The sequence below is a fragment of the Rhodoferax fermentans genome, assembly GCF_002017865.1.
Classification (GTDB): domain Bacteria; phylum Pseudomonadota; class Gammaproteobacteria; order Burkholderiales; family Burkholderiaceae_C; genus Rhodoferax; species Rhodoferax fermentans.
In genome coordinates, this window is record NZ_MTJN01000002.1 from 3314018 (window position 1) to 3544703 (window position 230686).

General features: G+C 60.5%; 210 protein-coding genes and 2 pseudogenes (2 of these 212 cut by a window edge). 109 read left to right on the top strand and 103 right to left on the bottom strand.

The window, feature by feature from the left end; translation table 11 throughout:
* Nucleotides 1-158 carry the end of a hypothetical protein gene (locus RF819_RS15420; protein ID WP_078363093.1) on the top strand. The gene continues 196 nt to the left of window position 1, outside the view, so the window shows 158 of its 354 coding nt (coding positions 197-354); its start codon lies off the left edge, out of view; the stop codon is at nt 156-158.
* A gap of 119 nt (nt 159-277) precedes the next feature.
* On the opposite strand, the gene RF819_RS15425 is transcribed toward RF819_RS15420, so the two are convergent.
* Nucleotides 278-1273: a quinone oxidoreductase family protein gene (locus tag RF819_RS15425; protein ID WP_078365797.1), complete on the bottom strand. Its 996-nt coding sequence runs from the start codon at nt 1271-1273 to the stop codon at nt 278-280.
* A 146-nt stretch (nt 1274-1419) separates the two neighbouring features.
* Between RF819_RS15425 and RF819_RS15430 the strand changes: the two genes are divergently transcribed.
* Nucleotides 1420-2325: a DMT family transporter gene (locus tag RF819_RS15430; protein WP_078365798.1), complete on the top strand. Its 906-nt coding sequence runs from the start codon at nt 1420-1422 to the stop codon at nt 2323-2325.
* A gap of 31 nt (nt 2326-2356) precedes the next feature.
* Here the strand turns inward: RF819_RS15430 and RF819_RS15435 are convergent, their stop codons facing one another.
* From RF819_RS15435 to RF819_RS15465, 7 genes are all read right to left on the bottom strand, one after another.
* Nucleotides 2357-3343 (bottom strand): Bug family tripartite tricarboxylate transporter substrate binding protein, encoded by a 987-nt coding sequence (locus RF819_RS15435; RefSeq protein WP_078365799.1) that lies wholly within the window; start codon nt 3341-3343, stop codon nt 2357-2359.
* 78 nt (nt 3344-3421) lie between these two features.
* Nucleotides 3422-4321, bottom strand: a complete 900-nt coding sequence (locus RF819_RS15440) for a DMT family transporter (protein ID WP_078365800.1) — start codon at nt 4319-4321, stop codon at nt 3422-3424.
* Nucleotides 4322-4373: 52 nt separating this feature from the next.
* Nucleotides 4374-5885 (bottom strand): tripartite tricarboxylate transporter permease, encoded by a 1512-nt coding sequence (locus tag RF819_RS15445; protein WP_078365801.1) that lies wholly within the window; start codon nt 5883-5885, stop codon nt 4374-4376.
* Complete coding sequence (locus tag RF819_RS15450) at nt 5885-6382, bottom strand: tripartite tricarboxylate transporter TctB family protein (RefSeq protein ID WP_078365802.1); 498 nt, start codon at nt 6380-6382, stop codon at nt 5885-5887. The genes RF819_RS15445 and RF819_RS15450 overlap by 1 nt, the downstream gene beginning before the upstream one ends.
* A gap of 22 nt (nt 6383-6404) precedes the next feature.
* Entirely contained in the window at nt 6405-8192 is a 1788-nt protein-coding gene (gene tfpB / locus RF819_RS15455) for a type IV pilus assembly ATPase TfpB (RefSeq protein WP_078365803.1), read from the bottom strand.
* Nucleotides 8189-8947: a class I SAM-dependent methyltransferase gene (locus tag RF819_RS15460; RefSeq protein ID WP_078365804.1), complete on the bottom strand. Its 759-nt coding sequence runs from the start codon at nt 8945-8947 to the stop codon at nt 8189-8191. The genes tfpB and RF819_RS15460 overlap by 4 nt, the downstream gene beginning before the upstream one ends.
* A 56-nt stretch (nt 8948-9003) precedes the next feature.
* Entirely contained in the window at nt 9004-9291 is a 288-nt protein-coding gene (locus tag RF819_RS15465; protein ID WP_078365805.1) for a late competence development ComFB family protein, read from the bottom strand.
* A gap of 261 nt (nt 9292-9552) precedes the next feature.
* Between RF819_RS15465 and RF819_RS15470 the strand changes: the two genes are divergently transcribed.
* The 6 genes from RF819_RS15470 to RF819_RS15495 all read left to right on the top strand — a co-directional run bounded on the left by RF819_RS15470 (nt 9553) and on the right by RF819_RS15495 (nt 15740).
* The gene (locus RF819_RS15470; protein WP_078365806.1) at nt 9553-9864 is read left to right on the top strand and encodes a winged helix-turn-helix transcriptional regulator; all 312 of its coding nucleotides are present in this window, start codon (nt 9553-9555) and stop codon (nt 9862-9864) included.
* 46 nt (nt 9865-9910) lie between these two features.
* Nucleotides 9911-10261 carry an FKBP-type peptidyl-prolyl cis-trans isomerase gene (locus RF819_RS15475; protein WP_078365807.1) on the top strand — a complete coding sequence of 117 codons (351 nt, stop codon included), beginning with the start codon at nt 9911-9913 and terminating at the stop codon, nt 10259-10261.
* A gap of 172 nt (nt 10262-10433) precedes the next feature.
* Nucleotides 10434-11006: a nucleotide exchange factor GrpE gene (gene grpE, locus RF819_RS15480; RefSeq protein ID WP_078365808.1), complete on the top strand. Its 573-nt coding sequence runs from the start codon at nt 10434-10436 to the stop codon at nt 11004-11006.
* Nucleotides 11007-11077: 71 nt separating this feature from the next.
* The gene (dnaK, locus tag RF819_RS15485; protein ID WP_078365809.1) at nt 11078-13024 is read left to right on the top strand and encodes a molecular chaperone DnaK; all 1947 of its coding nucleotides are present in this window, start codon (nt 11078-11080) and stop codon (nt 13022-13024) included.
* Nucleotides 13025-13129: 105 nt separating this feature from the next.
* Nucleotides 13130-14266, top strand: coding sequence for a molecular chaperone DnaJ (gene dnaJ, locus RF819_RS15490; RefSeq protein ID WP_078365810.1), 1137 nt, complete (start codon nt 13130-13132; stop codon nt 14264-14266).
* Nucleotides 14267-14375: 109 nt separating this feature from the next.
* Entirely contained in the window at nt 14376-15740 is a 1365-nt protein-coding gene (locus tag RF819_RS15495) for an MBL fold metallo-hydrolase RNA specificity domain-containing protein (protein ID WP_078365811.1), read from the top strand.
* Between the two features lie 75 nt (nt 15741-15815).
* On the opposite strand, the gene RF819_RS15500 is transcribed toward RF819_RS15495, so the two are convergent.
* The 7 genes from RF819_RS15500 to RF819_RS15530 all read right to left on the bottom strand — a co-directional run bounded on the left by RF819_RS15500 (nt 15816) and on the right by RF819_RS15530 (nt 23603).
* Entirely contained in the window at nt 15816-16775 is a 960-nt protein-coding gene (locus RF819_RS15500) for an NAD(P)H-dependent flavin oxidoreductase (RefSeq protein ID WP_078365812.1), read from the bottom strand.
* Between the two features lie 31 nt (nt 16776-16806).
* Entirely contained in the window at nt 16807-17595 is a 789-nt protein-coding gene (locus RF819_RS15505) for an alpha/beta hydrolase (RefSeq protein ID WP_078365813.1), read from the bottom strand.
* Nucleotides 17592-19382, bottom strand: a complete 1791-nt coding sequence (locus RF819_RS15510) for an acyl-CoA dehydrogenase (RefSeq protein ID WP_078366982.1) — start codon at nt 19380-19382, stop codon at nt 17592-17594. Before RF819_RS15510 ends, RF819_RS15505 begins: the two co-directional genes overlap by 4 nt.
* A gap of 97 nt (nt 19383-19479) precedes the next feature.
* Entirely contained in the window at nt 19480-20415 is a 936-nt protein-coding gene (locus RF819_RS15515; protein WP_078365814.1) for an electron transfer flavoprotein subunit alpha/FixB family protein, read from the bottom strand.
* A gap of 35 nt (nt 20416-20450) precedes the next feature.
* Complete coding sequence (locus tag RF819_RS15520) at nt 20451-21200, bottom strand: electron transfer flavoprotein subunit beta/FixA family protein (RefSeq protein WP_078365815.1); 750 nt, start codon at nt 21198-21200, stop codon at nt 20451-20453.
* Between the two features lie 191 nt (nt 21201-21391).
* A complete protein-coding gene (locus tag RF819_RS15525) occupies nt 21392-22657 on the bottom strand; it encodes a mechanosensitive ion channel family protein (RefSeq protein WP_078365816.1) in 1266 nt (421 codons plus the stop codon).
* Nucleotides 22650-23603 (bottom strand): histone deacetylase family protein, encoded by a 954-nt coding sequence (locus RF819_RS15530; RefSeq protein WP_078365817.1) that lies wholly within the window; start codon nt 23601-23603, stop codon nt 22650-22652. The genes RF819_RS15525 and RF819_RS15530 overlap by 8 nt, the downstream gene beginning before the upstream one ends.
* A 43-nt stretch (nt 23604-23646) precedes the next feature.
* Here RF819_RS15530 and RF819_RS15535 point away from each other — a divergent pair, with 43 nt between their 5' ends.
* Nucleotides 23647-24567 (top strand): AAA family ATPase, encoded by a 921-nt coding sequence (locus RF819_RS15535; protein WP_078365818.1) that lies wholly within the window; start codon nt 23647-23649, stop codon nt 24565-24567.
* Nucleotides 24568-24588: 21 nt separating this feature from the next.
* Here the strand turns inward: RF819_RS15535 and RF819_RS21785 are convergent, their stop codons facing one another.
* Nucleotides 24589-24861, bottom strand: coding sequence for a hypothetical protein (locus RF819_RS21785; RefSeq protein ID WP_200224522.1), 273 nt, complete (start codon nt 24859-24861; stop codon nt 24589-24591).
* Between RF819_RS21785 and RF819_RS15540 the strand changes: the two genes are divergently transcribed.
* The 3 genes from RF819_RS15540 to mltB are packed head-to-tail and all read left to right on the top strand — an operon-like array spanning nt 24842 to nt 28907.
* On the top strand, nt 24842-25726 hold the full coding sequence (locus RF819_RS15540) for a DUF58 domain-containing protein (RefSeq protein ID WP_244899916.1): 885 nt from the start codon (nt 24842-24844) through the stop codon (nt 25724-25726). The two genes, RF819_RS21785 and RF819_RS15540, sit on opposite strands and share 20 nt — an antisense overlap.
* Nucleotides 25723-27747 carry a transglutaminase TgpA family protein gene (locus RF819_RS15545; protein WP_078365820.1) on the top strand — a complete coding sequence of 675 codons (2025 nt, stop codon included), beginning with the start codon at nt 25723-25725 and terminating at the stop codon, nt 27745-27747. The genes RF819_RS15540 and RF819_RS15545 overlap by 4 nt, the downstream gene beginning before the upstream one ends.
* Nucleotides 27748-27761: 14 nt before the next feature.
* On the top strand, nt 27762-28907 hold the full coding sequence (mltB, locus tag RF819_RS15550; protein ID WP_078365821.1) for a lytic murein transglycosylase B: 1146 nt from the start codon (nt 27762-27764) through the stop codon (nt 28905-28907).
* Nucleotides 28908-28951: 44 nt separating this feature from the next.
* On the opposite strand, the gene RF819_RS15555 is transcribed toward mltB, so the two are convergent.
* The 12 genes from RF819_RS15555 to RF819_RS15610 form a co-directional block, all read right to left on the bottom strand.
* Entirely contained in the window at nt 28952-29821 is an 870-nt protein-coding gene (locus RF819_RS15555; protein ID WP_078365822.1) for an HDOD domain-containing protein, read from the bottom strand.
* 58 nt (nt 29822-29879) lie between these two features.
* Nucleotides 29880-33074 (bottom strand): bifunctional diguanylate cyclase/phosphodiesterase, encoded by a 3195-nt coding sequence (locus RF819_RS15560; protein WP_078366983.1) that lies wholly within the window; start codon nt 33072-33074, stop codon nt 29880-29882.
* Between the two features lie 17 nt (nt 33075-33091).
* Nucleotides 33092-34054 carry an alpha-E domain-containing protein gene (locus RF819_RS15565; RefSeq protein ID WP_078365823.1) on the bottom strand — a complete coding sequence of 321 codons (963 nt, stop codon included), beginning with the start codon at nt 34052-34054 and terminating at the stop codon, nt 33092-33094.
* A 28-nt stretch (nt 34055-34082) separates the two neighbouring features.
* Nucleotides 34083-35606 carry a circularly permuted type 2 ATP-grasp protein gene (locus RF819_RS15570; protein ID WP_078365824.1) on the bottom strand — a complete coding sequence of 508 codons (1524 nt, stop codon included), beginning with the start codon at nt 35604-35606 and terminating at the stop codon, nt 34083-34085.
* 192 nt (nt 35607-35798) lie between these two features.
* A complete protein-coding gene (locus tag RF819_RS15575; RefSeq protein ID WP_078365825.1) occupies nt 35799-38267 on the bottom strand; it encodes a DNA internalization-related competence protein ComEC/Rec2 in 2469 nt (822 codons plus the stop codon).
* A 26-nt stretch (nt 38268-38293) separates the two neighbouring features.
* Nucleotides 38294-39700, bottom strand: coding sequence for a sodium-dependent transporter (locus RF819_RS15580; protein ID WP_078365826.1), 1407 nt, complete (start codon nt 39698-39700; stop codon nt 38294-38296).
* A 234-nt stretch (nt 39701-39934) separates the two neighbouring features.
* Nucleotides 39935-40681: a tRNA threonylcarbamoyladenosine dehydratase gene (locus RF819_RS15585; protein ID WP_078365827.1), complete on the bottom strand. Its 747-nt coding sequence runs from the start codon at nt 40679-40681 to the stop codon at nt 39935-39937.
* Nucleotides 40682-40706: 25 nt separating this feature from the next.
* Nucleotides 40707-41471, bottom strand: coding sequence for a tol-pal system protein YbgF (gene ybgF / locus RF819_RS15590; RefSeq protein WP_078366984.1), 765 nt, complete (start codon nt 41469-41471; stop codon nt 40707-40709).
* A 20-nt stretch (nt 41472-41491) separates the two neighbouring features.
* Nucleotides 41492-42025 carry a peptidoglycan-associated lipoprotein Pal gene (pal, locus tag RF819_RS15595; RefSeq protein ID WP_078365828.1) on the bottom strand — a complete coding sequence of 178 codons (534 nt, stop codon included), beginning with the start codon at nt 42023-42025 and terminating at the stop codon, nt 41492-41494.
* A 19-nt stretch (nt 42026-42044) separates the two neighbouring features.
* The gene (tolB, locus tag RF819_RS15600) at nt 42045-43319 is read right to left on the bottom strand and encodes a Tol-Pal system beta propeller repeat protein TolB (RefSeq protein WP_078365829.1); all 1275 of its coding nucleotides are present in this window, start codon (nt 43317-43319) and stop codon (nt 42045-42047) included.
* 61 nt (nt 43320-43380) lie between these two features.
* Nucleotides 43381-44463 carry a glycosyltransferase gene (locus tag RF819_RS15605; protein ID WP_143541730.1) on the bottom strand — a complete coding sequence of 361 codons (1083 nt, stop codon included), beginning with the start codon at nt 44461-44463 and terminating at the stop codon, nt 43381-43383.
* Between the two features lie 6 nt (nt 44464-44469).
* The gene (locus RF819_RS15610; protein ID WP_078365831.1) at nt 44470-45225 is read right to left on the bottom strand and encodes a glycosyltransferase family 2 protein; all 756 of its coding nucleotides are present in this window, start codon (nt 45223-45225) and stop codon (nt 44470-44472) included.
* Between the two features lie 108 nt (nt 45226-45333).
* Between RF819_RS15610 and msbA the strand changes: the two genes are divergently transcribed.
* From msbA to RF819_RS15665, 11 genes are all read left to right on the top strand, one after another.
* The gene (msbA, locus tag RF819_RS15615; protein WP_078365832.1) at nt 45334-47079 is read left to right on the top strand and encodes a lipid A export permease/ATP-binding protein MsbA; all 1746 of its coding nucleotides are present in this window, start codon (nt 45334-45336) and stop codon (nt 47077-47079) included.
* Between the two features lie 94 nt (nt 47080-47173).
* Nucleotides 47174-48061: a DUF6492 family protein gene (locus RF819_RS15620; RefSeq protein ID WP_078365833.1), complete on the top strand. Its 888-nt coding sequence runs from the start codon at nt 47174-47176 to the stop codon at nt 48059-48061.
* Nucleotides 48062-48116: 55 nt separating this feature from the next.
* Nucleotides 48117-49028, top strand: coding sequence for a glycosyltransferase family 2 protein (locus RF819_RS15625; RefSeq protein WP_078365834.1), 912 nt, complete (start codon nt 48117-48119; stop codon nt 49026-49028).
* The gene (locus RF819_RS15630) at nt 49025-50068 is read left to right on the top strand and encodes a glycosyltransferase family 10 domain-containing protein (protein ID WP_078365835.1); all 1044 of its coding nucleotides are present in this window, start codon (nt 49025-49027) and stop codon (nt 50066-50068) included. Before RF819_RS15625 ends, RF819_RS15630 begins: the two co-directional genes overlap by 4 nt.
* A 37-nt stretch (nt 50069-50105) precedes the next feature.
* Nucleotides 50106-50879 (top strand): glucose-1-phosphate cytidylyltransferase, encoded by a 774-nt coding sequence (gene rfbF, locus RF819_RS15635; protein WP_078365836.1) that lies wholly within the window; start codon nt 50106-50108, stop codon nt 50877-50879.
* Entirely contained in the window at nt 50861-51949 is a 1089-nt protein-coding gene (gene rfbG / locus RF819_RS15640) for a CDP-glucose 4,6-dehydratase (RefSeq protein WP_078365837.1), read from the top strand. The genes rfbF and rfbG overlap by 19 nt, the downstream gene beginning before the upstream one ends.
* Entirely contained in the window at nt 51946-53289 is a 1344-nt protein-coding gene (gene rfbH, locus RF819_RS15645; protein WP_078365838.1) for a lipopolysaccharide biosynthesis protein RfbH, read from the top strand. The genes rfbG and rfbH overlap by 4 nt, the downstream gene beginning before the upstream one ends.
* Before the next feature lie 12 nt (nt 53290-53301).
* On the top strand, nt 53302-54147 hold the full coding sequence (locus tag RF819_RS15650) for a transketolase (RefSeq protein WP_244899918.1): 846 nt from the start codon (nt 53302-53304) through the stop codon (nt 54145-54147).
* Nucleotides 54144-55064, top strand: coding sequence for a transketolase family protein (locus RF819_RS15655; RefSeq protein WP_078365839.1), 921 nt, complete (start codon nt 54144-54146; stop codon nt 55062-55064). The genes RF819_RS15650 and RF819_RS15655 overlap by 4 nt, the downstream gene beginning before the upstream one ends.
* A 3-nt stretch (nt 55065-55067) precedes the next feature.
* On the top strand, nt 55068-56006 hold the full coding sequence (locus RF819_RS15660; RefSeq protein WP_078365840.1) for an NAD-dependent epimerase/dehydratase family protein: 939 nt from the start codon (nt 55068-55070) through the stop codon (nt 56004-56006).
* A gap of 19 nt (nt 56007-56025) precedes the next feature.
* Nucleotides 56026-57051 carry a glycosyltransferase family 2 protein gene (locus RF819_RS15665; RefSeq protein ID WP_078365841.1) on the top strand — a complete coding sequence of 342 codons (1026 nt, stop codon included), beginning with the start codon at nt 56026-56028 and terminating at the stop codon, nt 57049-57051.
* Between the two features lie 24 nt (nt 57052-57075).
* Here the strand turns inward: RF819_RS15665 and RF819_RS15670 are convergent, their stop codons facing one another.
* From RF819_RS15670 to RF819_RS15720, 11 genes are read right to left on the bottom strand one after another with little or no spacing between them, the layout of a single operon-like run.
* Complete coding sequence (locus tag RF819_RS15670; protein WP_078365842.1) at nt 57076-57894, bottom strand: alpha-1,2-fucosyltransferase; 819 nt, start codon at nt 57892-57894, stop codon at nt 57076-57078.
* Between the two features lie 7 nt (nt 57895-57901).
* Entirely contained in the window at nt 57902-59233 is a 1332-nt protein-coding gene (locus tag RF819_RS15675; protein WP_078365843.1) for a glycosyltransferase family protein, read from the bottom strand.
* Between the two features lie 2 nt (nt 59234-59235).
* A complete protein-coding gene (locus RF819_RS15680; RefSeq protein WP_078365844.1) occupies nt 59236-60300 on the bottom strand; it encodes a glycosyltransferase family 4 protein in 1065 nt (354 codons plus the stop codon).
* Between the two features lie 57 nt (nt 60301-60357).
* Nucleotides 60358-61833, bottom strand: coding sequence for a ribonuclease G (gene rng, locus RF819_RS15685; RefSeq protein WP_078365845.1), 1476 nt, complete (start codon nt 61831-61833; stop codon nt 60358-60360).
* Between the two features lie 27 nt (nt 61834-61860).
* On the bottom strand, nt 61861-62463 hold the full coding sequence (locus RF819_RS15690; protein ID WP_078365846.1) for a Maf family protein: 603 nt from the start codon (nt 62461-62463) through the stop codon (nt 61861-61863).
* 6 nt (nt 62464-62469) lie between these two features.
* The gene (gene rlmH / locus RF819_RS15695) at nt 62470-62937 is read right to left on the bottom strand and encodes a 23S rRNA (pseudouridine(1915)-N(3))-methyltransferase RlmH (RefSeq protein ID WP_078365847.1); all 468 of its coding nucleotides are present in this window, start codon (nt 62935-62937) and stop codon (nt 62470-62472) included.
* A gap of 2 nt (nt 62938-62939) precedes the next feature.
* Nucleotides 62940-63836 carry a ribosome silencing factor gene (gene rsfS, locus RF819_RS15700; protein ID WP_078365848.1) on the bottom strand — a complete coding sequence of 299 codons (897 nt, stop codon included), beginning with the start codon at nt 63834-63836 and terminating at the stop codon, nt 62940-62942.
* Nucleotides 63836-64459: a nicotinate (nicotinamide) nucleotide adenylyltransferase gene (gene nadD / locus RF819_RS15705; protein ID WP_338109549.1), complete on the bottom strand. Its 624-nt coding sequence runs from the start codon at nt 64457-64459 to the stop codon at nt 63836-63838. Before nadD ends, rsfS begins: the two co-directional genes overlap by 1 nt.
* Entirely contained in the window at nt 64450-65385 is a 936-nt protein-coding gene (gene hemF / locus RF819_RS15710) for an oxygen-dependent coproporphyrinogen oxidase (protein ID WP_078365849.1), read from the bottom strand. Before hemF ends, nadD begins: the two co-directional genes overlap by 10 nt.
* Entirely contained in the window at nt 65382-66683 is a 1302-nt protein-coding gene (gene purD / locus RF819_RS15715; protein WP_078365850.1) for a phosphoribosylamine--glycine ligase, read from the bottom strand. The genes hemF and purD overlap by 4 nt, the downstream gene beginning before the upstream one ends.
* Complete coding sequence (locus RF819_RS15720) at nt 66680-67414, bottom strand: YebC/PmpR family DNA-binding transcriptional regulator (protein WP_078365851.1); 735 nt, start codon at nt 67412-67414, stop codon at nt 66680-66682. Before RF819_RS15720 ends, purD begins: the two co-directional genes overlap by 4 nt.
* Before the next feature lie 58 nt (nt 67415-67472).
* Here RF819_RS15720 and RF819_RS15725 point away from each other — a divergent pair, with 58 nt between their 5' ends.
* Both RF819_RS15725 and upp read left to right on the top strand, forming a co-directional pair.
* Nucleotides 67473-69002 (top strand): helicase HerA-like domain-containing protein, encoded by a 1530-nt coding sequence (locus RF819_RS15725; RefSeq protein WP_078365852.1) that lies wholly within the window; start codon nt 67473-67475, stop codon nt 69000-69002.
* Between the two features lie 17 nt (nt 69003-69019).
* Nucleotides 69020-69661, top strand: a complete 642-nt coding sequence (gene upp, locus RF819_RS15730) for a uracil phosphoribosyltransferase (protein WP_078365853.1) — start codon at nt 69020-69022, stop codon at nt 69659-69661.
* A gap of 362 nt (nt 69662-70023) precedes the next feature.
* Here the strand turns inward: upp and RF819_RS15735 are convergent, their stop codons facing one another.
* The 3 genes and pseudogenes from RF819_RS15735 to RF819_RS15745 form a co-directional block, all read right to left on the bottom strand.
* A complete protein-coding gene (locus RF819_RS15735; protein ID WP_242472646.1) occupies nt 70024-70902 on the bottom strand; it encodes an alpha/beta hydrolase in 879 nt (292 codons plus the stop codon).
* A 54-nt stretch (nt 70903-70956) separates the two neighbouring features.
* Nucleotides 70957-72720 carry an autotransporter outer membrane beta-barrel domain-containing protein gene (locus tag RF819_RS15740; protein ID WP_078365854.1) on the bottom strand — a complete coding sequence of 588 codons (1764 nt, stop codon included), beginning with the start codon at nt 72718-72720 and terminating at the stop codon, nt 70957-70959.
* 201 nt (nt 72721-72921) lie between these two features.
* Nucleotides 72922-73887: pseudogene (locus RF819_RS15745) on the bottom strand (IS5 family transposase); the annotation flags it as partial.
* 205 nt (nt 73888-74092) lie between these two features.
* Between RF819_RS15745 and RF819_RS15750 the strand changes: the two are divergent.
* Nucleotides 74093-74368 carry a hypothetical protein gene (locus RF819_RS15750; protein ID WP_143541733.1) on the top strand — a complete coding sequence of 92 codons (276 nt, stop codon included), beginning with the start codon at nt 74093-74095 and terminating at the stop codon, nt 74366-74368.
* A 42-nt stretch (nt 74369-74410) separates the two neighbouring features.
* Here the strand turns inward: RF819_RS15750 and sbcB are convergent, their stop codons facing one another.
* The 3 genes from sbcB to RF819_RS15765 form a co-directional block, all read right to left on the bottom strand.
* Nucleotides 74411-75853: an exodeoxyribonuclease I gene (gene sbcB / locus RF819_RS15755; RefSeq protein ID WP_078365856.1), complete on the bottom strand. Its 1443-nt coding sequence runs from the start codon at nt 75851-75853 to the stop codon at nt 74411-74413.
* A gap of 75 nt (nt 75854-75928) precedes the next feature.
* On the bottom strand, nt 75929-78172 hold the full coding sequence (locus RF819_RS15760; RefSeq protein ID WP_078365857.1) for a RelA/SpoT family protein: 2244 nt from the start codon (nt 78170-78172) through the stop codon (nt 75929-75931).
* A 40-nt stretch (nt 78173-78212) separates the two neighbouring features.
* Nucleotides 78213-79118 carry an alpha/beta fold hydrolase gene (locus tag RF819_RS15765; protein WP_078365858.1) on the bottom strand — a complete coding sequence of 302 codons (906 nt, stop codon included), beginning with the start codon at nt 79116-79118 and terminating at the stop codon, nt 78213-78215.
* Nucleotides 79119-79218: 100 nt separating this feature from the next.
* On the opposite strand from RF819_RS15765, the gene RF819_RS15770 reads away from it, so the two are divergent.
* From RF819_RS15770 to RF819_RS15780, 3 genes are all read left to right on the top strand, one after another.
* The gene (locus RF819_RS15770; RefSeq protein WP_078365859.1) at nt 79219-79989 is read left to right on the top strand and encodes a 3-hydroxybutyrate dehydrogenase; all 771 of its coding nucleotides are present in this window, start codon (nt 79219-79221) and stop codon (nt 79987-79989) included.
* Nucleotides 79990-80287: 298 nt separating this feature from the next.
* Nucleotides 80288-81025, top strand: coding sequence for a transporter substrate-binding domain-containing protein (locus tag RF819_RS15775; RefSeq protein ID WP_158081299.1), 738 nt, complete (start codon nt 80288-80290; stop codon nt 81023-81025).
* A 54-nt stretch (nt 81026-81079) separates the two neighbouring features.
* On the top strand, nt 81080-83200 hold the full coding sequence (locus RF819_RS15780; RefSeq protein ID WP_078365861.1) for a response regulator: 2121 nt from the start codon (nt 81080-81082) through the stop codon (nt 83198-83200).
* Between the two features lie 43 nt (nt 83201-83243).
* Here the strand turns inward: RF819_RS15780 and RF819_RS15785 are convergent, their stop codons facing one another.
* The 4 genes from RF819_RS15785 to RF819_RS15800 form a co-directional block, all read right to left on the bottom strand.
* Nucleotides 83244-84764, bottom strand: coding sequence for a succinyl-CoA:acetate CoA-transferase ScpC (locus RF819_RS15785; protein WP_078365862.1), 1521 nt, complete (start codon nt 84762-84764; stop codon nt 83244-83246).
* Between the two features lie 134 nt (nt 84765-84898).
* Nucleotides 84899-85414, bottom strand: coding sequence for a GNAT family N-acetyltransferase (locus tag RF819_RS15790; protein ID WP_244899920.1), 516 nt, complete (start codon nt 85412-85414; stop codon nt 84899-84901).
* Nucleotides 85415-85483: 69 nt separating this feature from the next.
* A complete protein-coding gene (locus tag RF819_RS15795) occupies nt 85484-87940 on the bottom strand; it encodes a serine/threonine protein kinase (protein ID WP_078365863.1) in 2457 nt (818 codons plus the stop codon).
* The gene (locus RF819_RS15800) at nt 87937-88575 is read right to left on the bottom strand and encodes an SIMPL domain-containing protein (RefSeq protein WP_143541734.1); all 639 of its coding nucleotides are present in this window, start codon (nt 88573-88575) and stop codon (nt 87937-87939) included. Before RF819_RS15800 ends, RF819_RS15795 begins: the two co-directional genes overlap by 4 nt.
* 221 nt (nt 88576-88796) lie before the next feature.
* Here RF819_RS15800 and ompR point away from each other — a divergent pair, with 221 nt between their 5' ends.
* The 20 genes from ompR to hypE all read left to right on the top strand — a co-directional run bounded on the left by ompR (nt 88797) and on the right by hypE (nt 105499).
* Nucleotides 88797-89528, top strand: coding sequence for an osmolarity response regulator transcription factor OmpR (gene ompR / locus RF819_RS15805; protein WP_078365865.1), 732 nt, complete (start codon nt 88797-88799; stop codon nt 89526-89528).
* The gene (locus RF819_RS15810) at nt 89512-90906 is read left to right on the top strand and encodes a sensor histidine kinase (protein ID WP_078365866.1); all 1395 of its coding nucleotides are present in this window, start codon (nt 89512-89514) and stop codon (nt 90904-90906) included. The genes ompR and RF819_RS15810 overlap by 17 nt, the downstream gene beginning before the upstream one ends.
* 247 nt (nt 90907-91153) lie before the next feature.
* Nucleotides 91154-92230, top strand: coding sequence for a hydrogenase small subunit (locus RF819_RS15815; protein WP_078365867.1), 1077 nt, complete (start codon nt 91154-91156; stop codon nt 92228-92230).
* 26 nt (nt 92231-92256) lie between these two features.
* On the top strand, nt 92257-94113 hold the full coding sequence (locus RF819_RS15820) for a nickel-dependent hydrogenase large subunit (protein WP_078365868.1): 1857 nt from the start codon (nt 92257-92259) through the stop codon (nt 94111-94113).
* 35 nt (nt 94114-94148) lie between these two features.
* Nucleotides 94149-94751: a HupE/UreJ family protein gene (locus RF819_RS15825; protein ID WP_078365869.1), complete on the top strand. Its 603-nt coding sequence runs from the start codon at nt 94149-94151 to the stop codon at nt 94749-94751.
* Nucleotides 94752-94788: 37 nt separating this feature from the next.
* Complete coding sequence (gene cybH / locus RF819_RS15830; protein ID WP_078365870.1) at nt 94789-95532, top strand: Ni/Fe-hydrogenase, b-type cytochrome subunit; 744 nt, start codon at nt 94789-94791, stop codon at nt 95530-95532.
* 5 nt (nt 95533-95537) lie between these two features.
* On the top strand, nt 95538-96173 hold the full coding sequence (locus RF819_RS15835; RefSeq protein WP_078365871.1) for a HyaD/HybD family hydrogenase maturation endopeptidase: 636 nt from the start codon (nt 95538-95540) through the stop codon (nt 96171-96173).
* On the top strand, nt 96173-96484 hold the full coding sequence (locus RF819_RS15840; RefSeq protein WP_078365872.1) for a HypC/HybG/HupF family hydrogenase formation chaperone: 312 nt from the start codon (nt 96173-96175) through the stop codon (nt 96482-96484). Before RF819_RS15835 ends, RF819_RS15840 begins: the two co-directional genes overlap by 1 nt.
* 25 nt (nt 96485-96509) lie before the next feature.
* A complete protein-coding gene (locus RF819_RS15845; protein WP_078365873.1) occupies nt 96510-96974 on the top strand; it encodes a thioredoxin domain-containing protein in 465 nt (154 codons plus the stop codon).
* 34 nt (nt 96975-97008) lie between these two features.
* A complete protein-coding gene (locus RF819_RS15850) occupies nt 97009-97893 on the top strand; it encodes a hydrogenase expression/formation protein (protein ID WP_207160678.1) in 885 nt (294 codons plus the stop codon).
* The gene (locus RF819_RS15855; RefSeq protein WP_078365874.1) at nt 97875-98117 is read left to right on the top strand and encodes a rubredoxin; all 243 of its coding nucleotides are present in this window, start codon (nt 97875-97877) and stop codon (nt 98115-98117) included. The genes RF819_RS15850 and RF819_RS15855 overlap by 19 nt, the downstream gene beginning before the upstream one ends.
* Entirely contained in the window at nt 98114-98620 is a 507-nt protein-coding gene (gene hybE, locus RF819_RS15860; protein ID WP_078365875.1) for a [NiFe]-hydrogenase assembly chaperone HybE, read from the top strand. Before RF819_RS15855 ends, hybE begins: the two co-directional genes overlap by 4 nt.
* An 8-nt stretch (nt 98621-98628) precedes the next feature.
* Entirely contained in the window at nt 98629-99789 is a 1161-nt protein-coding gene (locus RF819_RS15865) for a nickel-dependent hydrogenase large subunit (protein ID WP_242472647.1), read from the top strand.
* Entirely contained in the window at nt 99782-100123 is a 342-nt protein-coding gene (locus tag RF819_RS15870) for a hydrogenase maturation nickel metallochaperone HypA/HybF (RefSeq protein ID WP_078365877.1), read from the top strand. Before RF819_RS15865 ends, RF819_RS15870 begins: the two co-directional genes overlap by 8 nt.
* A 29-nt stretch (nt 100124-100152) precedes the next feature.
* Nucleotides 100153-101193 carry a hydrogenase nickel incorporation protein HypB gene (gene hypB, locus RF819_RS15875; protein ID WP_078365878.1) on the top strand — a complete coding sequence of 347 codons (1041 nt, stop codon included), beginning with the start codon at nt 100153-100155 and terminating at the stop codon, nt 101191-101193.
* A 5-nt stretch (nt 101194-101198) separates the two neighbouring features.
* On the top strand, nt 101199-102338 hold the full coding sequence (locus tag RF819_RS15880; protein ID WP_078365879.1) for a Kae1-like domain-containing protein: 1140 nt from the start codon (nt 101199-101201) through the stop codon (nt 102336-102338).
* Nucleotides 102339-102372: 34 nt separating this feature from the next.
* Entirely contained in the window at nt 102373-103008 is a 636-nt protein-coding gene (locus tag RF819_RS15885) for a hypothetical protein (RefSeq protein WP_200223924.1), read from the top strand.
* Nucleotides 102999-103259 carry a HypC/HybG/HupF family hydrogenase formation chaperone gene (locus RF819_RS15890; RefSeq protein WP_078365880.1) on the top strand — a complete coding sequence of 87 codons (261 nt, stop codon included), beginning with the start codon at nt 102999-103001 and terminating at the stop codon, nt 103257-103259. The genes RF819_RS15885 and RF819_RS15890 overlap by 10 nt, the downstream gene beginning before the upstream one ends.
* Nucleotides 103256-104425 (top strand): hydrogenase formation protein HypD, encoded by a 1170-nt coding sequence (gene hypD / locus RF819_RS15895; protein ID WP_078365881.1) that lies wholly within the window; start codon nt 103256-103258, stop codon nt 104423-104425. Before RF819_RS15890 ends, hypD begins: the two co-directional genes overlap by 4 nt.
* A 15-nt stretch (nt 104426-104440) precedes the next feature.
* Nucleotides 104441-105499, top strand: coding sequence for a hydrogenase expression/formation protein HypE (gene hypE, locus RF819_RS15900; protein ID WP_078365882.1), 1059 nt, complete (start codon nt 104441-104443; stop codon nt 105497-105499).
* A gap of 15 nt (nt 105500-105514) precedes the next feature.
* On the opposite strand, the gene RF819_RS15905 is transcribed toward hypE, so the two are convergent.
* The 3 genes from RF819_RS15905 to RF819_RS21100 form a co-directional block, all read right to left on the bottom strand.
* Nucleotides 105515-105922, bottom strand: coding sequence for a type II toxin-antitoxin system VapC family toxin (locus RF819_RS15905; RefSeq protein ID WP_078365883.1), 408 nt, complete (start codon nt 105920-105922; stop codon nt 105515-105517).
* A gap of 11 nt (nt 105923-105933) precedes the next feature.
* The gene (locus RF819_RS15910; protein ID WP_078365884.1) at nt 105934-106227 is read right to left on the bottom strand and encodes a type II toxin-antitoxin system Phd/YefM family antitoxin; all 294 of its coding nucleotides are present in this window, start codon (nt 106225-106227) and stop codon (nt 105934-105936) included.
* 94 nt (nt 106228-106321) lie between these two features.
* The gene (locus RF819_RS21100; protein WP_143541735.1) at nt 106322-106513 is read right to left on the bottom strand and encodes a hypothetical protein; all 192 of its coding nucleotides are present in this window, start codon (nt 106511-106513) and stop codon (nt 106322-106324) included.
* A 33-nt stretch (nt 106514-106546) separates the two neighbouring features.
* On the opposite strand from RF819_RS21100, the gene RF819_RS15915 reads away from it, so the two are divergent.
* The 10 genes from RF819_RS15915 to kdpE all read left to right on the top strand — a co-directional run bounded on the left by RF819_RS15915 (nt 106547) and on the right by kdpE (nt 120400).
* Nucleotides 106547-108025, top strand: a complete 1479-nt coding sequence (locus RF819_RS15915) for a sigma-54-dependent transcriptional regulator (protein ID WP_078365885.1) — start codon at nt 106547-106549, stop codon at nt 108023-108025.
* Nucleotides 108018-109031 (top strand): NADH-quinone oxidoreductase subunit B family protein, encoded by a 1014-nt coding sequence (locus RF819_RS15920; protein ID WP_078365886.1) that lies wholly within the window; start codon nt 108018-108020, stop codon nt 109029-109031. Before RF819_RS15915 ends, RF819_RS15920 begins: the two co-directional genes overlap by 8 nt.
* Nucleotides 109028-110479, top strand: coding sequence for a nickel-dependent hydrogenase large subunit (locus RF819_RS15925; protein ID WP_078365887.1), 1452 nt, complete (start codon nt 109028-109030; stop codon nt 110477-110479). The genes RF819_RS15920 and RF819_RS15925 overlap by 4 nt, the downstream gene beginning before the upstream one ends.
* Before the next feature lie 14 nt (nt 110480-110493).
* Nucleotides 110494-111864: a sensor histidine kinase gene (locus RF819_RS15930; RefSeq protein ID WP_078366990.1), complete on the top strand. Its 1371-nt coding sequence runs from the start codon at nt 110494-110496 to the stop codon at nt 111862-111864.
* A 318-nt stretch (nt 111865-112182) separates the two neighbouring features.
* Nucleotides 112183-112281, top strand: a complete 99-nt coding sequence (locus tag RF819_RS15935; protein ID WP_078365888.1) for a potassium-transporting ATPase subunit F — start codon at nt 112183-112185, stop codon at nt 112279-112281.
* A complete protein-coding gene (gene kdpA, locus RF819_RS15940; RefSeq protein WP_078365889.1) occupies nt 112281-114080 on the top strand; it encodes a potassium-transporting ATPase subunit KdpA in 1800 nt (599 codons plus the stop codon). The genes RF819_RS15935 and kdpA overlap by 1 nt, the downstream gene beginning before the upstream one ends.
* 100 nt (nt 114081-114180) lie before the next feature.
* Nucleotides 114181-116238 carry a potassium-transporting ATPase subunit KdpB gene (gene kdpB / locus RF819_RS15945; protein WP_078365890.1) on the top strand — a complete coding sequence of 686 codons (2058 nt, stop codon included), beginning with the start codon at nt 114181-114183 and terminating at the stop codon, nt 116236-116238.
* Between the two features lie 127 nt (nt 116239-116365).
* Nucleotides 116366-116956: a potassium-transporting ATPase subunit KdpC gene (gene kdpC, locus RF819_RS15950; RefSeq protein WP_078365891.1), complete on the top strand. Its 591-nt coding sequence runs from the start codon at nt 116366-116368 to the stop codon at nt 116954-116956.
* Nucleotides 116940-119687 carry a DUF4118 domain-containing protein gene (locus RF819_RS15955; protein ID WP_078365892.1) on the top strand — a complete coding sequence of 916 codons (2748 nt, stop codon included), beginning with the start codon at nt 116940-116942 and terminating at the stop codon, nt 119685-119687. The genes kdpC and RF819_RS15955 overlap by 17 nt, the downstream gene beginning before the upstream one ends.
* The gene (kdpE, locus tag RF819_RS15960) at nt 119684-120400 is read left to right on the top strand and encodes a two-component system response regulator KdpE (protein ID WP_078365893.1); all 717 of its coding nucleotides are present in this window, start codon (nt 119684-119686) and stop codon (nt 120398-120400) included. The genes RF819_RS15955 and kdpE overlap by 4 nt, the downstream gene beginning before the upstream one ends.
* A gap of 36 nt (nt 120401-120436) precedes the next feature.
* Here kdpE and RF819_RS15965 read toward each other — a convergent pair whose 3' ends face one another.
* The 3 genes and pseudogenes from RF819_RS15965 to crcB form a co-directional block, all read right to left on the bottom strand.
* Nucleotides 120437-122836, bottom strand: coding sequence for a YgiQ family radical SAM protein (locus tag RF819_RS15965; protein WP_078365894.1), 2400 nt, complete (start codon nt 122834-122836; stop codon nt 120437-120439).
* A 129-nt stretch (nt 122837-122965) separates the two neighbouring features.
* Nucleotides 122966-123241, bottom strand: a pseudogene (locus tag RF819_RS15970) (DUF190 domain-containing protein); the annotation flags it as partial.
* Between the two features lie 75 nt (nt 123242-123316).
* The gene (crcB, locus tag RF819_RS15975; protein WP_143541839.1) at nt 123317-123694 is read right to left on the bottom strand and encodes a fluoride efflux transporter CrcB; all 378 of its coding nucleotides are present in this window, start codon (nt 123692-123694) and stop codon (nt 123317-123319) included.
* A gap of 318 nt (nt 123695-124012) precedes the next feature.
* Between crcB and RF819_RS15980 the strand changes: the two genes are divergently transcribed.
* From RF819_RS15980 to phaZ7, 4 genes are all read left to right on the top strand, one after another.
* A complete protein-coding gene (locus tag RF819_RS15980) occupies nt 124013-125587 on the top strand; it encodes a methyl-accepting chemotaxis protein (protein ID WP_158081300.1) in 1575 nt (524 codons plus the stop codon).
* Nucleotides 125588-125725: 138 nt separating this feature from the next.
* Nucleotides 125726-126631, top strand: coding sequence for an acyltransferase (locus RF819_RS15985; RefSeq protein ID WP_078365896.1), 906 nt, complete (start codon nt 125726-125728; stop codon nt 126629-126631).
* 57 nt (nt 126632-126688) lie between these two features.
* The gene (locus tag RF819_RS15990; RefSeq protein WP_078365897.1) at nt 126689-126967 is read left to right on the top strand and encodes a hypothetical protein; all 279 of its coding nucleotides are present in this window, start codon (nt 126689-126691) and stop codon (nt 126965-126967) included.
* Between the two features lie 195 nt (nt 126968-127162).
* Nucleotides 127163-128329, top strand: coding sequence for an extracellular native short-chain-length polyhydroxyalkanoate depolymerase PhaZ7 (gene phaZ7 / locus RF819_RS15995; RefSeq protein ID WP_158081301.1), 1167 nt, complete (start codon nt 127163-127165; stop codon nt 128327-128329).
* Between the two features lie 18 nt (nt 128330-128347).
* Here phaZ7 and RF819_RS16000 read toward each other — a convergent pair whose 3' ends face one another.
* Nucleotides 128348-128926, bottom strand: coding sequence for an MOSC domain-containing protein (locus tag RF819_RS16000; protein ID WP_078365899.1), 579 nt, complete (start codon nt 128924-128926; stop codon nt 128348-128350).
* A 109-nt stretch (nt 128927-129035) separates the two neighbouring features.
* On the opposite strand from RF819_RS16000, the gene RF819_RS16005 reads away from it, so the two are divergent.
* From RF819_RS16005 to RF819_RS16025, 5 genes are read left to right on the top strand one after another with little or no spacing between them, the layout of a single operon-like run.
* Nucleotides 129036-129986, top strand: a complete 951-nt coding sequence (locus RF819_RS16005; RefSeq protein WP_078365900.1) for an esterase/lipase family protein — start codon at nt 129036-129038, stop codon at nt 129984-129986.
* 5 nt (nt 129987-129991) lie between these two features.
* On the top strand, nt 129992-130660 hold the full coding sequence (locus tag RF819_RS16010; RefSeq protein WP_242472649.1) for a chromate transporter: 669 nt from the start codon (nt 129992-129994) through the stop codon (nt 130658-130660).
* The gene (locus tag RF819_RS16015) at nt 130657-131253 is read left to right on the top strand and encodes a chromate transporter (RefSeq protein ID WP_078365901.1); all 597 of its coding nucleotides are present in this window, start codon (nt 130657-130659) and stop codon (nt 131251-131253) included. Before RF819_RS16010 ends, RF819_RS16015 begins: the two co-directional genes overlap by 4 nt.
* 9 nt (nt 131254-131262) lie before the next feature.
* Entirely contained in the window at nt 131263-134499 is a 3237-nt protein-coding gene (locus RF819_RS16020; protein WP_078365902.1) for a PAS domain S-box protein, read from the top strand.
* A gap of 44 nt (nt 134500-134543) precedes the next feature.
* Entirely contained in the window at nt 134544-135011 is a 468-nt protein-coding gene (locus RF819_RS16025) for a CreA family protein (protein WP_078365903.1), read from the top strand.
* A gap of 72 nt (nt 135012-135083) precedes the next feature.
* Here RF819_RS16025 and rlmB read toward each other — a convergent pair whose 3' ends face one another.
* A complete protein-coding gene (gene rlmB / locus RF819_RS16030) occupies nt 135084-135854 on the bottom strand; it encodes a 23S rRNA (guanosine(2251)-2'-O)-methyltransferase RlmB (protein WP_078365904.1) in 771 nt (256 codons plus the stop codon).
* A 76-nt stretch (nt 135855-135930) separates the two neighbouring features.
* On the opposite strand from rlmB, the gene RF819_RS16035 reads away from it, so the two are divergent.
* Together RF819_RS16035 and RF819_RS16040 are read left to right on the top strand one after the other, a co-directional pair.
* Nucleotides 135931-136845, top strand: coding sequence for a DMT family transporter (locus RF819_RS16035; RefSeq protein WP_342351596.1), 915 nt, complete (start codon nt 135931-135933; stop codon nt 136843-136845).
* 58 nt (nt 136846-136903) lie between these two features.
* Entirely contained in the window at nt 136904-137962 is a 1059-nt protein-coding gene (locus RF819_RS16040) for an extracellular catalytic domain type 1 short-chain-length polyhydroxyalkanoate depolymerase (protein WP_078365906.1), read from the top strand.
* Nucleotides 137963-137964: 2 nt separating this feature from the next.
* Here RF819_RS16040 and pssA read toward each other — a convergent pair whose 3' ends face one another.
* From pssA to RF819_RS16070, 6 genes are all read right to left on the bottom strand, one after another.
* Nucleotides 137965-138594: a CDP-diacylglycerol--serine O-phosphatidyltransferase gene (pssA, locus tag RF819_RS16045; protein ID WP_078365907.1), complete on the bottom strand. Its 630-nt coding sequence runs from the start codon at nt 138592-138594 to the stop codon at nt 137965-137967.
* 55 nt (nt 138595-138649) lie between these two features.
* Complete coding sequence (locus tag RF819_RS16050) at nt 138650-139087, bottom strand: GNAT family acetyltransferase (protein WP_078365908.1); 438 nt, start codon at nt 139085-139087, stop codon at nt 138650-138652.
* Nucleotides 139088-139149: 62 nt separating this feature from the next.
* On the bottom strand, nt 139150-139917 hold the full coding sequence (locus RF819_RS16055) for a hypothetical protein (RefSeq protein WP_143541736.1): 768 nt from the start codon (nt 139915-139917) through the stop codon (nt 139150-139152).
* 138 nt (nt 139918-140055) lie between these two features.
* Entirely contained in the window at nt 140056-144150 is a 4095-nt protein-coding gene (purL, locus tag RF819_RS16060; protein ID WP_078366993.1) for a phosphoribosylformylglycinamidine synthase, read from the bottom strand.
* Between the two features lie 127 nt (nt 144151-144277).
* Entirely contained in the window at nt 144278-144691 is a 414-nt protein-coding gene (locus tag RF819_RS16065) for a hypothetical protein (protein ID WP_078365910.1), read from the bottom strand.
* Nucleotides 144675-144965 (bottom strand): hypothetical protein, encoded by a 291-nt coding sequence (locus RF819_RS16070; RefSeq protein ID WP_078365911.1) that lies wholly within the window; start codon nt 144963-144965, stop codon nt 144675-144677. Before RF819_RS16070 ends, RF819_RS16065 begins: the two co-directional genes overlap by 17 nt.
* Before the next feature lie 323 nt (nt 144966-145288).
* Here RF819_RS16070 and map point away from each other — a divergent pair, with 323 nt between their 5' ends.
* Together map and RF819_RS16085 are read left to right on the top strand one after the other, a co-directional pair.
* Nucleotides 145289-146098, top strand: coding sequence for a type I methionyl aminopeptidase (map, locus tag RF819_RS16080; protein ID WP_078365913.1), 810 nt, complete (start codon nt 145289-145291; stop codon nt 146096-146098).
* A 29-nt stretch (nt 146099-146127) separates the two neighbouring features.
* Nucleotides 146128-148728, top strand: a complete 2601-nt coding sequence (locus RF819_RS16085) for a [protein-PII] uridylyltransferase (RefSeq protein WP_078365914.1) — start codon at nt 146128-146130, stop codon at nt 148726-148728.
* Between the two features lie 77 nt (nt 148729-148805).
* On the opposite strand, the gene RF819_RS16090 is transcribed toward RF819_RS16085, so the two are convergent.
* The 7 genes from RF819_RS16090 to hemN form a co-directional block, all read right to left on the bottom strand.
* On the bottom strand, nt 148806-149399 hold the full coding sequence (locus RF819_RS16090; RefSeq protein ID WP_078365915.1) for a peptide deformylase: 594 nt from the start codon (nt 149397-149399) through the stop codon (nt 148806-148808).
* Nucleotides 149396-151567 carry an NAD-dependent DNA ligase LigA gene (gene ligA, locus RF819_RS16095; RefSeq protein ID WP_078365916.1) on the bottom strand — a complete coding sequence of 724 codons (2172 nt, stop codon included), beginning with the start codon at nt 151565-151567 and terminating at the stop codon, nt 149396-149398. The genes RF819_RS16090 and ligA overlap by 4 nt, the downstream gene beginning before the upstream one ends.
* Before the next feature lie 6 nt (nt 151568-151573).
* Nucleotides 151574-152611 (bottom strand): cell division protein ZipA C-terminal FtsZ-binding domain-containing protein, encoded by a 1038-nt coding sequence (locus RF819_RS16100; RefSeq protein WP_078365917.1) that lies wholly within the window; start codon nt 152609-152611, stop codon nt 151574-151576.
* The gene (gene smc, locus RF819_RS16105) at nt 152608-156132 is read right to left on the bottom strand and encodes a chromosome segregation protein SMC (protein WP_078365918.1); all 3525 of its coding nucleotides are present in this window, start codon (nt 156130-156132) and stop codon (nt 152608-152610) included. The genes RF819_RS16100 and smc overlap by 4 nt, the downstream gene beginning before the upstream one ends.
* Before the next feature lie 228 nt (nt 156133-156360).
* Nucleotides 156361-157356, bottom strand: a complete 996-nt coding sequence (dusA, locus tag RF819_RS16110) for a tRNA dihydrouridine(20/20a) synthase DusA (protein WP_078365919.1) — start codon at nt 157354-157356, stop codon at nt 156361-156363.
* A gap of 73 nt (nt 157357-157429) precedes the next feature.
* Entirely contained in the window at nt 157430-158110 is a 681-nt protein-coding gene (locus tag RF819_RS16115; protein WP_078365920.1) for a sulfite exporter TauE/SafE family protein, read from the bottom strand.
* 9 nt (nt 158111-158119) lie between these two features.
* Entirely contained in the window at nt 158120-159517 is a 1398-nt protein-coding gene (gene hemN / locus RF819_RS16120) for an oxygen-independent coproporphyrinogen III oxidase (RefSeq protein WP_078365921.1), read from the bottom strand.
* 146 nt (nt 159518-159663) lie between these two features.
* On the opposite strand from hemN, the gene fnr reads away from it, so the two are divergent.
* Nucleotides 159664-160374, top strand: coding sequence for a fumarate/nitrate reduction transcriptional regulator Fnr (gene fnr / locus RF819_RS16125; RefSeq protein ID WP_078366994.1), 711 nt, complete (start codon nt 159664-159666; stop codon nt 160372-160374).
* A 3-nt stretch (nt 160375-160377) separates the two neighbouring features.
* Here fnr and RF819_RS16130 read toward each other — a convergent pair whose 3' ends face one another.
* The 7 genes from RF819_RS16130 to RF819_RS16160 form a co-directional block, all read right to left on the bottom strand.
* Nucleotides 160378-160662 (bottom strand): hypothetical protein, encoded by a 285-nt coding sequence (locus RF819_RS16130; protein ID WP_078366995.1) that lies wholly within the window; start codon nt 160660-160662, stop codon nt 160378-160380.
* Between the two features lie 141 nt (nt 160663-160803).
* Nucleotides 160804-161706, bottom strand: a complete 903-nt coding sequence (gene ccoP, locus RF819_RS16135; protein ID WP_078365922.1) for a cytochrome-c oxidase, cbb3-type subunit III — start codon at nt 161704-161706, stop codon at nt 160804-160806.
* 24 nt (nt 161707-161730) lie between these two features.
* Nucleotides 161731-161874 carry a cbb3-type cytochrome oxidase subunit 3 gene (locus tag RF819_RS16140; protein WP_207160680.1) on the bottom strand — a complete coding sequence of 48 codons (144 nt, stop codon included), beginning with the start codon at nt 161872-161874 and terminating at the stop codon, nt 161731-161733.
* A 14-nt stretch (nt 161875-161888) separates the two neighbouring features.
* A complete protein-coding gene (gene ccoO / locus RF819_RS16145) occupies nt 161889-162515 on the bottom strand; it encodes a cytochrome-c oxidase, cbb3-type subunit II (protein ID WP_078365923.1) in 627 nt (208 codons plus the stop codon).
* A gap of 12 nt (nt 162516-162527) precedes the next feature.
* On the bottom strand, nt 162528-163964 hold the full coding sequence (gene ccoN / locus RF819_RS16150; protein ID WP_078365924.1) for a cytochrome-c oxidase, cbb3-type subunit I: 1437 nt from the start codon (nt 163962-163964) through the stop codon (nt 162528-162530).
* Nucleotides 163965-164053: 89 nt separating this feature from the next.
* Entirely contained in the window at nt 164054-164188 is a 135-nt protein-coding gene (gene ccoS / locus RF819_RS16155; RefSeq protein ID WP_078365925.1) for a cbb3-type cytochrome oxidase assembly protein CcoS, read from the bottom strand.
* The gene (locus RF819_RS16160; RefSeq protein ID WP_078365926.1) at nt 164188-166539 is read right to left on the bottom strand and encodes a heavy metal translocating P-type ATPase; all 2352 of its coding nucleotides are present in this window, start codon (nt 166537-166539) and stop codon (nt 164188-164190) included. Before RF819_RS16160 ends, ccoS begins: the two co-directional genes overlap by 1 nt.
* 77 nt (nt 166540-166616) lie before the next feature.
* Here RF819_RS16160 and RF819_RS16165 point away from each other — a divergent pair, with 77 nt between their 5' ends.
* Nucleotides 166617-167060 (top strand): universal stress protein, encoded by a 444-nt coding sequence (locus RF819_RS16165; RefSeq protein WP_078365927.1) that lies wholly within the window; start codon nt 166617-166619, stop codon nt 167058-167060.
* A 61-nt stretch (nt 167061-167121) separates the two neighbouring features.
* On the opposite strand, the gene RF819_RS16170 is transcribed toward RF819_RS16165, so the two are convergent.
* The 19 genes from RF819_RS16170 to queG form a co-directional block, all read right to left on the bottom strand.
* Nucleotides 167122-168165, bottom strand: a complete 1044-nt coding sequence (locus tag RF819_RS16170) for a response regulator (protein WP_078365928.1) — start codon at nt 168163-168165, stop codon at nt 167122-167124.
* A gap of 70 nt (nt 168166-168235) precedes the next feature.
* Nucleotides 168236-171445, bottom strand: coding sequence for a PAS domain-containing protein (locus RF819_RS16175; RefSeq protein ID WP_078365929.1), 3210 nt, complete (start codon nt 171443-171445; stop codon nt 168236-168238).
* Nucleotides 171442-172590: an FIST signal transduction protein gene (locus tag RF819_RS16180; RefSeq protein ID WP_078365930.1), complete on the bottom strand. Its 1149-nt coding sequence runs from the start codon at nt 172588-172590 to the stop codon at nt 171442-171444. The genes RF819_RS16175 and RF819_RS16180 overlap by 4 nt, the downstream gene beginning before the upstream one ends.
* 121 nt (nt 172591-172711) lie before the next feature.
* On the bottom strand, nt 172712-173359 hold the full coding sequence (locus RF819_RS16185) for an AMP-binding protein (RefSeq protein WP_143541737.1): 648 nt from the start codon (nt 173357-173359) through the stop codon (nt 172712-172714).
* 55 nt (nt 173360-173414) lie between these two features.
* Nucleotides 173415-174233, bottom strand: coding sequence for an enoyl-CoA hydratase/isomerase family protein (locus RF819_RS16190; protein WP_078365932.1), 819 nt, complete (start codon nt 174231-174233; stop codon nt 173415-173417).
* A gap of 92 nt (nt 174234-174325) precedes the next feature.
* A complete protein-coding gene (gene lgt, locus RF819_RS16195; RefSeq protein WP_078365933.1) occupies nt 174326-175138 on the bottom strand; it encodes a prolipoprotein diacylglyceryl transferase in 813 nt (270 codons plus the stop codon).
* Nucleotides 175139-175159: 21 nt separating this feature from the next.
* The gene (ilvD, locus tag RF819_RS16200) at nt 175160-177019 is read right to left on the bottom strand and encodes a dihydroxy-acid dehydratase (RefSeq protein ID WP_078365934.1); all 1860 of its coding nucleotides are present in this window, start codon (nt 177017-177019) and stop codon (nt 175160-175162) included.
* Nucleotides 177020-177151: 132 nt separating this feature from the next.
* Complete coding sequence (locus tag RF819_RS16205) at nt 177152-177397, bottom strand: TIGR04438 family Trp-rich protein (RefSeq protein WP_078366997.1); 246 nt, start codon at nt 177395-177397, stop codon at nt 177152-177154.
* 94 nt (nt 177398-177491) lie between these two features.
* Nucleotides 177492-178622: a sensor histidine kinase gene (locus RF819_RS16210; protein WP_078365935.1), complete on the bottom strand. Its 1131-nt coding sequence runs from the start codon at nt 178620-178622 to the stop codon at nt 177492-177494.
* Nucleotides 178619-179104: a response regulator gene (locus tag RF819_RS16215; protein ID WP_242472651.1), complete on the bottom strand. Its 486-nt coding sequence runs from the start codon at nt 179102-179104 to the stop codon at nt 178619-178621. The genes RF819_RS16210 and RF819_RS16215 overlap by 4 nt, the downstream gene beginning before the upstream one ends.
* A gap of 3 nt (nt 179105-179107) precedes the next feature.
* Nucleotides 179108-179737, bottom strand: coding sequence for a response regulator (locus RF819_RS16220; RefSeq protein ID WP_078365936.1), 630 nt, complete (start codon nt 179735-179737; stop codon nt 179108-179110).
* A 242-nt stretch (nt 179738-179979) separates the two neighbouring features.
* The gene (locus tag RF819_RS16225; protein ID WP_078365937.1) at nt 179980-180792 is read right to left on the bottom strand and encodes an ABC transporter ATP-binding protein; all 813 of its coding nucleotides are present in this window, start codon (nt 180790-180792) and stop codon (nt 179980-179982) included.
* On the bottom strand, nt 180789-181643 hold the full coding sequence (locus RF819_RS16230; RefSeq protein ID WP_207160684.1) for an ABC transporter ATP-binding protein: 855 nt from the start codon (nt 181641-181643) through the stop codon (nt 180789-180791). Before RF819_RS16230 ends, RF819_RS16225 begins: the two co-directional genes overlap by 4 nt.
* Before the next feature lie 90 nt (nt 181644-181733).
* Nucleotides 181734-182669 (bottom strand): nickel transporter permease, encoded by a 936-nt coding sequence (gene nikC / locus RF819_RS16235; protein WP_242472652.1) that lies wholly within the window; start codon nt 182667-182669, stop codon nt 181734-181736.
* On the bottom strand, nt 182666-183682 hold the full coding sequence (locus RF819_RS16240) for an ABC transporter permease (RefSeq protein WP_078365939.1): 1017 nt from the start codon (nt 183680-183682) through the stop codon (nt 182666-182668). The genes nikC and RF819_RS16240 overlap by 4 nt, the downstream gene beginning before the upstream one ends.
* Before the next feature lie 46 nt (nt 183683-183728).
* Nucleotides 183729-185345: an ABC transporter substrate-binding protein gene (locus tag RF819_RS16245; RefSeq protein WP_078365940.1), complete on the bottom strand. Its 1617-nt coding sequence runs from the start codon at nt 185343-185345 to the stop codon at nt 183729-183731.
* A 74-nt stretch (nt 185346-185419) separates the two neighbouring features.
* Nucleotides 185420-186430, bottom strand: coding sequence for a M14 family metallopeptidase (locus RF819_RS16250; protein ID WP_078365941.1), 1011 nt, complete (start codon nt 186428-186430; stop codon nt 185420-185422).
* On the bottom strand, nt 186423-187529 hold the full coding sequence (locus RF819_RS16255) for a dipeptide epimerase (RefSeq protein WP_078365942.1): 1107 nt from the start codon (nt 187527-187529) through the stop codon (nt 186423-186425). Before RF819_RS16255 ends, RF819_RS16250 begins: the two co-directional genes overlap by 8 nt.
* 88 nt (nt 187530-187617) lie before the next feature.
* A complete protein-coding gene (gene queG, locus RF819_RS16260) occupies nt 187618-188715 on the bottom strand; it encodes a tRNA epoxyqueuosine(34) reductase QueG (RefSeq protein WP_244899926.1) in 1098 nt (365 codons plus the stop codon).
* Here queG and tsaE point away from each other — a divergent pair.
* The 3 genes from tsaE to RF819_RS16275 all read left to right on the top strand — a co-directional run bounded on the left by tsaE (nt 188695) and on the right by RF819_RS16275 (nt 191357).
* Nucleotides 188695-189210, top strand: coding sequence for a tRNA (adenosine(37)-N6)-threonylcarbamoyltransferase complex ATPase subunit type 1 TsaE (tsaE, locus tag RF819_RS16265; protein WP_078367000.1), 516 nt, complete (start codon nt 188695-188697; stop codon nt 189208-189210). The two genes, queG and tsaE, sit on opposite strands and share 21 nt — an antisense overlap.
* 62 nt (nt 189211-189272) lie before the next feature.
* Nucleotides 189273-190691, top strand: a complete 1419-nt coding sequence (locus RF819_RS16270) for an N-acetylmuramoyl-L-alanine amidase (RefSeq protein ID WP_078365943.1) — start codon at nt 189273-189275, stop codon at nt 190689-190691.
* 111 nt (nt 190692-190802) lie between these two features.
* A complete protein-coding gene (locus RF819_RS16275) occupies nt 190803-191357 on the top strand; it encodes a hypothetical protein (protein WP_078365944.1) in 555 nt (184 codons plus the stop codon).
* Between the two features lie 3 nt (nt 191358-191360).
* Here RF819_RS16275 and RF819_RS16280 read toward each other — a convergent pair whose 3' ends face one another.
* Both RF819_RS16280 and RF819_RS16285 read right to left on the bottom strand, forming a co-directional pair.
* On the bottom strand, nt 191361-192008 hold the full coding sequence (locus tag RF819_RS16280) for a nucleoside/nucleotide kinase family protein (protein WP_078365945.1): 648 nt from the start codon (nt 192006-192008) through the stop codon (nt 191361-191363).
* Nucleotides 192009-192147: 139 nt separating this feature from the next.
* Nucleotides 192148-193143 carry a PfkB family carbohydrate kinase gene (locus RF819_RS16285; RefSeq protein WP_242472653.1) on the bottom strand — a complete coding sequence of 332 codons (996 nt, stop codon included), beginning with the start codon at nt 193141-193143 and terminating at the stop codon, nt 192148-192150.
* Nucleotides 193144-193303: 160 nt separating this feature from the next.
* Here RF819_RS16285 and RF819_RS16290 point away from each other — a divergent pair, with 160 nt between their 5' ends.
* From RF819_RS16290 to RF819_RS16320, 7 genes are all read left to right on the top strand, one after another.
* Nucleotides 193304-194290: a substrate-binding domain-containing protein gene (locus RF819_RS16290; protein ID WP_078365947.1), complete on the top strand. Its 987-nt coding sequence runs from the start codon at nt 193304-193306 to the stop codon at nt 194288-194290.
* 160 nt (nt 194291-194450) lie between these two features.
* Nucleotides 194451-195407: an ABC transporter permease gene (locus RF819_RS16295; RefSeq protein ID WP_078365948.1), complete on the top strand. Its 957-nt coding sequence runs from the start codon at nt 194451-194453 to the stop codon at nt 195405-195407.
* 132 nt (nt 195408-195539) lie between these two features.
* Nucleotides 195540-196337: an ATP-binding cassette domain-containing protein gene (locus tag RF819_RS16300; RefSeq protein ID WP_078365949.1), complete on the top strand. Its 798-nt coding sequence runs from the start codon at nt 195540-195542 to the stop codon at nt 196335-196337.
* A 22-nt stretch (nt 196338-196359) separates the two neighbouring features.
* Nucleotides 196360-196812, top strand: coding sequence for an RbsD/FucU family protein (locus RF819_RS16305; protein WP_078365950.1), 453 nt, complete (start codon nt 196360-196362; stop codon nt 196810-196812).
* A complete protein-coding gene (locus RF819_RS16310) occupies nt 196809-198032 on the top strand; it encodes an ROK family transcriptional regulator (protein WP_078365951.1) in 1224 nt (407 codons plus the stop codon). Before RF819_RS16305 ends, RF819_RS16310 begins: the two co-directional genes overlap by 4 nt.
* Nucleotides 198029-198559: a DNA-deoxyinosine glycosylase gene (locus RF819_RS16315; RefSeq protein WP_078365952.1), complete on the top strand. Its 531-nt coding sequence runs from the start codon at nt 198029-198031 to the stop codon at nt 198557-198559. Before RF819_RS16310 ends, RF819_RS16315 begins: the two co-directional genes overlap by 4 nt.
* 127 nt (nt 198560-198686) lie before the next feature.
* Nucleotides 198687-199577 (top strand): DMT family transporter, encoded by an 891-nt coding sequence (locus tag RF819_RS16320; protein ID WP_158081302.1) that lies wholly within the window; start codon nt 198687-198689, stop codon nt 199575-199577.
* 36 nt (nt 199578-199613) lie between these two features.
* On the opposite strand, the gene fliD is transcribed toward RF819_RS16320, so the two are convergent.
* Nucleotides 199614-200324 carry a flagellar filament capping protein FliD gene (gene fliD, locus RF819_RS16325; RefSeq protein WP_143541738.1) on the bottom strand — a complete coding sequence of 237 codons (711 nt, stop codon included), beginning with the start codon at nt 200322-200324 and terminating at the stop codon, nt 199614-199616.
* A gap of 332 nt (nt 200325-200656) precedes the next feature.
* Here fliD and RF819_RS16330 point away from each other — a divergent pair, with 332 nt between their 5' ends.
* The 7 genes from RF819_RS16330 (at nt 200657) to RF819_RS16360 (ending at nt 206645) form a co-directional block, all read left to right on the top strand.
* Nucleotides 200657-202213, top strand: coding sequence for an acyl-CoA carboxylase subunit beta (locus tag RF819_RS16330; RefSeq protein ID WP_200223933.1), 1557 nt, complete (start codon nt 200657-200659; stop codon nt 202211-202213).
* Between the two features lie 16 nt (nt 202214-202229).
* Nucleotides 202230-202634, top strand: a complete 405-nt coding sequence (locus RF819_RS16335) for an OadG family transporter subunit (RefSeq protein ID WP_078365956.1) — start codon at nt 202230-202232, stop codon at nt 202632-202634.
* A 62-nt stretch (nt 202635-202696) separates the two neighbouring features.
* Nucleotides 202697-203131 carry an acyl-CoA carboxylase biotin carboxyl carrier protein subunit gene (locus RF819_RS16340; RefSeq protein WP_158081303.1) on the top strand — a complete coding sequence of 145 codons (435 nt, stop codon included), beginning with the start codon at nt 202697-202699 and terminating at the stop codon, nt 203129-203131.
* Nucleotides 203132-203134: 3 nt separating this feature from the next.
* The gene (locus tag RF819_RS16345; RefSeq protein ID WP_078365958.1) at nt 203135-204262 is read left to right on the top strand and encodes a sodium ion-translocating decarboxylase subunit beta; all 1128 of its coding nucleotides are present in this window, start codon (nt 203135-203137) and stop codon (nt 204260-204262) included.
* Between the two features lie 199 nt (nt 204263-204461).
* Nucleotides 204462-205202 carry a TVP38/TMEM64 family protein gene (locus tag RF819_RS16350; protein ID WP_078365959.1) on the top strand — a complete coding sequence of 247 codons (741 nt, stop codon included), beginning with the start codon at nt 204462-204464 and terminating at the stop codon, nt 205200-205202.
* A complete protein-coding gene (locus RF819_RS16355) occupies nt 205199-206203 on the top strand; it encodes a lysylphosphatidylglycerol synthase transmembrane domain-containing protein (RefSeq protein ID WP_078365960.1) in 1005 nt (334 codons plus the stop codon). The genes RF819_RS16350 and RF819_RS16355 overlap by 4 nt, the downstream gene beginning before the upstream one ends.
* Before the next feature lie 31 nt (nt 206204-206234).
* Nucleotides 206235-206645, top strand: a complete 411-nt coding sequence (locus RF819_RS16360; protein ID WP_078365961.1) for a rhodanese-like domain-containing protein — start codon at nt 206235-206237, stop codon at nt 206643-206645.
* A gap of 26 nt (nt 206646-206671) precedes the next feature.
* On the opposite strand, the gene RF819_RS16365 is transcribed toward RF819_RS16360, so the two are convergent.
* Entirely contained in the window at nt 206672-207313 is a 642-nt protein-coding gene (locus RF819_RS16365; RefSeq protein ID WP_078365962.1) for a VTT domain-containing protein, read from the bottom strand.
* 109 nt (nt 207314-207422) lie between these two features.
* Here RF819_RS16365 and mutL point away from each other — a divergent pair, with 109 nt between their 5' ends.
* The 18 genes from mutL to RF819_RS16455 all read left to right on the top strand — a co-directional run bounded on the left by mutL (nt 207423) and on the right by RF819_RS16455 (nt 228956).
* Nucleotides 207423-209417: a DNA mismatch repair endonuclease MutL gene (gene mutL / locus RF819_RS16370; protein ID WP_078365963.1), complete on the top strand. Its 1995-nt coding sequence runs from the start codon at nt 207423-207425 to the stop codon at nt 209415-209417.
* Between the two features lie 299 nt (nt 209418-209716).
* Nucleotides 209717-210661, top strand: coding sequence for a MurR/RpiR family transcriptional regulator (locus RF819_RS16375; protein WP_078365964.1), 945 nt, complete (start codon nt 209717-209719; stop codon nt 210659-210661).
* Nucleotides 210658-211638 (top strand): isoaspartyl peptidase/L-asparaginase family protein, encoded by a 981-nt coding sequence (locus RF819_RS16380; RefSeq protein ID WP_078365965.1) that lies wholly within the window; start codon nt 210658-210660, stop codon nt 211636-211638. The genes RF819_RS16375 and RF819_RS16380 overlap by 4 nt, the downstream gene beginning before the upstream one ends.
* A 36-nt stretch (nt 211639-211674) precedes the next feature.
* The gene (locus RF819_RS16385; protein ID WP_078365966.1) at nt 211675-213564 is read left to right on the top strand and encodes a dipeptide ABC transporter ATP-binding protein; all 1890 of its coding nucleotides are present in this window, start codon (nt 211675-211677) and stop codon (nt 213562-213564) included.
* 34 nt (nt 213565-213598) lie between these two features.
* Complete coding sequence (gene gsiB, locus RF819_RS16390; RefSeq protein ID WP_078365967.1) at nt 213599-215161, top strand: glutathione ABC transporter substrate-binding protein GsiB; 1563 nt, start codon at nt 213599-213601, stop codon at nt 215159-215161.
* Between the two features lie 63 nt (nt 215162-215224).
* Nucleotides 215225-216145: a glutathione ABC transporter permease GsiC gene (gene gsiC / locus RF819_RS16395; protein WP_078365968.1), complete on the top strand. Its 921-nt coding sequence runs from the start codon at nt 215225-215227 to the stop codon at nt 216143-216145.
* A gap of 7 nt (nt 216146-216152) precedes the next feature.
* Entirely contained in the window at nt 216153-217049 is an 897-nt protein-coding gene (gene gsiD, locus RF819_RS16400) for a glutathione ABC transporter permease GsiD (RefSeq protein WP_078365969.1), read from the top strand.
* A gap of 26 nt (nt 217050-217075) precedes the next feature.
* Complete coding sequence (locus RF819_RS16405; RefSeq protein ID WP_078367002.1) at nt 217076-218146, top strand: DmpA family aminopeptidase; 1071 nt, start codon at nt 217076-217078, stop codon at nt 218144-218146.
* Nucleotides 218124-218942: a M55 family metallopeptidase gene (locus RF819_RS16410; protein WP_078365970.1), complete on the top strand. Its 819-nt coding sequence runs from the start codon at nt 218124-218126 to the stop codon at nt 218940-218942. Before RF819_RS16405 ends, RF819_RS16410 begins: the two co-directional genes overlap by 23 nt.
* Nucleotides 218942-219679 (top strand): aspartate/glutamate racemase family protein, encoded by a 738-nt coding sequence (locus RF819_RS16415; RefSeq protein WP_078367003.1) that lies wholly within the window; start codon nt 218942-218944, stop codon nt 219677-219679. The genes RF819_RS16410 and RF819_RS16415 overlap by 1 nt, the downstream gene beginning before the upstream one ends.
* A 301-nt stretch (nt 219680-219980) precedes the next feature.
* Entirely contained in the window at nt 219981-220934 is a 954-nt protein-coding gene (locus RF819_RS16420; protein ID WP_078365971.1) for a sugar ABC transporter substrate-binding protein, read from the top strand.
* A 146-nt stretch (nt 220935-221080) separates the two neighbouring features.
* Nucleotides 221081-222652: a sugar ABC transporter ATP-binding protein gene (locus RF819_RS16425; protein ID WP_078365972.1), complete on the top strand. Its 1572-nt coding sequence runs from the start codon at nt 221081-221083 to the stop codon at nt 222650-222652.
* Nucleotides 222653-222691: 39 nt separating this feature from the next.
* Nucleotides 222692-223666 carry an ABC transporter permease gene (locus RF819_RS16430; protein ID WP_078365973.1) on the top strand — a complete coding sequence of 325 codons (975 nt, stop codon included), beginning with the start codon at nt 222692-222694 and terminating at the stop codon, nt 223664-223666.
* A gap of 18 nt (nt 223667-223684) precedes the next feature.
* Nucleotides 223685-224698, top strand: a complete 1014-nt coding sequence (locus tag RF819_RS16435) for a LacI family DNA-binding transcriptional regulator (RefSeq protein ID WP_078365974.1) — start codon at nt 223685-223687, stop codon at nt 224696-224698.
* A gap of 15 nt (nt 224699-224713) precedes the next feature.
* Entirely contained in the window at nt 224714-225658 is a 945-nt protein-coding gene (rbsK, locus tag RF819_RS16440) for a ribokinase (RefSeq protein ID WP_078365975.1), read from the top strand.
* Nucleotides 225655-226053 carry a D-ribose pyranase gene (rbsD, locus tag RF819_RS16445; RefSeq protein ID WP_078365976.1) on the top strand — a complete coding sequence of 133 codons (399 nt, stop codon included), beginning with the start codon at nt 225655-225657 and terminating at the stop codon, nt 226051-226053. The genes rbsK and rbsD overlap by 4 nt, the downstream gene beginning before the upstream one ends.
* Nucleotides 226054-226170: 117 nt before the next feature.
* Nucleotides 226171-227373, top strand: coding sequence for an MFS transporter (locus RF819_RS16450; RefSeq protein ID WP_078365977.1), 1203 nt, complete (start codon nt 226171-226173; stop codon nt 227371-227373).
* Nucleotides 227374-227600: 227 nt separating this feature from the next.
* Nucleotides 227601-228956, top strand: coding sequence for an MATE family efflux transporter (locus RF819_RS16455; RefSeq protein ID WP_242472655.1), 1356 nt, complete (start codon nt 227601-227603; stop codon nt 228954-228956).
* Between the two features lie 20 nt (nt 228957-228976).
* Here RF819_RS16455 and RF819_RS16460 read toward each other — a convergent pair whose 3' ends face one another.
* The 3 genes from RF819_RS16460 to RF819_RS16470 form a co-directional block, all read right to left on the bottom strand.
* Nucleotides 228977-229462: a Signal transduction histidine kinase gene (locus RF819_RS16460; protein WP_078365979.1), complete on the bottom strand. Its 486-nt coding sequence runs from the start codon at nt 229460-229462 to the stop codon at nt 228977-228979.
* 93 nt (nt 229463-229555) lie between these two features.
* Nucleotides 229556-230194: a 3-oxoacid CoA-transferase subunit B gene (locus RF819_RS16465; protein WP_078365980.1), complete on the bottom strand. Its 639-nt coding sequence runs from the start codon at nt 230192-230194 to the stop codon at nt 229556-229558.
* A 2-nt stretch (nt 230195-230196) separates the two neighbouring features.
* On the bottom strand, nt 230197-230686 hold the 3' portion of the coding sequence (locus RF819_RS16470) for a CoA transferase subunit A (protein ID WP_078365981.1). It continues 218 nt past the right edge of the window; only the last 490 of its 708 coding nucleotides appear in the window; its start codon lies off the right edge, out of view — the gene reads right to left on this strand; the stop codon is at nt 230197-230199.

Genomic DNA, 230686 nt, shown 5'->3' on the forward strand with positions numbered 1-230686 from the left:
CCAAAATGCGTGCGACCAAGACCTTTGAAGAATGCACACAGCTTCAAGATGCACAACATCAGCTGATGCAGGAACGCGCCAAAGAAAAAGGTGTGACGCTCAATGTACCGCGGCAAAACGGCTGCAACATGATGAAGGCGCGTGGTTTCTTCAAATAAGTAAAACCGCAGGACAAGGCCCCGAGGAACATCACAAACCGTAGCATTCAAGCTATACAAAACAAGGGCTACAGGCCAAAAAGACATGTAACCCTACGCCCACCCAGAGCGTCACCCGGCTACAACGTCAACACCGTGCAGCCGGTGGTTTTGCGTGCCTCCAGGTCGCGGTGTGCCTGCTGCACGTCTTCCAGCCGGTAACGCTGTGCGATGTGGATCTGGACCTGGCCGCTGCTCACCACCGCAAACAACTCATCCGCCATGGCCTGGGTGCTTTCACGGGTGCTCATGTGGGTGAACAGGGTTTGCCGCGTCACATACAAAGAGCCTTTGGGGCCCAGGATGCCCGGCGCAAACGGTGGCACCGGGCCAGACGCGTTGCCAAAGCTGGCCATCAGGCCCAAGGGCGCCAGGCAATCGAGCGACTTGTCCCAGGTGTCCTTGCCCACCGAGTCGTAGACCACCTTGACACCCTGGCCTGCGGTGATCTCCTTGACCCGAGCAAGAAAATCCTCTTCTGCGTAATTGATAGCAAACTCCGCTCCATTGGCAAGGGCCAGAGCACATTTTTGTGCTGAACCAGCGGTGCCAATCAGGCGCAGGCCCAAGGCCCGGGCCCACTGGCAGGCGATCAGCCCCACGCCACCGGCGGCGGCATGGAACAACACAAAGTCACCCGCGTGTAAACCACCCATCGGCAGCGTGCGCTTGAGCAGGTATTGCGCGGTCAGGCCCTTGAGCATCATCGCGGCACCGGTCTCGAAGCTGATGGCATCAGGCAGCTTGCAAACACATTTCGCGGGCATCACACGCAGCTCACAATAACTGCCGGGCGGCGGGCTGGCGTAGGCAGCGCGGTCACCCACCTGCAGGTGGGTCACGCCCTCACCCACGGCCTCGATCACACCGGCGGCTTCCATGCCCAGGCGGGCGGGCATGGGCATCGGGTACAGGCCAGTGCGGTGGTAAACGTCGATGAAGTTCAGGCCCACCGCGTGGTGGCGGATGCGGACGTCGCCCGGGCCGGGTTCACCCACGGTGATCTGGACCAGTTTGAGTTGTTCAGGGCCGCCATGCTGGTCGATCTGGATGGCGCGTGAGGTGTGGATGCTCATACAAAATGCTCTCTGGGTTGTTCAATGCGGGTCCATCTTGCCACGAATCAGGGCGGGGAGTTTTGCTGCGAGAATGGCCAACCACTCGCCACGACCCGCATGCATCTCCCCCTTTTCACCCCGCGTTTGCCCACCAGCTGGTGCCTATGAACCATCCCCGCGTGACCCCCACCGCAGCACTGCTGCTGACTGTGCCACCGGTGTTGTGGGCATGTAACGCGGTGCTGGGCCGCATGATTGCCGACATGGCCTCGCCGATGACGCTCAACTTGGTGCGCTGGTGCCTGGCCTTTGCGCTCTTGCTGCCTCTGGCCGGATCGGTGTTACGCCCTGGCAGCCCGCTGTGGCCGAGTTGGCGGCGTTTTACCGGGCTGTCGCTGCTGAGCATTGGGGGTTACAACGCCCTGCTCTACCTGGCGCTCAACACCTCCAGCGCGATCAATGTGACGCTGGTGGGCTCGATCACCCCGGTGTGGATGTTGCTGATTGGCCGGGTGTTTTTTGGTGCGGCCATTTCACGCCGACAGTGGCTCGGTGCGGCCATGTCGATTTTGGGTGTGATGCTGGTGATGAGCCGTGGCGAACTCGACGTGCTGCTGAATGTGCGCCTGGTGCCGGGTGACTTCTACATCCTGCTGGCCTCCGCCGCCTGGGCCTACTACAGCTGGATGCTGGGGCACCCAACCACCGAGCCTGCCAGCATCCGAACCAACTGGTCGGCGTTTCTGATGGGTCAGGTGGCCTTTGGGCTGGTCTGGTCTGCGTTATTTGCCGGGGCTGAATGGGGTCTAGGCTGGGGTCGCCTGCACCTGAGCTGGACCTTGGCCGGCATGCTGCTGTTCATCGCGGTAGGTCCGGCGCTGCTGGCCTACCGTGCCTGGGGCGCCGGTGTGGCGCGCACTGGGCCCTCGGTGGCGGGGTTTTTCATCAACCTGATTCCGCTGTTCACCGCCGTGTTATCGGGCCTGTTTCTGGGTGAAGTGCCACACCTCTACCACGCACTGGCCTTTGTGCTGATTGCGGGTGGCATTGTGGTGTCGTCGCGGCGCTAAAGCCGCGCACCAAACTCAACCACCCTATCACTTACTGTGCCTTGAACCCGCTGTCGTGAATGATGCGCGCCCACGTTTTTGAGTAGGCCAGTTCGCGGCTGGTCAGCTGGGCCTGGGTCATGTAGCCCACGGAGAGGCCCATCGCGCTCAAACGTTCGTGCACATCTGGCAGAGCCACCACCTTGGCCACGGCGGCTGACAACTTGTCGAGGACCGGCTGGGGCGTGCCCTTGGGCGCAAAAATACCGTAATACGGCACATCCTCAAACCCGGCCAGACCCAGTTCGGCAAAGGTCGGCACATCGGGCAGAGAGGCCTGGCGCGCAGAGCCCAGCACCGCCACCACGCGGATCTTGCCGGCCTTGTGGTTTTCGATGAAGTCCGGCACTGAACCGACTCCCGCGTGGATCTGGTTGCCAAGCATGTCAGCCATCATCGGCGCGCTGCCACGGTAGGGCGCGGCTTGCAGGTCCAGCTTGTATTTCTGGCCAATCAGCTTGACCAGAAACTCGGGCACCGATGCTGGCGCGGGCACACCCACGGAGTCTTGGCCACTTTTTTGTTTTTGCACAAAACTCACATACTCGGCCATGGTTTTGGCCGGTGTACCGCCAGAGACCGCCAGCGTGTTGACAAAAGTGGCAAAACCAGCCACCGCGACAAAGTCCTTGTGCGGATCAAAACCGGGGTTCTTGACCACCAGTGGCAGGATCGAAATGCTGTGGTCATGCGACAAAAACAGCGTGTTGCCGTCCGGCGCGGCGGCTTTGAGCGCCTGGGCGGCGATCTGACCACCGGCCCCGGCCTTGTTGTCCACCACCACCGACACACCCAGCTGGTCCTTGAGTTTGTCGGCCAGGATGCGGGCGATCGCGTCGGTGCCGCCACCGGGCGGGAAACCCACCATCAGCTTGACCGGGCCGGTCTGTGCCTGGGCCAGACCTGCTGCCAGCAGTGAACCCACCAGCACGGCGTGTGCCAATTTGCGAACCCGATCCCCCAAACGACTCTGAACCATCTGTGACTCCTGAAGAATAAAAAAAGTGACGCATACCCTCACGTACCCAGGCATGCATTTTCCCTGCCAACAGCTTTGTCAGCGGCCCCGCATGAAGACAAAAATGCCTGCAATCACCAGCAGCGTACCTGCCGCGACCCAGCCGGTGAAGGGCTCGCCCAGCAGCAGCGCCCCCATGGCGATGGTCGACATCGGGCCGACCATGCCGGTCTGCGCCGCCAGCGAGGCGCCGATGCGCTCAATGGCCATCATCACCATCAACACCGGTGCCGCGGTGCACAGGGTGGCATTGAGCACCGACAGCCAGATCACCTCGGGCGCCACCAGGGCCGCACTCATCGGGCGCAGCAGCACAAACTGCGCAATACACAAGACACAGGCCACCAGCGTGGCCAGGCCGACCAGGCGCAGGGAACCCAAGCGCTTGACCAGCTCACCACTGAAACTCAGGTACACCGCATAACTGATGGCGCTGCCAAACACCAGTGCCGCACCCAGCGCCGCGTTGCGGCCTTCGAGCCCGATCTCGTGGCCAAACACCAAGAGAACGCCCAGGTAACTGATACCCATGCCCAGCGCCTGAAACCGGGTGATGTGGCGCTGGTAGAGCAGCCGCCCGAGGATCAGGACCAGGGTCGGGTTGAGGTACAGGATCAACCGCTCCAGTGAGGCGCTGATGTAGGCCAGCCCGGCAAAGTCCAGATAACTGGCCAAGTAATACCCCGAAAAACCCAGGCCCAGCACACCCCACCAGTCGCGCCGGGTCAAGGGTGGTTTGCCCCGACTCGCCCACCAGGCCATCAGCGCAAAGATCGGCAGCGCAAACAACATGCGGTACATGATCAGCGTGACCGCATCCACACCGTAGCGGTAGGCCAGCTTGACGATGATCGCTTTGCCGCTGAACGCAATGGCACCCAGGGTTGCCAGCAGCAAACCAAACGCTATGTTTTGTGGAGCATCCTGCCCTTTAGACATAAGGGTCAGAGGTCGATTTCTTACAAATTCCCGGGAACAGCATGGGAGACCCTCAGTCTTCCACAAAAGCAACTTCTCTCTGGCGCTTGATGGCTGGCAGCAAGACCACCAGCAACATCGCCACCGCCGCAGCCAGCAAACCGGCCGACAGCGGCCGCGTCACCAGCACACTCCAGTCACCACGCGAGAGCAACAGGGCGCGGCGCAGGTTTTCCTCCATCATCGGCCCCAGGATAAACCCCAGCAGCAGCGGCGCGGGCTCCAGCCCGAGCTTGATGAACACATACCCAATCACCCCGAACAGCCCCACCATCCAGATGTCCCAGGTGTTGTTGTTGGTGCTGTACACCCCGATCGCGCAGAACAGCACAATCGCCGGGAACAGCCAGCGGTACGGCACCGACAGCAGCTTGATCCAGATGCCGATCAGCGGCAGGTTCAGCACCACCAGCATCGCGTTGCCAATCCACATCGAGGCAATCAGGCCCCAGAACAACTCAGGGTTGCTGCTCATCACCTGCGGGCCGGGCTGGATGTTGTGGATGGTCATGGCCCCCACCATCAGCGCCATCACCGCATTGGGTGGGATGCCCAGGGTCAGCAAGGGGATGAACGAGGTTTGTGAACCCGCGTTGTTGGCCGACTCGGGCGCGGCCACACCCCGGATATTGCCCTCACCAAACGGCACCTCACCGGGATGCAGCTTGGTTTTTTTCTCGACACTGTAGGCCGCAAACGCCGCCAGCAAAGCGCCGCCCCCCGGCAAGATCCCCAAAATCGAGCCGATGCCGGTGCCACGTAACACCGCGGGCAACATGCGTTTGAAGTCTTCGCGCGTGGGCATCAGGCCATGCACCTTCGAGGTGAAGACCTCACGGTGGGCTTCCTTGACCGACAGGTTGGCAATGATTTCGCCGTAACCAAACACCCCCATGGCAATCACGATAAAACCAATGCCATCGGTCAGCTCAGGAATGTCAAAGGCAAACCGCGCCACACCCGAATTCACATCGGTGCCCACCAGGCCCAGCAGCAGCCCCAGCACAATCATCGCCACAGCCTTGAGCAAGGAGCCCGAGGCCAGCACCACCGCACCAATCAGCCCCAGCACCATCAGCGAAAAATACTCAGCCGGGCCAAATTTAAAAGCCACTTCGGTCAGGGGTGCGGCAAAGGCCGCCAGAATCAGCGTGCCCACACAACCCGCAAAAAACGACCCTAGCCCGGCAGCGGCCAGCGCTGGCCCGGCCCGACCCTTGCGCGCCATCTGGTAACCATCAATGACAGTGACCACCGAGGACGCCTCCCCTGGCAGATTCACCAAAATCGCGGTGGTCGAGCCGCCATACTGCGCACCGTAATAAATGCCCGCCAACATGATCAACGCCGACACCGGCGGCAGCGCATAGGTGGCTGGCAGCAACATGGCAATCGTGGCCACCGGGCCAATGCCGGGCAGCACCCCGATCAGGGTACCCAGCAGACAACCCACAAAAGCGTAGAGCAGGTTGATCGGTGTGACCGCCACACCAAAACCCATCGACAAATTGGTGATCAGATCCATCACGCCCCCTGACCCAAGGGCATTACCGGCCAGACCGGGAGCTGCAACTGCAACAAGAGCACAAAGGCCAGGTAACAGCCCACCGCCAACGCAGTGGCCAGCAACAGGCTTTCTCTCAAATTGAATCGTTCACCGGCCAGACCCGCCACCAGGGTCAGGCCAAAAATCGCCACGATGAAACCCATGGCAGGCCAGTTCAGGCTGGGCAGCCCACCCAGCAGCACCCCGAACAAGAGGTTGGCTGCGACGATGAAAAACAGCGGCTTCCAGGCCCAGGGCCCCACCGCCAGCCGCTGGCCCGGCGATTTGCGCAAACCGCGCAGCAAGATCAACACCCCCAACACGGCCAGCAGCACGCCCAACACCATCGGGAAATAACCCGGCCCCATGCGGGCGCTGGTGCCCACGGTGTACGAAGTCGCGCCCCAGGCAAAGGCCGAGCCCACCAGGGTCAGCAAACCACCCGCATACACATCTTTGTCCAACACAACCGACATCCCAACGACTCCTGTGATCTCTTTAATACTCTGGTGACGGGGTGCTGGACAGCACCTCCTCCAGCACCGTCAGCCCTTCGGCCACCCGCAGAGCCCCTGCCAGGCGCAGCGGGCGCATGCCATCACTGATGGCCTGGCGCTTGAGCGCATCTGAATTGGGTTCGCGAGTGATCTGGGTCTTGAAGGCCTCAGACACCACCAGCAACTCATACAGCCCCATGCGCCCCCTGAAACCCGTCATGCGGCAATCGACACAACCCACCGGTTTGAACGGTTTGTAACTGCCACTGAGCTGCCAGGGTTTGACCGCCTGCTCCAGCGTCTCACGCGCGTCCGAAACGTCAGGCGCCTTGCACAGCAGGCACAAGGTGCGCACCAGACGCTGCGCCAGCACGCCCAGCAGCGTGGCGTTGATCAGGTACGCAGGCACACCCAGCTCCATCAGCCGGGTGATGGCCGAAGGTGCGTCGTTGGTGTGCAGGGTGGAGAACACCAGATGCCCGGTGAGTGCCGCCTGCACCGCCATTTCGGCGGTGGCTTGATCGCGGATTTCACCAACCATGATGATGTCGGGGTCCTGGCGCATCAGGGCGCGAAGACCTTCGGGGAAACCAAAATCGAGCTGCGTCTGCACCTGGGTCTGGTTGAACGAGGCCTCGATCATCTCGATCGGGTCTTCCACCGTACTCACGTTCACCTCTTCGGTGGCGACGCGCTTGAGGGTTGAATACAGCGTGGTGGTTTTTCCGGAACCGGTCGGGCCGGTCACCAGAATGATGCCATTGGGGCGTTTCACCAAAGCTTCCCAGCGCTCGGCATCGTGTTTGGAAAAACCCAGCGCATCGAGCTCCTTGACCGTGGTCTCCGGGTCAAAAATCCGCATCACCATCTTTTCGCCAAAAGCGGTGGGCAGGGTCGAAATCCGCATCTCGACCTCAGCGCCGCCGGGGTTGCGGGTTTTGATACGGCCATCCTGCGGTCGACGTTTTTCCACCACGTCCATGCGGCTGAGTAACTTGATACGAGCCGTCATCGCGGTCAGCACACCCATCGGCATCTGGTAGACCGGGTGCAACACACCGTCGATGCGGAACCGGATCACACCCTGCTCACGGCGCGGCTCCAAGTGGATGTCACTGGCGCGCTGGTCAAACGCGTACTGCCACAACCAGTCGACCACCTGCACAACACTCTGGTCATTGGCGTCGAGTTGTTTGTTGCTTTTTCCAAGCTCAACCAGTTGCTCAAAGCTCGAGCCCACATTGGCGCCCGACTTGGCAGCGGCGCGGACCGACTTGGCCAAGGCAAAAAACTCCACCGTGTAGCGATGGATGTCCTGCGGGTTAGCCACCACCCGGCGCACGCTGCGCCGTGACTGGCGTTCCACCTCTCCGACCCAGTCGATCATAAAAGGCTCTGCCGTGGCGACCACAATCTCGTGGGCGCTGACCTGCACCGGCAAAATTTTGTGCCGCTCGGCGTAGGCCGGGCTCATGGTGTCGGCCACTTTGCCCACATCCACCTTGAGCGGATCAATCCGCAAATAAGCCAGCTTCACATGACCGGCCAGCCACTGGGTCAGCGACTCCAGGTCCATCGGCTTGTCGTCTGCGGCGCGATGCACCGCCACGCTGGCCAGACGCAACAAGGGGTGTTGTGCACTTTCGGCCTGGGCGCAGCGGGTGTGGATGCGCTGGGCTTCCTGCGTTGAGATGGTTCCATCTGCCTTGAGCCAGGACACCAGACTGCGCCAGTCCAACGGACCAGTGTGGGCCTCAACGCGGTGTTTGGGAGACGGCGCGGGGGTCATGACAACATCGGCTTGAACACCCGCACCCATTTGGCGGCCGGCAAACCCCAGCGTGCCTCAATCACTGCGGCACGCGCCATCAAGACCTCGCGTTTAGGCCGTGTGGGTGTGTGTTGTGCCAGCACCACGGTGTTGCCCTCGCGGGTGGGTTTGAAGGCCCAGATGGCGTCTTTGCCAAAAGCTGCCGACATTTTTTCGACACTGCGCTCAAAACTCGAGGCCCGGCCAAACAGGTTCACCGTCATGCAGCCCTCCGGCGTCAACAAACGCCGACAGTGGTTGTAAAACGGCAAGCTGTCGAGCACCGGCGCGGCGGCCTCGCGGTCGTAGAGGTCCACCTGCAAGGCATCCACCGTGCCCCACCACTTGGGGTTGAGTATTTCCTGAGCAGCATCGGCCAGCACCACGCGCATCGTCGGGCTGTCGGCAGGTAACTTAAAAGCGTTGCGACAGAGCGCCAGCACCTGTGGGTTGAGTTCAATCGCCGTTGTTGAGATACGCAACTCCTTGGCACAGAACTTGGTCAAGGAGCCTGCACCCAGGCCCAGCTGCATGGCTTGGCGGTCTGTCACCGTCTCCGGGTCGACAAACAGCAACCAGGCCATCATGCGCTGCACGTACTCGTGCACCAGGCCGATGCTGTCTTCCAGATACATGGAGCCCTGAATCCATTCGCTGCCCAGATGCAGGTGTCGAATGTTGCCGTCGTCAGAGAAGTTGGCTTCGGGAAGTTGTGAGGTGCGTTTTTTCAAGATGCCGGATTATCCCCAATCGCCTGGACTGTCAAGGGCGACAACCCTCACCAACCAACTTAAACAGCGCTGTTGTGCCCGCCCGAACGGTCTTTCACAAAACCGAAGGCAAAACTCAGTGCTTCCTGCAAAGAATTTTCCATGGCGCGGCGCTCCGGCTCGGTCAGGTAAAACATCATGTCGACATCGTGACGCAAATAACGCGCAGGCAGTCGATTGAGCGCCACACAGGCCACATCGGCCAGCATGTCGGCACTGAAGTCAGGGTGAGAGCCAGACATTTTGGCCACCGCCTCAAACACAACCGGCTCAAAATAGTTGTGAATTTGCTCAAAGTTGATGATCATAAAGTGACTCTAAAAGGTGTTTGACCCGTCAAGACAAGCGTGCCAAAGCTTTCGGACCGCCCCGGTAAAAAGTGGCACTTTTTCAACTGTACATGAATTTTGTGCTGACAACTGATGTTCCCAAGCTACAAAACATGTAGCAATTCGGCAATTTGCGATATAGTCCACTTTTCGCGCCGACACAAAAGGGCAGGCCTGGGTTCGCACAGCCCACTGCAGTGATGCCCTTGGCAGAAATTTCATGTCCAAAGGAGATGCCCCATGAGTACAAAAGAAACCGCTGCCATTGGCCAGCTGTTAAGCCTGCTTGAATCACGTTATGCCATTCGTGTGCTTTGGGCACTCAAAGACGGCCACCCCCAGACTTTCCGCCTGCTGCAAGACAGCGTCGGCGGCATCACCCCCAACACACTGAACACACGGATCAAGGAAATGCGTGAAGCTGGCCTGCTTGACCATGGCAGCAGCGGTTATCTGGTGACCCCATTGGGCGCCGATCTGCTCAAGCGCATGGGTGATCTGTCTGCCTTTGCCACCAAATGGGTCTCCACCCAAGCCAAAAAGAAAGCCTGAAAACAGTCGTTTTCAGCCAAGTCCACTTATTTCATCTCTGTTTCTCATGATCACAACCCCATCAGGACTCCAATACGAAGACAGCATCACCGGTGTTGGTGATGTCGCGACCGACGGCCAACGCGTCACAGTCCATTACACCGGCTGGCTGTTCCAGGAAGGTGTCCAAGGCGCCAAGTTCGACTCCAGCAAGGACCGGGGCACACCTTTTGTCTTCAACCTGGGTGCTGGCTCTGTCATCCGTGGCTGGGACGAAGGTGTGGCAGGCATGCAGGTGGGCGGCACCCGCACGCTGATCATTCCTCCGGGCCTGGGGTATGGTGCGCGCGGTGCGGGTAACGTGATCCCGCCGCATGCCACCCTGAAATTTGAAGTCGAGTTGCTCAAGCTGTCCTGAACCTCCACGACTGACACCTTTCGGGCACCTGCGACAGGTGCCCTTTTTTATTGGTGAGATGCCATCCTGACGTCAACAAGCATTGACCACAAAATATTGTGGGTATTGCTCTTGAAATGGCAAACCGCGCCACCATCTCACAGCATCGTTCATACAAAACCCGCCTCACCGCATGTCTGACACAACACCTCAACCTACTTCTGCGGACCATTCCGCTACCCCAGCCGCCGCCGTGGATGGGCAAAACATCCAGGAAACTTTGGCCAATTACGAATCCGAGGTCCTGGCCAAATGCCAGGCTGATCTGGCTGAACTGCAAGCCAAAAGCGCCGAACTGGCTGACCAATACCTGCGTGCCAAGGCCGATGTGGAGAACGCCCGCCGCCGCGCCGAGGACGAAGTCGCCAAGTCACGCAAATTCGCCCTGGAAGGTTTTGCCGACAGCTTGTTGCCAGTGATCGACAGCCTGGAAGCTGGTCTGGCCATCAAAGACGCCAAGCTCGAGCAGATTCGTGAAGGTGCTCAAGCCACCTTGCGACAGTTGCTGGCCGCGCTGGAGCGCAACAAGGTGATCGCCATCAACCCTGAGGCCGGCAGCAAATTCGACCCGCACCAACACCAGGCCATCAGTGTGGTGCCGTCCGAGCACGAAGCCAACTCGGTGGTGACCGTACTGCAAAAAGGCTACCTGATCTCTGAGCGCATTCTGCGGCCCGCGCTGGTCACCGTCTCTGCACCGAAATAAGCCAATCCTCCAGCTTGAAATCAATCAGGCTGTCCACAAGTTACAAACATCTGTCTATTTAGGAGTTCACCATGGGAAGAATCATCGGCATCGATCTGGGCACCACCAACAGCTGCGTGGCCATCATGGAAGGCAATACGCCCAAAGTGATTGAAAACGCCGAAGGTGCGCGCACCACCCCGTCCATCATCGCCTACCAGGAAGACGGCGAAGTGCTGGTCGGTGCTTCGGCCAAACGCCAGGCTGTGACCAACCCCAAGAACACGCTGTATGCCGTCAAACGCCTGATCGGTCGCAAGTTCACCGAAAAGGAAGTGCAAAAGGACATCGACCTGATGCCTTACAAAATTGCTGCTGCCGACAACGGCGACGCTTGGGTCGAAGTGCGTGGCAATCGCATGGCACCCCAGCAAATCAGCGCTGATGTGCTGCGCAAGATGAAAAAGACGGCCGAAGACTACCTCGGTGAAGCCGTCACCGAAGCGGTGATCACCGTGCCCGCCTACTTCAATGATGCCCAGCGCCAAGCCACCAAGGACGCTGGCCGCATTGCTGGCCTCGAAGTCAAGCGCATCATCAACGAACCCACGGCAGCTGCCCTGGCGTTTGGCCTGGACAAAAACGAAAAGGGCGATCGCAAGATTGCTGTGTATGACCTGGGTGGTGGTACCTTTGACATCTCCATCATCGAAATCGCTGACGTGGATGGTGAAAAGCAGTTTGAAGTGCTCTCCACCAACGGTGACACCTTCCTGGGTGGTGAAGATTTTGACCAACGTGTCATCGACTTCATCATTGCCGAGTTCAAGAAGGAACAAGGTGTGGACCTGGGCAAGGACGTGCTGGCCCTGCAACGCCTGAAAGAAGCCGCTGAAAAGGCCAAGATCGAACTCTCCAGCAGCGCCCAGACCGACATCAACCTGCCGTATGTGACCGCTGACGCCTCGGGCCCGAAACACCTGAACATCAAGCTGACCCGTGCCAAGCTCGAGTCGCTGGTCGACGAGCTGATCGAACGCACCATCGCCCCCTGCCGCACCGCCCTGAAAGACGCTGGCGTGAGCGCCGCTGACATCCATGACGTGATCCTGGTGGGTGGCATGACCCGTATGCCCAAGGTGCAGGAAAAGGTCAAGGAACTGTTTGGCAAGGACCCCCGCAAGGACGTGAACCCGGACGAGGCTGTGGCCGTGGGTGCCGCGATTCAGGGCCAGGTGTTGTCGGGTGACCGCACCGACGTGTTGTTGCTGGACGTGACACCGCTGTCCCTGGGTATTGAAACCCTGGGTGGCGTGATGACGAAGATGATCGCCAAGAACACCACGATCCCGACCAAGTTTGCCCAGACTTTCTCGACCGCAGACGACAACCAGCCTGCCGTGACCATCAAGGTGTTCCAGGGTGAACGTGAAATTGCGGCTGGCAACAAGCTGTTGGGTGAGTTCAACCTCGAAGGTATCCCACCGTCACCACGTGGTTTGCCCCAGATTGAAGTGTCGTTTGACATCGATGCCAACGGTATTTTGCACGTGGGCGCCAAGGACAAAGGCACCGGCAAGGAAAACAAGATCACCATCAAGGCCAACTCGGGTCTGTCCGAAGCCGAGATCCAGCAAATGGTGAAAGACGCCGAGCTCAACGCCGCCGACGACAAGAAAAAGCTCGAACTGGTGCAAGCCAAAAACACCGCTGAAGCCAGCCTGCATAGCGTTAAGAAGAGCCTGACCGAGTACGGCGACAAGATCGACGCCGCTGAGAAGGAGAAAATCGAAGCTGCGGTGAAAGACCTGGAAGAAGCCCTCAAGGGTGACAACAAGGCGACCATCGAAGAAAAGAGCACGGCCCTGATGACCGTGAGCCAGAAACTCGGCGAAAAAATGTATGCTGACATGCAAGCCAAGGAAGCCGCTGCGGCGCAACCCGATGGCGCCGCCGAGCAGGCCGCATCCCAAGGTGGCAGCGCAGCGCAAGACGACAATGTGGTTGACGCCGAAGTGAAAGAAGTCAAGAAGCCCTAAACGCTTGGCACTTCAACACTGTTGTTGACACAGGCAGCACGCGCCGCGTTGATCACCGCAAGGGAGCAACGCGGCGTTTGTATTGAAACCAGGCACGAGTAGACCATGTCAAAAAGAGATTACTACGAGGTTCTGGGTGTTCCCAAAAACGCCACAGACGACGAGATCAAGAAGGCTTATCGCAAACACGCGATGAAGCACCACCCTGACCGCAACCAGGGTGACTCCGCCAAAGTGGCCGAGGAAAAATTCAAGGAATCCAAAGAAGCCTACGAGATGTTGTCTGACCCGCAAAAACGGGCGGCCTACGACCAGCACGGCTTTGCCGGTGTGGACCCGAACATGCGCGGTGGTGCCGGTGGCGCCGAAGCCTATGGTGGTTTTGCCGAAGCCTTTGGTGACATCTTTGGCGACATGTTCGGCCAACAACGCGGTCGTGCCGGTGGTGGCCGCCAGGTTTACCGTGGCAGTGACCTGAGTTACGCCATGGAAGTGACGCTGGAAGAAGCGGCCAAGGGCAAGGATGCCCAAATCCGCATCCCGAGCTGGGACAACTGCGACAGCTGCCACGGCAGCGGCGCCAAACCAGGCACCCAGGTCAAGTCCTGCGGCACCTGCGGCGGTACCGGGTCGGTGCAGATGCGCCAGGGTTTCTTCAGTGTGCAGCAAACCTGCCCGACCTGTCGCGGCACTGGCAAGGTCATTCCCGAACCCTGCCCAGCCTGCCATGGCCAGGGCAAGATCAAGAAACAAAAAACACTCGAAGTCAAAATCCCGGCCGGTATCGACGGTGGCATGCGCATCCGCAGCGCAGGCAATGGGGAACCCGGCACCAATGGTGGCCCGCCGGGTGACCTGTACATCGAGATCCGCCTCAAGAAACACGACATTTTTGAGCGCGACGGTGATGACCTGCATTGCTCGGTACCCATCAGCATCGTCACCGCCACGCTCGGTGGTGAAATTGATGTGCCCACCTTGGCTGGCAAGGCTGCCATCGACATTCCCGAAGGTACACAAACCGGCAAACAGTTCCGGCTGCGCGGCAAGGGCATCAAGGGTGTGCGCTCCAGCTACCCCGGTGACCTGTACTGCCACATCCTGATCGAAACCCCGGTCAAACTCACTGAACACCAGCGCAAGCTGCTGCGTGAGCTCGATGAGTCCTTGAAAAAGGGCGGCAGCAAACACTCACCCACCGGTGACAGTTGGACCGACCGCTTGAAGAGCTTCTTCAGCTGATCCAGGCCTGACCCACCGGGAGCCTATCCCTGCTACAAAAAAAGCCACGCAGTTCTCTCAAAAACTGCGTGGCTTTTTTTCATCATCTCATCACCCAGGAGTCTCTGTCATGTCTGTAACCATCAGCTTTCTCGGCGGCGCCGGTACCGTGACCGGCTCCAAATACCTGGTGCGCTTTGATGGCAAAGCGCTGTTGGTGGACTGCGGCCTGTTCCAGGGTTACAAACAGCTGCGTTTGCGCAACTGGAACCCGTTGCCAGTGGCGCCCGACCAGATCAACGCGGTGTTACTCACCCACGCGCATCTGGACCACAGTGGTTACCTGCCACTGCTCGTGAAGGAAGGATTTTCCGGACCGATTTACGCCACACCCGGCACGCGCGACCTGTGCAAGATCCTGTTGCCCGACAGCGGCCACATCCAGGAAGAGGACGCCGAGTTTGCCAACCGCCACAAACTCTCAAAACACGAGACCGCCCTGCCCCTGTACACCCGCCAGGACGCGCTGGACACGCTGCCGCACATCAAGACCCATGACTTTGGTCGAGCCTTCAACCCGATCCCTGGCTGGAAGGCCACCTTCTCTGCCGCAGGCCATATCCTGGGTGCCAGCAGCATCCTGCTGGAAGTGGCCGGGCGGCGCATTTTGTTCTCTGGCGACCTGGGCCGCCCGGACGACCTGATCATGAGCCCACCTGACGAGGCGCCACAGGCTGACACGGTGCTGATCGAGTCCACCTACGGTGACCGCATCCACCCGGTAGAGGACATGCTGGCCGAACTGGCAGCACCGCTGCAACGTGTGGCCAAGCGCGGTGGTGTGGCGGTGGTGCCGGTCTTTGCGGTGGGCCGCGCCCAGGCGCTGTTACACGCCATCCATCTGCTCAAACTGCGGGGTGACCTGCCGACTTCGCTGCCGGTGTTTCTGGACAGCCCGATGGCGGTGCACACCACCCATTTGTTTGAGGCGCACTTGGGTGAACACCGCCTGAGCCAGCAAGACAGCCGCGCCCTGACCCATGGCGCCACCATGGTCAACAGCACCGACGAGTCGCGTGCCTTGGCCAGCCGCCACGGGCCTATGGTGATCCTGTCGGCCAGCGGCATGGCCACTGGCGGGCGGGTGTTGCACCACCTGGCCCACTACGCGGGCGACCACCGCAACATGGTCATCCTGACCGGTTACCAGGCGCCCGGCACCCGGGGTGCCAGCTTTGCCAGCGGTGCCAAAACCGTGCGTATCCATGGCCGCGACGTGGTCGTGAATGCGGAGGTGGTGCAGCTGCAATCGGCCTCGGCCCACGCCGATGCCAACCAGCTCATCAGCTGGCTGCGCACGATGCCGCAGGCGCCCGATCAGGTCTACATCGTGCACGGTGAAGCAGGCCCGGCCGACACCCTGCGCGCCCGCATCAAACACGAGCTGGGCTGGCGCGCCCTGGTGCCAGAGGCCGGATCCACCTGGCCCACCTGAACACATCAGGCGATTCCTTTGCTACGGTAACTATAGCTATCAGCCCTTTTCAAGAAAGGGCTAGAGGCCAATTTCTTACACAAGACCCAGCAAACGCTCACGCGCTGCCGCGTACTCGCGTTTGAGCTGCGCCACAAAATCAGCCGTGCTCTGCACCTGGCTGATGGCGCCAATGCCCTGGCCACAACCCCAGATGTCTTTCCAGGCTTTGGCCTTGTCACCGCCAAAGTTCATGGCGCTCGGGTCGCTCTCGGGCAGGTGCTCAGGGTCCAGTCCGGCGGCGCGAATGCTGGGCGCCAGGTAGTTGCCGTGTACACCAGTGAACAGGTTGCTGTAGACGATATCGTCGGAGTTGCTGGCCACAATCGCCTGTTTGTAAGCCTCTGACGCACGCGCCTCGTGGGTGGCGATGAAGGCCGAGCCGATGTAGGCAAAGTCCGCACCCATGGCTTGAGCCGCCAGCACCGCACCCCCGCTGGCGATTGAGCCGCTGAGCACCAGCGGGCCGTCAAACCACTGGCGGATTTCCTGCACCAAGGCAAACGGGCTTTTGACACCGGCGTGGCCACCGGCACCGGCTGCCACCGCTATCAGTCCATCGGCACCTTTCTCGATGGCTTTGTGGGCGTGTTTGTTGTTGATCACATCGTGTAACACCACGCCGCCGTAAGCATGAGCGGCGGCGTTGATGTCTTCGCGTGCGCCCAGGCTGGTGATGATGATCGGCACCTTGTATTTGACACACAGCGCCATGTCGTGCTCAAGCCGCTCATTGCTTTTGTGCACGATCTGGTTGATGGCAAAGGGTGCGGCGGGTTGCTCCGGGTGCGCCTGGTTGTGGGCCGCCAAGGCTTCGGTGATCTCGATCAGCCAGTCTTCAAGTTGCTCGGCTGGCCGAGCGTTGAGCGCTGGCATGCTGCCCACCACACCAGCGATACATTGGGCGATCACCAGCTGCGGGTTGCTGATGATGAACAGTGGTGAACCAATCACTGGGAACGGCAAACGGTCAAGAGGCGTGGGGAGTCTGGACATAGGATGACTTTTCTGAATGACCCACAGCGGGTCAGTGACTTGGGTGCTTGATCCAGCGGCTGATCTGGTCCACCGCCTGGGCTTCCATACCGACATAACCGTGGTGATGGAAAGCCTCGCAGGGGCCGCTTGTGGGCTCGGTGCCGCCGTCGACTTCGATGTACTGTTTGACCGGTGCTGACACCAGGCGGCTGATCAAATGCTGCGCCGCAGTGGGTGGGGTGATACGGCAGGCGTCGTGCTTGTGCTGAAAGATCAGGACCGGCACCGTGATGTCCTCCAGCGCGATGTCGGCCACGGAGCCACCCGACTGCGGACCGGTGACGGTGGAGCTCAACACCACGCCAGCAATCCGGGCGCCCAGTGCCACGCCGTTGGCAGCCGCGCTGAGGGTACCCTGGCTGGTGCCAACCAGCCACACCGGAACGGCGCTGCGCTTGCCAATGTCATCCAAGATGGCTCGCACATCGGCCTGATGCTCGACAGAGCGGCGATACGCCGGTGTCATCTGTCTGGCGTCGTCCGGGTTGCCAACCAGGGCAACATTCAAACCCGCACGCGCGAAATCGTCACGCGAGCGGATCAGAAAGTTGCCTGATTGGGGCACACCGCCCTTGAGCCCGATCCCACCATGGCCACCCGCAAACAACAACACCGTGGCCACGGCACCGTCACGCGGCATCCACCAGTAACTGATGCCCACATCACCACGCGAGCTCAGGACCACCAGTCCGTCCTGCGCCATGGCCGAGGTCGCAGCCAGGCAGGCCAACAGCGCACCAAAGACCCAGCGCAGGGCCGAGTCTGACCAGCGGCTCAAAACGCGTCCAGCGCCAGTGCAGTCACACAGGCCGCACCGTCCACAATGCTGTCGCGCAAGCCCGGCACCTTGGTCAGGATGTGGTCGGCATAGAAGCGGGCGACGGTGATCTTGGCCTGCATAAAGGCCACATCCTCACCGCGTGCCAGTGCCTCTTGCGCCACCAACAGGGCACGGCCCATCTGCCAGCCCGCCATCAGGTTGCCCGCCAGCATCAGGTAGGGCACGCTGCCGGCAAACACCGCATTAGGGTGTGCCTTGGTGTTGCCCGACACAAAGTCCACCACCTCGATGAAGGCCAGGCGCGCCGCCGCCAGGCGCTTGGCCATGACCAAGGCGTCAGGTGTGGCAGTGGCCGTCAATTCGGCTTCGGTACTGGCGATCTGAGCGGCGAGCGCCTTGGCGGTCTGGCCACCATCACGCGCGGTTTTGCGACCGACCAGGTCGTTGGCCTGGATCGCGGTGGTGCCTTCGTAGATGGTCAAAATTTTGGAGTCGCGGTAATACTGGGCGCAGCCGGTTTCCTCGATGAAGCCCATGCCACCATGCACCTGCACACCCAATGACGTGACCTCCTGGCTCATCTCGGTGGAAAAGCCTTTGATCAGCGGCACCATGAACTCGTAAAAGGTCTCGTTCTGCTCCCGCGTCTGGGCGTCCGGGTGGTGGTGCGCCGCGTCATAGGCGGCTGCGGCCACACTCGCCAAGGCACGGCAACCCTCGGTGTAGGCACGCATGGTCATCAACATGCGTTTGACATCGGGGTGGTGAATGATCGGGCCAGCAGCTGGCAAGGAGCCATCCACCGGGCGGCTCTGGATGCGCTCCCGGGCGAACTCCACCGCCTTCTGGTAGGCCATCTGCGCAATCGCAATACCCTGCACCCCGACACCGTAGCGGGCGGCGTTCATCATGATGAACATGTACTCCAGGCCCCGGTTTTCCTGCCCGACCAGATACCCCACGGCACCACCCGCATCGCCAAACTGCAGCACACAGGTCGGGCTGGCCTTGATGCCCAGTTTGTGCTCGATGCTGACGCAAGCCACATCGTTGCGCGCACCGAGCGAACCATCTGCCTTGACCAAGAACTTCGGCACCACAAACAGGCTGATGCCTTTGACGCCAGCGGGCGCGCCGTTCACTCGCGCCAGCACCAGGTGCACGATGTTCTCGGCCAGGTCGTGTTCACCCCAGGTGATGAAAATCTTGGTGCCCGCGATCTTGTAGCTGCCGTCGGGCTGCGGCTCGGCCTTGGTACGCACCGCCGCCAGGTCGCTGCCAGCCTGTGGCTCGGTCAGGTTCATGGTGCCAGTCCACTGGCCGTTGACCAGTTTCTCAAGGTAGATGGCATTGAGTTCACTGGAACCCGCCGTCAACAACGCCTCAATCGCACCGTCAGAAAGCAATGGCAACAAGGCAAAACTCATATTGGCCGAGTTCTGCATTTCCCCCACGGCCGAACCGATGGTTTTGGGCAAACCCTGACCGCCGTAGGCCACCGGGTGCTGCAGGCCCTGCCACCCGGCTTCGGTGTATTGCTTGAACGCCGCCTTGAAGCCGGGTGTGGCGGTGACCATACCGTCTTTCCAGCTGGTGGGGTTCTGGTCGCCGACCCAGTTCAGGGGTGCCAGCACAGTTTCATTGAATTTGGCGGCTTCTTCGAGCACTGCCTGCGCGGTCTCGAAGCCAGCATCCTCCATGCCCGGCAACTGCGCGATCTGATCAATACCCGCCAAGTAGCGGATGTTGAACAACATGTCTTTGAGAGGGGCGGAATAACTCATGCTTGTCTCCTGGTTTTTTTGAGGCTTGAGTGCGCCAGTGCCCATGCTCTGGCGAAAAAAAAGGGCATCACATGGATGCCCTGGTCACCGGTTGGCCTTACAAGGCAGCCACCAGTTCGGGCACAGCGGCAAACAGGTCCGCTTCGAGCCCGTAGTCGGCCACACTGAAGATCGGTGCCTCGGGGTCCTTGTTGATGGCCACAATCACCTTGCTGTCCTTCATGCCGGCCAAATGCTGGATGGCGCCGCTGATGCCCGCAGCAATATAGAGCTGGGGGGCAACGATCTTGCCGGTTTGGCCCACTTGCCAGTCGTTCGGCGCGTACCCGGCATCCACCGCTGCGCGGCTGGCGCCGATGGCGGCACCGAGTTTGTCGGCCAGCGGCACCATCACGTCGTTGAACTTTTCCTGAGAACCCAGGGCGCGGCCACCGCTGACGATGACTTTGGCGGCGGTGAGTTCGGGGCGGTCGTTCTTGGCGATTTCACTGCCCAGGTAGGTGCTGCCACCGGTGACAGCCAAAGCAGCTACCGTTTCAATAGCTACAGGCCCTTGTTCTGATTGGGCTGCAGCATCAAAAGCCGTGGTACGCACGGTGATCACCTTGATCGTGTCCAGGCTCTGCACGGTGGCAATGGCATTGCCAGCGTAAATCGGGCGCTCGAAGGTGTCGGGGCTGATCACCTTGCTCAGGTCTGTAATCTGACCCACATCGAGCTTGGCAGCCACGCGTGGGGCGATGTTTTTGCCCGATGCGGTGGCTGCAAACAGGATGTGGCTGTAACTGGACGCCAGCGCCACCACCTGGGCCGTGACGTTTTCAGCCACACCATGGGCCAGGCTGTCGGCATCGATGTGGATCACCTTGGCCACACCAGCGACCTGGGCGGCGGCACTCGCCACAGCAGCGGCATTGGCGCCGGCCACCAGCACATGCACCTCACCACCGAGCTGGCTGGCTGCGGTGATGGTGTTCAAGGTGGCGGGCTTGAGATGGGTGTTGTCGTGTTCGGCAATAACAAGAGAGCTCATGTGTCTTCCTTCAATCTGTGGGCTCAGGCGCTGGGTCAGATGACCTTGGCTTCGGTTTTGAGTTTGGCGACCAGCGTGGCCACGTCAGGCACCTTGATGCCGGCGCTGCGTTTGGGCGGCTCGGAGACTTTGAGGGTCTTGATGCGTGCGGTCACATCAACACCGAGGTCTTCCACCTTGATGATGTCGAGCGGCTTTTTCTTGGCCTTCATGATGTTGGGCAGGGTCACATAACGTGGCTCGTTGAGGCGCAAGTCAGCCGTCATGACCGCAGGCAAAGTGACACTGAGGATTTCAGAACCACCATCGATTTCACGGGTGATGCTGGCCTTGCCGTCCGTCACTTCAATCTTGCTGGCGCAGGTGACTTGGGGCAGATCGGCCAGGGCCGCGAGCATCTGGCCAGTCTGGTTGCAATCGTCGTCGATGGCTTGTTTGCCCAGGATCACTAGGCCGGGTTGTTCCTTGTCCACAATCGCCTTGAGGATCTTGGCCACCGCCAAAGGCTGCAACTCGGCTGCGGTCTCGACCAGGATGGCCCGGTCGGCACCAATCGCCATGGCGGTGCGCAGGGTTTCCTGGCACTGGGTGACACCACAGGACACCGCGATGATTTCGGTGGCCACACCCTTTTCTTTGAGACGCACCGCTTCTTCGATGGCAATCTCGTCAAACGGGTTCATGCTCATTTTCACGTTGGCAATATCTACACCGGTGTTGTCCGACTTGACCCGGACCTTCACGTTGTAGTCCACCACGCGTTTGACTGCGACCAGGACTTTCATAAAAACGTCTCTCCAAAGTAAAAATGAATGGCAAAACACACCGTGCACCGGTCAATTCCATTGACGTGCACGTCAACCTGGGCATTTTATGCGGGCGTACCAGCCAGCCTGGTCAAACCACAGACAATCCGCCAAAAAACCAATAATAGAACGACCGTTCTTTTTTAGTATACCCACTGCTTGGCTTGTGCTCAAGCGGCGCGTTGATGAATGACACGTTGTGGGAAAGGAATTTCGACCCGGTTCTCGCGCAGCAGCTGCAAAATCGCCAGATTGATCGAGGAGCGCAGATTGTCGCTGCCGTTTTCGGGGTCGCGAATCCAGTAGCCCAGGCGGAACTCCAGCCCGTCAGCACCAAAATTCATCAGCGCCACCGCCGGGCCGGGCTCCTGCAGCACCCGCTCCTGCTGGGACGCCGCCTGCAGCAGCAGCCGTGTGACCAGATCCACATCACTCTCGTAACCCACCGACACCGTGGTGGACTGCCAGACCTTGGGGTCGGCCAGCGACAGGTTTTCGACCCGGCTGGTGATCAGCATCTCGTTGGGCACAATCGACTCGCGGCCACTGAGCGAACGGATCACCGTGTAGCGCGCATTGATCTCGGTGATGACACCGTTGAAGTTGTCGACCTGAACCGTGTCACCAATACGCATGCTGCGCTCAGCCAGAATGACAAAACCCGACACGTAATTGGCAGCCAGCTTCTGCAGGCCAAAACCAATGCCAACCCCCACCGCGCCACCGAGCACCGACAGCGCCGACATGTCGATGCCCACCGCCGACATCGCCAGCAGCAGCCCGACAAACATCAGCAGCGCCTTAGCCGCATTGCTGAAGGCCTTGCGCAGGCTCAGCTCACCACCGGTGACATGGCGCAATAACTTGGACTCCAGTGCCGAAGAAATCCACAAGGTGATGATCAGCACCAGACCGGCGGTGAGGGACCCCTCGATGATCTTGCGCACCGACAACTGGCTGGAGCCGACCTTCCAACTGATCTGGTCGAGCTCTTCCATCACCACCGGCAACAAACCACTGACCCACAGCACCATGGCCAGCCAGGCCAACCAGGAGATGGTGCGCTCCAGAAAACGGATCAAAGGGGTTTCTTTAAACGCTGCCTGCAGCACCTTGACACCCAGCCGGATCACCAGCAGCGACATCAGCACCGGTATCGCAATCTTGAACGCCGCCAGCGGCAGCGAATGGCCCAGCAGTTGGCGCGCCAGATAAGCCAGCGCCAACCACAGCGCAGGGAACAACACACCGTCCACAATGCGCCGACCAAAGGTGATGCTGTTGGCGTCGCGGCCCACAAAGGCCCGGGCGGCCAGGTTGGCCAGCAGCCAGGCCAGCAAGGCACAGCCGAGCAGCACCGCCAGTTCGATCAGGGTGCGGGTCTGTACCAGCGCCTCCAGCCAGGTTTGCAGGTCGTCAGGTTGCACCTCAGACATCGGCCATCACCCGGATATGCGCCTCCACGCTGCGCGCCAGCGAACTCATCACATACCCACCTTCCAGGCAGCTGATGACCCGCCCCTGTGCATAACGGTGCGCGACATCCATGATGCGGCTGGTGATCCAGGCGTAGTCGTTTTCCACCAGACCAAGCTGGCCCATGTCGTCCTCGCGGTGGGCATCAAACCCGGCACTGATCAGGATCAGCTCGGGCTGAAACTCTTCCAGACGCGGCATCCAGGCGCCTTCGATCATTTCGCGGATCTCCATGCCCTTGGTGTAGGCCGGCACCGGCAGGTTGACCAGGTTGGGCGCACTCGAGTGCTCCCAGCCCAGCGGGTAAAACGGGTGCTGGTAAAAACTCACCATCAGAATCCGGTCATCCCCCTTGACGATGTCCTCTGTGCCATTGCCGTGGTGCACGTCAAAGTCCACTATCGCCACGCGCTGCAGGTTATGCCGCTCCAGCGCGTATTTGGCGGCAATCGCCACGTTGTTGAAAAAGCAGAAACCACCGGCCTTGTCGCGACAAGCATGGTGCCCGGGCGGGCGCACCGCACAAAAAGCGGTGTTCATTTCACCGGCCAGCACCGCATCGACCGCGTCGGTGGCCGCCCCCACTGCATGCAGGGCCGCCGTCCATGTGTGAATGTTGATGCTGGTGTCGGGGTCGATCTGCAGGTGGTCGGCCCCCCCAGCGGCAATCTCCTCCTTGAGCTCGGCGTTGAGCCCGCGGATCGCAGCCACATACATGCGGCCATGGGCCAGTTCAATGTCGGAGGTGGAGGCCGGGGTGGCTTCGCGTCGGTCCAGCGCCACATCCAGACCGCTGATCAGCAGCCGGTCATCAATGGCATCCAGTCGCTCAGGGCATTCCGGGTGACCCGGACCCATCTCATGCTTGCGAAAACTCGGGTGAGTAAAGTATCCGGTCATTGACATACAGGTTTGTCTCCTGGAATGATTTTTTTGGTAAGGTTACCTGATGGATATACAAGCAAAGCTTACAGCCCTGGTCAACCAGCTTAACACGGTGATCGTGGGCAAATTTGACCAAACACAAGATTGTGTGGCGTGTTTGCTGGCAGGGGGGCACCTGCTGATTGAAGACGTGCCGGGGGTCGGAAAAACCACCCTGGCGCACGCACTGGCGCGCACCTTTGGTTTGCAGTTTTCTCGGGTGCAGTTCACCTCCGACCTGATGCCCAGCGACCTGCTCGGGGTCTCGGTGTTCGAGCGCAGCCAGGAAGCGTTTGTGTTCCACCCCGGCCCGCTGTTTACCCAGGTGCTGCTGGCCGACGAGATCAACCGTGCCAGCCCCAAGACCCAAAGCGCCTTGCTGGAAGCGATGGAAGAAAAACAGGTCAGCATCGACGGCCAGACCCGACCCCTGCCCTCACCTTTTTTTGTCATCGCCACCCAAAACCCGATGGACCAGGTGGGCACATATGCGTTGCCCGAGTCGCAGCTGGATCGGTTCCTGATGTGTCTCTCGCTCGGTTACCCGAGCCGCGAGGCCGAGCGCCAGTTGCTCGGCGGTGCCGACCGGCGCGAGCTGGTCGAGGCCCTGCCCAGCCTGCTGAGCCCGGCCGAGTTGCTGCTGTTGCAAAACCAGGTGCTGGCGGTGCACACCAGCGGGCCCTTGTTGGACTATGTGCAAGACCTGCTGGCCGCCACCCGCTCTGGCAGCTGGTTTGTGCAGGGCCTGAGCCCACGCGCCGGCATTGCGGTGGTGCGCGCGGCCAAAGCACGGGCCCTGCTGAGCGGGCGCGACTATGTGGCGCCCGACGATGTGCGCGCCATCCTGCCGCAAACCATCGCGCACCGGCTGGTTCCCAGCGCCGACGCCAACCGTGGTGCGCGTGCCCAGGTGCAAGCGATGCTGGACGCGGTGCCGCTGCAGTGATGGTTCTCCCCCGAAGCGCCTTCAGTGCATCCCCCTCAAGGGGGCGCACCCGGTGGCCTGGCCAAGCCAGTGCCACGGGTGCTCTGGCATAAAACCCGGCAGCGACACCTGAATGGCTTTGCCCAGAAACGCCTCAAAGGCCTCCAGCATCAGGCGACACACCTGGTGGCCTGGCCGTCCAAGGGCCAGGGGTGCACTGATCTGGAATCCAGTTGCGTCGCTGCGGGCGCGCTTTGAGCGCTGGTGGCTGGCGCGTTTGCCAGCATCTGACAGCGTGACCCTGACCCAGCGCACGGTCTACATCCTGCCCACGCGCGCGGGCTGGATGCTGGGCGCCACGCTGCTGGTGTTGTTACTGGCCTCCATCAACTACCAGCTCAACCTGGGTTACCTGCTGACCTTTTTGCTGGCCGGTTGTTCACTGGTGGCCATGCATGTGAGCCATGCCAACCTGCGTGGCATCACCATGAGCTTGATAGCACCTGACCCAGTATTTGCGGGGGCCAGAGCCCTATTTGACATCCAACTGCTGAACCCCAGCCAACGCACTCGACCAGCCCTGGCGCTGGCCATCCAGGGCAGCCAGCAGTGGGTGTTGACCGATCTGGCACCGCTGTCCCAGGCACGCGTGCAACTGGCCTGTCTACCGGGTCAGCGTGGCCTGCACCCGCTGCCCACGGTGCGTGCCCAGACCCTGTTTCCGCTGGGGAGTTTTTGTGTCTGGACGCTGTGGCGGCCCGCCAGCCCCTTGCTGGTCTACCCGTCCCCCGAAACCCAGCCGCCCCCCCTGCCCGATGGCGCCTCTGAGACCGGCCACGGCCCGACCCGTACCGCCCCGCATCACCACGGCGAACCCGACAGCATCCGGCCCTACCGGCGTGGTGACCCTTTGAAAAACATCCTGTGGAAACAAGTGGCCAAAACCGGTGCACTGGTCAGCCGGGACAGTGTGGCGGCGCAGCAACATGACCTCTGGCTCAGCCGCCCGCTGACGGCCTTGTCACATCCCGAGCAGCAGCTCAGCCGCCTGTGTGCCTGGGTGCTGCGGGCTGACCAGCTGGGCCTACGTTACGGCCTGCGCTTGAGCGGCCAGGACATCGGCCCCGACCACGGCCCACAACACCTGCAACGTTGCCTGCGTGCGCTGGCGCTCGCATGAAGCTGCCCGGCACCCTGAACCAGCTCCCGCGTGACACCCGCGACACGCTATTTATGCTGCTGGTGATCGGATGGGTGGTGGCGCCCATGCTCTCCGAGTTGCCGCTGTGGTGTGGGCCATTAACTGGGGCGGTCATGCTCTGGCGCGGCACGCTGGCCTGGCGTGGTCAGGCGCTGCCCTCGCGCTGGTGGCGCCTGGGCCTGCTGCTAGTGGCGGTGGCTGCCACGCTGCTGTCCTTCAGAACCCTGCTTGGGCGTGATGCTGGTGTGACCCTGGTCGTGGTCTTGCTGGCACTCAAAACCCTGGAGTTACGTGCCCAGCACGACGCCTATGTGGTGTTTTTCCTGAGTTTTTTCCTGATGTTGACCAACTTCTTCTACTCGCAGTCACTGCTGACCGCCGCCGTCATGCTGATCGCGCTATGGGGCTTGTTGACAGCGCTGGTCAACGCCCACCTGCCGGTCGGGCGCCCGCCGCTGTGGCAGTCGGCGCGTACGGCGGGGGGCATGGCGCTGCTGGGCGCGCCGATCATGCTGGTGCTGTTTTTGCTGTTCCCGCGCATGGCACCGCTGTGGGGCCTGCCGGGCGATGCGATGGCCGGACGCAGTGGTTTGTCGAGCGACATGACGGTGGGCAACATTGCCAGCCTGGCGCTGGACGACAGCGTGGCCATGCGTATCAACTTCAGCGGCCCACCACCTGCGCAGAAAGACCTGTACTTTCGTGGCCCGGTGCTGTCCAACTTTGACGGCGTGCGCTGGCGGCCCAGCGAGGCAGCGGGTGTGTGGCGCGCTGCCGAAGCCGATCTGCAGGTGCAGGGCCCGGCGGTGGCCTACCAGGTCACGCTGGAGCCCAACCAGCGCCCCTGGCTGCTCACGCTGGATGCCACACCCAGCGCACCAGAGCTGCCGCAGGGCCGTGCGCGGATGTCGGCTGAGCTGCAATGGCAACAAGACCGCCAAGCCACCGCGCTGCTGCGTTACCAGGCTACCAGCTACCCCCAGTTCAGCTACGGCAAAAACCAGAGCCCAGCCCGGCTGGCGCCCTACCTGGCCTTGCCCAGCGGCTTCAACCCGCGCACGCTGGCACTGGCGCAAACACTCAGGCGCGAGGCACCCGCCGGTGAGGGGGCCAACAGCCACCTGGTGCAAGCCGCGCTGGAGCGCTTGCGTACCGGTGGTTTTGTCTACACGCTGGAGCCCGGTCTGTCTGGTCGCGACAGTGCCGACGAGTTCTGGTTTGACCGCAAGGCCGGGTTCTGTGAACACTTTGCGGCAGGGTTTGTGATCCTGATGCGTGGCGCCGGGGTGCCCGCGCGCGTGGTCACCGGTTACCAGGGCGGTGAGCGCAATAACGTGGATGGTTTCTGGACCGTGCGCCAAAGTGACGCGCACGCCTGGGCCGAGGTCTGGCTGCCCGGACAGGGCTGGCAGCGGGTGGACCCAACGTCCATGGTGGCGCCCATGCGCACCGGCAGTTTTGCCCGACTCGAACCACAGCGCGGTGTGCTGGCCCAAGCCATCCTGGGCAATGTCAACCCGCGTTTTGCGCTGAACCTACGTGCCAGCTGGGACGCCCTCAACAACCGCTGGAACCAGTGGGTGTTGAACTACACCCAGGCCAAGCAGCTCGACCTGCTCAAAGCCATCGGTTTTGAGGCGCCCAGCTGGGAAGACCTGATTCTCTTGCTGTGTGCCATCGTGGTGACGGTGAGCCTGCTTGGCGCGGGCTGGAGTGCCTGGGAGCGGCAGCGGCAGGACCCCTGGCTGCGTCTGCTGGCACAGGCCCGGGCACGGCTGTCACGCGCCGGGCTGCCCGCACCAGACAACAGCACAGCGCGTGAACTGGCCGAGCAGCTGCGGGCTGCTCAAGGCGGAACATCCACCGAGGTCCAGGCGCTGATGGACTGGCTGCTGCGCCTGGAAGCGCTGCGCTACGCACCACCAAATGGGCACAGCAGCCACAAGCGCCAGCTCACTACACTGCAGCACGAACTCCGGCGCCTACGCTGGGGTGTTTGAAACACCGACTGACCATGCCTTTGCCTGCCTTGAGACCTTTACTTGCACTGCTTTTGATAGCTATCACCGCTTTACCCATCGGGGCTGAGGCCAAAAAACACCCACATCATCCCCAAAAGACGGCCAAAACGGTGGCCAGCGCCCCGGTGCCCGGCCCGAGTTACGCGCAGCGCAGTGACGCCATGCAAGCGGCCGACGAGATCGCCCAGCAGCGCGACCTGGACCCGGCTTGGGTGCGCCAAGCAATAGGGCAAGCGCGCTACATCCAGGGCATCGCCCAAGCCGTCACACCACCAGCGCTTGGTGTGGCCAAAAACTGGCAGCTCTACCGCAGCCGTTTTATTGAACCCAAACGCATCCGCGCCGGGGTCGCCTTCTGGCAATTGCACCGCGACACCTTGCTGCGGGCGCAAGCCCAAACCGGTGTGCCGGTGGACATCGTGCTCGGCATCATTGGTGTGGAAACCATCTATGGCCAACAAATGGGCAACTACCGGGTGCTTGACGCGCTGGCCACGCTGGCCTTTGACTTTCCCCAAAGCCACCCACGCGCTGGCGCACGCAGTCAATATTTCAAAGGGGAACTGGCGCAGTTTCTGAGCATGATGCAACGTGGTGACATCAACCCGACGTTGTGGCGCGGCAGTTATGCCGGGGCTCTGGGTTTGCCGCAGTTCATGCCCAGCAGCTGGCACAAACATGCGGTGGACTTTGATGCAGACGGCAAGGTTGACCTCTTCAGCAGCCCCGGGGATGCGATTGGCTCGGTGGCCAACTACCTGGCCGCTTTTGGCTGGCAGCCCGGGCAGCCGACCCACTTTGCTCTGAGTTTTGACAGCACCCGACTCGACCTGCCCACGCTGCTGGTGCCAGACATCTTGCCGACTTTCAGTGTGGCAGATGTCCAGGCCAAAGGTGTGGTGCTGGAGGCTGCCGCGCAGTCCCACCCCGGCAAACTGGCGCTGATTGAGCTGCAAAACGGTGATGCGCCGCCGAGCTACCTGGCGGGCACCGAGAACTTTTACGTGATCACCCGCTACAACTGGAGCAGTTATTACGCGATGGCGGTGATTGAACTGGGTCAGGCGGTCATAAAAGCAGCAAAGCAGCTGGATGCGGCCACCACCCAGGAAGCCGTTTTGGTGCCGCTGAGGCCCTGAGTCTGCTGCACTAAAAGTAGCTACACGCCCTTATGGAATAAGGGCTAAGAGACGATTACCCCTTCAAAAACCGGGTACAGCTCGTCCACCCAGGTCTCTACCTCTTCGGCACCGATCTGCAGAAAGTCCAGACACAGTGCCCCATGTTTTTCCCACTCACGCTGCTCTTTGACGCCCTCGTGGCGGGCCACCAGGTGGTCGGCAATGGCAGCGATGGCCACCAGCTGACGCACGCCCAGTGGCACATGGCTGTCGGTCAGTGATGAGAAATCATGGTGCAGCCGCACCGCGTAGACCACCTCGGCAGGCAGACGCCAGGTTTTGGCCACAATCGCACCCACCACCGCGTGGTCGGTGCGGTGGGCGGCGTTTTCGGTCTGGACAAAGGTGCGGTCCTGGCGCGCCATGGCCTCCACCAGGGTGCCGCTGTAGCCGCGCACACCTTGCAGCATCACCGGGATGCCGACATGGAAAAACAGGCCGCAGGTTTTGCACACATCCAGGTCCAGCCCGTACATCTGCCCGGCAATGTGGGCCATGGCCAAAGAGCGGCGGGTGGACGACTCCCAGAAATGCTCGATCAGTGTCGGGTCAATGCGAATGGCGTTGCGCAGCAAAAACCCGGTCAGGATGCTGGCCGTGGGTTTGACACCCAGCATGTTGATCGCCTGCACCACCGATTGCACCGGTTCGCGGCGCGCGTACAAGGAACTGTTGGCCACCTTGATCAGCGCGGCGGCCATCGCCACGTCGGCACCCGCGATCTCGGCCACCCGTTGCGGGTTGGGGTCCGCCTGAGCCAGTTCCTCTTGCAATTGCACCAGCAACTGCGGACAGGGTGGAATGACAATATCTTTGACCGGACCCGCGTCACGCGCGGCATCCAGTTCACGGTTCAAGGCTCGGATGGACATGCAAAAACTCCTGATGCCGATTATTGCCGCGAAACCCGGACCGGACCCCCGAGTCAGGTCAAACACAAGCGTGTCTGTGCTCCAGCTTCTTTGGCTCCTGGAACACATGCTGCTCCAGTGCGCGCGCGCTCAGCGGTCGCGAGAAATAATAACCCTGCAACTCGTCACAACCCAAGGCCTTGAGCTGGATGGCCTGCTGCTGATGCTCTACGCCTTCACCCACCAGGCGCAGGCCCAGGGCATGGCCCAGCGCAATGATCGAGCGCACGATGGCCAGATCTGCCTCGTCGTCGAGCATGCTCTGCACAAAAGACTGGTCGATTTTCAACTCATCAATTGGAAAACGTTTGAGGTAGGCCAGGCTGGAGTAGCCGGTGCCAAAGTCGTCAATCGAAAGCTGCAGGCCCAGTGCCTTGATGGCCAGAAGCTTCTCGCTGGCAGCCACCGGGTCGGCCATCAGATGGGACTCGGTGATCTCCAGCACCATCCGTGTAGGGTCACAGCCGTGGCGTTCAATGCAGTGCTGCACCAGGCCCACCAGCTCGGGGTCGGCCAGCTGCGCCGCTGACAGGTTGATCGACAGGTCCAGCGCATCCAGACCCAAAGCCTCCCAGGCGGCTTTTTGGCGGAAGGCCTCGTTCATCACCCAACGACCGATCGGCTGGATCAGGCCACACTCTTCGGCCACTGGGATAAAACGGGTGGGCGAGACCTCACCCAGCTCGGCGCTGTGCCAGCGCAACAAGGCCTCCACACCCACCACCTGCTGGTTTTGTGCGTCCACCTGGGGTTGGTAGTGCAGGCAAAACTCACCGCGCTCCAGCGCCAGGCGCAGGTGCTGCTCGAGCGACTGGCGTTCACGGATGGCCAAGTCAATCGAGACATCAAACACCCGGGCCGCATCACGGCCAGAGGTTTTGGCCTCGTACATGGCGGCATCGGCGCGGCGCATCAGCTCCACCAGATCGTGGCCGTCGGTCGGGAAGATCGCAATGCCCACACTGCAGGACACCCGCAGCTCATGGCCATGCACCTGGTGCGGCTGGCGGATCAGCGGGATCAGGCGCTGCTCGGCCTGCCAGCGGGCCTGGGCACCGTCTTGCAGCTGGCGCAGGATCACCACAAACTCGTCCCCGCCCAGGCGGCTGACCAGATCACCAGAACGCACCGACTGCTGCAAGCGTTGTGCCACTGACTGCAACAGGCCGTCACCAACGTGGTGGCCCAGGGTGTCGTTGATGACTTTGAAGCGGTCCAGGTCAATGAACAGCACCGCCAGGCATTCACCACTGACACTGGCCTGCTGGAGGGCGGCCTCCAGCATCTCGACACACATCGCGCGGTTGGGCAGCTCGGTCAACACATCGTGGTGGGCCAGGAACTTGACCCGTGCCTCGGTGCGTTTGCGGTCGGTGATGTCAACCGCGATACAAATGTAGTGTGAGATGTCTTCCTGCAGCGAGGACTCACGCACTGCCGAGATCATCATCCAGGCCGGGTAGGTTTCACCGGTGCGTTTGCGCAGCAAGACCTCGCCCTGCCACTCGTTGCGCTTGTGGATGGCGCGGATCATGTCGGCCAGCACCACCGCATCGATCACATCCGGGACATCGTCGGCGGCTTTGTGCTGCTCATGCCCGAGAAGCCGCCCCAGATGTTCACCCACCACCTCATAAAAATCGTAAGAGGTGGCACGGCAATAGGCCCGGTTGACACTGAGCACCCGCTGCTGGCTGTCCAGAATGATGATGCCTTCGCTGGAGGCCTCAAACACCTTGGCCCACAACTCCATGCGCTGCTCCATGAGCTTGAGCACATTGATCGGGGTGAAGGTGGTCAGCACCGCGTCCTGGCCCTGAAAACTCAGTCGCCGCGCCGACAACACCGCCCACGCGCTTTCCACACCACCGAGCCAACGCACCTCAAACTCGTCGATCTGGTCACGGTCTGAGAGTTGCTGGAAAAAACGCGAACGCACGCCAGGCTCCAGGCCCTTGTGCCAGGGGTCGGTGGTGCAACCGGCCAGCCAGGGCTGGGCAGTTTCGTTGGCATGCAGGACCTGGTGATCGGGGATCGAGGTGACCATCATTGCCACCGGGATCGACTCCAACAGCTCGGCCTGGTCGAGCTGCGCGAGCATGCCGTTGAACGTATTCACCAGGTGGCCAATCTCGTCCTGGCTGTCCCACTGTGCGCGCAGGTTGTAGTTGCCACTCTGGCGCACATCGTTGGCCACACCCGCGAGTTGTTTCAAGGGCCGGGCAATCAGCCGCGCCACGGTGAACACCAGGCTCAGAATGGCCAGCAACAAGGCCAGCGCGGTGCCCAGATGCAGCCACATTTTGTGGAACAGCGCGTCCACCCGCGCTTGCAGCAAGCCACCTAGCGCGCGCGAGGACGCATGCCAGGCCAGGTTCAGCGTGTCCAGCGATGCACCGTAGCCGCGGGCAAAGGTCTGGCGGTCCTGTTCGGTGGTACCTTGCTCAGAAGCCTTTTGAACCTGACTGAGCAGCCCTGCCAATTGGGCATCCAGTTTTTCCCGCTGTGGCTGCAAAGCCGCCTTCAGGGCCGGGCTACCGGCTGCCAGCGCCTGAGCGTAGTCCGATGCAATGCCCTGGCGGATCGCATCCAGCCGCCCCGCCAGAATCAGCAAAGAGGTGCTGTGCAGCGAGGACGCCGCCGCCGACGTTGGCGGACGCCTGCCGACGGTCTGCGCGGTGTCCAGCAGCACATCCACCAACTCGGGAAAACGCAGCACCACCAGAGACATGTTGTAGTAGCTGTCCAAGTCGGGGTCGAGGATCAGGTTCGACTGGTTGCCCACCGTGGTGATCAGTGCGCGGGCGCTGGAGACCATGGGTTTGAGAGAAGCAGACAAAACCGTCGCTTCGGAGTTTGGCGCATCAAGGCGGGTCACAAAGGCCTGGCTATCGGCTTGTGCATTGAGCTGGACATCGAACAAAGCACGTTGAGATGCCAGGCGGTGCCGGGCGGCGGTCACATCGACCTGCGCCAGGCTGGGTGTCCCGACCTGGGGCATCAACACATCCCGCACCGCGTTGGTGTAGCTGATGCCGACCATCTCCTTGCGGGCAAAGTCGATCGCCAGGTATTTTTCGTTGATCAGGATGCCGGAGACAAAAATCACCGCCGTCAAGTCCAACAAATAAATCAGCGTCAGCTTGCGGCTGACGCTCAAGCGGCCGAGCCAAGCCGCCACCGGCCTGAACCGCCGACTGATCTGCAAACGCATTGCCTGTCGCAGCGCCCTCACACCGGGGTCGGGATCAAAAAGTCCCGACTGATGTGGGCACCCAGGTCGTTGACCCGGTCCAGAAACTGCGTCAGATAGGCGTGCAGGCCGGTTGCCAGAATTTCGTCAATGCGGCCATATTCCAGCTCGGCGCGCAACTTGCCAGCCCGGCGCTGGGTCTCGGTGGATTGGTCGTTGGCCACCATCTTGAGGTTGCCCACCACCTCGTTGAGGCTGGCGTGCAGGCTGCGCGGCATGTCGGGGCGCAAGATCAGCAACTCAGCCACACGCTCGGGTTTGATCACGTCGCGGTAGACCTTGCGGTACACCTCAAAACCACTGACGCTGCGCAAAATGGCGCTCCAGTGGTAGAAGTCGTACTCCTGGTCCTTCTTGAGGTTGGCCGTGCCATAAAAGTCGCTCTCAACCGCATGGAACTTCACATCCACCAGACGCGCGGTGTTGTCGGCACGTTCCAAAAAAGTGCCCAGGCGCATGAAATACAGCGCCTCGTCCATCAGCATGGTGCCCACGGTGACACCCCGCGACAGATGGGAGCGGAACTTGACCCAGTCAAAAAACTGCGCGGGGTCCTCCTCATATTCACCCACCTTCACCTTGCGTTTGACTTCCAGCCAGGTTTGGTTGAGGGTTTCCCAGACCTCGGTGGTGAGGGCCCCCCGCACCGCGCGGGCGTTCTCACGTGCAGCGGTCAGGCAAGACAAGATGGAGGACGGGTTGCTCTCGTCCTTGACCATGAAGTCCATCACCTTCTTGGCGTTGATCTCTCCGTGTTTTTCCTGGTAGCTGAACTTCAGCTCACTGATCGACAGCAAGCCCTGCCAGCCCGACAGTGCAACCGCCTCGGACTGTGGCAGCAGCGAGGTCTGGTAATTGACATCGAGCAGACGCGCGGTGTTTTCGGCTCGCTCGGTGTAACGGTTCATCCAGAACAGGTGGTCGGCGGTTCGTGACAACATAGGTGGCTTTCGTGGGTGATCTGGGTGCTCAGCTCGCGTCGGGCTCGGTGCTGGACTGGGTCTGCGACTGCGCCGCGTGGACGGCGGCAGAACGGTCGTCCTCCAGAACCCAGGTGTCCTTGGTGCCACCCCCTTGTGAGGAGTTGACCACTAGCGAGCCTTCTTTCAGCGCCACACGGGTCAGGCCACCCGGCACCATCTGCACGGATTTGCCGCTCAGCACATAAGGGCGCAGGTCGATGTGGCGTGGGGCAATACCACTCTCGACAAAAGTCGGGCAACTCGACAAACTCAATGTGGGTTGCGCGATGTAACCCGAGGGGTTGGCCATCACCGCCTTTTTGAAGTCTTCGACCTCGGCCTTGGTTGCCGCAGGCCCCACCAGCATGCCATAGCCGCCCGCACCATGCACCTCCTTGACCACCAGGTCTTTCATGTTGGCCAGCACATAGGCCAGGTCGTCCTTGTTGCGACACATGTAGGTCGGCACATTGTTGAGGATGGGTTTTTCACCGAGGTAAAACTCGATCATCTTGGGCACATAGGGGTAGATCGACTTGTCGTCGGCCACACCGGTGCCGACCCCGTTGCAGATGCTCACATGGCCGGCCTTGTAGACCTCAAGCAGCCCGGCGCAACCCAGCGTGGAGCTGGGGCGAAACACCGTTGGGTCAAGAAAATCGTCGTCCACACGACGGTAGATCACATCCACCCGCTGCGGACCACGGGTGGTGCGCATGTAGCAGAAGTTGTCTTTGCAGAACAAGTCCTGCCCTTCGACCAGCTCGACACCCATTTGCTGCGCCAGGAAAGCGTGTTCAAAATAAGCGCTGTTGTACATGCCGGGCGTGAGCACCACCACGGTGGGCTCGGCTGTGGTGGCCGGGCTGCTTTCACGCAGGGTCTCCAGCAACAAATCTGGGTAATGCGCAATCGGCGCCACCCGGTGTTTGTTGAACAGGTCGGGGAAGAGGCGCATCATCATCTTGCGGTCTTCGAGCATGTAGCTCACCCCACTGGGCACACGCAGGTTGTCCTCAAGCACGTAATACTCACCCTTGCCACTGGCGTCGGGTGCCCGCACCAAGTCAATGCCCGAAATCTGCGAATAGACCTGGTTGGGCACATCCACCCCGATCATCTGCGGGCGGAACTGGGCGTTTTGCTCGATCTGCTCGCGCGGGATGTGCCCGGCTTTCAGAATGTCCTGGTCGTGGTAGATGTCATGCAAAAAGCGGTTCAACGCGTTGACACGCTGGGCCAGACCGGCCTCCAGCATGCGCCATTCATTGGCCGGGACAATGCGTGGAATCAGGTCAAACGGGATCAGGCGCTCGGTGCCCGCACCATCCTCATCTTTGTCGCCATACACCGCAAAGGTGATGCCGACACGGCGGAAGATCATCTCTGCTTCTTCACGGCGTTTGGCCATCATGTCGCCCGGCTGGCGGGCTAGCCATTCGTCGTAAATCTTGTAGTGATCGCGGATTTGCGCGCCATGGGTGAAGAACTCATAGGGCAAACGCGTGTACATCTCGTCGAATTTCTGCATGAATATCTTCTCCTGAGCAAACGATAGCAAGCTTTGGGCCAATCAACGGGCTACTGCCCCAGCCGCGCATGTCTGTTTATGCACCTTTTTCCTGTCATCAGGCTTTCCCCGCTGTGCCTCCCGCAGTGCCGATGGCACAGCTTTCTCCAAAAAGCTGCCTTGTAAGTCAGCAAGGGCTTTGAAGATCGGCCCTCAAGGCACCCGGTGGTGCCAGTAACGCTGATCAACCTGGCGCTGACAGCGCACAGTCTGCGACCACCACGACTGCCAGGTCATGGCACCACAATGGGGCGTATCAAACAAGCGGGTTCCAAGGGCCTGATAACGCACCAAAACAGAGTCAGCAGGGTGAGCAAATCGGTTTCTGTAACCCGCTTGCACCAGCGCGATGCGTGGTTGCACGGCCTCCAGAAAGGCGCCACTGCTGGAGGACTTGCTGCCATGGTGCGGCACCAGCAGCACATCGGCACGCAATGTGGGCACGGCACCGGGCGGGCCACTGGCCAGGGTCTGCACCAGTTGGGCTTCCTGCGGCTGCTCGATGTCCCCCATCAGCAAGGCCGTCTGCTGGCCGTTGGTGATGCGCAGCACACAACTCAAGGCGTTGGGCTTGGTGAGCCGACCATAGTCGGCGGCCTGTGGGTGCAGCACCTCAAAATCCACCCCGTCCCAGCGCCAGCGCTGGCCTGCCACACAGCGCGTGGCCGGGTGCTGTGTGACCAGGCTGTCCTCACCGGCCATCGAGCTGATCAACTGGGCCTGCGGCTGCATGCCCAGTACCGCCTGGGCGCCACCGGTGTGGTCGCTGTCGCGGTGGCTCAGCATCACGGTATCGAGTTGCACCCCCAACGCCCGCAGCAAGGGCACCAACACACGCTGGCCGGCATCACTTTCGCTGCTGAAACGCGGGCCGGCGTCGTACAACAAAGCATGGTGTTGGGTGCGCACCAACACCGCACTGCCCTGCCCGATGTCTGCCGCCAGCAGCTCAAACTGTCCCAGTGGCGGCCTGGGTGCCTGCCACAACAACACCGGCATCACCAGCGGCAGTGCGGCCAGACGCAGGCTCCAAGGCAGACGCAAGGCCAGCAACACGCCACCCAAGACCGCTGCCGCGCCAGCCCACCACGGCGCCTTGGCCACCCAAAGCACTGCCCCCGGCCAGCTCGCCAGCCAGCGCAGCACCTCGCCCAACAGCTCAATCACCCCAGCAGCCCAGGTCCACAAGCCGGGCACCATCACGCCGACCATGGCAAGCGGTGTCACCAGCAACGTCACCACGGGAATGGCCAACACATTCGCCAGCAGCCCCACCAGCGAGACCTGGCCAAACAGCAGCAGGCTCAAGGGCGTGAGCGCCAGCGTGATCACCCATTGCTCGCGCAGCATGGCAACAAATCGGCCTCTAGCCCTTTTATCAATTGGGCTGACAGCTCCCGAATCTGAAGCAAACAATACCCCCACCGCCACAAAACTCAGCCAGAAGCCAGCCTGCAACAGGGCCCACGGGTCCAGCAGCACCACCGTCACACAGGCCAGCAGCCACACCTGTGGCCACGGCCAGCGCAGACCCAGCAAACGCAAGGCACCCACGGTGGCCAGCATCAGCACCGTGCGTTGGGCGGGCACACCCCAGCCGCTGAACAGGGCGTACAGCGTCGCCAGCACCAGGCCACCCAGCAAGGCCGCACTCGGTGCAGTCAGCCACAAGCACAGCCGCGTGGAACGTCGCCACAAGCTTCCTGCCAGTGCAGCGGCCAGCCATGCAAACATCGTGATATGGAGGCCCGAAATGCTCATCAAATGGGCCACACCGGTGGCGCGAAACACATCCCAGTCAGAGCGCTCAATCGCGCCTTGGTCACCGGTGACCAAGGCCGCCAACACACCGGCAGCGCGTGGGTCGGACACCCTGGCAAAAATGGACGCCCGCACCTGTTGTCGCAAACCGTCCACCGGGTGCTGCCCGGTTTGCCCCAGACGTTGGGGCGGCGGGTCACGGCGGCCAGCACGCACATAACCGGTGGCCTGCACACCTTGCTCCCACTGCCACAGCTCGTAGTCAAAGCCGTGCGGGTTGAGGCCACCATGGGGCGCTTTGAGCCGCACATTGAACCGCCAACGCTCACCTGCCTGCACAACAAACGGGGTGCGCTGCAACTCACCGGCCGGATCGCTGGCGCCATCGCCCTGGCCAAACACACCGCTGTACCAGGCCAGCTCCAGTCGCTGCGGCAGCGCCACCGGCTGCCCATTTAGCCAGGCAGTTTCCGGCTCAAAGCGAAAACGCAAACCCCCTTCAAAAGGCTGCGGCAAACCGGCCACCACACCGCTGAGCGCGATGTCTCGCCCCTCCAACGCTGGCGCCAAGGCCGAGTCGACAAACAGCGTGGCCCGCCAACCGGTGATGCCCACCGCCAACAGCACAAAAGCCAGACCACTGGCCAGCGCCGCCGCGCGCCCACGTGCTTTTAAATAGATAGCTATCAGCCCAATCAATATCAGGGCCAGAAGCACAAAAAGTACATATATGCGAGAGGACCACAGTGCCGCCTGCTGCAGCTGCAAGGCGCTGCCCGCCAGGATCCCCAGCAGCGCAGGCGTCAAGCCCGGCAGACGCTGCGCTGTCGTGTGGGGAGAAGGGCCATGAAACTCGGGCATGCCAACATGCTAACGCCCGGCCTGGGCTAAAACAGCTTGAGGCCTTTGAGCATCACGATCAGGATCAAGGCTGGCGACACATAACGCAGCAAGAAAAACACCGCCCGGATCAGCTGTTGGTTGTGCAACTGGCCTTGGTTGCTCATGGCTTGGCTGAACTTATCCAGCCCCCAGGCCCAGCCGACAAACAAGGCAATGAAAATGCCCCCGATCGGCAAAATGATGTTGGACGACACAAAGTCAGCCACATCAAACGGTGTCAGACCAAACAGCTTGAACTCAGCCAGCGTGCTGTTGCTCAGGGCACTGGCCGAGCCCAGAACCACCAGCAAAGCAATGGTCAGCAACGTGGCTTTCGGGCGCGACAGTCCCACACGCTCATGCAGGATCACCACCGGCACCTCCATCAGCGACAGCATGGCCCCAGTGGCAGCAATCGATGCCAACACAAAGAAAACCACCATCAAGCCCTGCCCCATCGGGATCTGGGAAAACACCGCCGGGATCGTGATGAACACCAGGGCGGGCCCGGCCGTGGGTTCAAAACCAAAGGTGAACACCGCCGGAAAAATGGCGATACCGGCCAGCATCGAGATACACAAATCCGCCGCCATAACACGCACCGTGGTGAGCGGGATGTTCTGATCGTCACGGAAATAACTGCCATAGGTCATCATGGTGCCCATGCCAATCGACAGCTTGAAAAAGGCCAGCCCCATGGCGGTCAACACCACCGATGCGGTGATTTTGCTGAAATCCGGCTGAAACAAAAAGACCAGACCGTCCAGCGCCTTGTCCAGGCTCAGACTGACGGCACACAACAGCACCAGCAGCAACAACAGAATCGGCATCAGCCTCTTGGTGATGGCCTCAATGCCCTTGGTGACCCCCATCAGCAAGATGCCACCAATAAACACCAGCACCCCCCACTGCCACAGCAGTGACTGCATCGGGTCGCTGATCAAGGCACCAAACGCAGCCTCGGTCACCTTCGGATCACTGCTGAGGATCGAGCCACGCATGGCTTTGACCACATAGGCAAACACCCAGGCGACCACTTCGGAGTAAAACGACAGGATCAGAAAAGCCCCCAACATGCCCGCCGCACCAATCAGCCACCAGGGCTGCCCTTTGGGTGCCAAAGCCTGCAAGGTGGAAATCGGGTTGGCCTTGCCCACACGCCCGAGCGAAATCTCGGCCATCATCACCGGCAAGCCAACCAGCAGCGTGGCCAGCACATACACCAGCAGGAAACCGGCACCGCCATTGGCCCCGGTCAGGTACGGAAATTTCCAGATGTTGCCCAGGCCAACAGCAGAGCCCAGTGTGGCTGCAAGTACCCCAAAACCGGTGCTGAAGCCAACGCGCGCCAAGCCCGACTTAGAAGGTTTGCCACAACCGGGAACGGCAGATTCATGCGAGGTGGAGGTCATGATGTTGCTTTTTTATAAGGTGATATGGAGGTGCACCGAAACGGTGCTGCAAATAGGAAGTGCTGCTCTGAGCTACATCAGATGGGAGAACACCATTCCGTAGTGAAGAACCACTTAGGTATATGACTCAGAAGGCCGTGTAACGGACCCCAACGAGCTCAAGCCCCAGACCTGCATGACAGCGCAAGACCTGACGGCATATGCCGACAGGAAGAATAATGGCCGCAGCGAATCTCATGTGTCAGCCAGTTTGTTCAGCACATAACCGGCCGCACATTGTCCAAAAGTGGCTGTGACTGTGACCAATGAGCCGAAACCGTGGCAGTTGAGTGAACCATCACCAACGATGCCACACGATGCGTCAGGGGGAGCTACTGGTTCACGACTGAACACACAGGCCAAGCCAATTTTTTTAGCATCACGCGCTGCGCCATGGTTTTTGCGAAGCTGATAACGCACCTTCGACAACAAAGGATCGTGCGTCACTTGGGACAAATCATCCATGCTTGTCAGATGCGCGTGTCTTTTGCCACCTGCAGCGCCCGAGGCAACAAAAATCGCCCGCTGCTTTATGGCCCAGTTCGCCATGACGGTTTTGACATGCCACTGATCGCATGCATCAATGACTGCGTCAACGCCTGCAGGCAAGAGCTGGGGCCAATTGGCCGGTGTTGCAAACTCGTCGATGCAATTCACCTGGCAATCTGGGAAAAAAGTATGGATCCTGTCGCGCATCGCCATCACTTTGGCTTGCCCTAAACTGGCTTCTGTCGCGTGAATCTGCCGGTTGATGTTGGACTCCGCCACATGGTCCAAATCGATCAGCGTCAATCTGCCAACGCCACTTCGAGCCAATGACTCTGCCGCCCAGGAGCCCACGCCCCCTACCCCGACAACCGCAACATGTGACTGCCTCACCTTCTGAGCGCCAGACACTCCAAAAAGCCGATCCAAGCCGGCAAATCGACGATCTTCCACAATGCGACGCGGGGAAAGGTGCCTTGAGTTACTTCAGCGAAGCCAGTCGCTCTTTGGCGGCGACTGCCGCCTCGGACTGCGGGTAGGCTTTGATCAGATTGGTCAAAGTGGTTCGAGCGCCCTTGCTGTCCTTCAGCTCCAACTGGCAATTGGCCACCGACAAGACGGCTTCTGGTGCACGAAGATGCTCCGGATTTTTGGCAATCAAAGAGCGAAAATTGACAATCGCTTCTTTGTAATCACGAGTGGCGTATTGCGCATTGCCCAGCCAGAACAAGGCCGTCAGCGCATAACCACTGCCGGGGTAACGCGACAGGAAGCCAGAGAACTGGCTTTGCGCATTGACAAAGTCACCTTTTCTGAAAACTGCAAGCGCGGCTTCATAGTCACGCTTCTCAGCAGGAGTCACAACAAACTCCACACCATCCACGCTGACCTTTGCGGGTTCCAGCTTGGACAAACGCTCCGAGAGGCTTTGTGCCTCGTCTTTGTTGTGTTGCTGCAGATCTGCCACATCTTTGGCCACTTTTTCGTTCACACCGCGCAAAGACGCCAGGTCAGCGCGAAGCAACTCCATTTGCCTCTGCAGCTCCAGCAAACCACGCCCCAATCCGGCGTTCTCATCCTTGCTGCTGGTTTGAATCTGGTCAGTATCCGCCCTGAGCTTCTCAACACGCTGGCGCAAATCCAGAATGGCCTTGCGCGCCTCATCGTCTTCAAAAAGACCAGCGTGTGCCCACGTGGCCAGCAGCACACCAACCACAAAAACAAGCTGAGCTTTAGGGAAACGCATCTGCATCACGCGCACCCAGATTATTGATAGCGGATTTCAGCCCGGCGGTTTTTGGCATAGGCAGACTCATCGTTGCCCACCACCGCTGGCTTTTCCTTGCCAAAACTCACAGCTTCAAGCTGGCTGCTGGGCACACCAAGCACACTCAGCGCACCAACAACGGCCTCAGCACGCTTTTGACCCAATGCCAAGTTGTACTCGCGGCCCCCCGTCTCATCGGTGTGGCCTTCAATAGCCACCTTGCGACCAGACTGGCTCATAATGACTTTGGCATTTTCTGCAATCAATGCCTGAAATTCTGGGCGAATGACAAAGCTGTCGTAATCAAAGTAGATGATTCTCTTGGCTGATGGCAACCCACCCTGGGCACCATTCGCACCGAGATCTACAGGCGCCACGCCACCACTTTTGACACCTGAAGCACCCGCATCACCCGCGCTTCCTGACACGGGGTTGGCCGTGGCATCAGAAACCGGCACATCATTCAACGGCACCGTCGAGCCGCATCCAACCAAAAAAGCACTCACAACAAAAGACAAGACCAACCGTTTCATCAAACTCTCCTAAAAATCATCAATTCAAAAAAGGGCCCCAATGCGGCTCGCGAATATCACCATTCTGACCGTTCAGCCGGGCCTTCACCTTGCCGTCCAAAGTGGTCGTCATCAAAGCTTCCCGTCCTTGGGACTGGGTCGCATAGACCACCATTTTGCTATTGGGTGCAAAGCTGGGACTCTCGTCTGCAGCCGTATCAGACAACACGCGCACATTGCCGCTGTCAATATCCAGCAAATGCAGCCTGAAAGCACCGCCTGTGCGTGAAATATAAGCCATCCAACGTCCGTCCTGGCTGATGGATGGAGAAATGTTGTAAGCACCGGTGAATGTGACGCGCTCGACGCCCTGACCATTCACACCCACCTTGTAAATCTGCGGCGAACCACCACGGTCACTGACAAAATAAATGCCGCGCCCATCTGGCGAAAAAACCGGTTCGGTATCGATGCTGTTGGATTGGATCAAGCGGCGCGGCTCTCCACCTGTCGCACTCAACAAAAACAACTGGGAACCACCGTCGCGGCTCAAGGTCACGGCCAGCGTCTTGCCATCAGGCGACCAGGCTGGCGCACTGTTGGAACCTTTGAAGTTCGCAATCAGGCGGCGCTTGCCCGAGCTCACGTTATGAACATAAATCACCGGCTTGCGCGACTCAAATGAAACATACGCCAACTGGTTGCCATCGGGTGACCAAGCTGGAGAAATGATGGGCTCAGGACTGGCCAATGCAGACTGGGCATTTTCTCCGTCAGCATCAGCGACCCACAGCTGGTAACGCGGCCCAGATTTGGTGACATACGCAATACGTGTCGAAAAAGCGCCTTTGTCGCCCGTCAGTTTTTCATAAACGTAATCAGCCACCCGATGCGCAGCCAGACGGGCGTCAGCGGCATTCACGGCAAAACTCTGACCACCCAGATCTTGCCCCTTGACCACATCCCACAGCCGAAAGCGAACATCAACACGACCATCAGCCAAGGTGCTCACGCTGCCGGAAACCACCGCATCAGAACCTGCGCGGCGAAAGACGGACAAATCCGGCAAAGACACCTCATCCAGCGCGCCATGGGTCGCCGCCACAGCCCGAAACTGCCCGCTGCGCTCCAAATCTGCCTGAACAATCTCGGAAATCTTTGCAATGGCGGTGGCTTGGCCTTTAAAAGGCATCACCGTGATCGGGACTTGGGTCAAGCCCACGCCGGAGACTTCAACGCGGAACTGCGCCGAAGAAGGCAAGCTAAACAATGCCAACAGGAAGCAAAACAAGGTTGAAACAAAAGGAAATCGCATGCAGTAGGTCACTTCTTTGGATAGATTGCGAAACGTCAGCGCACAGGCCCAGGATTTCAGTTTACACAGCGCTTCGGCGCTCTTTGTGGAAGATGGCCTGCATCATGGCGGCTGTGGAGTGCTGATTTTGGAGTATCTGGCCTGCTTGAAAGGCCCGCCGGGAAAATGCATCGTAGTCACGCACAATTTCTTCAATGGCTCGCCGCAGGCCATATGGTGATAGATCGCTGGTTGTCACCCCTGCATTGTGCTCCAAAACAATACGTCCCAGCCACGTGTTGGCTGTAACCACCACCGGGCAACCTGCGGTCAGGGCATCCAGAGTCACACCACTGACCCGATCCTGAAAATCAGCTTCTGCATAGGCCTGTATGCTGATCCCTCCGACAAACTGCGCACGGTAGTCTTGAGGTGAAAGTGTCTCGCTGAGCAGTGTCAGTTGTGGATAGTTGGACTGCTTGAGGCGCTCAATGTGGGTCAAGATGTCCGGGCCATGTTTGGCTTGGTGCGTCGCAGAGGTTTGAATCCAGAAGGGCCAGGTGCCCTGACTGTGCGCCAAGTCATCCACCAAATCGGCAATCCGGCTGAAGCCTTTGTCCATCCGCGCTGCGCCCGCAAACAACAAGTGTCGAAACCCTGACAAAGTTTGTCTCTGAGGCTGATCAATCACATGCGGATAGGCCACTGTGGTGGCTCGAAAACCAAGTTCTTTGAAAAAAACGGTGGTGGTCTCGGTTGTACACAAAACCTCGATATATGGCTGGCTCCGAGCAATGGCTGCCAGCTTCCCTGCTTTGGACGCCTTGGTGCCCAGCCAGTGCACATACACATACACCTTGTCAGGTGGAATCTGAGCTTTAGCCGCCCAATTCAGGAGCACCAGATCAGTGGTTCCCGCAGTGGAAAGCAGAATTTTCCCCGGCTGATCCAAGAGACGTTTGTAGAGGAAAAAACTTTGGATTTTTCGCAAAGAACGAGAAAAATACGGCTGAATCTCTCCGCGAGATGTCCAAGACTGCCCGATCTCTTTCCCCGACCAGATACGGATGTGTTCTGCAGGAGCCGTTTTGGCAATGGCCTCAACCAAACTGTAACAATGCCCCGTGTAGCTGTTTAGCGTGGGCTCAACAATGTTGAAGATCATGCGCGATCACTGATTGGCTGGCTGTGCCAGTTGCCAGAGTTTGATGTGTCGGTAATAGCTGCCTTCCGCGTTGGCGATGGCCAATGCCAGCCCATGACCACCATCCAGAAATCCAGCCTTGAAAACATAGGTCCGGACAAAGGCCCACAAACCATGCCCGACGGCCCCCCATACGGAAGATCGCTTGCCCCGACCCCAAGCCTGTTGTGCAGAGGCTGTGGAATAGCGATCAATCTTGGTCAAAACATCCGAGAAACTGCGGTGGCTATAGTGAAGCAATGCATTTTTAAGCGGTTGCGATTGCCCCCGATGAACCAGCCTTTCATGCACCAGATCATCGGAAAAACGGGCAGAACCCCGCTTGAACAGACGATCCACATAGTCTGGGGTCCAGCCAGAGTGTCGAATGAAACGGCCACAAAACCAGGATGAGCGAGGAATGCTGTAACAGTCTGCAGCATCAGCTCTAGCGATCACCGTCAAAATTTCCTGGCGAAGTTCAGGTGTAACACGCTCATCGGCGTCCAGAGACAACACCCAATCCCCGGTCGCCAGATCCAGCGCTCGATTTTTCTGCGGGCCAAAACCAGGCCAATCTGGAGTCACAGCCACCTTTGCACCCCGTTGACGTGCCAAGTCCGCAGTCTGGTCAGCGCTCGTGTTGTCCACCACCACAAGCTCATCAGCAAATTCGACAGACCGCAGACAGGATTCGATGTTAAGTTGCTCATTGCGGGTGATGACAACAACTGAAAGACGCATAGACATTCTTGGAGGTGACGGAGTTCAACTGATAATAACTGCCTCGCCGTTTCAGGAGGCTCTGCGTGAATCCGTAATGGATGCACCAGGCGTTCAATCAGTCACTTCATGTCTAACCCCGCTCCGCAAAGTAGTCGCGCGCTCTATGCCAGGCTCTTGACCTATCTCCGCCCGTACTGGAAGGCGTTTGGCCTGGCTGTTTTAGGCATGATATGCACAGCTGCTACCGAACCGGTATTCCCTGCCATCATGAAATACCTGCTGGACAACGGGTTCCAGACTTCGGATCCACGCATGGTCTGGATTATTCCACTGGGCATCGTCGGCCTGTTTGTGGTTAGAGGCTTCTTTTCCTTTTGTACCGCTTATCTGATGATCTGGATTTCCACCCATCTGGTGACGGACCTGCGCAGGGAGATGTTCGACAAGCTGCTGCGGCTACCGACGCAGACCTTTCACGAGCAGTCCGCTGGCAAGCTGATCTCGCGTCTTATGTACGATGTGGGTAATGTCAACGAGGCCGCCACCCACGCCTTGGTTACCGTGGTGCGAGAGTCCCTGACGGCCATCGCACTTCTGAGCTACCTTCTCTACCTGGACTGGAAACTGACCATGATCACCCTGGTCATTGGCCCTTTTATCGCGTTAATCATCAAAGGTTTCGGCCAGCGGATGCGTCAAGCCAGCCGTAATACGCTGGAATCGATGCGCCATATGTCACATGCCATTGAAGAAACCGTGGTTGCGATCAAAGTGGTCAAAATCTTCGGTGGTCAGGCGCAGCAGACCGAGCGCTTTGATCGCAGTACCGAACGCTATCGCCGCTCCATGATGCGGGAGGCCACACCCTCTTCCGCCATCACACCGATCACCCACATGGCCGCGTCCCTGGCGGTGGCACTGATTGTTTTCATGGCGCTGAGTCAGACCACCGGCCAAGCCAGTGCTTCCGCAGGCGGATTCATTTCTTTTATCACCGCGCTGCTGATGCTGATCTCGCCGATCAAACAACTCACCACGGTCAGTTCCACGCTGCAGCGGGGTCTGGCTGCCAGCGAAAGTGTATTCAGCCTGCTTGACACCCCTACCGAAGAAGACACAGGCCACCGCGAACTACCACGCGCCCAGGGAGACATCAAATTTGATCGTGTCAGCTTCCAATACCCTGGCTCGGAGCGGACAGCGCTGGATGATGTGAGCTTTCACATCAGCCGAGGTCAAACAGTGGCACTGGTCGGCGCCTCCGGCGGTGGCAAAACCACCATCAGCACCCTCATTCCGCGGTTTTATCAACCTACTTCAGGCCAGATCCGGATCGATGGCATTGAAATCCGTGAACTGAGCCTGGTCAGCCTGCGACAGAACATTGCCCTGGTCAGCCAGGACATCGTGCTCTTCAACGATACCCTCGAAGCCAATATTGCATTTGGACTGAGTGGGATCTGCGACCGCGAAAGCGTGATTGCCGCGGCCAAAGCCGCCAACGCCTGGGACTTCATTCAACAACTGCCGGACGGCCTGGCAACGGTCATTGGTGAAGACGGCGCCAAACTCTCGGGCGGCCAACGCCAGCGTATTGCCATTGCCCGTGCCTTGCTCAAGAACGCGCCGATCCTCATTCTGGACGAAGCCACCTCGGCGCTGGATACCGAGTCTGAGCGCCAGGTCCAGGCCGCATTGGCGGTACTGATGAAAGACCGGACAACCCTGGTTATTGCCCACCGGCTCAGCACCATCGAAAATTCAGACCGTATCCTCGTGCTGGACAAAGGGCGCATCGTTGAATCCGGCTCACATGCCGAGTTGATTTCTGCTGGCGGCTACTACGCCAATCTGAACCGTATCCAGGCGTGAAAATTTCTACCTGGTCTCTTTCCAAGGCGGCCAAATCGACCCATTTAGAACTTTTAGCCGCCAAAGCTCTAACTGACTATGGAAAACGTTGTCAATGAAACCACTGACTCTCTATTGCAAAAGTTACAGAACCGATCTGCGGCGTGTGGTTCGGCTGGCGCAGTCCATCCGGCAGCACAACACGGACAACTTGCCCTTTTATGTGTCGGTGCCCCAGCATGACCTGGCACTGTTTCGCGAACATCTGGGGGGCTTTGCGGTGGAATTGCTGACCGACGAAGACATCCTTCAAGCCTCACCGCGGATCGACGCAGAACAAGTCAGGCGCATGCCAGGCAGCCTGTCGCAGCAGGTGGTGAAATCCGAATTCTGGCGTCTTGGCCTGTCGACGGCCTACCTTTGCCTAGATTCGGACGCAGCCTTTATCCGGCCGTTTAGTTTGGCAGATTTCATGACGGCCGAGGGCACACCCTACACCATGTTGGACGAATGTCATGATCTGATGGAAGACGCAATTCGTCACCAACGCAGGCGGGTGGTTGATGCCTACATCAAGGAAGCCGATCTGGTGCAACAGCTTTTTCAGCGGCTGGGGCGGCGCTACAGTTTTGGCCCCTTTCCTCTGGTCTGGCACCGGGCGGTCTGGGAAAGTCTGGACAGCCACTATCTACAGCCCAAAGGCATGAACTTTGCCGATGCAATCACGCAGGCGCCCATTGAATCACGATGGTACGGCGAGGCTTTGCTCGCCTATGGAGCGATCCCGCTGCTTCCCTGCCAGGCTCTGTTCAAGGTCTACCACTATGCCTGGCAATACGACCGGGACCAACGCGATGGCGTCAGGTCGCTAGACCTGGCTCAATTCTATTGCGGCGAGATCAAACAATCCAACTGGGAGCGGGAGATGGATTGGCCCCAGGAGGGTGGTGGTGTTCTTTCTCGGTTGGGCCGGAGGTTGCGCCGCCGCTTGGGGCGCATCTGAGCCCGCCAACCCTGTCAGCCTGACGGGCTGTCATTGCCTGAAGTTCAACTAAAGCATGGAAAAATTGTCGATCTTTATTCTTTGCCATAACCGCCCCGAAGACGCCCGACAGGCGGTCCGCTCGGTGCTGGCTCAAACGGACAGTGCGTTCACTCTGACGGTGTCCGACAACTCCAGCAACGATGACGTGCAGCGGATGATGCAAACCGATTTTCCCGAAGTGCCTTACGTACGCCGGGTACCGATGTTGCCAGCCCTGGCACACTTCAACCGCTGCATCGACGAGGCGCCAGATGGTTATTTTTGCCTGTTCCATGACGATGACCTCATGGGCCCGGATTTTGTCGCCGAAGTTCACGCCAGCCTGCAGGCCCTTCCGACAACCATTGCCCTGGGCTGCAACGCCCACATCGAATCCTTTGGGCAGTTACAAAAGAAGCCTTCATTTCTGTCGTCGCGAAACATTGAAACCATCAGCTCTGCCCGTGATCTTGCGGCACGTTATTTCTCGCGGGCACAGTCGGGCATCGCGCCATTTCCCAGCTATGTTTATCACAAGCCACAACTCGGTCAGCTCAGATTCAAGCTGGACGGTGGCAAATACAGCGATGTCACCTGGCTTCTGAACCTGGCCATGAAGGGGCACATCCGCTGGATCAGCAAACCATTGATGACCTACCGCATCCATACCAGCAACGACGGCGCTACCGAGTCCAGACGAGATCGGCTGCGTTTTTTGGCATATATCAAGAAAAACCGCACCATGTTGGGAAGCGAGGTCTTGCAGGATTACCGGTGCTCTTTCATTTACAAGACTTTCCTGAAGTCCGCCGACCTGTCGCACCCCAGCAGAAACCGCCTGGCCCAAGCCTTCATACAACATTACCGTTGGGCGAGGTATGCGCGATTCGACACCTATGAAGCCCTTTTCAAACGGGCGCTGGTCAAAGCCCTGGGCCAACCATGATTTACGCGACCCTTCATGCCGACGGACATAGTTGCAACTCGCTTTTTGCGGAAGAAGACCTGGTTCATCGCCACAACCCGACCTCAACCCCCCGCTTGCTGCGGCAGGCCTTTCTGGAACGCGGCATTGAGGTCAACACGGCCGACCTGAACCAGGGTCGAGAAATTGCCTTCGAATTGCACCTCGAAGGCCGACCTTTGTCCCCCCTGCAAGTTCCGCGCTACCTGATCGCACTTGAAAACCCCTATATCAATAAGCTCAACGCCAGCAGTGACTATTGCCAGAACTTTGACTTGGTCTTCGCCTGGGATGTACGCCTGCTCCAGTTGGCGCATGTAGTGCCCATCCTCATTCCTCACCCGCTGGTCTGCCACGACTTTCCGGGGCCGGAGCAACGTGACATATTCAGTTGCCTGATCAACGCTAACAAAGCTTTCAAGGAGGTGCTGCCAAGTGACCTCTACTCGGAACGGATCAACACCATCCGTTGGTACGAAAAACAGGCCCCTGGCCAATTCAGCCTGTATGGTCTGGGCTGGGAGAAATCTACCCCGGCATTTACTCTGGGCAGCAAGCTCAAACGCAGCATGTCACGGCTACAGACCCGTCTTTTCGGCATCCCGCCTTTTCCGAGTTTTCGCGGCGAGCTGAAAGACAAGTCAACGGTGCTGCGCCGGGCCCGGTTTTCCTACTGTTATGAAAACAGCCGCGACCTATCCAACTACATCACGGAAAAAATCTTTGACAGCCTGGTCAACGGCTGTGTGCCGATCTATTGGGGTGCCGACAATGTGCTTGAGCACATTCCTGAGGGCTGCTTCATCGACCGGCGGAAGTTCAGCAACACGGAGCAAGTTCACCAGCATTTGTTATCGATCAGCGCCGCAGACCATGCCCAGTACCAGCACAACATCTGGCGGTTTTTGCACACCGATGGCGCCCACAAATTCAGTTCCGAGCACTTTGTCAAGCAAGTTGTTGATCGGGTGTGCCGCCATCTGGATGGCTTGCAAACCCAAGCCGCTATGATTCCAAAGTGAATACTTTGTGCCCTTTTTACCTTTTTCAGGCCCCCTTATGAAAGCAGTCATTCTTGCAGGAGGACTCGGTACCCGGATTTCCGAGGAAACCTCTACTCGCCCAAAACCGATGATTGAGATCGGTGGAAAACCGATCCTATGGCACATCATGAAGATCTACGCCCATCATGGCATCAACGACTTCATCATCTGCTGCGGTTATAAGGGTTACCTGATCAAGGAATACTTTGCCAACTACTTCCTGCACATGTCCGACATCACCTTTGACATGAGCAAAAACACCATGGAGGTGCACCAACAAAGCGCCGAACCCTGGCGAGTCACGTTGATCGATACGGGCGACAACACCATGACCGGTGGTCGCGTGAAACGCGTGGCAGACTATGTCAAAGACGAAGAAGCTTTTTGTCTGACCTACGGCGATGGTGTGGCTGATGTCAACATCACCGATCTGCTTGCTTTTCATAAAACTCAAAATGTCAAAGCCACCTTGACAGCAACCATTCCACCTGGTCGTTTCGGCGCGCTTGACTTGAGCGGCGGCAAAGTCAATAGCTTCATGGAGAAACCCAAGGGCGACGGCGCCATGATCAACGGTGGCTTTTTTGTGCTGTCACCAGCTGTGATTGATTTCATCGACGGGGACAGTTGCATCTGGGAGCGCGGCCCCTTGGAAACACTGGCCCAGAACGGTCAACTGGCCGCCTACCAGCACCACAGTTTCTGGCAACCCATGGATACCTTGCGCGACAAAACCTACCTGGAAGAACTCTGGCAGTCTGGCAAAGCGCCATGGAAGGTCTGGTCGTGAATCCGGCATTCTGGTCAGGTAAACGCGTTTTTTTAACCGGCCACACCGGCTTCAAAGGCAGTTGGCTCAGCCTGTGGCTACAAAGCCTGGGCGCTGAAATACACGGCCTGGCGCTCACTCCGCCCACCACACCCAACCTGTTCACCGTTGCGCAGGTGGCGAATGGCATGGCCAGCAGCACCATTGGCGACATTCGCGACCTGGCCACCGTGCAAAAAGCCATGCAAACCAGTCAGGCCGACATCGTGATCCACATGGCGGCACAACCGCTGGTGCGCCTGTCTTACGCCGAACCCGTTGAAACCTACGCCACCAATGTGATGGGCACCGTGCATGTGCTGGAGTCGGCCCGCCACACCCCGAGTGTCAAGGCCGTGGTGGTGGTCACTACCGATAAGTGTTATGAGAACAAAGAATGGCTCTGGGGCTACCGTGAAGACGAACCTATGGGCGGTTTTGACCCCTACAGCAACAGCAAAGGCTGCTCAGAACTGGTGACCAGTGCCTACCGTTGCTCGTTCTTCAAAGACAAAGGCATTGCCTTGGCATCTGCCCGTGCTGGGAACGTCATCGGCGGTGGCGATTGGGCTGCAGACCGCTTGGTGCCAGACATCTTGCGTGCCTTCGAGAAAAACCAGCCTGTGGTCATTCGCAACCCCCATGCCACCCGACCCTGGCAACACGTGCTGGAGCCGCTTAGTGGTTATCTGTCATTGGCAGAGCACCTGTACACCGATGACCAAACATTCGCCGAAGGCTGGAACTTCGGCCCCAAGGATGACGATGCACAACCCGTGCAATGGATTGTTGAGCACATGGTCAACAACTGGTGCAACGGCGCAAGCTGGCAACAAGACGACGGTGTTCACCCGCATGAAGCCAACTACCTTAAGTTAGATATCTCCAAAGCCAAAGCCCGACTGGGCTGGGAGCCACGCTGGCCCTTGGCAGCTGCGTTGAAGCACATCACCACGTGGCATCAAGCTTGGCTGGCCAATGATGATATGAAAAAAATGTGCTTAGCGCAGATACAGCAATACTCTTCAGCTATTTATTCAGAAGCAATATGACAACTGCACCTATTCAATTTACGCCCAAAGCCCCTGATGCCATCCGCCGCGAAATTGCTGCACTAGTGCAACAGTATTCAGATATCGTTCATGCGCCCCAAGCTTTTGTCCCCGGTGAAACCCTGGTGCCGCCTTCGGGCAAGGTCATTGGTGCCCAGGAACTCAAGAACATGGTCGAAGCCAGCTTGGACGGCTGGCTGACCACAGGGCGCTTCAACGCCGAGTTTGAGAAAAAGCTGGCTGCCTTCATCGGCATCAAACACCTGATCACCGTCAACTCCGGCTCCTCGGCCAATCTGGTGGCCTTCAACACCCTGACCTCCCCCAAGCTGGGCGCACGCGCCATCCAGAAATGTGACGAAGTCATTGGTGTGGCAGCTGGCTTTCCGACCACCGTCAATCCCATCTTGCAGTTTGGCGCCGTGCCGGTGTTTGTGGATGTGGACCCGCTGACCCACAACATTGATGCGTCCAAGATCGAAGCCGCCATCGGCCCCAAGACCAAAGCCATCATGTTGGCGCACAGCCTGGGCAATCCCTTCAACCTAGACGTTGTCACTGCCCTTTGCAAAAAACATAACTTGTGGCTGGTGGAAGACTGCTGCGATGCGCTGGGCACCACCTACCGCGGCCAGATGGTCGGCACCTTCGGAGATATCGGCACGCTGAGTTTTTACCCAGCCCACCACATCACCATGGGTGAAGGTGGTGCAGTATTCACCAACAGCGACGAACTCAAGGCCATTGCCGAGAGCTTTCGCGACTGGGGCCGCGACTGCTACTGCCAACCCGGCAAGGACAACACCTGTGGCAAACGCTTTTGCCAGCAACTGGGCAAACTGCCCTACGGCTACGACCACAAATACACCTACAGCCATCTCGGCTACAACCTCAAGATCAGCGACATGCAGGCCGCCTGCGGCCTGGCCCAACTGGAACAAGCGCCCCAGTTCATCCAGGCCCGCAAGGACAACTTTGCCTTCCTGAAAGCACGTCTGAAAGACTGTGAGGAATTTGTCAACTTGCCCCAGGCCACCGAACACTCAGACCCGTCATGGTTTGGTTTCCCCATCACCCTCAAGGACAACTGCCCGGTGACCCGACTGGACCTGCTGACCTACTTGGACCAAAACAAGGTGGGTACCCGCCTGCTGTTTGCTGGCAACCTGACACGCCAACCCTACATGACAGGAGCCCATTACCGCATCAGCGGTGACCTGAGCAACACCGACAACGTGATGAACAACACCTTCTGGATCGGGGTGCAGCCGGCACTGACACGGGAGATGCTGGAGTTTGCGGCTTCCAAGATCGAAAGTTACCTGGGCGTGAATTTTTAAGTGCACACCGCCATGACCGATCTCCCTGCAACACCCACGCGAACTACCATGGCAAGCTTCGATGCTAGGGCATTGCGCAAAACCGTTTTGGACATGGCTTTTGCCGGTTCAACTGTTCATATTGGTTGTGCGTTTTCCATCATCGAACTGTTGGCCGTGCTGTACCGCAGCCACCTGCGCTACCCCGGTAACGATCCACAAGCAACAGACCGTGACTACCTGGTGCTCAGCAAAGGCCACGGCGTCATGGCGCAGTACGCCTGCATGCGTGAGCTGGGGTGGCTCAAGGATGAAGCGTTCTCAGGCTACTTTGCCGATGGCAGTGATCTCAAAGGTTTGTCGGATTCACGCATTCCCGGCCTGGAGGTCACCTCCGGCTCACTGGGCCACGGTTTCTCTGTCGGCCTCGGCATGGCCATGGGTGCCAAGTTGCGCGGCACCGATCAAAAGACCTACGCACTGGTTGGTGATGGTGAAATCAACGAAGGTCCGATCTGGGAAGGTGCTTTGTTTGCGGCGCACCATGAACTCAAGAACTTCATCGTGATCGTCGATGAGAACGGCTTTCAGGCCATGGGGCGTACCCAGGATGTACTTCGATTGGGCGCCATACAGAGCAAATTCGAGAGTTTCGGCTTTGAAGCGCGGACCATCGACGGCCATGACGAGGCCGCGATTGACCACGCCATCGAGCAGCTCTGGGCCAGCAGTTCAACAGCACCCAAAGCCCTCATCGCCAAAACCGTCAAAGGCAAAGGTGTGCCCTTCATGGAACACAACAACATCTGGCACTACACGCGGCTCAACCAGGAAACCTATGCACAAGCATTGGCCGCAGTGGCCGGGAGTGCGTCATGAGAGCTGCCTTCTCAGACACCCTGGTCCGCCTGGCCAAGGCCGACCCGAATGTGCTCTTGCTCACTGGTGATCACGGCTACGCCTTGTTTGATGATTTCCGCCGGGAATGCCCGGCGCAATACATCAATGCCGGTATTGCCGAGCAGAACATGGTCGGCATGGCGGCAGGCCTGGCCCGCACCGGCTTCAGACCCTTCGTTTACGGCTTGAGTGCCTTCATCCCGGTACGGGTGCTTGAGCAGATCAAGCTCGACATCGCCCATGACCATTTGCCGGTGATCCTGATTGGTGACGGCGCCGGTTTTGTCTACAGCCATTTGGGCACCAGCCACCAATCGACCGAAGACATGGCCTGTACCCGCGCCATCCCTGATTTGTCGGTCTACTCCCCTGCAGACCGCTTTGAAGTCAGTGCATGTATGGCGTTGGCCTACCAAACCAAAGTGCCGGTCTATTTGCGCATGGGCAAATCAGATCGTGGGGACGTGCATACCCATGACCTGAGCCAAGTCAAAGCTGGGCAGTTGCTGCAGGTGAAGGCCGGACAAGCTGGCGCCATCAGCTTGATTGCCACCGGCGCTTTGGTGCGCACGGCCCTGGATATCGCACAGGCGTCTTACCCTGAGGCCAGCGTCTGGAGTGCGCCGTTCATCAAACCGATGGACAGTCAGCAGGTGATAACCATCTGTGCGCAGAGTCGGGCCGTCATGGTTCTGGAAGAGCATTCCGTGCTGGGTGGTTTGGGTTCTGTCATCACCGAGATCGCCAGCGAATTTGCGCCAGTTCGGATTCTGCGGGTGGGTGTACAAGATCGCTTCTCGCAGCACTGCGGTACCTATGAATATTTGCTGAAAGAACACGGTCTGGATCGGCCTGCGGTTGAGCAGCGCATTCGCGATTTCCTGATCGCGAATTGAGCCATGCGCATCGCTATTTTGGGTGCCACCAGCCAGATTGCCAAAGATCTGATTCTTTCATTTGCCGCGCACAGCCAGCATGACTTGGTGCTGTACGCCCGCAGGCCGGAAGTTGTATCGCAATGGATGAACAACATTGGCTTGGTCGACCGATATCTGGTTGCCGACTTCACGGCCTTCAGCCCAGCAGAGCACTTTGATGCTCTTCTCAACTTCGTCGGGGTTGGCAACCCGGCCCAGGCAGCCGAGATGGGGGCATCGATTTTTGATGTCACGCTTAAATACGACGACATGGCCTTGGGCTATCTGCACCAGCATCCCGATTGCCGCTATATCTTTCTGAGTAGCGGTGCGGCGTATGGTGCAAGTTTTGATGAACCAGTAAACGAAACCACCCAGGCTTCCATTGCCATCAACAACCTCCAGCCGCAGGACTGGTATGGCGTGGCCAAACTCCACGCCGAATGCCGACACAGGGCCTTGGCACCTTTACCGATTGTGGATCTGCGAGTCTTTAACTATTTCAGCCATACGCAGGACATGGAGGCACGGTTTTTGATCACCGACATCGTGCGGGCAATTCGTGACAAGACCGCTCTGAAAACTTCCTCAGACTACATCGTTCGCGATTACCTGCATCCAGCTGATTTTTACCAATTGGTCAGGGTGTTGTTGGCTGCGCCTGCAACTAACACAGCACTTGACTGCTATAGCTTGGCACCCATTGACAAAGCCACCTTGCTGACGGTCATGCAGGACAAATTTGGATTGTTGTATGAAATACAGCACTCAGGTGTCGCGGTGAATGCAACGGGAAGGAAGCCTAATTATTTCTCAAAAAATAAATATCCTAAAGAGTTCGGATATTACCCGTCTTTTTCTTCCATCAATGGCATATGCAATGAAATTGAAAAATACTTCATGCAGGATAATTTGTATTAAAAGCAGGTACAAATAAAAAATGAAAGAACTAACCATTGGCATACCTACATACAACGGAGCTCCCCACATCCGCGAGGCAATTGATAGCATCATTTTTCAAATACCATCATACCCAAACAATACTGTCGACATATTAATATCAGATAACGCATCCACCGATACAACAAGAGAAATAGTTAGCGAGTATTTGAAAAAATATCCGAAAATTATCCAATACAGAAGAAACGAAGTAAATCTTGGATTCGACAAAAATGTTGACCTTCTTTTCAAAGAAGCTCAGGGCGATTATGTATGGCTACTTGGCGATGATGATGCACTTTACAATAACTCAATCAACCACATTCTTGATCTGATAAAAAGAAATAAAAAACTCGGAGTCATACAAGCAAACTTTGACAAGTATGACGAAAAGCTCGAAAAAGTTATCGAAGAGGTAAAATTCTCAAAAGATTTATATTGCGCCAATGCAGATACTTTTCTTTACAACTGCAAAGGTAGATGGGGAGCCATTGCCTCTCTTATCATAAAAAAGAATACATGGAATTCATTAAATCTGAATGACGCATTTGGTACACAAACAATCTTTGGATATGGCCTCTTTAAGATCTTACTGCTATCAGATTCATATATAGTTAAAAAACCTCTAATTAAGGTTCGTGATGGAAGTCAAAAAGCAGTCAAAAATGGTGATGGAGACACTAGAATAACTATTGCCCTCTCCTCAGGAACTCTTTACAAAAATATGCCAAAAATGGGATACAGCAAAAGCATCACAAAATGGCATCTAAATGCAGACAGAAATTATGCATATGAATCAATACCAATAGCTAAACTTTGGGGTATAAAAGACAAAAAAACAATCATAAAGAAATTAATAGAGATTCATAATAGCCCAATTCTCTGGCTGAAATGGATACCCACAATCCTTCTTCCTGATTTTTTATATAGATCATTTTATTTTATTCGAAAAAAAATAAGCAAAAAAGCAAAGCCTATCGAGAAAAAAATTAAAACTTTCATTAAAAAATCATCTGATTCCTGTTAATCGCTAGAATTTGGTGATTTGAAATTAAGCCATCAATTGAAATGAACACAACGATTGTATGGAGCGTTCAATCACACGATCTTCGCCTGAAAACCATTGTTTTGGAATCAACACCAGTGCCGATCTATTCAACATGGCTGCGATCAGGCTGAACTGGCTGTTTGAGCAAATAAAAACGCGGGCATTGCGCATGATGCGGTGGGCAGTAAATGCATCGGCGTTGTCCAAATAAACAGTAATATTGAAATACGTCGACATGGCTTGTTTGACTTTTGAACTGATGGGTGAGTCTGAAAGAACAACCACGGCGTTGAGCAAGCCAGAAAATTTGGCCGCCTGTTCAATGAATGCGTCGTCTGAAATCAAATGACTGGCTACATTGACGTAATCACCCCGACGAATATGGACACACAAATAGCCACCGACTACAGAAACGGGCAAAGCGTCAGGCAAGTTGTCTGCGATTCTGAAAACATCTTGCGCTTCTGGCTCGGCCAGAGCTGCCAAGCCCCATTGCATTTTTTCAGGTCCATCAACCACGACCTTGGCAACACGCCTAACAGCCTCGGTTGCTGTCTCAAATGACTGGTATTCCAGTCCAAACGGGCCGAGTTGCCATGACCAATGAGAACAGTCGCCCGGATTTCCCGCCGTTGCCACATGTTCTGGCGTCTCAAAATAGGACAGATCGGCATAAACAAGCTCACCCGCCCGTTTTTTCGAAAAATAGATGGCAGCACTGATGATCTGTGCGCCCATGCCACCAGAAAAAGTGATGACCGTTGGTTGATTTTTGGAATTGGATTTAAACCACTTAAAACTAACCATTTTTGACATCTCCATGAAGCAATTAGGCAGAAGTCCGCTGCGTGATCCATGCAGCAAGTTGCTCCACCGCCCGCTGTGTCGTGTACGGGCTGGTACGGCCGCTGTCAGGCAAACCGTTCACTAGCCACGCTTCGTGCAACTGCACCAATGCCAACACCAGCTCCTCTGCGGTCATTTGCAGCGCCGACCCGGCACTACCCGTCAACACCACCATATGCCCCTGCCCACGCAGCATTTCCGCCATCTGAGGGTTGCGATGCACCGTCGCCAGTATGGGCCTCTGCATCCACAGGTACTCATACATTTTGGAAGGAATGTATTCCTCACAAATGGGTTCTTCCCCGTGCAGCAGCAACAGCACATCCACGGAACGCATGCGCCGCAGGATCTGCTCACGGCCACTCAAGCCAGTTTGAGGGTCGGCCTCGATGCGACCAAAATGCCGCACCTGTTCGCGCACCGGAGATGCGGCAATGGTTTCACTGGATACGGCGTCCAGCGGTCCACCATACAGATGCAGTTCGGTCTGAGCCATCAATTCCGGGCGTTGCGCCTGTAACTGCTCCAGGGCACCGATGATGCTGCTCAGATTGCGCGTGGTTGACAGCGACCCAAAATGCCCGATCACAAACTTCGGCCCGCGCTGTGACGGTGGCAACGTCTGAAAAGGTTGGTCGATGCCTGGCAGCATCATCTTGCCGCGCTCACCCAGTTGGGGGTGGCGCATACGGGCACTGTCCAGAGCCTGTTGTGTGAACCAGATGGCAATGTCCGCCTTCTCACAGATGGTTTTCTCCACCTGTGCCTGCATCTTGTCCTGCGCACTCTCAGGTACTCGTCCAGGGGTCACAAACGGATCATGCACCTCAGCCAACCACGGTATGCCAGTACTCTTTTTCAGAGCGTGGCCAGCCACATGGGCTGCAAAAGCGCCCCCTGTTGAATAAATCAGATCAAAGGGCCTCTGGCGTGCCAGCGCCCGGCCCTTCAGATAGGCACTGAGCCACCAGGACCAAGAGCTCTCCACCGGCCGGAATATTTTCTCCACCACAAAAGCAGGTAGAAGCAGCACAGACGCCAATGTCATCAAGCTTCGGTAAACCAGCCGGTTTTGAAAACGCCGCCGCAACACATGCCGCAGCTCAAAACGCAGGCCAGCCGGCCCCACAGGCCAGACCTGATGATGCTCAACGACCGTATCTTTGATCCCGGACACACCGCTGATGACCACAACCTCGATACCAGCACGTAACAAATGTGGCAACTTGTCGGTAATTGTTTGACTGGCCGCTCGGCCATCCATGTTGAAGGCATGAGAAATGATCAGCCAACGTTGCTGATGGTTATCGCGCATAGTCACTCTGCTGGTAAATGGTTTTTTGCAAGTATGTCGGCATAAATACAGACAGTTTCTTCTGCCACTGTGCGCCAGGGCCGCTCAAACTGAGGCACGACCTCAACACGGCACAACTGTTGATCGACAGCCTGCACCCAGGCTTCAAGCGGCGCCGTCAGCGGCAGCACAAGACCAGATGCATCGTTGACGTGTGTGGCGGCACCACACACGTCCGAGATCACCACCGGCACCCTTGCTGACATGGCTTCGCTGATCACCATGCCATAGGGTTCAGCCCTGGCGGGATGCAACAGCACATCAAATGCTGGATAAGGAGCCTGAGCACTCCAGCCAACCAGCTGATATCCGCCTTGCCAATCTGCAAACAAGTGCGCTACCTCAGCAGCGTCTGGCCCGACAACATACAGCTGCAGATCCTGTCGTTTGTCACGCAAAGCGGCAACCACCTTGACAGCCCAGGGCAAACCTTTGCGTTGCCACTCTTTGCCGACAAACCCCACGATGCCACCTTGTGGCAAAACAACACGTGGCTCACGCACAGCACCTGGCACCACACCCGGGACCACTGGCTCCGTCAATTTGTAGGCCAGTTGGGGGTAATAGTGCGCGATCGATTGTTTGATGAACGGTGAGTTCGGTACCACAAATTGTGGCCGGGACAACTCACGCCGCTCTAAATACAACTGCATAACCACTCGCAAAGACAGCCATCGCCACCAAGGGCGCTCAAAAATCGTGGCAAAAGGCGGACCATGAAAGGTGGTGATGTGATGGAGACTAAGTCGCTCATGGCTGTGCACCAGGCGGTCAGCATTGGGGTGATCCCGTAACCAGCAAGACACCCGCCGACTAAAGCGCAACAACGCCAGCCAGCGCGGTCGAGGCGCTACCTTACCCAGTTCAACCACCTTCATGCCCGCTGGTTTGTCAGCATGACAACGTTCACACACCACCGTCACCTGGTGCCCGAGCAACACGAGCTCTTGTGTCAACTCCCAGACATAACGTTCCATGCCCCCGACCGGGCCATACCGGCGCACCACATGGACCAATTCACACGTCATCACACGCTTGCCCCTTCACCACTAAAGACGTAGCCCGGCCATCGACTAAGGCCAGCCCTACAACAGCACAATGTCGTACTGCTCCTGCCCCATCGCACCTTCGCTTTGCAGTGACACCGGCTTGCCAATGAACTCGGAGAGGCCGGCCAAATGCTGGCTTTCTTCGTCCAAAAACAGCTCGATGACCTTGGGCGAGGCCACCACCCGGAACTCCTTGGGGTTGAACTGGCGCGCCTCACGCAAAATTTCGCGAAAAATATCGTAGGCCACGCTGCGTGGCGTTTTGACAATGCCTTTGCCCTGGCACAGCGGGCAGGGTTCACACAACATGTGCGCCAGGGACTCGCGGGTGCGCTTGCGTGTCATCTCCACCAGCCCCAGCTGCGAAAAGCCGCCACACATGGTTTTGACACGGTCACGCGCCAGTTGTTTGCGCATCTCGGTCAACACCGCCTGGCGGTGTTCCTCACGCTCCATGTCGATGAAGTCCACCACAATGATGCCGCCCAGGTTACGCAAACGCAGCTGCCGGGCAATGGCTTGCGCGGCTTCCAGGTTGGTTCTGAAGATGGTGTCATCAAAGTTGCGGGCGCCGACAAAACCACCGGTGTTGACATCCACCGTGGTCAGCGCCTCGGTCTGGTCCACGATCAGGTAACCACCCGACTTCAGCTCAACCCGCCGCCCCAGGGCCTTGGCGATGTCTTCGTCGATCGAGTGCAAATCAAAAATCGGCCGCTCACCCTTGTAGTGCTGCAGCTTTTGCGCCGCAGCCGGCATGAACTCCACACCAAAGGCTTTCAAAGCCTCAAACTGCTCCAGCGAGTCCACCCGGATGGAGACGGTGCGTTCACCCACCATGTCGCGCAGCACCCGCTGCATCAGGCTCAAATCCTGGTGCAACAAGGAGCTGGCAGGCAGCTTGGTGGCGGCCTCACGGATGCGTTTCCAGGCTTTGCGCAGGTAAGCGATGTCGTCAGCCAGTTCCTGGTCGCTGGCATCCTCGGCGTTGGTGCGCAGGATGAAGCCGCCACCCATGTCCCCCACCAGCGACTGAACGCGCTGGCGCAGGCTCTCGCGCTGCTCGGTCGGGATCTTTTGCGACACACCAATGTGGTCGTCCTGCGGCAAAAAAACCAGCATGCGCCCTGCAATGCTGATCTGGGTGGACAGGCGTGCACCCTTGGTGCCAATCGGATCCTTGATCACCTGAACCATCAGGCTCTGGCCCTCAAACACCTGTTTTTCAATCGGAATTTGCGAAGCTGCCGCACGCGCGTTGGAAATGGTTTCACCCTCGGCAGGTGGGTGCCAGACATCGGCCACATGCAAAAACGCAGCACGCTCCAGACCAATGTCGATGAAGGCCGACTGCATGCCTGGCAGCACCCGCACCACCTTGCCCAGGTAGACGTTGCTCACCAGGCCACGCTCGAGCGAGCGCTCGACGTGCAACTCCTGCAGCGCACCGCCCTCGACAATGGCCACACGCGTCTCCTGCGGCGCCCAATTGATCAGAATATCTTCTTGCATAGGGGGCAGACTGTAACGCCTCGCGGCCTAACGGCCCAGTCCGAAACCTTGCAACAAGGTGTTGGTCTCAAACATCGGCAAACCCATGATGCCACTGTAACTGCCGCTGATATGGGCAATGTGTGCGGCCACCCTGCCCTGCACCCCATAAGCCCCCGCCTTGCCCATCGGTTCGCCACTGTCCACATAGGCCTGGATCTGCGCATCACTCAGGGTGGCAAAGGTCACTCTGGAGATCGACACCGCCTGCTGACGCTGCTGTTCGGTGCCGAGTGCCACCGCTGTGAGCACACGGTGGGTTTTGCCCGACAGGGCACGCAGAATACGCACCGCGTCAGCATCATCCAGCGGCTTACCCAGAATCACTCGGCCCAGCGCCACCGTGGTGTCTGAGCACAAGACGGGCGCGGCTGGGAGGCCACGCTTTTTCAGCCGCGCCAAGGCCGCGTCGAGCTTGAGCTGGGTGACACGCTGCACATAGGCCAGCGGCACCTCACGCGGCAGAGCCGCTTCCAGGGCTTCCGCGTCTTCATCCGCATCAGGCAGCAGCAACTCATAGGCCACACCAAGCTGCTCCAGCAGCTGCCTGCGTCGTGGGCTTTGGGAGGCCAAATAAACGAATGACTTCATGTCTGACTACTCCCGGTGATACGGGTGATTGGCATTGATCGACCAGGCGCGGTAGAGCTGCTCCACCAGCAACACCCGCACCATCGCATGAGGCAGCGTCAGGTCGGACAGGCGGATGCGTTCATGCGCTGCCTGCCGGAAAGCCGGGTCCAGTCCGTCCGGCCCACCAATCACCAGTGCCACATCACCGCCGGACAGCTGCCAGTCCTTGAGCTTGCCGGCCAGCGCCATGGTGGTCAGCGTGGTGCCACGTTCGTCCAGCGCCACGATACGGCAGCCTTTCGGAATGGCCGCCTCAATACGAGCGCGTTCAGCGGCGTAAATGGTCTCCAGCGATTTGGAGGCGCGTGGCTCGGTTTTGACCGCCTTGAGTTCGAGCTTGATCTCGAACGGAAAGCGTTTGGCGTAATCGTCCCAGGCGGTTTGTGCCCAGTCGGGCACACGCTGACCTACCGCAACTATCAGCAGCCGCACACTCAGGCTTTGCGCGAAGCGGGTTTGGCGGCCCGTTTGGCGGGCGCAGACTTGGCCGCAGATTTTTTGGCAGCAGGTTTGCTGGGCGCATTCACCACCAGGGTTTTGATCCGGGGTTTGGCCACAGTTTCAGCATCTTTTGTGCCTCTGACCCTTGTGGGTGAAGCCTTAGCAACTACTTTTTTCGCAGCAGCTGCCTTGGCCTCTTCCTGCTTTTTGAGCTGTGCTTTGGAGGGGAAGGCGTCTTCCAAACCCTTCTTGGCGGCGCTGGAGCGGCGCAGGCTGGTCTCGGGTTTGGCGGCACGAGCCGGCTGGGTCGGTGCGGCAGGCGTCTTGACGGCCTTGGCCACCACCGGCTTGGCCGCGCCAAGCTTCAGGCGCACCGGTTTTTCACCCCACAACTCTTCGAGGTTGTAGTAGGTGCGGTAGCTGGGCTGCATCACATGCACCACGGCCTGGCCACAATCCACAATGATCCACTCCCCATTGGCTTCACCCTCAACCCGGGGTTTGGGGAAACCGGCGTCACGCACCGCATCCACCACACTCATGGCCAACGCCTTGGTTTGCCGGTTGGAGGAGCCCGAGGCGATGATCACCCGCTCAAACAGCGAGGACAGCTCTTCGGTGTCAAACACCACAATCTCCTGCGCCTTGACGTCTTCGAGGCCGTCCACAATCGCACGTTGCAGTTTTTGCACGTTTTTCTTGCCATCCGCTTTTGCCTCGGACTTGGCCACGGGTTTGACCGCTGGTTTGGTGACAGCGCGTTGGCGCTCTTCGGCTTCCAGCGGCGTCAGCGCCTGGCTGGCCGCTTTCGCGGTGGTCTTGGCGGCCGATTTGGCGGGGGTTTTGGCGGCGCGTTTGGCTGCGGTCGGGGTGGTGGTTTTGGTAGTCATCAAGAGGATAGGTAAAGGTGGTGGTCGGCAATATAACGCGCAACGCTCTCGCCCACCAGTGCCGTCACGTTTTGGTGGGTAGAAATGGCAGAGCGGATGTCGGTTGCGCTGATGGCCATCGATGGCATTTGCAGGTGGAAAAAACGCTCGGGATACGCCTTTTCTGCATCAAATACGGCCCTGAACCTCGTTAGATCTGGACGATCAGCTACACATATTGTAGCTGATTGCAAAATCTCCTGCCACGACTGCCAAGTCGTCAGCGCTTGCGCCTGATCGGCGCCAATGATCAGGAAAAACTCGGCCTGGCTGAACTCGGCACACAACTCACGCAGGGTGTCGATGGTGTAACTGGGCCCGGCGCGCCGGGTTTCACGCGGATCGACCCAAGCCTGGGGGATGTCGGCAAACGCCAGCTGCGTCATGGCCAGACGGTGGGTGGCCTCGGTCAGTACCCGGGCTTTGTGCCAGGCCTGACCGGTGGGCACCACACACAGGCCGTCCAGACCCAGCTGGACCACGGCGGCCTGCCCCAGCGCCACATGCGCCAAGTGCGGCGGGTCAAACGAACCACCCAGGATACCGATGCGTTTGGGCGCCACGCCAGACGAGCTCAGAGCCACTCCCGACGGACCAGAAACTGTTCTGTCAGCGCGGCCTCAGGCGAACCCGGCGCGTGTACCTGGCTGTAGGCCCAGCTCACCAGCGGCGGCATCGAGAGCAAAATCGACTCGGTGCGCCCCCCCGACTGCAGGCCAAAGTGGGTGCCCCGGTCCCACACCAGGTTGAACTCCACGTAGCGGCCTCGGCGGTAAAGCTGGAAGTTGCGTTCGCGCTCGCCATAGGGTGTGTCTTTGCGGCGCAAGACGATCGGCAGGTAGGCACCCAGAAAACTATCCGCCACCGACTGCATCATGGCCAGGCTGCGCTCAAAGCCCAGCTCCTGAAAATCGTCAAAAAACACGCCGCCCACACCGCGCTGCTCACCCCGGTGTTTGTTGCAGAAGTAGTCGTCACACCAGGTCTTGAAGCGCGGGTATTTGTCGTCCCCAAACGGGGCCAAAGCGGTTTTGCAACTCTGGTGAAAGTGCACCGCATCTTCCTCAAAACCGTAATACGGCGTCAGGTCCATGCCGCCACCAAACCAGCACACCACCGAACCATCGCTGGCGGTGGCCGAGATCATGCGCACATTCATGTGCACCGTGGGCACATAGGGGTTGCGCGGGTGAAACACGAGCGACACCCCCATGGCCTCAAACGGCACCCCCACCAGACCGGGCCGGTGCTGCGTGGCTGAAGGCGGCAGGCTCGGGCCGCGCACATGCGAAAAACCGCAACCCGCACGTTCGAACACCGGGCCGTTTTCCAAAATCTGGGTGATGCCCTGCCCTTGCAACTTGTCGCCGGGCTCCTTGTGCCAGGCATCGGTCAGGAAGGCGCTGCCGTCGATCTCACTGATGGCGCCGGTGATACGCGCCTGCAGGCCACGCAGGTAGTTGCCGACCTGTACTGTCACATCCCCCGACTGGCTCACCTCGGCTGTCATGCAGCCGTACCTTTGATAGCACGGTGCCCAATATCGGTGCGGTATTGCATGCCATCAAAGCGAATACCTGCGGCCACCTCGTAGGCACGCTGCTGGGCCAGGCGCACGTTATCGGCGAGCACCGTCACACACAACACGCGCCCGCCAGAGGTTTGCAATTGCCCATCCACCAGGGTGCTGCCCGCATGGAAGACACAGGCGTCCTCCACTTCTTTGGGAATGCCGGTAATGGCATCACCCTTGCGCGGCTGCATCGGGTAGCCATGGGCGGCCAGCACCACACCCAGGGCGGTGCGGCGGTCCCACTCCAGCTCGATTTGGTCGAGCTTGCCGTGCGGGCCGGGCTCGGTGGCGGCCAGCATCACGTCCACCAGATCGGTTTTGAGGCGCATCATGATGGGCTGGGTTTCGGGGTCACCCATGCGGCAGTTGAACTCGAGCGTTTTGGGCTTGCCCTGGGCGTCGATCATCAGGCCCGCGTACAAAAAGCCCGAGAACGGAATACCGTCTTTTTCCATGCCACGAATCGTTGGCAAGATGATCTCGCGCATGGCGCGGGCATGCACATCGGGCGTGACGATGGGTGCGGGGGAATACGCACCCATGCCACCGGTGTTGGGGCCCAGATCGCCATTGAGCAGGCGTTTGTGATCCTGGCTGGTGGCCAGTGGCAGCACGTTTTTGCCGTCCACCATCACGATAAAGCTGGCCTCTTCTCCGGCCAGAAACTCCTCGATGACCACCCGCGCGCCACCAGCGTTGTGGCTCACACCGAGGGTGTTGTCGAGCAGCATGAAGTCCACCGCCGCGTGCGCCTCGGCCAGGGTGGCGGCCACCACCACCCCTTTGCCAGCGGCCAGGCCATCGGCCTTGACAACGATAGGTGCACCCATCTTGTCGATGTAGGCATGGGCCAGCACCGGGTCAGAAAAGGTCTCAAACTCGGCCGTGGGAATGGCGTGGCGCTTCATGAAAGCTTTGGAAAACGCCTTGGAGCTTTCCAGCTGGGCGGCGGCCTGGGTCGGGCCAAACACACGCAGACCGTGTTTGCGGAACTCGTCGACCACGCCAGCAGCCAGCGGCCCCTCGGGGCCGACCACCGTCAGGGCGATCTTCTGGGCCAGCGCCCATTCACGCAGCTGCTGGATGTCGGTGATGTCCACATTCTCAAACTGCGGGTCCAGCGCGGTGCCGCCATTGCCCGGTGCCACGTAGATCTTGTGGGTTTTGGGCGACTGGGCCAGTTTCCAGGCCAGGGCGTGTTCGCGGCCACCGCCGCCAATGACGAGGATTTTCATAAGTCTTGGGTGTCGAGTTGGGCGTTGTGGTACACCGCTTGCACATCATCCAGGTCTTCAATGGCGTCGAGCAGCTTCTGCATGCGGGCTGCCTCGTCGCCTGTGACCTCGATCGGGTTTTCGGGCCGCATCGTCACCTCGGCATCGGCGGGGGTCAGGCCAGCGGCCACCAGCGCGTCCTTGATGGCTTCAAAGTCTGCCACCGGGGTGATCACCTCAATGGCGCCGTCCTCGTCGGTGATCACATCATCGGCACCGGCTTCCAGCGCCACTTCCATCACCTTGTCTTCACTCACACCTGGGGCAAAAATGATCTGGCCGCAGTGTTTGAACTGGAACGCCACCGAACCCTCGGTACCCATGTTGCCGCCAAACTTGGAGAACGCATGCCGTACCTCGGCCACGGTGCGCACCTTGTTGTCGGTCATGGTGTCGACAATGATCGCCGCGCCACCAATGCCGTAACCCTCGTAACGGATTTCTTCGTAGCTGATGCCGTCGAGCGAACCGGTGGCTTTGTCGATGTTGTATTTGATGCGGTCGGCCGGCATGTTGGCCGCCTTGGCGCGGTCAATGGCCAGGCGCAAACGCGGGTTGGCGGACAAGTCACCGCCACCGGAGCGCGCAGCCACGGTGATCTCACGGATGATGCGCGTCCAGATCTTGCCGCGCTTCTCGTCCTGACGGCCTTTGCGGTGCTGAATATTGGCCCATTTACTGTGTCCTGCCACGGGAATTCCTTTGAAAATTCGTTACGCTATTGGCTCGATTGTACTTTTTGAGTCCGATATGCCTGAACCCATCCTGATCGCCCAGCACGGCCAGACCCAGTGTTTCCTGCAGCCCGACAAGGCCAATCGCCACGGGCTGATCACCGGCGCCACCGGCACCGGCAAAACCATCACCCTGCAAACCCTGGCCGAAGGGTTTGCCAAACTCGGTGTGCCGGTGTTCATGGCCGACATCAAGGGCGACTTGACCGGTATCTCACGCCCCGGCAGTTCCACGCCAAAACTGGCCAAAGTCCTTTCAGAACGAGGGCTGGATGCTCCAGAATACGCAGCGTTCTCAACCACATTGTGGGATGTGTTTGGTGAGCAAGGCCACCCGGTGCGCGCCACCGTGAGTGACCTGGGCCCGCTGCTGCTCTCGCGCATGCTCAACCTGAACGACACCCAGGCCGGGGTGTTGCAGCTGGTGTTCAAGATTGCTGACGACGCGGGTCTGTTGTTGCTGGACATGAAAGACTTGCGCGCCATGTGCCAGCACGTGGGCGACAACGCCTCGAGCTTCACCACCGAATACGGCAACATCAGCGCCGCCAGCATTGGCGCCATTCAGCGCGGCCTGATGCAGATCGAAGCCCAGGGCGGTGACAAGTTCTTTGGCGAGCCGATGCTCAACATCGACGACTTCATGCAGACCGACAGCGCCGGGCGCGGCATCATCAATGTGCTGGCCGCCGACAAACTGATGAACTCACCGCGCCTGTACAGCACGTTCCTGCTGTGGCTGCTCAGTGAGCTGTTCGAGAACCTGCCCGAAGTGGGTGACCTGGACAAGCCCAAACTGGTGTTCTTTTTTGACGAAGCGCACCTGCTGTTCAACGACGCGCCCAAGGTGCTGATCGAACGCATCGAGCTGGTGGTGCGGCTGGTGCGCTCCAAAGGTGTGGGCGTGTACTTTGTGACACAAAACCCGCTCGACATCCCCGACAGTGTGCTGGCCCAGCTGGGCAACCGGGTGCAACATGCCCTGCGCGCCTTCACGCCGCGTGACCAGAAAGCGGTCAAGTCGGCAGCCGACACCATGCGCCCCAACCCCGGCCTGGACATCAGCGCGGCCATCACCGAACTGGCCGTGGGCGAAGCCTTGGTAAGTTTTCTGGACGAGAAAGGCCGACCCTGCCCGACCGAGCGGGTTTACGTCTTTCCCCCGGCCAGCCAGATTGGTCCAATCACCCCCGAGCAGCGCCAGACCTTGCTGGCCGAGTCCATCGTTGCCGGTGTCTACGAAAAAACACTGGACCGCGAATCGGCCTTTGAAAAGCTCAAAGGCCGCTCTGCCGAACGCGCCAGCGCCGCCACCAAAAACGGCACGGACAAAACAGGCGCTGCCGATACGCCCGCTGCCGAGTCCGGCGGCCTGCTCGACAGCCTGGGCTCTGGCCTGGGCAGCCTGCTGGGTGGTGGCAATGGCCGGCGCACCTCGGCCGGTGAACAACTTTTCAAAAGTGCGGCCAGTTCGATTGGCCGCGAAGTGGGTCGTCAGATCATTCGGGGTGTTTTGGGTGGTATCTTTGGCGGTTCCAAAAGATAAATGCAGGAAAGCAATTCATGACGACATCCGATCCTTTCGTTCACGTGATCACGCACCCGCTGGTGCAGCATAAACTCACCCTGATGCGCCGCAAAGACGCCAGCACCACCAGTTTCCGTACCCTGCTCAATGAGCTGGCGATGCTGATGGCTTATGAGGTGACACGCGACATGCCCACCCAAGATGTGGAGGTCGAGACCCCGCTGGAAACCATGACCGCCACCATGATCGACGGCAAGAAGCTGGCACTGGCCTCCATCCTGCGTGCGGGCAACGGGCTGCTGGAGGGTTTTCTGGCGGTGGTACCCGGCGCCCGCGTCGGCCACATCGGCCTGTACCGCGACCCGGCCACGCTGCAAGCGGTGGAGTACTACTTCAAGATGCCCAAAGACATGCCCGAGCGTGACGTGATTGTGGTCGACCCGATGCTGGCCACCGGCCACTCGGCGATCGCCGCCATCACCCGTGTCAAGGCGCTGCAACCGCGTTCCATCAAGTTCGTCTGCCTGCTGACCTGCCCCGAAGGTGTCAAGGCCCTGCGCGAAGCCCACCCCGATGTGCAGATCTTCACGGCAGCCATCGACCGCCAGCTCAACGACCACGGCTACATCCTGCCGGGTCTGGGTGACGCCGGTGACCGGATCTTTGGTACGCAGTGAGTTAATGGTCTTTTTGGCTGCCAGCCCTTTATTCATAAGGGCTGGTAGCTATTTATTTTGTATTCAGTTTCTGCAAGTTGAACTGGCTGTGGTGGAGCGGTAAGCAGCGTGTCCTGTCGTTAGCTGTCGCATACCGGACGATCATATGGCCGATGGTGTGATTTTGGATGCTGGGTAGCGGGCCAATCGTTGTGACGCGCTTTGTGCAGGTTGAAGACCGTCACGACCTGACGTCCGCGGCTTCGAACGGACATGCCACAACATGTCATTTAGTTTGCGAGATCCAGCTTTCCAATAGACGATCAAGATCGCTTAGTTACGCCTGCAACAGGCCACTTTCAAAAATTGACTCAGTATCGACCTCAAGGAAATGCGTGCAATGACAGTTTCGTCCATTGTTTGACCCAGCAGCAGGAATGGTCAACATTGGGAACAACTTGCATCTCAGGTCGATACGCTATGGGAAAGCGAGACAGATAAGCCGAAACCACTTCGGGAGTTATATTGACATCTGCGCTCCCAACAAAATGCAGCTGAGAGATGCCCTGCAAACTATTCCACGCATCAGCTGGATTTAGCGAACCCGTTAAGGGCGTGACACGATGTAAAACTGTCCAGAACCGATGGTCAAGATTGCCTGCTACGGTCACCAGCCGAACAACATCGTGCCGACCTGCCGCCACCAGAGCAGCAACTGCGCCACCCCCAGAGTACCCCACCAGCACAAGCGCATCAGCTTCGTAGCGGCGTTTGAGTTCATCAATGGCCTGACTGCTTGCGTCAATTACCGGTGGGGCAAAACGGCGATCTGTCCAATAGCTTACATCGCAACCACGCCGATCCAAGTCACTCACATACTGACAAGGACGAGCCAAATATGCTGCTGCGCCTTGCACATGCTGCAACGCCAACTGAAGAGCAATTGGCTGCAGTGGTGTTGGATCATCTGACGATTGTTCCCGGTTAAGCCAAGCCAAGCCATCCCCTTCAATGTAAATCGTCAAGACTTTACTGGCTTTGATAGGAGCTGGAACATATGCGGCGAGGACAAAATTATGTGTAGACAAACGTAGTGGTTGCCAGCTTTTGGCAAATGCCAGAGCATCAGCTCTATTTCTCCGCACCTCGGGCGTCATACTGGAACAGGCTGACAGTAAATATACAAATAGAAGAAACACAGCGCGCATAAACAGATCAAATCCAATAAGGTTCACCAGTACAGAAAAGTGGCGGCGGCGCATAAAAAAACCGACCAGAATTTGGTCGGTTTTTTTTAGGACAAATGCAGTAAAAACTCAGAATGCCCAGCGCGCAGTGGCCTGCACCGTGTTTTGCTCATAAGAGTTGCCAAATGTTCCGTCATAAGCGACTGAAGCGGTGAAATTTTTGGCGGTGAAAACATTTACACCAAAACCCACTGAGTACGTATCCTCGTCAAGTTTCTGGCCAGGCGTCAGGAAAGTCGCACCACCACCGGTGAAGCTGGCTGAAGAATCAATACCATCGTTCTGAAAGTCATGATGCCAAAAGACGCGTGCAAATGGCTGCAGCTTAAGACTGCCCCAAATCGCATCGTGATTCAACTGAGCACCCAAACTGGCACGCAGGCGCTTCGTGGTTGCCTCGGCCACATTCAGAGCCAACGCGCCGCCACCCGTTTCAGTGTAGGAATATTGCTTGAGTTGCATCCAGTCGACTTGAATCTTGGGCGTGATTGTGGTTGAAGGTGAGAGGGCAAAAGCCATGCCACCGCCCAAGCGTACACCCCACAGATCGCCATCGTATTCGCCGCTGGCGATGCCATTCACCACCGTATCACGCTGGCTTTTGTAGTGTTTCTTGCTATAGGCAAGCATACCTTCTGAATAAATGCGCCCATAGTCCTTGCTTCCATAAACAGACAACTGGGTGCTGGTGACGCCATTGTTATCACCAGTCAACTGATCCTTGAAGGACAAGGACGTGTCAGAGTAATTGAGCGCCAGACCAGCAATCAGGCCAGTGGCCAACTCACGATCCGCGCCAAATGCAACGCCCCAACCCTTGCTGCTGTATCCGGCAAAACCGTCTTTAGAGCCCTGCTTCCCCTCAGACCCATAGGTGCGCAGCCAGACGCCACTGTTCTTTGGCTCATCACCAGACGACAGCCCGGTTTTGATGCCGCCGGCATTGGCAAACGCAGGAGTCGTGAACGCGCCATCCACAACACGCAAGCTTTCCAGGCGGGCACTAACCCGGTCGAAAGCAGAAGCGCTGGCGTCATGACTGGCAAGCAGCAGCGCGCGTGAAGACACAGGTGTCAGTTTTTCCAGCGCAGCTTGCTGCTGCGTCGGTGTCAAGGCCGACAGCGCGGTGATTGCACTGGCCATCGCACCCGTGCCACCGTTTAAGGCGTCAAGCACTTCCGCCGCACTGCTGCTGCGGACGGTGGAATTGGGCGCAAATTGTCCCACTGCTGGGATTGCAAAAAACTGCAATGTTCCGGGGCCAAAAGAGGCAAAGTCAAGCGGCAAGCCCAGGGAGGCATCACCCGCTTCCCACGTTGAAATCACAAGAAAGTAGCGTGTCCCAGCGGTCATCGAATAATTGACGATCGTTGGGCATTGACGTGAAGAACTACACGACACGACTGCTGCACTGCCGATAGATCGGGCAGCGTTGTCAAGAGCACCATCATCGTTAAATGCATCGGGGGGGGTGGGATGCTGTGCGCTGAACGCGCCGTTGTACACCATCATCACGGTATCGGTCGGTGCACTGGTTTGCCCCAGCGTGTAGAGGCCGGTAGCGGTCGGAATGACGGTCACACCGGCAAAGGAGAAGGCGTGTGTACCGGATGCCAAAGTCGTTAGGGGTTCTTGCAGATGCGAAACATTGAGACTCAGTTGCTGAATGCTTGTCAGGCTTGACGTCAGACTGTAGGTCGTTGTGACCCCAACGGCATGAGCCGGGAGTGATAAGGCACTGGTGAGCGCCAGGGCCAAAGCGTTCAGCGGTAGATGCTTGTTTCTCGAAACCATTTCTTCTTTCTCTTTCCATATGGTGGCATTGCTGCACATTTATGCCGGTAAGTAGGCGCTGTAGAAGCGTTGTGCTTATGTTACGGCACCTTGATGAGCTAGGGCAACGCTGAACAAGTGCCGTCAAACCCGCGCCATGCTGTGCAGATGATCCAAACTGGTTTGAATTTCGCCAATTTGCTGGCGCATTGACCCCTTTGGGTCCTGTTTCAGGGGTCTCGCGACCCCTGTTGCGTTTTGTGGACGCCCCTGTGCCATCAACCTTTGTCGGCTGAGATAGATGTTGGCCAGCGCCAAAGCAGTAAACGCCCGCGTGGCGTTCTTCTGCAGCCCACGGTAACGCACCTTGCCAAAGCCCCACAGGCGCTTGACCACACCAAAGACATGCTCCACGCGTGAGCGGATCTTGGATTTGTTGCGGTTCTTGGCGCGAATGCCTTCATCGACCACACCAGAGCGGCGACTGCGCTGGTTGGTGAAGTCTTTGGCCTTGGGTGCTGTACTGTGGATCAAGTCCCTCTGGCTGGCGTAGGCACTGTCGCCATAGACGCGTTGCTCCTTGCCATGCAACAAACTGGGTAGTGGGTGTTTGTCATGCACGTTGGCCGCTGTGACCACCGCATGGTGGGCCAGACCACTTTGGCTGTCCACACCGATGTGCAGCTTCATGCCAAAGTACCACTGTTGGCCCTTGCGGGTTTGGTGCATGTCGGGGTCACGGGACTTGTTGGCATTCTTGGTGGAGCTGGGTGCGCCAATGATGGTGGCGTCCACAATGGTGCCGGTGTTGAGCTTGAAGCCTTGGCTTTGCAAGACGGTGCCTACTTGGGCAAACAGGGCCTCGCCCAGTTTGTTGTCATTGAGGAGTTTGCGAAACTTCAGGATTGTGGTGGCATCAGGCACAGATTCACGCCCCAGGTCAATGCCAACGAAGCGACACAGACTCACACTGTCGTACAGAGCTTCTTCACACGCCAGATCTGCCAGATTGAACCAGTGCTGAACGAAGTGGATGCGCAGCATGCGCTCCAGCCCGATGGGTGGACGCCCATTGCCAGCCTTGGGGCAAAACGGCTCGATGACTTCGCACAGGACTGCCCAGGGAACGATGACTTCCATGGTCTTCAAGAACTCGTCGCTCCGAGTGGGTTTGCGATAGCTGTCAAAGCTTTGCCGTTCGGCCAGGGCCAGGGTTTGTTGTTTCATCTGCAACCTGCAGAAGCCAGCTTCCCCACAAGTCGGCCGGACAACAAGCACTTCAGCACTCGCCTGGTACACCTGCCGCTCCATCACTTCATCGGCTTTTTGGCCTGAAGCCCTTTACAAACAAGGGCTGACAGCTATACATTGTTTAGCCATCCATGCCATCTAGGCACTGCCAGTGGCGGCCACTACCGAAAGGAGGTTCACCGTGCTCAACAACAACCCGCAGTACCGTACCGTGGCCCAGGCCTTCCCGCATATCGGTGACAAGCTCACAGCTTATTGGGGCCACAGCAACTTTGTGGCCTACATGGAGGGGCTGTTACACGGCACCCGCAATGGCACCCGTCGCGGCTTTCCGGCGGACATCCTGATGGCCCTGCACTATCTGGCCGAACAACACAAAACGGCGTTTCCGCAGTACGAGGTCACAGATGATTTCTGGGCCTATGTGGAGAGCAAGCCAACGGTACCAAACCATTAACCTGGGGGGTAGTTTTGGCGTCCGCCAGCGACCAGCGCGTGTTCAATCGACCTGCGGCGCCACCATCTCCGCGTAGTCGTACAGCGCACCCAACACCGCTTCACCGCGCTCGTCAGCCGTTTCGGCCAGTTGGTCGAGCTGGTCAAACAGCGCAGTCAGCGTGAGTGCGCCACCCTCACCTTCCAGCAGCCGGGCCGCGCGGTGGGCCTCCCAGGCGGCGGCCTCGTCCGCCGACAAACTGGCCGGGAAATTGCGCGCGCGGTAACGCCACAACAGCTCGGTCAACCGGGCATCGTCAAAGGCCGGGCGGGCTTGGGCAAGTTGTTCGGGGCTGCTTTGGCGCAGGTCGTTGAGGCGGCGGCGGTCGGTATTGCCGATAAAGCCGCCGTACAGGTCTTGGTCCACATCCACCGGGCCAGCGGCCTCGCGTTTAAACACCTCAGCCCAAATGGCACTCATGTCAGGCAGGTCGCGCGCGACTGCAGCGTTGGCGAGTTGGGCAGCCACATTAATGCCCCAGCGCTGCGCCATGGGTTCGCTGAGCACCTTGAGGTTGCCCATCACCATCGGCGACTTGTTGATGTGCACCGACTTGATCGGCAGGCGCAACACACCTTCGGGCAAGTCGGCGCTGCGGGTGAACAGGCGTTGCTGGATTTGTGTGGCGTTCAAACTGGCCAACTCGCTCGGGTCTTGTGACAGGTCCCAGGCCAGCAGCTCGTTTTTGTTGCCCGGGTGCATGGCCAGCGGCCACATCAGCGCCAGGCAGCCGCGCTCAGGTGAGAACATGCCTGAGACATGCCAAAACGGCCGTGCGTTGGCGGGGGTGCTAGGCAAACCCAGCTCGGCCAGCACCCGGTCTTTTTTGTGCAGGCCAAAGCAGAAGTCAAACAAGCGCGGTTGCGCGGTTTTGATCAGCCGCGCCAGGGCGATGGTCGCGTGCACATCGCTCAGCGCATCGTGGGCGGCTTCGTGGACCAGACCGTTCGCAGCGGTCAGGTCGGTGAGTTTGAAGCTGGGTTTGCCTTCGGCGTTTTTTGGCCACTGGATGCCCTCGGGGCGCAGGGCGTAGGCGGTGCGCACCACGTCCAGAATGTCCCAGCGGCCGCAGTCGTTCTGCCATTCACGTCCATAGGGGTCGATCAGGTTGCGCCAGAACATAAACCGCGTGATTTCGTCGTCAAAACGGATGGTGTTGTAACCCACACCCACGGTGCCGGGCCAGGCCAGCGCCTGCTCAATCTGCGCCGCAAACTGGTGTTCGGGCAGGCCTTTTTCCAGACATTCCTGTGGCGTGATGCCGGTGATCAGGCAAGACTGGGGGTCGGGCAAAAAGTCGTTGGCAGGCTGGCAATACAACATGATCGGCTCACCCACCTGGTTCAGATCGGCGTCGGTGCGAATCGCGGCAAACTGTGCCGGGCGGGCGCTGCGGGTGTTGACACCGAAGGTCTCGTAGTCGTGCCAGAGGAAAGTGTGGACCATGACGCTTTTTCAGAGTATTACAAAATAGATAGCTACCAGCCCTTTTTCATCAAGGGCTGGAGGACAAAAAAGGCATTATTTCCGGCGTGCCGAGTTGACACCCGGCAGCTCGGCCACCAGGCCCAGCACCTTGTGCAGGCGGCCCGAGTCGGACACCTCCACGGTGAAGGTCATCCAGGCAATGCCCTTGATGGACTGGGTCTGCACCCCAATCACGTTCATCTTCTCTTTGGTGAAGACTTCGGAAATGTCGCGCAGCAGGCCCTGACGGTCATGCGCCTGCACCGCCACATCCACCGGGAACACCGAGCCGCTCATGGCGCGTGCCACGCCCCACTCCACCTCGATCAGGCGCTCGCCATTTCTGGCGACCATTTCCTTGAGGTTGCTGCAGTCCTTGCGGTGCACACTGACGCCTTTGCCACGCGTGACAAAACCACAAATCGCGTCCGGCGGTGCCGGTTTGCAACACTTGGCCATCTGGGTCATGAGCGAATCCACCCCCACCACCAGCAGGCCACCTTTGCTCGGGTTGTCACCCGAGCGGGGTTTACGCAGCACCGGGGCATTGGCGTCAAACTGCGGCGCCTCGGGTGGGCGCAGCACCTGCTCGATGGCGCGCAGCGAAAACTCGTCCTTGCCCACATCCTCAAACAGCGCGGTGGCGTTGGCAAAACCCAGTTGCACTGCCAGATCGTCGAGTTTTAGAGCGGTTTTGCCTTCGCGCTGCAGCAGTTTTTCAACCGCCTCGCGGCCTTTTGCAATGGTTTCACTCAGAGCCAGCGCGTTGAACCAGGCGCGCACCTTGGTACGGGCGCGGTGGCTCACCAGGTAACCCAGCTCGGTGTTGAGCCAGTCACGCGAGGGGCCGCCCTCTTTGGCAGCGGTCACTTCGACCGTCTGGCCGTTTTTGAGCGCGGTGTTGAGGGGCACCATGGCGCCGTCCACACGAGCCCCTCGGCAGCGGTGGCCCAGGTCGGTGTGCACGGTGTAGGCAAAGTCCACCACGGTGGCGCCCTGCGGCAGCTCAACGATGTTGGCATCGGGCGTCAGCACATAAATGCGGTCGTCCAGCAGGTCCTGGGTCTGCACCCCGGACAGATCGCGTTCCCAGGCCAGCAGCTGTCGCAGCACCGCAATCTTGGCATCGTAGGCGCCGGTGGCCGACACCCCCGCGTAACCCTTGGCGCCCGCCTCCTTGTAGGCCCAGTGCGCGGCCACACCGTTTTCGGCATGGTCGTGCATGGCCTGGGTGCGGATCTGGATCTCGGTGGGCAGCCCGGCCGCGTCACGCACCACAGTGTGCAAAGACTGGTAACCGTTGACCTTGGGTTTGGCGATGTAGTCGTCAAACTCCTCGGTGATCGGGGTGAAATGGTGGTGCACCCAGCTCAGGGCGCCATAACACTCGGGCACACTGGCCACTAGGATACGCAGCGCCCGCACGTCGTAGACCTTCTCGAACCCGAGCGACTTGCCACGCATTTTTTTGACAATGCTGTAGATGTGTTTGGGCCGGCCCGAGACCTTGGCCACAATGCCGTTGGCATTCAGATCTGCTTCGAGCTGGCTGCGCATACGCTCCACATGGGCTTCACGCTCGACGCGTTTTTCATCGAGCAAGCGGGCCACCTGTTTGTAGGTGTCGGGCTCCATAAAACGGAACGCCAGGTCTTCCATCTCCCACTTGATTTCCCAGATGCCCAGGCGGTTCGCCAGCGGTGCAAACACTTGCAGCGACTCGGCCGCAATGCCCTCGGGTATGGGCCGCTTGGTGGCGGCAAAAAAGCGCAGCGTCTGCAGGCGCGAGGCCAGGCGCAACATCACCACCCGCAAATCGCGCGAAAACGCCAGCAACATCTTGCGCACGTTTTCGGTCTGCACGGCGGCCGCCTGTTGCGCCGCCGGGGTGTCCACCACCACCGCCGGGCGGGTGGCCTTGGCCATGCGCGCCTGGCGCTGCACCCGCACCAGCTTGGTGGTTTCCATGGCCAACGCGGCAAAGTTGTCACCAAAGGCCTTGGCAATCACCTCTTGCGGTTTGTTCAGGTGGTCACAGGCGTACACCAGGTAACTGGCGGCCTGCATGGCTTCCGAGCCACCGATTCTTTTCAGAATGACGGCCACCGCATCGGCATGGGCCAGGGTGTTTTCGCCGGTGTCGAGTTCTTCGCAGGACAGCAGCGGCTCGGCAAAGGCACGGGCCCGCGCCAAGGCCTGTGGGTGCTCGGGCAGACTCTGGGCGGTGGCGGCCACCACCGGCAGCACGGCTTGGGCAGAGCGCTCGGGGGTGGTCACTTCAATCTCGGAAATTTTCATGAAAACGCTGTATCAAAAAGGGTGGGCTTGGGTGTGGCCTCTAATGGTCGGGGGCCAGCAGAAAAGACCGCACCGCATCCACCTGCGGCTGCGCCACAAACGTGGGCGCGTGGCCCACACCGGCAAACTCAACCAGCTGTGCTTTCGGGCCGCGTTGTGTCATGGCCTGGGCTGTGGTCGCTGAGAGCAGGTCTGACTCGGCACCGCGTACCAGCAGCGTCTGTGCGCTGATCTGGTCATAGGCCTGCCACAGCAGCGCCTCACCCTGGGCAGCAGACTCAAGCGTCATGGCCTTGAACGGCTCAGCCAGCGCCGGGTCGTAACGCAGCGTGAGCCGGCCAGAGCCATCGGCCAGCGGTTTGATCTGCGGGCGTGTCAGGGCCAGCCATTGTTCGGGGGTGTGCGGGCCAAAGCTGCTGGCAATGGCCCAGAGCGCGTCAGCGGCCTGCTGCTCGGTGTCAAACACCGGCACCTGGCCCAGGTACTGACCGATACGTTGTAAAGCTTGCCATTCGATCACCGGCCCGACATCGTTGAGCACCAGACGATGGACCTTGGCAAAAGGCGGCAAATCGGGCTGGCCCGCCACCACCAGACCAATCAAGCCCCCCATGCTGGTGCCGACCCAGTCCAGCCGGGTGGGCTGCAGCTGCGCCAGCAAGGCCAGCATGTCAGCCGCATAAAACGGCAGCTGGTAGCCCTGCGGGTCTTTGAGCCAATCGCTCTGGCCGCGCCCCGCCACATCCGGGCACACCACGCAGATGTCGCCACCGGCCTGTTCACACAGCGCCTGCGCCAGCGTGTCAAAGTCGCGGCCCTGACGCGTCAGGCCGTGCACACACAGCACCACATGGCGACTGGTCGGGTTGCCCCAGTGCCAATAGGCCATGCGGTGGCTGCCCTGGGCGTCGGGGCAATCGATAAATGCAAGGGTGGGGTTGGACATGATGGGGCGTCACTGGATAATGACTGCATCCTAATTCAATCCGGCCAGCCACCCCGCTTTGGTCGCCCCCAACCCTTCTATTTTTTGCGGAGAAGTTCCCATGCTCACAGGTAAAACTGCCCTGGTCACCGGCTCTACCAGCGGCATTGGTTTGGGTATTGCCAAGGCACTCGCTGCGCAAGGTGCCAACATCGTGCTGAACGGTTTTGGGGATGTGGACGGCCCCAAGACCGAAGTCGCGGCACTCGGTGTGCAGGTGGCCTACCACGGCGCCGACATGAGCCGCCCCGAAGAGATTGAAGCTTTGATGTCTTTTTCCGCCGAGCGTTTTGGCCGCATCGACATCCTGGTCAACAATGCTGGCATCCAGCATGTGTCGCGCATCGAGAGTTTTCCTCCTGAGCGCTGGGACGCGATCATCGCCATCAACCTCAGCAGCGCCTTCCACACCACCCGGCTGGCCCTGCCGGCCATGCAGGCGGCGGGCTGGGGCCGCATCATCAACCTGGCCTCGGTCCACGGCCTGGTCGCCTCGGCTGAAAAGTCAGCCTATGTGGCCGCCAAACACGGCCTGGTTGGCCTCACCAAGGTCACCGCATTGGAAAACGCCAGCAGCGGTGTCACCTGCAACGCGATTTGCCCGGGCTGGGTACTCACACCGCTGGTGCAAAAACAGGTGGACGCCAAAGCGGCGGCGCTGGGCCTCTCCAACGACGAGGCGGTTGCGCTGATCTTGGGCGAAAAAGAGCCCTCCAAAACCTTCACCACCCCTGAGGAACTGGGCGCACTCGCGGTGTTTTTCTGCTCACCCGCAGGCAACAACGTGCGGGGTGTGGCCTGGAACATGGACGGCGGCTGGGTGGCGCAATAAGCAGGCAAACTGCTTGCTATTTCTTGAATAGCAAGATGCCCTTATCAGACAAGGGCTTGAGCCCTATTATTCATAAACCATCTGATTGAATCCAGGCGAGCTGTGGCCAACCAAGGCGGGGGGGGAAACAGGTCGAATGCAGCGACACACTGTTTTGGCCCGCTCTGGTCGGGGCGTTCATCCGGCTTGGTTGTAGCGGGTCAACGTGCCTTGCGCTTCAGGCCAGATTGCTTAAACTGGCTTTACTTTGTCCAATGCTTCACACATGAGAATTCAGCATCAAAGCCAGGCGCCCTCATTGACACGCTGGCTGAAGGCCACGGGTCGCTGCTGTTGGCTGCTGTGTGTCGGCGTGCTGTTGCTGAACGCACAGCCTGGCCGAGCCAATCAGGCCGCAGCCGAGACAGGTGCCCCTGGTGCGGCCCAGCGCCAGGCAATCCATGTGGTGAGTGACGACAACTTTCCGCCCTATCTGTTTCGCAATGCCGACGGTCAAGTCGAGGGATACCTGGTGGACCTGTGGCAACTGTTCGAAGAAAAGACAGGCATCAAGGTCACCCTCACCGCCACCAACTGGGCCAATGCCCAGTCCATGATCCAGGCCCGCCAGGCCGATGTCATCGACCTGATTTTCCAAACACCCGGGCGCGAAGCGTTGTACGAGTTCTCCAAACCCTACGCCGACTCTCCCTCTTCCTTATTCACCCACGCGTCCATCAGCGGCATATACGGCATTCAGACACTCAAAGGTTTTCAAATTGGCGTCCAGGCTGGCGACGCCTGCATTGAGCAACTCAAAAGCCAGGGTATCCACAGCCTGCTGACTTACCCCAATTACGCCACCCTGATTGCGGCTGCCAGAAGCCAGGAAGTCAAGATTTTCTGCATGGATGAGTCCCCTGCCAACTTTTACCTGTACCAGACAGGGTCTCAGCATGAGTTTCTGAAATCCTTTGTGCTCTACACCGGTCAGTTCCACCGTGCGGTACCCAAAGGGGAAGTTGCGTTGTTGCGCCAGATCGAGACGGGTATGTAGGAGATCTCTGCAGCCGACATTGCCGAGCTCAATGAGAAATGGCTTGGCGCCAGATTGCACTACTCCCCCTATGGCCGCTACCTGGGCTGGGGCATGCTGGTTTTGCTGGCCACGGGGCTGCTGCTCGGTGGCTGGAACATGGTGTTGCGCCGTGTGGTAACGAGCAAAACCGCTGCGCTGGCGAAGGCGCTCAAGGACTTGAAAACAGCCAATGACACAACGCGGGAAGTGAATGACCAACTGACCGCCACGCTGGAAGCCATTCCGGACATGCTGCTGCGTGTGGACCAGAAAGGCTGTTTGCTTGAGGTATTTGCCAGCAAGGAGGATGGTGTGCGCACCCTCCCCTACGGCGAGCTTGGCAAATCCTTTTCAGAGCTGCTGCCTGCCGAAGCGGCGCAGACACTGGCCGATGCCATCGATGTCGCAGCCAGCTCTGGCAGCGACTATGGTCGGGTGCTGGCGCTGACCATTGCAGGACAACCCCGTTGGTTCGAACTCTCAACCGCACTGAAAAGGTCCAGCGAGGGCAAACCGCCGCAATTTTTGATGCTGTCACGCGACATCACCATGCGCCGGCAATCGGAGCTGGAGCTGATCCGCATGAAGGAAGCCGCCCTGGAAGCCGAGAAAAACAAACAGTTCCGACTGTTGTTCGACTCGGCACCGGTTGCCATGGTGTACCTCCACGGCCAGGTGATTGAATCAGTCAACCGGTGTTTCACCGCCCTGTTCGGCTACGAGGAAGGTGATATCAGTACGCTGCAGGATTGGTGGCTGCGCGCCTATCCCGACACCAGCTACCGTGCCAGCGTGCAGACGCAATGGGCGCAGGCCGTTGAACAAGCGATGCTGGCACAAGGCATGGTCCAAGCCCAGGAATACCAGGTCAGTTGCAAAGATGGTCAGAGACTCACCATGCTCATCGGCGGCCAAATGGTCGACAACGGGATGATCGTCACCCTGACCGACATCAGCCAACTCAAACAGGTACAACGCCAACTCGATCTGGCCCGCACCGCGGCCCAGGCAGCCAATGCGGCCAAAAGCGCTTTTCTGGCCAATATGAGCCATGAAATACGGACCCCAATGAATGCCATTGTGGGCATGGCCCACCAGATGCGGCGCGTTGGCCTGCCGACCCATCAGGGGGAACGCCTTGACAAGATTGACACAGCGGCCCAGCACCTGTTGATGGTGATCAGTGACATCCTGGACATTTCCAAAATTGAATCCGGCAAGCTGGTGCTGGAACAGACCCCCGTTGATCTGGTGGCCTTGCTGGACAACGTCAAAACCATCTCGATGGCTCGTGCCAGCAGCAAAGGTCTGTCGCTGGGGATTGAGACCGATACCCTGCCTGACAAGTTGTTGGGCGATCTGACCCGACTGCAGCAGTGCCTGCTGAACTACGTTGGCAATGCGATCAAGTTCACGGACCATGGCAGCATCACCCTGAAAGTGCACGTGGTCGAGGAGACGACACAAACGGTATTGCTGCGTTTTGAGGTCACTGACACCGGCCCAGGCATTCCGGCCGATGTGTTGTCCCGCCTGTTTGGTGCGTTTGTCCAGGCGGACAATTCCATAACACGCCGCTACGGCGGCACCGGCCTGGGCCTGTCAATCAACCGCTTGTTGGCCGAGCTGATGGGGGGTGAGGCCGACGCCATCAGTACCCCCGGTACAGGCAGCACCTTTTGGTTTACCGCCCGACTGACAAAATCCAGCGAACCCGTTGTCATGCTGCCCCAGGCACCTCTTGTTGACGCTGACGCCATCATCCGCCGGGAGTACAGCGGCAGCCGCATTCTGGTGGTGGATGATGAACCGACCAACCAGGCGGTGCTCGAGTTCCTCCTGCAGGACGCTGGTTTGCATGTGGATCTGGCCGATGATGGTTTTCAAGCGGTGGCCAAAGCCAGGGCTTCCACCTACGCGGCCATTTTCATGGACATGCAGATGCCTGGCCTGGATGGTCTGGACGCCACCCGCCAAATACGGGCGCTGCCGACACACACACGCACACCGATCTTGGCCATGACCGGCAACGCCTTTGAGGAAGATCGCCTGAGCTGCCTGGCCGCTGGCATGAACGACTTTCTGACCAAACCAGTGATGCCCAAGCAGCTATTTGCGGCGCTGTTGAAAGCCCTGGAGCAAGACACGGTCTGACCCAGCCTGAGACAACAGCCCACCTGGGTGGGCTGTCCGGATATCAGGCAGATTCGGTGTTGAGCACCTTGACGGCGTTGTCCTGCCAGCTGAAGGCTTCGTTCATCAGATGCGGCGTGTGTTTGCCGGGTGACTCGCGCAGGGCACGCTCGTAGTACTCGGTGAGTGCCGGGCGGTAGTCGGGGTGGGCACACTTTTCGATGATCAGGCGGGCACGCTGTTTGGGCGACAGGCCACGCAAATCCGCCAGGCCCTGCTCGGTGACGATGATCTGCACATCGTGTTCGGTGTGGTCCACATGGGACACCATCGGCACGATGCATGACAAAGCACCGTTCTTGGCGGTGGACGGTGTCACAAAGAAGGACAGGAAGGCGTTGCGGGCAAAGTCGCCCGAGCCGCCAATGCCGTTCATGATGCTGGTGCCCTTGATGTGGGTGGAGTTGACGTTGCCGTAAATGTCGGCCTCGATCATCGCGTTCATCGCGATCACACCCAGGCGGCGCACCACCTCGGGGTGGTTGCTGATCTCTTGCGGGCGCAGCACGATGCGTTTGCTGTAGAACTCGATGTTCTCGTTGAAGTCTTTCATCGCCTCGGGGCTGAACGAGATCGCGGTGGCTGAGGCCGAGACCAGCTTGCCAGAGCGCAGCATGTCGAGCATGCCGTCCTGCAGCACCTCGGTGTAGGCGGTCAGGTTCTCAAACGGGCCGTTGTTCAGGCCAGCCAGCACCGCGTTGGCGATATTGCCCACACCCGATTGCAACGGCAGCAGGTCTGGCGGCAAACGCCCGGCCTTGACTTCTGCACCGAGGAATTCGATGACGTGGTTGGCAATACGTTGCGAGTTTTCGTCGGGCGCAGCAAACGGGGTGTTGCGGTCGGGCTGGTTGGTTTCGACCACCGCAATCACCTTGCTCAAATCACAACGCAGGTAGGCTTCACCAATACGGCCATTGGCACGCACCAGCGGGATCGGCTGGCGGTCTGGCGGCACCTGGGTGCCGTAATAAATGTCGTGCATACCTTCCATGCCGAGGTTCTGCATGGAATTGACTTCGAGGATGATCTTGTCGGCCTGGTCGATCCAGGTTTTGTTGTTGCCCACCGATGACGACGGAATCAGCCGCCCGTCGGGCAAGATGCCAGCCACTTCGATCACTGCCACGTCCAGGTGGCCCAGAAAACCGTACCAGACCAGCTGCGCGACGTGCGAGAGGTGCAGGTCGGTGTACTGCATTTCGCCAGCGTTGATCTGTTTGCGCACGGTGGCGTCAGACTGGTAGGGCAGGCGCATTTCAACGCCATGCGCCTCGGCCAACACCGCGTCAAGCTCCGGTGCGGTGCTGGCACCGGTCCACAGCCCGATGCGAAAGGCTTCACCTGCTGCGTGTGCCTGTTTCATGCGCCGCGCCAGCGCCCCCGGCACCAACTTGGGGTAGCCGGAACCCGTAAAACCACTCATGCCCACATTGGCGCCCGGCGGTATCAGCGCGGCGGCGGCGTCTGCCGACATGATTTTGGATTTCAGGAGGGGGTTGCTCACACGGTCTGCTCGTAACATGACATTTCACTCAAAAAGATAGATTGCATGGCAGGGTTTAACCGACGGCTAAACCTTCTGAGTCTAGCAGCCTGCCACGCTGTGAAGAGGGTTTTCCCTGAGCAAAATGCACGCTTATGGTGCATAACAAGGGTTTATTCGGCCAACGGGCGCCACATGTGGTGTTTGCTGACAAAACCGTCAGCCACCGCAACCGCCATGGGTTCCAGCCCAAAACTCACAAAACCAAATCGTTCATACAGCGCTTGCGCTGCCTGGTTGCCCTCGGTCACGGTGAGCTGCACCAACTGGATGCCTGGGCGTGCACGGGCGCAGTCCAGCGCGGCCTGTACCAAGGCGGAACCCAGCCCGCGCTGACGTGCTTGGGGCGCCACATACATGCCAAACAAGGTGGCCTTGTGGCGCAGTTTGTCGCGCGCCTCAAAACCCACACCGACCACCGCCACCAGCGCTTGCGCATCAAACACCCCCAGCACCACCTCTGGGGCATCGTCGGCAGGTTCCAGCCGCCTGACCCACCAGCTCACCGGTAAAGCAGCGCGCTCGGCCACACTGGAGCTGAACGCCTGTGGGTGCTGGGCATAGGCTTGCAGCATCAGTGTGCGGTACTGCGCCGCATGTTCAGGGATCAGACGGATCGGTGGCAACACCTGTTTGCTCCTTCATGTGTAGCTATAGGCCCGTTTTATAAAAGGGCCAGAGGCCAAAATCGCTATCAATCAGGCCGACTGCTTGAACGCCATCACCGCCTGGTTGCGCAAGGTGCGCAACAAGGAAAGCTCTTTTTCATCCACCAACAGGCCGCCCTTGTGCGCCATGTCGGCATAGATCAGACCAAATGGTTTGCCCTTGAGCACCAGCGGCAACACCAGAAACGTGGGTGCGTTATAGGCCTGGATGTACCAGGCAGGCAGGCGCTGCACGATGCGTGGGTCGGCGGCGTCACTGATCAGGGTGTCGGCCGCCTTAAGGCAAATGGTGGCAAACAGGTCGGGCGTGCCGTTGCTGCGCATCGGCACATTGAACTGTTTCACCACCGCCTCCACCCCCGCGCCCAGCCCGAAACGACCCGTGAGGGTGTCGGTCCTGGGGTCGCGCATGCAAAACACGATGCGGTGGAGGTCCAGCGCACGAAACATCGCCTCCATGATCATGCGCAGCACATCACTGAGCTTGAAGTCGTCGACCATGGCATTGGTGATGTCCTGCACACCAGCGGTCAGGGTCTGCGCCCGGCTGTCGGTGCCGGGCTGGGTCAGCGTCAGGATGGCGCCAGTGGGCTCAGCACTGACCTGCGTGGGCATCGGCTGGGTCAAAACCTGGGTGGCATGCAAGGCGTTGGCGTTCAGGGTGTCGGCCTCGGGGTCAAGCACCAGGCTGGCGGGCTCCTGCTGCCGAGCATCCAACTTGTGATCGAGCAGGTGCGCAGCCAAGGAGTCGGGGCGCACGGTGATCTCCATGGCCTGGGCCAGCTCCAGCAGCTTCTTGCGCGCCACCGCTGTGGCGGCGTTGAGCTGTTCGGTGCTCATGCCCAAGGCCCGGCCATAGGTTTTGGCCACCTGGCCCAGGCGTACATCGACCACCCTGGCATCGGTGTGCAACACCGCATCGGCCATCTCATTGGCGACGCGGGTGCTCCAGCGCAAACGGGTCTGACTGTCCTTGATGGGCAGGCTGGGCGGGGTTCCAGTGGGTTTGACCACACAACGCTGGATGCTCTCCGGCAGTCCCCAGGCTTTGCACACACCCAGGCCCAGCGCCTCATAACTCAGACCCAGCACCCGGGTGGCGGCAGCCTCCTCGCTGATCGGGTCGCGTGGTGCACTCACCAGTTGGCGCACCGCCAGCGCTTCCTCGGGGAAATAAAACTGCGACAACATGCGCCCCAGATTCTGGAACAGCGCGCCAATAAAAGCGTCCTCCCCTTCGGTCTGGGTGGGGCACAACGCGGCCGCAATGGCGCCAGCCATCAGCGCGCGCAAAAACTCTTCCTTGAGCAGGTGGGCGTTGGCTTTGTCCTGCATGTGCTCCAGCAGCACCAGGCTCAGCGCCATGTTGCGGATGCCGTTAAAACCCACCAGGCTGACCGCCCGCGACACCGTGCCGACACTGCTGCCGCGTGAATAGTGCACGCTGTTGACCAGGCGCAGCAGCTTGTTGGTCAGTGCCACATCCTTGAGGATCTCGTTGGTGACGCTGTTGATGCTTTCCTTGTCCGACGTCGCCATGCTCTGGATGCGGCCAATCGACTCGGACAGCGCCGGGAAATCGCTTTTGTTGCGCATGCGGCGCAACAAAAAGTCCAGCGTGCTGCTGGTTTTGCCGCTGGGGGTGGGCAACTCGCTGTCGGCACTGTCCTTGTGCTGGCCCGACCAGACCAGCAGATCATCCAGAAAAGCCTGGGCACTGGGGTAACGCTGGTCCACCGCCACAGCGGTGGCTGTCAGCAAGGCCGAGCGCAGCCCGTCATCCAGGCGCGCCATCAGGTCCGGCGGGAAAGCCTGCGGCTCGATGCTGATTTTTTGCAGGGTCTGCTGCAACCTGGCTTTGTCGCGGATCGGTTGGCCCCACAACAACTCACCCAGCAGCAAACCCGCGCTGTAGACATCCATCAAGGGGGTGATGGGTTCACCACGCACCGCCTCAGGCGCCATGTAGGCAGGGGTGCCGGCCACCTCGACCCGGTCCTGGGCCTGCGTTGGCTGGCTGATACGGGCCGCAATGCCAAAGTCCATCACGCGGGCGCGGCCACTGCGGTCCAGCAACACGTTGGAAGGTTTGAGGTCGCGGTGTACCACCCCGCTGGCATGGGCGGCCACCAAGGCGGCCAGCACATCCTGCATCACCGCCACCGCCTGCACGGGCGGCAAGGCACCGTGCTGGGCCAGCTGCTGGGCCAGCGTCAGGCCCGGCACATACTCAAACACCAGGTAGGGCTGGTTGTCTTGCACATCGGCCTCAAACACCGGCACGATGTTGGTGTGGGTCAGGCGGCTGACGCTGCGCGCCTCCTGCAGCCACTGGGTGACCAGGCCGCTGTCGGGCTGTGCCGCCGGTTTCATGAGCTTGATCGCCACCTCGCGCTCAAGCCGGGGGTCAAACGACAGCCAGACCTCGGCCTGCGCGCCCTGGCCCAACATGCGCCGGCGCTCAAACCGGCCTATCGCCACACTCATTGAAGCTGGACTGAACCAGACACATTGACCGACACCGAGGCCATGCCCGCCTCTACAGGCACCGAGGCATCCTCAACAGCCATAGCACGCACCGCCTTCATCTGCGGCTGGAAGATCGGCCCACCTTCGTCATAGTTGACCGAAACTTCCCCCAGGGTGTAGCTCTTGAAGTCAAAGGCCTTGGCGATCTCGGTGGCGCGCTGGCGAAACAGCGCAATTGCCTGGGCTTGCGCCTGCGCCTGGGCACTCTGACGTTGCGCCTGGGTCAGGCCAAAACTGGCGCCAGAGACCGTCAGTGTGTTCAGCTTGCCGGCGGTTTCACTGATGCGGGCAAAGTCCTGGCCTTCGAGCACCAGCTCGGTGCTGCCCTGCCATCCGGTGATCTTGCCATTGCGGTCATAACGTGGTGACAGGCCAAAACGACCGGTGCGCACCGTCATCTGGGCCGGGCGGGCCTCCTTTTTGGCCAGATTCAGGGCGGTATCCAAGGCGTTTTTGAGCTGGGTCTGCACCAGCTGCGGGTCGGTGCCTTCCCGTGTGGTGCTCAGCGACATGGTCAGCAGGTCTTGCGCCACCTGCACACTGGCCTGTGCTGCCAGGCTCACCCGCTGCATCGGCAAAGGTGCCGAAGCCATTTGAGAAAAAGAAGCGCTAGCCCATGTCAATAAAGCACAGCACGCTACTAATTTTGATGAATTTTTCAAGGTGAGTTTTCCAATAAACAAAGAGCCCAAAACGGGTAAAAACCATGCCAAATTTGTAACAGCGTGTGAATCCGGCGCCAAAACAGGCTTCACCAGCAACAACGCACGCAACAATTGCGGCTGTTACAAATACAAATCAAGTGGATCGTAGTATGGCTGCAAATTCCCGTGTCGACAAAATCCTGGTGGTTGATGATGATGCCCGCATCCGCGACCTGTTGCGCCGTTACCTGACACAAGAAGGTTTTGAGGTGCTGCTGGCTGAAGACGGCCGTGCCCTGACCCGCGTGCTCGGGCGCGAGCCGGTGGACCTGATCGTGCTGGACCTGATGATGCCCGGTGAAGATGGTCTGTCGGTCTGTCGGCGTCTGCGTGGGGCCAATGACCGCACCCCGATCATCATGCTGACCGCCAAGGGGGAAGACATCGACCGCATCGTCGGGCTGGAAGTGGGCGCAGATGACTACCTCGGCAAACCCTTCAACCCGCGCGAGCTGCTGGCGCGTATCCACGCGGTGCTGCGCCGGCGCCCGCCGGTGGAGGCGCCAGGCTCACCTTCGGCCGACAAGGCGGTGGTCACTTTTGGCCCGTTCAGCTTCGACATGGGCGCGCGCACCTTGCACAAAGGTGACGAAGAGCTGGCTTTGACCACCGGTGAGTTCGCCATGCTCAAGGCCCTGGTGCGGCACCCGCGCCAGCCGCTGTCGCGCGAAAAGCTGGCGCAACTGGCCCGCGGGCGCGACTTCGAGCCCTTTGACCGCAGCCTGGATGTGCAGGTCTCGCGTCTGCGCAAACTCATCGAACACGATGCCTCGGCGCCGCGTTATATCCAGACCGTGTGGGGTGTGGGCTACGTGTTCATTCCTGATGACAACGGCCAGTAACCCGTCCGTGCCACTGGACGGCGGCCCGGCGCGTGCCCGCAAACCCGCCCTGAGCCTGTTCTGGCGCACCTTTTTCCTGCTGGCGCTGCTGTTGTTGGGCAGTGTGATTGCCTGGACCCAGACCCTGCTGCAGATGGAGTTTGAGCCCCGTGCGCTGCAGACAGCCGACCAGATCGCCTCGGTGGTAAACCTGAGCCGTGCGGCGGTGATGCACTCGGACGCGATTGCCCGGGTGTCCTTGTTCAAGACCATGAAGGACCAGGAGCACCTGACCATCCGTCTGCGTGAACCCAAGGATGTGTTTGAGGTGTTTCCCGCCACCGACCTGAACCGCCATGTGGTTGCGCAACTGCAGTCGCGCCTGGGGGCAGACACCATTGTGGCCAGCAGTGTCAACCAGGTGCAGGGACTGTGGGTGGGTTTCTCCATCGACAAAGACCGGTATTGGTTGCAGACCGAGCGCAACCGCTTTGACCAACCCACCCGGCAGACCTGGACGGTCTGGCTGCTGACTGCGGCGGTGTTGTCACTGGCGGGTGCCGCCGGTATTGCGCGCCTGATCAACCGGCCACTCAAAGACCTGTCGCAAGCGGCCAGCCGGGTGCACGAAGGTGACTTTGAGGCCAGCACACTCGATGAGACCGTAAGCACCCAGGAAATCCGGGCGGTGAACATTGGCTTCAACCGCATGACCCGCAAACTCGCGCAGATCGAACAGGACCGCACGGTGATGCTGGCAGGCATCTCACACGACCTGCGCACCCCGCTGGCGCGATTGCGGTTGGAGGCAGAAATGAGTGTGCCCGACGCGCAGGCACGCGAGGCCATGGTGGGCGACATCGCGCAGCTCGACGCGATCATCGGCAAATTTCTGGACTACGCCCGCCCAGGCGACATGCGGCTGGTGCCGGTGTCACTCAACCACATGGTCGAGACCTGTCTGGAGCCATTGCGCAAACGCAGTGACCTCGACTTCAAGCTGGCGCTGCAAGACGGCCTGATGGTGTTGGCCGACCCGGTGGAGCTGCAACGCGCCCTGGTCAACCTGCTCGAAAACGCCGCCCGTTATGGCAAGTCCGATGGCACAGAGCTGGCGCGGGTGGACATCTCGGCACGTTACAGCAACGACAAGGTGCTGCTGCGCCTGCGTGACCACGGCAATGGTGTGCCACCCGAACAGCTCAAACACCTCACCACACCGTTCTTCAGGGGTGACTCGGCCCGCTCGGCGGCCAACAGCACCGGGCTCGGGCTGGCGATTGTGGAGCAAACCATCTCGCGCATGGGTGGCGCCTTTGACCTGAGCAACGCCAACGGCGGCGGCCTGTGCGCCAACATCGTGTTGCGCCGGGCCACTGGTAGCGCGGTCGCGGCTTGACACTACACCATCCGCTCAGGCGGCAGGGTTGGTCTGCAAATTCTGTATCCAGTTTGGACAAACCATTGGCTGGTCAGTAACCAGTTCAGTCAGCGGGCTGCTGACTGACACCACCTACACCGCAGGCCACCGGCACAACAAATCAAACACTTAGCCTTGCCTGCTCAGGACTTACCCTAGCGTCTTCCCAAATGGCACGCAACTTGATCTACCTCAATCGTCCAACAAAAACGATGGAGACAAGCCAATGGAGACTTTCTACGAAGTCATGCGTCGCCAGGGTATATCCCGGCGCAGTTTGCTCAAATACTGTTCACTGACCGCCACCTCACTCGGCCTGGCACCGTCTTTTGTGCCGCAGATCGCCCACGCGATGGAGACCAAACCGCGCACCCCGGTGCTGTGGTTGCATGGCCTGGAATGCACCTGCTGCTCCGAGAGTTTCATCCGCAGTGCCCACCCGCTGGCCAAAGACGTGGTGTTGTCCATGATCTCGCTGGACTACGACGACACCCTGATGGCCGCCGCCGGGCACCAGGCCGAGGCGATTCTGGAAGAGGTGATGACCAAGTACAAGGGCAACTACATCCTGGCTGTGGAGGGCAACCCGCCGCTCAACGAAGACGGCATGTTCTGCATCCAATCGGGCAAACCCTTCATCGACAAGCTCAAACGTGTGGCCAAGGACGCCAAGGCGGTGATCGCCTGGGGTTCCTGCGCCTCCTGGGGCTGTGTGCAGGCGGCCAAACCCAACCCGACCCAGGCCACACCGATCCACAAGGTGATCACCGACAAACCCATCATCAAGGTGCCCGGCTGCCCGCCGATTGCCGAGGTGATGACTGGCGTGATCACCTACATGCTGACCTTTGACAAGATCCCCGAGCTGGACCGTCAGGGCCGACCCAAGATGTTCTACAGCCAGCGCATCCACGACAAGTGTTACCGCCGTCCGCACTTTGATGCAGGGCAATTTGTCGAGGCCTTTGATGACGAGAGCGCGCGCAAGGGCTACTGCCTCTACAAGGTCGGCTGCAAAGGCCCCACCACCTACAACGCCTGCTCCACCGTGATGTGGAACGAGGGCACCAGCTTCCCGATCAAGGCTGGCCACGGCTGTATCGGCTGCTCTGAAGATGGCTTCTGGGACAAAGGCTCGTTCTATGACCGCCTGACCACCATCCACCAGTTTGGTGTGGAAGGCACCGCCGACAAGATTGGTGGCACGGCGGCGGCCGTTGTTGGTGCGGCAGTCGTCGCCCATGCGGCGGTATCGGCCATCAGCCGGGCTGTCGCCAAAGACAAACCCACAAGCAACGCCTGACCCACCATTTCAAGGACAAGAACACCATGGGCGCTTACGACACACAAGGCTTCAAGTTAGACAACACCGGGCGGCGCATTGTTGTTGACCCGGTGACCCGCATCGAGGGTCACATGCGCTGTGAAGTCAACGTTGACAAAGACAACATCATCCGCAACGCGGTATCCACCGGCACCATGTGGCGGGGGCTGGAGGTCATCCTCAAAGGCCGCGACCCACGTGACGCCTGGGCTTTTGTGGAACGCATCTGCGGTGTCTGCACCGGCTGCCATGCCCTGACATCGGTCAGAGCCGTCGAAGATGCACTGGGCATCACCATCCCCAAAAATGCTTACCTGATCCGTGAGATCATGGCCAAAACGCTGCAAGTGCACGACCACGCGGTGCACTTTTACCACCTGCATGCGCTGGACTGGGTGGACATTGTCTCGGCACTCAAAGCCGACCCCAAGAAGACCAGCGAACTGCAACAACTGGTCTCACCGTCCCACCCGCTGTCGTCGCCGGGTTATTTCAGGGACATCCAGAACCGGCTGAAAAAGTTTGTGGAAAGTGGCCAACTGGGTCCTTTTGCCAATGGCTACTGGGGCAGCAAAGCGTATGTCTTGCCCGCAGAAGCCAATCTGATGGCGGTCACCCATTACCTCGAAGCGCTTGACCTGCAAAAGGACTGGGTCAAGATCCACACCATCTTCGGTGGCAAAAACCCGCACCCCAACTACCTGGTAGGCGGTGTGCCCTGTGCCATCAACCTTGATGGCGACGGTGCGGCGGGTGCTCCCGTCAACATGGAGCGGCTCAACTTCGTCAAGGCACGTATTGACGAAATGATCGAGTTCAACAAAAACGTCTACATCCCCGACGTATTGGCCATTGGCACGATCTACAAACAAGCTGGCTGGCTGTATGGCGGTGGCCTGAGCGCCACCAATGTCAGTGATTACGGCACCTACGAAAAGGTCATGGGTGATGCCAAAACCCAGCAGCTGCCTGGCGGTGCCATCCTCAACGGCAACTGGGACGAGATCCTGCCGATTGACCCGCGCGACCCCGAACAGGTGCAGGAGTTTGTCTCACACAGCTGGTACAAATATGCCGACGACACCAAGGGCTTGCACCCTTGGGACGGTGTCACCGAACCCCACTATGCGTTGGGCGACAAAACCAAGGGCAGCAAGACCAACATCGAGGAAATTGACGAAAGCGCCAAATACTCCTGGATCAAGTCACCCCGCTGGCGCGGTCACGCCATGGAAGTCGGGCCCTTGTCGCGCTACATCCTGGCCTATGCCCATGCCAGCAAGGGCAACAGCTATGCGCAACGTCCCAAAGAACAGATTGAGTACTCGGCGCAAGTCATCAACAGCGTCTTCCCCAAGGCCTTGGGTCTGCCAGAAACACAATACACCGCCAAACAGTTGTTGCCCACCACCATTGGCCGCACCCTGGCACGGGCACTGGAAGGCCAATATTGCGGCGAAATGATGCTCGACGATTTCAACGAGTTGGTCGCCAACATCAAGGCGGGTGACCGCAGCACCGCCAATGTCGACAAATGGGACCCGGCCACCTGGCCCAAAGAGGCCAAAGGGGTTGGCACGGTGGCTGCGCCACGCGGCATGCTGGGCCACTGGATCAAGATCAAAGACGGCAAGATCGAAAACTACCAATGTGTGGTGCCCACCACCTGGAATGGCAGCCCACGCGATGCCAAGGGACAGATTGGGGCGTTTGAGGCCTCGCTGATGAACACCCCCATGGTCAACCCCGAGCAGCCGCTGGAAATCTTGCGCACGCTGCATTCCTTTGACCCTTGCCTGGCCTGCTCCACCCATGTGATGAGCCCGGACGGCCAGGAAATGGCCAACGTCAAAGTGCGTTGAGTCACCCACACCCTATTTCGAGATTGGAGACCCTCATGAAATTGTTGTCGCAAACCACTTGGCGCGGACTTGGCCTGACAGCCTTGGCTCTGTCGGCGCCACTGGCCCAGGCCCACACGGGTCACGGCACGTCGGGCATCGCCGAAGGCCTGGCCCACCCATTCGGCGCAGACCACTTGCTGGCCATGGTGGCTGTGGGCCTCTGGTCTGTCTCAGCCCTGCCCGCCAACAAGGCCTGGTGGGGGCCAGCCACCTTCATGCTGGCCTTGATTGTCAGTGCTGCCCTGGGGGCTGCCGGTTTGCGTCTGCCGTTCCTGGAACAGCTGATCTCTCTGAGTGTGGTGCTGTTTGGTGTCATGCTGGTCACAAGCCGCCTGAAGATGCCGGTGGCGTTGGGTCTGGGCCTGGTGGCACTGGCTGCCTCGCTGCATGGGGTGGCACACGGCGCAGAAACACCTGAAACCGGTTTTGCGGCCTACGCAACGGGCTTTTTGGCGACCACGGCCACCCTGCATTTTGGTGGCGTGGCCATCGGCTTGGGCATCCGCAAATACCTGGCCGACAAGTCGACCTGGGTCATGGCCGGTTTGGGCACGCTCTGCAGTGGTGCTGGCCTGTACCTGTTTAGTCAACTCTGATCCAAGTCTGGCGCATGCCCCCTCACGAGGAGACACCATGAACACCCACAGCGTTTCACCCGCCGCAGACGACCTCCAAGCGGCTTTGCCTACCGAAGCGGAAGAGTTGGCCAAGAGTTCTTCCATCAAGTCGGTCTACGTTTACGAAGCACCGGTACGTGTCTGGCATTGGGTCAACGCCTCGGCCATCACCGTCCTGTGCATCACCGGTTATCTGATTGGTTCACCCTTGCCCACCATGCCCGGCGAGGCCAGCGCCCACTTTCTGATGGGTTACATCCGGTTCACCCACTTCACGGCAGCCTATATCCTGGCCATCGGCCTGCTCGGGCGCATCTACTGGGCGTTTGTGGGCAACCACCATGCACGCGAGCTGTTTTGGGTGCCTCTGTGGCAACGCGCCTACTGGGTGGAAATGTTGTCCATGGTCAAGTGGTACGCCTTCATGGGCCCACGCCCCGGCCCCTACATCGGCCACAACCCGATGGCACGTTTTGCCATGGTTTTTGTGTTCATCATCACGGCCGTGTTCATGATTTGCACCGGATTTGCCATGTATGGCGAGGGCTTGCAGGCAGGCTCCTGGGCGGACAAGTTGTTTGGCTGGGTGATCCCGCTGATGGGTCAGTCCCAAGACGTCCACACCTGGCACCACATGGGCATGTGGCTGATTGTGATATTTGCCGTCGTGCACATCTACGCGGCCATTCGCGAGGACATCATGGGCCGCCAGAGCATTGTCAGCACCATGATTTCCGGTTTTCGCACCTTCAAAGATTAACCACCATGCCCATGCAACAGCTGGTTGACGAACACATCGTTGTGCTGGGGATTGGCAATGTCTTGTGGGCCGACGAAGGTTTTGGTGTGCGCTGCATTGAGGCCCTGCAACGCGATTGGACGTTTGCACCCCATGTGGAATTGATTGACGGCGGCACCCAGGGCCTCTACCTGATCCAGAACGTCCAGTCGGCCACGCGCTTGCTGATTTTTGATGCGATTGACTACGGCCTGGCACCCGGCACCTTGAAGCTGATTGAGAACGAGGACGTGCCCAAGTTCATGGGTGCCAAAAAGATGAGCCTGCACCAGACCGGCTTTCAGGAGGTGCTGTGTCTGGCGCAGCTCACCGGGCATTACCCGAGCCAGGTGCTGTTGATCGGCTGCCAGCCCGAAGAACTGGAAGACTATGGTGGTAGCCTGCGTCCCGTCGTTAGACAGGCCATGACGCCAGCCTTGACCCAAGCCATTGACGCCCTGACAGCCTGGGGTGCCCAACCCCAACGACGTGCCCAAGCCCTGCCAGAAGACGCCGCCCTGACGGGCCCCATGCTGACGCTGGCGCGGTATGAACGTGAGCGCCCCAGCGCCGAGCAGGCCTGCCGCCAGGGGGACGACCGCTTTATGCCCAAGGTCCTCTGATGTGTATTGGCATCCCGATGCAGGTGACAGCGCTTGAACCCGGCTTTGCCTGGGTTGACGGGCGCGGTGAAAGCCGACGCGTCAGAACCAACCTGATTGAGCACTGCGCGCCCGGCCAATGGTTGCTGGTGTTTCTGGACGACGCGCGCGAGTTGATCAGCGCTGAACGCGCGACCGAAGTCAATGCCACGCTGGACCTGCTGATGTCTGCACTGGGGCACCGTGGCCCAGGCACCTTGCTGGACGAACCCGGCTTTTCTCTGCCCTCCGGTATGGATGTGCAAACCATTCAACAGATGACACAAAGCTGATCAACACACAACATTGGAGCCACCCATGACCCACTTTGACATCGACGCCCCGCCACTCCTAGCCCAACTGGTCCACAAACACCAAGCCTCATGGATAAACTTTGACAACCTAAAGGCCTGGCTGGCCAACCAGCACGGTGATCACGTCTTGTTATTTGCTGGCGACCCGATCCGCTTCCCGGAAGCGGTGGACGTGGCGGTGGTCTTGCCGGAACTGCAAAAAGCCAGCGCCTCAGTGGGTCGCCCGTTCGGCATGGCAGTTGCTGTGCCTGACACGGCTGAAGCCCTGGCCAAAACATTCGGCTCGCAACGCTGGCCCACCTTGATGTTTTTCAGAGATGGTGACTATGTGACCACCCTGTCAGGCATGCACGACTGGACCGACTACCTGGCGCTGCTGGCCCAAGCCCTTGCCACTCCCAAAGGTCGCGCGCCCACCATTGGCATCCCGCTGGTCAGTAGCCAAGCGCCAACCGCCAGCTGCCACTGAGCGCCCTCACCTTTTGCCAGATTGCGAGCCCCACATGTTTGACATCAAACCGTTTCCCATTCCCGTGGTAGCCGATCTTGGCCCCGGCAGTTATTCAGAAGACGAGACGCTGGACTACATCTCCATGCCACAGGGCATGGAAACCTTCCACACACCGGTGTTGCCAGAGCCAGAAGAGATTGCCCAACATGCGGGGGCGGTTCAAGTGCTGCATGAGGTGCTTGGCGCCCTGCGCCAAGTGGCCGAAGGTGCCGCCCCCCAACACACCACAGCCCGCATCACGCTGGCTGGCCTGACGACACCAGACCTGAGCCTGATCAACCAGGTATTGGGTGAAGGCGAAGTCAGCGCACAGGTGTTGGCCGAACACGGCACACCCGGACTGCAAATCCAGGAATCTGTTTTTGCCGGTATCTGGCGCGTCATTGCATCTCAAGCGGATGGCACGGTCAGCGACTGGATTGAAGTGGGCGCGGTGCCTGAGGTGCTGCGTCAAACCGCAGCACTGGACGGCAGCCAGACCAGCACCGCCACCTTGTCCATGCCACCCGATGTGATGAACGCCCCCAGCGTGTTGGTCGAGCTGCAAGACCAGCGCCAGACCTGGCTGCCGGGTCAGATCCCCCACGTGGTTAATCTGAGCCTGCTGCCCCTGACACCCATGGACATTGCTTACCTGGACCACCAGCTGGGCACCGGTCGGGTGCTGATCCTCTCGCGCGGTTATGGCAACTGCCGCATCACCAACTGCTGTGTGCCCCACACCTGGCGGGTGGTCTATTACAACTCACAAGACGCGGTGATCCTGAACTCCGTGGAGGTGACCGACATGCCCGAAGTCGCCTGCGCCGCACCGGAAGACCTGCTTGATTCAGTGCACCGTCTGCATGAAGTTTTGTTATGGGTCAACCAGTCTTGAGCGGCGTGAACGGTCAACAGTTTGAAGGCAGCTACCTGGGCGACAGCTCACGCCTGCCCGCGCACGCCAAGCTGGAGTGCAAGATCTGCTGGTGGGTCTACGACCCGGCCGAGGGCGACCCACAGTGGCAAATCACACCCGGCACCGCCTTTGCCGATTTGCCCGCGCACTGGCGCTGCCCGCAATGTGACGGTGCCGCGGACCAGTTCATGGTGGTGTCATGAACACCACCGAGCCAGCCCGGGGCGCGGCGCTTGAGCTGCTTTTCAAAAAGATCGCCTGCACCCGCATGCGCGACGTACCGGTACACAACCCGGCCCTGCGTGTGCAGGCCATCGGTTTTGCACCCGTTCCGGATGAACCCGAGATGTTGCTCGGCGTGCTGGTGACCCCTTGGTTCATGAACCTGGTTCGTTTGCCAGCACAAGCCTGTTTACCAGGGGCAACGCTGCTGACAAACGGCAACAAAGGCAAGCGGGCGGTGGGCCCACAGTCTTTTGAGTTCGTCGGGGCTTTCGAGCCAGACGTGGGCGCGTTTGAAGTCTGCTCGCTGTTCTCACCGATGTTTGAGTTTGCCAACCATGCCGCAGCAGCCGATACTGCAAGCGAAATACTTCGCTTGCTTCGCACAACTGTGACATCCACCGTCAGCACCGTTCCAACCCTGCCAAGCCGACGCGGCTTTTTATTCGGACGCGGCACCCAAGCCACGCAAGCACAAGCATGAGCGTCGCCATGGATCTGGTTGGTAGCTACACCCTGCACCCTGGCCAGTTACACAGCATCACAGGTCATCGCCCGGTCATGGGCCGTGGCACCCTCGGACGGCTGCTGCGTGGGCTGCAGGGCGAAGCGGTTGAACGCACTTTGGGACAGCTGTTCTCGCTGTGTTCACACGCACATCGCCGCGCAGCGCGTCTGGTACTGCATGCCGCCAATCCGCACCCCGACCAGCCTTTGCCCGTTGACCCGCCTGTGTTGTTGTGGTTGGAGACAGCGCGTGACCACTTACGCAGCATGGCGCTGGATTGGCCACGCCGACAACCCAGCTTGCCAGACCAAGCCGCCCCGCAGGCGTGGTTGCACAACTGCCCTCTGTCTATCAGCCACACAAGCAGCCCAGTCACGCCAGACCAGGCCTGGGAAACACTCACCCAACTGAGGCGCTGGCTGGAAGAGGCCCTGCTGGGCCAACCCCTTGGCCACTGGCTGATTCGCCACCGTGATAACAAAACGCTGGCGCAGTGGTGCCTGTCCCACGCGCCGAAGCTGCCACCGGCGCAACACCTGCACACTTGGCATGCGCTGGCCCACACACTGGCCCCTGGCTCCCGCCGCCTTGACCTGCTCAGCAATGACCCGGTACTACAAACCGCCACCATGCAGACGCTGGCCAACACCCTTGCCAATGACCACAACTTCACGCAAACCCCAAGCTGGTTGGGTGCCTGCGCCGAAACCGGCCCATGGACACGCTTGCGCCATCAGCACAAGCCAACAACCGCCCAGGTCAGCGCCTGGACACGGCTGGCCGCCCGCTGGACCGAGCTGATAGAGATCGCTGCCATCCAACCCCATACCCCAGCGCAACAGTTGCCCGCCCTCTTGGCCAGTGGCGCGCAGCGCGTGGGCGACGGCCAAGCCATTGCTTGGTGCGAAATGGCACGCGGCCTGCTGTTGCATTGGGTACAACTGGATGCACAAGGGCGCGTTGTGGACTACCGGGTGGTGGCACCCACCGAGTGGAACTTCCACCCCCAAGGCACGCTGGCCCAGGCACTGACCGCCCTGGCACCGCAAGACACCTCATCCGCCCTGGAGCTCGCCGCCGCGTTTGATGCCTGCGTGGAATGCAAGGTGACGGCACCAGCGCATCTGGAGAGCCGCCATGCATGAACTGAGTCTGGCGGGCGGCATCTTGCGTGTGCTGGAGCAAACCCGTGAGCGCGACCCGTTTGAGCGTGTCACCCATCTGCGTCTGGAAGCCGGTGCCTTGAGTGGTGTCGAGCTGTCGGCATTGCGCTTTGCGCTCGAAGCCATCGCGCCCGGCACCTGCCTGGAACACGCCACCATACACATTGACGAACCACCCGCCACCGCCTGGTGTATGCCGTGCTGCCAAAGTGTGGCAATTCGCTCCCGCCTGGACCCCTGCCCGCTGTGCGGCGGCTCGCAACTACAAGCCACTGGTGGCACAGAATTGCGGGTGATGGAATTGCAGGTCATCTGATTTCACCAACAAAATAAAAGGAAGACAACATGTGCGTCGTTTGCGGTTGCAGCAACACCGGAGCCACCCCGTCAGACCCCAGCGTGGCCGTTCACCCCACCACCGGCGACCTGCACTTTGGTACTGGGGCGGCCAAGGTGTCGGTGCCCGGCATGAGCCAGGCACGCGCCATCAAATTGGAGACCGATGTGCTGGGCGCCAACAACGCCGTAGCCGCCCAAAACCGGGCGCACTTTGCGTCGCACGACGTCACCGCCTACAACCTGGTCTCCAGCCCCGGCTCTGGCAAAACCACGCTCTTGTGCGCCACCATCGAAGCCCTGAAACAGCGGCACCCCGGCGTGGCCGTGGCGGTGATTGAAGGCGACCAGCAAACCAGTTTTGACGCCGACCGCATTCGCGCCACCGGCGCACCCGCCATCCAGATCAACACCGGCAAAGGTTGCCACCTGGACGCACCCATGGTGGCCGAGGCGTTTTCGCGACTGGACTTGCACAGCACCCACCACCACGAGCACGCGCACCCTGGCCACACCCACGAGCACGACCATGGACATCACCATGACCATGCCCACGGACACGGACATTCGCATGAACATGAACACGCCCATTCGCATGGCCACGACCACGACCACGATCACTCACACGACCAGCCCAGCATCCTGTTCATCGAAAACGTCGGCAACCTGGTCTGCCCGGCGATGTGGGACCTGGGTGAAAAGGCCAAGGTCGCCATCCTGTCGGTCACCGAGGGCGAGGACAAACCCCTCAAATACCCCGACATGTTTGCCGCAGCCCAGCTGATGATTCTGAACAAGGTCGACCTGCTGCCGCACCTGTCATTTGACGTGGAACGCTGCAAAGCCTACGCCCGCCGTATCAACCCCGGCATAGCCATCCTGGAACTCTCTGCCACCACCGGCCAAGGCATGGGCGCCTGGCTGGACTGGCTGCTGGCCAACGATCACAAGCACCCAAGCACCGACGCTTTGCAAGCCCGCATCACCCAGCTGGAAGCCGAGCTGGCGCAAGCCAAAGCGCAAATCAGCGCACAGCCCGCCAAGGCATAAAGCCCATGGCACGTGTTCTGGCCTGTGGCGCGTTCCTCAAGAACGCTGCCTGTTTGCTCGACACCGCAGCGGCACCCGCGGCCGAGTTGTGGTCGGCCAACCACGGCGACTTGTCAGACCCACAGGCGTGTCTGGGGTTGGACGCATCGGTGCAACACCTGCTGACACAAGCCACCGGCCCCATCGACGCCGTCGCACACGACCTGCACCCCGACTTCTTCAGCACCCAACTCGCCCTGCGCTTGGCGCATGAACTGGGCGTGTCCGCCGTCGCTGTACAACACCACCACGCCCACATCGCCGCCGTGCTGGCCGAACATGGCGTGGACCACCCAGTGATCGGCATCGCGCTCGATGGCGTGGGGCTGGGCACGGACCACACCGCCTGGGGCGGTGAAGTGCTGCTGGTGGAAGGTGCCCGCTGTGAACGCCTGGGCCACTTGAGCCCGCTGGCCCTACCCGGTGGCGACAAAGCCGCACAAGAACCCTGGCGCATGGCAGCCGCCCTGCTGCACCACGGTGGCATGGCCGAGCACATCGTGCCGCGCCTGTCCCCCGCCGTGGGTGACGCCGCAGCGCACACCATCCACACCATGCTGCAACGCGGCCTGAACTGCCCGCAGTCCACCGCTGCCGGGCGCTGGTTTGACGCAGTGGCCGGGCTGCTGGGTTTGAGCGTGCGGCAAGAGTTTGAGGCACAAGCGGCCATCGCACTGGAGCAAGCCGCCACACGCCACCTGCAAAAATTTGGTGCTGCGCCTATCAATCCTGCCCTGTGGAACATCACGTCCGACGGTGTGATTGACCTGCGCCCGCTGCTGCTAAAGCGCCTGCTGAATGTGGACACGAGCAACCCCGATGCAGTGGATGACGCCGCGCTCTGCTTTCACCACACACTGGCTGCCGCCCTGTGCCAGCACACCGTGGCACTGGCACACATCCACCAAATCACCCACGTGGCTTTGGGCGGTGGTTGCTTTTTTAATCGCATCCTGAAAAATGCCATCGTTGCGCAGTTGAAGTCGGCGGGTTTGAATGTATTGCAGACTAGGAATCTGTCGTGCGGGGATGCCGGGTTGGCGCTGGGGCAGGCTTGGGTGGCGGCGCGTAGCATATGGTCAATCGCGCCCCGACTGTGCGAATAACCGCGCACTCAGGCGATCTCAAATTGGATATCACATGAGTTCATACGAAGAACGTTGGGAACGATTCCTCAATCCAGAACTTGTCAGGCCATCGCTTTTCATGGCGACGATGTTCATCACCACCTTTGAGATTCTCAAGAACTCAGCGATCGATCGCATCCGAGATTTCTTCTCGACTGGTTGGTCTGAAGATGGGTCAACTGTTTCGCCAGAGTACGAAGCGAAGGTTCTGTCACGAAACAGAAGTGCGCTCTACGCGTCGCTGAGTTGGCTGCATCAACACCAAGCAATAAATGACCAAGACTTGGAAACATTTGAGTTGCTCAAAAAGACCAGAAATCTCCTGGCTCACAACCTCTTCGAGGTAGTCACTGGCCAAACGGAGTCAAACCATACAGAGCAGTTCCCGGTATTGGCTGAGCTTCTGCGAAAGATTGAAGTATGGTGGGTGGTCAACGTAGAAATTCCAACCAACCCCGGCTATGCGGATGCAGATATCGATGAGGAGGGCATTGTGCCGGGAGCTATCTTGAACCTTCAAATGCTTCTGGAAGTCGTGGGCGGAAACACAGAACTCCTTGAGGGCTGGCGACGAGAGCAAGCAAAACTGCACCGACATGCACAGCCTGATACGTCCAACATAGCAACCAAGGAACCCCCATGTGCCTAGCCATCCCCGCCCGCGTGGTGGAAATCTTGCCCGGTCAGCGTGCTGTTGTTGACCTGGGTGGTGTGCGTAAAGAGGTGTCGATTGACCTGGTGGCCGACGCGCAGGTGGACGACTACGTCATCATCCACGTGGGTTACGCCATCGGCAAGATTGACCCCGAGGAGGCGCAGCGCACGCTCGCGCTGTTTGCCGAATTGTCTGAGGCACAAAACAGCCCACAGCCCTTGTCAGTCATGGGTGAAGTGCTATGAAATACATCGACGAATTCCGCGACGGTGACTCTGCCCGCCACATCGCCGACAAGATCGCGGCCGAGGTGAAACCGGACCTCGCCTACAACTTCATGGAGTTCTGCGGCGGCCACACCCACGCCATCTCGCGCTACGGCATCGCGGACATGTTGCCGCCCAATGTGCGCATGATCCACGGGCCGGGCTGTCCGGTGTGTGTGTTGCCGATTGGCCGGGTGGACCTGGCCATCCGCCTGGCGCTGGAGCGGGGTGTAATCTTGTGCACCTATGGTGACACCATGCGCGTGCCCGCATCCAACGGCCTCTCGCTGATCAAGGCCAAGGCGCGTGGTGCTGACATTCGCATGGTCTATTCGGCGCATGACGCGCTCAAGCTGGCCGAGCAGCACCCAGACCGTGAGGTGGTGTTTTTTGCCATTGGTTTTGAGACCACCACACCACCCACGGCGCTGGTGCTGCGCGACGCCAAAGCGCGTGGCTTGCGCAATTTCAGCGTGTTGTGCTGCCATGTGTTAACCCCGGCGGCGATCACGCACATTTTGGCCTCTGCTGAGGCGCGCGAGATCGGCACGGTGCCGCTGGACGGTTTTATTGGCCCGGCGCATGTGAGCATCGTGATTGGCTCGCAACCCTATGTGCCGTTTGCGCAGACGTTTCACAAGCCGGTGGTGATCACTGGCTTTGAGCCGATGGATGTGATGCAGGGCATTTTGATGCTGGTGCGCCAGGTCAACAGCAGCCGCGCCGAGGTGGAAAACGAGTTTTCCAGAGTGGTCACCCCCACCGGCAATCTGGCCGCCCAACAGATCATGGCCGAGGTGTTTGAGCTGCGCGAGAGTTTTGAGTGGCGCGGCCTGGGTGAGGTGCCCACCAGCGCCCTGAAAATCCGCCCCGAATTTGCGACCTGGGACGCCGAGCGCAAGTTTGAGCTGGTGTATGCCAGCGTGCCGGACCACAAACAATGTGAATGCGGCGCGATTTTGCGTGGTGTGAAGCGCCCGCAAGACTGCAAGCTGTTTGGCACCGTCTGCACGCCCGAGAGCCCGATGGGCTCGTGTATGGTGTCCAATGAAGGCGCTTGTGCCGCACACTACTCTTATGGACGTTTTCGCGATCTAGCCCTTGTAAATAAAGGGCCAACAGCTTCCAACTCAATAGCAACCTGAGCCAAACCACTTGCCATGTCCAGCTCCCCAAACTACCTGCGCCCAATCGACTTCAAACACGGCCACATTGACATGACGCATGGCGCTGGTGGCCGCGCTGCGGCCCAGCTGATCAACGAGTTGTTTGCCAAAGCTTTTGACAACGAGTACCTGCGCCAAGGCCATGACGGCGCCCTGCTGCCCCTGCCCTCTGAAGGCCGGTTGGTGATGGCCACCGACGGGCATGTGATCTCGCCGCTGTTTTTTCCGGGGGGCGACATTGGTTGCCTGTCGGTGCACGGCACTATCAACGACGTGGCCATGTCGGGGGCCAAGCCGCTGTACCTGGCAGCCAGTTTCATCATCGAAGAGGGTTTTGCGCTGGCAGATTTGAAACGCATTGTGGAGTCGATGGCTGCCGCCGCGCGTGAAGCGGGTGTTCCCATCGTCACCGGAGACACCAAGGTGGTGGAAAAAGGCAAAGGCGACGGCGTGTTCATCAGCACCACTGGCGTCGGTGTGGCGCCGCCGGGCCTGTGCATCGATGGCCGTCAGGCCAAGGTGGGCGACGTGATTCTGGTCTCGGGAACCCTGGGTGAACACGGCGTGGCGGTGATGTCGCAGCGTGAATCGCTGACGTTTGAGACCGCCATCACCTCCGACACCGCCGCCCTGCACACCCTGGTGCAAACCATGTTGTTAGCCCTGCCCGACACGCAGACCCTGCATGTGTTGCGTGACCCTACACGGGGTGGCCTGGCCACCACCCTCAATGAGATTGCGCAGCAATCCGGCGTGGACATGTTGATCAACGAGGCCGACATTCCGGTGCTGCCGCAGGTGGAAGCCGCGTGTGAGCTGCTGGGGCTGGACCCGCTGTACGTGGCCAACGAAGGCAAGCTGATTGCCATCTGCGCGCCCGAAGTGGCTGACACCCTGCTGGCGGCCATGCGGGCCCACCCGCTGGGGCAAGGCGCACAACGCATTGGCACCGTCATTGAAGACGCACATGGTTTTGTGCAAATGGCCACCCGTTTTGGTGGCCGCCGGGTGGTGGACTGGCTCAGTGGTGAACAGTTGCCACGGATTTGTTAGTGTCTGACCTGCCCACTAGTCATCAAACGGGTTCACCACTTGCACACCGCAGCCCAAAAAATCGCGCACATTACGCGTGGCCAGCACCAGTTGGTGCTCCATGGCCGTGGCGGCAATCAGCATGTCGGGGGTACTGCGAACAATGCCTTGGGCCTGAAACTGCCCACGCATCGCGCCAGCGCGCTGCGCTATGGCGGGCGTGATGGGGTAAACCGCATGCAATTGCGCCACCAGCGCGTTAAACAAGCTGAGTTTGCGGGTATTGGGCTGCCAGGCCAGGCCAAAGTGCGCTTCTTCCAAGGTGACGGCCGAAATAGCCATCAACTCCACCGACTGCAGCCACTGCATCACGCGCGTGTCAGGGGTCTTTTTGACAAATTCGCTGATGACATTTGTGTCCGCTAAAACAATGGTGGCGTTCATAGGGATACGTTTCAGACAGTGTCAGAAAACGCATTGCCACGTTGCCATGCGGTTTGCCGTGACGCTGAGGCTGCTGCGTCAAGCCCGGTATCGTCCTGCGGTGCAAATTTTTCCCGCAGGCCTATTACCCGGTCGAACAGGCTCTGTGTCTCAGTGTGCACGCCGGCCTGGTTGCGCGCAAAGTAATCGGCAGACACCAGCACCGCCACCGGCTTATTGCGGTTGGTGATGAACTGCGGCTGCTGCTGTGCGAGTGCAATCAAGGACGACAGTTGCTGGCGTGATTGGGCAATTGAAATAGACATAAGCACCTTTCATGCACATAACAAATGTACATTTTAGACAAGTATCAGCTTACTCTGCCTGCCGCAGACTGGCGAACCCACTCTGACACAGCGCTCAGAAACCAGGCAGGTGGCGGGCGAACATGATGAAATGTGTTGGATCAGGGTTTACTACGACAAGGAAGAATACACCCGGATGAACCCCTATTTTTATAGCTATCGCCTCAGCTAACATGTGGCTTGGCATCATTTTTTCTTTCACAAACCAGCCACCTGGACAGCCCGCCGCCTGGTGCAGCATCAGCAAGCTGAAACTTGCGTACGTCACACCCAAAGCCACATGAATAGCCCAGACCTGCCCTTCTCAAACATCGTGCTGCCGCTGGTGCTGGTGGTGGACGACGAAACCCATTCGCTGGACGCCATCCGGCGCAACCTGGAAGAAGATTTTTCGGTACTGACAGCCAGCTCGGCAGAAGATGCGCGCAAGCTGCTGGAGCAGCATGAGGTGAGCGTGATCCTGTGTGACCAGCGCATGCCGGGCACCACCGGCGTCAAGTTCCTCGGGCAGGTGCGCGAGTTGTGGCCCGACACGGTGCGCATCATCATCTCGGGTTACACCGACTCACAGGACATCATTGCCGGCATCAACGAGGCCGGCATTTACCAATACCTGCCCAAACCCTGGCTGCCCGAGCACCTGCTGACCACCGTGAGCAACGCGGTCGAGGCCCGTAGCCTGCAGTTACAAACCCAGCGCCTGAATCTGGAGTTGCGCACCAGCGCACCGGTGCTGCGCCAGCGCAAACAGCTGTCACTGGCCACAGCCCAGGCCGCGTTTGACTTTGACACCATGGTGCGTGCGCCCGGCAGCCCGCTGGATGCGGTGTGTGACATGGCGGCACGCGTGGCGCGTTATGACCTGGCGGTGCTGGTGACCGGTGAGTCGGGCACCGGCAAGGAGTTGCTGGCCCGCGCCATCCACTACGCCAGCCCACGCAGCGAACGTGCGTTTGTGATGGAAAACTGCGCGGCCATGTCTGACACACTGCTTGAGTCCGAGCTGTTTGGTCACAAACGCGGCTCCTTCACCGGAGCCTTTGAGGACCATGTGGGCCTGTTCCAGCGGGCCGATGGGGGCACGGTGTTTTTGGATGAAATTGGCGACACCTCTCCGGCTTTCCAGGTCAAGCTGCTGCGGGTGTTGCAAGAGGGTGAGGTACGCCCGGTGGGTGCCAGCCGACCGGTCGGCATCAATGTGCGGGTGATTGCCGCCACCCACCGCGACCTGGAGCAACAGGTGCGCTCCGGGCAGTTCCGCGAAGACCTGTATTACCGCCTGGCCAGCATCACCCTGTCGGTGCCGCCGCTGCGTGAACGCAGTGCCGACATCCTGCCGATAGCCCAGATGTTGCTGGCCCGCGCCAGTGTCGAGCTGGGCCGCCCGAACCTGAGTTTCGCCAACGATGTGGCGGCCAATCTGCTGGCCCACCCCTGGCCCGGCAACATCCGCGAGCTCAAAAACGAAATCTACCGCGCTGTAGCCCTGTCGGACGGCGACACCGTGTCGGCCACCGCGTTCTCACGGCGGGTGCTCTACGGCCAGCCGGGCCAGGCCGCCACCGCGCAAGGCAGCTCGCTGGCACAAAGTGGCAGCCTGCAGGAACGCCTGGACGCCATCGAGGCAGTGATCCTGCGCGAAACCATGTTGCGCCACCACTGGAACAAAACCCACGCGGCCAAAGAGCTGGGCCTGTCTCGGGTGGGTTTGCGGCAAAAACTGGCGCGTTTTGGCCTGGAGGGGCAAACCGATGCGTGAACCTGCTTTTAATGTGTTGTGGCTGCAATCCGGGGGCTGCGGCGGCTGCAGCATGTCGCTGCTGTGTGCCGACACCTCCGACTTTCGCGGGCAACTGCGCCAGGCCGGTATCAACTTGCTGTGGCACCCATCGCTGTCGCTGGAAACCGGCCAGGACGTCCAGCAACTGATGGCCGACTGTCTGAGTGGCAAAACCGTGTTGCACGCGCTGTGTCTGGAAGGCTCGGTGTTGCGTGGGCCGGAAGGCACCGGCCGCTTCCACCTGCTGGCAGGCACCCAGGAGCCGATGATGACCTGGGTGCAGCGCCTGAGCGCAGTCGCAAAACATGTGCTGGCCATTGGCAGCTGCGCCGCGTTTGGTGGCATCACCGCTGGCGGCAGCAACCCGACCGATGCCTGTGGCCTGCAATACGAAGGTGACCAGGCCGGTGGACTGCTGGGCAGCAACTGGCGCAGTGCGGCTGGTCTGCCGGTGATCAACATCGCGGGCTGCCCGACCCACCCGGGCTGGGTGATCGAGACACTGGCCGCCTTGGCTCAAGAACAAGGTCTGCAGGCCGAGCAGCTGGACGGCCTGAACCGGCCCCGTTTTTACAGCGACAAACTGGTGCACCACGGCTGCACCCGCAATGAATATTACGAATACAAAGCCAGCGCCGAAGCCCCCGGCGACCTGGGCTGCATGATGGAAAACCGCGGCTGCAAAGGCACCCAGGCGCATGCCGACTGCAATGTGCGCCTTTGGAACGGTGAAGGCTCTTGTATCCGCGGTGGTTACGCCTGTATCAGTTGCACCGAGCCAGGTTTTGAAGAACCCGGCCACCGGTTCGACCAGACCCCCAAGGTGGCGGGTATTCCGATTGGCTTGCCCACCGACATGCACAAGGCCTGGTTTGTGGCACTGGCATCGTTGTCCAAATCCGCCACGCCCAAACGTGTCAAGCTCAATGCCACATCGAGCCACATTGTGGTGGCGCCGGTGATCAAGAAAACACGCCTGTCATGACACGTTTGCTGGTAGGCCCTTTTAACCGTGTTGAAGGTGACCTGGAGGTGCGCCTGGAGGTGGCTGGCGGCCAGGTCAGCCAGGCCTGGGTGAACGCCACCATGTACCGGGGTTTTGAGCAGATCCTGCAGGGCAAACACCCACTCGATGCATTGGTGTATGTGCCACGCATCTGCGGCATTTGCTCAGTCACCCAGTCGGTAGCTGCGGCGCGGGCGCTGGCCGCCGCCTGCGGTGTGACACCACCGCCCAACGGCGTGTTACTGACCAATCTGATGCTGGCCTGCGAAAACGCGGCCGACCACCTGACGCACTTCTACCTGTTTTTTATGCCCGACTTCAGCCGCGAGGTGTATGCGGACAGAGCTTGGCACACGCAGGCGCTGCAGCGCTTCTCGACCCATTCGGGTGAACACGCCCGCCAGGCGGTGGCCGCGCGGCAACGCTGGCTGCAGATCATGGGCACGCTGGGTGGCAAGTGGCCACACACGCAGTCGATTGTTCCGGGTGGCTCGACCCGGGGCATCAGCAGCTCCGAGCGGTATCGGCTGGGTGCCCATGTGGCCGAGATGCGCGGTTTTCTGGAACGTGTGTTGTACGCCGCCCCACTCGAAGAGGTGGTGGCACTCGATAGTGAGGCTGCACTGGCCCAGTGGTGTATCCGTGAGCCGCTGCGCGGCGACTTGCGGCTGTTTTTGGCCATCGCACAAGACCTGGGGTTGGAGAACTTGGGCCGGGGCCCAGACCTGACCCTGAGTTACGGCGCTTTTGCCCAGCCCGACGGCAGCTACACCATGGCACCCGGTGTGTGGGATGGTCAGAGCCTGCACGCACCCAACATCGCCCAAATCACCGAAGACGCCCGTCACGCCTGGCTGGCAGATGGCGGCAGCGCCCTGCCCCCGTCTGTCGGTCTGACGCTGCCCACGATGGACAAACCCGAGGCCTACACCTGGAACAAAGCGCCACGCCTGGCTGGCCAGGTGCTGGAAACCGGCGCACTGGCACGCCAGCTGGCAGACGGCCAGCCACTGATTCGAGCCCTGTGGCAACGCAGCCGGGGCAATGTGCTAACCCGTGTGCTGGCCAGGTCGCTGGAGCTGGCCCAATTGGTCTTGCTGACTGAGCACACCCTGCGCAGCATCGAGCCCGAAGCCAGCAGCTGTGTCGACAGCCGCGTACCCGACCACGCCGATGTGTATGGGCTGTGTGAAGCCGCACGTGGCAGTCTGGGGCATTGGTTGTCCATCCGCGACGGGCGCATTGCCAATTACCAGATCATTGCGCCCACCAGCTGGAATTTCTCACCACGTGACCGCTCTGGCACACCGGGTGCGCTGGAGGCCGCGCTGGTCGGTGCACCGGTGGCCGAAGGCGACACCACCCCGGTGGCGGTGCAACACATCGTGCGTTCGTTTGACCCCTGCATGGTCTGCACCGTGCATTGAGCTCGCAGAACACCATGGACCTGCCCCGGCCAGACCTCAGCGCCACACCCCACCTGCAGGAAGGGGTGGACGAAGGCGCCTGGCTCGATGTGATCCAGAAAATGGACGAGGTTTATTCGCGCCTGCTGGCCGACGAGGTGGCGCTGGAGCAGAAAAATGCCCAGCTGGAGGCCTCACAACAACTGGTGTTCAGCCTGCTGTCCTCGATGTCGGACGTGCTGGTGGCAGCCGACGCCAACGGCTTGATCGAACAAACCAACCAGGCCCTGTGCGAGCTGGTGGGCAGCAGCGACGAGGCCTTGATGGGTGTGCCGATGCACAGCCTGTTGCACAACGGCCTGGGTGCCGAGCTGTTGCAGGGCATGATGCAGCGCACCACCCAGCTGCGCCAGGGCGACACGGTGGAGCTGATGCTGCGCGACAAGGCAGGCCAAGCGGTGCCGGTGGACTTCACCGTGACACCACGTTTTGATGGCCGACGGCGCTGTGTGGGTTATGTGTTTGTGGGCCGACCCATGGCCGAAATCAAACGCGCCTACCACCAGTTACACGAAGCCCACGAAGCGCTCAAACTGACCCAGCAGCAGCTGTTGCATGCCGAAAAAATGTCCTCGCTGGGCCGATTGGTTGCGGGGGTGGCGCATGAACTCAACAACCCGATCAGCTTTGTGCTGGGCAATGTGCATGTGCTCAACCGCTACACCACCCGGCTGCGCCAGTACCTGGACGCTTTACACGCCGAAGCCGCCTTCAGCCTCAACCCCGAGCTGGCCGCCCTGGCGCACAAACTGCGCATTGAACACATCCTGCAAGACCTACCCTCATTGATGGACGGCACCATCGAAGGCGCCCAGCGCACCGCGAGCATCGTGGACGGCCTCAAACGTTTTTCGGTGCTCGATGGTGAAGAGCGCGAGCTGGTGGCCATCAGCAGCATCGTTGAGCGCGCCATCCATTGGGTGCGCACCGGCATGAAGCTTGACTTTGATGTGGTCTTTCAGGATTGCCCGGGCTGCACCGTGATGGGCAACGCCGGGCAGCTGCTGCAGGTGCTGATGAACCTGATCCAGAACGCCTACGACGCGGCTGCCACACCGGGTGGCCCCTCCCCCAAACTGCGCATTGCTGCCAGCCGCGAGGACAACTGGGTGGTGATCTCACTTCACGACAACGGCCCGGGCATCGAACCCCAGGTGATGTCGCGGATTTTTGAGCCGTTTTTCACCACCAAACCGGTGGGCAAAGGCACGGGCCTGGGCTTGTCCATCGGCTACGGCATTGTCAAACGCCACGGCGGCAGCCTGAGCGCCCATAACCACCCGCAGGGCGGTGCGGAGTTTGTGCTGCGCCTGCCAACCACCGCGCCATCAGCGTCGCCCACTTGACGCTCACGCAGGCTTGTGCCTCGGCACGGCGACGCCAGCTGGCCTGAACAGACGGCAAGGCCGGACCTCTGAAGTCCAGCGTGTGAAAGTTTCGGTATTGGCGCGTCGCCCGTCGCATTTTTACGCTTTTTTTACGGCGCCATTTCCTCTTTCTTCCCCGTTTTTACGCCCAAAAAAATAAGCTTCTCCCATCGTTGTTGACAGGAGAAAGTGCATGGACATGGTGATTCTGGCCGGTGCGGCCTTGTTGTGGGCTGTGACCGCCCTGCTCGCCAAAGGTTTCGAACAGCTGGGCCAAGTTGGCAAGGGGCAGCCAGCATGATCAGCCAGCCCACCCTCTATGGCGCGGCAGGCTTGTGTGTGGCTTTGCTGCTGGTGTATCTGGTTTACGCGCTGCTGTGCGCTGAGGAGTTTTGATGAGCCCTTCTGCCTGGGGCCTGTTGGCTCTGTTTCTTGGGGTGTTGCTGGTTGCGGCCAGGCCTTTAGGTGTCTGGCTAGCGCGAATCGCTTCTGGCCAGTTGCCACACTGGATGCAGCGGGTGGAGGCGCCACTCTACCGCTTGGCTGGCACAGCGGCTGATCGCTCCATGCACTGGACGCAGTATGCGTTGGCCTTGCTGGTTTTTAATGGACTGGGCGTACTCGTGGTGTATGCGCTGCAAAGGTTGCAGATCTGGCTGCCACTGAACCCGGCGGGTATGGCCGCGGTATCGCCAGATTCCGCCTTCAACACCGCCATCAGTTTCGTCACCAACACCAACTGGCAAGGTTACGGCGGTGAATCCACCATGAGTTACCTGACCCAGATGCTGGCCTTGGCGGTGCAGAACTTCTTGTCTGCCGCCACCGGCATTGCCGTGGTGTTTGCACTGATCAGGGGTTTTGCTGCCCGCGCCACCGGGGTGATTGGCAACTTCTGGGTCGATATCACCCGCATCACGGCCTGGGTGTTGTTGCCACTGTCGCTGGTGTTGGCTCTGGCTCTGGTGAGCCAGGGTGTGGTGCAGAACTTGGATGCCTACAAGGAGGCCACCACCCTGGAAGTCAACACCTTCCAGCAAGCCAAGCTGGGCACAGACGGCCAAGCCCTGCAGGATGACAATGGCCAGCCGGTGATGGAAGACGCCCAAACCACCACCCAAACCCTGGCCATGGGGCCGGTGGCCTCGCAGGAAGCCATCAAGATGCTGGGCACCAATGGTGGTGGCTTTTTTAACGCCAACTCGGCCCACCCATTCGAGAACCCCACCGCGTTGAGCAACTTCCTGCAGATGCTGGCGATTTTCTTGATTCCCACTGCCCTGTGTTTTGCGTTTGGGCGAGAAGTGGGTGACCGTCGCCAAGGCTGGGCTGTGTTGGCAGCGATGACGGTGCTGTTTGTGGTGGCCGTGATCGCCATCACACCGGCTGAGCAAGCGGGCAACCCGTTGCTGTCCTCTTTGGGTGTCGACCAGTTGAGCAGCGCGCAACAAGCGGGTGGCAATATGGAAGGCAAAGAAGCCCGTTTTGGCATCAATGCCTCGGCCCTGTTTGCCGTCATCACCACCGCCGCTTCGTGTGGTGCGGTGAATGCCATGCACGATTCGTTCACCCCGCTGGGGGGCATGGTGCCGATGGTGCTGATGCAGCTCGGTGAGGTGGTGTTTGGCGGGGTCGGCAGCGGGCTCTACGGCATGCTGGTGTTTGCCATCCTGGCGGTGTTCATCGCGGGCCTGATGATTGGGCGCACCCCCGAATACCTGGGCAAAAAGATCGAAGTGTTTGAGATGAAACTCACCTCGATCACGATCCTGGTGACACCGATCCTGGTATTGGCAGGTACTGCCATTGCCCTCATGGCAGGCGCTGGTGCGGCGGGCATAACCAACCCGGGGCCGCATGGTTTTTCAGAAGTGTTGTACGCCCTGAGCTCGGCGGCCAACAACAACGGCAGCGCGTTTGCGGGCCTGTCTGCCAACACCCCTTTCTACAACACGCTGCTAGGGCTGGTCATGTGGCTGGGCCGGTTTGGTGTGATCGTGCCGGTGCTGGCGATTGCCGGTGCGCTGGCTGCCAAAAAACGGCTGCCGGTAACCGTGGGCACCATGCCAACCCACGGCCCCTTGTTTGTCTTCCTGCTGATCGGCACCGTGTTGCTGGTGGGTTTATTGAACTATGTGCCAGCGCTGGCGCTGGGGCCGGTGGTCGAGCACCTGATGTTGTGGCCTGCGGCATGAAACACATCCAAACCAGCTTCCCTCACCCCGGCCCTCTCCCGCTGCGGGAGAGGGTGAAAACAGTCGCTGTGCAATTTGACGTTAAAGGCGAGTCATTTTTATGAAAACAACAACTCTGAAACTGCCGGATGTGGCCTTGCTCAAGCCCGCAGTTCTGGCCTCTTTCACCAAACTCAGCCCGCGTGTGCAGTGGCGCAACCCGGTGATGTTTGTGGTCTACCTGGGCAGTATCGTGACCACCTTGTTGGGGCTGCAGGCAGAACAAGGCACGGGTTTTATCCTGGCCATTTCGGCCTGGTTATGGTTCACCGTGCTGTTTGCCAACTTTGCCGAGAGCCTGGCCGAAGGTCGCAGCAAGGCGCAGGCTGCCTCGCTGCGTGGCCTTAAAACCAGCACCTGGGCCAAGAAGCTCAAAGAACCGGTGTTTGGTTCGACTTGGTTGCCCGAACAAGCAGAAAACTTGCGCAAAGGCGACGTGGTGCTGGTCGATACCGGCGAGATGATCCCGCTGGACGGTGAAGTGATCCAAGGGGTGGCCACCGTGGACGAGAGCGCCATCACCGGTGAGTCGGCGCCGGTGGTGCGTGAGTCGGGTGGCGACTTCAGCTCGGTCACCGGCGGCACCCGCGTGTTGTCAGACTGGCTGGTGGTGTCTATCACCGTCAACCCGGGTGAGTCTTTCCTGGACCGCATGATCGGTATGGTCGAAGGCGCCAAGCGCCAGAAGACCCCGAATGAAATCGCGCTCACCATTTTGCTGGTGGCGCTGACGATGGTGTTCCTGGTGGTGACTGCCACGTTGCTGCCGTTTTCCATCTTCAGCGTGGAGGCTTCGGGTTCTGGCACGGTGGTCAGCCTCACCGCCTTGATTGCTTTGCTGGTGTGTCTGATCCCGACCACGATTGGTGGCCTGTTGTCGGCCGTGGGTGTGGCGGGCATGAGCCGCATGATGCAGGCCAACGTGATCGCCACCTCGGGCCGGGCCGTAGAGGCCGCCGGGGATGTGGATGTGCTGCTGCTGGACAAAACTGGCACCATCACCCACGGCAACCGTCAGGCCTCAGCCTTTTTACCCGCACCAGGCGTGTCTGAAGTGCAACTGGCCAACTGCGCCACACAAGCGTCAATGGCCGACGAAACCCCCGAGGGGCGCAGCATTGTGGTGCTGGCCCAGCGCCTGGGTGCCAACGAGGCTTTGACGGGTGAGGTGCTGGAAGTGCCGTTTACCGCCCAAACCCGCATGAGTGGCATGGATGCCCGCGACCCGGATGGCAGCACACGCCAGTTGCGCAAAGGGGCGGTAGATGCCATCCGCAAACATGTGGAGGCTCTGGGTGGCAGCATGCCCGCGAAAGTCCTGCGTACCGCCGACGAGGTGTCGCGGCGCGGCAGCACACCCTTGGCGGTGGCTGATGGCCAGCAGGTGCTCGGCATTGTGGAGCTCAAAGACATTGTCAAAAGTGGCATCCGGGAGCGTTTTGGCGAGTTGCGTCGTATGGGCATCAAAACGGTGATGATCACCGGCGACAACAAACTCACGGCGGCGGCGATTGCGGCCGAGGCCGGTGTCGACGACTTTCTGGCCGAAGCCACGCCCGAAGACAAACTCAAGCTGATTCGCCAATACCAAGCAGAAGGTCGCCTGGTGGCCATGACCGGCGACGGTACCAACGACGCTCCGGCGCTCGCTCAAGCCGACGTGGCCGTGGCCATGAACAGCGGCACCCAAGCCGCCAAAGAAGCCGGCAACATGGTGGACCTGGACTCGAATCCCACCAAGTTGCTGGAGATTGTGGAGACTGGCAAGGCCTTGCTGATGACACGCGGCTCACTCACCACCTTCTCGATTGCCAATGACGTGGCCAAGTACTTTGCCATCATCCCGGCCATTTTTGTGTCGACCTACCCGCAGCTGGGTGCGCTCAATGTGATGCAGCTAGGCAGCCCCAATTCGGCGATTTTGTCAGCGGTGATTTTTAACGCCTTGATCATCATGTTTCTGATTCCGCTAGCCCTCAAGGGTGTGGCCTACCGCCCGGTGGGTGCGGCGGCGCTGCTGCGTCGCAACATGGCGATCTACGGCTTGGGTGGCTTGGTGGTGCCTTTTGTTGGCATCAAACTCATCGACATGTTGCTGGTGGGCCTGCACATGACCTAGTTCTTCGCCACCGACTCAATACTATTCAAAATATAGCTATCTGCCCTTTATTCATAAGGGCTAGAGGCCAATTTGCTCACAGATTCAGCCACCCTGCCCTGCCAGGACACAATTCACAGGAACATCCATGAAAAACATACTCAGACCCGCTTTGGTGCTGTTTGTTGCGCTCTCTTTTTTGACCGGTCTGGCCTACCCGCTGCTGGTGACCGGACTGGCCCAGAACCTGTTTCCGGCCCAGGCCCACGGCAGCCTGATGGTGCGCGACGGCCAAGTGCTGGGCTCCAGCCTGATCGGGCAGCACTTCACCGACCCGGCCTATTTCTGGGGCCGCCCATCTGCCACCAGCCCCATGGCCAACAACGCCGCCGCCTCGGGTGGTTCCAACCTCGGGCCGATGAACCCGGCCCTGCTGGACGCTGTCACAGCCCGAGTGACGGCGCTGCGTGCAGCGGACCCCGGCAACACCGCAGCGGTTCCGGTGGACCTGGTCACAGCCTCTGCCAGTGGTCTGGACCCGCACATCAGCCCAGCCGCCGCGCAGTACCAGCTGGATCGTGTGGCCAAGGCGCGCCAGCTGCCTGCCCAGGTGGTGCAGGGCCTGATCGACCAGGCCACACAGCGCCCGCTGCTGGGCCTGTTGGGTGAGCCGGTGGTCAACGTGTTGCAATTGAATGTGGCGCTTGATGCACACTCCGGACATGCCTCTCTCCACTGACGCCAGACCCGACCCCGACGTGCTGTTGGCACAGCTGCGCGAGGAGGAGCAGACGGTCAAGCGTGGCACATTGCGCATCTACTTTGGGGCCAGCGCCGGTGTTGGCAAGACCTATGCTTTGCTCGGTGCGGCGCGCCAGGCGCAGCAGGCCGGGCACAAGGTCTTGGTGGGCGTGGTGGAAACCCATGGCCGCCAGGAGACCCAGGCCTTGTTGGCTGACCTGACGCTGTTGCCCCTGCGCAAGTTACCCCACCGGGGTCAGGTGCTGCTGGAACTGGACCTGGATGCCGCCCTGGCTGCCAAGCCTGACATCCTTCTGGTCGACGAGCTGGCGCACAGCAATGCCCCAGGCTCGCGGCACCCGAAACGCTGGCAGGATGTGCAGGAGTTGCTGGATGCCGGCATCAACGTCTGGAGTGCACTCAATGTGCAACATCTGGAGAGCCTGAACGGCACCGTGGGGGCCATCACCGGCGTGCGGGTCAACGAGACGGTGCCCGACACCGTGCTGGATGACGCCGATGAACTGGTGCTGGTGGATGTCACCGCCGAGGAATTGCTGGCCAGATTGAAGGCTGGCAAGGTTTACATTCCCCAGCAAGCGCAGCGGGCCAGCCAGAACTTCTTTCGCAAAGGCAATTTGATCGCCTTGCGCGAAATCGCCCTGCGCCGCACCGCCGAACACGTGGGTGACGATGTGCGCACCTACCGCACACGCCACACCCAGAAAACCCTCAGCAGCCAGACCAGCGGCACACCGGCCTGGAACACTTCAGGCGCGATGCTGGTGTGTGTGGGGCCGCAGGCTGGCGCCGAACATGCGGTGCGCAGCGCCGCACGATTGGCGGGGCAACTCAATGTGCGCTGGTTTGCCGCTTATGTGGAAACACCCGCCTTGCAAAGGCGCCCGGCGCCGGAGCGCGACCGGGTATTGACGGTGCTCAAGCTGGCCGAGGAGCTGGGTGCCAGCACCGCTGTGCTGACCGGTGAGGACGAAGCCCAGGCCTTGATGACCCATGCCCAGACCCTGAACTGTGCCACCCTGGTGCTGGGGCGGCCAGCCAGCTCGCACTGGCGCCAACTGCGGCGCATCTGGCGCCCAACGCTGGCACGCCAGTTAGCCACCCTGGCCCCCGGCATTGATCTGGTCGAGGTCGGGGCGTCTGAGAGTGTGCGCAAACTGCCCCCCGCCTTGCCACGCCCAGTGCAGGACGAGACACAAGGCCACAACTGGGTGGAAGACATGCCGCGTTATGCCTGGGCGACGGGTATTTGCCTGCTGACAACTTTGTTCGCGCTGCCCTTGGCGCGTTTGTTTGACCTGGCCAACATCGTCATGTTGTTCCTGTTGTGTGTGGTGCTGGTGGCGGTCAAGCTGGGTCGTGGGCCGTCGATGCTGGCTGCGGTGTTGTCGGTGGCGGTGTTTGACTTCTTTTTTGTGCAGCCGCGTTTTTCGTTTGCGGTGACCGACATCCAGTACCTGATGACCTTTTTCGTGATGCTGGTGGTGGGCCTGCTGATTGGCCGCTTGACCGCCAACCTGCGCTTTGCCGCGCAGGTGGCGGCGAGCCGTGAACAGCGCGCCCAGGCGCTGTTTGAGCTGACGCGTGATTTGTCTGGCGCTTTGCTCACCTCACAGGTGGTGGAGAGCGCCGAGAGTCTGGTGAGCCGTGCGTTTGGCGGTGAAGCGCGGGTGCTGTTGCCGGACGCCAATGACCAGCTTGATTGTGGTGCCCATTTACCGACCTCACTCGACACCAGTGTGGCGGACTGGGCGTTTCGCCATGGGCAGCGGGCCGGTGCGGCCACCGCCACGCTACCCGGCAGTTCCTGGCATTTTGTGCCCTTGCAGGCGCCAATGCGCATTCGGGGTGTGCTGGCCGTGCGGGTGCCCAAGCCACGCTGGCTGCTGATTCCGGAACAGATCCAGCAACTGGAAACGCTGGCGCGGCAAATCGCCATTGCGCTGGAGCGGGTGCACTATGTGGATGTGGCCCAGGCGGCGGTGGTGCAGATGGAGTCCGAACGGCTGCGCAACACCTTGCTGGCAGCCATGTCGCATGACATCCGCACCCCCTTGACCGCACTGGTGGGGCAAGCCGAGGTGTTGGCGGCTTCGACCCCCTTGAACCCAGAGCAGCGCAGCTCTGCCCAGACCATCAGCCAGGAGGCGCGTGAATTGAGCAGCCTGGTTACCAACATGCTGGAGATGGCCCGCTTGCAAAGTGGCCAGGTCGAATTACGCAAAGACTGGCAATCGGTGGAGGAAATTGTCGGCAGTGCGATCCGTTCGGCCCGCCATGCGCTGGGTGCGCTGGTGGTGCGAACTGAGCTGCCGGTCGACCTGCCTTTGGTGGAGTTTGATGCCAGCCTGATTGAGCGTGTTCTGGTCAACCTGTTGGAAAACGCCGCCAAATACGGCGTCACCACGCCCCCGGCCAACCCTGCCATGGTGGTCAGCGCCAGCGTCACACCCAACACGCTGGTGGTCAGTGTGCGTGATTTTGGCCCGGGCCTGCCGCACCACGTGAAAGGCCGGGAAGATGAACTGTTTGCCAAATTCACACGCGGCCACCATGAGTCGTCCACCCGCGGGGTGGGCCTGGGGCTGGCGATCTGCAAAGCTATCATCGACGCCCATCGCGGCAAGATCAGCGCGGCGCAGGCGGCTGACGCCGGTGCCATCTTCAGCTTCAGCCTGCCCAGAAACTCACCACCCGAAGTGCCATGACCCAGCCCGTCGTCATCCTGATCGAAGACGAAATCCAGATCCGCCGTTTTGTGCGTGCCGCGCTGGAGGCCGAGGGCTGGCAAGTGTTTGAGGCCGACACCGCCCGGCGGGGTTTGGCCGACGCCGGCACACGCAAGCCGGATCTGCTGATCGTCGACCTGGGCCTGCCCGACGGTGACGGCCTGGACCTGATCCGCGATGTGCGCAGCTGGACCAACGTGCCAATCATCGTGCTGTCAGCCCGCAGCAACGAGGCCGACAAGATTGCCGCGCTGGACGCCGGTGCCGACGACTATTTAACCAAACCCTTTGGACTGGGTGAGCTGATGGCACGGGTGCGTGCCAATCTACGTCGGCCCAGGACCGTGTCAGCCGAAGCAGCAGGTGACGCCGACACCTCGGCCAGCCCGGTCTTTGTGTTTGGTGACGTGGAGGTGAACCGGGTGGAACGCGTGGTGCGCCGCGCCGGGGTGGAGGTGCATCTGACACCGCTGGAATACCGTCTGCTCACGGTGCTGATGACCAATGTTGGGCGCGTGATCACCCACAAACAGCTGCTGCGCGACGTGTGGGGCCCGTCCCACGCCGAGCAGAGCCACTACCTGCGCATTTACATGGGCCATCTGCGGCAAAAACTCGAAGCCGACCCGGCCCAGCCACAACATTTGCTGACCGAAACCGGGGTGGGCTACCGCTTGCTCTGTGAGGCTTAGGACGCAGTGTTCAGCACCATCCCACCCACCGACCTGTCAGCGCGGGCGACGCGACGGTTTGGCGCGGCTTGTGCCGGTATCTCGTGGCGGCAAGCCGGTGTGCTGGGTCAGCATCCGGCCTTTGACCGGTTTGGCTGCAACGGCGCTCTGAGGTTTGGCACCCGACGGTGTCGAGTTCTTTTTGCGGGCACTCTGGTAACCCTCATCCCCCAGCGGCTGCCAGGTCGGGATCAGGTGGTGTTTGCCGTTGCCGATCAGGTCTGAACGCCCCATGGCCTTCAAGGCCTCACGCAACAAGGGCCAGTTGCTCGCATCGTGATAGCGCAGAAAAGCCTTGTGCAGGCGTCGGCGTTTTTCACCGCGTACCACGTCAACCGTGTCGTCGTCGCTCTGCACCTCGCGGCGCACACCGCGCAGCGGGTTGCGCCCGGTGTGGTACATCGTGGTGGCGGTGGCCATCGGGCTCGGGTAGAAGGTCTGCACCTGGTCGGCGCGGAAACCATGCTTTTTGAGCCAGATCGCCAGGTTCATCATGTCTTCATCGGTGGTGCCGGGGTGGGCGGCGATGAAGTACGGGATCAGGAACTGCTTTTTGCCTGCCTCGGCGGTGAACTTGTCAAACAGGGTCTTGAACTTGTCGTAGGTGCCAATGCCCGGCTTCATCATCTTCGACAGCGGGCCCTGCTCGGTGTGTTCCGGTGCGATCTTGAGGTAACCACCGACATGGTGCTGGACCAGTTCCTTGACATATTCTGGGCTCAAGACCGCCAGGTCATAACGCACGCCCGAGCCAATCAATATCTTCTTGATGCCTTTGAGGGCGCGGCCACGGCGGTAAATCTGCACCAGCGGATGGTGGTCGGTGCCGAGGTTCTGGCAGACACCGGGGTAAACGCAGCTTGGTTTGCGACAGGCGGCCTCAATCTCGGGGCTTTTGCAGCCCAGGCGGTACATGTTGGCTGTCGGCCCACCCAGGTCGGAAATGGTGCCGGTGAAACCTTTGACCTTGTCACGGATGTCTTCGATCTCTTTGATGATCGAGTCTTCCGAGCGGCTTTGGATGATGCGGCCTTCGTGCTCGGTGATCGAGCAAAAGGTGCAGCCGCCAAAACAGCCGCGCATGATGTTGACGGAAAAGCGGATCATCTCCCAGGCCGGGATCTTGGTGGCGCCGTCGTGGCTGCCGTTCTCGTCAGCGTAGCTCGGGTGTGGTGCCCGCGCGTAAGGCAGGTCAAACACATAGTCCATCTCGGCCGTGGTGAGCGGGATTGGCGGCGGGTTGATCCAAACGTCACGCGCCGTAGCGCCTTCACCATGCGCCTGCACCAGCGCACGGGCGTTGCCAGGGTTGGTTTCCAGATGCAGGACGCGGTTAGCGTGGGCGTACAGCACCGGGTCGGCCTTGACCTGCTCGTAACTGGGCAGGCGGATCACGGATCGGTCACGCGGCGGCAGTTTGAGTTTGCCGCTGGGCAGCGCGGGATTGGCGTAGAAGGTCAGCGGCTGAGCAGCAGCCACGGGGGCTTGTGAGGAAAATTGGCCTGTAGCCCTTGTATCTTCTGGGCTGACAGCTACTGAATCTGTAACACCCTGACCTTCTTCCTTGGCACAAGAACTGCCCTGCCCTGCAGCCTGTTCGCTGGTGGTCTGGTAGGGGTTGATGTGCGACTCGATGCGGCCCGGTTCGTCCACGCTGGTCGACGTGATCTCGAACCAGCCCAGGCGGCTGTCGTCATCGGTGCGGCGCACAAAGGCGGTGCCACGCACATCGGTGATGGCCTCGATCGGCTCACGTGCCGCCAAGCGGTGCGCCACCTCGACCAAGGCGCGTTCGGCGTTGCCGTACAGCAGCAGATCACATTTGGCGTCCACCACGATGCTGCGTCGCACCTTGTCGCTCCAATAATCGTAGTGCGCGATGCGCCGCAGGCTGCCTTCGATGCCACCCAGGATGATGGGCACGTCCTTGAACGCCTCGCGGCAGCGCTGGCTGTAGACGATGGCGGCACGGTCCGGGCGCTTGCCACCCACGTCACCGGGGGTGTAGGCGTCGTCGGTGCGGATTTTGCGGTCCGCCGTGTAGCGGTTGATCATGCTGTCCATGTTGCCCGCGGTCACACCCCAGAACAGGTTGGGTTTGCCCAAGACCCGGAACGGCTCGGCACTTTGCCAGTCGGGCTGGGCGATGATGCCCACGCGAAAACCTTGCGCCTCCAGCATGCGACCAATCACCGCCATGCCAAAACTCGGGTGGTCCACATACGCGTCACCCGTCACCAGCACGATGTCGCAGCTGTCCCAGCCCAGTTTGTCCATCTCGGCGCGGCTCATCGGCAAATGCGGGGCCGTGCCAAAACGTGCAGCCCAGAACTTGCGGTAACTGGTCAGCGGCTTGGCGGCACGCGGGAAAAAAGACACGTCAACAGGGGCGTTCATGCACACTTCAGGGGATGGGGAAGCGCCCGAGTGTAAGGTTTTGGGCTTGTCAACACGGCCATCAGGGCCTGAAACCCAAGGTCCAACGGGCTAACGACCGCAATCGGATGGCCAAAAGCCGCAGTCAACTCAGTGGCTGGCGGCGCCGATCACGCCGTACTCCACCGGCACCTTGGTGTAGAACAGGCGGACGTTTTCCTGCGCCAGCAGCGCAAACAGCGCGCTGACCTCAAGCTCAGACAGGGCAAAGGTGACCTCGACCGGCTGGTCAGCCAGCTCAAAAAAATGGGCCGAGTGCAGGCGCTTGTCATGGCCCAGGCCTTCCGACGCAGCCAGCACGGTGCCACCGGCAATGCCCAGATCACGCGCTGCCTTGATCAGCCAGTCGGCCAGCGGCAAGCCGTGGTTGCGGCGGTCCTGCTAGGTGAAGAATGTGACTTGGTAACCGTTCATCAGAAACTCCCCGGTAGATGGCAGGCCTCAGGTCAGTGCCGCCACCGTGGCCATGCCCAGGAAGGTCATGGCCAGTGAACCCAGCACATGGGTGCTGATCGTGGCAAAAGCCCAGAACAGGTTGCCCTGCTGCAACTGTGTCACCACCTCGGCAGAAAAGGTCGAAAACGTCGTCAGCCCGCCCAGAAAGCCGGTGATCACCAGCAATCGCCATTGTGGTGAGAGCTCGGTGTGCAGCGCAAAGTAGGACAGGGCCACCCCAATCAGATAGCCCCCCACCAAGTTGGCCACCAGGGTCCCCGGTGGCAAGGACGGCCACAGGCTGTTGAGCCGGGTGCTGATCAGCCAGCGCAGCACCGCGCCGAATGCCGCGCCCAGACCGATCGGAAGAATTGACGTCATCAACACAGCCACCCCATGAGCCCCCTAAAAGCCGCCCATCTTACCTGCGGCCAAGCCTTGCGCCGGTGCGCCCAGTTCTGGTATGGTAGATGGGTGTGTGACACCAATCCGTCACGAGATGTTGGGACCGATGGCGCAGCACATTGATCGACACATGACACGGTTGAGTTACATTCCTACCAAGGGATCATCACACCCGCGAAGAGGTTGGATCATGAGATTTACATACCAGCAACCCACGTTGTATGGTCCAGGATAGGCAAAATTTCTATGTCAACGACAAATACAAACTCCTTAGGTTCATTACGTTTATCTCATCGCATGATGCTGGCCTTCGGGCTGATTCTGCTGATCCTGCTGTTTCTGACGGGAATCGCCATGCAGCGAGTCCAGACGATGAGCAGCGCACTGGACGCGGCGGCGGGCACAGGTGCACAACGTAGCCAGGCTGTCAGGGGTATTGAGCGCAGTGTCAGTAATTACGGCACCACACTGCGCATGATTGGCACCTCGATGGAGAACGCCAACGCCAAAGGGCACGCGCAGCTGACCGGCATTCACAAGAGCTTCAGCGAGAGCGCCACCAAGGCGCGCGCGATGATCTCCGACCCGGCAGGTATTGCCTTGATTGACGACGTTGAAAAACGCAGTGCCGCTGTGCAGGAACTGCTGAAACTCGCCGCCCAGGAAGGTGGGGACCGTGGCCCGGATGCGGTTGGTTTTAATGTCCGTCTGATGTTCATCTCCGAATTGCCCAAGTGGACCGGCCTGCTCGAAGAATGGAAAGTCAGCTCCGAACGACTGACCGCCTGGGACGAAGAGCAAAGTCTCTTGACCGCCCAGAGTTCTGCCGGTCTGAGCACCTCCACCCACCTGATTTTGTTGACCGGTGCGGCCATTGCGCTGGTGCTCGCTGCCAGCCTGGGCTGGTGGATCACCCACAATGTCACACAAGGTGTGGAACAGGCGGTGCAAGCTGCCAGACGCATGGCCGACCACGACCTGTCTGAGCCGGTGGTTTCAGGGCGTCGTGACGAAATCGGGCAATTGCTGATGGCGCTGGAGGATTTGCGTGTGAAGCAGGGTGAGCTGGCCTTTGACGTGGTGCAAAGCTCGCGCTCCATCATGCAAGGCGCCAATGAAATCTCCCAGGGCAGCACACAACTGGGTTCACGCACCGAAGACACCGCCAGCAATTTGCAGCGCGCCGCCCATGCCATGCGGACCTTGGTGGCCTCGGTCGAACAGACCACAGAATCTGCCCGCAACGCCAATCGGCTTGCCGACTCGGCCCGCAACGATGCGGCACAAGGTGAACAGGTGGTCTCGGGGGCGGTTGCCATCATGGCCAGTGTGAATGCCGCTTCGCGTCAAATCGCCGAAATCATCGGCCTGATCGATGGCGTCTCGTTCCAGACCAACATCTTGGCGCTCAATGCGGCGGTAGAAGCCGCGCGGGCGGGTGAACAAGGACGCGGTTTTGCGGTGGTGGCCACCGAAGTGCGCCAACTCGCCAGCCGCAGTGCGGTGGCCGCCAAAGACATCCGGGCTTTGATCCAGGACTCTCAGGCCAAGGTGGAGCAAGGCTCACAACAGGTGGTCATCGCCGGTGATTCCACCCACAAGATCAGTGAATCCATCGGCCAGGTGTCTCAGATGATGGGCGTGATCCACCACGATGCGGCCACCCAGCTGCAAACCATCACGGAAACCCGTGAAGCCATGCAAGGGCTGGAGGATCTGGCTCAGCAAAACGCTGCCATGGCCGAAGAAGCCAGCGCTGCGGCGATTTCACTCACTGAGCAGGCCACCCGTCTGTTGGCTCTGGTTGAGAAATACAAGCTGCCTCCCATGACACATGCCAGCAGCCTGGATGTCCCCAGGATTGCCTACTGACAGTCAGACTGTGTTGCGCGCCGTGCTTGTGCTCGGCGTGCCGACAAAGCAGACTAAGAAAGAGGTCTGACAGCTAGAGAATCTCCTGACAAGGACGTCCTGACGGCGACACAGGCGTCAGACACACGGGATGGCACCATGTTCCACTTTTTACCTGCCCCGCTGATTGGTATCTTGGCCAGCATCCTGATGCTGCTCAACATCCTGTTCTGGGTGCCCATCTTGCTGGGCGCCTCCGTCATCAAACTGCTGCTGCCCTTCAAGGCCGTACGTCTGCTGATTGACCCGATGCTGTTGCGTATTGCCGAGGCCTGGATTGCCGGTAACAGCGCCTGGATGCGTCTGACGCAAAAACTCGACTGGCAGGTCAGCGGCATCCAGGATGTGAGCCCGCGCCAGTGGTACCTGGTGGTGTGTAACCACCAGAGCTGGGTCGATATTCTGGTGCTGCAGCATGTGCTGAACCGGCGTATTCCGCTGCTCAAATTTTTCCTCAAAAAAGAGCTGATCTGGGTGCCCATCATGGGCCTGGCCTGGTGGGCGCTGGAGTTTCCGTTCATGCGCCGTCACAGCGAGGCCTATCTGAAACAACACCCTGAAGCCCGTGGCAAGGATGCGGCCACCACCCGCAAAGCCTGCGAGAAATACGCGCTGGTGCCCACCTGCGTGATGAATTTTCTGGAAGGCACCCGTTTCACACCCGCCAAACAGCAGCGCCAGAAATCACCCTACCAACACCTGCTCAAGCCCAAGGCTGGGGGTGTGACCCTGGCACTGGACGCCATGGGTGAAAAATTTGGCGCGGTGCTTGACATCACCATCGTCTACCCACAGGGCCGCCCAACGTTCACCCAGTTCCTGATGGGGCGCGTGAGCCGGGTGGTGGTGCAGGCGCGCACCCTGCCCGTGCCTGAGGCCCCCCCCGCACCGGGACAAAACCACGAGCAGGCGTTGCGCGAGACCGTTCAGCAGTGGGTCAACCAGCTCTGGGCCGACAAAGACGCGCTGATCTCCCGCATCAATGCGAACAAAAACACGCTCTAGCCCATAAAAAAACCTGCACAATGTGCTGCTATTAATGTAGCAACCTGGTTCCCGCGCATGAACGACCTGGCCTTGTCACCCCATTTTCTGGACTTCATCCTCGTCTTCACGGTCGTGGAGTTTGTTGTGCTCGGACTGATGCACCAGCGCAGTGGCCGTGGCTTGCCGTGGCTGGACCTGGGCTTGGGTCTGGTGCCCGGTTTTCTGCTGATGCTGGCCTATCGGGTATCGCAGCCGCAGTCTCTCAGTGGGCTGGTACTGATGTGTCTGGCTCTGGCTGGTTTGGCCCACGGTGCAGATTTTTATCGCCGGTACCGGGCAACCCGTCGCCCCTAAGCCTGCCCTGGTCACTCACCTGTGGCCCACAACACACACCTGGCGTGCCGACCCTGGTAGCAAGCAGCGTTTTCACCTCCACGCCCAAACAGCAGATTTATCATGAAGACCGGAGGCCACGGCAGCAGCCCTCAAGGGCAGCGCCCCAACTGGCCTTCGCCGAAGTGGATCATCCATCCTGTACCGGAGGGCAACATGCGACAACGTGTCTTGCAAACCTTCTCTCCCTGTCTGGCCCTGATCAGCCTGCTCAGCGTCGGCAACGCACTTGCACTGGAATGCGGCGGCTTCAACTTTCCAAAATGCAGTAATGCCTTGCGCCAACCGGCGCAGTTTGCAGGTGGTTTTACACCGCCAGCGCCATTTGGCGGCTTTGGCGGCGGCGCGGGCTGCCAGGACAAGATCACACACACGCCGGTGGTGCTGGTGCATGGCAATGGTGACAGTGCCATCGGCTGGGACTCGCCCGCACCGGCACGTGCAGGCAAGCCGCAGCGGCCCTCGGTGTACCAGGAACTCAAGGCGCGGGGTTACAACGACTGCGAGGTTTTTGGCGTCACTTACCTTGACCCGGCCAAACAAGAACAGGAGTTCAGCCACACCGCGAGCAATTTCCATCAGCCCAGCAAATATGAGGTGATCTGGCAGTTCATTGAGTCCGTGAAAGCCTACACGGGCAGCACAAAAGTCGACATCGTTGGCCACTCGCTCGGTGTGTCGATGAGTCTGGCGGCACTGGATTACCACTCCGACCCCGAGTACGGCAAAAACGACAAGGCCTGGGCGTCGGTTCGACGTTTCATCAACATTGCTGGCGGCATCCATGGCTTGAACTCCTGCATCTGGGGTATCTACGCCGCATCCACCTGCCAAGCCGAGCGCAGCGGCCAGGCAGGTGCTTTTTACGAGTTTGGTTTCTACCCAGATTTTCCTTGGTGGGGTGGCCGCAACCGCTGGACGGCGGTCCAGGGTGAGCACAGCCTGCGACACGCACCACAGCGACACCCCGACGTCAGTTTCTACACCATCAGCGCTGGCCCACAGGACGACATCCACTGCCCGCTGACACTGCCCTCCTTTGTGGCACCCGTGAAATGCACCAGCGGTCCTTTGTTTGAGGCGTCAAGCAATGTGCGGGCTCAGCTCAATCTGGGTGCCGATCCTGCGGCCCCCCCACCCTCGTGGGTCGACTCGGTCGACCAGGACATCAAACAACTGGTCCCGCGCGATCTGGGCGGCATCGGCCACTTTGGCGCGCGCAACTACGCAGGCCCAATCATCACGCAGATGCTCAGCACCGACTGCAAAGGCTCAGCATGCAAGGGCAACTATGTCGGCAAAGTCCGGGTGGCCAAGCCCTGACGCGCCAGCAGTCGAAGTTCAGCGCTGATGCTTGAACATCTTGGCCCTGAAACTCTCGGGAATACCCATGCTTCGGGGCCCGGGAAGCAGCTCAAAGTTGTCGCCCGCCTGCAGGCTGCCCGGCTCTTGCACCGCCAAATAAAAACCGCAGAAACCGTTCTGCGCCATGGTTTTGGCGGCGGTGTTGAAGCCCATGGCCGCGTTGAACTTGTAACAGGGCTCGCGTGGTTTGGTCACACGCAGCACACAGTTGGCAAACAACAGCAGATCACCGACCCACACATCAGACTCCAGCAGACCTGAGAGCGTCAGGTTTTCACCCATGCTGCCCCACGGCAAAGTCTCATCAATCCCGGTGAGCCCCGCCGCCTGGCGTGCAGCCTGCCACAGCGGGTAATGCTCTGACGGGTAGGCATACACCGCCTTGTCGAGCCCGCCGTGCACCGACAAGTCGGCCTGCTCATCACCCGACACACCCAATGGCAACACCGGCAGCGGGCCCGCCACGGGTTGTTTGTGGATCGCCGTCATCACGGCACGGCCGTTGATCAAGACGCGCCGGGCGCTGCCGGTCTGGAGGCTGATGACTTGGGGCATGTTGAGGCTGGATGCAAAAAAGAGGTGTGGAACCCGCCATGATGGCAGGCCCATGCTGCGGCGGTTCAATCGCCGACAATTGTGACCCATCCCACCCCCTTGCCTGACCATGCTAGCTCTCCTCCTGCGTGCGCTTTACCTGTTTCAACTGCTGTGTGGTGCCGTGCTGGGCAGCTGGCTGGCCATCGAGGCGACACAGCAAAGCGGTGGCGCCTTGTCCCTGATTTTGCTGCCCTTGACCATGCTGTGCCTGCCTTTGCTGCTACAGTTTTTGGTAATCCTGACCTCCCTCATCCAGTCGCGTACAGGGGGGCCAGCGGCACTGTGGTGGCGGGTGTTGTGGGCCGAATACATCTCCGCGGTGCTGGTGTTTATGCTGCGCCAGCCTTGGCCACGCCGCCCCAACGGTGTGCAGATGCCGTTGGCCACGCCCCCTGGCGAACTAGGCGCTGGCGCCGTGCCCGTGGTGCTGGTGCATGGTTACCTGTGTAACCACCGCGTCTGGGATGACATGACACTGGCCTTGCGCCAGGCCGGGCATCCGGTGCTGGCGGTGGACCTGGAGCCGCTGTTTGGTTCCATCGATGGCTACGCAGCGGTGATTGAGGCTGCAGTCCAGCGTCTGCAGGCCGAGACCGGTGCACCACAGGTGGCGCTGGTGGGCCACAGCATGGGCGGGTTGGCCATCCGGGCCTGGCTGCGCACCCAGAACACAGCGCAGCTGGGCCGTGCGGCGCGTATCCTCACACTGGGCACACCACACCAGGGCACACGTATACCGCAGCCGGTGGCCACCCCCAACGGGGTGCAGATGCACTGGCACAGCCCCTGGATTCAAGCCCTGCAAACCAGCGAGGGGGCTGCGCAACACGCGCTGATGCACATTGCCTTAAACCTCAACGACAACATCTGTTTTCCACAAGCCGCGCAGGTGCTGCCCGGCGTGGCAGTCACTGAGTTTCATGGCATCGGCCACCTGGAAATGTGCCGCCACCCGCGCGTGATCGACTGGACCTGCAAGCAGCTGAGCAAGCAGACGCTCGAGGGAGTGACAGCGTGAGGGGCATGACCAACTATTCGGACATGAAGGACGGCGACCTCGCCCTGCTGGGCCGCTCGCGCCCGCTGTCCCTGAGCCAGCTGTTCTGGGCCTTCACCTGGTTGTCATTACAAGGTTTTGGTGGTGTGCTGGCGGTGGTACAGCGTGAACTGGTGGACAAACGGCGCTGGTTGAGCCGCGAGGAGTTTGTCGAGGAATGGGCGGTGGCCCAGGTGCTGCCCGGTGCCAATGTGGTCAATCTGTCGCTGATGCTCGGTGACCGTTATTTTGGCTGGCGCGGCGGGCTGACGGCCCTGGCCGGGCTGCTGTGTTTTCCGCTGCTGATTGTGCTGGTGGTGGCGGTGGTGTTTGCCGGTGTCTCAGACCTGCCCCAGGTGCAAGGAGCGCTACGTGGCATGAGTGCGGTGGCTGCCGGCATGATCGCCGCCGTGGGCCTGAAGCTGCTGCCGTCTTTGAAGACAAATGTGCTTCCAGCCCTTATGCAATACGGGGTAATAGCTCTTACTTTTGTAGCCATTGCGGTGCTGCGGATGCGCCTGATCTGGGTGCTGCTGTTACTCGGTGGCCTGGGCGCGCTGTGGGCATACCGGTTGCTTGCCCGACCCCGCCCAGCCCAGACCAAACCCGACCCGGACTCTGGCTCCGAGCCCGCCAAGACGGGAGACACAGCATGAATATCACCCTGACGGCGGCCGACTGGTTGCTGCTGCTGACCCATTTTTTGTCACTCTCGCTGCTGGCCATTGGGGGGGCCGTCAGCACCCTGCCCGACATGCACCGCATGCTGGTGAATGACCAGCGCTGGTTGCTCGACAGCCAGTTCAACGCCTCGGTGGCGCTGGCGCAGGCCGCGCCCGGCCCGAACGTGTTGTTTGTAGCGCTGCTGGGCTGGAACGTGGGGCTCAACGCCAGTGGTGCCATTGCGGGCAGCCCGCTGGCCTGGGCCTATGGCCTGGTCGGTATGGCGCTGGCCATGCTGGGGGTTCTGCTGCCCAGCACCACACTCACGCTGATGGCCTCGCGCTGGGCCCACCACAACCGCGATCTGCGGGCGGTGCGGGCGTTTAAACAAGGCATGGCGCCGGTGGTGGTGGGGCTGCTGCTGGCCACTGGCGCGATCCTGGCCCTGAACCCGGGCAACACGCCAGACCATTGGCCGCTGTGGCTGTTGTCTGGCGTCTGTGCGTTGTTGGTCTGGCGCACCAAACTGCATTTGTTGTGGTTGCTGGGTGCAGGCGCCCTGCTGGGTTGGTGGGGCCTGGTCTAACATCCGGCCATGCCCCAGCCGCGCTCCTCGTCAAAGCATTCACAGACCAAGGCACAACCGCCTGGGGCCGGGGCAGCATCTCCCATCAACACCTCCACCCGCTGGCTGGTCGGCATCACGCTGCTGTGCCTGCTGATGGTGTTTGGGCTGCGCGCTTATTTTGACCATCTGGAAACCCAGATCCGCCAGCGGGGTGACAACGAGCGGGCCCGCCTGTTGGTGGGTGAGGAAATTGTGCGCAGCAGCAGCCTGGTCGAGAAAGAGTTTTACCGGCTCGCCATCACACCCGATGAGGCGGGTGTGGCCGACACCCTCAACCACATCAACCAGCATTTGGACGAGCTGTTGCACAACCTGGATGTGCTGCAAAACGGCGGCAGCACCCAGCGTTTGGCCCTTGACTTGGCGGGTGAAGTGGCACGCCAAGTCACGTACCAGCCTGAGGCCGCCAGCCAGCCGATGACCGAGGCGCTGGCCAGCCTGCGGCCCCAGCTCAACCAGATCCGCGAACGCACCAACGCGCTGCTGCCGCTGCTGTCCATGCGCTGGCTGGCGTTGAACGCCGGTCGCTCAGCCGAATTTCTGGGCACCGAAAAAGCGCTGGCGACCGAGCTCAAACAGATTTCTCCGCAGTTTGAGCGCATTAACCTCGGTGCCAACCAGCTGTTGCAAGACAGTGACCAGCGCCTGCGCACCCTGCAAGCCGATCTGGTGCGGCAAAGCCAGCAGCTGCGCCAGATGGAGACCAGCTTGATTGCCCTGGTGGTGGTGTTGGGTGGCTCGCTGGTGCTGTTGTTCATGCGCCGTCTGGCCCATGCCCTGCAAGACACCCACCGTGCCCGCGAAGAAACCGACGAACAACGCACGCAGAACGCGGCCATTCTGGACACCCTGGCCGACGGTGTGTACACCACCGACCTGGACGGCAACATCACCTACATCAATGCGGCAGCCGTCCGTATTCTGGGCTGGTCCGCCGCCGACCTGTTGGGACGCAACGCACACACAGCCATTCACCACAGCCGCGCCGATGGTTCACCCTACCCGGCCACCGAATGCAGGCTGTACGCTGCGCTGAAACAGGGCCTGGCCCTGCATGGTGAAGACCACCTGGTGCACCGTGACGGTCATGTGATCCCGGTGTCTTTTGGCGCCAGACCCCTGCAACTCAAAGGCCAGCTGGCGGGTTCGCTGCTGTCGTTCCAGGACATCACCGAGCGGCTGGCGGCACGCTCGCAGCTGCGGCTGCAGCAAGCCGCACTGGACGCGGCCGCCAATGCCATCGTGATTGCCAACCGTGCCGGGGTGATCAACTACGTCAACCCGGCGTTTACACGGATCACCGGCTACAGCGCGCTGGATGCCATCGGCCAGCCCACCAGCATGCTGCGCTCAGGTGTGCATGACGAAGCCTTCTACAGCAGCATGTGGCAAACCCTGCTCAGCGGCAAACCGTGGGAGGGTGAGCTGAGCAACCGCCGCAAGAATGGTGCGCTTTACCCGGAACAGATGACGGTGACCCCCATCACAGACAACGGCCAGATCACCCACTTTGTTGCGATCAAACGCGACATCTCCGACGAGGTGCGCACCCGCACCCAGCTCAAACTGATCGAGTCGGCGATTGGCGAGACCAACCAGGGCATCCACATCATGGATGCCACGCCCCACCCAGAAGGCCCGCTGATCCTGTATGTGAATGCGGGCTTTTGCCGCATCACCGGGTATTCGGCGCAGCAATGTGTCGGCAAGCGCATCAGTTTTCTGCGCAGCCCGAAAACCACCGAAGCCGAGCTCGAACCCATCCGCCAAGCCATCAACCAGGGCCTGAGCCTGACCCAGGAGGTGGACTACCAGCGCCAGGACGGCACCAGTTATGTGGGTGAGCTGCACCTGTCACCGGTGCACAACGAGCAGGGACAGGTCAGCCATTTCATCGGTGTGTTGACCGACATCGGGCTGCGCAAACAGGCCGAGGCCGCGCTGCGTCAGGCGCGTGACCAGGCGCTGGAGAACTCCCGGCTCAAGAGTGAGTTCCTCTCCACCATGAGCCACGAGATCCGCACCCCGATGAACGGCATTGTGGGCATGACCGAGCTGCTGCTCGACACCCCGCTTGATGATGAGCAGCGCGACTTCACCGGCATGTTGCGTGAGTCGGCCCAGGCGCTGATGGACATCATCAACGACATCCTGGACTTCTCGAAAATCGAGGCCGGCAAACTCGACATCGAACTCACCAGCTTCGACCTGAGCCAGGTGTTGAGCAGTTCGGTGGAGATGCTCGGCATCAAGGCACGGGAAAAGTCCCTCAGCTTGTCCTGCCAGATCGACCCCGGCCTGCCGCCCCGGCTGCTGGGTGACCCGACCCGGCTGCGCCAGATTGTGCTCAATCTGGTGGGCAACGGCATCAAGTTCACCGAGTCTGGCAGCGTGACCCTGACGGCCCGACCGGTCCACGACAAAGACACGCAGCAGCTGCGCATCGAGGTCACCGACACCGGCATCGGCATCAGCCCCAGTACCCAGGCCAGGTTGTTCCAATCTTTCACCCAGGCCGACAGCTCCACCACCCGCAAATACGGCGGCACCGGCCTGGGCCTGGCCATCTGCAAACGCCTGGTGGAACTGATGGGCGGCGAGATTGGTGTCAGCAGCCAACTCGGCCATGGCGCGACCTTCTGGTTCAGCCTTCCGCTGCTGACGCTGGACCCGGTCCATAACAACGAGCCACCGCAGTTTGTAGACTCGCAGCTGTTCATCCCCAACATGGACCCGGAACAGCCCATCAGCAGCCCAGCCGCAGACGCCGCGCCATCACCACAACACCTGTTGCTGGCCGAGGACAACCTGGTCAACCAGCGTGTGGCCAGACTGCTGCTGAGCAAGCTGGGTTACCAGCTCGACATCGTGGACAACGGCCAGTGGGCCGTGCAGGCAGTGACCGAGTCGATGGCGGGCAACGGCCCACGTTATGCCGCGGTGCTGATGGACTGCCAGATGCCGTTGATGGACGGTTTTGAGGCCACCGCCGCGATCCGCAGCTTGCAGGCCAACGGGCTGCCTCACCTGCCCATCATCGCCATGACCGCCAATGCCATCCAGGGTGACCGCGAACGCTGCCTGGCCGCTGGCATGGACGATTACCTGAGCAAACCGATCCAGCCCGAGCAGCTGCGCCGTGTGCTGGAACAATGGGTCGGCCCGGCGCTTGCACCCGCCAGCCTGGCCCCAACCCAGGTTTGATGCAAAACAACCCTCAAGCCCAATCAATACAAGGACACCCTGCTATGAAAAAACTACTCTTATCACTCCTGCTGGGCTGCACCACACTGGCGACCAGCGCCGAAACCATTGGTGATGTCAGCACCACCTTCAAGCTGCTCAGCCCCAACGACAAGGTGGTGGTCGATGTGTTTGATGACCCGGTGGTCGACGGTGTGTCGTGTTACCTGTCCCACGCCAAAACCGGCGGTTATGCCGGTGCGCTGGGCCTGGCTGAGGACACCTCAGATGCCGCTGTGGCCTGCCGCCAGGTTGGCCCGATCAGCTTCAAGGAGAAAGTGGACAAACAGGACGAGGTGTTCAACGCCCGCTCGTCTTTCTTGTTCAAACACGTGCGGGTGGTGCGTATGGTGGATGTCAAGCGCAACACGCTGGTCTATCTGGTGTACTCCGACAAGATCATTGACGGCAGCCCCAAAAACAGCGTCACCGCTGTGCCGGTGCCAGCCAACCAGCCGATCCCGGTTAAATAATTTTTACAAGGAAATTGGCCGCTAGCCCTTATACAGAAAGGGCTGGTAGCTATCAATAGAGAAGTATTCTGCTCAGACTGAACGCTGGCGCAGTGCCTCGTACAGGCAAACGCCGCTGGCCACCGAGACGTTCAGGCTCTCGACCGCACCCCGCATCGGGATGCTGACCAGTTCATCGCAGGTTTTGGCGGTCAACGCCCGCATGCCGTCACCCTCGGCGCCCAGCACCAGCGCCACCGGGCCTTTGAAATCGGTCTGGTACAGGGTGCGCGGTGCCACGTCGCTGGTCCCGATGATCCAGATGTTGCGTTCCTTGAGCTCGTTCAAGGTGCGCGCCAGATTGGTCACCATGAAATACGGCACGGTTTCTGCCGCACCGCTGGCCACCTTGGCCACCGTGGCGTTGATGCCGGCTGCGTGGTCCTTGGGCGCAATCACCGCATGCACACCGGCGCCGTCGGCGACGCGCAGGCAAGCGCCCAGGTTGTGCGGGTCGGTCACGCCGTCGAGCACCAGAATCAGCGGCTGTTCACGCTCAGCCACGGGTTTGTCGAGGTTCGCAGCTTCGAGTTGCTCCAGCAACTCGTCGAGCGAAGTCACCTGCGCCAGCTCATGCACACGCGCTGCCACACCCTGGTGGCCATGGCTGCCAGCCAGCTTGGCCAGGCGCATGCCATCGGCCTCGATCAGGCGCACACCGGCTTCATTGACCTTCTCAACAAACTGGCGCATGCGCGCGTCGCGCCGGGTCGGCTCAAAATAGATTTCGACGATGGATTGCGGCGCGGTCTTCAGGCGCACGCCCACGGCATGGAAGCCGAACAGAACTTTGGGGGTAGACATGGCGCCATTATCGCTGGCACACACCTAACCAGGCCGTCCCGTCGAAGTGGTCATGTTCTGGCGTTACAGTCCTGTGGTGAGCTCTACTTCGACACCCCTTCATACCCATTCCCACCACGGCAACCTTCGCAGCATTTCGGCCATGCTGGTGGCTGTGGGCTTTTTTGCTTTCATGGACACCATCTTGAAAGTGCTGTCCACCCATTACCCGGCCCTGCAGGTTGCCGCGTTGCGCGGCTGGGTGGCGCTGCCGCTGATCCTGGTCTGGATCCAGTGGCGTGGCAGCTGGCACACGCTGCTGCGCATCCGCTGGCCGCTGCACCTGCTGCGCGGTGTGTTGGGCATTTGTATGCTGAGCCTGTTCACCTTCGGCGTCAAACAGCTGCCCCTGGCCAATGCCTACACCTTGTTTTTTATCGCCCCGATTCTGATCACCTTGCTGGCGGCCCCGGTGCTGCGCGAAAAAGTGCCACGTGCACACTGGTGGTCGGTGCTGGCTGGCATGGTCGGTGTGGTGGTCGCATTGCGTCCGGGCACCGACGGGCTGGTGAGCTGGGGCGGGCTGGCGGTGTTGGCGGCCGCCGTGTGTTACGCGGTGGCGGCGGTGGCGGCACGGCTGTCGAGCCGCACCGACTCCAACGAGAGCATGATGTTGTGGATCATGGTGATGGTGGCGCTGGGCGCCGGGGCTTTGGCGGCACCGAACTGGGTCACTATCCGCACCGACGACCTCTGGCTGCTCGCGGCGCTGGCGCTGGCCGGTTTTGGTGGCCAGCTGGCCATCACCGAGGCTTTTCGGCATGGTCAGGCCTCGGCCGTGGCGCCGTTTGAATACACGGCCCTGGCCTGGGGCCTGGGTGTGGACTGGCTGATCTGGGACACCCTGCCCGACCACTACACCCTGCTGGGTGGTGCCATCATCATCGCCAGCGGTCTGTATGTGGTGCGGCACGAACGCAAAGCCGCTGCCGTGCTGATCGAGCGGCCCTGATCTGAGCGGCGGGGCCAGCCAGCCACGTTCCTGCGCCAACCCACTTTGGAAAGAGGGTATGAACAACACCTTGCACAAACTGCTGCACCAAGCCAGCCAACTGACCCAATCCGGCCGCCTGGCAGAAGCCACCGCGGCCATCCAGCGCCTGTTGCACGGCAAGCGGCCAGGGGCCGCGCCCGTCCCCAGCGCCAGCCCGGCTGCCGCACCCGATGTGCGCGATGGCGGCGTGATTGAAGTCAACACCGCTGGCACGGCCAAGCTCAGCCAGGGCGAATTCATCAGCGGCAGCCACAGCCACCAGCAGTTGACCCGCCGCTACAAACTGTATGTGCCAGCCGGACACCTTGGCGAATCCCTGCCCCTGGTGGTGATGCTGCATGGCTGCAAACAAAACCCGGACGACTTTGCCGCAGGCACCGGCATGAACCAGCGCGCACAGGCCCAGGGCTTTTTTGTGCTGTATCCCGAACAAGCCGCAGATGCCAACCCGTCTGCCTGCTGGAACTGGTTCCAACACCAGCACCAGCAACGCGGCGCCGGGGAACCCGCCCTGATCGCCAGCCTGACCCTGGACATCATCGCGCAGTACGGTATCGACGCCCAACGTGTGTATGTGGCCGGGCTGTCGGCCGGGGGCGCCATGGCGGCGGTGCTGGCGGTGGCCTACCCGGATATTTTTGCCGCTGTGGGTGTGCATTCGGGCCTGCCTGCGGGCGCGGCCAGCAATGTGGCACAGGCGCTGATGGTCATGAAACGGGGTCGCACATCGGCCACACCGGCCACATCGGCCATCAGCCTGCCCACCATCGTGTTTCACGGGGATGCCGACAGCACCGTGCACCCCCACAATGGTGAACAACTGGTGGCCAGCGCCCGGGGTCAGGCCCCAGGCCAGCCTCAGGTGGAACACGGGCTCAGTGCCCAGGGGCAGGCCTACACCCGCACCATCTGGCCCGCCCAGCCCGGCCAGGCGGCGGTGGAATACTGGCAATTACATGGCGCCGGGCATGCCTGGTCAGGCGGTCGCGCTGAGGGCTCGTTCACCAACCCGCAAGGTGTGGACGCCAGCGCCGAGATGCTGCGTTTTTTCTGGAGCCAGCGGAGCGGGAACTAGGTTCAGAGTTTGGGGATACGGATGCGGCTCACCATCAGCGAGCCCGACACCGCAAACATCAGCACCAAGGGGTGCAAAGTGAAGCCCGCAATGCTGACACTGCCAAACCACAACGCCTGGTGCAAGGCGCCCTGCGAGGCAGCCAGCCCCAGCACCCCCACCAGCAGCAAAGAGGTCGGGATGGGTGTGCCCTCAAAATGTTTGACCTTGCCTTGGCCCTCCTGCGAAAAGGCCTCGGCCGTCACGTTGTATCGCGCCAGGCGCGACACCCCACAGGCCACAAAAGCGGTCAGGATGACACGGTCATACAGACCCTGCATGCCACAACCATAAGCAATCAAGGCAGGCGCCACCCCAAACGAGATCACGTCGGCCAACGAGTCGAGCTCACGCCCGAGCACCGAGGTTTTTTGGCGCCAACGGGCAATACGGCCGTCCAGCACATCAAAAATGAAGGCCGCCAGCACCAGCCAGCAGGCGTAGTAGACGTGGGTCACCAGACCGGTTTGCAGGTAGGTCATGATCGAAAACATGGCCCCGGTGCCACAAATCGCGTTGCCCAGCGTGAACCAGTCGGCCAGCGTGAACTCGCGAATCATCTGAAAAGGTTTTTTGGGATCGTTGGTACTCATACCCGGAGGTTAACCCACTCAGGCCACCCGCTGACCAAACCCACAATGCAAACCATCAGGTCGGCGGCAGGTTCTCGACCACTTTTTTGCCCATGCTCACACGTGGTTCAAGCTCATAACCCAGCGCCTCGTAAAACGACGCCATTGAAGCATTGCCGGCAATGATCTGCAGGTTGATCTTCAGGCAGCCACGGGCGGTGAGTGCCTGTTCGGCATACCGCACCAGCGCCTTGCCAAGACCCTGCTGGCGGTGCTCGGGATGCACTGCCACCGCATACAACCAGCCCCGGTGACCGTCGTAACCGGCGAGCACCGTCCCGATCACGGTGTCATCTGCCACCGCCACAAAAAACAGGCCATCCGGCGCCGCCAGCTTCTTGTCAATCGCCAGACCCGGCTTGTTGTGGCTGTCTTCGTAACCAAAAACGGTTTCCCACAAGGCAATCACCTGGCGGCGGTGGGCCGTGTCGTTGTAGTCGATGATGGTGTGCATAACCTACTCCGATGAAACAAAAGGTGGAAATCAACTCAACAATAAGCCAATGGGTAGCAAATTCAGTCTTTCCTCGACTTCATCACTGTCCAAAACGGGATAGACACTTGATCAAATTGGGTGCAAAGAACCTTCCCAACATGTTTCTGCATTCCTTTACCGTCCAGCATAACTTCAGCAATGAAGGTGCCGAGAACATCTTCAAGGAATGTGTTCATCTCTGTAAGCAACTCAACCAATTGTCCAATTAGAAGATCGACTGCCTCTCGAAGATTAGGATGTCCGAGCTGACTGAACATCCATTCTTGCGCTACCGAGTCTGCGCCATCGTAAAACGTGTTTCCTGACTGTTCTCCAAGAAATACATAGTCATCCACCCAAGAATCGTCAGGCTTTACGTGAGGCTCCCAGTCCTCAAAACTTGGAAAATGAAAAACCATGCCGTTGCGCAGAGGGATCAACCATGAAGCAGCATCAATTGCAGCATTCAGCTTGACCAGCCGGTTTTGACCATCAACCATTCTCGGCAGAATCAAGTTGTGCAATGTCGAGGCGAGTTGCTTGTTCATTCGAATGGCCTTGCTTGCCTCGCGTATCTTCCCTGATGCCAGACGAAACATGAACATCGCCTGCCCATTTTCGGGGCGGAAGCGTGCAGGTCGCGAATCTTCATGCTTCGGTAGAGCAAAACTGACAATTTTCTGCAGGCTCATCAGCTCATTGAAGATGTGCCCCAACAGGTAGTACGAAAAACGGTTTTCATCTGACAGCCTCTTGACAGCGTCAAGCGGAACTCTCAGTTCGTACATATCAACAGAGCGGCTGGCCATGACTTCCTCCATCTTGCTGTGATCTGTGAAAACGTCAGGTCACTTGTAGCTCCAAAACATTACATACAAGTGCTGGCGATGATCGGACCAGTTCCATCTCTCGATTTACGTCCTTTACGAGCCCGGGCGGGGAACAGATCACCCCACCCACTTCCTCGCATTGCGCCACAGCTGCATCCACGGGCTCAAACCTGACACATCCTGGTCCGTCCAGCTCATCTGCACGTTGCGGAAGACGCGTTCGGGGTGCGGCATCATGGCGGTGAAGCGACCATCGGCCGTGGTCACGGCGGTCAGGCCGCCGGGGCTGCCGTTCGGGTTGAACGGGTAGGCTTCGGTGGCGGCACCGCTGTTGTCCACATAACGCATGGTGGCAATCGCCTTGTCGGCATTGCCCCGGTACTTGAAGTTGGCAAAACCTTCGCCGTGTGCCACCGCAATCGGCAGGCGTGCACCGGCCAGGCCCTGGAAGAACAGCGATGTCGATTCCAGCACTTCCACCAGGCTCAGGCGGGCTTCAAAACGTTCACTCTGGTTGGTGGTGAAACGCGGCCAGTCTTGTGCGCCGGGGATGATGTCGGCCAGTTCGGCAAACATCTGGCAGCCGTTGCACACGCCCAAACCAAAGGTATCAGCACGGCCGAAGAAGGCCTTGAATTGGTCCGCCAGCACCGGGTTGAAGGTGATCGAGCGTGCCCAGCCAATGCCAGCGCCAAGCGTGTCACCATAAGAGAAGCCGCCGCAGGCGACCACGCCCTTGAAGTCGGCCAGGTTGGCGCGGCCCGTTTGCAGGTCGGTCATGTGCACGTCAAAGGCTTCAAAACCGGCCTCGGTGAAGGCGTAGGCCATTTCCACATGCGAGTTGACACCCTGCTCGCGCAACACCGCCACCTTGGGGCGGGCCAGCACAATGGCGGGGGATGCTATTTCTTTCGCAGCTGCCTGCCCTTGTTCCAAAAGGGCTAGCGCCTGATTTGGCAGATAAACATGCAAACCCGGGTCAGCCGGTGCACCTGCGGCGGCGTGTTCGGCATCGGCACAGGCGGGGTTGTCGCGTTGCTGGCAGATCTTCCAGCTGGTGGCGTCCCACACCTGGTGCAGGTCGGCCAGTTTGGCGCTGAAAACGGCCTTGGCGTCGCGCCAGACCTGGATCTCACCGACGCCAGCCTGGATCTCGGACGCCACCGGACGGGTTTTGCCGATGATGTGGCTGTGTTGGCTCAAGTGGTGCTCACGCAGGGTTTGCAACACGACGCTGCGATCTGCCGTGCGCACCTGCAGCACCACACCAAGTTCTTCGTTGAACAGGGCTTTGAGCGTGAGTTCGTCGCGGCGGCCGCTGATCTGGCCTGCCCAGTTTTTGCTGTCGCCCACATCCATGCGGCTGTCAGAAATGCCGTCACCCTCGGTGACCAGCATGTCCACATTGAGCGCCACACCCACATGACCGGCAAAGGCCATTTCACACACGCTGGCAAACAGGCCGCCGTCACTGCGGTCGTGGTAAGCCAGGATCTGGCCCTGGGCGCGCAAGGCATTCACCGCGTTGACCAGGTTGATCAGGTCTTGCGGCTGGTCCAGATCGGGCACGGTGTCCCCCATCTGGCCCAGGGTTTGCGCCAGGATGCTGCCGCCCATACGGTTCTGGCCACGGCCCAGATCGACCAGGATCAGCGAGGTGTCGTCCAGCGCGTTCAACTGCGGCGTGAGCGTGCCACGCACATCCGCCAGCGACGCAAACGCGGTGACGATCAGCGACACCGGCGAAGCCACCTTTTTGGCCTCACCATCGGCCTGCCACTGGGTGCGCATCGAGAGGGAGTCTTTGCCGACCGGGATACTGATCCCTAAGGCCGGGCACAACTCCAGCCCAACCGCTTTCACGGTTTCATAGAGTGCCGCGTCTTCGCCAGGCTCACCACAAGCGGCCATCCAGTTGGCCGAGAGTTTCACGCGGTCCAATTCCATCGGTGCGGCCAGCAGGTTGGTAATGGCCTCCGCCACCGCCATGCGGCCCGACGCGGGCGCATTCACCGTGGCCAGCGGGGTGCGTTCACCCAGGGCCATGGCTTCACCGGCAAAACCCTTGAAGTCGGCCAGCGTCACCGCGCAGTCGGCCACCGGCACCTGCCAGGGGCCAACCATCTGGTCGCGGTGGCTCAAACCACCCACGGTGCGGTCACCAATCGTGACCAGAAAACGTTTGGACGCCACGGTGGGGTGCGCGAGCACGTCGATGGCGGTTTGTTGCAGCGTGGCATCGGTCAGATTCAGGGGGGCAAACACACGTTCGACCGAAGCCACATCGCGGTGCATCTTGGGCGGTTTACCCAGCAGCACATTCATCGGCATGTCAACCGGCAAGTCGGCCTCGGACTGCACCACTTGGCGCTCGGCCAAATCCACTGCACCGACGGTCAGCTGGCGCGCCTCGGTGGCGACACCCACCACCGCAAACGGGCAGCGCTCACGCTCACACAGGGCTTGAAAACCCGGCAAAGCATCGGCAGCGATGGCCAGCACATAACGTTCCTGGCTTTCGTTGGACCAGATTTCTTTGGGCGCGAGGCCACTTTCTTCGAGCGGTACCGAACGCAGGTCGAACAAGGCACCACGTTGGGCGTCGTTGCTCAGCTCGGGGAAGGCGTTGCTCAGGCCACCGGCGCCCACGTCGTGGATCGCCAGAATGGGGTTGGCTGTGCCTTGCAACCAGCACTGGTTGATGACTTCTTGCGCACGGCGCTGGATTTCGGGGTTGCCACGCTGCACCGAGTCAAAGTCCAGGTGCGCGGCGTTGGCACCGGTGGTCATGGAGCTGGCGGCGCCGCCGCCCATGCCGATGCGCATGCCCGGACCACCGAGCTGGATCAGCAGGCTGCCTGCGGGGAATTCGATCTTGTGGGTTTGGCTCTGGTCAATCACACCCAGGCCACCGGCCAGCATGATCGGCTTGTGGTAACCACGCTGTTCGGTCTGCGTTGTGGCCAGGCCTTGGGCGTCTTTGACGGTGTAGCTCAAAGACTGCTCGTATTCGCGGAAGTAACCGAGCAAATTGGGGCGACCAAACTCGTTGTTGAAGGCGGCGCCACCGAGTGGGCCGTCGGTCATGATCTGCAACGGGCTGGCGATGTGGGCCGGTTTGCCATACGCAGCGCTTTGGCCCCAATCGAGTTTGGAGACGGTGAAGCCGGTCAGCCCCGCCTTGGGTTTGGAGCCGCGCCCGGTGGCGCCCTCGTCACGGATTTCACCACCGGCACCGGTGGCCGCGCCGGGGAATGGAGAGATCGCTGTGGGGTGGTTGTGGGTTTCCACCTTCATCAGGATGTGTTGTGTGGCACTTTCTTTTTGATAGCTGGGGGCGCTTACCTCATCAGGGCCAGAGGCCGATTTGGCACTGAAGCGTTCCACCTGCGCCCCGGCCATCACCGAGGCGTTGTCAGAGTAGGCCACCAGCATGTGCTGCGGGTTGGTCTGGTGCGTGTGGCGGATCATGCCAAACAGGCTCTTGTCCTGCGCCACACCGTCGATGGTGAACTGCGCGTTGAAGATCTTGTGGCGGCAGTGTTCGCTGTTGGCCTGGGCAAACATCATCAGCTCGACATCGGTGGGGTTGCGCTGCAGCTGGGTGAAGGCATTGACCAGGTATTCGATCTCATCCGCCGCCAAAGCCAGGCCAAACTCGGTGTTGGCGGCCAGCAGCGCGGCCTTGCCACCACCCAGCACATCCACATGGGCCATCGGTGTGGCGGGTAACTCGGTGAACAGGTCCAGGGCCTGGGCGCGATCGAACATCACACTTTCGGTCATGCGGTCGTGCAACAGCTCGGCAATTTGCGCCAGTTGTTCGGTGTTGAGGGTCGGTTTGGACAACAAACCACTTTTGAGCGACACGTGGTATTCCACGATGCGCTCCACCCGTTTGATGGCCAGACCGCAGTTGTGCGCAATGTCGGTGGCTTTGGAGGCCCAGGGTGACACGGTGCCAAAACGGGGTGTCACCACAATCAGTGCGCCATCATTTGGACCTGCGTAGGGGTCGCCATAGGTCAACAAGGCGGCCAGCTGGTCTTTCAGGGCGGGTGTAGGTGCGTCCACACTGGCCACCAGATGCACATAACGTGCGGCAATGCCGTTGATCTTGTCATGCACAGCTTGCAGGGCTGGCAGGAGTTGCTGGACACGGAAGGCGCTGAGAGCGCTGCCGCCCTCAAAAGGGGTGAGATGCAGGGTCACGGTGGGGGCCTGGAAAGAGATGGACAAAACGGGACAGCACTGGCGGCGCAAGCCGCTGGCCGGACGGGGCCGAAACTGGACCGAATTTTAGCCGGGCGAACTTGCCCGCCATCGGCCTGGGGCCGCGCTAGCGCGGTGCAGGGGGCCGAGGGCGGCCCAGCCACAGGCCCGCCATCAGCATCAGCGCCGCCAGCACCCCCAGCATCGGCACAAACAGGAAAATCAAGGCGCCCTGCGGATCGGGGTGAATGTAGAGGGTGTCCACATAGGCCCAGGTTCCCAGCACCAGATACAGCGCCGCCAGGCCCAGCACCCACCAGGTCGCCACAGCGCGGCCCCGCACCAGCCGGGCACAGCCCCAGATCAACACCCAGGGCAAGGCCACCCAGGTCACAAAAAACAGCGCAAAAACGATCTTCCCACCCGGGTGAAAGTCGCGCAGCAGCAGCGCCAGATGGCTCAGCACACCCGCGGCGGCCACCAGCTGCGCCACGCGCAACGGCCGCGTCCAAAGCGGCTGCTTGTCAGTGCCGGGCACCATCGTGCGACATCTCCCGACGGCGTTTGAGGGCCCGCCTGGCCTCTGACACAGCCACCCACAGCGTGTCACCCAACAACAAGGGGTACAGCAGCAACAAGTCCACCCGGATATTGCATTCACCGCTGCACAACACACGCTTGGCCATCAAGACCTCGTAGATCGCATAGACCAGCCAGACAAGCGCCAGCACAAGCCAGCGCCTGGAGCCGAGCCAGCGCCACAACATCAGCAACACCGTGGCCACCAGGACAGCGATGACACTTGCCTCAACCATCAAGAGCTCCTACCAAAAAGTCAACACCTGTCAGACTCACTTCACACCTCTCTTTCTGCCAGACACAGGCGACTGTGACCGATACCAGCGTCAGCCCCCAAGGCAGCGCCCAGCTCAGGCCACCCGCCACAACTCCCGTCAACAGCAGCCACACGCAGGGGTGCATCTGTTTCACGGCCTCAGCAAAGGCCAGCGGAAGCTTGGGGTGGGTAGGTTTGGCATCGGAAACACGATAGCAGAACCTTGGGGCCTGGTCCAACCAGCGCTGGGCCATCTGCCCCCACTGCCACAGGGGGCCAGACCCTCGGGGATAATCGGACCCCATGACTATCACCATCAAAGACGCCCAAGGCATTGCCGGGATGCGCGTGGCTGGCCGCCTGACCGCCGAGTTGCTGGACTACCTGGCGCCATTTGTCAAACCCGGCGTCACCACCAACGAGCTCAATGACCTGGCCGAGGCCTACACCACCGAGGTGTTGGGCGCGATTTCAGCCCCGCTGAACTACGCCCCCAGCGGCCACACCCCCTACCCCAAGTCGATCTGCACCTCGGTCAACCACCAGGTTTGCCACGGCATCCCCAACGACAAGCCGCTCAAAAAAGGCGACATCGTCAATGTCGACGTCACCCTGATCAAGGACGGCTGGCACGGTGACTCGAGCCGGATGTACATGGTGGGCGATGTGTCGGTGGCGGCCCGCCGCTTGTGCAACCTGACCTATGACGCCATGTGGAAAGGCATCATGAAAGTGCGCGAGGGCGCTTACCTGGGCGACATTGGCCACGCCATCCAGACCTTTGCCGAAGGCCAGGGCCTGAGTGTGGTGCGCGAGTTTTGTGGCCACGGCATTGGTGCCAAGTTCCATGAAGACCCGCAGGTGCTGCACTATGGCCGCCCCGGCACGCTGGACCAACTCAAGGCGGGTATGGTCATCACCATCGAGCCGATGCTCAACGCCGGTCGGCGTGAGATCAAGGAAATGGGCGACGGCTGGGCCATCGTCACCAAGGACCGATCTTTGTCAGCGCAGTGGGAACACACGGTGCTGGTCACCCCCACCGGTTACGAGGTGCTGACGCTGTCGGCCAACAGCCCGGCCATCCCGGCCTTTGTGACACCCAGCGCTTAAAGCTGCTTCCCCCTCCAACGGTGCCCGACATGACCCAACACAAAATCATGCGCAGCCAGTACCGCGCCGACAAGTCCTTGCTGCTGGCCGAACTGGCTGGCAGTGGTGCCGCAACACGTGGTGTCAACGCCGCATTGGTCGGCCTGTCCCGGCTGGCAGACGATGCACTGAGACAGCTGTGGCAGCAGGCGGGATTCAGCAGCGGCTGTGCCTTGCTGGCGGTGGGTGGTTTTGGCCGCAACGAGCTGTTTCCGCACTCGGATGTGGATGTGCTGGTGCTGCTGCCCGACGATGTCTCGCCCGAAGCCGACCCGGCGCTCAAGACACTGATTGAGGGCTTCATCGGCAGCTGCTGGGACGCTGGTCTGGAGATTGGCTCGAGTGTGCGCAACATCAGTGACTGCCTGGAAGAAGCCGCCAAGGATGTCACGGTACAAACCGCGCTGCTGGAGGCGCGCCTGATTACCGGCAGCCAGAGCCTGTTTGCGGCTTTTCAGAAAGCCTATTTCGCCACCATCGACGCGCACGCCTTTTTTGTCGCCAAAACCCTGGAGATGGAACAGCGCCACCACAAGTACGAGGACACCCCCTACGCGCTCGAGCCCAATTGCAAGGAATCACCCGGCGGCCTGCGCGACCTGCAGACGGTGTTGTGGGTGGCCAAGGCGGCGGGCCTGGGCGCCAACTGGAGTGCGCTGGCCAAGGCCGGTCTGGCCACGCCGTTCGAAGTGCGCCAGATCAAACACAACGAGGCGGTGATGCGCCTGATCCGTGCCCGCTTGCACCTGCTCTCCGGTCGGCGTGAAGACCGGCTGGTGTTTGACTTGCAAACCAGTGTGGCGGCCTCGTTTGGCTACAAGCCGCCAGACATCCAGAAAGACCAGCGCGCCTTTGTTCGCCCCAGCGAGAAGCTGATGCGCCAGTACTACTGGGCGGCCAAGGCGGTGACCCAGCTCAGCCACATCCTGCTGCTCAACATCGAAGAGCGGCTGAACCCGCAAAGCCACACGGTGCGCCAGCTGCGCCCGCTGGACGAAGATTTCCTGGACAAGGCCGGCATGATCGAGGTGGTCAGCGACGACCTGTACCAGCGCAAGCCGCACGCCATTTTGCGCACCTTTCTGGTCTACCAGACCTATTACGGCCTCAAGGGCCTGTCGGCCCGCACCCTGCGCGCGCTCTACAACGCGCGCAACCTGATGGACAGCACCTTCCGCCACGACCCGGTCAACCGCGCCACCTTCCGCCAGATCATGATGCAGCCCGGTGGCCAGACCCATGCGGTGCGGCTGATGAACCAGACCTCGGTGATGGGGCGCTATTTGTGGGCGTTCCGGCGCATCGTCGGCCAGATGCAGCACGACCTGTTCCACGTCTACACGGTGGACCAGCACATCCAGATGGTGCTGCGCAATGTGCGGCGGTTTTTCATGGTGGAGCACGCCCACGAGTACCCGTTTTGCTCACAACTGGCCAGCGGCTGGGACAAGCCCTGGATTCTGTATGTGGCGGCACTGTTCCACGACATTGCCAAGGGCCGGGGTGGTGACCACTCCAAACTCGGCGCGATGGAGGTGCGGCGCTTTTGCAAACAGCACGACATCGGTGGTGAAGACGCCAAGCTGATCGAGTTTCTGGTGCGTGAACACCTGACCATGAGCCGCATCGCGCAGAAGTCCGACCTGGGCGACCCCGATGTGATTGCCAACTTTGCCAAACATGTGGGCAACGAACGCGCGCTGACCGCGCTCTACCTGTTCACCGTGGCCGACATCCGTGGCACCAGCCCCAAGGTCTGGAACGCCTGGAAAGGCAAGCTGCTCGAAGACCTGTACCGCGCCACCTCACGCGCGCTGGGTGGCCACGCGCCCGATGTGCACGCCGAGGTGCAGGAGCGCCAGCGCGACGCCTTGATCGAGCTGGCGCTGTTGGCGCAGCCGTTTGAGTCGCACAAGGCCTTGTGGGCCACACTCGATGTGGGTTATTTCATGCGCCACGATGCGGTCGAGATCGCCTGGCACACCCGCATGTTGTCGCGCCAATTGGGTGGCACAGCCCCCATCGTGCGGGCGCGCCCCTCGCCAGTGGGTGAAGGTCTGCAGGTGCTGGTCTACACGCCTGACCAGGCCGACCTGTTTGCCCGCATCTGCGGCTTTTTTGACCAGCGTGGTTTCAGCATCCTGGATGCGCGCATCCACACCACCCAAAACGGTTACGCGCTGGACACCTTCCAGGTGGTGGCCACCCACCTGACCGCCCACTACCGCGAGCTGGTCAACATGATCGAGTCGGAGCTGGGCCATGTGATTGCCACCAGCGCCGCCCTGCCCGCACCCAGTCGGGGCCGGGTGTCACGCCGGGTCAAGAGTTTTCCGATCACACCACGCGTGAGCCTCAAGCCCGACGAAAAGGCACAACGCTGGCTGCTCAACATCTCGGCCAGCGACCGCGCGGGCCTGCTCTACAGCGTGGCGTTGGTGCTGGCGCGCCACAAAATCGACCTGAACCTGGCCAAAGTCAACACCTTGGGTGAGCGGGTGGAAGACACCTTCCTGATCCAGGGCGCAGCGCTGCAGCACAACCGCAACCAGATCCAGATCGAGACCGAGCTGCTCGACACCCTGAGTTAAGCCTTACAAGCTTTTTTGGCCGCCAGCCCTTATTTAATAAGGGCAGATAGCTATCTATTTAATACCAAACAGGGGGCTTAATCCTGGGGTGTATCCAGCCCAGGGAACAACACCTCGGTGAAACCAAAGGCCTTGAAGTCCCGCACCCGCATCGGGTACAGCGTGCCAACCAGGTGGTCACACTCGTGCTGCACCACACGCGCGTGGAAACCCGACACCGTGCGGTCAATCGGGTCACCATATTGGTCAAACCCGGTGTAGCGGATGCGCTCGTACCGAGGCACCTTGGCGCGCAGGCCCGGCACCGAGAGGCAGCCCTCCCAGTCCTCCACCACTTGCGGCTGCAGCGCTGCACCATCAGCCTGCACTGCCGACACCTTGGGGTCATCCAGACCGGGCGGCAGCGGCAGGATGGTCGGGTTGATCAAGACAGTGCGGGGCACGATGGGGGCATCCGGGTAACGCGGGTTGACTTGGTCCGAGCCAAATATCACCACCTGCAAATCCACCCCGATCTGCGGCGCCGCCAGACCGGCGCCGTCGTTGGCGAGCATGGTGTCGAGCAGGTCGGTGATCAGCAGATGCAACTCGTCTGAGTCGAACTGCACCACGGGCAGCGCCAGGCGCAGCAGGCGCGGATCGCCCATTTTGAGAATGGTTCGTACGGTCATGTCTCGACTCCTTGCAAAAGGGCTTGCAGCCCGGCTTCATCCAACACCGGCACACCCAGCGCCTGCGCCTTGTCGAGCTTGCTGCCAGCCTCGGTGCCAGCAACCACGTAACTGGTCTTTTTGCTGACCGAACCGGCCACCTTGCCACCAGCGGCTTCGATCAGCGCCTTGGCATCTTCGCGGCCCAGCGTGGGCAAGGTGCCGGTCAGCACAAAAGTCTTGCCACTCAAAGGGGTGGGTGCACGCTCGGCGGGTGGACCTTCGGGCCAGGTCACACCACAGGCACGCAACTGCTCCACCACCTCGACGTTGTGCGGTTGTGCAAAAAAGGTACGGATGCTTTGGGCCACGATGGGGCCCACATCAGCGACTTCGAGCAACTGTTCTTCAGACGCCGCGATGATCGCATCGAGCTGGCCAAAATGCCGCGCCAGCTCCTTGGCGGTGGCTTCACCCACATGGCGGATGCCCAGGCCAAACAGGAAACGCGGCAGCGTGGTCTGCTTGGATTTTTGTAGCGCATCGAGCAGATTCTGTGCGGACAAGACCGCCATACGGTCGAGCTCCGACAAGGTCGCCATCGCCAGCGCCTGCTGTTTGCTCGGGTCCAGCTCGGTGGCCAGTTGCTCCTGGCTGATGGCCAGCAGCTCGGCCTGCGCGCGCCAGCCCAACCGGTACAGATCGGGCAAGGTGCGCACCACGTCGCGCTCCACCAGCTGGTCCACCAGCTTGTCGCCCAGGCCTTCAACTTCCACCGCGCGGCGCTGGGCAAAGTGCAGGATCGCCTGTTTACGCTGGGCGCGGCAAAACAGCCCGCCAGTGCAGCGGTAATCGGCCTCACCCTCCTCACGCACCGCCGCACTGTCACACACCGGGCATTTTCTGGGCATGGTGAAGACATCGGGCTCTCCCACCCGTTTGTCGAGCAACACCGACACCACCTCGGGGATCACATCCCCGGCACGGCGCACGATCACCGTGTCACCTACGCGCACGTCCTTGCGGCGCGCCTCGTCTTCGTTGTGCAGGGTGGCGTTGGTGACGGTGACACCACCGACAAACACCGGCGCCAGTTTGGCCACCGGGGTGAGTTTGCCGGTGCGTCCTACCTGCACGTCAATGGCCAGCACCGTGGTCAACATCTCTTGCGCCGGGAACTTGTGCGCCACCGCCCAGCGTGGTTCACGCGTGACAAAGCCGAGCTGGCGTTGCAGGGCCAGGCTGTCGACCTTGTAGACCACACCGTCAATGTCAAACCCCAAACTGTCGCGCTGCTCACCAATGCGGGTGTAATACGCTACCAAATCAGCAGCGCCCTGCCCTTGTTGAACCAGGGCAGAGACCGGAAAACCCCAAGACTTGAGGGTTTGCAACATCTCAAAATGGCTGGCAAACACCGGGCCACCGGCATCAGGTGGTGTGATGTCACCCAGGCCGTAGGCAAAAAAACTCAGGGGCCGCTGCGCCGCAATCGCCGGGTCCAACTGGCGCACCGCACCGGCTGCGGCGTTGCGCGGATTCACAAAGGTTTTTTCACCCTTGGCACCAGCGGCAATCTTCTGGCGCTGGCGCTCATTAAGCGCTTCAAAGTCGTCGCGGCGCATGTAGACCTCACCCCGCACTTCCAAGACCGTAGGTGCGCTAGCAGGCAGCTTCAGCGGGATCTGACCAATGGTGCGGATGTTTTGCGTCACGTCCTCACCGGTTTCGCCATCACCGCGGGTGGCGGCCTGCACCAGCACACCGTCGACATAACGCAGGCTCATCGCCAGGCCATCAAATTTGGGTTCGGCCACATAGCCTACCGCTGGGTCACTCTCGGTCAAGCCCAATTCACGACGGATGCGGGCATCGAAATTTTCGGCGCCGCTGGCGCTGGTATCGGTTTCGGTGCGGATGCTGAGCATGGGCACCACATGGCGCACCGGGTTGAATTGGTCCAGCGCCTTGCCGCCGACGCGCTGGGTCGGTGAGTCGGTCGTGACCAGCTCGGGGTGAGCGGCTTCGAGCGCCTGCAGCTCCCGAAACAGCCGGTCGTATTCGGCATCAGGGATGGTCGGTGCATCCTCGACGTAATAACGGTGGGCGTGGGTGTGCAACAGCTGGCGCAGTTCTGCCAGGCGCTGGGTGTCGTCCGGCGGTGCGGCAAACAAATCGGGTGTCTGCATGGTCTATTAAGAAAACAAGCGGCGTGCCAACACCGAACCGGCGCTGAGCTCGCGCTGCTCCAGCGTGGCGTAAAGCTGCTCCAGCTCGGCGGCAATCACCGACATGGCCTCGGGCGGCAGCGCCACACCGTGGTCGTCGGTGACGATGCCATCCATCTCTTTGGCCAGCACCTGGGCGCTTTCACACAGGCGGGTGAAGGCCTGTTCGCTGCGATCAACCTGCGGCACATCGAGCGCCAGGGTCAAATCACGCAAGGCGGACTGCGCCATGTCCTCGGACAGCGCCGCCTGCGCATCAAAGTTCAGGCTCAGCACCGGCACCGGGCCGCTGGCACCGGGCAAGACCATGCGCCCAGGCATCGAACCTGGCACAAAACCCAGGCGCGTTGCCATCTGCTGCACATAACTGGCGCTCCAGGCCGAGCGCCGGGCGCGCAGCACAAACACGATCTGTGCATCATGGTCGCTGGCAAACTGGTCCAGCTCGCGCGCGCGGTTGACCTCGCGGCGCATCTCGGGGAAGTCAGCCGTGCCGTTGATCAGCTCACAAAAGGTTTCGGCCTTGACCACAAACTCTGAAAACTCGATGTCGTTCACCGCTCCGGCGCGGTTGGCCAGTTGTAAACCGGCCTGCAGCTGGCTGTAACGCTGGCCGGCGTGGGGTGCCTCCCAGCGCTGGGTGCTGGAGTTGAAACCTTCCACCGCAAAGGGTTTGCTGCCCACGCGCCGGGTCGGCGGCAGCGCCGCCAGCACCGCATCACCCGAGACTGGCGCGTCCAATGCGATCGGGGCGATCACATCGAGCAAGCTGTCCAGCGCGGGTTTTTTCTCGGGCGCAGGGATGACAAAACCGGGGTCCTCAAAACCGCCGTCCAGCGCGTCGATGTCGAGCGTGGGTTCACGCTCGAAGGGATGGGTGTCAACGGCGGCTGCGGTTGGTGGCTGGCGTGGCCGGCTTTTGCCCGACAGCCACAGGTAATACCCCAGCATGACCAGCAACAGCAGACCTCCCGCCGCGGCCAGCCCCAATTGCAACGAATTCATCCTATTTCCCCTTGATCGGCCATGTTCAGGGCCATGTCCATGTCCACCGCCACAATGCGCGAGACACCTTGCTCCTGCATGGTGACACCCACGAGTTGCTGTGCCATTTCCATGGCGATCTTGTTGTGGCTGATGAACAGGAACTGCGTCTCGTGACTCATGCTTTTCACCAGCCGCGCATAACGTTCGGTGTTGGCGTCGTCCAGCGGCGCATCCACCTCGTCGAGCAGACAAAACGGCGCCGGGTTGAGCTGGAAGATGGCAAACACCAGCGCAATCGCGGTCAGGGCTTTTTCACCCCCGGACAACAACGCAATGCTCTGGTTCTTTTTGCCAGGCGGCTGGGCAATGACCTGCACGCCAGAATCCAGAATCTCGTCACCGCTGATCACCAGGCGCGCATTGCCGCCGCCAAACAGCTCGGGGAACATGCGGCCAAAGTGTTCGTTGACGGTGTTGAAGGTGCCCGAGAGCAGCTCGCGGGTTTCACCATCGATCTTGCGGATGGCGCTCTCCAACGTGTTCATGGCCTCCACCAGGTCGGCACTCTGGGAATCCAGAAAGGCCTTGCGTTCCCCCGCCACCGCCAGCTCGTCGAGTGCGGCCAGGTTCACCGCACCCAGCGCGGTGATTTCACGGTTAAGCCGGTCGATTTCAGACTGCAGACCGGTCAAGCGCACCGCGCCGTCAGCCACCGAAGCCGCCACGGCCTCCAGATCGGCCTGGGCATCGGCCAGCAGCTGGGTGTATTGCTCAAAGCCGAGCCGGGCCGCCTGCTCCTTGAGCTGGAACTCGGTGATGCGCGCGCGCAGCGGGTCCAGTGCCCGTTCCAGCTGCAGGCGGCGTTCGTCACTGGCGCGCAATTTGGCGGTCAGGTCGTCGTACAGGCTGCGCTGGGCGCCCAGGTGTTTTTCACGCTCGAGCTTCTCGGCCAGCGCTTGCTGCAGGCCGCCTTGCGCCGCTGCGTCGTTCAGGCGCAGCAACTCATCTTGGGCTCTTTGGGCCTCAGCCCTGACAGAATCTGATTGTTGCACTGCTGTTTCAATAGCGCGCGACAACTCGGCACGGCGTGCACCCAGGCTGCGCAGCGCAAAGCTGGCTTCCTGCATCTGGCGCTCCAGACCCCGCTGCTGCTCGCGGCATTCATTCAGACGGCGTTCGGCGGTGATCACCGCATCGTCGAGCTGGGCGTGACGCTCCTGGGTGTCGGCCAGTTGCATGTCGAGTTCTTCAAACCGGACCTCGGCGCTGACACGGCGCTCCTGCAGGTCTTCGAGCTGGGCATCGACCTCGGCCAGGTCCTCAGCAATCTGGGCGCTGCGCTGGCGCGCTTGCTCGGCCGCCTGGCTCAGCCGCAGGGTGTCGACCTGCAGGGTGTGGACCCGCGCCTGGACCTCGGTGGCCTCACGCCGCGCGGTTTGCAGACGCTGCGAGGCGTCGGCATACGCAGCCTCGGCGCGGGCCAGCCGGGTGCGGGCCTCCTCATGGATCAGCACCTGAGCGCGGCGCTGGCGGTCCAGGTTCTCGATCTCCTGCGCGCGGGCCAGCAGACCAGCCTGTTCGGAATCCGGTGCGTAGAAACTCACGCTGCTGCGGGTGACCGCATGACCGGCCCGGACATAAATGGTCTGGCCGGGCAAGAGACTGTCGCGGCGGCTCAGCGCGTCTTCCAGGTTCTCGGTGGTGAAGCAGCCTTGCAACCAGTCATCCAGCACCGCTTGCTGGCCTGCATCGTGCACACGCAGCAAGCCGGCCAGGCGCACCAGCGTGGTCGCGGGCGCAGTGGCCACCGGGGTAGCCGGGCTGTAGAAGGCCAATTTGGCTGGGGGCACGTCCTGGGCAAAAGCACGCACCAGTTCCAGACGGCTGACTTCGAGCGCACTCAGGCGCTCACGCAGGGCGGACTCCAGCGCGTTTTCCCAACCGGGTTCGATGTGCAACTGGCTCCACAGGCCTTGCAAATGGTCCAGCCCGTGTTTTTGGAACCAGGGTTGTAACTTGCCGTCGGTCTTGACCCGTTCTTGCAAGGCCTTGAGTGCCTCCAGCCGAGCCGACAAATCAGCCAGGCTGGCGGACTCGGTGTTGACCAGTTGCTGTTGCAATCGGCGTTGTTCGTCCAGTTCAGGGGCACTGGTTTGCAACTCGGCCAGCCGGGCCTGCTCGATCTCGGCCTGTTCCTGCGCGTTGCTGAGCTGGGCTTGCAGGTCCAGCAGAGCGACCTCGTCGGGCGCAGTGAGGTTCTGGCGGTCTTGTTGCAGGCGCTCACGGCGGAGCCCAAGCTGGCGGGTTTGTTCTTCAATGCCCCGCTGCTCAGCGGCCAGCACGCCAATCTGCTGCTGCACCTGGGCCACACCGGCGCGTTGTTCGTTGGCGGCGCGTTGCGCCTGGCGCAGCGCTTCTTCGAGCTCGGGCAGCTGCTGGGCCTGGTCTTCCACCTGGGCGGCGAGCAACTCGTTTTTTTCCTCGCCCAGCAGCTCCAGCTCGGACAGGTTTTCCAACTCGGTCTGGGCGTCCTGGCTGCGCGTGGCCCATTGAGTGGCCTGCTCTTGCAAGGTGTTCAGGCGCAGCTCGACGCGCTGGCGGCCTTCGACCACAAAACGGATTTCAGCCTCCAGGCGGCCGACTTCGGTGCTGGCCTCGTAGAGCTTGCCCTGCGCCTGGTTGACCTGGTCACCGGCGGCATAGTGGGCCTGGCGCACGGTCTCCAACTCTGCCTCCACATGGCGCAAGTCGGCCATGCGAGATTCAAGTGCATTGACCGCCTCTTGCGCCTCGGTATGGACCCGGGTCTGATCGGTCTCGGACTCGGCGCGCTTCAAAAACCAGAGCTGGTGCTGCTTGAGTGACGCGGCCGCAGACAGAGTGTTGTACTTTTTCGCGACCTCGGCCTGTTTTTCCAGCTTGTCCAGGTTCGCGTTGAGTTCACGCAGAATGTCTTCGACCCGGGTCAGGTTCTCGCGGGTGTCGTGCAGGCGGTTCTCAGTCTCGCGGCGGCGTTCCTTGTATTTGGAGACACCGGCGGCCTCTTCGAGGAACAGGCGCAGCTCTTCGGGACGGCTCTCGATGATGCGGCTGATCGTGCCCTGGCCGATGATGGCGTAGGCGCGTGGCCCCAGGCCAGTGCCCAGGAACACGTCCTGCACGTCGCGCCGGCGTACCACCTGGTTGTTGATGTAGTAGCTGCTGGTGCCGTCGCGGGTCAACACACGTTTGACGGCGATCTCGGCAAACTGGCTCCACTGGCCACCGGCGCGGTGGTCGTCGTTGTCAAACACCAGCTCCACACTGGCGCGGCTGGCGGGTTTGCGGGTGGTGGTGCCGTTGAAGATGACGTCCTGCATGGATTCGCCACGCAGCTCGGAGGCCTTGCTTTCACCCAGCACCCAGCGCACCGCATCCATGATGTTGGATTTGCCGCAGCCGTTGGGACCCACCACGCCGACCAGTTGGCCGGGCAACAGAAAATTGGTGGGCTCAGCAAACGACTTGAAGCCGGCTAACTTGATGGAATTGAGACGCACGGGTGGGGAGGATTCTGGGCTAAAGGTGGGAAGGCATCAGCGTTTCACAGGCGGCCTGCCACAACGGCATCATGATAACTTGCCTGACTTGGCACAGCGGTGACGCAGCCTGGCACACAGCCACCCACAGGTGCGGGCGAGAGCAGTTTGACCACGAAAAAACAGCATCGTTTGTCAAAAAAACCATAGCATCCAGCCCTTTCAAATAAAGGGCCAAAAGTCAATTTCCTATGTTTTTTGGTGCCCATGAGCAATGGCCATGACCTGGGCTGGGGGCAAGGTCTTGAGGCTGTGGTCACTCCAGACACGGCGCCAATGGCGCGCACCCGGCAGTCCATGGCGCAGACCCAGCATGTGCCGGGCCATCGTTGGCCAGGGAGTGCCGTGGGCGGCGTGTTCACGCCCCATGTAATCCACCATCTGCTGCTCCACCGCTTCGCGGCTGAGTTCACCAGCAGCCGGTGAAGCCCCCACCAGCGCATCCCACTCGGTCAGCCACCACGGGTTTTGGTAAGCCTCGCGGCCAAGCATGACCCCATCGACCTGGGCCAGATGGGTCTGTAACTGTTCGGTGGTGGTGATACCACCGTTAAGCACGATGGTCAGCTGCGGGAAATCACGTTTGAGGCGGTAGGCCCAGTCGTAGCGCAGCGGCGGGATGTCGCGGTTGTCCTTGGGGCTCAGGCCTTTGAGCCAGGCGTTGCGTGCATGCACGATGAAGGTGGAACAACCCGCCTGACTGACTGCGCCGATGAAGTCGCAAACAAAGTCATAACTCTCCACCTGGTCGATACCAATGCGGTGTTTGACGGTGACCGGCACATCAACCACATCCACCATGGCCTTGACACAGTACGCCACCAGCTGCGGCTCGGCCATCAGACAAGCGCCAAACGCGCCGCGCTGCACCCGTTCACTCGGGCAGCCGCAATTGAGGTTGATCTCCGAGTACCCCCATTCCGCGCCCAATTTGGCGCAGGTGGCCAGATCGGCGGGATCGCTGCCGCCCAGTTGCAGGGCGACGGGTTGCTCCTCCACATTAAAACGCAGGTGGCGCGCCACATCCCCATGGATCAGCGCGCCGGTGGTCACCATCTCGGTGTACAACAGGGCCTGGCGCGACAGCAGCCGGTGGAAATAACGGCAATGGCGATCAGTCCAATCGAGCATAGGCGCCACGGACAGGCGCCATCTTTGGGGTTCTACGGAAAACTTGGGTTGCATGGGCTGGATTATCCCAGCCAGCCGCTGGCGCCCATCCAGCTGAACGAACGCTACGTCTTTGAGCTCAGTCAACCTATCCGGGAGGCAGACACCAAGGCGCCTGATCGTGGGCGTAGGCCATCCACAGCGCCCAGGCCGCACTACCCGCCAGGGCCAGGCCAGCCAGCCTGACACCCCAATCCCCCTGGCTGTTGCGTCCCAAACGCAGCCACAACCAGGGCCCGAGCATCATCGACACCGTGGTGCCCAGGGCAAACAAGGCCATGACCAGGGCACCGTCCACCGCATGCCCTGACAAACCAGCCACCAGCAGCGCCGAATACAACAGGCCACAAGGCAACAGAGCCCACAACACCCCCAGAGCCAGGGTGCCCGACAAACCCCGACTGACCACCAGGCTGCGCGCCTTGGCCCAGATTTTTTTGCCCAGTTGTTCGAGCCAGATGGGTTGCTGCGCGTTCCAGACCAAGAGCAGACCCAGCACAAGAACTGCCACATGGAACAGTGTCCAGACCGGCCGCAAGGCCGCGCTTTGCACCGTCATCCAGCCCAGGCCCTGCATTGACGCGGCAGCGAGCGCGCCCATGGCCGCATAACCAAGGACCCTGCCACCTTGAAAGACCCACATGGCCGAAAGCTGGCGTTCACCCGCAGCACGCCCAATACCGGCACAAGCTGCGCCACACATGGCAATACAGTGGGGGCCGCCTGCGAGTCCCATGAACAAGGCGGTGGTGGCGAGGGCTGTTTGCATGCCCTCAGGTTAGAGGATTTTGGAAAACTTGGTGCGTGTACGGTCAGTTTGCAAATAGCGGTCAAACACCATGGCCACCGCCCGAACAAAGAACCAGCCCTTGGTGGTCACCTGGATACCGGATTCCTCCAGTGTCACCAGGCCCTGCTCCACCTGGGCCTGCATCACTTCCATTTCCTTGGCGAAATACTGTTTGAAATCAATCAGATAGGCCGACTCAATGGACTCGTAGGAGAGTTGCCCCTGGCACATCAGCGCCATGATGACACCCCGGCGTACCAGGTCGTCACGCGACAGCGCCAGACCCCGCACAATCGGGAACTGCCCCTGGTCGAGGAAGTCGTAATACTCTTCCAGCGTCTTGGCGTTTTGGCTGTAGGTGGCACCCACCCGACCAATCGACGATACGCCCAGGCCAATCATGTCGCAATCGGGCTGGGTGCTGTACCCCTGGAAATTGCGATGCAGCCGCCCCTGGCGCTTGGCAATGGCAAGCGAGTCAGTGGGCAAAGCGAAGTGGTCCATACCGATGTACACATAACCCGCCGCCATGAAGGCTGCCATCGAACGGGCCAACATCGACACCTTGGCGGCAGCCGTTGGAATCTCGACCGAGGAGATCCGGCGCTGTGGCTTGAAGCGTTCTGGCAAGTGGGCATAGGCATACAAAGCGATGCGTTCAGGCCGCAGTTCCACAATCTGCGCCAGGGTGCGGTCAAACGACTCGGGGGTCTGTTCTGGCAGACCGTAGATCAGGTCCGCATTGACCGATTCAAAACCGCGCTCGCGCGCTGCAGCCACCAGCGCAAACACCTGCTCTGCGGGCTGGATGCGGTGCACCGCTTTTTGTACCGCCGGGTCGAAGTCCTGGATACCAAAACTCAGGCGGTTAAAGCCGAGCTCAGCCAGCACATCCAGTCGTTGGTTGTCGATGGTGCGGGGGTCGATCTCGATCGAATATTCACCACCCGGCAGCAGCTTGAAACTGCGGCGCAACAAGGCCATCAGGTCACGCAATTCGGCGTCTGACAAAAAGGTGGGGGAACCGCCACCAAAATGCAGTTGTGACACGGCCTGCCCCAGACCCATGTGTTGGGTGTGCAGGTCGACTTCCCGGCTCAGATAACGCAGGTAAGCCGCCGCCCGGTCATGGTGTTTGGTGATGATCTTGTTGCAGGCACAGTAGTAACACAAGGCCTCACAAAACGGGATGTGCACATACAAAGACAGTGGCAGCGCCAACGCAGCCGCACCCGAGCGACGCTGTTCCAGCGCCAGAGCGTAATCCTGAGCGGTAAATGCCTCCACGAAGCGATCAGCGGTTGGGTAGGAGGTGTACCGGGGCCCGGACACATCGTACTGCCGGATCAAAGCTTCGGAGATGGGTTCTGCTGCAGATTCGATCATTGAAAATTCCCTTATTTCAGACGCTGTAACTGTGCCGCTTGCCCTCTTTTTGGCACTTGATATTGATCAACCAAGAGGGAGAAACCGAATAAGCCCAATTTGACATTTGTCAGCTGTTGGTGAAGAACAATGTCAAAATCGTGATCATGAACTATGAGACCATCAAAATCGCTTGTGCCAACTGCAATATGCGCGAGCTGTGTATGCCCATTGGCCTGACCCAGGACGAACTCAATCGTATCGATGAAATGATTGGCTCCAGGCGCAAGGTCAAGCGTGGTGAGACCCTTTTTCATAACGGTGAACGCTTCACCAACCTGTATGCGATCCGCACCGGTTTTTTCAAGACGTGTATCACCTCTGAAGACGGGCGCGATCAGGTCACAGGTTTTCAGATGGCCGGGGAAATCATTGGCATGGATGGCATCGTCAACGACTACCACTCCTGCGATGCGGTGGCTCTGGAAGATGCCGAAATCTGCGCCATGCCCTTTGCCCAGATTGAAGCACTGTCAAGAGAGGTCAATGCCTTGCAGCACCACGTTCACAAAATCATGAGCCGTGAAATTGTGCGTGAACATGGTGTGATGCTGCTGCTAGGCAGCATGCGGGCCGAAGAACGTCTGGCAGCCTTTTTGCTGAACCTGGCGCAGCGTCTGCATTCACGCGGTTTTTCACAGTCGGAGTTGATCCTGCGAATGACCCGGGAAGAGATTGGCAGCTACCTGGGTCTCAAACTGGAAACCATCAGTCGAACCTTCTCGCGGTTTGTCGAGGACGGCATCGTCGCTGTCAAGCAGCGCCACGTGCACATCCTCAACACCAGCGCGCTGCAAGACATCGTCAACCCGAAGTAGCCCTTACTTCGTCGGCAACTCAGGAGACGCTTTGGGGGCGGGGATGACACCCGTGGCCGCGTGGTTGCGCGCCATCATCGCGGGTGCGTCACCACTCTCGATGGTTTTTGACGACCTGATGTGCTCTATTTCAATGTCCTGACCCGAGACGATCTGGTTCGGGCTGTTGGCAATGAAATAAAAAGTCACGATACACGCAAGAATGACAGCCACCGGGCCGCTGATTACCAGCCACACGTGACCGTAAGACCACCAGGGTTTGTCGTCGTTCAGAGACTCGTTTCTCATCGGCATACCTCTTTCATCCTCAGGTTCTGCAAAGAACAATTGACCTTATAACAAAAAAGAGGGAAACATGGCTGTTTCCCTCTCATCATGCGTCCAGCTCTGGCGCGGGTGGGACTCAGTCCCCACCCAGAACCAACATGCTTACTGCTTGTTGGACAGACCCCAGATGTAAGACGTCAGCACCTTGATTTGCGGCTCAGTCAAATGGTAGGCCTGTGCAGGCATGACATTAACCACGCCGTTGTTGATGCGTTCGATGATGGCCTTTTCACCAAAACCGTGCAGCCAGATGTTGTCTGTCAAATTGGCGGACCCCAGGGCTTGCATACCTTTGCCATCTTCGCCATGGCAGGCGGCACAGACAGCAAACTTCTCTTTGCCAAGAGCGGCCTTGGCCGCATCGTGCGGGCTGCCTGACAGGCTCAACACGTACTGAGCCACGTTCTTGACATCGTCTTCGGTACCAAGCGCTGCGGCCATCGGTGGCATGTTGCCGACCCGACCCAGCTGGATGGTCTCAGTGATCTTCTCAGGTGTACCACCGTGCAGCCAATCGCCATCGGTCAGGTTCGGGAAACCCTTGTTGCCTTGGGCATCAGACGCATGACATTGCGCGCAGTTATTGCTGTACAAACGTTCACCAATGGCCATCGCCGCCGGATCCTTGGCGATGTCTTGAGGCGTCATGTTGGCAAAACGTGCATACACCGGCGCGGTCTGTTCCTCACCTTGTTTGATCTCGGCAGCATGCAGACCACTGGAGGTCCAGCCCAGCAGGCCCGGGTAACTTCCCAGACCTGGGTACAGCGCCAGGTAGCCAAAACCAAAGATCACGGTCAGCACAAACAAATAACTCCACCACCTGGGCAGCGGGTTATTCATCTCGCGCAGATCGTCATCCCACACATGGCCGGTGGTGTTGTCACTGGCGGTCATGGCCTTGGCTTTGCCCGACATGACCAGCAGAACCAGGCACGCAAGAATACTCACAACGACCAGGCCCGCGACATACATGGACCAGAATCCGTTTACAAAATCACTCATTTCTTTTACCTCTCAGTGTCTGAGTCAGTCTTGATCGAAAGGCAGTTTCCCGGCCTCATCGAATTCAGAAGCGTTCTTGCTGGAATAAGCCCACACCATGATCCCGATGAACATGACAAAGCTCAGCAAAGTAACCACAACTCTTGCAGTGTTGACATCAATTTCCATCACTGCATCCCGGTTTATTTGACGTGCAGACCCAAACCTTGCAGGTAAGCAACCAGTGCTTCCATCTCGGTTTTACCTTTCACAGCCTCAGCTGCACCAGCGATGTCTTCATCCGTGTAGGGAACACCAACCGTACGAAGACCTTTCATGTGAGCAGGGAGACTGTCTGCATCCACCATCGCCTTGGACAACCAGGGGTACGCAGGCATGATCGACTCAGGCACCAGATCACGCGGGTTGTTCAAATGGGTGATCTGCCATTGGTCGCTGTACTTGCCGCCGATACGGTGCAGGTCAGGCCCCGTGCGTTTGCTACCCCACTGGAAGGGATGGTCGTAAACGAACTCACCCGCCAGCGAATAGTGGCCATAACGCAGCGTTTCAGCCCGGAACGGACGGATCATCTGCGAGTGGCAGTTGTAGCAGCCCTCACGGGTGTAGATATCGCGCCCCGCCAACTCAAGCGCGGTATAGGGTTTCAAACCCGCAACTGCTTGAGTGGTTGTCTTTTGGAAGAACAGCGGAACAATTTCCACCAAACCACCAAACAACAGAACAATCAGGATCAAAACAATCATCAAGCCATTGTTGGACTCGATGGCACCGTGGGAAAAACCACCTTCGTTATTTGAATTCGCCATGATATTTTTTCCTCAAGCGTGCGCTGCAACAGCAGGGATGTTGACTGACACAGCCCGTCCACTGGTCGCTGTTTTGATCGTGTTCCAAAGCATCACGACCATACCGCCCAGATACAACAAACCACCCACCAAGCGCAAGACATAGAACGGGAAGCTGGCCTTCACGGATTCAACAAACGTGTAGGTCAAGGTGCCGTCGGCATTGATCGAACGCCACATCAGACCCTGCATCACACCAGCGATCCACAGTGCGGCGATGTAGAGCACGATACCAATCGTGGCCGTGTAGAAGTGGACTTCAATGGCTTTGACGCTGTACATCTGCTTCTGACCGAACAGGCGAGGAATCAGGTAATACATGGAACCCATGGTGACCATACCCACCCAACCCAAGGCGCCCGAGTGCACGTGGCCCACAGTCCAGTCGGTGAAGTGAGACAAGGCATTCACCGTCTTGATGGACATCATCGGGCCTTCGAAGGTCGACATGCCGTAGAACGACAGGGAAACGATCAAGAAACGCAGGATGGGGTCGTCACGCAGTTTGTGCCAGGCACCAGACAAGGTCATGATGCCGTTGATCATGCCACCCCAGCTGGGTGCCAAAAGGATCAGGGAGAACACCATACCCACCGATTGGGTCCAGTCAGGCAGCGCGGTGAAATGCAAGTGGTGGGGACCCGCCCACATGTAGGTGAAGATCAGTGCCCAGAAGTGAACAATCGACAGACGGTACGAATACACCGGGCGACCGGCCTGCTTAGGGATGAAGTAATACATCATACCCAGAAAACCTGCGGTCAAGAAGAAGCCCACCGCATTGTGGCCATACCACCATTGCACCATGGCATCTTGCACACCTGCGTAAGCAGAATAAGACTTCATGGCCCCCACCGGAATGGCCGCACTGTTGACCAAGTGCAGCAAAGCAACCGCCAAAATGAAGGCACCGAAGAACCAGTTGGCCACGTAGATGTGTTTGACCTTGCGTGTACCCACCGTGCCAAAAAACACGATGGCGTACGAGACCCAGATCACCGTGATCAGGATGTCAATCGGCCATTCCAGCTCAGCATATTCCTTACCGCTGGTGAAACCCAGTGGCAAGGACAGCGCTGCCGACAAAATCACGATTTGCCAGCCCCAGAAGGTGAAGGCCGCCAGCTTCTCAGCAAAAAGCCGAACATGGCAGGTCCGCTGGACAACATAGTAAGACGTCGCAAACAAGCCGCAGCCGCCAAACGCAAAAATCACAGCATTGGTGTGTAAGGGTCGCAAGCGACCAAAAGACAGGTAGGAAATACCAAGGTTCAGCTCAGGCCATGCCAGTTGTGCAGCAATGATCACGCCAACCAGCATGCCCACCACACCCCAGACCACGGTCATGATGGCGAACTGCCGTACAACTTTATCGCTGTACGTCGTCGCCTGCGAATTTACAAATGCCATGTTCACCTCTTCTTAGTTTGAGGCGCAAAGTGTCTTGTTTCACCTGCGCCGCCGATTTGACACATGTCAATTATCCCTTGAATTCCCCTTCAATCTTTAAGTATTCTCTCGCCTTCTTTGTCAACATCCTCAAATTGCCCGCGGTATATCGCCCACCAGACGCCGCCAATGATAAAAAACACCAGAACCACCGAAAGCGGGACCAACAAATACATGATGTCCATCAAATCTCCTTGTTGATCGGCTGCAAGCGGGACAGCCGAAGGGCATTGGCCACCACCAGCAGCGAGCTGCTGGCCATGCCGATACCGGCGAGCCAGGCGGGCAACCAACCCGCCACAGCCAGCGGAACACAAATCGCGTTGTAGGCTGCCGCCCACCACAGATTCTGCCTGACCACCGTCATGGTGCGTCGGGCCAGGCCGATCGCTTGGTCAACATCACCCAGCCGACTGCCCGACACCAGAAAATCGGCCTGAGCCTGCGCCAGCGGCACCGCCTGGCCAAATGCAAACGAGGCGTGCGCCCCGGCCAGCACGGGACCATCGTTGAGACCGTCCCCCACGACCGCCACCTTGCGCTTGTCAAGCTGAGCCTGACGCAGAAAGTCGAGCTTGTCCTGCGGTGAGCACTGGCCTTTGAACACATCAATGCCCACCGCCCCTGCCACCAGGCGGGCCGCGTCACTGGCATCACCCGACAACAATGACACCTGCAAACCACGCGCCTTCAAGCTGGCAATGGTGCTTGCCGCATCGGCGCGAACGTCTTCCTGAAGCTCAAAGCTAGCCAGCCAGCGCTGCGCATCCACCAGGTGGACCTTCAAGGTGTCTGAATCAGCTTGTGTCACACCACAGTGTTCGGCCGAGCCCAGCCGCACCTCGATGGCCGAGTTGGCATCCCCTGCAAGGGCCAGCTTGGCGCTCAAACCACGCCCTGGCAACTCCACCACATCGGCCACCTGCCAGCGTCCCAACAAACCGCGCTGCGCTGCCGCCACCTCGAGTGCCCGCGAGGCCGGGTGCAGGGATTGCTGTGCCAGCGCCGCCGCCATGGCCAGCGCCTGCTGTGGGTCCAGCCCGTCTGCCACCTGGATGGCGCCCAGCACCATGGCGTCGCGCGTGAGTGTGCCGGTTTTGTCAAACATCACGGTATCAACTGCGGCGAGGGCTTCAAAAGCATCGAGCCGGCGCACCAGCACACCCCGTTGCGCCAGCGCACCGGCTGCCGACAACATCGCAGCCGGAGTGGCCAGCGACAAGGCACAAGGACAGGTCACCACCAGCACCGACACCGCCACCATCAGGGCATGTTCCGGGTCGGTGTCCCACCAGTAGGCGCAGGCCAGCGCGGCCGCAATCAGCACCCCGATCAGAAACGGCTTGGCCACGGTGTCGGCCATCCGGGCGAGTTGGGGTTTGCTGGTGGATGCGCTTTCCATCAGACTGACAATCTGTGCAAAACGGGTTTCCTGACCGAGGCGTTCCACCCGGACCAAGACCACGCCTGCCAAGTTGTGGCTGCCCGAGATCACCGCATCACCCTCGGCACGCGCCACCGGCCTGGACTCACCGGTCAGCAGCGACTCATCCACCGAGGTCTGGCCGCGCACCACCACCCCATCGGCCGGGAAGGCCTCGCCGGGGCGTACCTGGATGATGTCCTCACGCTGCAACCGCCGCACCGGAACCCGCTCGAACACGCCGTCGGCTTGTTGCCGAAACACGCTGTCGGGCAAACGGTTCATCAGGGCCTCGAGCGCACCGGCTGTGCGGTCGCGCAGACGCAATTCAAACCAGCGCCCGGCCAGCAAAAAGAAAACGAACATGGTCAGGGAGTCAAAGTACACCTCATGACCAAACATGCCCTGGGGCTCAAAGGTGCCTGCGGTACTCACCACAAAAGTGATCAGCATGCCCAGCGCCACCGGCAGGTCCATGCTGACACGGCGGTGCACGATGTCGCGCCAGGCGTTGGCAAAAAACGGACTGCAGGAAAACAAGATGACCGGCAGCGTCAACACCCAGGAGGCCCAGCGCAGCAGCTGCTCCATCTCCATCGACAAATCGCCCGGTTCGGCCACATAGGCCGGGTAGGCGTACATCATCACCTGCATCATGCACAGGCCGGCCACCATCACCCGCCACAAAGCCTTGCGTGCCTCGACCCGGCGCCGCTCCCGGGCAAACGTGTCGTTGGCTGGCAGCGCCCGGTAACCCGATCCCGCCAGCGCCTGCATCCAGCGCGACGGCTGCACCGACTGCGCGTCCCACACCACCTTGGCTCGCTGGCTGCTGGCGCTGACATCGGCAGACAACACGCCGGGCACACGTTTGAGTGCGTCCTCCACCGTCAGCGCACAGGCCGCGCAGTGCATGCCTTCGATCATGACATTGGACTCCCAGCACCCCGCGTGACCGACGTCCGGGCGGCTGAAAGCCGACCACTCCTGCTCATCATCCAGAACCCGCAAGTCCTCCTGCACATCAGGCTGTGGCACAGCATCTGCCGCGCCACGGCCAGCAACAGCTTCCAGTTGGGCGGGGGGGCGGTCAGCATCGATGGGAAAACTCATCACAATTACCTGAGCAGTAGCAAAATCGGCTGATAGTATAGGAACGCGCTCTTTTTTGATCTGCAAAGGAAATCATCATGTATGAAAAGATTCTTGTGGCCACAGACGGTTCGCCACTGTCAAAAACCGCCGTCAACAGCGCCATTTCGCTGGCGGCACTGTGCCAGGCAGAGCTGGTGGTGATCAAGGTGGTGCCGCAGTACCCACAAAGTTATTTTGAAGGTGGGCTGGCGCTGCAAGCCACCGAGGTCGGTCGCATTGAACAACAATGGGCCGAAGAAGGTCAGGCGGTGGTGGACGAGGTAAAAAAAGACGCTGAACTCAAAGGCGTGACGACCCTGGCGGTGACGGTCAAATCCGACATCGTCTCCGACGCCATCATCTCGACCGCCAAGAAACACCACTGCGACCTGATCGTGATGGCCTCCCATGGCCGCAAGGGTGTCAAACGCCTGCTGCTGGGCAGCGAAACCCAGCAAGTGCTGACACACTCCCACATCCCGGTGCTGGTTTTGCGTTAAATAGGCCTCCAGCCCTCTTACAACAAGGGCTGGCTGCTATCCAGCTTGATAATTGAGACCCTCAGTCCGGGTCTTTGAAACGCTGCTGAATCTCCAGTATACGGTCCCAGTGTTTAAAAAACATGGCCACACAGGCCGGGTCAAAGTGGCTGCCTGCCTGGGCCTGGATGTGGGCGCTGGCGCGCTCCAGTGACCAGGCCTCCTTGTAGGGCCGATTCGACACCAAAGCGTCAAACACATCCGCCACGGCCACGATGCGGCTGAAGATCGGGATGGCCTCCCCCTTGAGACCAGCGGGGTAACCTGAGCCGTCAAATTTTTCGTGGTGGCCCAGGGCGATGTCCGCCCCCGCCTGCAACACCCGCGAGGCGCTGCCTTTGAGGATCTCATGGCCAATCACAGCGTGCTGTTTCATGACCTCGAACTCCTGCGGAGTCAGGCGCCCGGGTTTGAGCAAAATGTTGTCAACAATGCCCACCTTGCCAATGTCGTGCATCGGCGCGGCCTCCAGCAGCAGCTCACAGTCGGCGTCTGACAAACCCAGCCCCCGGCCAATCAACTCGGAATAGTGCGCCATGCGCAGGATATGGGCGCCGGTTTCGGGGTCGCGGTACTCGGCCGCCTTGGACAGCCGCAGCACGGTTTCGCGCTCGCGCTCCCGGATCGCTGCGGTGGCCTTTTGCACCTCTTCGGCCAGCCAGGCGGCGCGGTTCTCCAACACCTTGCGGCTGGCGCCCAGGTCCAGCATGTTCTTCACACGCGCCATGAATTCGATTTTGTCCACCGGCTTGGTCAAAAAATCGGTGGCACCGACCTCCAGCGCCTGGTAACGCACCTGCTTTTGGTCGTTGGCGGTGATCATCAACACCGGAATGTTCTGCCGCCCGGGGGTCAGCCGCACTGCGGTGATGAACTCCATGCCGTTGAGCTCCGGCATCATGTAGTCCACAATGATCAGGTCGAAGTCTTCGGTTTTGGCGCAGGCCAGTCCGGCCACGGCATTGGTGAAACAGCGACTCTCGCAGTTGCCCATGCGTTTGAGCAGCGCCTCGAACAAAATCAGGTTGATTTCGGCATCGTCAACAATCAGTACCTTGTAGGTCATGGTCAAACATTCTCAGAATCTGGCACCCTTGCGGACAGAGCGCTGACAGGACTTGGAACACAAGCTCGTTTTAATGTACCACCGCACTCTGGCGCCCATGGAGTGCCGCCACCAGATGCTCGATCTGAGCGGCCAGAGCCACCAGGGTGGCATGCACCGCCTGAGCATCACCCTGCAGCCCAGAGCCTGGCATGGCCGAGACGAGTTGCTCCAGCTCACCCACCAGATCTTCGGCCGGACGTGCGCCAAACATGCCCATGACACCTTTGAGCGCATGAGCGCTGTTGAGCAGCTTGGGCCAGTCCAGCAGCGCCAGCGCTTGCTTCATCTGGGCCAGATCACCAGGCCACTGCGCCAGAAAAGCATCCGTGATGATCGCAATCACCTCCTGGTCGGCTTGACGCAAAGCCTGGGCGTAATCAAACCCGGCGTCCGCTGCGACCGCAGGTTTCAGGCGGGCTGGGTGGGACGGTTCAAGCGCTGTGTTTTCAGTAGCAGCAACCCCTTCATCAAAGCGGGCTAGAACACGATAAAGCTCAGAAGTCGAGATCGGCTTGGACAGGTAGTCGTCCATGCCTGCCTGCAGACAACGCTCACGGTCCCCCGGCATCACATTGGCGGTCATCGCCACAATCGGGGTGCGGCGCCCCCGCTCGGTGGCACGAAAACGGCGGGTGGCCTGCAGACCGTCAAACACCGGCATCATCATGTCCATGAGGACCAGGTCAAACCGCCGTAGGGCCAGGATGTCCAGGGCAATCTGGCCGTTGCCCGCCAGCGTGACCCGGTGCCCCTCGCGCCCGAGCAGCACCAGCGCGAGCTTCTGATTGATCTCGTTGTCTTCCACCAGCAAGATGTCCAGCCCCGCCGTTGTTTTGGCGGCGCTGTTGCGCTGCGCTGGGGTGAGATCTGAGGGTGACGCCACGCTTTCTCTCTCTGAGGCGGTCGACACCGCAGCATCCATCAGCACATCAAAATCAAACTGACTGCCCTCCCCCAGCACGCTGCGCACCGACATCTGGCCACCCATCGCGGCCACCAGGCGCGAAGAAATCGACAAACCCAGACCGGTGCCACCAAAACGCCGGGTGATGCTGCTGTCTTCCTGGGAAAAAGCCTCAAAAATGCTGTCGAGCTTGGCTTGGGCAATGCCAATGCCGGTGTCCTTGACCGAGCAGCGCAAGCGCACCCGTGCGCCCGGCGCGGGTTCCGAACGCACAGACAGCGCCACCTCACCATGATCGGTGAACTTGATGGCATTGCCCATCAGGTTCATCAGGATCTGCTGCAACCGGCCCGGATCACCCACCAGCGCCTGGGGCACACGCGGGTCCAGATCACACACCAGCGCCAGGCCCTTGGCTTGGGCGGGCACGGCCAGTTGTTTGAGTGTTTCATGGAGCATTTGTGGCAACTGGAACGGGATCGCCTCGATCTGCACTTTGCCGGCTTCGATCTTGGAGAAATCCAGAATGTCGTTGATGACCCGCAGCAAGGTGTCCGAGGACAGCTTGACGATCTCCAGGTACTCACGCTGCTCGGTGCTCAACTCGGTGTCGAGCACCAGTTCGGTCATGCCAATCACGCCGTTCATCGGGGTTCGGATCTCATGGCTCATGTTGGCCAGAAAATCCGACTTGGCCCGGCTCGCCACCTCGGCAGCCTCTTTGGCGCGCTGCAGATCCTCGGAGGCCTGTTTGGCCTGGGAAATATCGGCCAGGTAACCGTTCCACAACACCCCGCCGTCGGCGGCGGCCTTGGGCATGGACTCGCCATGCACCCAGATCAGCGCACCAGTTTGCGGGTGGCGTAACCTGAAGTCGAGGGAAATCCGAGCGCCAAAACGTGCCGAATTCTTGAATGCCTGCACAAAGGCCGGCTGGTCGTCAGCGTAAATCAGCGCAAAGAAGCTGCTGGCGTCGTTCATGATGGTCTGGTGCGACACCCCGCAAATCTGCTCCATCACCGAGCTGCAGAACGGGAAGCTCTGGTGACCATCGGCCCACAGCCGGTACTGGAACACCACCACCGGGATGTTTTCGGTGACTTCACGCAGCTGGTCACTGGCTTCGCGGATGACCGTCACATCCTGCCAAATCCCGGTGAACACCGTGGCCCCATCGGCAGCGGGCAGCGGCTCGGGCCGCACCTCAGCGCGAATCCAGCGTTTGCGTTTGTCAGGCAATAACACCTGGTATTCAGCGCTCCAGGCCTCGCGCCGCTCGGCCGCCGCCGTTACCTCAGCCAGACAGCGGCTGCGGTCAGGCTCCAGAATCTGATCAAAACTGATGAGGCCATTGCGCATCAGCGCATCGCGGTCCAAGCCACGAATTTCCTTCAGTCGTTCACTCAGGAAGGTGTAGCGGATGCCAGCGGCCCCCACCTCACACTGAAACACCACACCAGGCACCGCGTTGGTGATGCGGCGCAAGCGCTCTTCGGCCTGGGCCATCGCCGCCTGCATGGCTTTGCGTGCGGTGATGTCGGTGCGGATCGCAATAAACTGGCGCGGCGCACCGTCGTCCATCAAGGGAACAATGGTGGCCTGCACCCAGTAAATGCTGCCGTCCTTGGCCTGGTTGCAGATCTCACCATGCCAGACCTCGCCTTTGAGGATGGTCTGCCACAGGTGCTTGAAGAAACTGGTGTGTTGTCTGCCGGAGTTGATCATGCGGTGGTTGCGCCCGAGCAACTCCTCACGCGTGTAACCACTGATCTGGCAGAACTTGTCATTGGCATAGGTGATGTCGCCTGCCAAGTCGGTGATGCTGACAATCGCATGCTGGTCCAGCGCAAACTTCTGGTTGGCCAAGTCGGCCAGAGCGGCCTGCAGCTCACGCTGGCTGGCTTCGCGCTGGGCCACCAGGTCCGACATCAGCTTGGACAGCGACTCCAGACTGTCATCCTTGAGCACCGGTGAGTACGGCCCCATCTGCCGCATCAGGCCGTTGGCGGTCTCGCGCAGGGACTCCATCGCGCGGGTGCGGCTGTCCAACTCGTGGCGCAAACGGTCATTGGCATGTGACAGCTCCACGGAACTGAGCTGCAGGCTGCGGGTTTTTAACTCCAGATCCCGGTCATTCTGTTCATAGGTGTCCAGCACCCGCGCCAAAAATCCCTCCATGCCTGCCAGCAAACGGGCGGCAGGTTCGGACACGCCCGAGCTGCGCGAGAGCTGCACCAGTTCGGCCAACACGGACGGCACCTGTTCGTCGTCCACCCCCAGCAAACGCCTGATCTGGCGGCTGAGAAGCCGGTGCATGGCATGGGGGTTGCTCACGATGCCACCGGTGTTTCTGTCAGGTAGGTGATGGTCATGGTCTGATTGTGCAGCTTGCAATCCAGCGCACCGGACATCGGACAAATCTCGCCATACGAATAAAACCCCGCGAGTGTGGCTTTCTGACGAAAGACATCGGCCACCGCTTCCACCTCCTCGTCCACGCGGTCGCCCATGACCAGTTTGCGCCCGACACAGCTCACCAGCAGGGCCAGCCCTTCTGCGCTGGACGAGGCACACGCGCTGGCCAAACGTGCGGCGGTCTCGGCGCCATCCACCAGCGCGTCGGTGCTGGCGTGCATCAGCCGCAGATAACCCTGCGGGTCAATGTCACCCGCCAGAATGAGGCTGCCCTGGGCTTCGTCGACACCCAAAATGGTCCGGATCAGCCCCACGTCACTCTGGTCCTGCCCCAGCATCGCCATCGGAAACAACAAACCCGAAATGAGCAGGTTGCGGGCATGGTCACCCAGGTAGCGCTTGTAAATCTCCAACGCCGGTTCACCATCGAGTTCAAACAACACATTGTCTTGGCAACGTGTCACCTTGCGCGCCGGGCCAAACTGCTCCCAGCCGCCAAAGGAGCCATGCGCCACCTGCAGCTGCTCACCGTACAGACCCACACAGCTCACCCGATCGGGGTGCACACCGCTGTTGTCGAGCACAAAACTGGTCTTGAACGCCGCCCCGTCACCGGCCAGGCCACCGGTGATCAGCACCTGATCACCCAGCACATCCACCAGACCGGCAATCAGGGCACTGCCATTGATGTGAATGCCCTGCCCCAGCACCCAGACCAGGCGCAGACCAGCTTTCGGCAGCTGCTGCCCCAGGCGCTGACCGGCGACAAACGACTCACTCATCTGCGCCAGACAGGCGCTGGCCGCCAACACCCGGACCGACTCAAAACGGATGCCGGTGACCACACAGCTGTTATCGGTGACCCCCTGGTTGGAGATTTCACCCGCCGAGGTACAGCCCAGGCGTGGGACATGCGCCAGTTGGCTGGACAACTGCGTATCCAAAGCCTTTAACCAGTGGACCGGCCCAAAGGCCAACATCAGCTGGGGCTTGACATCACCCCAGGCGACCAGCATCTCGGCCAGATCGCTGGCTTGCCGCAGGACGGTTTGGATAACACGCATGGCTTGTCCCTTTGTCTTGTGTCGATGATGCTAACGACTCTGTGTGCTGCGACATGGCGCCCACCGCAGATTTTGGCACTTTGTCCCTGGCCCGGCGAGGCCATTTGAGCCACAGCGTGGGCTACTGGGTCCTGGCCAGCTCAGCTTGGAGGCGGCTCAGAACCTGTTGAGCGGCCAAGCTCAGACCTGGCAGCGGCAACCCCTCCCGGCCGAGTTGGTCGGCGTGGGTGTGCAGCAGCTTATGGGCGCGGCCAGTGGTGTTGCGGGTATAGGTGATCACCGCCAGGTCATCGGCCAAACTGGCTACCGAGCTATGCTGGTCTGAGGCCTGGGCCGCGCGCTCCAGCAGGCTGCCGCTGCGGTCGTTGTTGAGGGTAAAGACCCAGGCGGTGCCAGCCTGGAAGGCCAGTTTGCTGAGCCAGCCAAAGTGGGATGCGTTGCAGACCACCACGGCGGGTTGGGCGTCGTCGATGACAGACGCTACCTCAGCACCCAGGCAGGCCATGTCAAGCGGCACAAACACCAGCCCGGTCCGCAGGCTGGCCAGGTACAACATCAGCGCCTCGACCGATGGGTCAACCTGCACCAGCACCCGTGCACCCGGTGGCACATCCAGCGACTGCAGGAAGTTGGCCAGTTTGGCGCTGCCACGCTCCAGATCAGACCAAGTGTAGACCAGGCCGTTGTCAGTCTCAAGCACGGTACCGTCCAGGTCTGCCGGAAACACGGAGCGCAGGGCCTGGTAGAGGTTGAACGAGGCAGGGCTCATGCGTGGTATCTCATTTTTTCCAAGGAACAAGCAGCCAGCATCTTCGGGCACCTGCTCAAAACACCGGTGGACGTTTTGCCAGAAACGCGGTGATGCCTTCGAGCTGCTCTGCACTGTCGGCATAGGCATAAGCGCTGGCCAACAGTGGTTGCAGCGGGTCGCCGGATGCTGTGGTATTTGTAGCAATCCGCCCTTGATCCAAAAGGGCTGGAAGCGGATTTAAAGCACGAAGTGTCCGTTTATTGAGGCGCGCGGCCTGCGGCGCCAAACGGATGATGCGCTGCACCGTGGCCTGGGCCTTTGCTGCCAAGTCATCATCCGCGACCACCTGGCTCAAAAAGCCACGCTGCAACATCTCGGGTGCGCCCAACACCGCCGCCTCCAGCAGCATCTGGCGCGCCGTCACCAGGCCCACTTCACGGCCCACCAGCGCGGCCTCGCGCGGCGCCATCGGAAAACCCAGGCGGGCAATCGGCGCGCCAAACTGGGCTGACTGCGCTGCCAGGCGGATGTCGCAGCAGCTGGCGATCTCGACCCCGGCACCCATGCAGTTGCCTGCAATCTGCGCCACGATGGGCACGTCGCAGGCCAGCAAAGCGCTCAGAGCGCCCCACACCTCTTGCTCATGAAAGTGACGCAGACTGGCCTCTTCAAAACGGAAGGAGGTGTACTCGGAGATGTCGCCACCAGCGCAAAAGTGGGCACCTTCGCCAGAGAGCAGCACACAGCGCACGGTGTCGTGGCGCTGGATGGCCTGTGCCACCGTGCGCAGCTCAGCCCACATGGCGCGCGACATCGTGTTAAAACGTTCGGGGTAGACCAGCGTGACAGACGCCACCAGCGGGTCTTGTTGGTAACGGATATGGCCTGGCATGAGATCAAGCTTGAACGGATGAAGACGCCGAGTTAACTATGCAAAGTGTAGCTGCCAGCCCTTTTTACATAAGGGCTAGAGCATGATTTTCCTTAAACCTTGGGTGAGTTGGCACGGGCCCACAACCACAAACCAATACCGCCGAAGATCATCGGCAGACACAACCACTGGCCCATGCTCAAACCCAGTCCCAGCAGCCCCAGGAAGGCATCGGGCTCGCGGAAATACTCGGCGATGAAACGAAACACGCCATACCCAAACAAGAAAGCCGCCGCCACCTGCCCGCGCTGGCGCGGTTTGCGGGCGTACAGCCACAGCAGCACAAACAGCAGCAGACCTTCGAGCAAAAACTGGTAAATCTGCGAAGGGTGGCGCGGCGCGTCTCCCGCACCGCGAAACACCATGCCCCAGGGCAGGTCCGGACTGGCCAGCCGCCCCCACAACTCACCGTTGATGAAGTTGCCCATGCGCCCTGCCGCCAGACCGGTCGGCACACAGGGCGCCACAAAATCCGCCACCTGCAACCAAGGCCGTTTTCGGCTGTGGGCAAACCAGAGCATCGAGGCAATCACCCCGAGCAAACCACCATGGAAACTCATGCCGCCCTGCCACACCGCAAACACCTCCAGCGGGTTGGCGGCGTAATAGTCGGGCTTGTAAAACAGGCAGTAACCGATGCGCCCACCCAGCACCACACCCATCACACCGAGGAACAGGATGTCTTCCACATCACGCTTGCTCCAGGCCTGTGCGCCAGTGAGCGAGGCAAACGGCTCATGGCGCAGACGCAAATTGCCCAGCCACATGAACAGCCCAAAGGCCGCCAGATAAGTCAGGCCGTACCAGTGCACAGCAATTGGCCCCAACTGCAGGGCCACCGGGTTGATCTCAGGATGAATCAGCATGGGTCAGGGCAGCCAGGCTGATCAATCGTCAAGCAAAGACAGGTCGCGCACCGCGCCCTTGTCTGCTGACATCACCAGCTTGGCATACGCCCTGAGCGCCGCCGACACCTTGCGCGGCCGCGGCAAAACGGGTTTCCAACCCTTGGCATCCTGCTCCACCCGGCGTTTGGCGAGTTCCTCGTCAGACACCAGCACGTTGATACTGCGGTTCGGGATGTCGATGCGGATGCGGTCGCCATTGCGCACCAAACCAATCGCACCACCCGCCGCCGCCTCAGGGGAAGCGTGGCCGATGGACAGGCCCGAGGTGCCGCCCGAAAAACGCCCGTCGGTCAGCAGCGCGCAGGCTTTTCCCAGGCCTTTGGATTTGATGTAGCTGGTGGGGTAGAGCATTTCCTGCATGCCGGGGCCACCTTTGGGACCTTCGTAACGCACGATCACCACGTTCCCTGCCTTCACTTGATCAGCCAGGATGTGGGCCACAGCTTCGTCTTGTGACTCGACCACATGGGCCGGGCCTTCAAACACCAGCAAGGCATCGTCCACACCAGCGGTTTTGACCACACAGCCATTCAAAGCGATGTTGCCAACCAGCACCGCCAGACCACCTTCTTGCGAGAACGCGTGTTGGCCCGAACGAATACAGCCTTGGGCACGGTCCAGATCCAGACTGGGCCAACGGCTGGCCTGGCTGAACGCCACCTGGCTGGGCACGCCACCCGGTCCGGCCTGGTAGAAGGTTTTGACCGCATCGGACGGGTTGCGGGCAATGTCCCATTGGTCCAGCGCCTCTTTCATGGTTTTGGCGTGTACCGTGGGCACGTCGGTGTGCAATTTACCAGCGCGGTCAAGTTCACCCAGGATGGCCATGATGCCGCCAGCGCGGTGCACGTCTTCGATGTGGTACTTGTTGGTGTTGGGTGCCACTTTGCACAGCTGCGGCACGACACGCGACAGGCGGTCGATGTCGGCCATGGTGAAGTCGATCTCGGCCTCTTGCGCAATCGCCAGGATGTGCAGGATGGTGTTGGTCGAGCCGCCCATGGCGATATCCAGGGTGATGGCGTTCTCAAAGGCCTTGAAGCCCACCGAGCGTGGCAGCACAGACACATCATCTTGCTCGTAATAACGTTGGCACAGTTCCACAATCAGGTGGCCAGCGCGTTTGAAGAGTTGCTCGCGGTCGGCATGGGTGGCCACCACCGTGCCATTGCCCGGCAAGGACAGGCCCAGCGCCTCGGTCAGGCAGTTCATCGAGTTGGCGGTGAACATGCCTGAGCAGGAACCACAGGTCGGGCAGGCCGAGCGCTCGATTTCGGCCACATCCGCGTCCGACACCTTGTCGTCGGCCGCCATCACCATGGCATCGATCAGGTCGAGTTTCTTGAGTTCGATGGTCTGGGTGGCCGGGTTCAGCAGTCGGGTTTTGCCCGCTTCCATCGGACCGCCTGAGACAAACACCACCGGGATGTTCAGGCGCATCGCCGCCATCAACATGCCGGGTGTGATCTTGTCGCAGTTGGAGATACACACCATGGCATCCGCGCAATGGGCATTGACCATGTACTCGACCGAGTCGGCAATGATGTCGCGGCTCGGCAGCGAGTACAACATGCCGTCATGGCCCATGGCAATGCCGTCATCCACCGCAATGGTGTTGAATTCTTTGGCGACACCACCGGCGGTTTCAATCTCGCGCGCCACCAGTTGGCCCAGGTCTTTCAAATGCACATGGCCGGGCACAAACTGGGTGAACGAGTTGACCACGGCGACGATGGGTTTGCTGAAGTCGCCATCCTTCATGCCGGTGGCGCGCCAGAGGGAGCGTGCACCAGCCATGTTGCGACCAGCGGTGGAGGTTTTGGAACGGTAAACAGGCATGGTGATGGATCGCCAAAAAAGGCTTCAAAACGTTGGAAAAACAAGTGGGGGATTATGTCGCACAGGGCATGGACGCCAGGCGCCAAGGCCATCCGACCAGAGGGGTCAGCGCCCTGCCCCGTGGTCTAAGCGTCAACGCCGGCGCTTCTGGTAAGTGGCGTCAAGTGCCTCTTTGGTGCGGGCACGGCGTTCGTCACGGCGTTTGTCGTCGCGCTCCATGGCTTTTTTCTTGGTGTAGCCCGAGGCATCTGCCCAAGCCCACCAGATCACCGCCAGCGCAAACGGCGCCAGCACCAGCCACCAGGACCACAGCGCCACCGGACCCCACTCGATGTATTTCAACACCAGCAAGATCAAGCCCAAACCCAACAGATACATGGCCAACACTCCTGTCAACAACAACACGCTCACCCCCTGAGCGTACCCGCAAAAGTGATCCGTCCGCAGAGAGCACGGTACTGGGTCAAACGCGCTAGGTCGATCTGTCCTGAGCGGCTGGCCAATACAGGCTCACGCGGGTGCCCTGGCCGGGGGTGCTTTGAACCTCCAGGCGGCCATCAAGCAGCCGCAAAATTTCCTGGACGATGCAGAAACCCAAACCACTGCCAGGCAGCTTGGACGCGCTTGGCGCCCGGTAAAAACGCTGGCCCAGTTGCGCCATCTGCTCTGCACTCATGCCCACACCATGATCACGGATGTGGACGGCCACTTCAGAATGCGCCGAAGCGGCTCTCACCTGCTCCAGATGAACCGTCACCGCGCTACCTGCGGCAGAAAACTTGTAGGCGTTGGAGAGCACCTGCAAAATCGCCTGGCTGGCTCTTTTGGCGTCCACCCAAACACACAGATCCGCATCGGTCTGGGTCAGGCTGGCTTTCTCGCGCCCCTCGGGTAACACCAAACCATCCAGCACCGACTGCACCAAAGAAGGCAACGCAATGGCCGACAGCTGCAGGCGGGTGTAGCCGTGCACCTCGATGTGCGCCAGGGTGAACACTTCGTTGAGCAGTTCGGTCAACTGCTGCGACTGCTGGTGGATGATGCCCACAAACTCGCGGCGGCTGGCCTCGTCGTTGTCGGTGTGGAGCAATACCTCAGCAAAACCCTGGATATTGGCCAGCGGGTTGCGCAACTCATGGGCGGCCTTGGCCAAAAAAGCCGTTAAGCGCCGCTCGCGCGCCACCACTTGTGACACATCCCGAAAACACAGCAGCTTGGCCACCGTGCTGTTATCACTGCCGGTCTGCGTGACCTGCAATACCGCGCCCGGCGGTTGGACGAAGTCCAGCACCAGGGGCACATGTGAATCGGGCTCAGCCAGGCGCCGCTGCAGCTGCGCCTGGTCCAGGGCTGAGGCACACCGGCTGGACAGCAGCTGCCAAAACTGCACTTCATCCAGGCCTTGTATCTGTTCGGCCGGGAGCTGGGTCAAAGACACCCACTTGGGGCTGACGTGGTTCACACAACCCAGCCGGTCAAAAGCCACCCAAGCCTCAGGCGCCAAGGCCAACACATCGGCCAACACCTGCGCCGTGGCTACAGCACCGGGTGGCGTCACGCTTGGCTTGTTCTCACGCCGGCTGCGCGGCTGATGTGTGCTCATGGTGTCTCCTTCAAACCAAGTCGTGTCTCAGACTGCTTGAGTTTGTCCTTGACCCAGCACACCACCTGCAAGGGACTGAAGGGTTTGACAAAGTAGGCGTCTGCGCCGCGGCAACGTGCGCTGTCATTGTCCTGCGCCTGCCCTCGCGCTGACAGCATGGCCACCACCGTGTCACGGTGGCTAGGGTCGGCCCGGATGGCATCGAGCACCTGCAAGCCATCCAGCTCACCGGGCATCATCACATCCAGCAGGACCAGCCTGGGGTGCTCGCGCTGTATCGCTGCCAGTGCGTCCACACCACTCTCAGCCTCGATGATGCGAAAGGTGTTGCCTAGCGCCACCCTCAGCAAGCGCCGAATGGCCGGGTGATCATCCACCATCAGAATGGTGGGAACGGATGCAACGCTTGGCCCGTCAGGCCCTGTGGCCAAGGGGCTGTCCGCAGGATGGAGCATGGCCAGCTGCTCAATCTTGCGGCCCATGGCTCAAGCGACCTGACCCGGACTCAGACGTTGTTTGCTGACGGCGGTGGCAATCGCCAGCAGCCGATCAAAGGGAACCGGTTTGGGCAAGACCTCGACACCGGGAGGCACACCACCACGCCGTTCCACCTCGGCCGGATCCAGGCCGGTGACCACCACGATGGTGGCGTGGCGCATCTCCGGGGTCTGGTGCAAGACCCGCAGCATGTTGAACCCATCCAGCCCCGGCATGTCCAGATCGGTGATGAGCAAATCCGGGTTGCTGCGCCCCATCATGAGCAAACCGGTCACACCGTTGTCGGCCAGACTGACCACCGGTTTGATCGGCCAGAGACTCAAACGCGCCTTGTACAGACGCAGCAGGTTGTCGTCATCTTCGACCACCAGCACATTGAGCGGGCGGCTTGTCGCAGCAGGCGCCGGGTCGATGCTGACGGGGGATAACACATCCACCCCTTTGTGCAGCAAACCGTCAATCGAATCACGCAGCACCCGACGGTGACCGCCCGAGGTTTTCCAGGCCTGCAACAGACCACTTTCCACCCACAGCTGCACCGTGCCGACCGACACGCCGAGCAAAACCGCAGCCTCGCGGGTTGTGCAAAACGACTTTTTGACTGTGCCCTCTGTCATGCTGATTCCTGTTGAAATTATTGTCAAATAATATCATATTTTTGTATATTCCGTTAGATGGCAATTGACAAAATCAACATTTTCCAGCTATTCAGCCGTGGATACCCAAGAGCAGGCCAGCCATCCACACTTTGTTGATCTACAACACAAGCGCCTACGATAACGCAACTTGTATAGCAACCAGCCCTTATCGGATAAGGGCTAAAAGGTCATTTCATGCTCAAAACACGGCAGCAACTGCCTCAGCCCACAGCGCTGCGCCTGAAGCCGCCCGAGGCCAGCATCAGGTTTTGGGTGTAGGGGTCTGTGACGCGATGCGCCGCCAAATCGCCCGAGCTGAGCAGCTCCACGGTCTGGCCACGCTGCATCACCATCAGGCGGTCACACAAATGGGTTACCACCGCCAAGTCGTGGCTGACCATGATGAAACTCAAACCGCGGCGCTGACGCAGGTCTTCCAGCAGGTTCAGCACCTCGGCCTGCACCGAGGCGTCGAGCGCCGAGGTCGGTTCGTCCAGCAGCAGAATTTGCGGCTCCAGAATCAGCGCACGCGCCACTGCAATACGCTGACGCTGCCCGCCCGAGAGCTGGTGCGGGTACCGAAAGCGAAAACCCCGGCCCAGGCCCACCTCGTCCAAGGCCCGCTCAATACGGGCTTGTTCATCATCGAGCCCATGAATGACCAGCGGCTCGGCCAGAATCCGGTCCACCGTGTGGCGCGGGTGCAGGGAACCATAAGGGTCCTGAAACACCATCTGCACCAGCCGTCTGAATGGCTTGCTACCCGGTGCGGGCAAACTTTGCCCGGCCTGGCCCAGCAGCTGGACCGTGCCGGTTTTGGGCGCCAAGCCACAGATCGCGCGCAACACCGTGGACTTGCCCGAGCCGGACTCACCCACAATGCCAAAACTTTCACCGGGCAAGACCTGGAAGCTGGTGTCGGCCACCGCCACAAAGTCGCCGTACTGGACGTGTAAATGCTGCACTTCCAAACCGACCGACTGACCAGGACTTGTCAAGCTAGGCACCACCTGCTCCTCAAAGGTCACACTCATAAGGCCCACTCCGGTTGGCGATCCAGCGTTGGCAAGGGATGCCGGTCGTCGCCGAGTTTGGGCAGGCAGTTGAGCAAACCTTGTGTGTAGGGGTGTTTGGCGTTCGCCAGGCCACCAGCCTGCAGCTCTTCGACCACCTTGCCCGCGTACATCACCAGAATGCGGTCACAAAAGCTGGAGACCAGCCGCAGATCGTGCGAGACAAACACCAGCCCCATGCCACGCTCCACCACCAACTTGTCCAGGATGGAGAGCACCTGCAGCTGCACCGTCACATCCAGCGCAGAGGTGGGCTCATCCGCGATCAGCAGATCAGGCTTGGCAATCAACATCATGGCGATCATGGCCCGCTGGCCCATGCCGCCGGACACCTCGTGCGGGTAGAGCTTAAAAACCCGTTCAGGATCGTCAATCTGCACCGATTGGAGCGCCGCGAGCGCCTGTACCCGTGCCTCTGCCGCCGAGACGCGGGTGTGCGCGAGCAGGGTCTCCATGATCTGTTTGCCAATCGTCATCACCGGATTCAGCGAAAACTTGGGGTCCTGTAACACCATGGCAATACGGCCACCACGCAGTTCGCGCCGCTGCTTGGGTGAGCAGTTCAGCAAATCCACACCATTAAAAGCCAGGCGTTTGGCGCTGACCCGGCCCTCGGGTGCGGTCAGCCCCAGGATGGCGCGCCCGGTCTGAGACTTGCCGGAGCCGGACTCGCCCACAATGCCGAGGCGCTCGCGCCCGAGTGTGAACGAAACACCGCGCACGGCTTCAACCCAGCCGCCGTCGCGGTTCGGGAAGGACACGCGCAGGTCGTCCACCTGAAGCAAGGCATCACTCACGTTGCCCCCTTTCAGGGACACCGTGGAACCGGCTTTGCCGGGTCACTGGTGTCGCCCCCTGCAAGGGGGTAGGCGCTACACGAAGTGAGCAACATGGGGGTGAGTTCATATACCGCCTTTCGGGTCGAGCGCATCACGCAGGCCATCACCCAACAAATTGAACGCCAGGCTGATCAGGAAGATGGCCGCGCCAGGGGCGGCTGCCACCCACCATTGGTCAAGCACATACTGGCGGCCATTGGCAATCATCGCGCCCCATTCAGGACTGGGGGGTTGCGCGCCAAGGCCCAGAAAGCCCAGGCCTGCTGCGGTGAGGATGATGCCCGCCATGTCCAGCGTCACCCGCACAATCACCGAGGACACACACAGCGGCATGATGTGCCGAAACACGATGCGCCAGGGTGAGGCGCCAATCAGCTGCACTGCAGCAATAAAGTCAGTCTGGCGGATGGTCAGGGTCTCGGCCCGCGCCAGGCGCGCGTAGGCGGGCCAGGATGTGATGGCAATCGCAATCACCGCGTTCTCGATCCCCGGCCCGAGTGCCGCCACAAACGCCAGCGCCAGGATCAGCCGCGGAAACGCCAGGAAAATGTCGGTGATGCGCATCAGCATGGCATCCACCCAGCCACCGGCATAACCAGCCACGGTGCCGACCAAGAGGCCAATCGGCGCGGCCAGCACCGCCACCAGAAACACCACAAACAGCGTGATGCGCGAGCCAAAAATCAGTCGAGAGAGGATGTCGCGCCCCTGGTCGTCGGTACCGAGCCAGTTCACGAACGACGGAGGCAACAAGCGTGTGCTGCGCAAATCACCCTCAAACGGGGAAAACGGTGCCAGCTGGTTGGCAAAAATCGCCACACCCACCAGCGCCAGCACAATCAGCAGCCCCAGCAAAGCCAGCCGGTTGCGTGCAAAGCTGCGCCAGCCACTGTAGGCCCGGCCCAATGCCGCCTGTCGGCGCGAGCTTGGGTGTTCCGACATCAGCCAGGCATGCAAGCCACCGGCTTGCGCAATCGTCATCTCGGGTTGGCTGCTCATCGTTGACGGGTCCTCGGGTCCAGCGTGCGGTACAGCAGGTCGGACAACAAATTCAGACCAATAAACACCGAGCCCACCACCAGGGTGCCACCCAGCACCGCGTTCATGTCGGCGTTTTGGAGTGAATTGGTGATGTACAGGCCCAGGCCCGGCCAGGCGAACACCGTCTCGGTCAAGACCGAGCCCTCCAGCAGCCCGGCATACGACAGGGTGATCACGGTGACCAGCGGCACCATCGCGTTGCGCAGCGCATGGCGCCAGATGATGCGTGCCTCGGACAGGCCCTTGGCGCGTGCTGCCACCACATACTCTTGGCTCAGTTCATTGAGCATGAAGGAGCGTGTCATGCGGCTGATGTAGGCCAGCGAAAAATAGCCCAGCAGACTGGCGGGCAGGATCAGGTGCGAGAACACATTGCGAAACGCCTCCCACTGGCCCTGCATCGCGGTGTCAAGCAGCAAGATGCCGGTGCTGGGTGTGAACATGTACTCATAGGTCACATCCACCCGCCCCGGCCCGGCCACCCAATCGAGCTTGGCGTAAAACAGCACCAGCGCCATCAGGCCCAGCCAGAAAATCGGCACCGAGTACCCAATCAGGCCCATCACCCGCACCAGCTGGTCGGCCAGCCCGCCCCGGCGCACCGCCGCCCACACACCCAGCGGCACACCGAATCCCGCACCAATCAAAATGCCCAAGGTGGCCAGCTCAAAGGTGGCGGGAAAGGTGCGTTGGATGTCGTCAAGCACCGGGTTCGAGGTCAGCACCGAGGTGCCAAAATCGCCGCGCAGCACCTTGGCCACGTAAATGCCAAACTGCTCCAGCACCGGCTTGTTCAGGCCCATCTCCTCACGCACCCGCGCCATCACTGCCTCGGGCGCATGGTCACCCACCACCGCCAGCACCGGGTCCACCGGAATCACACGGCCAATAAAAAAAGTCACCGCCAGCAGACCCAGGTAGGTCAGCACGATGGCCAGGGCAAACCGCCCCAGGGCTCGGGAAAATTTCATGGCATCAATTGGCGCCGCCGCAGGGTGACGCCACTCAGGTCAGACATCAGCGCTTGGCAGCGCGGTAGACGTAGTTGGTGTCCGAGGTGGAACCGATACGAAAGCCGCTCACATTGCTGCGGTATGCCGCCACTTCGGTCATCTGGTAGATCATGATGAAGGGGCTGGTGGCACGGAACTCGGCCTGCATTTTTTCGTACATCGCCTTGCGCCGGGCCGGATCACGCTCCAGCACCGCTGCATCGGCCTGCATGTACAGGGCTGGCGCATCCCAGGCGTTGCGCCAGGCCAGTGACTTGACCTTGGCGTTGTCCGAGTTGTCGGCGTTGCGCACAAAGTCGGTATTGGAGTTGGGGTCCCAGTAGTCGGTGCCCCACTGGCCAATGTACATGTCATGGGTGCGGGCACGGTACTTGGTCAGCACCTGCTTGCCATCTCCGGGAATGATCTCGATGTCGATGCCCGCACGTTTGGCCGTCTGCTGGAAAGCCTCGGTGATGCCTTGCACCGGCTGCACCGTGCGCATGTCGATGGTGATCTTGAAACCATTGGGGTAACCGGCCTTTTTGAGCAAGGCCTTGGCCTTCTCCACATCGAGCTTGTACGGATTCACCGTGCTGGCACCAAGCATCCCCACCGGCAGGAAGTTCTGGTGGATCACACCAATGCCCTTGAGGATGGTGTCACCAATGGCCGAATAGTCCATCAACCACTTGAGCGCTTCGCGCACCTCGGGCTTGGCCAGGATCGGGTTTTTCTGGTTCAGGCTGATGTAATACACCGTGCCCTTGGGGCTGGCGGTGGTCAAGATGCCCTTGTTGGCAGTGACCGCTGCCAGATCTTGCGGCGTGAGGTTGCGGGCAATGTCCACATCACCTTTCTCCAGCATCAGGCGCTGGGTGGCGGACTCCTTGATGTGGCGGTAGATCACACGCGCCGGTTTGGCCTTGTCGGCATAGTAGAAGTCATTGCGCTCGAGCACCAGCACTTCGTTGGGGCGCCATTCACGCACCTTCATCGGGCCGGAGCCAGCGTAGTTGGTCTTCATCCAGGCGGCACCCAGGTCGCCATTGACCTCTTTGGACAAGACCAGCTTTTTGTCCAGAATCGAGCCCACGGTAGCCGTCAGGCAGTTAAGCACAAAGGTCGGTGCGTAGGCTTTGTCGGTGTCGATGGTCAGGCTCAAAGGGCCGGTCTGTTTGATCTTGTCCTTGACATTGTCCTTGGTAAAGCCAAATTGCCCCAGGATAAAAGCCGGGCTTTTGTCCATGATCACCGCGCGTTGCAGGGACCACACCACGTCTTCGGCGCTCAGCGGGTTGCCCGAGGCAAACTTGAGGCCGGGCTTGAGCTCAAAACTGTAGGTCCTGCCATCGTCCGAGACCTTCCAGCTTTTGGCCAGATCACCGTACAGCTTGGTCGGGTCAGTCACCTCATAACGCACCAACTGGCTGTAGGTGTTGCCAATCATCTCGGAGGTGGACAACTCAAAGGTTTCACCGGGGTCCAGGGTGATCATGTCGTCAAAAGCAAACGCCACTACCAGGGTGTCGACCGGCGTGGCGGCCAGTGCAGAGACCGAACCCAGGCTCAAGGCCAGTGCCGAAGCACCCGCCACCGAACCAAGCTGCCGACGGGTCAGGACAGGAAAAGAACTGTTCATGGATCAGACTTTCAAGTTAAAGGTGGACAAATCAAGCAACAAACGGACCAACCAACCCGGTGCCGGGCACAGGCTCAGACCGCAGTCAGGTCACGCACACTGGCTTGCGCCAGGTAAAACCACTCGTTGCCAGGGGTGGCTTTGGCATTGGGGAAAACGATGTAACCGTCGGTGGCTGCCAATACCGGTGTGCCGTCGTGGCGGGTCGCGACCAGATCGCCAGAGCGCAACGGATCAAAACTGGACCAGGCGCGCACAAAGCTGTCGTCCACATGGTGGCGGTCCACCACCTGGGTCAGCCGCAAGAACTCCAGGTTCGGGCACGGCGGTGGCGCGGGTTCGTCGACCAGCCCCAGGTGCGCCAGCGTGTTGCGGATGGCACGGTAGGCCACGCCGGGTGCGGCGGGGTCCTCGTGCTGTCCACATTCGAGGGTGATCGCGTAGCCCCCCTGGCTGCGCATGTATTCGGTGGTGCCAACACCGTAACTCGGGTCGGTGCTGAGCAACCCAGCCCGGTCCTGCACCGGTGTGCGCGCCAGGCGCTGCTGCACACCCACCGCGTAGGTCGAGAGCCACCCCTCCACCACCCGGTTGACACCCAGGCGCACCGCCAGCGCCTGCTCCTGGGCAGCGTGGGCAAAGGGTTCCAGATCACCGTTGTTGTCTTGTGGACCGAGCATCGCAAACGCTTGTGACGGCGCCTGGAAAGAATGCAAATCTAATAGCACCTCATGCCCGGCCAGAAAGGGGCAGAGCACATTGGCTAGCCTGTCCTCGTAGTCTTGCGGGCTATCGGTGGGACGCAGATTGCGGTTCAGGTTGCGGTCGCCATTGCGCTGCACCTTTTGGTAGGCCAACGGGTTGGAGACCGGCACAAACGTGACCGAGCCACGGGCCAGCTGCAGGGCACCGCTGTCAAGTTCAGCCACCACCCGCTCGATACCCCGGCTGCCAGCCACCTCGTTGCCGTGCACCGCGCCCAACACGATCAGGCGCGGGCCGGGTGCCAAAGCGGCAAATTGGTGGATGCGCAACTGGCTGGTGGGATACACCTGCGCAACAGGCTGCTTCAGAAAATCAGACATCAAAAACCTTTATGTGTGTCAAACCATGCACCGCCGTGATGCCCAGTCCTGGTGCATCCGGCAACGTGATCCAGGGGCCATTCATGCGCATGCCACCGTCCACCGCGCTGCTGGCACAGAGCTGTGGGCCATCCAGGTCGATGTAGGACACCACATCTTCAAACGCCACCGCAAAGTGCGCGGCAGCGGTGACACTGATGGCGCTCTCCAGCATACAACCGACCATGCAGGTGCGCTGGTGCAGGCGCGCCAGGCTGGCCACCTCGATGGCCTGGCTGATGCCACCGGTTTTCATGAGTTTGATGTTGACGATATCGGCGCTACCGGTGGCCAGAATATGCAGCGCATCACGCGTGGAAAACACCGCCTCGTCGGCCAGAACGGGGGTCAGCGTGTGCTCGGTCACAAACTTGAGGCCCGCCACATCGTCGGCCTTGACCGGCTGCTCGACCAGCTCCAAAGCCACCCCGGCTTTTTCAATGGCCTGGATCACCAGCACCGCGTGTTTGGCAGTCCAGCCCTGGTTGGCATCGAGCCGAAGCGCCACATGCGGGCCAACCGCGCGCTCGATCGCCAGCACACTGTCCACATCGTCCTGCCAGGTGTGGCCACCGACCTTGATCTTGAGGCAGTCAAAGCCCTCAGCCACCGCCCGCAGGGCGTCCTTGACCATCACATCCAGGTCATTGACGCTGATCGTGATGTCGGTCTTGAGCTGCGGGTCACCACCACCGAGCAACTGGTAGAGCGGCACCCCAAAAGCGCGGGCGCGCAGGTCATACAGCGCAATTTCGAGCGCGGCCTTGAGGCTGCTGTGGTGAATCACACTGCGCTGGATCAACAACAACAAGGCATTGAAGTCCATCAACTTGCGCCCCAGCAGGCGTGGCGCCAGCAGGTCCAACGCGGCACGCATCGAGCCCAGCAGATCACCGGTGATGACAGCGGTGGCAGGCGCCTCGCCATAACCGGCCAGGCCGGTGTCGGTCTCGATGCAAATCACCAGGTCGTGGACCTCGGTGACCGTGCGCACAGCGGTTTTGAACGGGACTTTGAGCGGAACTTTGATCTCACCAACCGTGATGCGCTTGATCAACATGGGCTTTCCTGGGCTGAGCTGTCTTGGACGGGTCAAGTCTTGGGTACAAGACATGTGTCAGCAAATTGTAGTGAGCCTGTCACAAGCTTCAGGCCTGCGCCAGCGCCCAGACCACGTGTTCACGCACCAGTTCACTGGGATGCGCCCGTCGGCTGTGCAATGCCGCCATCAACACCTGCCGCTGGTCGTCGGACGAGGCCACCCGCAAGGCGTTGCCCAGGGCCACCGCCAGATTGCGCAGCCAGCGTTCATGGCCAATGCGCCGGATCGGGCTGCCTTCGGTGTGGCGCAAAAACGCGTCTTCAGTCCAGGCAAACAGCGCTACCAGCGGCTGCTCCACCAGCTGTTGCCGAGCGTCAAAGTCAGGTAGCTTGCTGGTCTGGGCGAACTTGTTCCAGGGGCAGACCAGTTGGCAGTCGTCACAGCCGTAAATGCGGTTACCCATTGGCACACGCAGTGCCTCAGGGATCGGCCCGGCGTGTTCGATGCTCAGGTAGGACAGGCAACGGCGCGCATCGAGCCGGTACGGCGCCACAATGGCTTGGGTCGGACACACGTCCAGGCACGCGCTGCAGCTGCCGCAGTGGCTGCGGACCGGCTCAGTTGGCGGCAAGGCCATGTCGACAAAAATCTCACCCAGAAACGCCATTGACCCGGCCTCGCGGTTGAGCGCAAGCGTGTGTTTGCCACGCCAGCCCAGGCCGCTGCGGCTGGCCAGTTCCACCTCGAGCACCGGCGCCGAGTCGGTGAAAACGCGGTAACCCAGTGGACCCAACTCCATCACCATCTGCTCACACAAGGTTTGCAGGCGCTGGCGCATCACCTTGTGGTAGTCCCGGCCTCGGGCGTAGAGCGACACAATGCCTTGTGTTGGCTCATTCGAGCGGTCCAACTCCACCCTCTGCCAGCCTACGGGTGTGTTGCTGGGCAAGTAGTCCATGCGTGCAGTGATCACACTCAGGGTGCCTGGCACCAGTTCGGCCGGTCGCGCGCGCTTGAGGCCGTGTGCCGCCATGTAGGCCATTTGGCCATGCCAGCCCGCCTCCAGCCAGGCCGATAATCCGGGTTCTGCCGAGGACAAATCGACCCCGGTCACGCCAATTTGGGAAAATCCCAGCTCACGTGCCCAGCCCCGGATCCTGGAGACCCAGTCATCACCCTTGTTATGTGTTCTGAAACTGTTCACCTGCCGATTGTAAAAACCCTGGTCTGGCCGGATGAAGCCGCCACACAAGACTTTGCGCAGGCGCTGGTCAAGCAGCCCGCGCTGCGCCAGGCTTTTATCGAGTTGCGCGGTGACCTGGGCGCGGGCAAAACCACGCTGGTGCGGCACCTGCTGCGTGCGCTGGGCGTGTCAGGCCGCATCAAAAGCCCGACCTATGCGGTGGTGGAGACTTATGAACTACCCGACTTGGCCGTGTGGCACTTTGACTTTTACCGCTTTACCAACCCGCAGGAATGGGAAGACGCCGGTTTTCGCGACATTTTTGCCAGCCCGGGCCTGAAGCTGGCCGAGTGGCCGGACAAGGTGGCAGGCCAGCTGCCACAGGCCGATCTGGTGCTGCAGCTGGTAACGGAGGAAGACAGCGCGCGCCAGGTCACAGCCACCGCACACAGCGCCATCGGACGGGCCCTGTTATCTACTTTTAATAGCAATACACCCAATCAGGACAGGGGCTAGATGGCTATTTTTCTTAGAACCGTGGTGAAGCCGGGTAGATCTACCCGCCATGAGGACGATCTGTGAAACGCCGTGACTTTGTCCAAAGTGGCGCGCTGGTGTTGCTGCTGGGTGCGCAGCAGCTGGCGCGTGGCGCCACCATCCTGGCGGTGCGGGTGTGGCCGGCGCCAGACTACTCACGTGTCACCATCGAGTCCGACGCGTTGCTGACGTTCACCCAGAACTTCATCCCCAACCCGCCGCGTCTGGCGGTGGATGTGCGTGGCATTGACCTGAACCCGGCACTCAAAGAACTGGTGGCCAAGGTGGGCCCAACCGATCCGACCATCAACGGCATCCGTGTTGGCCAGTTTGGCCCGGGTGTGGTGCGGCTGGTGGTGGACCTGAAACAGCCGGTGGCGCCCCAGGTGTTCAACCTGCCACCGGTGGCCGCCTACCGGCACCGACTGGTGTTTGACCTCTACCCCACGGTGCTGCCCGACCCGCTGGAGGCCTTGATTGCCGAGCGTTTGAAAGACGCCACCAGCGCGTCACCTCAAACACCCCAAAGCAACTCAGCCGCTGACCCGCTGGGTGAGCTGATGGCCCAAAAATCCAAACCCAGCGCCTCCACCCAAGCGCCCAAACCCGGCAGCAGCCAGGCGCAAGGTGCTAGCACAAGCGTAGCTGGTAACCCTTTACTCACGGGGTCTGGCGGCCAAAAAGGATTATCAAATCAGGAAGGCCCTTTTATGTCGGTACCGCGCCCGCAGGCGACCGACCGGCTGATCATCATTGCGCTCGACCCCGGCCACGGCGGCGAAGACCCGGGCGCCATCGGCCCCGGCGGCACGCGTGAAAAAGACGTGGTGCTGCGCCTGGCGCACCGGCTGCGTGAACGCATCAACAACAGCACCGTCAACGGCAACGCGATGCGCGCCTTCATGACGCGTGACTCCGACTTCTTTGTACCGCTGGGTGTGCGGGTGGACAAGGCCCGCCGGGTCAAGGCCGACCTGTTCATCAGCTTACACGCCGACGCGTTTTTCACGCCCAACCCGCAGGGCGCCAGCGTGTTTGCGCTGAGCCAGGGTGGCGCCTCCAGCTCGGCGGCACGCTGGATGGCCGACAAGGAAAACAAGGCCGACTTGATTGGTGGCCTCAACGTCAAGGCCAAAGATGTCCAGGTGCGCCGTGCGCTGCTGGACATGAGCACCACCGCCCAGATCAAGGACAGCCTGCAGCTCGGCGGCGCCATGCTCGGGGAGATCAAACGTGTGGGCAAGTTACACAAACCCAAGGTGGAACAGGCGTCGTTTGCGGTGCTCAAGGCGCCCGACATCCCGAGTGTGTTGGTCGAGGCGGCCTTCATCAGCAACCCGGTCGAAGAAGCCAAACTCAACAGCGATGCCTACCAGGAGCAGCTGGCCGATGCGCTGATGAAAGGCATCGAGGCTTATTTCGCCAGAAACCCACCGCTGGCGCGCAACCGCAGCTTGTGAGCTTCAACCCGGGCTGAGCCGGAGCGTTGTGTTCAGGGTTAACCCCGAATTTGGGAAACAGCCACACAATGTGGGTGATCTTTCATGTTCTTGAGAGCGCCTGCACTGTTTATGCCCAACACCCAGCCTCCTGCCAACATCGATCTCCTCACCGCCGTCCTGGCCAAAACCGCGCTGGGGCAACACGAGGTGGCCACCCGCACAATAGGTCTGCCACCCCTGACGCGGCGCCTGCTGATCCTGGTGGACGGCAAACGCAGCGGTCAGGAGCTGGCGATGTTTGTGGCGGGTCACCCGGTGGCTGAACTGCTCGGCGATTTGCTGCAGCGGCAATGTATCGAGGTGGTCGGCTCGTTGACGGCACCACCCGCTGCCAGGTCTGGCACGCTGCAAGCAGCCACAACGCCGACAGGTGCCCAGGCCGATCTCGCGACCTTGCCACCACCAGAGAAGCGCAGCGCCCTGGAGCTGACGATGGCACGCAACTTCATGATCAACACCGTCAACATGGAATTTGGCCAGCACATGCGCATGTCGCTCGTCAAAGCGGTCGGCGAGAGCAGCACTGCGGCAGAGCTGCGCCAGGTCTACCCCCTGTGGCTGAGCACCATGGCCGCAGCCAAGGATCTGCCAACCCTCAAGGACAAGCTGTTTCGGGTGCTGTAAGACTCACAACCAGGGCACACACACATCCGCTCGCGCCCGGCCTTGGGCGATGCGCAGCGCATTGGGCGCGTCGGTGCTGGCGATCCAGTCGCGCGCCTGCTGCTCGGTGCGGCCAAACCGCATGTGGCGCGCCAGCAGGCGGCTCTCGCGCAGGTCGTCGGGCACGTCCAGATACCAGGTCTCGTCCAGCACCTCGGGAAGCTGGCACCATGGGTCATCGTCGAGCAACAGGTAGTTGCCTTCGGTGACGATCAGCTGGGTCTGCGGCAGCACCGCAATGGCACCGGCAATGGCCTTCTCGACCTCGCGCCGGTACTCGGGGGCGTACACCAGCTCGCCCGGGCCTTGGCCATGGATGCGGCGTATCAGGTTGACATAACCCGCTGCGTCAAAGGTGTCGGGCGCGCCTTTGCGGCTGCGGCGCCCCAGGCGATGCAACTCGCTGTTGGCCAGGTGAAAGCCGTCCATCGGCACCACCTGCACGGCCTCCCCAAACTGGGTCTGGATGGCCTGGGCCAGGGTCGATTTGCCCGCCCCTGGGGCGGCAGCAATGCCCAGGATCTTGCGGCTACCACTGGCCAGCAGGTGGCGGATGCGTTGCTGGACAAGATCGGGCAAGGCCATGGAAAACATGGGGGGATTGGCAAGCATGGCTATTTCTCAAAATTCATAGCTGGATGCCCTTGATGTATAAGGGCTAGAGGCAATTTTTATCTATTTCTGTCAGGGTTTCGGGGTCAGTTTAGAGCCCCGCCGCCCGGTCATGAGCAGGGATTCAACCAAGCACACCTCAGCCTGCAAAATCCAGCGCCACCGTCTCCAGCCGGTCCAGCACCTCGGAGCGTGTGGGTGGCACACAGCCGCGCTGCATCACACACAGGCTGGCGCTGGCGATGGCACTGCACAACAGGTCCCGGGCCACCTCGGGCGAGACGGCGCCAGAGCCCCAGTCGGTTGGCAGGTGGTGCTGCAACAGGGTCACCACCCAACCCGCCAGAAAACAGTCCCCAGCCCCCACGGTGTCGACCACGCTGATGGGCTCTGACTCCCGGGCGGTGAACAGCTGGCCATGGCGGGTCAACAAGGCCGCGCCTTGGCTACCCAGCGTCAGGGCGATGACACTGGCACGGCAGGCCTGCAGCAGGTGGCGCGCCTGTGCCAAGGGGTTGTCGCCGGGCAGGGCCAGGCAGTTCAGGTCTTCATCGCTGGCCTTGATCACATCGGCAAACTGCAGGGCAGCCAGCACATGGCGGCGGTACAGCTCCAGGTTGGGCATGACCGAGGGGCGCAGGTTGGCGTCAATCACCACGGTGCGCCCGGCCTGGCGCTGGGCGGCCAGCCAGGGCAGGTAGGTCTCGGCATCGTCCGGTGACAGCGCCAGTGCACCGGTGCACACCAGCGCCAGGCTCTCGGCCTGGCTGCAGGCCTGGGTCAGGGTCACCGCGTTGGTGGCGCGGTCCGCCACCCCCTCACGGTAAAACGCGTAGCTGGGGTGCCCGCTGGCATCGAGATTCACCACCGCCAACGAGGTGACCTCCTGCACCGGTTTGGGCTGTGCCAGAACCACCCCGTCCTGGACCAGCGCGGCAGCCAGCTGGCGACCCAAGCGGTCTTTGGAGAGCGGGTTGAGGTACATCGTCGCCACACCCTGGCGCGCCAGCGCCCGCGACAGGTTGTACACCGCGCCCCCCAGACAGGGCTCAAAACGGCCGTCTTCCGCCGCAATCAGGTCGATCAACGCCTCCCCGGCCGTGGCGACCTGGATCTGTGTATGAATTTGCTGCATGTTAGGGTTTTCCATAACTAAAACAACTTGATTTAATAACTTTAACAGAACTATATTCCAGCCACGCTGATCGATCAAGCGTGCTTACCCGGGGACACATCCGGGGCCAACAGTGAAGACATCCCAACCCGACCGCAAGGTCACTCTCTGAAGGAAGACCATGAAATTCTCCACCCCCCTGATCCTGAGCACCCTGACCCTGGCCGTGGGCAGCGCCTTTGCTGCCGACGCCCCGGTGATCGGCCTGATCACCAAGACCGAGACTAACCCCTTCTTCGTCAAGATGAAAGAGGGTGCCAAGGCCGAGGCTGAGAAAGCGGGTGCCAAACTGATGTCTGCCGCGGGCAAGATCGACGGTGACACCGCTGGCCAGATCACCGCGCTGGAAAACATGGCGTCTGCCGGTGCCAAGACCATCATGATCACCTCGGCCGGTGACGCGATCATCCCGACCGTGAAAAAAATCCAGGCCAAAGGCGTGCAGGTGATTGCGCTGGACAGCCCGTTTGAGGGCGCTGACGCGTTATTTGCCACCGACAACTACAAGGCCGGGGTGCTGATTGGCCAATACGCCAAGGCCGCAATGGCAGGCAAACCGGTCAAGATCGCGATGCTCGACCTGTTCCCTGGCCACCCGGTGGGGGCGCAGCGCCACAACGGGTTTATGGCGGGTTTTGGCCTGAAAGCCAATGACGCCAAGTCCAATGAGCTCTCCACAGCACCAGAGATCGTCTGCGCCAACGACACCAACGGTGACCGTGCCAAAGGCCAGACCGCGATGGAAAACTGCCTGCAAAAAGACCCTGGCATCAATGTCGTCTACACCATCAATGAACCTGCTGCTGCTGGCGCCTACAACGCGCTGAAAAAGGCCGGCAAAGAAAAAGGTGTGCTGATCCTCTCGGTGGACGGCGGCTGCCAGGGCATCAAGGACACCGAGGCTGGCATCATCACCGCCACCTCTCAGCAATACCCGCTGAAGATGGCTTCGATGGGTGTGGCCGCCGGGGTGGAATACGCCAAGACTGGCAAAAAGGCCACGGGTTATGTGGACACCGGTGTGACCCTGATCGCCAAGAACGCGATCGCGGGCGTGGACAGCAAGGACACCAAGGTCGGCCTGGACCTGTGCTGGGGCAAGAAGTAAGCCTCGCACATCACCAGGACAGGCGGCATGGCGGACAAGCTCTGCCATGCCAAACGCGGTAGCAGCCGGGCCAGGCCCGGTCAAAGCTGTGGCGCCTGTCCTGTACAGATGATGGTTGTGTACCCACACACGTGTTGTTTCAAATGCTGAGGCCTTGCTCATGAACCTATCCAAGTCCACCATTCCCTGGGGCGCCCTAGGGCCCTGGATCGCACTGGCGATCACCTGCCTGTTTTTCACCTCCCAGTCCAGCCGCTTTTTGAGTGGTGAAAACCTCTCGCTGGTGCTGCAGCAGGTGATGGTGGTGGGGGTGATTGCGATTGGTCAGTCGCTGATCATCCTGACGGCGGGTATTGACCTGTCCTGCGGCATGGTGATGGCCTTGGGAGGTGTGGTCATGACCAAATTTGCGGTGGACTACGGCATGAACCCCTACCTGGCCATCGTCTGTGGCCTGCTGGTGACCAGCTGCGCCGGCTTGCTCAACGGCCTGCTGGTGACCCGTGTGAAACTGCCGCCTTTCATCGTGACGCTGGGCACCTTGAACATTGCCTTTGCCATCACCCAGATTTATTCCGAGGCGCAGACCATCACCAACCTGCCGCCGGCCATGACCTTCCTGGGCAACACCTTCAACATCGGCAGTACCGAGGTCAGCCTGGGTACGGTGACCATGCTGGTCTTGTACGGCCTGGCCTGGTTTGTGCTGCGCGAAACCGCACCGGGCCGCCACCTCTACGCCGTGGGCAACAACCCCGAGGCAGCGCGCCTGATCGGCATCAGCGTAGACAAGGTGCTGGTGGTGGTGTATGCGCTGGCGGGTCTGTTTTACGGCATCGCCGCCCTGCTGTCGGTGGCGCGCACCGGCGTCGGAGACCCCAATGCTGGCACCACCGAGAACCTCGACGCGATCACCGCCGTGGTGCTGGGAGGCACCAGCCTGTTTGGCGGGCGCGGCATCATTCTGGGCTCGCTGGTCGGCGCGGTGATTGTGGGGGTGTTCCGCAACGGCCTGACCCTGATGGGTGTGGCCTCGGTCTACCAAACGCTGATCACCGGTGTCTTGGTAATCCTCGCCGTTGCTGCCGACCAAATGTCCCGCAAAGGAGCCAGATGATGCCCCCCCTGAGCCGCTTCGCGTCTTCCCCCTCAAGGGGGACCACACCGACGGCCCGGCAAAGCCGGTTCCGTGGTGTGTGCTGGCTTGGTGCCATGGTGCGCCAAGTGTCCAATTTATGGGGGGACTGACATGAATCCAAAAGTAATCCAACCCCTGGTCATGCAGGCCAAGGGCATCACCAAACGCTTTGGTCAGGTGGTGGCGCTCGATGGTGTCGACTTCGAGTTGCGGGCCGGGGAGATTTTGGCGGTGATTGGTGACAACGGCGCTGGCAAGTCCTCACTGATCAAGGTGCTGTCCGGTGCCAACACACCCGACGAGGGTGAGGTGCTGCTCGATGGCAAACCGGTGTTTTTCAGGTCACCGATTGACGCGCGCCGGGCCGGGATCGAGACGGTCTACCAGGACCTGGCGGTGGCCCCGGCCATGAGCATTGCCGAAAACCTGTTTCTGGGCCGCGAGATCCTCAAACCCGGCTTCATCGGCCAGCTGCTGCGCCTGCTCGACAAAAAAGAAATGCTGGCTCAGGCGATTGCGCGCATGAACGACCTCAAAGTCGGCATCCGCTCGATGACGCAGGCGGTGGAAACGCTCTCAGGCGGCCAGCGCCAGTGTGTCGCCGTCGCCCGTGCGGCGGCATTTGCCCAGCATGTGGTGATCATGGACGAACCGACCGCTGCACTCGGTGTCAAAGAAGGCAACATGGTGCTGGAGCTGATCCGCCGGGTGCGCGACAAGGGTTTGCCAGTGATTCTGATCAGCCACAATATGCCCCATGTGTTTGAGGTGGCGGACCGTATCCATATCCAGCGCCTGGGAAAACGCGCCGCCGTGGTCAACCCCAAAACCATCAGCATGAGTGACACGGTGGCGGTGATGACCGGTGCCAAAACGGTGGACGAGTTACCCGCCGAAGCACTTGCGTGATCACACCCACAGAAAGACTTGCATGCTTAAAGGAATCGACCCGCTGCTCACCCCTGAGCTGTTGAAAATTTTGATGGAAATGGGCCATGACGAGGCCCTGGTGTTGGCAGACGCCAACTTCAGCGCCACCCGTTTTGCCGCTGGCAAACCTGTCATCCGCCTGCCGGGCAGTTCCATGCTGCAGGTGGTGCGCGCCGTCACCTCGCTCTTTCCGCTGGCGGCCGACGTGGACCATCCGGTCGGGTTCATGGGGGTCAGTGACCAGCCCGAAGATTACCGCTCGGCGCTGCAACGCGAGGTGATTGAGGTCATCAACCCCGACTTGCTGGCGCACCAGAGTGTGGAACACATCGAGCGTTATGCCTTTTACGAGCGCACCCGCACGGCCCATGCGGTGGTGCTGACCGGTGAACTGCAGCCTTTTGGCAACTTCATTTTGCGCAAAGGGGTGCTCGGCGAAGACCTGAGGCCATGACACCCGACAAGACCGACACACCCACACCGCCGCTGCTGCGCCCACGTGGCTCCAACCATGTGGGCATGCGCCAGTTCAACGAACGGGTGGTGTTGCAGGCCATTCGCCTCAACGGTAGCCTGCCCAAGGCCGACCTGGCCCGCCTGACCGGACTCACCGCCCAAACCATCGGCCTGATCACCTCCCGCCTCGAAGAGGATGACCTGGTGCTCAAACAAAGCCCGGTGCGCGGACGCATTGGCCAACCCTCGATTCCGCTCGCGCTGAACCCGGACGGCGCGTTTTCGATGGGCATCAAGATTGGCCGTCGCAACGCCGAATGGATGCTGGTGGACTTCACCGGCCAGGTGAGAGAGAGGCTGCGGCTGGACTACGCGTTTCCCGACATCAGGACCTTGTTGCCCACCGTGGCCGAGCACATGCACACCTTGCACCACTCCCTCGGGCCGTTCAAACACCGGCTGGTGGGAATTGGCCTGGCGGCGCCGTTCCAGATGGGCGGCTGGCACCGCATGTTGGGTTTGTCCGAGGCGCAGTCCGAGGCCTGGAACCAGATCGACCTGCGGACCCAGGTGCAGGCCATGACCGAGGTGCCGGTGAGTTTCGCCAAAGACACCTCGGCCGCCTGTGTGGCCGAGCTGGTGGCCGGGCGTGGGCGCGATCTGAAGAATTTTTTGTACCTGTTTGTCGACACCTTTGTGGGTGGTGGCCTGGTGATCAACTCACACCTGCATGGCGGTGTGCATGGCAACGCAGGCGCGGTGGCATCTTTGCCGATGGGGCTAGCGCAGCGCAGCCAGCCGCCCGAACAGCTGATCAGCCATGCCTCGTTATGGGAGCTGGAGCGGCGCCTGTCGGCCCAGCAGCTCGACCCTCATGCCGCCTACGATGACCGGGCGCTTTCTGCCCGGTACGAGTCCGAAACCCGCGGCTGGATCCAGCACGCCGCCAATGCGCTGGCCCACACGGTGATCAGCGGCACCGCGTTCCTGGACATTGACGCGGTGGTGATCGACGGCTCGTTCAGCCGCACCTTGCTCTCGGAGCTGATCGCTGCCACCCAGGACGCGCTGCGCCACTACAACTGGGAAGGTTTGTGGAGCGCCAACGTGATCGCCGGCGAAGTCGGCCCCGACGCGCGTGCGCTCGGTGGCGCCTTGCTGCCCTTGCACGCCAACTTTGCACCCGACCGCGACCTGTTCCTCAAGGTGGGGAATTGACCAGCGACGAACCCGTGGCACAGCCCGCGCGTTTGCAGGGCCTGGCGCCCCTGGTGGCGCCGCACAGCCGGCTGCTGGTGCTGGGCAGTTTTCCGGGCGCCACCTCGCTGGCGCGCCAGCAGTATTACGCCCACCCGCAAAATGCCTTCTGGCGCATTTTGCAAGCCATTTGGCCCTCTAGCCCTTATGAAATAAGGGTAGAAAGCTATCAAAATCGTATTGACTGGATGCTCGACAAAGGCATCGGGCTGTGGGACGTGTATGCCTCCTGCGAACGCTCGGGCAGCCTGGACAGTGCCATCCAGCAGCCCCAGGCCAATGACTTGGCGGGTCTGGTGCAGCGTTGCCCGCAACTGCAGGTGATTGCCCACAACGGCGGCGAGAGCTTCAAACACGCGCGCCTGACCCGCAGTCTGGGTTTGCCTGTTTATCGGCTGCCCTCCACCAGTCCGGCCAACGCCAGTTGGTCGTTTGAGCGCAAGCTGGCCGTGTGGCGCGAGGTGATCGGCCTGGCCGGTTTGGTGTGAACAAGCCATCCGCCACAATCACACACCTTGGCGCGTGAGACAGACTGAGCCTTCCGAGGTGTCTTGCGCCGCCTGATCCTAAGCTTGGCAGACCCAAGCGATGTCACGCCAATACACTCATTTTTTTATGCTGATCCGTCTCAAAACATTCTGGCTGTCCCGTGCGGGCAACACACGCGGGGTACTGCTGGTCATGCTGGCGATGTTGTGTTGGTCGGTGCTGGATGCCTGCAACAAACACCTGATGGAACAGGGTATGGCGCCCAAAGAAGTGCTGTTTTTGCAAGCCACCACGGTGCTGCTGATGGTGGCGCCCTGGGTGCTGTGGACACGCGGCAGGGCGGTGGCCACGCGCCACCCTCAAATGCACCTGCTGCGCGCCGGTTTTATCGTGACCTCGGCCTGGTGCGCGGCCTGGGCGGTGTCACACCTGCCACTGGCTGAGGCCAGCGCTTATTTGATGACCGGCAGCCTGTTCATGCTGCCGCTGGGCGTGTGGCTACTCGGGGAAAAGCCGCATTGGTTACGCTGGCTGGGGGTGGCCGTGGGTTTTGGCGGGGTGTTAACCATCCTGCACCCCGGAGCGGGCATGCTGCGTTGGGCGGCGCTGGTGGCCATGTTTGGTGCGCTGATGGAAGCGATGCTCGGGGTGGTGCTCAAAAAATACTCCGGCAAGGAGAACCCCATCGCGATCCTGGTCTGGAGCCAAACCGCCTGCTGGTTGTGTTTTGGTGTCATGAGTGGCTTCAACCTGCCTGATCTGCCCATGGCGAGCTGGGGCTTGTTACCCGTCATTGGCGTGGCCTCGTCGGGCATTTACCTGTCCTACTTTTTTGCCTACCGCGCAGGCGACGCCTCAGCGGTCGAGGCGGGCAGTTTTTCGATGCTGCTGTTCAGCCCGGCGCTGGGTTACCTGGTGTTTGCCGAGCAACCGGATGTGTCGTTCTGGCTCGGTGCGGGTTTGCTCGTGTGTGGCATTGCGCTGGTGATCATTGAGCCCGAGGGGCGCGCCCACTGAGATGGCAGGCCGCCCCCTAGCTGGTGCCAACCGCCACTAACGACCTGACTGGTAGAAGTTCAAAGCGCTGCTGACAGACGCTGATGACAAACTCGCGTACTGCTGCGCGGCTTTGAGCAAAGCACTTTGCTGCAGCTGCAGGACCGATGATTTGCTGCTGAGTGCAGTCATCGAGCTGTTGATGCGGCCATCACTGGCCAGTTCTTTGCCCGCTGCCTTGTCCACCAACTGCCCCAGCTTGGCCAATGTGCCCTGAACATTGCTGGGAGAGGCCTTGAAAGCCGCCTCAAACTTGGCGGTATCAAGCTTCAGGCTGCCATCACTGGCTTTGGTGAAACCCATTTGCCGCAAGGCACTGACCCTGGAAAAGTCTGCCGTCATGGCGCGGGTCATGCCGCGGCTGATGGTGCTCACACCACTGCTGTCGGCGGCTGCCGTCTGGGTTGCGCTCAGCATGCTGTTGAAGTCGTTGACAAAGGCTGTCAGCGCTTTTTTCACCTCATCGCTGGTGCTGCTGTCCTTCAAGCTGCTCAGGCTTTTGGCCGAGGTCTGCACCACGGACACCGAAGCCTTGAACTTGCCCAGGGTCGAGAGGTTGGCGGTGGCGGTGTCGAGTTGCGTCTTGAGCTTGGCCGTGGATTTGTTGATGCTGGCCGTGATCGGGTTGGCAGCGGCCGCAGCCTGTGTGGTGGTCTGACTGGTGGTGGCACTTGAGGTGCGTGCGCTCAATGTCTGACTGATGTTCATGTCTTCCCGCTTCTCAAACTGGCTGATTGAGCCGTTCATGTCGTGCAGAAATTGTCCCCATACCGCGAGCAGACTAAACCGGAAGTTGCGCGCCAAAGGCCTGCCAATTCAGGCTCTTGCTCACACTGATAACAGCTCAGTCCGACCATCCGCCGGGCCCAGCCACCATCTTTTGACTTGCCTCAACATCTGTTGCAATCGCCCGCACATTCCACGGTTTCTGGCTGTTTTTGTGAGCCGCCGGAGCGATACTTTCAACCGGAGGCTCAGAGCGCTCCACGCAGGCTTGGCGATTCGTTGGGCAAGCCGTTCGACAAGAGGACAAAGACATGATGACTGGTGGAAAAACCAAACTGCACCTGGAAGTCTTGCGCGAAATGCGCAGCCGTGCGGTACTCGGTGGTGGTCAGAAACGCATCGATCAACAACACGCCCGCGGCAAACTCACCGCCCGCGAACGTCTGGGCCTGTTGCTCGACGAAGGTTCCTTCCAGGAATTCGGAGCACTCTCCACCCATGATTTAAGTGCCTTTGGCCTGGATCAGCAACGTTTTCCGGGTGACGGTATCGTCACCGGGTTTGGCAAGGTCAACGGTCGCCGGGTCGCCGTGTTTGCCCAGGACTTCACCGTGATGGGCGGCTCGTTCTCCGAAGTCCAGTCCCAAAAAATCAGCCGCATCCAGGACCTGGCGCTGCAGGCAGGTATCCCGGTGATCGGCCTCAACGACTCCGGCGGCGCCCGCATCCAGGAGGGTGTGCGCAGCCTGGCCGCCTACGGCGAGGTGTTTGTCCGCAACGTGATGGCCTCAGGGGTGATCCCGCAGATCTCGGTCATTCTGGGTCCCTGCGCCGGTGGTGCGGTGTATTCACCGGCCTTGACCGACTTTGTCATCATGGCCGGTGAAAGTTATATGTTCCTGACCGGCCCGGAAGTGATCAAAGCGGTCACAGGTGAACAGGTCACGGCCCAGGATCTGGGCGGCTCGGAGGTGCACATCGGACGCAGCGGCGTGGCCCATCTGGCCGCAGACACCGAGGTTGAAGGCCTGGCGATGACCAAGCTGCTGCTGAGTTATCTGCCACAAAACAACAACGAGGAGCCACCCCATGTCACACCGGAAGACCCGGTCAACCGCATGGACGAGGCACTCAACACCCTGATCCCGGACGGCGAAAACACCCCCTACGACATCCGCGACGCCATCGAAGCCATTTTTGACCAGGACAGTTTCTTTGAAATCCAGGCCGCCTATGCCGCCAACGCGGTGATCGGTTTTGCTCGGCTCGATGGCTATTCGATTGGTGTGGTGGCCAACCAGCCGGCCTTCATGTCCGGTGCCTTGAACATCGATGCCAGCGACAAGATTGCCCGTTTCATCCGCGTCTGTGACGCGTTCAATGTGCCGATCGTGACCTTTGTCGACTGCCCCGGTTTCCTGCCCGGAACCGGCCAGGAATACGACGGCATCATCCGCCACGGCGCCAAGATCATTTACGCCTACTGCGAGGCCACCGTGCCCAAAATCTCCATCGTCACCCGCAAGGCGATGGGGGGCGCCTACGTGGCCATGGGGTCCAAGCAGATGCGCAATGACATCACTTTTGCCTGGCCGTCCGCCCAGATTGCAGTGATGGGGGCCGGTGCCGCCGTCAACGTGCTGTTTCGCGAAGAGATCAAGAAGGCGGCCGACCCCGCAGCACGAGAGAAAGAATTGCTGGAGGAATACCGCGAGAAGTTCTTCAACCCCTACCGTGCTGCCGATGTGGGGCAGATTGATGAGGTCATCGAGCCTCGCGAGACACGTCCCCGGCTGATCCGGGCACTGGAAGTGTTACGCACCAAGGTGCAACAGAACCCACCCAAGAAACACGGTCTTTGCCCAGTCTGATCAAGGGGAGCTTGCTATGGAAAATTTAGCATGGGGACTGCAGATGACTGTCCTGGGCATGGGCCTGGTGTTTGCCTTGCTGGGCTTGCTGTGGGGCCTCTTGACACTGGTGCTGGTGCTCGACAAAGAGCCAGTGACCAAGGTGTCCGCTGAAACATCCAACGCCTTGGCCGAGCGTATCGCCGCCGTGGCCGAAGAAGCGGTGGGTGCCCAGGTGCCCGAACGTCCCTCCGTCAACGGCCTGCCAGCCGATCTGGTCGCGGCGATCCTGGTGGCCACCATGAAACACAAACTGACCTTGCGGCGCCAGGCGGCACCGGTCATGCGCAGCAATTGGCCTGGCAGTCAACTGTTCGCCAGCCGGTGGGTCACCGCTGGTCGGGCACAGCAAAACCATTCCTGGCAACCGAGAGGAAAATAATGCGACGCTATTCGTTGGATATCAGTGGTCGAAATTTTGTGGTCGACGTACAAGAAGTCGCCATGGACCGTTTCGAGGTGGTGGTCGGGGACGCCTCCTATGAAGTCACCCTGTCGGGCGACGAGAACCTGTCCGGTGCGGTCATCACACCTGGATTACATCCCGGCCAGGGGGCAACTGGCAACGCTGCCAACAGTGTGGCCAAGGTGCGCAAGGCACCGGTTGACACACCTGCCGCTTCGCCTGCCGCACGCCCGGCGACCAGCAGTGGTGGAGGCAAAAATGCGGTCACAGCCCCCATGCCAGGCACGATCCTGGAGGTCAACGTCAAAGCGGGTGACACGCTGGAACGAGGCCAGCAAGTGGCCATTCTGGATGCCATGAAAATGCACAACGTGATCGGTGCACCACGTGCTGGTGTGGTAGCCGAGGTCTGTGTGGCTGCGCAGCAGAATGTCAACCACGGTGACGTCATCATCCGGCTCCAGGAGAAATGAGTGATGATTGACCAAGAAACGATCACCTTGCTGCTCAAGGGGGTGACCCACGTCACCTGGCAGTCCACGGTGATGATCTGCGTGTCGTTCGTCTTGATGTATCTGGCCATCGTCAAGGACTACGAACCCCTGCTGCTGCTGCCCATCGCTGCAGGCTGCCTGTTGGCCAACCTGCCCCTGTCGCCTCTGATCGCGGAGGACGGCATGCTCAAGGTGCTCTACAACATGGGTATCACCAACGAAATGTTTCCGCTGCTGATCTTCATCGGCATCGGCGCCTTGACCGACTTTGGTCCGCTGCTGGAGAACCCACGTCTGGTGCTGCTGGGTGCGGCTGGCCAGTTCGGGATTTTCCTGACCCTGATCCTGGCCCTGGTGATGGGTTTCACGCCCCCGGAGGCCGCCTCCATCGGCATCATCGGCGCGATTGATGGCCCAACCTCCATTTATGTGAGCGGCATCCTGGCGCCGCACATGCTCGGGCCGATCACGGTGGCCGCTTACAGCTACATGTCACTGGTGCCGATCATCCTGCCACCCATCATCAAACTGCTGACCACGCAAAAGGAGCGCCAGATCCGCATGCCCTACAGCTCGCGCAAGATCAGCCGCCGCACCCGCATCCTGTTTCCGGTAGTGGTCACCGTGCTGGTGGGCACCCTGGTGCCGTTTGCCACGCCGCTGATCGGCATGCTGATGCTGGGCAACCTGATGAAGGAGTCGGGAGCCGTCGAGCGGCTGACCAAGGCTTCTGCCAGCGAAATTGCCAACGCCGTGACCCTGTTCCTGGGCTTGGCCATTGGCTCCACCATGGTGGGCTCCGAGTTCCTGAAAGCCAGCACACTGGCCATTCTGGTGCTCGGCATCATCGCCTTTGCGGTGGATGCCGCCGCCGGGGTGATGTTCGCCAAGCTGCTCAACTGGGTCAGTGGTGGCAAGGTCAACCCGATGATTGGTGCAGCTGGCATCAGCGCCTTCCCGATGGCGGCACGGGTGGTGCAACGAGTGGCCCAAGATGAAGACTTCGAGAATTTTCTGCTGATGCACGCCATGGGTGCCAACGCCGCTGGCCAGGTCGCCAGCGTGGTGGCCGGTGGTGTGTTGCTGGCCCTGATGGGAGCCGGGGGCTGATCAAGTCAGTGCTGACCTTCGGGGCGTGACCCCGAGGCCGCAAGGTGTTTGGGTGTAGCACTGGGGGCTGCGATGCAGCTGGTTCACCGTGTTACGCCCAAATCTGAGGTACAAAGCCGGAAACTACACTGGCTCGATGTGGGAATGGTCGGCAGCGCCTGCCGACCAATACCCGCTGGTGAAAAACTGAACCACCTGCATGCAACTGAAAATCTCCAGAACCAGCACCGTTGTTGTCCTGGCCACCCTTGCCCTGCTGGTATTTGTGTACCTCTGGGTGCCGGTGGTGCATCAGGCGGTCCATGCCGTGGTGGGCATCCTGACCCTGCCCGATGTGCCCCAGGCGATTGCGGCTTTTCGTGACTATTTGCTGGGCTTTGGTGTCTGGGCGCCGTTGGTGTCGGGTCTCTTGATGGTGTTCCAGTCGGTGGTGGCGCCGCTGCCGGCGTTTGTGCTGACCTTCACCAACGGGCTCTTGTTTGGCTGGGCCTGGGGCGCGGTGTTGTCCTGGTCCAGCGCCATGGTGGGGGCGCTGGTGTGTTTCTGGATCGCCCGCGCTTTGGGGCGCCCGGTGGTGGAGCGGTTGGTCGGTGGCAGCCAGTCACTTGAAGTCTCCGATCTGTTCTTTGCCAAATACGGCAAGCGCACCATCCTGATCACACGCCTGCTGCCCTTTGTTTCGTTTGACATCATCAGTTACGGCGCCGGGCTCACGCCCATCTCGGTGCGCAGCTTCCTGATCGCCACCGGCCTGGGGCAGTTGCCCGCCACCTTGGTTTATTCCTACCTGGGCCAGAACCTGACCGGCTCGATCCAGGTGTTGTTCTGGGTGTTTTCCATCACACTGGCGCTGTTTGTGCTGGGCTGGGTTGTGGGCCCGGGTGTGCTGCGGCGGCTGCGCGCCAAGCACACACCCACGGACGTGAAGAAGACATCATGAGCGTCACGCCCGTGGCCAACGCAGAGGCAGCACAAGCAGCGAGGCAGGCACGCAACAAAGAGCGGCGCAGCCTGGCCATCCGCTTGGCCATTTCTGTGCTGCTGATCCTCTGGCTGGGCTGGCACCTGGACCTGTCTGCCTTGTCGCAGCGACTCACCACGCTGGACGCCTTCTGGGTGACCATGGCCTTTGTCACCGTCTTCGCAGCGGTACTGATCTCGGCCTGGAAATGGGGGCTGATCCTCTCAACACGTGGGTTTGCCCTGCCCTACACCCGCTTGCTCCGGCACTACTTTGTTGGCCTGTTTTTCAACAACGTGTTGCCCACCACCGTGGGAGGGGACGCGGTGCGGGCCTGGGAAACCAGCAAAGACACCGGCGAGACACCCGAGGCCATTGGCTCGGTGGTGACCGAACGCCTGATTGCCGGTATGGCCCTGGGGGCGACGGCATTGTTGGGGCTGCCGTTCATGGCATTCAGCCCGCGTTTGCTGGGGCTGGTGGGGCTGTTTTTGGTGATCGACGTGGCGCTGGTGGCCTTGTTCCTGCTGCCCAAAGTGGCTGAAGGCATTGTGGGCAAGCTGGTGCCACCGCGCCTGAGCAGTCTGCACGAAAACATCCACCAAACGGTGCAGGTGGTGCGGGCCACCCTGAAAAACCGTGGGCTGTTCCTCAAGGTGGCGCTGTATTCGGTGGCTTTTCAGATTTTGGTGGCGGCAGTCAACGCCTGCATTTTCAAGGCCATGGGTGTGCCGGTGACGCTGGCGCAGTGTGTGATCTTCACACCGATGATTTTTACCGTCACCATGTTGCCCATTTCGCTCTCAGGTTTTGGGGTCCGGGAGGCGGCGTATTGGTACTTCTTCTCCCAAGTGGGTGTCAGCCAGGCCGATGCGGTGGCGGCTTCACTGCTCTTTTTTGTGATTGTGGGTATATCCAGCCTGCCGGGGGCGCTGTTGTTCTCACTCAAACGGCCCCTCAACCAAGCTGCCAAGGTCTGAAAAAGTCCGTATCAGCCACACAGGTAAAAGCATGGGAACCCAGGTAGTCACCGCCGTCAAAGCCGCTCTCAACTGGTTGATTGACCCGCCACGCGAATTATGGAAACGCGCCGTCAACCTGAGCCGGGGCATCCAGGACATCAACGTGGCTCAGGCGCAGGCGCTGATCCAGCAAGGGGCGTTTGTGCTGGATGTGCGTGAACCAGATGAATTTGAAGCGGGTCATGTACCCGCCTCCACCCTGATTCCACTGGGGCAGCTGGCAGACCGTGTGGCTGAACTGGATTCGCAACGCACCCACAAGATTGTGGTGATCTGCCATGGCGGCAAACGCTCGGCCACCGCCTGCGGGCAATTGGCCGAGTTGGGTTTTGGCTGCACCTACAACATCGCCGGAGGCATCCTGGCCTGGAGAAAAGCGAAATTGCCAGTGGTCCGCTGAGGACGCCCCGGCATAAGCGGCTCGGGTCAGGCGGCTTTGGCGCGGGAGCGCCAGGCGCCCGCCAGCACAAACAGGCCCGGCACCAGAATCATCGCCCAGATGATCTTGTCCAGATGCAACTTGACCCAGGGGATGTTGCCAAAGAAGTAACCCACGGTGACGATGCCGCCCACCCACAGCGTGCCGCCCAACACGTCAAAAAAGGTGAAGCGGCTGCGAGTCATCTGCGCCACCCCGGCGACAAAGGGCGCAAAGGTGCGCAAAAACGGCATAAAACGCGCCGCCACAATGGTGATGCCGCCGTACTTTTCGTAAAACGCGTGGGCCTGGTTGAAGGCTTTTTTGTTGAACCAACGCGAGTCTTCCCAGCCAAACACCTTGGGGCCAAAGTAGCGGCCAATGGTGTAGTTGGACTGGTTGCCCAGAATCGCCGCAGCCAGCAGCAACGCCACCGTCAGCGGGTAACTCATCAGACCCACACCACACATGGCGCCCACCACAAACAGCAGTGAGTCGCCCGGCAAAAATGGCATGACCACCACACCGGTTTCGACAAAAATGATCAGGAACAGCAGCGCGTAGACCCAGGCGCCATAGGTTTGCACAAACACTTCGAGGTGTTTGTCCACGTGCAAGATGAAATCAACCAGGGTCAAGAGAATGTCCATGAGGCCGGATTATCCCTGCCAAAAGCACCCCACCCGGCCCAGGCAGCTTGCAAATCCCCAGCCCGCAGCCTGACAAGACCGAAGCGGACCCAGCCCCTAAAATCTTTGGGTGAACACCCCTCTTCTGCCCCCCCGCCGCCCGATCCGTGAACTGCCCGACGAACTCATCAGCCAGATAGCTGCTGGCGAGGTGGTGGAACGCCCCGCCTCGGTGGTGCGTGAGCTGGTGGACAACGCGCTGGACGCCGGTGCCAGCCAGATCACGGTGCGGCTGCTGGCCGGTGGGGTGCGGCTGATCAGCGTGGAAGACGACGGCAGCGGCATCCTGCCTGATGAGTTGCCGATTGCCCTCAAACGCCACGCCACCAGCAAAATCGGCAGCCTGGCCGACCTGGAGTCGGTGGGCACCATGGGCTTTCGGGGCGAGGCCCTGGCTGCCATCAATTCAATAGCGGACTGCGCAATCCTGTCAAGGGCTAGCGGCCAAAATCACGCCTACCTTCTGGAAGGCCAGACCGGCGAACTCAAACCGGTGGCACGTGCAGTGGGCACCACGGTCGAGGTCAAAGAGCTGTTCTTCAGTACACCAGCGCGGCGCAAGTTCCTCAAAACCGATGCCACCGAACTGGCGCATTGTGTGGAGGCGGTGCGCCGCCACGCGCTGGCCCGCCCCGATGTTGGTTTTGCCATCTGGCACGAGGGCAAACTGGTCGAGCAATGGCGCCGCTGTGGTGCGCCCGACAGCTTGCCCGCGCTGGAGCAGCGCCTGGCCGATGTGCTGGGCAGCGACTTTGTGGAGCAGTCGGTGTGGGTCGACTACGCCAGCAGCGCCCAAGCCGACTACGCGCCACGTATCAAGGTCTGGGGCCGCGCCGGTGTGCCCGATGCCGCACGCTCTAGAGCCGACCAGCAGTTTTGTTACGTCAACGGCCGTTTTGTGCGCGACAAGGTGGTGACCCACGCTGCCCGCAGCGCCTACGAAGACGTGTTGCACGGCCACCGCCAGCCGGTGTATGCGCTCTACATCACGATGGACCCGACCCGCGTGGACGTGAATGTGCACCCGACCAAGATCGAGGTGCGATTCCGCGACAGCCGCGACGTGCACCAGGCGGTGCGCCGCGCGGTGGACAGTGCGCTGGCAGCGCCGCGTGCCGGGCAGGCCGGAGGCAGTGAAGCGGCACCAGCAGCGTGGTTGCAGCCAGCGGCTCAGCCGCCCATCGACTCGGCACCTGCCCCAGGTAATTATGTGTCAAATCAGCCTCCAGCCCTTATGCCACAAGGGCAGAAAGCTATGCATTTTGAGTCACCCGTGGGTCACCGTGTGAGCGACCTAGGCGCGCTGTGGGGCCGCCCGGCAGATGCGGCGCCGCTCAGCAGCAATGCCGCCCCGGCCGACAGCACATGGCCAAGAACCGCCAGCGCCGACCGCATCTCCACGCAGCCCGCCGCAACACTTGCGCCCGCCACCTCGGATCACAGTGCCACGGAAGCCCCCATCTGGCCGCTGGGCCGCGCGCTGGCACAGTTGCAAGGGGTCTACATCCTGGCCGAAAACACCCAGGGCCTGGTGCTGGTGGACATGCATGCGGCACACGAACGTATCGTCTACGAACGCCTCAAAAACCAGTTCGCCAGCCAGACGCCCGACAACACCACGCCCCGGCTATCGAGTCAGCCGCTGCTGATCCCCGCCACCTTTGCCGCCACCCCCACCGAAGTCGCCACCGCCGAGTTACATGCCAGCACGCTGGACACACTGGGCCTGGAAATCACCCCGTTTTCTGCCAAAACCCTGGCGGTGCGCGCGGTGCCGACCACGCTGGCGCAGGGTGACGCGGTGGAGCTGGCGCGCAGTGTGTTGGCTGAACTGAGCCAGCACGAGGCCAGCGGTGTCATCCAACGCGCCCACAACGAGCTGCTGGCCACCATGGCCTGCCACGGCGCGGTGCGCGCTAACCGCCGCCTCACCCTCGAAGAAATGAACGCCCTGCTGCGACAGATGGAAGCCACCGAGCGCAGCGACCAGTGCAACCACGGCCGCCCCACCTGGCGCCAGATCAGCATGCGCGAACTCGACGCGCTGTTTTTGCGCGGGCGCTGAGGCCCTCAAGCGACTTTTCGCCATAGGTGCGACGCTGCACCTGCCCAACAAAACCGCGCGTCAACGGCTGCCCTGCGCAGCCCTTGCTTCTGAGGCGCCAGGCATCCCATCCGGTGTCTGCTTTGCGGGGCTCTGAACACCTGCTACGGGCCTGCCCTGCCCACACCCACGTTGAAGTCTTGCCATCACTGCAACCCAGCCAAGGCTTCTCTGACATCAAAAATGAAAATAAATTATCTATATACTCTCCAATTGTGAAAATTATTTAACATATCGATCACAAACAACGCAAGGTCCAAATGGCAACATTTCCCGGCAACCCATCGATGGCTCAGCGCATCACACGTGCACTACCCAGCCTCAGCCGCGCGCACCAGCAGGTGGCGGAGTACGTGCTGGCGCACCCCTTGCAGGTGGCCACCATGCCGATCGACGAGCTGGCTGCCACCGCAGGTGTGTCGCTGGCCACCGCCAACCGGTTTGCCCGGGCACTGGAGTTCGAGGGTTATGCCCAGTTCCGGGCAGCTTTGGTGTTGGGCTTTGAAGCCACCCTGGCGCCGGTGGAAAAACTGCGCAGCAAGCTGGAACGTCCCGCCAGCGTGGCCGACGTCTTTGACAGCGCCCTGACCGACATGACGCGCAATCTGGAAGCCACCCGTCAGGCCCTGGACCCCATCAGCTGCCAGCAAGCGGTGCACGCCATCCTCACGGCCCAGCGCATCTACATCATTGGTTTTGGCAGCAGCAGCTGGCTCGGCGGCCTGCTGCAGCGCCAGCTGGACATCCACTGCGAAAACGTGCAACTGCTGGCCAGCATCGAAAGTTCATCGTATGGCGCACGGATGCTGTCGCGTCTGCGGCCACAAGACCTGGTGATTGCGATCGCCTTTCCGCGCTACTTTTCAGACACCGTGCTGCTGGCCAGCCGCGCCCGCGAGGCGGGCATCCCGGTGCTGGCGCTGACCGACAGCCCCGCCTCACCGCTGGCCCCTCTGGCCACGGTGGCGCTCTATGCCCAAGCCGATAGCCAGTACTTTGCCAACTCCGAAGTCAGTGTGCTGGCCCTGATCGAAGCCCTCAGCAGTGCGGTATCGCACTCCGCCAAAGGGTCCTTGCAGGCCGCCACGCGACTGGCCGAATCGGTGCTGCCCTGGCTGGAGGGCCAGCACGCCAGCCGTTTACGCCCGGTCGACAAAACAACGACACGCCCCCCCAAAAAAACCTCGCCCAAAACGCCCAAATGACCAGCACCTCGACCACCCCTGTCATCGCCATCCACGGTGGTGCCGGCACCCTCAGCCGCAGCCACATCAGCCCCGAGCAAGAGGCCAACTACCACAGCGCCCTCAACACCATCCTGCGCGCAGCACAACAGCTGCTGGCCAACGGTGGCAGTGCGCTGGATGCGGTCAGCCTGGCGGTGGAGATGCTCGAGGACTGCCCCCTGTTCAATGCAGGACTGGGCGCTGTGTTCACCCGCGACGCCACCCATGAACTGGACGCTGCGGTGATGAACGGCGCGGACCTGCGTGCCGGGGCAGTCGCCGGTGTGAGCCACATCCGCCGCCCGGTGCGGGCCGCCCGCGCCGTGATGGAACACAGTGAGCATGTGCTGCTGATCGGTGCAGGCGCCGAGCAGTTCGCCCAGGACTGCGGCCTGGAGCTGGTGGCACCGGACTTCTTTTCAACCGAATCCCGGCTGGCGCAGTTGCGTCTGGCCCAGGCCAGCCAGCAAACCGTGCTCGACCACGATGGTGCATCTGCCATGAGCTTCAAGGCCCCGGCGACGCCGCTGGACGAGTCCCGCAAGTTCGGCACCGTGGGCGCGGTGGCCTGTGATGCCCAGGGGAATCTGGCAGCGGCCACCTCCACCGGCGGCATGACCAACAAACGCCCGGGCCGGGTCGGTGACACACCGCTGATTGGCGCGGGCACCTACGCCGACAACCGCACGGCCGCAGTCTCCTGCACTGGCACCGGTGAAATGTTCATCCGCACCGCCACCGCCTACGACGTCTGCGCCCGCATGGCCTATGGTGGCCAGTCACTGCAGGAAGCAACCGAGCAGGTGGTGATGCAGTCCTTGCCAGCCCTGGCCGGCAAGGGTGGCCTGATCGCCGTGGACGCCCAGGGCAACCTGAGTCTTTCTTTCAACACCGAAGGCATGTACCGGGGTTACGCCCGCGTCGGGGAAACACCACACACAGCGATCTTCCGCTGAGTCCGTTTTTTCCCTACCGCCACCACCTTGCGCACCATGCAATCCACCGTCACCGAAACCTCCTCCCGCTCCCTGATCCTGTCCGCCAACCGGGTCGTGGATGTCCAGAATTTGTCCGTCCGCTTCACCACCTCGGAACGCACCGTGGATGCGGTACGTGACCTGTCCTTTCATGTTGACCGGGGTGAAACTCTGGCCATTGTGGGTGAGTCGGGGTCCGGCAAGTCGGTGACGTCTTTGGCTCTGATGCGCCTGATCGAGCATGGCGGCGGCCGCATCCTCAACGGCAAGATGCTGTTTCGCCAGCGCCGCGGTGAGGTGCTGGACCTGGCCCAGGCCCGTGACAGCACCATGCGCGACCTGCGCGGCGCCGAAATCGCGATGATTTTTCAGGAGCCGATGACCTCGCTCAACCCGGTGTTCACCGCCGGTGAGCAGATTGCCGAGTCGATCCGCATCCACCAGGGCAAAAGTGCGACCGACGCACGCGCTGAGGCTTTGCGCATGCTCGACGTGGTGCGTATCCCCGAGGCCCGCAATGTCTTGGACCGTTATCCGCACCAGCTCTCCGGGGGCATGCGCCAGCGCGTCATGATTGCCATGGCGCTGTCGTGCAAACCCTCTCTGCTGATCGCTGACGAGCCGACCACCGCGCTGGATGTGACCATCCAGGCGCAAATCCTGCAACTCATCCGCTCCCTACAGAACGACATGAACATGGGCGTGGTGTTCATCACCCACGATATGGGCGTGGTCGCCGAGGTGGCCGACCGGGTGCTGGTGATGTACCGTGGTGAAAAGGTCGAGGAAGGGGTCTCCGAGGCTCTCTTTGCAGCGCCACAACATGTCTATACCCGTGCCCTGCTCAAGGCCGTGCCCCGCCTGGGAGCGATGCAAGGCAGCGACTTGCCGCTCAAATTTGACCTGCTGCTCACCGACGGACAAGCCCAGAGTGCTTCGGCACAGCCGCAAGACACGGTCCAGCACGACGCACCACCGATCCTGCGTGTGAAGGATCTGGTGACACGTTTTGACATCCGCAGCGGTTTGCTGAGCCGGGTCACCCGGCGCGTCCATGCGGTGGAGCAGGTCAGTTTTGATTTGCACCCCGGCGAGACACTGGCCCTGGTCGGCGAGTCCGGTTGCGGCAAGTCCACCACGGGACGCTCCTTGTTGCGCCTGGTCGAGAGCCAGAGTGGGGTGATGGAGTTCGGTGGCCAGAACATCCGCGAACTGCCCAACAGCACGCTGCAAGGTTTGCGCCGCAACATCCAGTTTATTTTTCAGGACCCCTTTGCCTCGCTCGACCCACGCGTCACTGTGGGTTTTTCCATCATGGAGCCGCTGCTGGTCCACAAAATCGCCCAGGGCAGTGAAGCCCAGGCACGTGTGGCCTGGCTGCTGGAGAAAGTCGGGCTGTCAGCCGAACATGCCCAGCGTTACCCGCATGAGTTCTCAGGCGGCCAGCGCCAGCGCATTGCCATTGCCCGGGCACTGGCCCTGAACCCCAAGGTGGTGATCGCCGACGAAGCGGTGTCGGCACTGGATGTCTCGATCCAGGCACAAATCGTCAATCTGATGCTGGACCTGCAGCGTGAACTGGGTATTGCCTACCTGTTCATCTCGCATGACATGGCGGTGGTCGAGCGCGTCAGCCACCGCGTCGCGGTGATGTATCTGGGTCAGATCGTCGAGATCGGGCCACGCCGGGCGATCTTCGAGAACCCGCAGCATCCCTACACACGCAAATTGATGGCGGCGGTGCCGGTGGCAGACCCGACCCGGCGCAACCGCGAGCGCGCGCTGCTGTCGGACGAGATTCCAAGCCCGGTGCGCGCGGTCGGCGACGAGCCGCAGCTGGCTCCTTTGGCTGAAGTTGGTCCTGGCCACTTTGTCGCCCAGCACCGCATCAGCCACCTTTACTGAACCCGATTCCCTCAACCACCAAGGAACTACCCCCATGACTAATGCGAAAACATTCGAGTTGCGCCAGCCGCTGGCAGCCAGCCTGCTGGCGCTCCTGAGCCTGACCGCTGCCGGCTCGGCCCTGGCCGCCACCGACGTGGTGCTGGCCATTGGCGGCCAGCCCGAGACGCTGGACCCTTACAACACCAACACCACGCTGACGACCGCCGTCACCAAGTCCTTCTACCAAGGCTTGTTCGAATTTGACAAAGACCTCAAAGTGCGCAATGTGCTGGCGGAGAGTTATGCCATCTCGAAAGACGGCCTGACCTACACCTTCAAACTGCGCGAAGGTGTCAAGTTCCATGACGGCACACCTTTCAACGCCGAAGCGGTCAAGGCGACCCTGGACCGTGTCACCAACCCGGACAACAAGCTGGCCCGCTACAACCAGTTCAACCGCATCACCAAGGTTGAAGTCGTGTCGCCCTATTCGGTGCGTATTACTTTGAAGGAGCCCTTTGGCCCCTTCATCAACTCATTGGCACACGCCTCTGCGGCCATGATGTCGCCCACGGCGCTCAAAAAATACGGCAACCAGGACATCGCTTTCCACCCGGTCGGCACCGGCCCCTTTACCTTTGAAGAGTGGAAACAGACCGACTTCGTCAAGGTCAAGAAATTCGATGGCTACTGGAAAAAGGGCTACCCCAAGGTCGACAGCATCACCTGGAAACCGGTGCTGGAGAACAACACCCGCGCCGCCATGCTGCAAACTGGCGAAACCGACTTTGCCTACCCCTTGCCTTACGAGCAGGCAGCTACGCTCGAGAGCAATGCCAAGCTCAAAGTGACCAGTGGCCCGTCGATCATCGTGCGTTACATCAGCTTCAACACGCTGCAAAAGCCGTTCGACAACCTCAAGGTGCGCCAGGCCATCAACTACGCCATCAACAAGGAAGCCCTGGCCAAGGTGGCTTTTGGTGGCTACGCCGTTCCCGCAGAAGGTGTGGTACCTCAAGGTGTGCTCTACGCTCACAAAATGCCTGCCTGGCCGTATGACCCGGCCAAGGCGCGCCAGTTGCTCAAAGACGCCGGTTACCCGAATGGCTTTGAGTCGGTGCTGTGGGGTGCTTACACCACCACCACCTCACAGAAAACCATCCAGTTTGTGCAGCAACAACTGGCACAGGTTGGCATCAAACTCTCGGTGCAAGCGCTGGAGCCCGGCCAACGCACCGAATGGGTCCAGACCGCACCCGACGCCAAGACCGCCAAGGTTCGCATGTACTACGCAGGCTGGTCCTCATCAACGGGTGAAGCTGACTGGGCGCTGCGTCCTTTGCTGGCCACAGAAGCCTGGCCGCCCAAGCTCAACAACACGGCCTACTACAGCAATGCGGTTGTAGATGGCGCCATTGCCAAAGCGTTGACATCCACCAACGACAAGGAAAAGGCACAGCTCTACCGCGAAGCTCAAGAACAGATCATGAAAGACCTGCCCTGGGCACCGCTGGTGACGGAGAAGAACCTCTATGCCACCAGCAAACGTCTCTCGGGTGTGTTTGTGATGCCTGACGGCAACATCAACGCCGACGAGATCTCGGTCGCTGAGTAACTGCTTGCCTGAAACGCGCGCCGACCGGTGTCGGCGCGCCAACCCTGACTGGTTTTCGCCAACATGTTGAATTATTTTCTGAAACGGCTGCTGGGTCTGGTGCCCACGCTGCTGATCGTCGCCGTGCTGGTGTTCCTGTTTGTGCACATGCTGCCCGGTGATCCCGCCCGGTTGGCGGCAGGTCAGGATGCGGATGAACAAACGGTTGAGCTGGTCCGCCAGGAGCTTGGGCTGGACCGCCCTCTGCATGAGCAATTTGTCCACTACTTCAGCCGTATGCTGCAAGGGGACTTTGGCACCTCGATCCGCACCCGCCGACCGGTATCCACCGAAATTGCCGAGCGTTTTGCACCGACCTTGCTGCTGACCATCACCAGCATGGCCTGGGCCGTTGTTTTTGGCATGAGCATCGGTGTGATGTCGGCGGTGTTCCGCAACCAATGGCCAGACCGCCTGGGCATGACCATTGCCGTGTCAGGCATCTCGTTTCCGGCCTTTGCGCTGGGCATGTTGCTGATGCAGGTGTTCTCGGTCTATCTGGGCTGGTTGCCTACGGTGGGCGCTGACAGCTGGAAACATTACATCCTGCCCTCATTGACCCTGGGTGCCGCCGTGGCGGCGGTGATGGCCCGCTTCACCCGGGCGTCCTTCGTCGAGGTGATCCAGGAAGATTTTGTGCGTACCGCACGCGCCAAGGGTGTGAGTGAACGTGTGGTGATCGCCAAGCACTGCCTGCGCAACGCACTGATCCCGGTCGTCACCATGATGGGTTTGCAGTTCGGCTTCTTGCTGGGCGGCTCGATCGTGGTCGAGGCGGTTTTCAACTGGCCCGGCCTCGGGCGCCTGCTGGTTGACTCGGTCACCCAACGCGATTACCCGGTGATCCAGACCCTGGTGTTGCTGTTTTCACTTGAATTCATTCTGATCAATCTGATCGTGGACCTGCTCTATGGCTTCATCAATCCCACCATCCGCTACAAGTGAATCTGCCATGAGTACAACCCCTGTCGCCGCCAACCAACACCAAGCCGCCGAGCGCGTGCGCACACCCTGGAGCGAGTTCTGGCGCAAATTCCGCAGCCAGCATGTGGCCCTGGTGGCCCTGGTGTTTGTGGGTCTGTTGCTGCTGCTGGCGTTGTTGGCGCCCTACATCGCTCCTTACGACGCCGAGAATTTCTTTGACTATGACCGACTCAACCAGGGCCCATCCTGGCAGCATCTGCTGGGGGTGGATCCGCTGGGTCGTGACATCTTCAGCCGCATTCTCGTGGGTGCACGTATCTCCTTGGCCACTGGTTTTCTGTCGGTTGCCATCGGTGGACTGATCGGCACCACCTTGGGCCTGCTGGCAGGTTATTACGAGGGCTGGTGGGACCGCATCGTGATGCGCATCTCCGACGTCTTGTTTGCCTTTCCTGGCATCCTGCTGGCACTTGGTGTGGTGGCGATCCTGGGCAGCAGCATGATCAACGTGGTGGTGGCAGTGTCGGTATTCAGTGTGCCGGCTTTTGCACGTCTGGTGCGCGGCAATACCCTCACGCTCAAACATATGACCTATGTCGAGGCGGTACGCAGCGTCGGAGCCTCCGACTGGACCATCATCGTGCGCCACATCCTGCCCGGCACCATTTCCTCCATCGTGGTCTACTTCACCATGCGACTGGGCACCTCCATCATCACGGCAGCGAGCCTGTCCTTTCTGGGCATGGGTGCACAGCCGCCAACCCCCGAATGGGGTGCCATGCTCAACGAAGCCCGTGCTGACATGGTGAACGCGCCCCACGTTGCACTGTTCCCCAGCCTGGCCATTTTCCTGACGGTGCTGGCCTTCAATTTGCTCGGTGACGGACTGCGCGATGCGCTGGATCCGAAGATTGATCGCAAGTGAGTGACCTCCAGCATAAAGCCCTTGCCGTGAGCGACTCCAACCATTTGCCAACCATTGGCCAGCTGCCCTCTGGTCCACGCAATGCCATCAGCGACGTGGCCGGTGTCACCGTCGGTCATTGCACGCTGGCCGAGGGCCCGGTGCAGACCGGTGTCACCGTGGTCAAGCCACACAGCGGCAACCTCTTTTTGGACCGGGTGCCCGCTGCGGCCGCCGTGCTCAATGGCTTTGGCAAAAGCATCGGCCTGGTGCAGATCGAAGAGCTTGGTCTGCTTGAAACCCCGATCGCGCTGACCAACACCTTCTCGGTGGCGGCTGTGGCGCAAGCCCAGATTCGCCAGTGTGTGGCCGCCAACCCGGAAACTGGACGCAGCCTGCCCACGGTCAACCCGCTGGTGTTCGAATGCAACGACGGTTTCCTCAATGACATCCAGCGCATGGCCATCACCGAGCAGCATTACTTCGCGGCCTGTGACGCGGCTCAAGTCAATGTGGCCCAAGGTGCCATCGGTGCCGGTCGCGGCATGTCCTGTTTTGGTCTCAAAGGCGGCATTGGCACCGCTTCGCGCTGCTGCGACGGGTACACCGTGGGCGCCCTGGTACTGGCCAATTACGGCCAGTTGCACCAACTGATTCTGGCCGGAGAGGCGCTTGGCCCGCTGCTGGCCGAGCGTCTGGCCCAGATCAATGAGCCGGAAAAAGGCTCCATCATTTTGCTGCTCGCCACCGATGCACCACTGGATGCCCGCCAACTGCGTCGATTGGCTTTGCGCGCAGGCGTGGGACTCGCCCGCACCGGCTCGGTGTTTGGCCATGGCAGCGGCGACATCGCGCTGGCTTTCTCCACCGCCTACACCGTCCCGCAGGAGGCGCAACAAGCCATGCCAGCCGGGGCCATGCTGCATGACGCCCGACTCGACCCGCTGTTCCAAGCCGCAGCGGACAGCACCGAACAAGCCATCATCCACGCCTTGTGGCATGCCAGCAGCGTGATCGGGCGCGATGGCCACCAACGGCACGCGCTGGCTGACTTGCTGCCAGAACAGACAGTGCCATCACTTCATCACGTCAACCATGAAAATTCTGATCTCCACTGACATCGAAGGCGTCGCAGGCGTCTTCCACACCGAACAAACACGTGCCGGCAACGGCGAGTACGAGCGTGCGAGACGACTGATGACCGACGAAGCCAATGCGGCCATCGCTGGCGCATTTGACGGTGGAGCCAGCGAAGTTCTGGTCAACGACTCACATGGCAGTTTTCGCAACCTGCTGCCCGATCTGCTGGACCCACGGGCCCAAGTGGTTCAGGGCAAACCACGCTACCTGAGCATGGTGGCCGGTGTTGAACAAGGCGTTGATGCACTGTGCATGATCGGTTACCACTCGCGTGCCCAAGGCCGCGGCATCCTGGCCCACACCATCAACAGCTTTGCCTTTGCACGGGTAAGCCTCAATGGCCAGGAAATGGGTGAAGCTGGCATCTATGGTGCACTGGCGGGTGAATACGGTGTGCCCGTGGCCATGGCCAGCGGAGACGATGTGTTTATTGAAGAACAGCGCGCGCTGTTCCCACAAACCGTCTTCGTCCAGACCAAACGTGCCTACGGTCAATACAGTGGCACCAGCCTGTCGCCAGCCCAGTCTTGCCAGGCCATTCGCAGTGGGGTTGCCAGCGCACTGGCGCGACAAGCAAGTCTGCAGCCACTGGTGCTGACCGGTCCTATCACCGTGCAGATCCAGACCACCACCCCAGCCATGGCCGACCTGTTTGGCCAATGGCCCAGCCTGCGGCGCCTGCAATCTGATGAGATTGCTTTTGATGCACCCAGTGTCGAAGCAGCGGTGCGCATGATCAACTCTCTGTCGGCGATGTCGACCATGCTGCGATGATGGCCGCAGCACAACTTCATACCCGTCCCGTCGGCATCATCGGGGGGATGGGCCCGGCGGCTGGCGCAGATTTTGTCCGCTTGTTTGTCAACGCCTGCAACGCCTATCTGACCCGAACCGGGTTCAAAGTGGTTGACCAGGCGTACCCGGAACACTGGCTGGTTCAGGTGCCGGTGCCCGACCGGACCGAAGCCTTGTGCAACGGCCACGACGCGCCCTTGCCAGCCCTGCAAAATGCCGTTGAGCGTCTCCAGACTTGTGGTGCCAACACCGTGGCCATCGCCTGCAACACGGCCCATGCCTGGCACACCAAATTGCAGCAAAACCACCCCCGCGTGGAGCTGCTGCATGTGGCACGTGAAGTGGCACGCCAACTCAAGAACACGGGCGTAAAAGAGGTCGGCCTGATGGCCACCCAAGGCACCTACCGAACCGCTCTCTATGACACGGCCTTGTCACAAGCGGGCATCGTGTGCCACTGCCCGCTGGACAACGAGCGCGAAACCCTGATGCGCGGCATCTACCAAGGTGTCAAAACCGGTGATCTGGCTTACGCAAGGGCTTGTTTTGTCAACGTGGCGCAGCGCTTGCAATCGCGCCACGGCGATCTGACCCTGATCATGGGTTGCACCGAGATCCCCTTGGCCCTGGAAGACGCCCCAGAAGCCAGCCATTGGCGCTTGCTGAACCCGGCCCAAGTTCTGGCTCAAGCATTGGCTGAGCGCGCTTACAACTGAGTGAGCCGCAAGCTGCTGGGACACCAGGTGCAGCCGCCAGCCAACTTGCTGACCCGAGCTTTCAGGCCGGTCATCAACACCACCCTGCCCCAAAACCCTCCCTATCAGGTGCTTTGCACCTAGGTGTTTTTACCTAGATTGGCAGAATTTCAAGGGTTTCCCCTAGTAAGCAAACGATTGCGCAAACGTTTGCGGCCGTAGAATTTGCTTCGAAGATGTCAAAACTGCATGTATCTCTCCATGTGTCGTCTTCACCCGGTCGGTGACCGATTGCCAGTTACAACTTATAGGAGCACCTCTCATGAAATTTACCCGTCGCGCAGTACAAACGAGCATTGCTATTGGTTTGTTGGGTGGACTGTTTGCCTCACCCGTCTTGGCACAAGACAAACCCAAAGTGGCGCTGGTCATGAAGTCATTGGCCAACGAATTCTTCCGCACCATGGAAGACGGGGCCAAGGCCCACAACAAGGACAACGCTGGCAAGTACACCCTGGTCTCCAACGGCATCAAGAACGAGACCGACACCGCCGCCCAGATTCGCATGGTCGAGCAGATGGTTGCCCAAAAGGCCAATGCCATCGTGATTGCCCCGGCCGACTCCAAAGCCCTGGTGCCGGTGCTCAAAACCGCCATCGACCAAGGCATTCTGGTCGTCAACATTGACAACAAACTCGATGCCGATGCACAAAAAGAAAAAGGCATCCAGATCCCGTTTGCTGGCCCAGACAATCGCGCGGGCGCCAAGCTGGTGGGTGATTACCTGGCCAAGACCCTCAAGTCAGGTGACAAGGTCGGCATCATTGAAGGGGTCTCCACCACCTTCAACGCCCAACAGCGCACTCTGGGTTTTCAGGACGCGATGAAGGCTGCCGGTGTGACTGTGGTCGGGGTGCAGTCGGGCAACTGGGAAATTGACAAAGGCAACGTGGTGGCATCCGGCATGCTGCGTGAACACCCTGATCTGAAGGCCCTGCTGGCTGGCAATGACAACATGGCTCTCGGTGCGGTGGCTGCCGTCAAGGCCGCTGGCAAAACCGGCCAGGTGATGGTGGTGGGTTACGACAACATCAATGCCGTCAAACCCATGCTCAAGGATGGCCGCATGCTGGCCACGGCCGATCAGTACGGCGCCAAACAGGCGGTGTTCGGTATCGAAATCGCTTTGAAAGCGCTGGCCGAGAAGAAAAAACAATCGGAAATGCCTGCTGCCATCCAGACCGATGTGGTGTTGGTGACCAAAGACAGCAAGTGATCCTGGTCAAGCTGTGACCGTGGCACAGGCCAAGCCGCCCGTGGGCAAGACCACGGGCAGCGCTCTGGCCTGTCCACGGTGTGCCACAGCCAACGCCACGCTGCACAACAACCTCTCGCAACTTTGACATCCACACAGGCCAAGCCATGCCGCCTTCCAACGCCATCCCTGAACCCGTTCTGACGATCCAGGACGTGGGCAAAACCTACGTCACTCCAGTCTTGCAAGGGGTGAGTCTGAATTTGTTTCCTGGCGAGGTGTTGGCCCTGACCGGTGAAAACGGTGCCGGCAAAAGCACCCTGGCCAAGATCATTTGCGGGCTCGAACCGGCCAGCCAAGGCAAGATGACACTCGCTGGCCAAGAGTTTGCCCCCAGTTCCCGGCGTCATGCCGAAAGTCTGGGTGTGCGCATGGTGATGCAGGAGCTCAGCCTGATCCCGACCCTGACGGTGGCCGAAAACCTGCTGCTGGTGGACATTCCCAACCGGGGCCGGTGGCAGGCCAACTGGATTGAGCGCGATCGCCTCAATGCTCTGGCGACACAACAACTGGCCAAAGTCGGCATGCAGGCGATTGACCCCAACACCCTGGTGTCAGAACTGGGCATTGGCCAACAACAGATGGTGGAAATCGCCCGCAACCTGCAGGACGACACCCGTGTGCTGATTCTGGATGAACCCACGGCCATGCTCACACCGAGTGAGACCCACCACCTGTTTGAACAGATCGCGCGACTCCAGTCCCAGGGTGTGGCCATCATTTATGTGTCGCATCGGCTCGAAGAGTTAAAAGCCATTGCCGATACCCTGGTGGTCTTGCGCGACGGCAAACTCGTTCAGGTCTGCCCGATCAACAGCGTCACCGAGGACGACATCGTTCAGCTGATGGTGGGGCACGCCGTTTCCCAAGATCTGGACCGGCCACGTCGACCACGCGGCAACTTGCTGCTCCGTGCCGAACACATCGGCCGGGGCCGTTTGGTGAAGGACATCAGCCTTGATCTGTATGCCGGCGAGGTCTTGGGGCTGGCGGGCCTGGTGGGCAGCGGACGCACTGAAGTTGTGCGGCTGTTGTTCGGCGCCGACCAGAACGAACATGGTGAGATCACGGTGTATGAGAACGCACCCGGACAACCGGTGCGGGCCAAGGTCAAAAAGTGGGCAGCCCCGCTGGCGGCGATTGCCGCTGGTATTGGTCTGATCACCGAGGACCGCAAATCGCAGGGTTTGCTGCTGGGCCAGCCGATTCGGATCAACACCACCTTGAGTGACGTGGGTTCCGTGTCCAAAGCAGGCTGGCTGCAACGCGCCCGCGAAGTCAACATCGTCAAAGCCTTGATTGACCGGCTGTCGGTACGCTGCAACTCCATGGAGCAAGCTGTGGGCACCCTGAGTGGTGGCAACCAGCAAAAGGTGATTGTGTCGCGCTGGCTGCACCGCAACTGCGATGTGCTGTTGCTCGACGAACCCACACGGGGTGTGGACGTGGGTGCACGGGCGGACATTTACGCCGAGCTGGAGCAGATGGCCCAGTCCGGCAAGGCCTTGCTCATGGTGTCGAGTGATCTGCGTGAACTGATGCAGATGGCCGACCGCATTGGTGTCATGAGCAACGGCAAGCTGATCAAAATTTTCGAGCGGGGGCAGTGGACGGAAAAGTCCTTGCTGGCCGCCGCTTTCAACGATACCCATCAACCCGTGGCGCCGGTGGCGGCCTGAACCCAGCGCCCCTGTGCACCACTTTCACGATCCTCTGTTATGACCACATCCATCCAACACAAGACCGCTGGCGCCGCGCGCAGCCAACTGGGCACCTACCTGGGACTCGCAGCGGTCCTGCTGGGCATGGTGATCTTTTTTGGCAGTTTGAGCGAGTACTTTTTCAGCGCCGCCACCTTCCTGGCCATTGCCAATGAAATCCCGGCCCTGCTGGTGATGTCGGTGGGCATGACCTTTGTGCTGATCATCGCCGGGATCGACCTGTCGGTCGGCTCGGTCTTGGCGCTGTCTGCCGCAGCCGCGGCCAACGCCATCCTGCAGTGGCATTGGGGCAGTGTCTCGGCGGCCTTGCTCGGCCTGGTGGTTGGTTTGGCCTGTGGCGCCTTCACCGGCTGGATCTCCGTGGCCTGGCGACTGCCCTCCTTCATCGTTTCTCTGGGCATGCTGGAGGCCGTGCGGGGTGGCGCCTATGTGTTGACCGACTCGCGCACCCAGTATGTGGGCAACGCCATGGCTGGCTTGGCCGTGCCTTGGGTGGCCGGTATTTCCAGCGCGTTTTTCATCGCGGTGGTGCTGGTGTTTGTGGCCCAAGTGGTGCTCACCAAAACCGTGTTTGGCCGTTATGTGGTGGGCATTGGCACCAATGAAGAAGCCATGCGTCTGGCCGGCATCAACCCCAGCCCGATCCGTATTGCGGTGTTTGCGGCCACCGGTTTGCTGGCTGGCTTGGCTGGCTTGATGCAGTCGGCCCGGTTGGAGGCAGCCGACCCGAATTCGGGCACCGGCATTGAGCTGCAGGTGATTGCGGCGGTGGTGATTGGCGGCACCAGCCTGATGGGTGGCCGGGGTTCGGTGATCAACACCTTTTTTGGCGTGCTGATCATTGCGGTGCTGGAGGCTGGCCTGGCGCAGATCGGTGTCAGTGACCCGAGCAAACGTATCATCACAGGGTGTGTGATTGTGATCGCGGTGATCATCGACACCTTGCGCCAGAAACGCGGCGCTGCCGCCTAGAACCTATTTTTTTCGCCGATGGCCTCCATCAAAGACGTTGCCCTCAGAGCCCGGGTGTCCACCACCACGGTCTCCCATGTGGTGAACCGCACCCGCTTTGTCAGTGACCCGGTGCGCCACGAGGTGGAGGCTGCCATTCGCGAACTGAACTATGTGCCCAGCGCGGTGGCACGCAGCCTCAAGAGCAACTCCACCAAAACCATTGGCATGTTGATCCCCAACTGCTCCAACCCGTACTTCGCCGAGATTGTGCGCAGTGTGGAGGACCATTGTTTTGGCGCGGGTTACACCCTGATCTTGTGCAACACCGATGACGAACCACACCGTCAGAGTGCCTATCTGCAGGCCCTGACCGAGAAGCGCATCGACGGCATGATCATCATCTCTACCGGGGAAGGCCAGGACTTTCAACGCATGCTGCACGGCCTGCCCATCCCCATGGTGCTGTTGGACCGCGAAATTGACGAGGTCAACTGTGATCTGGTGGAGACTGCCCATTTGCAGGGCGGTCTGATGGCCACCGAACACTTGATTGGCCTGGGGCACCAACGCATCGCCTGCCTGGCCGGCCCCGCCAACCTGAACTCCAGCGCCCAGCGCATCGAGGGTTGGCGCAGCGCCTTGGCCAAGGCCGGTCTGGCGGCAGACTCCTCTGACTTGCTGTGGCACAGTGATTTCACCAGCCAGGGCGGCTTCAGCACCATGCAGGCCATTCTGGCGTCGCCGCTGGCACCCACCGCAGTTTTTGTGTGCAACGACCTGATGAGCATCGGTGCACTCAGTGCGGCCCACCAAGCCGGTATCCAGATTCCCCAGCAGATGTCCCTGATCGGGTTTGATGACATCGAGCTGGCCAAATTTGCCAGCCCGGCACTCACTACCATCGCCCAACCCAAACTGCGCATTGGCATTGCGGCGGTGGACATGTTGCTTGAACGCATTCAAGGCGGGCGGATACAAACCAGGCAAGTGATCCTGCTGCCCGAACTCATTGTGCGCAATTCCACCACCGTGGTCCGCCCAGACCACTGACTCCCCCTCTCCACCATGACAGAAACACCCCCCAAAGTCGTTTGCCTAGGCAGCTTGAACATGGACCTCGTGATTGCGGTGCCGCGTGCACCCGCCGAAGGCGAGACGGTTCAAGGCGATTCCATCCGTTATGTCCCCGGCGGCAAAGGCGCCAACCAGGCCGTGAGCTGCGCGCGCCAGGGGGCAGATGTCAGCATGCTGGGCCGCGTCGGACCAGACCACCATGGCCAGGTACTCAGCGAGGCGCTCCAGCAGGATGGCATTGCCGTGCATGGGGTGTTGGTTGACCCCGAGGTCGCCACCGGCGTGGCCATGGTGATGGTCGAAGCCAGCGGACTCAACCGCATTGTGGTGATTGCTGGCGCCAATGGCCAAGTTTGCCTCGACGAAGCCCAGTTGGCCCAGGAACTGCAGGATGCGCAATTCCTGATCATGCAGTTTGAGGTGCCGATGCCGCAGGTGCTGCAGGCAGCCCGGGTGGCGCGCAGCCTGGGTTGCCAAGTGGTGCTGAACCCCTCACCGGCCCAAACCCTGCCAGAAGCACTGTGGCCGCTGGTGGATGTGATGATCGTCAACGAAACCGAGGCGCGCTTCTTGACCGGTCTGTCACCCGATACCGACCCCAAAGTGGCCGCAGAAGTGGGCCGCCAGTTGCGCAGCAAAGGTGTCTCCCAGGCGGTTGTGACACTGGGTGCCTTGGGGGCTGTGGCCACCGATGCCGGTGGCAGCACCTACCACCCTGCACCTCAGGTCAAGGTGGTTGACACCACGGCAGCCGGTGATACCTTTTTGGGCGCCGTCACCGTGGCATTGGCCAGCCAAAGAAGCCTGTCTGCAAGTGTTGATATGGGTATCAAGGCGTCCACACTGTGTGTCCAGACCATGGGCGCCCAGCCATCGATCCCGACACTGGCACAAACCCAACAGAATTTGTCCGTTCCACCCTGGATGTCTTTATGAAACGCTCTGCCCTGCTCCACGCCGAACTCTCCCACCTGATCGCCACCATGGGCCACGGTGACATGCTGGTGATTGGGGATGCTGGTCTGCCGATCCCGGTCGGACCCAACGCACCCCAACGGATTGACCTGGCCGTGACCTTGGGCACCCCCGGGCTGGCAGAGGTGCTCAAGGCGGTGTTGTCCGAACTGCAGGTTGAGCGCACGGTGATTGCCACCGAAGCCTTGACCGCAGGCCAGCCACCGGCCTGGTACACACAACAACTGAGCCTGGCCCCCCAGACCATGAGCCACGAGGCCTTCAAAAAGTTGTGCGGCAGCGCACGCGCCATGGTGCGCACCGGTGAGTCCACCCCGTATGCCAACATCATCCTGGTCTCCGGCGTGACGTTTTGAAGCCTGGGTGGCCAACACCACCCTGTAACCCAAAAGAACCTCGGCGCAGGGTTCTGCGGCCACCAAACGCGGCTATGCTGGCCGGGCGCCCAGGCCTTGTTCGGCCGGGCGCCTTTCATGCGCACTGACCACAAAGCTTTTTACACCTCCCTGTTCCTCTCGCGCCTGGCCGACCAGATCCTGTTGTTTCTGGTGCCACTGGTGGTGTTCCAGGTCACCCAAAGCACCGCCTGGTCGGGGGTGGCCTTTTTTGTCGAAACTTTGCCACGCTTCCTGTCGTTTCCGATCTGCGGCGCGCTGTGTGACCGGATCTCGCCCTTGCGTTTGTTGCGTATCAGCCAGATGGCCCGGGCGCTGGCCTGTGTCCTGGGTTGCATCGCATCAGGCTTGACCGGTCAAGTGGCCTGGCTGGTAGGGGTGTCGGCGGTGTGTGGGGTGTTGACCACCCAAGGTTTGATGGCGCGTGAGGTGATGCTGCCGCAGGTGTTTCGCGGTGCCCGCACCGAAAAGGTCCTGGCGCATGCCCAGATTGCCGACCAACTGGGTATGGTGCTGGGACCGCTGCTGGCGGCGCTGGCGCTGGCTTCGTGGTCCTGGGTGGTGGTGCTGGGCGCCACAGCGGTGTTGTTTGTGGCAGCGGACGCTGCGATGGCCGTCTGGCGTCGGGTCAGCCCGGTACAACTGGTCGAGCCGACGCTGGCCCACCCTCTTCAAAACATGCATTGGCTACAACCCTACCGAACCGCGTTGACCCAGGTGCTGCGTTTGCCCGGTTTGAAACAACTGATTGTGCTGGCAGCCGGGGTTAACCTGGTGGTGGGGGTCACGCTGGCAACCTCGGCCGCGATGGTCACTGGGACGCTGCAGCAGTCCAGCAGTGACTACGCGCTGCTCCAAACCGGTGGCGCCATCGTCACCGTGCTGATTCTTCTGGTGATTGCGCGGGTGTCCTTGCCGCTGGGGGCCATGGGGCTCACCGCCTACCTGGCCATCCTGCTGGGTGCGGTGGCCACCGCGGTTTCTGGCGGACCATGGTTGTATGCGCTTGGGTTTTTGATGGTGATTGGGTTCGACAAGATGTTCAGCGTCTACATCCGCACCCGGCGCCTGCAGGTCATTCCGGCGGCAGACCTGGGCAAAACCACCGGGCTGATTGTGCTGCTCAACAATGTGACGCAGCCCGTGGCTGGTTTGGTGGTGGGCCTGTTTGCCGGGCCGTCCCATGCCCAAGGCGTGATCTGGGCCATGACGGCTGGCATGGCGCTGCTGGGCGGCCTGGCCGTGTGGCTTGAGCGACTGCATCGACGCCGCCAGGATTAGTGGTCTTTTTGGCATCTAGCCCTTATTTCATAAGGGCTTATAGCTATTTTTAGCAGAGCAAAATGCACGGATGCAACGCAGCATCAAGCGCAGCAGCCCAGGCCGCAAGCACCGCCTGCATTCATCCTAAAATCAGCACCCCTCCCGCCTTCCATCAGCGCAAAGCGCTATCACTTTTGATATCCCCACTGCAACACCTTTTCCGCCATCCGGCGTCGCGTACCCGTTTGTCCACCGAACTGCGGGGCCTGTGGCAGCTGGCCTGGCCGATCCTGATCGGGCAGCTGGCCACCGTTGGCATGGCCGTGGTCGATGTGGCCATGGCCGGCCACGCCTCGGCGCAAGATCTGGCCGGGGTGTCGCTCGGGGTGTCGGTCTGGAACATGCTCATGATCACCCTGATGGGCCTGGTGATGAGTGTCAACCCGATGGTGGCACACCAGGTGGGCGCGGGTGACCTGGCCGGGGTGCCGCCCATCGTGCGCCAGGCGCTGTGGAAAGCGCTGGGTGTGGGGCTGATCGCACTGCTGCTGGCCCAAGTCACCACCGAGTTGTTTGACCACATGCTGCTGGAGCCGTATGTGCGCGACCTGGCCAAGGGGTTTGTGCAGATCACCAGCGCGGCCCTGCCGCTGTTTGCCTGTTACCGCGTGTTGTACGGCTACAGCACCAGCATCAACCAAACCAAGCCGCTGATGGTGATTGCGCTGCTGTCCTTGCTGCTCAACATCGGTGTCAACAGCCTGCTGGTGTTTGGCACGCTGGGGTTCCCGCGCCTGGGTGGCCTGGGCTGCGCCTGGGCCACACTGGCCACGGTGGCGTTTAACCTGCTGGCGCTGGTGTGGTGGATGCACCACTCCGCAGCCTACCGCAGCACCTGGCCGCTGGGTCACTTTGAGCCGCCGCACTGGGTGCAGATCAAAAGCCTGCTCAAGCTGGGCCTGCCGATTGGGGTGACCTACTTTGCCGAGAGCAGCGCGTTCAGCCTGATTGCGCTCTTGATCGCCGAGTTTGGCAGCACCCAGATGGCGGCGCACCAGATTGCGCTGAACTTCACCTCGCTGGTGTTCATGGTGCCGCTGAGTGTGGGGCTTGCGCTGCTGACACGGGTCGGACAATCACTCGGCGCTGGCGACGCGGTGCTGGCGCGTTACCAGGCCTGGGTCGGGGTCGCGGTGGGGTTGGTGGTTGCCAGCTTGTCAGCGGCCAGTATGGCGCTGACCGCCAAGTGGATTGCCAGCGCCTACACCAGCGACACGGCGGTGATCACCATGGCAGCACAGTTGCTGCTGCTGGCGGCGGTGTTCCAGCTGTCGGACGCCACCCAGGTCATCACCAGCTGCGCCATCCGTGGTTACAAAGTGACACGTTCACCGATGGTGATCCACCTGACCGCGTTCTGGGGGTTTGCCCTGCCACTGGGCTACGTGCTGGGCCTGGCCCCCAGCTGGATGCCCTGGCGACCCGATCAGGCCATGGCGGCACAGGGTTTCTGGATCGCACTGATTTTGGGCCTGACGATTGCCGCGCTGGGCCTGGTGGTGTTGCTGCGCCAGGTGGCACGTGCCCACCTGCGGGCCTGAACCTAGCCCCCTTCACTGCCTTAGCGTGGTGTCAAACCCGTAGAACGCGAGCGATCATCCATCTCAGCCAGATTGGCGGCCAGTGAGTTGCCGGATTGCTCCACGGCCAGGCGCAGCGCACGCTCCAGCTGATCCAGGCGGGCTTCCAGGGTGGCCTTGGCTTCGCGGTCGGTCACGGCCAAACGTTTGAACTCCAGCTCCAAAAAACCACGCAATTCGGTGAACCGCGAAGCCTCTGCCTGGTCGGCCAATTTGCGGTTGGCCTGCAACTCCTTGGCATGGGCACGTGCATCAAACATCACCGTGCTCTGCAGGTACAAGACATAGACCAAAAACACCGCCACCAACAGCGCCATCAGCGCCAGAAAAATCAGGCCCAAGGGCGCCTGGATGTCGATCACACCCAGTGACAGCGGCGTGGGCGCCAAAATCACCGACCAGTTCAACACGGTAAAAGCCGCCACCGCCAGCAAGGCCAGCAACACCGAGAGGGTTCGTAATTTCATCGAAGGGTTCCTTTCAAAAAGCGCCCGGCACCAAACACAACGGCCTGCACCTGCGTCAGCAGGTCAGGCCGTTGGCTGCGGCTGGGCAGCGCTTCAGTGTAGCGGCACGCCGGTTTTCTCCTGCAATTCGTCCATGCTAACCCCTGGCGCACGCTGCACCACCTTGAGGCCGTGGGGCGTGATGTCCATCACCGCCAGGTCGGTGATGATGCGGTCCACCACACCCACACCGGTCAGCGGCAGGGTGCAGTCGGGCAGGATCTTCAGGTCAAAACTACCGTCCTTTTTCTTGGCCACGTGTTCCATCAGCACCACCACACTTTTGACGCCACCCACCAAGTCCATGGCGCCCCCCATGCCCTTGACCATCTTGCCCGGAATCATCCAGTTGGCCAGGTCACCGCGCTCACTGACCTGCATGGCCCCCAGAATGCTCAGATTGACCTTGCCACCCCGGATCATGGCAAAGCTGTCGTGGCTGCCAAAAATGCTGGAGCCTGGCAGTGTGGTCACGGTTTGTTTGCCCGCATTGATCAAGTCGGCGTCGACCTCGTCCTCGGTCGGAAACGGGCCAATACCGAGCATGCCGTTTTCACTCTGCAGCCAGACCTCGATGTCCTGCGGCACAAAGTTGGCCACCAGGGTGGGCAGCCCGATGCCCAGGTTCACATAAAAACCGTCCTGCAATTCCTGGGCCGCGATGGCCGCCATTTCCTCGTGTGTCCAGGCCATGGTCAAGCTCCTTTTTTCTCAGACAGGGTGCGTTTTTCAATGCGTTTCTCAGGCGTCGCATTGAGCACGATTCGGTTCACGTAGATGCCCGGCAGGTGCACCGCGTCGGGGTCAAACGTGCCGTTTTCGACAATCTCCTCGACCTCCACCACGGTGATCTTGCCGGCCATGGCCACCGCCGGGTTGAAGTTGCGCGCAGTGCGCCGAAAGATCAGGTTGCCGCTTCTGTCGGCTTTGTAGGCCTTGACCAGCGACACATCGGGCACCAGCGCATGCTCCAGGATGTAGGCGTGGCCATCAAACACCCGGCTTTCCTTGCCCTGGGCCACCAGCGTGCCCACACCGGTGCGCACATAAAACGCTGGGATACCAGCACCACCGGCGCGCAGCTTCTCGGCCAAGGTGCCTTGTGGTGTGAATTCCAGCTCCAGCTCACCGGCCAGGAATTGGCGCTCGAACTCCTTGTTCTCACCCACATAGCTGGAGATCATT

Coding starts and splice junctions, on each gene's coding strand:
- RF819_RS16420 (WP_078365971.1), top strand. CDS start 219,981: ATGAAATTTACCCGTCGCGCAGTACAAACGAGCATTGCTATTGGTTTG.
- rsfS (WP_078365848.1), bottom strand. CDS start 63,836: ATGACTACCAAAACCACCACCCCGACCGCAGCCAAACGCGCCGCCAAA.
- RF819_RS15905 (WP_078365883.1), bottom strand. CDS start 105,922: ATGAACGCCACCATTGTTTTAGCGGACACAAATGTCATCAGCGAATTT.
- RF819_RS15655 (WP_078365839.1), top strand. CDS start 54,144: ATGAGAGCTGCCTTCTCAGACACCCTGGTCCGCCTGGCCAAGGCCGAC.
- RF819_RS15465 (WP_078365805.1), bottom strand. CDS start 9,291: ATGATCATCAACTTTGAGCAAATTCACAACTATTTTGAGCCGGTTGTG.
- upp (WP_078365853.1), top strand. CDS start 69,020: ATGACGACATCCGATCCTTTCGTTCACGTGATCACGCACCCGCTGGTG.
- RF819_RS15810 (WP_078365866.1), top strand. CDS start 89,512: ATGACAACGGCCAGTAACCCGTCCGTGCCACTGGACGGCGGCCCGGCG.
- RF819_RS16375 (WP_078365964.1), top strand. CDS start 209,717: ATGGCAACATTTCCCGGCAACCCATCGATGGCTCAGCGCATCACACGT.
- RF819_RS15965 (WP_078365894.1), bottom strand. CDS start 122,836: ATGAACGCCCCTGTTGACGTGTCTTTTTTCCCGCGTGCCGCCAAGCCG.
- RF819_RS16320 (WP_158081302.1), top strand. CDS start 198,687: ATGCTGATCCGTCTCAAAACATTCTGGCTGTCCCGTGCGGGCAACACA.
- hemN (WP_078365921.1), bottom strand. CDS start 159,517: ATGATCGAATCTGCAGCAGAACCCATCTCCGAAGCTTTGATCCGGCAG.
- nikC (WP_242472652.1), bottom strand. CDS start 182,669: ATGAGCAGCCAACCCGAGATGACGATTGCGCAAGCCGGTGGCTTGCAT.
- RF819_RS15475 (WP_078365807.1), top strand. CDS start 9,911: ATGATCACAACCCCATCAGGACTCCAATACGAAGACAGCATCACCGGT.
- pal (WP_078365828.1), bottom strand. CDS start 42,025: ATGAAACGGTTGGTCTTGTCTTTTGTTGTGAGTGCTTTTTTGGTTGGA.
- msbA (WP_078365832.1), top strand. CDS start 45,334: ATGTCTAACCCCGCTCCGCAAAGTAGTCGCGCGCTCTATGCCAGGCTC.
- RF819_RS16350 (WP_078365959.1), top strand. CDS start 204,462: ATGCAACTGAAAATCTCCAGAACCAGCACCGTTGTTGTCCTGGCCACC.
- RF819_RS15920 (WP_078365886.1), top strand. CDS start 108,018: ATGCGTGAACCTGCTTTTAATGTGTTGTGGCTGCAATCCGGGGGCTGC.
- ompR (WP_078365865.1), top strand. CDS start 88,797: ATGGCTGCAAATTCCCGTGTCGACAAAATCCTGGTGGTTGATGATGAT.
- tolB (WP_078365829.1), bottom strand. CDS start 43,319: ATGCGATTTCCTTTTGTTTCAACCTTGTTTTGCTTCCTGTTGGCATTG.
- RF819_RS16220 (WP_078365936.1), bottom strand. CDS start 179,737: ATGACAGAGGGCACAGTCAAAAAGTCGTTTTGCACAACCCGCGAGGCT.
- RF819_RS15565 (WP_078365823.1), bottom strand. CDS start 34,054: ATGTTGTCACGAACCGCCGACCACCTGTTCTGGATGAACCGTTACACC.
- RF819_RS15510 (WP_078366982.1), bottom strand. CDS start 19,382: ATGAGTTATTCCGCCCCTCTCAAAGACATGTTGTTCAACATCCGCTAC.
- RF819_RS16425 (WP_078365972.1), top strand. CDS start 221,081: ATGCCGCCTTCCAACGCCATCCCTGAACCCGTTCTGACGATCCAGGAC.
- grpE (WP_078365808.1), top strand. CDS start 10,434: ATGTCTGACACAACACCTCAACCTACTTCTGCGGACCATTCCGCTACC.
- mltB (WP_078365821.1), top strand. CDS start 27,762: ATGCCTTTGCCTGCCTTGAGACCTTTACTTGCACTGCTTTTGATAGCT.
- RF819_RS16280 (WP_078365945.1), bottom strand. CDS start 192,008: ATGCTTGCCAATCCCCCCATGTTTTCCATGGCCTTGCCCGATCTTGTC.
- RF819_RS15545 (WP_078365820.1), top strand. CDS start 25,723: ATGAAGCTGCCCGGCACCCTGAACCAGCTCCCGCGTGACACCCGCGAC.
- gsiD (WP_078365969.1), top strand. CDS start 216,153: ATGAGTACAACCCCTGTCGCCGCCAACCAACACCAAGCCGCCGAGCGC.
- ybgF (WP_078366984.1), bottom strand. CDS start 41,471: ATGCGTTTCCCTAAAGCTCAGCTTGTTTTTGTGGTTGGTGTGCTGCTG.
- RF819_RS15915 (WP_078365885.1), top strand. CDS start 106,547: ATGAATAGCCCAGACCTGCCCTTCTCAAACATCGTGCTGCCGCTGGTG.
- RF819_RS15910 (WP_078365884.1), bottom strand. CDS start 106,227: ATGTCTATTTCAATTGCCCAATCACGCCAGCAACTGTCGTCCTTGATT.
- ccoN (WP_078365924.1), bottom strand. CDS start 163,964: ATGGCATTTGTAAATTCGCAGGCGACGACGTACAGCGATAAAGTTGTA.
- RF819_RS15815 (WP_078365867.1), top strand. CDS start 91,154: ATGGAGACTTTCTACGAAGTCATGCGTCGCCAGGGTATATCCCGGCGC.
- gsiB (WP_078365967.1), top strand. CDS start 213,599: ATGACTAATGCGAAAACATTCGAGTTGCGCCAGCCGCTGGCAGCCAGC.
- RF819_RS15765 (WP_078365858.1), bottom strand. CDS start 79,118: ATGTCCAACCCCACCCTTGCATTTATCGATTGCCCCGACGCCCAGGGC.
- RF819_RS16165 (WP_078365927.1), top strand. CDS start 166,617: ATGTATGAAAAGATTCTTGTGGCCACAGACGGTTCGCCACTGTCAAAA.
- cybH (WP_078365870.1), top strand. CDS start 94,789: ATGAACACCCACAGCGTTTCACCCGCCGCAGACGACCTCCAAGCGGCT.
- ccoP (WP_078365922.1), bottom strand. CDS start 161,706: ATGAGTGATTTTGTAAACGGATTCTGGTCCATGTATGTCGCGGGCCTG.
- RF819_RS16465 (WP_078365980.1), bottom strand. CDS start 230,194: ATGGCCTGGACACACGAGGAAATGGCGGCCATCGCGGCCCAGGAATTG.
- RF819_RS15825 (WP_078365869.1), top strand. CDS start 94,149: ATGAAATTGTTGTCGCAAACCACTTGGCGCGGACTTGGCCTGACAGCC.
- RF819_RS15580 (WP_078365826.1), bottom strand. CDS start 39,700: ATGACCTCCACCTCGCATGAATCTGCCGTTCCCGGTTGTGGCAAACCT.
- RF819_RS15840 (WP_078365872.1), top strand. CDS start 96,173: ATGTGTATTGGCATCCCGATGCAGGTGACAGCGCTTGAACCCGGCTTT.
- dusA (WP_078365919.1), bottom strand. CDS start 157,356: ATGCAACCCAAGTTTTCCGTAGAACCCCAAAGATGGCGCCTGTCCGTG.
- purD (WP_078365850.1), bottom strand. CDS start 66,683: ATGAAAATCCTCGTCATTGGCGGCGGTGGCCGCGAACACGCCCTGGCC.
- RF819_RS15605 (WP_143541730.1), bottom strand. CDS start 44,463: ATGATCTTCAACATTGTTGAGCCCACGCTAAACAGCTACACGGGGCAT.
- RF819_RS15650 (WP_244899918.1), top strand. CDS start 53,302: ATGACCGATCTCCCTGCAACACCCACGCGAACTACCATGGCAAGCTTC.
- RF819_RS16310 (WP_078365951.1), top strand. CDS start 196,809: ATGACACCCGACAAGACCGACACACCCACACCGCCGCTGCTGCGCCCA.
- rbsK (WP_078365975.1), top strand. CDS start 224,714: ATGACAGAAACACCCCCCAAAGTCGTTTGCCTAGGCAGCTTGAACATG.
- RF819_RS15725 (WP_078365852.1), top strand. CDS start 67,473: ATGCCTGAACCCATCCTGATCGCCCAGCACGGCCAGACCCAGTGTTTC.
- RF819_RS16180 (WP_078365930.1), bottom strand. CDS start 172,590: ATGCGTGTTATCCAAACCGTCCTGCGGCAAGCCAGCGATCTGGCCGAG.
- RF819_RS15880 (WP_078365879.1), top strand. CDS start 101,199: ATGGCACGTGTTCTGGCCTGTGGCGCGTTCCTCAAGAACGCTGCCTGT.
- RF819_RS15935 (WP_078365888.1), top strand. CDS start 112,183: ATGATCAGCCAGCCCACCCTCTATGGCGCGGCAGGCTTGTGTGTGGCT.
- RF819_RS15525 (WP_078365816.1), bottom strand. CDS start 22,657: ATGTCTGAGGTGCAACCTGACGACCTGCAAACCTGGCTGGAGGCGCTG.
- RF819_RS15665 (WP_078365841.1), top strand. CDS start 56,026: ATGAAAGAACTAACCATTGGCATACCTACATACAACGGAGCTCCCCAC.
- kdpC (WP_078365891.1), top strand. CDS start 116,366: ATGAAAAACATACTCAGACCCGCTTTGGTGCTGTTTGTTGCGCTCTCT.
- RF819_RS15625 (WP_078365834.1), top strand. CDS start 48,117: ATGGAAAAATTGTCGATCTTTATTCTTTGCCATAACCGCCCCGAAGAC.
- RF819_RS15980 (WP_158081300.1), top strand. CDS start 124,013: ATGATGCTGGCCTTCGGGCTGATTCTGCTGATCCTGCTGTTTCTGACG.
- RF819_RS16210 (WP_078365935.1), bottom strand. CDS start 178,622: ATGAGCACACATCAGCCGCGCAGCCGGCGTGAGAACAAGCCAAGCGTG.
- RF819_RS16070 (WP_078365911.1), bottom strand. CDS start 144,965: ATGGTTGAGGCAAGTGTCATCGCTGTCCTGGTGGCCACGGTGTTGCTG.
- fnr (WP_078366994.1), top strand. CDS start 159,664: ATGAACTATGAGACCATCAAAATCGCTTGTGCCAACTGCAATATGCGC.
- hypE (WP_078365882.1), top strand. CDS start 104,441: ATGTCCAGCTCCCCAAACTACCTGCGCCCAATCGACTTCAAACACGGC.
- rfbG (WP_078365837.1), top strand. CDS start 50,861: ATGGAAGGTCTGGTCGTGAATCCGGCATTCTGGTCAGGTAAACGCGTT.
- RF819_RS16170 (WP_078365928.1), bottom strand. CDS start 168,165: ATGACCTACAAGGTACTGATTGTTGACGATGCCGAAATCAACCTGATT.
- RF819_RS15850 (WP_207160678.1), top strand. CDS start 97,009: ATGTTTGACATCAAACCGTTTCCCATTCCCGTGGTAGCCGATCTTGGC.
- RF819_RS15495 (WP_078365811.1), top strand. CDS start 14,376: ATGTCTGTAACCATCAGCTTTCTCGGCGGCGCCGGTACCGTGACCGGC.
- RF819_RS16300 (WP_078365949.1), top strand. CDS start 195,540: ATGAATCCAAAAGTAATCCAACCCCTGGTCATGCAGGCCAAGGGCATC.
- rng (WP_078365845.1), bottom strand. CDS start 61,833: ATGCAAGAAGATATTCTGATCAATTGGGCGCCGCAGGAGACGCGTGTG.
- kdpE (WP_078365893.1), top strand. CDS start 119,684: ATGACCCAGCCCGTCGTCATCCTGATCGAAGACGAAATCCAGATCCGC.
- RF819_RS16460 (WP_078365979.1), bottom strand. CDS start 229,462: ATGAAATTACGAACCCTCTCGGTGTTGCTGGCCTTGCTGGCGGTGGCG.
- RF819_RS15760 (WP_078365857.1), bottom strand. CDS start 78,172: ATGAAAATTTCCGAGATTGAAGTGACCACCCCCGAGCGCTCTGCCCAA.
- RF819_RS15450 (WP_078365802.1), bottom strand. CDS start 6,382: ATGTCGGTTGTGTTGGACAAAGATGTGTATGCGGGTGGTTTGCTGACC.
- RF819_RS16190 (WP_078365932.1), bottom strand. CDS start 174,233: ATGCCAGGCCATATCCGTTACCAACAAGACCCGCTGGTGGCGTCTGTC.
- RF819_RS16340 (WP_158081303.1), top strand. CDS start 202,697: ATGGACCGTTTCGAGGTGGTGGTCGGGGACGCCTCCTATGAAGTCACC.
- ligA (WP_078365916.1), bottom strand. CDS start 151,567: ATGCAGACACCCGATTTGTTTGCCGCACCGCCGGACGACACCCAGCGC.
- RF819_RS16225 (WP_078365937.1), bottom strand. CDS start 180,792: ATGAGTGTGACCTTTGAGGAGCAGGTGGTGCCTAGCTTGACAAGTCCT.
- ccoS (WP_078365925.1), bottom strand. CDS start 164,188: ATGGACATCATGTATTTGTTGGTCCCGCTTTCGGTGGTTCTGGTGTTT.
- RF819_RS16185 (WP_143541737.1), bottom strand. CDS start 173,359: ATGAGCCCTGCCTCGTTCAACCTCTACCAGGCCCTGCGCTCCGTGTTT.
- RF819_RS16000 (WP_078365899.1), bottom strand. CDS start 128,926: ATGCCCCAAGTCATCAGCCTCCAGACCGGCAGCGCCCGGCGCGTCTTG.
- RF819_RS16360 (WP_078365961.1), top strand. CDS start 206,235: ATGGGAACCCAGGTAGTCACCGCCGTCAAAGCCGCTCTCAACTGGTTG.
- RF819_RS16130 (WP_078366995.1), bottom strand. CDS start 160,662: ATGAGAAACGAGTCTCTGAACGACGACAAACCCTGGTGGTCTTACGGT.
- RF819_RS15535 (WP_078365818.1), top strand. CDS start 23,647: ATGGATATACAAGCAAAGCTTACAGCCCTGGTCAACCAGCTTAACACG.
- tfpB (WP_078365803.1), bottom strand. CDS start 8,192: ATGACCCCCGCGCCGTCTCCCAAACACCGCGTTGAGGCCCACACTGGT.
- RF819_RS15735 (WP_242472646.1), bottom strand. CDS start 70,902: ATGCGCCGCCGCCACTTTTCTGTACTGGTGAACCTTATTGGATTTGAT.
- RF819_RS16115 (WP_078365920.1), bottom strand. CDS start 158,110: ATGCAAACAGCCCTCGCCACCACCGCCTTGTTCATGGGACTCGCAGGC.
- rlmB (WP_078365904.1), bottom strand. CDS start 135,854: ATGTCTACCCCCAAAGTTCTGTTCGGCTTCCATGCCGTGGGCGTGCGC.
- RF819_RS16015 (WP_078365901.1), top strand. CDS start 130,657: ATGAATATCACCCTGACGGCGGCCGACTGGTTGCTGCTGCTGACCCAT.
- RF819_RS15930 (WP_078366990.1), top strand. CDS start 110,494: ATGGACCTGCCCCGGCCAGACCTCAGCGCCACACCCCACCTGCAGGAA.
- RF819_RS16385 (WP_078365966.1), top strand. CDS start 211,675: ATGCAATCCACCGTCACCGAAACCTCCTCCCGCTCCCTGATCCTGTCC.
- RF819_RS15990 (WP_078365897.1), top strand. CDS start 126,689: ATGAACGACCTGGCCTTGTCACCCCATTTTCTGGACTTCATCCTCGTC.
- RF819_RS15835 (WP_078365871.1), top strand. CDS start 95,538: ATGCCCATGCAACAGCTGGTTGACGAACACATCGTTGTGCTGGGGATT.
- RF819_RS16410 (WP_078365970.1), top strand. CDS start 218,124: ATGAAAATTCTGATCTCCACTGACATCGAAGGCGTCGCAGGCGTCTTC.
- hemF (WP_078365849.1), bottom strand. CDS start 65,385: ATGACAGCCGAGGTGAGCCAGTCGGGGGATGTGACAGTACAGGTCGGC.
- RF819_RS16415 (WP_078367003.1), top strand. CDS start 218,942: ATGGCCGCAGCACAACTTCATACCCGTCCCGTCGGCATCATCGGGGGG.
- RF819_RS16285 (WP_242472653.1), bottom strand. CDS start 193,143: ATGCAGCAAATTCATACACAGATCCAGGTCGCCACGGCCGGGGAGGCG.
- RF819_RS15870 (WP_078365877.1), top strand. CDS start 99,782: ATGCATGAACTGAGTCTGGCGGGCGGCATCTTGCGTGTGCTGGAGCAA.
- RF819_RS16100 (WP_078365917.1), bottom strand. CDS start 152,611: ATGAATTCGTTGCAATTGGGGCTGGCCGCGGCGGGAGGTCTGCTGTTG.
- RF819_RS16355 (WP_078365960.1), top strand. CDS start 205,199: ATGAGCGTCACGCCCGTGGCCAACGCAGAGGCAGCACAAGCAGCGAGG.
- kdpB (WP_078365890.1), top strand. CDS start 114,181: ATGAAAACAACAACTCTGAAACTGCCGGATGTGGCCTTGCTCAAGCCC.
- RF819_RS16275 (WP_078365944.1), top strand. CDS start 190,803: ATGCCCAACACCCAGCCTCCTGCCAACATCGATCTCCTCACCGCCGTC.
- RF819_RS15795 (WP_078365863.1), bottom strand. CDS start 87,940: ATGAGTGTGGCGATAGGCCGGTTTGAGCGCCGGCGCATGTTGGGCCAG.
- RF819_RS16065 (WP_078365910.1), bottom strand. CDS start 144,691: ATGGTGCCCGGCACTGACAAGCAGCCGCTTTGGACGCGGCCGTTGCGC.
- RF819_RS15530 (WP_078365817.1), bottom strand. CDS start 23,603: ATGTCAATGACCGGATACTTTACTCACCCGAGTTTTCGCAAGCATGAG.
- RF819_RS15445 (WP_078365801.1), bottom strand. CDS start 5,885: ATGGATCTGATCACCAATTTGTCGATGGGTTTTGGTGTGGCGGTCACA.
- RF819_RS15800 (WP_143541734.1), bottom strand. CDS start 88,575: ATGGCTTCGGCACCTTTGCCGATGCAGCGGGTGAGCCTGGCAGCACAG.
- dnaJ (WP_078365810.1), top strand. CDS start 13,130: ATGTCAAAAAGAGATTACTACGAGGTTCTGGGTGTTCCCAAAAACGCC.
- sbcB (WP_078365856.1), bottom strand. CDS start 75,853: ATGGTCCACACTTTCCTCTGGCACGACTACGAGACCTTCGGTGTCAAC.
- RF819_RS15430 (WP_078365798.1), top strand. CDS start 1,420: ATGAACCATCCCCGCGTGACCCCCACCGCAGCACTGCTGCTGACTGTG.
- RF819_RS15985 (WP_078365896.1), top strand. CDS start 125,726: ATGTTCCACTTTTTACCTGCCCCGCTGATTGGTATCTTGGCCAGCATC.
- RF819_RS15785 (WP_078365862.1), bottom strand. CDS start 84,764: ATGTTACGAGCAGACCGTGTGAGCAACCCCCTCCTGAAATCCAAAATC.
- hypD (WP_078365881.1), top strand. CDS start 103,256: ATGAAATACATCGACGAATTCCGCGACGGTGACTCTGCCCGCCACATC.
- dnaK (WP_078365809.1), top strand. CDS start 11,078: ATGGGAAGAATCATCGGCATCGATCTGGGCACCACCAACAGCTGCGTG.
- RF819_RS15570 (WP_078365824.1), bottom strand. CDS start 35,606: ATGCAGAAATTCGACGAGATGTACACGCGTTTGCCCTATGAGTTCTTC.
- RF819_RS15740 (WP_078365854.1), bottom strand. CDS start 72,720: ATGTGCAGCAATGCCACCATATGGAAAGAGAAAGAAGAAATGGTTTCG.
- RF819_RS15820 (WP_078365868.1), top strand. CDS start 92,257: ATGGGCGCTTACGACACACAAGGCTTCAAGTTAGACAACACCGGGCGG.
- RF819_RS16365 (WP_078365962.1), bottom strand. CDS start 207,313: ATGGACATTCTCTTGACCCTGGTTGATTTCATCTTGCACGTGGACAAA.
- RF819_RS15885 (WP_200223924.1), top strand. CDS start 102,373: ATGAGTTCATACGAAGAACGTTGGGAACGATTCCTCAATCCAGAACTT.
- RF819_RS16380 (WP_078365965.1), top strand. CDS start 210,658: ATGACCAGCACCTCGACCACCCCTGTCATCGCCATCCACGGTGGTGCC.
- RF819_RS15620 (WP_078365833.1), top strand. CDS start 47,174: ATGAAACCACTGACTCTCTATTGCAAAAGTTACAGAACCGATCTGCGG.
- RF819_RS16290 (WP_078365947.1), top strand. CDS start 193,304: ATGAAATTCTCCACCCCCCTGATCCTGAGCACCCTGACCCTGGCCGTG.
- RF819_RS15610 (WP_078365831.1), bottom strand. CDS start 45,225: ATGCGTCTTTCAGTTGTTGTCATCACCCGCAATGAGCAACTTAACATC.
- RF819_RS15690 (WP_078365846.1), bottom strand. CDS start 62,463: ATGAAGTCATTCGTTTATTTGGCCTCCCAAAGCCCACGACGCAGGCAG.
- RF819_RS16335 (WP_078365956.1), top strand. CDS start 202,230: ATGGAAAATTTAGCATGGGGACTGCAGATGACTGTCCTGGGCATGGGC.
- RF819_RS15925 (WP_078365887.1), top strand. CDS start 109,028: ATGACACGTTTGCTGGTAGGCCCTTTTAACCGTGTTGAAGGTGACCTG.
- RF819_RS16140 (WP_207160680.1), bottom strand. CDS start 161,874: ATGGAAATTGATGTCAACACTGCAAGAGTTGTGGTTACTTTGCTGAGC.
- hypB (WP_078365878.1), top strand. CDS start 100,153: ATGTGCGTCGTTTGCGGTTGCAGCAACACCGGAGCCACCCCGTCAGAC.
- RF819_RS16215 (WP_242472651.1), bottom strand. CDS start 179,104: ATGGGCCGCAAGATTGAGCAGCTGGCCATGCTCCATCCTGCGGACAGC.
- RF819_RS16430 (WP_078365973.1), top strand. CDS start 222,692: ATGACCACATCCATCCAACACAAGACCGCTGGCGCCGCGCGCAGCCAA.
- ccoO (WP_078365923.1), bottom strand. CDS start 162,515: ATGGCGAATTCAAATAACGAAGGTGGTTTTTCCCACGGTGCCATCGAG.
- RF819_RS15865 (WP_242472647.1), top strand. CDS start 98,629: ATGGATCTGGTTGGTAGCTACACCCTGCACCCTGGCCAGTTACACAGC.
- RF819_RS15890 (WP_078365880.1), top strand. CDS start 102,999: ATGTGCCTAGCCATCCCCGCCCGCGTGGTGGAAATCTTGCCCGGTCAG.
- RF819_RS16330 (WP_200223933.1), top strand. CDS start 200,657: ATGACTGGTGGAAAAACCAAACTGCACCTGGAAGTCTTGCGCGAAATG.
- fliD (WP_143541738.1), bottom strand. CDS start 200,324: ATGAACATCAGTCAGACATTGAGCGCACGCACCTCAAGTGCCACCACC.
- RF819_RS16040 (WP_078365906.1), top strand. CDS start 136,904: ATGAACAACACCTTGCACAAACTGCTGCACCAAGCCAGCCAACTGACC.
- ilvD (WP_078365934.1), bottom strand. CDS start 177,019: ATGCCTGTTTACCGTTCCAAAACCTCCACCGCTGGTCGCAACATGGCT.
- RF819_RS15630 (WP_078365835.1), top strand. CDS start 49,025: ATGATTTACGCGACCCTTCATGCCGACGGACATAGTTGCAACTCGCTT.
- RF819_RS16005 (WP_078365900.1), top strand. CDS start 129,036: ATGCTAGCTCTCCTCCTGCGTGCGCTTTACCTGTTTCAACTGCTGTGT.
- RF819_RS15675 (WP_078365843.1), bottom strand. CDS start 59,233: ATGCGCGATAACCATCAGCAACGTTGGCTGATCATTTCTCATGCCTTC.
- RF819_RS16255 (WP_078365942.1), bottom strand. CDS start 187,529: ATGTTGATCAAGCGCATCACGGTTGGTGAGATCAAAGTTCCGCTCAAA.
- RF819_RS16435 (WP_078365974.1), top strand. CDS start 223,685: ATGGCCTCCATCAAAGACGTTGCCCTCAGAGCCCGGGTGTCCACCACC.
- phaZ7 (WP_158081301.1), top strand. CDS start 127,163: ATGCGACAACGTGTCTTGCAAACCTTCTCTCCCTGTCTGGCCCTGATC.
- RF819_RS16055 (WP_143541736.1), bottom strand. CDS start 139,917: ATGGCCAGCCGCTCTGTTGATATGTACGAACTGAGAGTTCCGCTTGAC.
- RF819_RS16010 (WP_242472649.1), top strand. CDS start 129,992: ATGACCAACTATTCGGACATGAAGGACGGCGACCTCGCCCTGCTGGGC.
- RF819_RS15435 (WP_078365799.1), bottom strand. CDS start 3,343: ATGGTTCAGAGTCGTTTGGGGGATCGGGTTCGCAAATTGGCACACGCC.
- RF819_RS16245 (WP_078365940.1), bottom strand. CDS start 185,345: ATGAACAGTTCTTTTCCTGTCCTGACCCGTCGGCAGCTTGGTTCGGTG.
- RF819_RS16205 (WP_078366997.1), bottom strand. CDS start 177,397: ATGTATCTGTTGGGTTTGGGCTTGATCTTGCTGGTGTTGAAATACATC.
- RF819_RS16050 (WP_078365908.1), bottom strand. CDS start 139,087: ATGCACACCATCATCGACTACAACGACACGGCCCACCGCCGCCAGGTG.
- RF819_RS15555 (WP_078365822.1), bottom strand. CDS start 29,821: ATGTCCATCCGAGCCTTGAACCGTGAACTGGATGCCGCGCGTGACGCG.
- RF819_RS15955 (WP_078365892.1), top strand. CDS start 116,940: ATGCCTCTCTCCACTGACGCCAGACCCGACCCCGACGTGCTGTTGGCA.
- RF819_RS15670 (WP_078365842.1), bottom strand. CDS start 57,894: ATGGAGATGTCAAAAATGGTTAGTTTTAAGTGGTTTAAATCCAATTCC.
- RF819_RS16020 (WP_078365902.1), top strand. CDS start 131,263: ATGCCCCAGCCGCGCTCCTCGTCAAAGCATTCACAGACCAAGGCACAA.
- RF819_RS16250 (WP_078365941.1), bottom strand. CDS start 186,430: ATGTCTGATTTTCTGAAGCAGCCTGTTGCGCAGGTGTATCCCACCAGC.
- rbsD (WP_078365976.1), top strand. CDS start 225,655: ATGAAACGCTCTGCCCTGCTCCACGCCGAACTCTCCCACCTGATCGCC.
- RF819_RS15575 (WP_078365825.1), bottom strand. CDS start 38,267: ATGCCCGAGTTTCATGGCCCTTCTCCCCACACGACAGCGCAGCGTCTG.
- RF819_RS15515 (WP_078365814.1), bottom strand. CDS start 20,415: ATGAGCTCTCTTGTTATTGCCGAACACGACAACACCCATCTCAAGCCC.
- RF819_RS16160 (WP_078365926.1), bottom strand. CDS start 166,539: ATGAGTTTTCCCATCGATGCTGACCGCCCCCCCGCCCAACTGGAAGCT.
- RF819_RS16450 (WP_078365977.1), top strand. CDS start 226,171: ATGCGCACTGACCACAAAGCTTTTTACACCTCCCTGTTCCTCTCGCGC.
- RF819_RS15660 (WP_078365840.1), top strand. CDS start 55,068: ATGCGCATCGCTATTTTGGGTGCCACCAGCCAGATTGCCAAAGATCTG.
- RF819_RS16090 (WP_078365915.1), bottom strand. CDS start 149,399: ATGACCGTACGAACCATTCTCAAAATGGGCGATCCGCGCCTGCTGCGC.
- rfbF (WP_078365836.1), top strand. CDS start 50,106: ATGAAAGCAGTCATTCTTGCAGGAGGACTCGGTACCCGGATTTCCGAG.
- RF819_RS15500 (WP_078365812.1), bottom strand. CDS start 16,775: ATGTCCAGACTCCCCACGCCTCTTGACCGTTTGCCGTTCCCAGTGATT.
- rfbH (WP_078365838.1), top strand. CDS start 51,946: ATGACAACTGCACCTATTCAATTTACGCCCAAAGCCCCTGATGCCATC.
- RF819_RS16345 (WP_078365958.1), top strand. CDS start 203,135: ATGATTGACCAAGAAACGATCACCTTGCTGCTCAAGGGGGTGACCCAC.
- lgt (WP_078365933.1), bottom strand. CDS start 175,138: ATGCTGATTCATCCTGAGATCAACCCGGTGGCCCTGCAGTTGGGGCCA.
- RF819_RS16240 (WP_078365939.1), bottom strand. CDS start 183,682: ATGAAATTTTCCCGAGCCCTGGGGCGGTTTGCCCTGGCCATCGTGCTG.
- RF819_RS16025 (WP_078365903.1), top strand. CDS start 134,544: ATGAAAAAACTACTCTTATCACTCCTGCTGGGCTGCACCACACTGGCG.
- RF819_RS15855 (WP_078365874.1), top strand. CDS start 97,875: ATGGGTCAACCAGTCTTGAGCGGCGTGAACGGTCAACAGTTTGAAGGC.
- RF819_RS16305 (WP_078365950.1), top strand. CDS start 196,360: ATGCTTAAAGGAATCGACCCGCTGCTCACCCCTGAGCTGTTGAAAATT.
- RF819_RS15440 (WP_078365800.1), bottom strand. CDS start 4,321: ATGTCTAAAGGGCAGGATGCTCCACAAAACATAGCGTTTGGTTTGCTG.
- RF819_RS15520 (WP_078365815.1), bottom strand. CDS start 21,200: ATGAAAGTCCTGGTCGCAGTCAAACGCGTGGTGGACTACAACGTGAAG.
- tsaE (WP_078367000.1), top strand. CDS start 188,695: ATGTGTTCTGAAACTGTTCACCTGCCGATTGTAAAAACCCTGGTCTGG.
- RF819_RS16295 (WP_078365948.1), top strand. CDS start 194,451: ATGAACCTATCCAAGTCCACCATTCCCTGGGGCGCCCTAGGGCCCTGG.
- RF819_RS15770 (WP_078365859.1), top strand. CDS start 79,219: ATGCTCACAGGTAAAACTGCCCTGGTCACCGGCTCTACCAGCGGCATT.
- RF819_RS15680 (WP_078365844.1), bottom strand. CDS start 60,300: ATGACGTGTGAATTGGTCCATGTGGTGCGCCGGTATGGCCCGGTCGGG.
- RF819_RS16085 (WP_078365914.1), top strand. CDS start 146,128: ATGACCCAACACAAAATCATGCGCAGCCAGTACCGCGCCGACAAGTCC.
- RF819_RS15845 (WP_078365873.1), top strand. CDS start 96,510: ATGACCCACTTTGACATCGACGCCCCGCCACTCCTAGCCCAACTGGTC.
- RF819_RS15470 (WP_078365806.1), top strand. CDS start 9,553: ATGAGTACAAAAGAAACCGCTGCCATTGGCCAGCTGTTAAGCCTGCTT.
- RF819_RS15560 (WP_078366983.1), bottom strand. CDS start 33,074: ATGCGTTTGCAGATCAGTCGGCGGTTCAGGCCGGTGGCGGCTTGGCTC.
- pssA (WP_078365907.1), bottom strand. CDS start 138,594: ATGAGTACCAACGATCCCAAAAAACCTTTTCAGATGATTCGCGAGTTC.
- RF819_RS15425 (WP_078365797.1), bottom strand. CDS start 1,273: ATGAGCATCCACACCTCACGCGCCATCCAGATCGACCAGCATGGCGGC.
- hybE (WP_078365875.1), top strand. CDS start 98,114: ATGAACACCACCGAGCCAGCCCGGGGCGCGGCGCTTGAGCTGCTTTTC.
- kdpA (WP_078365889.1), top strand. CDS start 112,281: ATGAGCCCTTCTGCCTGGGGCCTGTTGGCTCTGTTTCTTGGGGTGTTG.
- map (WP_078365913.1), top strand. CDS start 145,289: ATGACTATCACCATCAAAGACGCCCAAGGCATTGCCGGGATGCGCGTG.
- gsiC (WP_078365968.1), top strand. CDS start 215,225: ATGTTGAATTATTTTCTGAAACGGCTGCTGGGTCTGGTGCCCACGCTG.